Here is a 230,686-nt window from a genome sequence, read left to right as displayed (position 1 = left end):
GGTTGTCCAGCACGACCACGGTCGGATCCGCGCCAGGCTGGATATAAGGCGTGGCAAAGCCTCGCAGATTCTCCGGGATCTTCGAGAGCGGATAGCGGCGGTAGTTCAGCATGTCGGGACCCTTCTTCAATTCCGCGAGATACCGTGGCGCGATGTCAAAAAGGGTGAGCTTTTCTTCCGTGGCGATCTTCTTGACGACGTCATTGATGTCCGCATGCAAACTCTCAAGTGTGTAAGGAATGACCGTCATGGGAATGAGCATGGCGTTTGGGTGATCCTTGTGCAGGCGGGTGAGCAGCTCACGGAAGTCCTTGGGGAAGTTCTCTTTGAAATTCTCGCGTCGGGCAACGTCATTGATGCCGTAGCGAATGAAGATGTAATCAGCCTGAGGCTTGGTTTTCACCGCCTTGTCGTAACGGGTGTCGAGCAGCCGGCGGATGAACTCACCGCTGACGCCTTCATTGTACACATCGCAGGGAGGCAAGTCGGCCTCGGCGGCCAGCTTGATGCGCAGCGTGTCCTCAATCTGCGGTTCATCCGGCGCAAATTTCTTCGGAATGCTGGCCTCGGTGGTACTGTCTCCGAGGAGGATGATCTGCAGGCGTTTCTTGCCCGCCGTGGCATCGCTGAACGCGAAAGGCGTACCACCGATGATCTGATCCGACGTGATCGTGGGGCAGATACGCTTCTCCACATGAGCAACAAACAGCTCCGTGCCACGGGCATGACTAACGAAAGGCCAGCGTGCGGGATTGTACATCGTGTCCGTCAGGTCGCGCATGAGCACGACATGCTTGCCGTTCTTGGCCATCTGGCGCAGGCCGAAGGGACGGCCGGAGACGCACATGTTGAGGTGTACCCCCATGAGGATCACGTTGTCGATGTTGCGCGCTTCGAGGAGGTTCCAGATCTCAACACCGCTGTCGCTAATAGCGTCCTTGTCCTGGTCAATGCGCAGCACATCGATCTGTTTCGTCCACGGTGCCTTTGGATTAAGCCCCTTCGCTGCGAGTTCCTTGGCCCATGCGGCATGCTCAGCGAGATCATCGTCTTCACCGCCGTCGGTTTGATCCAGCGGATACACAGCCAACTCCTCGGCCGGGATTTGCTTGCACCACTCGGCGATCTTGTCAGGCAGGCGCGCTGCGGTTGGCGCAGACTTCGCCCGTTCACGTGCGGGCGTGCCTTCGTAGGGCTTCATGCAGCTGCTCGGCGCGTGAATGATGAGCACTCCATCCTTGCGTGCTTTTTCGAGAACCTCATTCATGCGCGGCGCCATCTCGACTTCACGCGTCACAGCATTTTTGCAGTGGTGCAGGTCCCACATGTCACAGACGATGATAGCGGTGCGGGAGGGCAGCCACGGTTCCTTCACCAGCGTCGTTTTGCCCGCAGGAGCGCGTGATTGCAGCGTGAGAGAGAGAGGAGTTTCGGCGGCGAGAGCCGAAACGGTGAATGCGAGGAGGAGTACGAGTGTCTTCATGGATTATCGGGAAAGTTTTTCGTGCAGTTCATGGACCTTGTTGGCGATGCGTTCTTCCACGCTTTCCGCCCAGCCGGCCGCAGCTTCATAGCCGCCTTCTTTGAGCACGCGGAGGCTCGGGACATAGCCGGTGTAATCATTCGAATAACCGGCCACCCAGACACCGGCGGCACCGGCAAACTCACGTTTGAAGCGCAACGAGTAATCCACCACGACTTCGCTGCCGAGCGTGATGAAGGTGAGATCGTTGCCGAGCTTGATGACCTGCACCGGGTAATCGTGATCTGCGCGCCCCGCCTTGGCGTAGCTGAGTTTGATTTCCTCATACGCAGCGCGGATCGGCCCTTGAACAGGATGTGGATTGACGACGAGCGCCATTTCAACAGCGTTCGAAAGCGAACGACCATGCTGCATGGAAAGCTCAAGATCCGTGACCCCAGGAACAACATCGCTGCGACGAGGATAGGGATTCTGATCAGCGCCGCAGCCCATCAAGAACAGGGCTGTGAAGCCGGGGCGGTGCTCCTGCAGGTATTCCTGCGCGAAGCCCGCGTAGTCACCGCACCAGTTGTAAAAGCCGAGGCTGGTGTTGTGACAGGCATAGCCAAACAAGGTGGCACGCAGCGTGCCATCGGGCGCTTCGATGCGTAGTGCCGGGACCTCGTGATCCACAGGACCGTCCGGATTGGGTGCCTTGTTCGCGTTCGGATGGTCGGGCGGCAGCGTGTAGTCACGACGGCGGTTCATGGCGAAACCGCAGCGAGCCTTGTTCCATGTGAGGCGTGCGGGTTGCATTTCATTGAGCGCCTTGCCAATCAGGCCTACGAGGTCGTTTTGCAGCTTCTGCGTGTACTCCCATAAGTCTTTGGCCTTGGGGTTGTCCTTGTCTGCATCTGTCAGCGGAGTTGTGCGAAGAGAAGGACCGCTGTGAGTATGTGAAGCGTTCATCACCAAATGGGCAGACTGCAGCCCAAACTCCTTCTCCGCACGCTGCGCCACATCATGCCGGAGAAGCTGCGGCACGCCGATGAGATCCAGCGTGACAAACACCAGCTTGTTTCCCTGCTCGTCTTGAAGAGCCAGCGCCTTGGCAAACAGATCCTGCACCTTGCCTTCCGCAGGTTTTTTGCGCCCCGCGTATCCCGCCATCCAGAGCAGCTTCTGCGGCGTCACCGCGACAGTGGCTGTTCCAGCTTTCCAATTCGCCGGCACATGAGGAGCCACCGATTTCGGCGGAGTTGGAGGCGAAAGCGGCGTAGCTCCAGGCGGCGCAGCAAGGACGGCACTGGCACACAGCATGACAAGGGAAAAAGCGCGGAGCGACATGCACAAACTACGGGCGCACCCACGTTGTTTGTTCACTCCGCACCCATCTTTCATGCGCCTCGCTTCTGTCCTCACACCGCTCAATGATCACCATCTGGCTCTCGCGGCCCAATGCGGCGTGGAAGAAATTACGGTGCGTTATCCAGGGTCGGAATTGGAACCTCTGCTGCAAACCAAAGCGCAAATCGAACGCCACGGCATGAAGCTGGGCATCATCGAAGGCTACCTTCCCATCGAGAAGCTCAAGCTCGGAAAGGACGATGGCAGTGACCTGACCGCGATGAAGCGGCTGCTTGAACACATGAGCGAGGCGGAAATCCCGCTGCTCTGCTACAACTTCATGGCCGGCACCGACTGGGTGCGCACCAAACTGGATGCCAGGGAGCGCGGCGGAGCGCTGGTGACGGCATTTGACCTCAAAGAAGCGCAGCATGCCATGTCTTTGAACTCGGCGGCGATTCAGGCTGGCAGCGAAACAATAACGGCAGACGCCCTGTGGACGAACTTGGAGCGCATGCTCGCCGAACTGCTCCCCGCGGCAGAAAAACACGGCGTAACGATGGTCATGCATCCCGATGACCCGCCGCTGGCCGCATTCGCCGGCAAGGCGCGCATCATGAACAGCGTCGAAAACTTCGAGCGGCTCATGCGCCTCTCACCGAGCCGGCACAATGCGATCTGTTTCTGCCAGGGCACCTTTGCGGAGATGGGCACCGACATTCCCGCCGCCATCCGTCGGCTCGGCCCGCACATCCGCTACGTTCATTTTCGCGACATTCGCGGCAATGCAGAGTTTTTTGCCGAGACGTTTCATGACAACGGCCCCACCGACATGGTTGCCGCCATGCGCGCCTATCGCGACATCGGCTTCACCGGCCCCATGCGTCCCGATCATGTGCCGCAGCTCGACGGCGAAGAAGAGGGCGAGCCCGGCTACACCATGATGGGCCGTTTGTTCGCCTATGGCTACATGCGCGGGCTGATTCAAAGCGTTCAAGCCGGCCACTCCTCCTCCTGACATGAAGCCACCCAACCCGAATCACGGCGGTCTTCCTCCTTGGAAGACCGACGACCTTCCCGCGCCACTGCCATTCAGTTGGCGCAATGCGCTGCGCACCATCGGGCCGGGGGCCATCCTGCTCGTGGGGGCCATTGGGATGGGCGAGTGGATCGCGGGGCCGTTGTTTGTGGTGCAGCACGGACGCAGTGTGCTGTGGATCGCGACGCTGGCATTTGTTCTGCAATCGCTGCTAAATCTCGAAGCGGTACGCTACACGCTTTACACGGGAGAGCCGGTGCTCACGGGCTTCATGCGGATGCGGCCGGGATCGCGGGTGTGGGGCGTGTTTTATGCGCTGGCAGGCTTTGCGCAGCTCGGCATGCCTGCGGCGGCGGCTGGATGCGCAGGTGTGGCGTTTGCGATGCTGCAAGGGCGTGCTCCGACGGATGCCGATGCGTCGACTGTGACGTGGATCACGGTGGCCCTCGTATTGATCTCGGCCGTGGTGCTCGCCTCAGGCAAAAAGGTCGAGCGACTGCTGGAACGACTGTCGTGGATGATGATCATCTTCATCTTCGGTTTCCTGCTGTGGGTGAACTTCACCTTTGTGCCGCTCAAGGACTGGAGCAGCACGCTGACAGGCTTCTTCTCGTTCGGAGTGGTTCCTGAGAAGGTCGATTTCGTGATGCTGGCAGTGTTTGCAGCGCTCGCCGGCAGCGGCGGCATTGGCAATCTTGCCATCGCCAACTGGTTTCGTGACAAAGGCTTCGGCATGGCTTCCAAAGCGGGCAATATGGGCGGCGTGTGGAGCACGGAGCAGACATTGGCCCCCGTAGGCAGCGTGTTTCCCATCACCGCGGAAAATTTGAAGCGCTGGCGCGACTGGTGGCGTTACGCGATCATTGATCAATCCGGCCTATGGATGCTGGGATGCATCGTGGGCATGTTTCTGATGGTGAACCTGGCCTCGTCGTTGTTTCAACCCGGCATGCAGGTCACCGGCGTCGCGGCGGGTGTGTTTCAAGCGGCAGAGATGCGCAAGCTATGGGAGGGCTTCTGGATTCTCGGCCTCATGAACGGCTTCTGGATTCTGTTTTCGACGACGCTGACGAATGTGGATGTGCTGGCCCGCGTGGTGGCGGACATGGCATGGGCGGGCGGTGCGGTGCCGAAGAAGATGCCGGTGGGGCGGCTCTATGGCCTGCTGCTGCTCGGCTTCACGGTGATCGCGTGCTTCGGCGCATTCCTTGGCGATGCGAAATTGCTGCTCATGATTCTCGGCGCCACCGCCGCACCGATCACTGCCTTCTCCGCGCTGCAAATCCTGCGCCTCAACACCACGCTGCTGCCGCGTGAGTTGCGCCCGCCCCTGTGGCGCAAGATCGCGCTCGTCTTGTGCGCCTTGTTTTACGGCTTCATTTCATTCGCCATGTTCCGCCAGATTTTCTCCCACTGATCCACGTCATGTCACGCATCACCGCCATCGAAACCGCCATTCCCTCCGGCATCATGCCGAATCTGCTGCTCGTCCGCATTCACACGGAGGACGGGTTCATCGGCTGCGGCGAGACGTATTATACACCGCATGCCATCGCCGCGTTGATTCACGATTGGATGGCAGAGCGCCTGCTCGGAGCCGATGCGCTGGCGATCGAAGCGCACTGGCGCTTCATCTATGAGCGCTGCACGCCGTTTGGGCATCCGGGCGCGGAGATGCGCGCGCTGTCGGCCATTGATCTCGCGCTGTGGGATATTCTTGGGCAGGCCTGCATGCAACCGGTGTACCGCCTGCTCGGCGGGCCGGTGCGTGATGCGATTCCCGTCTATAATACGAGCGGCGGTCCAAGTTACGGCGCGCTGGCGGGTGCCACGGAAGCCCCACGTCATCCAGGCTGGCCGGGCTATGGCGACATCGGCAGCAAGGGACCGTTGCAAGACAACTGGGCCTCGCATTTTGCCGCCGGCGACCTCGCTGAGGAATTGCTCGCAGAAGGCATCACCGCGATGAAGCTGTGGCCGTTTGATCGTGCGGCACATCGTAACGGCGGTCTGCACATCTCCTGGGCCGATGTTGAAGAAGGCATGAAACCACTGCGGGAGATTCGCGATCGTGTGGGCATGAAAATGGACATCGCCATCGAAGGGCACGCGTTTTTCCAGCTCCCGGCGGCGGAACGCATCGCCGAAGCTTTGCGTGAGATCAAACCGCTCTGGCTGGAAGACGTGCTGCGCGTCGACAACGCAGCCACCTTGGCCGATTTCCGTCGCCGGAGCGGCCTGCCCATCGCGGCGAGTGAGATGCTGCTCGGTCGCAAAGAATATTTGAGCGTGCTGCAAGCGCAGGCCTGCGACTACTGCATGGTCGATCCCACCTGGAACGGCGGCATCAGCGAAACCCGCCGCGTCATCGACATGGCGCAGACCTTCAACGTCCCCGCGACGATTCACGACTGCACGGGCCCGCTCACGCTGTTCAGTGGCCTGCATCTCGCGGCCTCATCGGCCAATGTCGTGTTTCAGGAGACGGTCCGGGCGCACATCCGCTCGTTCTACGACAAGCTGGTCGATACGCTGCCCGTCATCGTGAACGGAAAGGCGCAGCTGCCCACGGGACCGGGCCTGGGGACAAAGCTGAAGGACGAGCTGTTCCGTGAAGGAGTGAACGGGTGGCGGAAGAGTGTGGCGAAGTAGTTGAGTTCAACCGCCGCTTCACAGCTTGGCTTTCATCCACGAGTAGAAGCTCGCGCCGATCTGGGCGTAGCCGACGGGATTGGGATGCACGCCATTGTTGTTCGGATAGCCATCGACAGGATCAAGATTGAGTTCCGTGGGAACAATGAAGATGCCGTCCTTCTCCCGGTTGGAGAGACGCTTGAGCATGAGCTGCACAATCCGGTGCTGGATGCGCTTCCAGCCCCAGCGTGGATACTTGTCCTTGTAGTTCGCTGTGAAGCCTTCCTGACGCGCATTCGGCGGCGTAGTCAGTCCCACAGCGAGTTTGGCATTGGGTGCGGCCTTGTGGAATGCAGCGAGGAGCTTGTCCGCATGGTCGAGCACCTCATTGATCTTGGCGTCCGGGTTGTTCGGATCGGCACCGAAGCAATCATTGATGCCAAGCAGGAAAGTGACGACATCGGGCGACTGGTTGCCGCAGTGCTCCTTGAAGTAGCGCTGCAAATCGAAGGCACCCGTTTTGCCATCCGCAGCCGGAAATATAAAAGGGCTGGTCGCCTTGCGAGCCACGGGACCTGCGGCCACTCCAGGAGTCTCCGGCGCGAATTTGGTGAGGAAGTCAGACCACTTCCAGCCGCCATAACCTTCATGAGCAACACCTGGCTTTACGCCTGCAGGCTTGTGAGTGCCGAGCAGCGTGGCCTTGGGATTGCCCGGCAGAGCAAGAAGCCGGGCGATTTCATTCGGGTAAAAGCTCGCATTCGTGAGGCTGTCGCCAACAATGAGCAGGCGCAGCGGCTTGGAGGAAATCGATTTGCGCGGGGCGATGTGCAGCATCGTCTTTCCCTGCTCCAACACTTTGCCGCCAGCATCTTTGACGGTGATGGCAATCGGGTGATCACCCACATCGGCATCACTCGGTGTGAGCGTCCAGCGGCGTTCTTCATTTTTGCCCAGCTTGCAGGTGAACTCGTAGCGGTAGGCCTCGGGAGTCTCCGTCAGCACGATGTTGTCGTGGTAGATGCTCATCGGCACATCCGGCGTGGCATACACGACGGGTGGCAGAGTAAGCTGAAGATCTCCGGCGAAGGCGGAGCAGGTGAGCGCGCAGAAGAGACTGAGAATCCGGTACATGTCCTCCATTACGGAGCATCATGAGCAAATCGTTCCATGAAGCGCACAATGGCAGACATGGAAAGCTGCCCGCCCGGCGTGGAGGGAAAGTAGTCCATGCCATGCGTGCCCCACGGAATCTCGAGAAAAAAGTGATCGTTGCGGTGCGCGAGGCTCGTGCTGAAACGCCGGCTGTGTCCGATGCCGACGAGAGAATCCAAAGTACCGTGAAGGATCAGCGTGGGCAGGCTGTGCGTCTCGAGGAACTCCGTCGCCGAAGCCGTACGGTAGCCTTCGGTCACCTCGTGCGGATCGCCGCCCATGTATTGGCGCACGAGGGTCAGGGACTTTAACAAATCGTCAGGCACAGACCATTCGCGGGCGAGATGCATGTTAGGCGTGCCATAGACGTCGATGCAGGCACAGGCACCAAGCTCCGGCATGCCATAAGCACAAGCAGCAGCGATCTGCGCGCCAGCGGAACGGCCCATGAGAACGATCCGATTCGCATCAATGCCGAGTTCGGCGGCGTGACTGCGAACCCAGGCGAAGGCACGGCGCGTATCCTCAGCCTGCGCCGGCCAGCGGTGTTTCGGCGCAAGCCGATAGGCATAGGAACACAACACATAGCCATGGGAGGCGAGCTCCGTGTTGGCTCCGACAAATTCGCCAGGATCACCGCTGTCCCAGCCACCAGTGTGGGCGATAAGCAGACACGGCAGCGGCTTCTCAACACCAACAGGCCGGTAGATCACCACATCCAGCGCTTCATCCCCTTCCCGCCAAAAGGTACAGCGCTCACACTGCACGCTGAATTTCTCAGCATGCACCGGCTGCCACAAACGCAGCCATGAGAAACGCAGCCCCTGCGCCGCTGCAATGCGCGACGCCTGCACGGCAGGAATGAAAAACACGATGGCGAGCAGCAGGCAGACCACCGCCAACCAGCGCGAGGACTGCGCGGCGGGATAAATCAAAAGCAGCGACAGCAGCGCTAGCCAGTGACCGAACTCCGTGGTGGCCAGCTGAAGCTGCCACTGCCATCGCGTCGGCGACATGCTCCACGCGTTCACCGCGAGCAAGGCGAGAATGAGGAGTGCCGAAATGAGAACCACAGTTTTCAAGAATCTGGTCTTATCCGCTTCGTCCACAATTCTGGATTCAATCACTTCATAAAAAAGGCGCGGATCTCACGACCCGCGCCTTTCGAAACAATGGGTTTCAGAATTAACCAGCAATCGAGAACACTTCGCGGGCATCCGCGATGCTGCCAGTCAGAGCAGCGGCGGCGACCATGACGGGGCTCATCAGGACGGTGCGTCCCGTGGTGCTGCCCTGGCGGCCTTTGAAATTGCGGTTCGAAGAGGATGCGCAGAGCTGATCGCCGACAAGCTTGTCGGGATTCATGGCCAGACACATGGAGCAGCCTGCGCCACGCCATTCGAAGCCAGCTTCGCTGAAGATTTCATGCAGACCTTCCTTGCGAGCGAGCACATCGACGATCTGCGACCCAGGAACCGCGATGGCTTTGACGCCTGCTGCCACTTTGCGGCCTTTGATGAATTTGGCCACTTCCCGGAAGTCGCTGAGACGACCGTTGGTGCAGGAACCGATGAAGGCGACATCAATCTTCGTGCCCTTGATCGGCTGACCAGCAGGCAGCTTCATGTAATCAAGCGCGTCCTGGATGGAGATGCGCCCAGGCTCGGTGGTGGCGCTTTCGGCAGTCGGTACGTTTTCGGTCACGGCGATGGCCTGGTCCGGGCTGGTGCCCCAGGTGACCGTCGGCGGCACGTCTTCGGCCTTGATGTTGATGACATCATCATAAACGCAATCAGCATCCGAAGCGACCGCACGCCATTGGGCCACAGTAGTGTCCCAGGCATCACCCGTCGGCGAGTAAGGCCGGCCCTTGAGGTATTCGAAGGTCTTTTCGTCCGGATTCACGTAGCCGCAGCGCGCACCGCCTTCAATACTCATGTTGCAGACAGTCATGCGCTCTTCCATGGACATCGCGTCGAATAGGCTGCCGCCGTATTCATAGGCATAGCCGATGCCACCATTCGCACCCAGCAGGCGGATGATGTGAAGAATCACGTCCTTGGAATAAACACCAGGGCGCAGCTGGCCGTCCACATTGATGCGGCGGACCTTCATCTTGCCCAGCGCCATGGTCTGCGTGGCGAGGATGTCGCGCACCTGCGTGGTGCCGATGCCAAAGGCAATCGCTCCAAAGGCTCCATGCGTCGCAGTGTGGCTGTCGCCACAGGCAATCGTGGTGCCGGGCTGGGTGATCCCCTGCTCAGGTCCGACGACGTGTACGATGCCCTGCTTGCCGCTGGAAAGGCTGAAATAAGTGATGCCGAAGTCCTTGGCGTTCTTGTTGAGCTCTTGGATCATCGCCTCGGCGAGAGGATCGGAAAACGGCGAGACCTGGCTGTCGGTCGGCACGATGTGATCGACGGTCGCAAAGGTGCGGTGCGGGTAGGCCACCTTCAGGTTCAAATCACGCAGCATGCCAAAAGCCTGCGGGCTGGTGACTTCATGGACGAGATGCGTGTCGATGAGGAGCTGTGTCTGGCCGTTGTCGAGGGTGCCGACGACGTGCGAATCCCAGACTTTTTCGAAGAGTGTTTTGCCCATGATGCGTGCTGATTGGTGGTTTGGAGGGCTGCAAGCCTAGCACGCCCGGCGGAGGGTGCAAGAATGCCTCTTGGCTTTTGCCGCCTGACCTGCCAGCATCCGCGCCCATGAAATGGCTCAAAATTCTCTACGTGCAGGTGCTGATCGGCGTCGTTCTGGGCATCCTGCTCGGTTTGTTGTTTCCGCCGGCGAATGCGATCGTCCTGTTCGGCCACACCTACAATGCCACCGACCTGCAGCCGCTGGCGGAGATTTTTATCAAAGCCATCAAGATGCTCATCGCCCCGATCATCTTCTGCACCGTGGTCTGTGGAATCGCCAGCATGGGTGATTTGAAACGGGTCGGGCGCGTGGGGTGGAAGGCGCTGCTTTATTTTGAGCTCGTCACCACCGTGGCTCTGCTTATCGGCCTTGTGGTGGCCAATGTGATCGAGCCTGGTGCCGGAGTGGAGCATCGTGCCTCGGCCAAGGAAACCTCGAAGCTGGTCGAATACCAGGCCAAGGCGGGAGACACGAGCACCAAGACCTTCCTGATGAACATCGTGCCGAAGACCTTTGTCGGAGCATTTACAGACGATTCGGTGCTGCCCGCCTTGTTTCTGGCTTTGCTGGTGGCCGTGGCGCTGTGCCAGATGGGGGAGAAGGGAAAACCGGTGCTCGACCTGCTGCACAGCGCTTCGGAGGTGTTTTTCAAACTGGTCGCCATCATCACCCGCATCGCACCTGTCGCAGCCTGCGCGGCCATGGCCTACACCGTGGGTTCGGAAGGTCCGGGCATGCTCATCAAGCTGGCCAAGGTGCTGGCCTGTGTCTACCTCACCTGCGGGCTGTTTGTGTTCGTCGTTCTGGGCGGTATCGCATGGTGGAACGGCTTCAGCCTGTGGAAGATGCTCGTTTTCATCAAAGACGAGCTGCTGCTGGTGCTCGGCACTTCCTCGTCCGAGACCGCCCTGCCCCAGCTCATGCTGAAGCTCGAAAAAGCAGGCTGTGACAAGTCCGTGGTCGGCGTGGTCATCCCCTCCGGCTACTCGTTCAATCTCGATGGCACCTGCATCTACCTCACGCTCGCCGCGTTGTTCGTTGCCCAGGCCACCAACACCCCGCTCACCCTCTGGCATCAGCTCGTTCTTCTTGGCGTCCTCCTGCTGACCTCCAAAGGAGCCGCAGGAGTCACCGGCGCTGGATTCATCACGCTGGTGGCCACGCTGTCGACCATCGACACCGGCATTCCGGTCTCAGGTCTGGCCGTTCTCATCGGCATTGATCGCTTCATGTCCGAAGCCCGCGCCATCACCAATCTCATCGGCAACACGCTTGCCACACTCGTTGTGGCCAAGTGGGAGAAGGAGTTCGATGCAGAAAAAGGCTGGATGCTGCTTCGCTAACTCTCACAGCTCGATTTTCATCGGCGGCGGCGGGGCCAGCTTGAGCTTCGGCGCATCTTCATCCGGGGTATCAACGGCATCCACGGGAATGGCTTTGCGGATCGGCGTGCCATCGTCATTCACCGGGCTTGCACGTGGCACGGCCTGCTCGGAATTGTAGGGGTCTTCACCGATGACGGTGAGCGCCTTCATGCGCACAGGTTCGATGTGGACCCAGCGGTTGGACGAGGCAATGAGCGGGGCCGCGCCAAAACCGCTGGCAGGGCTTTGATAGCCGAACTGCTTGATCTCCACCGGCAGACCTTCGCCCGTGTGCAGATTGCAGAAGCCTTCCAGCGGCGTGCCGGGGCGCAGATACTCAAAGTAGGTGGATCGCACGGATTTTTCACGGCCATCCGGCCCTTTGATCTTTTCGTAGCAGTAGTCCGTGGCACGCATGCCGCTGCGCTGGCACATTTCCACGCGCTCCGCCGTCTGTGGCGGCTCAATGTCCTTCGGCATGTACCGTGTGGCGCTGGCATTGACCATGTCCACCCAGACAGGCAGCACGATGTGGTTGGAGAACGCCCCGGGAAAAATGGTCTTCTGCTTATCAAATCCGGCCCACACCCCGCAGGTCACCCCAGAGGTGTAGCCCAAGAACCAGAGATCCTTGAATTCGTAATGCGTACCGGTTTTCCCACCCGCCACAAACTCGCCCAGCTTGTAATCACTCACTGCCGGACTGCCGGTGCCGCGATGCAGCGCGTCCACGAGGCAGGTGTGCGTCTGATACGCGGCGATGGGGTCCATGCTCTGCACGCTGCGCAGCGCCGACTCGGAGATTTGAAACACCACCTTGTCGTTGTTGTCCGTGATGCGCTGAATCAGGTTCAGCTTCTGCGGGCGGCTGCCCAGTGTGGGGAAATTGGAATAGGCCAGGCACATGTCACTCAGCCGCACTTCGCTGGCTCCAAGGAAGGTGGAGGGGTAGTCGCGCATTTCGGAGGTGATGCCCGCCTTCTGCGCCACCTGCTTGACCATCGGCACCCCGACGCGCTCACCCAGGCGAACGGTCGCAGAGTTACGCCCCTGTACCAGAGCCTCCCGCGAACTCATCGGTGCCTGCGTCCATTTCGGGTTGTCCACTTCCGCACCCCATTCGCCCAGAATCCCAGTCAAGCCGCCGATCATCACGCGGCGGTTGTCCAGCGGGGCATCATCCACCTTGGTGCCCGGGTAAAGTCCGGGGCTGCTGAACGCGGCGGCATACACCAGCGGCGTGAAGGCGGTGCCTGCCGGACGCACACCGTCCGTGGCACGGTTGAACTGGCTGTCACCAAAGTCACGCCCCCCCACCATCGCCAAAATGCTGCCGTCCTTGTTGTCGATCATCAAGGCCGCAGCCTGCAGATATTCTGGCAGCGGCTTGGGGGTGGCGGGATCAATTTCACCCCGCTTCATGCGTGCGCGGTAGTCAGCCAAGATAGAGCGAAACTGCGCAAACGTCTGATGCTCGTAGCCCGGACGTTTTTCCACCTCGGCCATGCGCTTGCTCACCGCCTCCTCCGTGGCCTTTTGCAGATCCTGGTCAATGCTGGTGTAGATGCGGAAGCCGCCGATGGAGGCCCGCTCCTCACCCACCAAGTCCACCACCTCACGCCGCACGGCATCAAAGACATAGCTCAGACGCGGGTCCGTGCTCTGCGGTGCAGTCACCAGCGGCCTTTTCTTGAGCTTGGCGGCCTCGTCCTTCGTCAGCGTGCCTTCGATGGACATGCGCTCCAGCACGTAATTGCGCTCCTTCATGGCGCGCTGCGGGTGCTTGATCGGCTGGATGTTGTTCGGGCTCTTGATCAGGCCGACGATCGTCGCCGCCTCCTCGATGCTCAGCTCTTTGACATCCTTGCCAAAGTAGCCGCGCGCCGCCGCCTGCACCCCGTAGAAATTCACCCCAAAGAAGATGCGGTTCAGGTAGAGCTCCAGAATCTCCGCCTTCGAGAAATGCTTCTCAATGCGCTGGGCGATGAATGCCTCCAAAATCTTGCGCTTGTAGCTGCGTTCCAGCAGCTTGAACGTCTGCCGGGCAAGCTGCTGCGTGATCGTACTCGCTCCCTGCGTGACCTCGCGGGCCACGATGTTTTCTTTCACCGCTCGGAGGAGACCGATGTAGTCCACCCCGTCGTGCTTAAAAAACCGTGAATCTTCCTGCGCCACCAGGGCGTCGATCAGGTGCTGCGGCACTTCCGTGACAGGCACAGGGGTGCGGTTCAGCACGTAGAGGCGGGCCATCTCATCACCGTCACGGTCAAAAATGATGCTCGCAGACTCCAGCTTCTTGAGTTCCTCCAGGTCAAACTTCTCCGCATCCCGCCGCAGTGGCGCCACGATCACGCTGTAAACGCCAAACGCTGACACAACACAGAGCAGGGCAAAGGCCACGAGCGCACTGAACCAGCCACGGCGGTAGAACGGCAGTTTTAGGCCGGCTTCGCCACGCCAGTTGCGTACAGGCTGGGGATCGGGATCATCACGGTACATGGCTTGGTAGGAAAGTAGGGTGGTAAAACTACCCGTCCTTCACAATCCGCGCCAGTTCTTTCCCGTGCATCGAATGTCTTCTCTTCCCCAGATTCTGCGAGAAAAACTCGCCTCCTCTCCATCCGGCCGTCTGCCCTTTGCACAGGTCATGGATCTGGCGCTTTATCATCCTGATCATGGTTATTACGGAGCCGGCCCGCGCAAAATCGGCCGCCAGGGCGATTTTTTCACCAGTGTGAGCGTCGGGCCGTTGTTCGGGAAACTGCTGGCCATGTACGCTTTGCAGGAATGGCAGGCGCTGGGAGAACCCGAAGATTTCACGCTCATCGAACAGGGCGCCCATGACGGCCAGCTCGCTGAAGATGTGTTGAGCGCCCTGGAGGGCCGCCCCCTGCGCTACCTCATCGTGGAACCAAACCCGAAATACCGTCAAGCTCAGCTCAAGCGCCTCGGTGATCGCGCTCAATGGGTGGAAAGCCTCGCAGCGCTCGAAACCGGCCCCAAACATGGCTTTTTCCTCTGCAACGAGCTGCCGGACGCCTTCCCCGTTCATCTCGTCCGCTGGAACGGCGAACGCTGGGAGGAATTGTTCGTCGAAACCGATGGCACCGAGGTCTTTCGCTTCATTCCCGGCAGTTGCTCCTGTGAGGAGCTCGAGGCAGAAGTGACACACCTGCCCCACGATCTCGAGACCGGCCACACCCTCGAAATCAATCTGGCCATGCTCGCGTGGATTCGCGCCCTGGCGCAGGCTGCGTTTCACGGAGCCATTTTCATCGCCGACTACGGTCTGGATGCGGAGGAATTCCACGCCGACTCCCGTACCGATGGCACCATCCGCCGTTACAAGCAGCACCAGACAGACGGCCATGTGCTGGTAGACCTCGGTGAATGCGATCTGACTACGCACATCAATTTCACGCGGTTAATAGAGGAAGCCGAGCGCCATGGACTTTCCCAGCGCGAATACGACCTGCAGGGCCGCTTGCTGGGCCGCATGGCGACAAAGTGGATTCAAAGCCTCGAAGGCAAACCGCCTGAAACCGCCACGATGCGTCAGTTCAATTCACTCACGCATCCAGCGTTAATGGGGCGCTCGTTTCGCTGCCTCATTTTAGAAAAGTCAGCCCGTTGATCCATGGCGCGCGTATTTCGGCCATGAAAAAGTTGCTCGCCCTCATCAGCGGTCTGGTTGTCAGCGCCATCGGCATCGCCGCCTGCGCCACATCGCGTGCGGGTTATGAAACGGCTCCGTACAAGGTCATCCGCACGGACGGCGCCTTTGAGATTCGTGAGTATCCCGAGCTCAAAATCGCCACCACTTCTCGTGACGCGGACAATTCCAGCTTCATGCGGTTGTTCCGCTACATCGATGGCGGAAATGCAGCCAAAGAGAAGATCTCCATGACCACACCGGTCTTCATGGTGGATGGGAAAATGGCCTTCGTGGTGCCTGAAAAGCACAAGAAAGACACTCCCGCCCCTGCCTCTGCTCAGGTGAGTGTGGACACCATGAAAGCACGGCGAGTGGTCGTTCATCGCTTCAGCGGCTCCCAAACCAAGGAATTGGAACAGCAGGCCCTGGCGAAGCTGAAAGCCTGGATGCAGCAAAACAAGCTTCAGGAGGCTGGCTCACCCTTCAGCGCCTACTACGACCCGCCGTGGACACTGGGTTTTATGCGCCGCAATGAAGTCCTGGTTCCCATCCCTGCTCAATAATTCTCATGCGCATCGGCATCACAGGAGCGACGGGCTTCATCGGCAGGCACCTCAAAGAGTATGCCATCAACCGAGGCCATGAGGTGATCGCATATTCACGCAGGCCGGGGTCGGGCCTGACGCAGCCTAAACAGTCACCGTATGCGCTTCCTGAGACGCCGCTGGATGCACTGGTACATCTCTCGGGCGAATCACTGATGGGCCTCTGGACGCAGGACAAACGTGATCGCATCTGGAAAAGCCGCGTGGATTTCACCGAATCCTTGGTCGCGCACCTGGGCACCTGGAAAGCTGAGAATCGGCCCAAGGTGCTGGTGTGTGCCTCCGGGGCCGGATTTTATGGCAACAGCGGCGCAGTTGCCGTGGATGAAACCTCGCCGCAGGGTCAGGGCTTTCTGGCGGATGTCTGCGCAGGCTGGGAAGCGGCGGCGCATCGGGCCGAAGCACTCGGCATGCGCGTCATCACCTCGCGCACGGGCATGGTGCTGGGCCGTGATGGCGGGGCGTTTCCACTGCTACAGCGGGTCTTTGCCTGCGGCCTCGGCGGCAGGCTGGGATCAGGTCAGCAATGGATGTCCTGGATACACATCGATGATGCAGTTCAGCTTCTCCTCCAGGCGATCACCACCGATACCGTGAGCGGCCCGCTGAATCTATGCGCGCCAGAGGCCGTCACGAATGCCGAGTTCACCCAAAAGCTGGCAGCAGCCCTGCATCGCCCCGCCTTCTTTCATGCGCCGGCCTTCGCCCTCAAACTGCTGCTGCGCGGCATGGCGGACGAAATGCTCCTGGGCGGGCAGCGAGTGATTCCTCGCGTTGCCAAGGAGATGGACTACGCTTTTGCGCACCCCACCCTCTCTGGCGCCTTGGCCTCGCTGGTCTGAAGGAAGCCGGTTTGCAGTTGTTGACGGTTGTTTTCCAAACCACTGTCAACCATCCTCAACGACTGTAAACCACCGTCAACTTTCCCCGTCCCTCATGGCATCCCAGCAGACCACCATCGGCATCATTTATGATTACGATCAGACGCTCAGTCCGACCTACATGCAGGATGAGACGCTCTTCCCCCACTTCGGCATCAACCCCGAGCAGTTCTGGAAGCGCAGCCGTGAACTCGTGAATCAGGAGGGCTACGATGGTGAACTGGCCTACCTGAAATGCATGCTGGACTACCTCGACATGGACCGACCAACGAACGACGACTTGCAGAAACTCGGCGCAAAGTTGAATTTTTTCAAAGGCGTGCCGGAGCTGTTCGACGAACTGAACAAAGTGCTGAACGACCAGCACCGTCTGCTCGGTGTGAAAATCGAGCATTACATCATCTCCAGCGGCTTGAAGGCCCTGCTGGATGGCTCGGCGCTGGCTCCGTTTGTGAAGCGCATCTTCGGCTGCGAATTTGGCGAGGACAAAAACGGACGTATCACCTTCCCCAAACGCGTGATCAGTCACACAACCAAAACGCAGTACATCTTCCGTATCAACAAGGGCATGCTGGAGCCTCACGAAGACGTGAACGATCACATGGCCCCCGAACTGCGCCCCATCCCCTTCCAGCACATGATCTATGTGGGGGACGGCCCGACGGATGTGCCCTGCTTCACCCTCATGAAGCGCTACGGCGGCCATGCGGTGGCGGTTTACAATCCGGACGAGGCCAGCCGCAGCAGCTTCCGCAAATGTTACCAGCTCACCGGGCTCGCCGACCGCGTTAAACACATCGCCCCCGCTGATTACCGCCCCGGCAGCCATCTCCGGCTGCTGCTTGAGGAGATGGTGACGGACATCGCCGACGGCATCGTCCGCAAAAAACGCCAGGAAATCGAAGAGGGCACGGTGTCAGCACCGCATTTTTAGCTCACAGCAATGCCCCGCGCCCGCATGTCGCGGAACCACTCCACATAGGCAGGCACCCCTTGGGCAATGGTCGTGGTGGGCTTGAACCCAATCAGGGCCTTGGCCTTGCTCACATCGGCCGAGGTCAGCGGCACATCCCCCGGCTGCTCGGGCAGTTGGTTGATGACGGCCTTTTTACCAATCGCCTGCTCAATGGTGGCGATCAGATCATTGAGAGTGACGGTCTGGGAACCACCCAGGTTGATAATGTCGCAGATGGGACCGCTGGTGTAGTTGAGCGCCCCAATGATGCCATCGACGATGTCGTGGACGAAGGTGTAGTCTCGGGCGGTGCTGCCATCCCCAAATTTATCGATCGGCTTGCCGTCTTCGATGAGGCGGGAGAATTTTGAAATGGCCAGGTCAGGGCGCTGGCGCGGGCCATAGACCGTGAAAAAGCGCAGGGCGACGGTCTTGATGCCATAAAGGTGGCTGTAATTGGAGCACATTTGCTCGCCCGCCATCTTGGTCATGGCATAGGGGCTGATGGTTTGCAAAATGGGGTCGGCCTCGGCAAAGGGCACTTTTTTGTTCACCCCATAAACCGAAGAACTGCTGGCGAAGACAAAGTGCTTCACCCCGGTGCGGCGGGCAGCCTCTAGGAGGTGAAAGGTACCTTTGATGTTGGTATCAATATAGAGCTCGGGCTGCTCAATCGAGGGGCGCACACCTGCACGGGCTGCCAGATGAATAACTGCGTCAAAACGGCCCAGATCAAAAGTCTCATGGACAAACTTCGGATCAGAAATGTCCCCCTCACAAACCGTCACTTTCGAACCGAAGGACCTTAGATTCTCACGCTTGATTGTGGGATTGTAGTAGTCATTGAAGCTGTCAATGATTGTGACTTCCCCTGCCCCTTCATTAATAAGGCGCTCAACGGTGTGGGAGCCAATGAAACCAGCTCCGCCTGTGACAAGAATTTTCATGCTTAGAAAGGCCTGGGAGGACGTGGGTGCCGATCACCAGATGATTAACTAACGATCAAGGGTCCGACAATTGCAAGGCATCAGGAGAAAGGGATTGACGCAAGGGGGCGAAATTCGCTAAATATATAGAATTCTCCGAATCATCCATTTTCCGTCCTGAACCATGAGCGAATCCGAAAACACGCCCCCAACACCACCGTCAGGCTCGACGCCCAAAACGGCCGCCGTCCCTCTGAAAAAAGAAACGGTGCGCATCACCCTGCGTGGTCGCCCAGGTGCAGGTGTCACCCAGCCGCGTGAGTCCACCTCGCCTGTTTCCCCTGCCACAGGCGGAATTCCAGCCTCTTTCAACACGACATCCGTGGTTCCCATGATGTCGAAGAAATCCACGGCTCCGATTCAGCTGCCTTCCGCGCCGCTGCCTCCGCCTGCGCCCAAGTCCAGCACCGCCCCGGTGAAGCTGCCTGCGCCGCCGATGTCGCCGCCGTCCCGCAAGACCACTTCCGCCATTCCAGTGGCCTCGTCGCCGCCACCCGCCGCACCCGCCCCTTCTGGCGCGATGCCCCCTCCGATGGCTCGCCCGCTGGCTCCTCCTACGGCACCTAAGCCCCCAGGAGCACCTGTGGCACCGGCGGCCCCTCGTCCTTCCGCACCGCCCATGGCAGGTCTGCCAGCTGCAACCCGCCCGCTCGCCCAAAATCCAGCCGCGCCACCTCCGCGCACCGAAACTGGTGCGCCTACCGTTCCTCTACAAAAGCCAACCACAGGTCCACGTCCTCCTTCAGCACCAGGAGCAGGCACCGGCCCCATGGTGGGTGGTGGAGTCGGGGCAGCCAGCCCTCTCCCAAAAGCAACCGTCAAGCTGCAGCCCACACAGGCCATGCAGCGCCCGTCCATCTCCGCTCCTCCCAGCGCCCCCGTCAAGCGCAGTGCTGCCGCTGATGCGGAACAGTTCTATGAAGAAAAGGATCCAGAAGCAGGCTTGGTCCCGCTTTCGGTGATCTGCTTTGTTCTGTCCGCCGTTTTGATGGTGGTTCAGATGTTTGGAGCTGATGCTGTCAAATCTGATCCCCTTGGCGAATCCCCGATCATGGTCCCTGCTGACAACAAGCAGGCTTGGGAAACTCACTCCTTGGCAACCGGCACTTGGTCCAACGAGAAGTTCAAAGCAGAACTGTTGCCGATTCCTTGAAAATTTGACGGATCTCCTCAATCTCACTCTCTCATCTCATGCCTCTTGCCTGGTTAGTTTTCATTCTCGCTGTTGCCACCTTGGCTCTCAATTTCCTCGCCCGTAGCGGCGGCGGGATGTAAGTCTCTGAAAAGTTTGTGCCACTCTCCATCCATCTTCCCTCCTCGGAGGGAAGATGGATTTTGCTTTATTACACTGACCGAAACTTCAGTCAGTACCACGCAAAGTAGAAAAGAGCGCAAGCCGCGTGTGAAGCCATCGAGAGGAACGCTCCGCAGGTGCCCAGCGAACGCGTCAGCGTTCTGACGGAGTGGGATCGTCCCGATCCCTCCCGCACATGTTCAAACATGCCCCATCAGTCGGCAGACAGACCTGCTCTCAACGGAGCATGGGGCTTTAGGCATCCAATTCAACCTGCGTAGGACAATCTGCCGCCGTATGAAGGGACTGCTTCCAACGCTCCACTGAAAGAGTGCCTTGATGCCCGCCCAGGTTCGTTTTCCAAGTTCCAATAATCTCAAACAGCAGGCACACTATTGCTTGCCACCGCGGCCACCAGGATTGGGATCCATGTCCAGGTCGAAATTGAATTTGGGGAAGTCCTTGAGCGTGAAGGAAAGCAGAAGGCCGAAATCAGAGATGCCATTGCCATTGTTGCGCGACATCAAACCAAAGGAGGCAATCCAGCTGCTCAAGTCCTTAGAAAAGCTGTAGCTCTGGAACTGGAGAATGCCGTTCGTCGCTTCGTAGATGTGGTAGGTGTTGAAGCCGTAGTTTTCGTTCAATCGGGCGTAGAAGCGTGTGTAAACCAGACTGCTGTTACGGAAGAAGGGATGGTCGTAGATATATTGATGCCCCAGCTCGATCGAGGTGTTTTTGCTCAGCATCCAAGTCACGCTGTTGTTGGCCTCAGTAAAGGCACCAACTCCGCTGGTGATGGGCAACTGCAGATCTGACTTCACAGTAGCCCAGGGCACCGGAGACCAGAAAAGCTCATTGTACACATTGGAAAGGCTGCGACCGTATTCCGGGTCCTGTCCAAAAATGTTCACATAGGTGTTCATCCCCGCCCAAGTGTAGGTCTGGTTGTCGCCACCATCGGGCGTCTCCCAGAAACTGCCGTACCCGTTGCTCGACATGTAGTCGCGCTTCGTTTGGAAAAGATTGCGGAATCCGACACGCGCCACATTCCATGAGCGAAGACTGTCCACGGCCGTAAACAACGGAACGTCAATGGAGCGCGGCCGGGTGGTCGTGGAAAGTCGGTCAATGGCAGGAACCCCCGCATTCTGACTGGCATCCAGATACGAATAGTTCAGGTACGGCTGGAACACATGACGTATTCCATTGATTCCCAAGGATGGCACCTGCACATCGCTCCAGTTTTTGGAAAGTTTGAAGGAGACGTCCAGCCCAGCGCTGAAGATGCCCCGTGCGTAATTTTTCAGGCCCGTGGTGCTGCCCACAATGCCATTGTAGCTCGTGATGCCGACACCAATTCTGGGCGTCACATTCAGCCAGCCCATGTAGGTCTTCGGATAAAGCAGCTCGTGATACGTATGAAAACGGGCATATCCAGGTTGTGCAAGCCTGCTGGTAATAGCCCCAAGCCCCTGGGTGATATCAACGGGCGTCAGTACGGCAGTTCGCGGAGCTCCCACGAGGCCGAGGAAGGATTCAGGAGCGGTTCCAAGTGGATCACCCAGCACGTTCGGCAGTCCTCCAACTCCAAGGGCCTGCAAACGGATCAACTCCGCTCTTTCCTGCTGCCCAACCATTTCACCAATGATGCCTGCGGTGATGGTACCTTGATGAAACACCCCGGAATTCCACAGAGGCCTGCGGGTAAAGTCGATGGAGAGCTCAGGAAGACGTGTTGTCGTCCGGTAGAAATTGTTCAGCTTGAACTTCGCCATCAAGGTGGCGACATAGGCCTCATTCGTGTGAATGAGCGAGATCTGATTGTCAGGCTCGCGATTGGTGCGGTAATCGTTGAAGAAGAAATCTTCGTAGAAGTGGATGTCGCTGATCTTGTTGATGTCGAAATCAAGATACCAGGTGCTTACATCCGGACCCGGAAGGTAGATGCGGTGCTGAAAATTGACCCGGTATCTGTTCTGCGGCACAGGGTAACGAATGGCACTGGTGGCGTTCGTTGTGGGGTCGGTGTCACGGACACCATACAGCTTCAGAGTGCCAAAATTCTGCCGGTTGGCACTATGACGTGCCGAAAAGAAATCCACGCCAGCACCCACACCACGCTTGCTGCGCAGATCAAATTTGTATTTCGCGAAGGTATGATCCCCATATACAACCGCCATCTGGGTCAACAAGAACGCACCCCAGCGGCTTTGAAAGCCGGGGCCAAAGCGCATGCTGCTGTCTTCATCCAGTGATTTGGTGATTTGAGGCAGCCAGAGAAACGGTGTTTTCCCAGCGTACATTTTCACATCCTTGAGGATGGCCTTGTCCTCTGGATAAACCGTCAATTCTTTGACTCGAAGATGGTAGTTCGGGTCCTGCACATCGTGCGATGTGAACGTCACCCCCTTGGCATCGATCCGGTTTTCAAGCTTGCTCCCCGAGTGGAAATCCTCGGCCTTGAAGAAAAACATGCCTGATGTCCTTCTGAACCCGCCACCCGTGGGACCACCACCTGCTGTGATGCCTGTTCCAGCAATGCTCTGCTGATTACCTGCACCAATGCCCGTGATCACATTGCGGCCTGACATCTCACCCGTAATGGAGTTGTAGGTGATCGAATCCCCATGGTAAAGCATTCCATCCCGCCAGATCGTCACTCCATCCTTGGCGACTACTTCGCCCGTGGACTGATTATACTGCGCACTGCCGCAGCGCATTTCGACATCACCGTAATGAATATGCACATCACCAGTCACTGTCGCGACACCCGTTTCAGGATCCATCGTAGTGGTTAGACCACGAATGTTCAGATCGCTCGTGAGACTGTCGAGAAGGGATTGCCCGTTCGCCGCCCCGGCCAAGGCCAAGGCGCAAACGAGAACCGTCACGCAAAATTTTGAAAAAATCATAACACGAGAGGACATCGCCCTACACGAACAGGCAATGAGAGCGACCTAAATAGGCTACCGGGATCACGGTGACAAGAAAAAGCCGGACTTTTTTCGCTTCAGTCGTCCTCCCGTCCGGGACGCACGGGGCATACACCCTTTTTACTCGGCGCTTGGACAAACTCCAGCAGTCGCCGCGCTTTGTCAGGCCACTCTTGGGTCAGCGCCTGCTCCACCGCCTGTGTCAGGTTCAATCCCCCGCAAAAAAGCTGCTGAAACAGATCTTTAATCGCTCCGCGCTCCTCCGTGGTGAAGCCCTGCCGCCGCAAACCGATCACGTTCAGCCCGGTGATGCGATTGATGCGCTGTGCCGCACAGTAGTGGGGGATGTCCTTGCTGAAGCTGCCGTTCCCTTGGATCACGCAAAAATCGCCGATTCTCAGGAACTGGTGAAACACCGCCCCACCGCCGATGAAGGTGTTGTTGCCCACGTGAATGTGCCCGCCCAGCAGGACCGCGTTGGCCAGGATATTCCGGTCCCCCAGCACCACATCATGCGCCAGATGGCTGCCCACCATGAGATAGTTGCCATCGCCAATCCGCGTCGCCGTTCCCGCCTTGCTGCCGCGGTGAATCGTCACGTGCTCACGAATCACATTCTTTTTTCCCAAAATCACGCTGCTCTGGGTGGCGGGATCAAATCCGAGATCCTGCGGCTCCCCGCCGATCACCGCCCCGCGCCCGATCCGCGTCCCCTCCCCCACGATCACGTGTCCCACCAGCTGGGCATGAGCCTCAATCCGGCACCCAGCCTCCACCACACTCGGCCCTTCGATCACCACATAGGGGCCGATCTCGGCTGCGGGGTCGATTTGGGCGCTCGAATCAATCAGTGCGGTCTTGTGGATCATGCGCAATGACCATGGATGCCCCCTCGCCGTGGATCAATCCTGACTTGCAGCTCATGCAAACTTCCTCTTGGCAGATTGCCTCGCATTGCCTACTGTTCGCGTTCCGCAACGCAGCACCAGGAGAGGTGGTCGAGTGGTTTATGGCTCCAGTCTTGAAAACTGGCGTGGGTTTATCCCCACCGTGGGTTCGAATCCCACCCTCTCCGCCATTTTACCGACCCAAGGAGGCGCAAAATGCCCTCAGTAGCTCGAAGAGCGAAGGACGCGGCATCTCATCCTTCCGGCTGCCAATACCCCGACCCACTCCGCCATGGGGCAAAGTGCCGCTGGCCGGACTCGAACCGGCAAGGGAGTTACCTCCCAGCAGATTTTAAGTCTGCTGTGTTTACCATTTCACCACAGCGGCGTGGGGGAATGCCTGCGCCGCGCAGTGTAGCGGCAATGCGCGTCGTCTCAATAGCTGAAAATCTCGCCGTCCTTGAAAAAGCGCTTCAGTTCGACTGCGGCGGCTTCTGGGGAGTCGGAGGCGTGGACGACGTTGGTCATCTTGTCCGTGCCGAAGTCACCACGAATGGTGCCCTTGGGGGCGATTTTGGAATCCGTCGGGCCCAGGAGGTCGCGCACGTGGGAGATGATGTTCTCCCCGCTGATGGCCACGGCAATGACGGGCTTGCTCTTCATGAAGCTGGCCACGTCCGGGAAGAAAGGCTTGTCCGCGATGTGCGAGTAGTGCTCCTTGAGCAGTTCATCGGTGAGCTGGATCATCTTGCAGCCACGGACGCGGAAACCTTCGTCTTCGAGACGCTTGAGGACTTCGCCATTGATGCCGCGTGCGACGCAGTCAGGTTTGAGCAGGATGAGGGTGGTTTCTTGAGCCATGAGGGTTTTGGGGGAAAAAGGGTTTGTACACTGCCGTCCGCCGCTGCATCCGTCAAGGCTGGGAATGTTTTGCCAGATGGAAACGTGGCGCTAGGCTCTGCGCCGCCTCCCCCTCCGCGTCATGCCTGCACGCTCCTACGCTTTCTTTGATCTCGATCACACGCTGCTGCCGTTCGACACGCAGGCGCTCTTCTGCAATTTCGTGCTGCACCGCGAGCCCTGGCGCGTGCTGCTGCACGGTCTGTTTGTGCCAGTCGCACTGGCTCGCGCCTGCGGTCTTGCCAGCACCGCCACAGCCAAGCGCGCTTTTTTGAGCTACCTGCGCGGCATGCCTCGCGAGCGCCTGGCCAGGTACGCACGGGAGTTCGCCGAAGTCTGTGTTCCCAAGTGGGCCTACCCATCCCTGCGTGCTGAAATCCTCCGCCACAAGCACCAGCACCGCGTGCTGGTGCTGAACACCGCCAGCCCCGACTTCTACGCGCACGAAATCGCCCACGCCCTCGGGTTTGATCACTGCATCGCCACGCGTTTTGAGGTCGGCGCCAAATTTCCCGGCATGCCCCGGCTCGTGACTGGCAACAACAAGCACGCGGCCAAGATCGCCGCCATGGAGGAGGTCGTGCCCGGCCTGACCGAACTCACCGACCAAGAGCGCGCCCACAGCTGGAGCTACTCCGACAGCGCCGCCGACCTGCCCCTGCTCGAATACGCCGGCTACGGCGTGCTCGTCCACCCCTCCCGCAGGCTCGCCGCCATCGGCAGGCAGCGCGGCTGGGCCATCCTGCACCCCGAGCGCCCCTACGACAACAAGCTCGGAGACATGCTCCGTGTGGTGCTGCAGATGTTCGGTTTGCATCCCGAATGAAGCGCGCCCTTGCTCAAGCCGCAGATAGACTTATGATCGCGCCGGTTTGGCGAGGCACCCGTAGCTCAGTGGATAGAGCAGCCGATTTCTAATCGGCTGGTCGCAGGTTCGATCCCTGCCGGGTGCACCATGCTGGAAGAGGCCGCATGAACGAGGGTGGGTTTACACCCCATGGCGGAAGCGGGCCAAGCCGTCGAGGATGAGGCTGCGAACAACGGTATCTATCCAGCAACCCACCCGCAGCCAGGTGTGGCGGCGGTCTCGGCGCCTTCATCCCCTACCCGTCATCGCTTTTTAAAACTCCTCCTCTATGCCCGCAGAAGACTTCACTCAAACCCCTGCGGCATCCCCAGAGCAAATCGCCATGCCGCCTGTCTCAGTGGAAGCTGAATCTCAGCGCTTGGAGCTGCACATTCCATGGGTCACCTTCATCAAGGTGTTTGCTGCAGCGCTGACCGCCTATGCCATCTATGTGCTGTGGCCCCTGCTGCTGCTGGTGTTCCTCGCGCTGTTCCTGGCCGTGACACTGCATGCATTCGTGGACTGGCTGGACAGCAAAGGCATGCAGCACTGGGCCAGTCTGCTGCTGGTCATCGGCGGCTTGTTGACGTTAATCGTCTTCAGCCTGGCGCTCATTGTTCCCACACTGCTCGACAGGGCCACAACCTTCAGCCACACCCTTCCGCAGTTGTACGATGATGCCTTCAAGCAGCTGCCCCTCAGCACTGCCATGCGTCTCAACATCACTCACCTCGTGGGCAGCGCGAACTGGTCCGAGGCCTACACCTGGCTGGGCAGTTTCTGGTCCGCAGGAGGCATCGCTCTCAGCGGTATTTCAGAAGTGGTGCTGATCCTGGTGATCGCTCTGTATCTGGTGGTGGATGGCAGCAAGACCTATGAATGGCTGCTGGCCTTCTTCTCTCCCCTGAAGCGTGCCAAGCTGCGCCTCACATCGGGAGAAATCTCCGAGGTCATCTTTGGTTATGTCACCGGGCAGTTCATCACCTCCTTGCTCGTCACGGTGTATGCATTCATCGTGCTGGCAGTGCTCAAGGTGCCAGGGGCCCTGATGCTGGCGCTGCTGGCCGGCTTGCTGGATGTCCTGCCCATCCTGGGCTTCATTATCGCCACGGTGCCGGCGTTTCTGCTGGCTCTGAGCGTGTCCCCCAGGACGTCATTGATCGTCGTGGGCTTGTATCTTCTGTTTCATGCGCTCGAGACTTATTACATCGTGCCCAAAGTCTATGGAAAGCATCTCCGGGTGTCCACACTCACGGTGCTGCTGGGTCTCCTTGCAGGTGTTCTTCTGGCAGGCATCCCCGGCGCTCTCGCAGCACTGCCCATCCTGGCCTCCTACGCGGCGATCGAACGCATCTGGCTGAAACCCTTCCTGCGGGACGGCGTTTCAGAAAAACATGAACAGCAGAAAGACCAGGCGTTTGGTGACAAAGTGTGAACAGCCCATGAAAACGGCTCTTGCCATGCTGCGTGAGACGTTCCGTCAGTGGGACGCCCACCGCGTGCCCAAAATGGGCGCAGCCCTTTCTTTCTACACCGTCTTCTCACTGGCGCCTCTCTCCATCATCGTGCTGTCCTTGCTCAGTCTCGTAGTGGAGCGCAATTCAGCGCGCGCCGAAATTGTCAGCCAGTTCAGGAACTTCGTCGGCAATGAAGGCGCGGAGATGATGGAGCTGATTCTGCGCGAGACAGCAGCGACCAGCACCGGCATTTTTGAAACTCTGACAGGCTTTGTGATTCTGCTCGTCGGTGCCTCGGGTGTGTTTGGAGAACTGCAGGATTCGCTAAATCAGATATGGGGCGTGTCCTCAAAACGCCATCCCGTTTTCACGCTGGTAAAGGAGCGCATTTTTTCCTTCGGCATGGTGTTTGTCATGGGCTTTCTCATGCTGGTGTCGCTGCTCTCTTCCGCAGCTGTCGCGGTGGCAGGCGGCCGCCTGCATGCGCGGTTTCCGGCTTTGGACGGCCCTTGGGCCTGGGGCAATGATGTGATCTCGCTGCTGGTCGTCGCCCTGCTCTTTGCGTTGATCTTTCGTCTGGTGCCCGATGTGTCCATCACCTGGAAGGATGTCTGGATCGGCGCCTTAATAGCCGCAGTGCTGTTTGAACTCGGGAGATTCCTCCTCGGCTTCTACTTTGGGCGCAGCGCGTTTGCCTCCAGATACGGAGCGGCCGGCTCTCTCATCATCATTCTGGTCTGGGTGTACTACTCGGCGCAGATCCTGTTCTTTGGGGCGGCATTCACACGTGTCTATGCGCTGAGCCATGGCTCGCATCAGAATGATGACAAACTGACCGCCGCCATCTGATTTTCCATTTTGACCCGCATACGGGTTATACCCCATGGCAGGCACACGCCCGCGCGGACTAGTGTGTCTCCTCGACCAACGAGGAAACGAACCGGCTCATCTGCATCAAGATGCCAGCCGGGGTTAGAAAGAGACACTTATGAAATTCGACTCCATTTTTATCATCATCGCACTGCTTTTGTCCTGCGGAAGCCTGCAGGCGCTGGACATGCCATCAACGCCTCGCCCACAAAATCTTCACCCTCAACAAAGCTTCACCGAACTCGCAGGCCGCCAGGTCTGGAACTACCAGAATGAAATGCTGGGCAGGATCAAGTTCATCACCGCAGATTTGGAAAATGCCCGCCTCGTTGAGGTGGTCATCGCCTCAGGCGGCTTCTTCGGTCTCGGTGGAAAACTCACCTCTGCACCGCCCCGCGCGTTCAAGCTGGATGAAACCCAGCAGGTGATGCGGCTGGATATGAGCAAGGAACGATTTGAGGCTACACCCGCGTTTAAAACTTCCAATACCGCCGCCTACTCCGACAAGACACGTGTGGCCGCCGTCATCCGCCACCATGGCATGCAACCCTGGTTTTATCTGGACGGGCAGACGGGCGGCAAAAACGCCGAGATCCTTCATCTGGGCCATGTCGAAAGAACCGACCGCATTCTTGGCATGCCCATCAAAAGCCCCCAAGGGCAGTATCTGGGCCAGGTGGGTGGTCTGCAGCTGGACCTGCCCAAAGGACAGATCGTCCACGTCGTGGATGACACGCAGGCCATGGGTGACAATGGCAGCTACATCCTGCAGGCCAGAGCACTGCGGTACAATGCCAGGCACAACGGTCTGATCTTGAATGAGAACCTCAAAACACTCAAAGGCGAGCCTCATTTGCAGTGGGTCGGCAGCAGCCGCCAGTCCTTCCGGAAGGAGTCGTTCGTCAATCGCGAGGTGCAGGCTGACCATTCACCCCGCTCCAGACAGAATGCCCAGGCGAGCACTGACAGCAAAGCCACCGCGATGAATCAGGGGGCCAATTTTCGTGACGTGCAAAAAACCAGCCTGATCAATCAGCGCATCCAGGCTGACCCACGCCTCTCAACCAATGCCAAAAACGTGGAGGTCATCACGCTCAATGCACAGACCACGCTGCGGGGCCATGTGAATTCTGACGCGGACCGACGTAGAATCGGTGAGATCGCCATGAAGGCAGGCAGACCGGAGAATGTGAGCAATCAGCTCGAAGTCAGGCCCGTCCGCGCTGAGCGATAAGCAGCCACTGACATCTCATCTCTGATATCTTGCCGGTGTTCTCTGGGGGAACACCGGTTTTGTTTTTCGGCTCAGTGCCCGGTGTCCACCTTGGCCAGGTGCACTTGGAAAAATCTCGACACTTCAGCAAACTGCTCGTTGTTCAGACGAAACCAATGCCCTTTGTCAGGCACCACGATGAGCTGGGCTTCGACCCCGGCTTCCTCAAGGGTGCGGAAGAACCACTCGCTATGCTCCACAGGAATGATCCTGTCGCGTTGACCATGAATGATAAGGAACGGCGGTAGAGCGCGACTGATGTGGTAGACTGGACTCGCATCAGCAGCCAGATCGATTTTTTTCTCAATCGACCCTCCGAGCAGTTTCTCAATGAGGCTCCGCCCGACGCTGTGTTTTTCATACAGGCTCCCCAGTTCAATCAGATCGGTCACCGGATACAGCGTGCACACCCCCTGTATGCGCGACTTCCCCTCGGTGGCGGCGAGCAGGGCTGCCAGCTGCCCGCCCGATGACTCCCCGCTCGCTCCCATGCGCTTGGCGTCGATTCCATAACGTGCGCCGTTATCCCGCAGCCATTGCGTAGCGGCGCGGCAGTCCTCCAGCTGTGCTGGATACACTGCGCGGTTGCTCATGCGGTATTGAATGGAAGCCACCGCGATGCCTGCACTGGTAAGATCCCGCATGATGACGTGATAGCCCTTGCTGCCGAACCTCCAGCATCCGCCAAACATCCACAGGACCACCGGGGCGGGCTTGGCCGTTTGGGGCACATACAGGTCCATGCGCAGCTTGTTCCCACCCGGCGTCGCGAACACAACATCGCGGTAAACTTTTTCACCCGGACGCGTCGGCCTGTACGTGGAGCAGCTTGCTAAAAGAAGGACGGCGCTGAGACAGCAAAGCCAGCCGATACCTGCGGCTGTTTTTCCGATGGCTGAAACCTGCAGAAGATCAGGAGCGCGTGTGAGCATGGCATGACATATACGCATGCCGCAACTTGTCAGCCATGTCTGTATTGCGGTGTCTGCCAGATCATCCTGAAACTAGACTGCAGCACAATGACAGCACCTTTCACAAGAAGAACTCAAGCATGAATGGCATGCTGCTCGCCGCCAGCTGCGGCAGGATTCCGCCGCTCCATGCACTGGTGCAGATGCCGCACGTCCATCTCACGCGGCAGCGCCCGCGATTTGAGCGCCGCTTTGGCAATGGCCTCGTTTTCCGCTTCGCGCAAATCGTGGCCTTCCACCAGACATTCCATGAGGAATCGTCCGGTGGTGAGATGATGGATGCTGGCGTGGTAGCTCATGAGGGTGAGGCGGCGAAGGTGGACAGCTTAGTAGTAGCGACGATCACGGCGGCCACCGATGTAGTTCCCAGCAAGTGCGCCGACACCGGCACCAACAGCGGCTCCGCCGATGCTACGGGTGGCAATCCCACCGACCGCAGCACCACCAAGGGCGCCGATGGCAGTGCCATTGCGGGCGTTCGGTCCGTTGGTGCAGGAGACCAGGGAAGCGGACGAGAGTAGAATGGCGATGTAGAGTGTTTTCATGTATAATGCTAATTGTGCATTCCTCACTTCGCCATGGGGTGAAACCCGACTTCAAAACAGAACAAAAAAATCCCGCGCCGGACAGGGCGCGGGATCATGGGCGTGAGTCGATTTTGCGCGGCGGCCTTATTTCGTGCGCACCACCAGCACGCGGCGGTCCTGCTGCATTTGTTCCTCATTGCCCTGGGGAAACATGGGGAACATTTCGCCATAACCATGGGCGCTGAGAGAGGTGGCAGGGATGCCGTAGACTTGGGTGAGCACATCATACACGCTCTTGGCACGGGCGGCTGAAAGCGCCATGTTGTCTTCGTTCGTGCCATCGGTGCTTGTATGACCTTCTATGTCATAGACGGAGCCGGGCTCCGTCTTGCTGACGGCCAGGATCACATCCGCGACCTGCTGGAGCGCGACTTTCGATTCTTCATCCAGCAGCTTGGCCGTGGCCTTCTCAAAGAGCACAGGGAGCGTCACAAAGGGCATTTCGCGGCTTTGTCCCTGCTCTTCCACGATCACCACATTGCGTTCTGAATTGTACACTCGGCGTGGCTGGCCTGGTGTTTCAACGACGGTTGTCGTCTTGGTGGTCTGCACACTGGGCTGCGGTGTCTGCGTCACGATCACCACCTTCGGTGCCGTGGACAGTTGGCGGCTGATGATGGTGGCGTCCAGAGGGCGCACCAGAACAGTGGAAGGGGCAACCACCACGACACCAGCCGGTGTGGCAGGTGGGGAGACAACGGTGACCTGGGCATGCAGAGGAAATTGCACGAGGCAAAGAGCGGACATTAGGAACAATGAATTCTTCATAAGATTTTGGATGTGTGTTTGGTTTCGATTGACGATTCCATGTCTCGTCGGACGCACGCTCTTTCACCATGGGGTGAAACCCGACTCGCTGCAGCATGGTGGGGTTACACCCCATGGTGGCAGAAGAGAGGACAATCTACTCTGCGCCCATGAACCACGAACAACCCTTCCAGCCCGCTGAGTCCTGCCTCCGGCGCTCACTGGCTGACCTCAAGAACTTTGCACAGCGAGAACCCGGCCAGGCCGTGGCCGCCGCCGTCGGTGCGGGACTGCTCATCAACCTGCTCCCCACCCGCTGGGTCGCTGGCACAGCAGCCGTCGTCGGGGCCATGCTCGTCCGGCCCGTGTTGCTGTCACTGGGTGTCACCAAAGCCATGGAACTCTGCTGCAAGAACACTTCCCCTAAAGACCACTCATGAACACACCCACTGATATTCCTGCCGACATTCACATCCCGTCTGCAATGGCCAAGTCCGCCACCCGGCTTGAAAACTGCGCACGCCAGCACCCGGGCAGCACCATTCTGCTGGCCGCGGGCCTCGGCATTGCCGCCGTCCTCATCGCACGCGCGCTGACTCCCCCTCCGCCGCCGAGAAGTCGTGCGGTGCACTTGCTGGAGGACATCCAGCAGCGCCTTTCCAGCCTGGCTCAGCAAGGCACACAGGCTGTAGGCAGAGGAGTGGACAGCATTGATGACCTCCATCTCGACCGCTCATTCGGCAAGCTCAGCAGCAAGTTCAAAAATCTGTTCCATTAAATCCTTTCGCGCACACCCCATGAAAACAACTTCCATGAATTTCAAACCCATTCTCGGAGTCGCCGCGCTCGCGGCCTTCGGCCTGCTTTCACTTGCACCCGCCACCTACGCCAAAGACAAAGGCGGCAAAGGGAACAACGGCAAAGGCCAGCAACATGGCAACAGCAACCATGGTGAGCACGGTCGTGAGCAGTCCCACGGCAATCCTCACCACGATCATGACCAGCAGGCATATCACGCGCATCCAAGCACGAAGTTCAAACTGAACAAGGGCAACGGACATGCAGGCCCGGGTTACTACTACGGCCCGCCAAACATGCCGTATTACTTTGCGCGCCCCGGCGTCAGCTACTATCCCAGCTATGGCGCCATTCCACCGCAGTTCCGCAATCAGGACGCCTATCGCATGAACTCCGATGACTATCGGGTTCAGCAGGCGCTCGCCCGCCTGGGGTACTATCAAGGCTCCCTTGATGGTCGCATGGGGCCGCAGTCGATGCGCGCCATCAGCAACTACCAGCAGTCGCAAGGCCAGCAAACCACCGGACTCATCAACGCCGTTCTGCTGCGCGCGCTGGGTCTGCAATAACACGCCGCGCTGAACCGCGCACTGCACATGCATTCACGCAGGCGGCCTGACGCAAGTCAGGCCGCTTTGTTTTTGCCTCGATGCCTTGCAGTAGGGTTACACCCCATGGCTGCCGCAACCCCGGCGCCGTAGGTTCACTCCTATGACAACACTCGAAATCAAAGGCGACTGGAACATCATCAAAGGCAGCCTCAAACAGAAATGGGCGACGCTCACCGATGACGACCTCCAGTTCGTTGAAGGTAAGCAGGATGAACTGCTGGGCCGCATTCAGAAACGCACCGGCCAGAGCCGTGAGGCAGTGGAAGCAGCCATCAAGGAATACCGCGCCGCTCTTTCCGCTTAATTTTCCCCATCAGCCTGAACCAGTGGCGTTGCTGCCAGACCAGACCGGTCGGCAGCAACGCTTTTTTATGACTGAAATGACGAACGGTGCTCGATGACGGTGACCTGCATGTTCTGCATCGTGAAATTGCCAAACATCGTGGCCAGGGCCACATCGGCGGCATCGCGGCCGTAGGCGACGACGATGCGGTTGCCACGCGTCATGCTTTCCGTGGCGTCAAACGTAAACCAGCGGCCACCGATGTAGGCCTCGAACCAGGCATGCAGATCCATCGGAGAAAGCTGGTGCAAAAAACCCACCACCATGCGCGCAGGCACATTGATGGCACGGCACAAAGCGATGCCCAGATGCGCGAAGTCACGGCAGACGCCCCGCCGTGTGTTCAAGGTTTCCAGCGCCGTGGTGAAGCTGTTGCTGGACCCGTATTCATAGTGGATGTTCTGGTGCACCCAGGTGCGGATCGCGGCAACGCATTGGTAATTCGGCGGCAGATTGCCAATGATGGACGTGGCCTGCGCCGGCAGCTCATCAGACTGGCAATAACGGCTGGGCAGCAGGTAGTGCAGAATGTCCGGCGGGAGGTTTTGCACCAGCATCAGCGGCGCATAAATATCTTCATCCACCCGGTCCGCGACCTGGACGCGATACTGCACGGAGACATGGAAATCCCCCGGAGGCATGACGGTTCTCTGGCAGAGATTGCCATACACATCCGTGAACTCGACCACCGGCACTTGTGGGGAGATTTGAAACTCCTCGCGCATGATCCACTGCGCCCAGCCGCTGCGCGGACGCAGCATGAAAATGGCCGGCACCTCTGCCATGAGCTGGTAGTCTAGCTTGCAGGTGGCATCGAGAATCATGCTGCCACTTCGTTCGGCATGGCCAATGAGCAACCTGAATCGCAGCCTGGGTAGGGTTATACCCCATCGCGCTCATGCAGCATATGCCTTAACACTCATTCTATGAAACCTTTCGTTCCTCGTGCGTTGGCACTTTGCTTTGCGCTGTTTGCTTGTGCACCACTGACCGCGTCCGAGATGGACTCCCAGATTGAAGCCGCCGCCAAAAACTCCTACGTCTTCAAAAACTTTCTCAAGGATGACGCGATCAAGACGGAGTCCAAAGAGGGTGTGGTGACCTTGACCGGCATCGTCCATGACGATTCGCACAAGCAGCTCGCCCAGGAAACCGTGACAGGTCTGCCGGGCGTCAAGAGCGTGGCCAACCAGATTGAAATCAAAGAAAGCCCGCCGGCCAGTTCCGACACCTGGCTCTACTTGAAAGTGAAAAGCGCACTCGCCTTTCATCGCAGCGTCAGCTCCTACAACACGAAGGTGGAGTTGAAAGAGGGGGTGGTGACACTCACTGGCGACGCCGCCAGCCAGGCGCAGAAAGACCTGACCACCGAATACGCCCAGGATGTGGAAGGCGTCAAAGAAGTGAAAAATGAGATGACTGTAACTGGCAAGCCTGCGGGCCCCACTCTTGCCGAGATTATTGATGACGCCTCCATCAACGCCCAGGTGCGCATGGCCCTGCTCACGCACCGTTCCACCAGCGCCTTCAGAACCCTCGTCGCCACCACAGATGGCGTTGTCATGGTGGGCGGATTCGCCAAAAACACCGCTGAAATAGATCTCGTTACCAAGCTCGTCACCGACATCCACGGCGTGAAAAGCGTCGTCAACAACATGGTCGTCGAAGCTGGTGCCGCAAAAAACTAAACCCACGCTGAATCGCGGTCGGACAGCACGCAAACGCTCTGCCCGGCAGATTCTCCATCCACAAGGAAAGACACCCATCTCATGCTTACAACCCTCGCCATCATTCTCATCGTCCTCTGGCTGCTCGGTCTCGTGACCAGCACCACCATCGGCGGCTTCATTCACATTCTGCTCGTGATCGCCGTCATCTTCATCCTCCTGCGCCTCATCCAAGGCCGCCGCGTCCTCTAAGTCACTGTCCATTTTATGAAAACACCCGCCATCTTCGGCATTCTGCTCATCATTCTCGGCGTTGCTGCCTTCGCTTACCAAAGCTTCACCTACACCACCACGGAGAAGGCCATCGACCTCGGCCCCATTCAGGTGACGGCGGAAAAGCAGCACACCATTCCTCTGCCTCCCATCGTCGGAGCCGTCGCCCTCATTGGTGGCGTCGTGCTGCTGATGCAAGGCCGCAAAAGCTGAACCCCCAACGACCATGACCATCACTAAAAGCTACGGCATGCTCGCGCTTGCCATCTATCTCCTCCTTGTCGGACTCAGCGGTGCCTTCGGCATCAACCTCGGACAGCTCAACGTTCTGGTGCCCATCACGGCACTCGTTGCAGGTGTCTTGATTCTGATCGGCCGGTGATACCCAGCCTAATTTATACAAAGCCGGGTTGCTTATCAGCAGCCCAGGCTGTCTGCTGCAGAATGACGCAGCCATTGAGAGGTTTATCCTGAGCACTTCCATTTCGCCGCAGCGCATCGCCTTTCTCGGCGATTACCTCCCGCGGCTCTGCGGCATCGCGACCTTCACCCATGATCTGAGTGAAGCCGTCGCGTCTGCTTCGCCCTCCACAGATTGCTTTGTCGGAGCCGTCAATGACCGGGTTGAGGGTTATGATTACCCGCAGCGTGTGCGCTTCGAGCTGCTGGAGAAGGATCTCGACTCCTACCGGCGTGCAGCAGACTTTTTGAACTTCAGCAACGCAGACGTTCTGTGCGTACAGCATGAGTTCGGCATCTACGGTGGCCAGGCGGGCAGTCATCTCCTCACGCTGCTCAAGGAAGTGCGCATGCCGGTGGTCACCACGCTGCATACCGTGCTGCGCGAGCCGAACGCCTCACAGCGCAAGGTGATGGATGAACTCGTGCGTCACAGCGACCGCGTGGTGGTCATGGCGCACAAAGGCGCGGAAATTCTGCGTGAGACCTATCACGTCCCGGACTCAAAAATAGACATCATTGCACATGGCATCCCGGACATGCCGTTGATGGACTCAAGCTGCTACAAGGAGCAGTTCGGCGTCGAAGGCCGCAAGGTGCTGCTCACCTTTGGCCTGCTCGGGCCGGGCAAAGGCATCGAGCATGTGATCGAAGCACTCCCGGAGATCGTGCGGCAGCATCCAAACGTCGTGTACCTCATTCTTGGGGCCACCCATCCGCAGCTCATCGCGCATGAGGGCGAACGCTACCGCCTGAGCCTCGAACGCCTCGCTGAAGAGCGCGGCGTGAAGGAGCACGTCATCTTTTACAATCGCTTCGTCTCACTGGATGATCTCAAGGAGTTCATCGGCGCCACGGACATCTATCTCACACCGTATCTGAATGAAGCGCAGGTGACTTCCGGCACGCTGGCCTATGTGTTTGGCGCCGGGAAAGCCGTCGTCTCCACGCCCTACTGGCACGCGCAGGAACTGCTGGCGGATGGACGAGGCGTTCTTGTGCCGTTCCGGAATCCGGCGGCCATCACCGCAGGTGTCTGCGGACTGCTCGATGATCCCGCACGCATGGAAAAAATCCGCCATGAAGCCCACGCCTTGGGCCGCGCAATGATCTGGCCTGCCGTGGCGCAGCGTTATCTGGAATCCTTTCAGCATGCGCGGGCAGACCGCAAAACGGCACCACGCACAGCCTTCGCCGGCTGGACCTTGGGCAACAGGCCCTACGAGCTGCCACCTCTGCGCCTGGACCACGTCGTGCGCATGAGCGACGGCACCGGCATCTTTCAGCACGCCATTTTCAACGTGCCAAACTTCCATGAAGGCTATTGCACGGACGACAATGCGCGCGCCTTCATCCTCTGCACCATGCTGGATGAACTGGGCGGCCAGCCGCCCGCAGAGAACCTCGGCAGGCTCGCCACCAGCTACCTCGCCTTTCTTGCGGCGGCGCTGGACTACGAGAGCGGACGCTTTCGCAATTTCATGAGCCATGGCCGCCAGTGGCTCGAAGCCGCCGGCAGCGAAGACAGCCACGCGCGTGCGCTGTGGGCCGCAGGCAACGGAGCCGGGCGCTCACGCAATGAGGGCCACAGCCGGCTCTCCGCCCAGTTGTTTGAGCGCGGTCTCACTGCGGTGGTGGATTTCACCTCGCCTCGGGCCTGGAGTTTCACCCTTCTGGGCATTCACGAATACCTGCGCCGCTTCCCCAGCAATGCGGCGATCAACGCCATGCGTGTGACCCTCACCGGTCGCCTCGTCGCGCTGTGGAACGCCTGCGCCACGGAGCACTGGCCTTGGTTTGAAGACAGCGTGACGTATGAAAATGCACGCTTCTGCCAGGCGCTCATCCTCAGCGGTCAGTGGATGCCAGACCCGGTCGCACTGGAGATCGGCCTCAAGTCCCTGCGCTGGCTCGTCTCCATCCAAAAGACGCAGTCAGGCTGCTTCCGCCCCATCGGCAGCAATGGCTTTTACCACCGCGATGGCGCCCGCGCCGATTTTGACCAGCAGCCTCTCGAAGCCCAGGCGATGATCGCCGCGTGCAATGAAGCCTCCCGCGCCACCCAGGATGCCTCCTGGTCACGCGAAGCCAAACGCGCCTTCGAATGGTTCCTCGGTCGCAATGACCTCGGCCTGCCTCTTTACGATTCCACCACTGGTGGCTGCGGCGATGGCCTGCACCACGACCGCGTGAATGAAAACCAGGGCGCCGAGTCCACCCTCGCCTTCCACCTTGCTCTCGCGGAGATGAACTGCGCAGAACACTTGATCACTTCGCCACCCGCCTCATGATTTCAGTCACCATTCGCCGTCACGACATCACCTTGCAGCCTGAATGTGGTCGCGTCATCATTCGCCCCTTCATCCCGGGCAAGCCCCAGATCAGGGCAAACATCCTGACGCGTGCGCTTGCACTGAGCGAAGCGGAGGCAGACCTGCAGTTGCAGGCGATCCTCGCCGAGTTTGCTTCACGTCACTTCGATATCGAGTCTCTTCTGCTCACGCATTATGAAAAGGTGCGTCCGCAGATCGCTGCGCAGCCCACGCTCTCACGCGTCCGCCAGCTTCTCATCGGTGCCCTGTTCTCCGGCGAGTACGCGCTGGAGTCCGCCGCGCTGTTCAATCCCTCCATGGTGCCTCATCCTGATCAGAGCGGAGTGATCGAGGGCGGACTGCGCTTCATCATGAGCCTGCGCGCCACGGGTGAGGGTCACATCTCCTCCATCGAGTTTCGCGCCGGCATCATCGCGCCAGACGGTTCCCTCAGTGTGGAGCCGGTCTCAAATTTTGTCTCTCTGCCGGAGGTGGTGCCCAATCCCACGTATAAAAAATCCCGCTTCATCACAAAACTCCAGGAAATGGGTTTCGTGGACGGCTATGCCACCGCCGTGATGGATCCGCTGGCTGAAGCGTTTACCCTTCATGAGCTCGACGAAAGCGTGCAGCGTGTGCGTCGTGAATCCAAATCCGTCAGCCGCGATCTCCGCCGCGCCCTGGAGTGTTTCCGCTGGCTTGCTGACTCGAACTACGAGCTGAACTTCTCCTCCAAGCTCGCCCTGAGTGAACGCATCATCTTTCCTGTCTCGCCCAACGAGACCAACGGTATAGAGGATGCCCGCTTTGTCCGCTTCATCGAAGACGACGGCTCGGTGATGTACTACGCCACCTACACCGCCTACAATGGCAGGGCCATCCTGCCCCAGCTCATCGAGACACAGGACTTTCTGCACTTCCGTGTGCTCACGCTCAACGGCACGGCAGTTCAAAACAAAGGAATGGCTCTGTTCCCCCGGCGCATCGGCGGTCGTTATGCCATGCTCTCGCGTCAGGATGATGAGAACCTCTTCATCATGTTCTCTGACAGCCCGCACCACTGGAGCGATCCCCAGATCATCCTGCGGCCCTTGGAGATGTGGGAGTCCGTGAAGATTGGCAACTGCGGATCACCCATCGAAACAGCGGCGGGCTGGATCGTCATCACCCACGGCGTCGGCCCCATGCGCAAATACTGCATCGGCGCGGCATTGTTGGATCTTGATGATCCCACGAAAGTCATCGGCCGCCTGCGCGAGCCGCTGCTGTCACCCGAAGGGCATGAACGTGAAGGCTACGTCCCGAATGTCGTCTACAGCTGCGGCTCCATGCTGCATGGCCGCGAGTTGATCTTGCCCTACGCCATGAGTGACAAGGCATCCGCGATCGCCACCATGCAGGTGGACGAACTTCTGGCAGCTCTGCTGGCCAGCGGAAGCTGAGCCCGCCAGACCATTCCACGCCCAGCAGTTGCTCAGCGTGCCTTGGGGCCTGCGGTTGACTGCCCTTGCGACTCACCTTGTTGCCTGCTTTGCCCGGCCCTTGCCATGCCCAGGGCGGCACCGACGCTCTGCTTGGCAGCCACCGTGCGGTCGGTGGCGTCGATGTCGTTGTCCGCGTCAATGTCCAGTTCCTCACGGTCATCACTCTCGATTCGGCCATCGTGGTCCAGATCGCGTGAAGGATCGTCTGCCAGATCGATGTCGCCATCTCCGTCGAGATCGCGTCTGCCATCGGTCTTTTTCGGGGCGGGCATGATTTACTTGATGCCGTGCCCCTGCTTGCCAGCCGTTTGTTTGGGGCCAAGGTCCACCCCCTGTGCGGCCAGTGTGTCACGGACGCTTGTGACACCCGAGCCGGCTTTTTTGCCCAGCTCCTTGCCTTTGGCCGCTCCTTCTTCGCCAGCAATGGCTCCGCCAATGGCACTGCCAATGTTTCCGCCGATGCCGCGCGCGTGATCGATGGCCATATTGGCCGCCTGTCCGGCCGCATTGCCCACGACTTTGCCGAGCATCTGGCCCACAGACTTGCCTTTTTCACCAAGGACGGCTGAACCGAGCATGCCGCCAACTTTTTTGCCAAGACTGCCGCCCACATCGAGACCGCCGGCTTCCTGACTTTCCTGTTTGGCACCCTGCTCGCGATGACCGCCGATGATGGGCCCGCCCGCTTGAGCGGCCTCGGTGGCATTGGGACCGAGTCGTCCCGGCCCAACCTGAGTGCCTCCAGCTCCGTCTTTTTTGCCCTGTCCAAAGAGGTTTTTGATGCCCTGGCCGACGGCTTCTCCAATCATCTGCCCTTCCTTGGAGCCACCCGCGCCAGAAAGGATGCCCTGCATACCGGCTTGAAATTTCTCAGCGGCAGTCATGGGCTTTTGACCGACGACTTCCGTCGTGCTCCCAAGATACGTACTCTGGGTGCCCGGGCCCTGGACAGCAGGGGCGGGGGCGCCTTGCGCTTGCTCCGCGGGTGCCTCCGGCGTCTGCTGATCCGAAGCTAGGGGCTTTTTAGAAGGCTGGGCCGGTACCCAAGCCTGCTGAGCAGGCTGCTTCGGTTCCTGTTGTGGTGCGGGTGCCGCGGTCGCGCGTTGCGCGCCAATCACAGGTCCGCCTTTTTTGTCGGTGTCTTCAGGCATGGGCTAAGGAGAAAAGGTTAATCTGATTAGCCGGGCCGGGATCAGGTGTGCCGAGAATTACGCAGAATAATGGGGGCACCGCCAAAAAATCACATCTTCATGCCTTTGCCCATGCCGAGTCCCTGCCCCATGCCGCCGCCGATCTTATAGCCCTCCTCCTCCAGGCTCATGCGCACGGTTTTAATGCCGTCGTCCACGCCTTTGCCCACGGCACCGCCCACTTCGGAGCCCACCTGCTGACCGACCTGTCCGCCGATCTGACCTCCAACCTGCTGACCGATGGCAGTGCCTACCACTGGAATGGCGGAACCAATGGCACCGCCGACAGCCTTGCCGCCTGCTGTGCCCACGGCTTTGCCAGCAGCCCCGCCGATGCCGGAGCCAAGGCCTTCGGCCATGCCCGGCTCCTCACCCTCGCCACCGATGCCGCCGCCCAGGCCGCCCATGACACTGGCGACTCCACCTCCTCCGCCGCCGCCTCCGGCCAGGCTCGTCACACTGCTGAGCATGCCGCCGGCACTGCCGCCGCCCCCACCGAGACCACCTGCCAGACTGGCGATGCCACCACCGGCACCACCGCCCCCACCAGCTAAACTGGTGACGCTGCCAAGAAGATCACCGCCGCCACCACCGCCGAGGCCCCCAGCGAGGCTGGCGATACCACCGCCTGCCCCACCGCCACCACCTGCCAAGCTGGTGACGCTGCCTAGAAGATCCCCACCGCCGCCGCCACCAAGACCGCCCGCAAGGCTGGCCAGGCCACCGCCTGCGCCATCACCGCCCATGCCGCCCACGCTGCTAAGGATATTGCCCGGACCGCCTGAGTCTCCACCGGCTCCACCAATGCTGCTGACCGCACCGTCCACCGCCGTGTCAGCCGCGCCGCCCACGGCTCCGCCCACCTGACCACCGACTTCTGAACCCACCTGGTTGCCGATCTGGCCGCCAATCTGACCTCCGACCTGCTGTCCCACAGCGGAGCCAACGGCATTGCCAATGACAGGCACGACGGTACCGATGGCACCACCGACAGCACTGCCCGCCGCCTTGCCGCCCGCCGTACCCACGGCTTTTCCAGCAGCACCACCCACTTGTGATCCGACGCCCTGGCCCAGGGACTCTCCGATTCCAGCTTCTTCTTGTTCTTCAGGCATATGGTTAAAGATTGAGTTTTTTAAGGAGCAACGTTGCGCGGCTGCTTGCCAAAGGAGTGCACGTGCGAAACGAGGACCGGCCCCAGCGAGTGCCCTTCGGGCAGATCTGCCATGACGTAGTAGTGAGTCCAGAGCTTGCCGGCGTCGCGTTTGCCCACGCCTTCGGCCCAGAGGCGCACCTCTTTGCCGGTCATCTCACGCGGCAGCCGCGTGATGTGGATGTTGGACTTCACCCATCCTTTCTTGTCGTGATAGACCCAGAAGTGGACGCTGGTGGCCACAGGGAGCACATCGTCATCATTGAGGTAGGCAGGCGGTGGGGTGGCGCAGCCGGCCAGCATCAGGGCGCAAAAAATCGTGAGGAGGTGCTTCATTGTCTGGACTTGGATTTCATCATTTCTTCGCCGCGCTTGCGCCAGGGCTCGCCCCACCGGTTGTAGGCATACAGCACCGGAAGGGCCAGGAACCCGGCCACCGCCGCCGCATTGCGCCCGGTGTACAACGCGCCGGCCATGAACAGCAGGGTGAAGGCATAGCGCCGCACCTCCGCCCTGTGGCTGTGGTAGTGATCAAGTATCGATGACCAGGTGACCATTTTGGGCGACAAGGGTTCCGTTGGTTTGCTGACCGCCGAGAAGTGCGTTGCGCAGCGCAGCGCGGCAAAAAGTTTCCACCGTGCTGCGCATCCGGCGCACGCCGAGTCGGGGCTCCACACCATTCGCCACCATGATCTCAAGCACGCCTTTGCCCGCCGTGAGATTGTAGCCTTTCGATTTCAGGAGCTTGAGCTCCTTGTTCAGCATGATCGTGGCGATTCGCTTCTGGGAATCGTAGCCGAGCTTTTGAAACACGCAGCGCACATTGAAACGCGCCAGCACTTCAGGCCGAAGTTCCGCCGCAGCAAGATCTTCGATGAAGCGCTCCACGGTGGCGATGGGGCTGTTCTTCAGCTCCATCAGTGCTTCCGCTCCGATGTTGGAAGTCGCCACGATGTAGAAGTTGCAGAGATTCAGCGTCTCCCCATTGGCGACGGTGATGCGTCCTGCATCCAGAACCTGCAGGAAGATGTCGAGCACACGCGGGTGTGCCTTTTCGATTTCGTCAAAGAGGATGAAGCCCCGCCCTTCAGCACGGTCATAGAAGCGGCCGATGTTGCCCCGGCTGGTTTCATTCTGGCCCAGCAGGAGCTGGAGAGACTCCTGGTTCTGATACTCGGACATGTCGAGGCGGATGCAGTGCTTCTGCACATCACCAAAGATGTGTTCACACAGCAGCAGGGTGGTTTCGGTTTTGCCGACACCGGTGGGGCCCAGGAAAAGAAAGGTGCCCTTGGGGCGTCCGGGATCACTCAGGCCGAGCTCACCGTTCTGCACGATGGGCACCACCTTGGGAATGACGTGCCCCTGCCCGATGATGCGTTCTTCGAGAAAGCCAGGAAGTGCCTGGATATGGGCTAGATCAACAGGGGGCGTCATGGCACTATTTCTTTTGGAATAGCCCCTGGCTGGAGCTGCGGATGCGCAGGCGCTCGGCCTGCTCCAGTTCATCGATGCGAGTCTGCGCCTGCTTGAGTTGCTCACTGAGAGCGGTGCGTTCCTGAAGAGTTTTTTCGAGGAAGTCCTTGATGTCGGCCACGCCCTTTTCCGCCTGCTCAAAATCGCTCTTCTTCTTCATCAACTGGGAGCGCAGTTGGTCGAGATCAGACATGGATTTGCGCAGGCTGACGGACTTGGCCGCCAACGCCTCACGCTCTTGCTTGATCAGGGTGTCATCCGGCATGTCCTTGCGTGCAGGATCAACAATGCCCAGCACGACGCCGCGCGAATCCATCGGCGTGGCAGGCAGCCGCGTGTCCCAGCGGGAAGGCTGCTCCAGCCGGTAAACGGTATGCGCTTCGTGCATTTCGCGGCGGTCCTTGCTGGGCAGCCGGCCGAGGTGGTAGGCATGCACCTGCTCTCCGAGGCGGACGCGCGAAACATCATGCGGATCCAGTGAGCGCCCCTTCGGCCAGTCGGACAGCACGTTTCTGCTGTAGGTGGGGATGTAGGCCAGCTCAGGATCATCGGCCGGGCGCACCAGAGGATCTTCGGAGAGTTTGACGCTGCGCGATTTGCACGCTGTGAGAAGAGCGCACAGGATCAAGGCGGCACAGGGCAGGCTGGCTTCGAGAAGCTTGCGGTTCATGGTTTGCTGCTGCTGGGAGTGGGAGTTGTGGAAACGGGGGTGGCACCTGATGCAGTGTCCGAAGGCTTGGAGATGAGTGAGCGCATCTCCTGGATCTGATCAGCCGCCGCCTGCTGCTGGCGGTTTTTCTCGGCTTCAGCGTTCGCCACGGCGCTCTGCTGGCTCTGCGCGGCATTCTCCGCCTGGGCCTTGGCGTACATCTCCTCGTCGAGCTGCCAGCTGTTGAGCGGCTGGTTCTTTTGTTTCAGGCCGGCGATGCTGGCCATCTCCGGCTCGAAGACGTCCGTGGTGTAGATGTAAAACTGGGTGCCGGCTGCGACCCGGACAAAATCAAGGTCCTGGGAGAGCTGCGTGGTCAGGAGCTTGGAGTACGCAGATGCCGCCTGCGCACCACCGCCAAGCGCGGCATTGGTCGTGTTGTTCTGCGGCACCAGTCCATAGATGCTTTGGAACTGCTGCCGGTTGTTGTTCATGATGCCCTGCAGCGCTTCAGCGATGAGGATCTTCACCTGCGCGTACTGATCGTTTTGAACGATGACACCTTTAATGCCGGCAGATCCGTCAGTGATGGCATAGGTGTCATCACTGAGACGTTCGTGATCAAGGGCCACGCCGCCGATGCTGTACTCCCGGCCATCCTCCCAGATGAATGTGAAACCGCCTGCGACCTCAATGCGATCACGGATGCGTCCTTTGCTGGCCTTGGCATGCACCTGCGTTCCAGCAGGAAGAACGAGCTGACGGTTCCAGTAAATGTCTTCCGTGACCAGGCCGAGCACCGGAGTCTGCAAGGAAGAGGAGTCCACGGTGATGACCAGCGCCGCTTTGATGAGGATGCCTCGCGGCGCAAAGAGCTTCGGAGTCGTCGGCACAAAGGGCTCCGTCACGGCATTGCTGACGTGCACCAGTTTGGGAAAAGGCGGCGGCTTGTCCGCTTTCTTTTTCTGGTCGGAGGAATTGGACAAAAGCAGGCTGGGCGGCGCGGGCTTCTTGGGAGGAACCACGAAGCGCTCCACCTGCTGGTCACTGCCAATCATGGCCGTGCGCTTGTCTCCGAGATTCACCGTTTTTGATTCGGCGACCAGCGTGAGCTCGGCTGGTGGCTTGCCGTCCTTGGTGGGCTTGGCCACCGGCGGGGCGTTGATAGACGCCGCCGGCTGCTTGCTTACATAAAAGGCCACCCCGGCGATGGCGACCACCACAACGAGCAGCATCATCTGCACGGCCGGTTTCTGGAATTGTTGCATCATGGCAGTGGGAGAAGTTCCGGGTTATTTGCCGTCAGCTGCGGCATCGAGTTCGGCGGCATCCGCGCTGGAAAGCGGCGGCAGCAGCACTGGCTGACGCCCGGGTTCCGGCAGTTCGATGCGGAAATCCTGATTGATGGAAAGCCCTTCACGGCTCCCGCCGGGGCCGCCCTGCAGCACCACATCCATGGCGACGCGCTGACCAGATGCGACAGTGTTCGCGCAGTCTACCAACTGGCAGTCATAGCTGCGGCTGCCGACGCGAATTTTGGTGCCCGCGGGATCGAAATCAAACTCCTTGGCGCCGTTGTTGGTAAGCCAGCAGCGGAAGACGGTGAGGTCTTTGGCCGGGCTGCGCTGGATCTCATAAATGGTCGTGACGAGGTCCTTCGCGGTGGAGGTCATCATCAGTCCGTTGCGCTCCTGCCAGCCAGTAAAGAGGCCGGGATTGAGCGGCTCCAGCGCCTTGCGGTTGCGCACCTTGCTGAGCATGCCCACAAGTTCCTCCGCGTTGTATTGAATGCGGGACTCCACCACTTTGTCCTGCGTCACCTCCACTGCGCTGCTGGTCGGTGCCGGAGGGGAGACGATGACGGCAAGGTTGGCCTCATCCGCTGGCGTGAAGCGGAGGAGGTAGATGTTGCGCGTGGTGCGCACCGTGGCGTGGCAGGGTTCTCCGGGCTTGATGAGGCGGACGACGAGCGTGTCCCCGATCACATTCTCATAATGAACGATCCCCACCTTGGTGCTGGTCATCTGGTTGACCTGCGCAGGATCGGTGACGAGGCCATAGCCAGTGAGCAGACTGATCTTCTCCGGAAAGGTGATCGTCGTGGCGACATTGCTGTTGATGGCGATGTCATGGACGAGGTTCTTGGGGTCCAGGCGCACAAGTTCCCGACCGGGCTGCACCTGCGCGGACACCTTGAGCGCCACCGGGAAGACGCAAACGAGAAGAAGCCGAAGCCAGCTGGAAGTGCGTGAGTTCATGATTCGCTGATGGGCTCCAGGCTAAGTTTGCCCAAGGTCTCCACCTGCGAGGGGAAGCCTTTGTTGTCGTTGATGTTCGTGTTCTGATGCCAGAGAACGGTGAGCGTGAATCGATAGGTTTCCTGCTTTTCCTTGCCGCTGAAAATGCTGCGTCGGTGGATGAGGCCCGTGGTGACGGTCTTCACGCGGGTGTTGGTCGCCGCTTTGATCTCCGTCTTCTCCACAAGGGAGGTCTGGTCCACCTTCTGGCTCTGGAAGTACTTTTGCTCTTTCTGCACCTCCTTGCGGATCTCCGTCAGTCCCGGGGTCTCCTGCTTCTCATTTTCCCAGCACAGCTTGGTGAGGCGGTCCTCGTGGATCAGCCCCTGCGCATTGCGTTCCAGCAGGGTCTCCGCCAGTATGCTGCTCATCTGGATGTGCATGGGCGTCATCTCCATGTACACATTTCCCGGCGGCACGTAGTAGGCACCAGCGGTGTCCATGACCACAAATGGCGGGCGCTTCCTCAGCGTCTCGGACATGAGCATGACATAGCCCGCACAGGACGCCCCCACCATGCAGGCCACGAGAAACCAAAACACGGCGGTGCGATCCCTGATGATCAGGGTATCAATGGCGCTGCGCTTTTTCTCTTGCGGTGCTGACATGGGTCTGGGGATTACTCGATGTTGGAGGTTGCAGTGATGGAGTACTCGATGTTCGTGCAGACGAAGGGAAAGCGCCGGCTGTCCCGGAGGTTTTGATTCCTCTCCCACGTCTGCCGTGCCGTGACTGCGAAGGATTGATTGACCGCCTCATTGGTCGTGGGATCCAGACTCACCCGCACAAGCTGGCCCTGCGCCACGGTTTCAGCTTCTCCATTGGGAAAGTGCTGCACACGCACCTGGCCCACTTCCATCACCTGATGAATGTGCCGGGTGTGAAAATCATAATACGATTCCTGCAGTTCTTTCTCCACCTGGTCCATGCCAGCGCCGGCATAAAGCAATCTAAGCCGCTCTCCTGTCAGAGCCCCCTTGGGGCCTCGGTTGAGGAACGTTTCCAGCGCGAGCCGCGCATGATAGTCCACTAACTCGTCCAGATCCTGCTGCTGCAGGGAACGATCCAGATAAACGTGCGATTTTTCGATCGGCACGTAGAGCATGCTGCCACGGCTGGACACCGCGACGTCATACACATACCAGCCGGTGATCGCGAGGCAGCCGCAGGCCACCATGAACCAGAAAAGCGCCAGCTTTTCCTTGGAGATAAAGATGTCAGCCACGCCTTTCATGTCATTCCCCTCCTGCCAGGCCTCCTATTTGATTGCCCACTCCAGTGACCGCGCCCGTGGCACCGCTGATGGCCGAAGATGCGGTGCTGCCGCCAGGAACCATCCCGACCACCGAACTCGCCACCGCTCCGCCCGCGCTCACACCGCCCATCGCTGCACTGACCGCCTGGCCGGCAAAGGCCGTGCCGATCTGCGCTCCCGAAAGGATTGCCTTCTGAATCAGACCCGGTGCCTTGAAGATCACAAACATGATCCAGATGGCCACCGCAATCACGAGCACAAAGATGGCGATGACCTCCACCCCAATGCCAAACCCGGCGAGGTTCAGCGTGGCACAGATCAACGTGATGATGTCAATGCCGATGGTCAGCAGTGCGTCCGAAAGCATGAGGCCGATCCCCCAGCCCAGCGGCCAGAAACAGATCCCAAGAAGCCCCATGAAATAGGTCTGCGCCGTCCCCTTGGTGTCTTCATACAAAAGCATGCCAAAAAAGATCGGCGATGCTGCCGCACCGATGTACAAGGCCATGATCTGCACCTGGTAGGCAAAGAAGAAAATCACGTAGCAGATCAGACCGATGACGATCATGCAGAACGCGGCAATGATGTTGGCGATGTAGTCGATGATCGCCAGCGGATCGACAATGAGCGCCGTGAGCGCACTGGCATCAGTGTCGATGTCCATGTCACTAAAACTGTCCCCAAAATTTTCAAACAACCCGATGGGGTCCACTCCCAGGTTGGCCAGCAGGTCATCTGAAAGCGCTGTTCGCACATCCACCACCAGGAACTCAGGAAAGAATGGCATGATGGAGCACACCAGACCCATGGTCAGGATCTGTCCGAAGGCCCCGTCGAAGCTGCCGCCCATGATCCCTTTATAGGCGATCATCAGCAGTCCCAGAAAGGCGAGTGTGAAAGCGAAGATCTGCAGAGCATCAAAGATGTCCGCACACGTGTTCTGCAAATCGGTGTAAAACGTTTCCATGAGACCGAACGCACCGGCAAATCCCTGGCCGGCGGCCAGGATGGGCATGCTGTTCAGTAGGTTCATGGCGGCGTGTAAGGTGAAAAATCTGAAGGACCGTTGTTACTTTTTACCCCAGCCCAGATTGCTGAAGGGGCTGGTCGTCGAACCAGAGGAGGAAGATGACCCGCTGCCGGAGCCGGAGCTGCTTTTGGCCTTGTCGGCAGTGTGCTTGCGCTCCAGATCGCGCTCTTCACCTTTCGCCTTGGCTTCCACCTGCGACTGCAGCTTCAGCTTTTCCATCAGCACGTCGTAGTCCAGTTTGCTCTTCGCCACATCGGCCTTGGCGCTGGCAATCAGCGCATCAGTGGTGCTGATCGCGGTCTGCAGTTTCAAGATGCTGGCCAGATCGGAGGCGGAGTTCAGCTGATCAAACAGCGCGGGGCGCTGCTCTTCGAGCGCAGTGATGCGCTCATCCGCCTCGCGGGATTTTTGCGCCAGCGCCTCCAGGTCACCACTGAGCGCACCTTGGAGTTTGTACAGCGAGGGATCACGGTTGGCGGTCTCGCCATCTTTGAAGGTAACCGTCGGGTTGACGGCGGCCACGAGTCCGTAGGCGTTGTCGCCAAAGGCTTCCGCTCCCGTCGTGGCACGGATGCGGTCTTCACGTGCTACGCCATTGGCGGCCGCCTGTGCAGATTTGGCGATGTCCTGCTTGATGAGATCCAGCAATGGCAGACTGACCGTGGCCGGATCTCCCATGCGTGTTAGCTGATCGGTCAGCGACTGCGACTGCTTCTGCGCTTCATCAAGCTGCTGTTGCAGCATGCTCATGATGCTCTGCGTGTTGGTGTTTGTCTGCTGGATGAGCGCGTTGTCGATAACTTCCTGCACCGGCGACTGGGCACCGGCGCTGTGGCTGAACAGAAACAGCCCGAAGGCAAAACAAGCGGATGTTTTCATGGTGTTGCTGGGGTGGGTGGATGGATGGACAAATGGGTTACTCAACGACCTCGATGACGACCTTGCGCGGCTCGACCAGCACGCCGTCCGTGGTCACATGCTCTGGCACGGGCACTTCGTAATAGCGGCGCTGCACACCGTCACCGCTGCTCGGGCGCTCGGCATCGCGCTTGAGCCAGTAGAGATCCTTGATGGCGTCACTGCGGCCCTTGTTGTACCCGTCGAGATACTTCTGCCTCACCTCGTTCTGCGCCATGGAGTCGGAGATGGCACCAGCGGCATATCCAGCGACAGCCCCGGAGATAAGACCAGCATGGCTGCTGAGACCGCCCCCGCTCCCGCCGCTGGAACTGCTCGTCGTCGTGGTGCCGCCAGTCGTGGAGGACGAACTGCTGCTGCCGTTGTTGTTGCTCTTGAGAAGGCGATCGCCCACGATGGATCCGAGGATGCCACCGGTGGCGGCACCGACGAGCCCCTTGTTCACGCCGCCGCTCGCATTGGAGCACGCGGTGAGCAGCGAGGACATGCTCACGAGAAGGATGAGGATGGTCGTTTTCATTTCTTCGATTTGGCTTGGCTGAGAATCATCTTGTAGGCGTCGCCGCCGTAGTTTTTGAGCTCGGCGTTCTGGCGTTCAAAGGCCTCCCCGGAGGTGGCGGAGGCCAGGATCATCTCCTTGGACGCCTGATGTCGGCCGATGGCAATGCGCGGCCGCCCGGTGGCCTCGTGGTAGTACACAAAGGAGCCGTAGGGGTCGGACTTCATCTCCGAGGGATCAGGGAAACTCGTCACCTGCTTCTTGGTGATGGAGGGAATGCGGAAGCCTTCGCTCATGCTTTCCACATCACGCTGATCGGGCTGCTTGAGCATGAACATGATGCGTGAGTTGCCCACGACGGAGGAGCGCACCGGGTGGTCCTTGATGCGTTGGAACTGCTGAATGATCGAGAACACCCAGCAGGAATACTTGCGCATACGCTCATAGTACTCACGCGTGATGCGATCCCCGTCCGGCATCGCGAGGAAGGCGGAAAGCTCCTCCAGGATGACGCGCTTGCGGGTGGAACGCGGGCGGCTCATGATCTCTTTGCGCAGGTCATTCGTGATGAGGAACGCGGCAACCGTGCGCAGCTCCTTGGCAGACTCGGGAATGTACGACAGCTCGAAGTGGACCACTTTGCCGCTCAGACTGACATTGTTCACACCATCCAAAATGGCCCCGTAGCGGCCCGTGCGGCTCCACGGCTCCAGCAGCATGCGCAGCAGGCCGATGTCCGGGTGGGCGCGCCGCTGCCGGCTTTCCAGATTCAGCAGCTCCACAAACTGGCTGTGCGTCGGCATGTCCTCCGCCTTCATCAGCGTGTAGGCCATGCTCATCAGGTCCCATTGGTTGCCGGGATTGTTCAGGAAATCCTCCAGCAGCCCGTGGTCCACCGCCATACGGTCAAATTCAGTGGCCATGGTGTCCCCCTCCATGAGGCTGGAGCGGAAATCCATCCACGCATCCGCCAGCACTGTGCCGCTGGGCATGCGTTTTTTGCGCCATTCGTCGGCCACCGCCACACGGCGTGCGGCCTCGGCACGGCCTTCGGCATTGTGGCTCGCCCAGGTTTCAAACTGGTCGATGTAGAGGCGTTCGATCTGCTTGGACAGCAGCGCCTGGCGGATTCGGTCCTTGTCGATGTCCGGCGGAGGGCCGGCCATGAGATGCGCCACCGCTGTGGCACCGCCAAGCTGGTCGGAGCTCAGCGGCAGTCCGCGCGTGTCGAAGTAGTTGAAAGTCAGATTCCCGTTCGGCTGCACGATGATCGGCTCGCAGCCATAGAGCCGGGTGAAAAGGTTGTAGGAAAGCCCTTCCTCCACGATCGCCGTGAAGTCGTAATACGGCGCCGTCTGCGTGAGAAGATCGATGGTGAACACCGATTTCCCTGCGCCTGACGCCCCGAACATGATGCCGTGCTCCGGGCGCATCGCACCTTCCTTGCCCACGAAGGTCGTCGTGCCTACCAGTGCTCCACGCGGGCCGTCGTAGATCGCCTCGGCTTCATCGAGGTCACCGGTCGGTGTGCTGGAAATGGGCAGCATGTCCGCGAGATTCACGTCCTCGACGTACAGCTTGAAGTCGTTGTAGTTGGCCCAGCTCCAGCCGGGCATGCAGAGTTGCCAGTAGTTGCGCACACTCGTCGGCAGCGTGGGCTCATAGGACTGCGCGCCCCCCAGTTTCAAAATGGAATTCCGAATCGCGGAGAGTTTGCTGGAGCACACATCCGCGTCCTTGTCCCATACCCGCACGATGAGGTGCATGCGGTAGGGCACCACTTCATTCGTGCTCAGGCGCCGGATACGGGTGCGCAGTTTCAGCAGCGTGGCTTCGAGGGAGGGCGTGATCTTGCCGCGCTCCAGTCGCGCGACCTTGCCTTCCGTGGCGATGCGGTCCTTCTCCACATCCCCGGCCTCAATGTTGGTGATGATCTGGTAGTCCAGGATGTCCAGCTGCGTGAGTGTGCGCATCATCCCGATGTAAGTGAACTTCGGCATGCTCTTCACCACGCAGATGCCCTGGTAGAAGCCGTCCATCTTGAAAGTGGAGGAACCCATGCGCACCGGGGCCGCCTCGCTGTTGAAGCACATGTCGCAGACGGTCTTGCTCGGATCGTAGAGGTCTTCGAGCTTGAGTGCCTCGTTTTCAAACGCGCTCGGATTGAAGTAGCGATAGAAAGCCTCGAAGTGCTCCATGTCATTCATGGGCATCACCCGGCCGCCAAGGCTGCCAAACTGCTGGCGCAGGGCCTCCTCCAGCTCTCCCTGCTCGCGCTTCGCGGCCTGCAGCAGCTCTTCATAATACTGCCGCCCGCCGCCCATGGACTTGCCCTGGATGCGTGAGGTAAAATAAAACTGCAGATGCTCGCGGCGCAGCTTGTGCTCGCGGATTTTTTTATCGTAGCGCTGGTAGCGCTCCTCACGCTGCCGGGTGGACCACCGGTCCTGCGGCAGTTCCTCCGTCTTCTGGCGGTATCGTTCCAGCTCCTTGCGGTAGTCGCTGTCCACGCTCCATGAGACTTGCAGCCGCAGTTCCGGACGCACCATGCGCAGCAGCACGCGCAGGTTGTCCTCCAGAGACATGAGCCAGCTGGCGTCCGTGTTCTCTGTATCCGGCATTTCGATGTTATACCCCTTGCCGATGGCACCGCCACGCTGGAGGCCCCGATAGATGATGAGATCCTCGTCGAGGTAGGAATTGATGAACTTCGCCATCCGGGGAGGATTAAATAGGTGGGTCTTTGGTGGGATCATCGACCCATGGCAGGGCGATGGGCTCCACCTTGTTGGGGGCGAAGTAGGGTGCTTTGGCGGCCTTGATAATGAGCCATTCAAACAGTTCCACGTCGTAGGAGGGTGGCTTCCCCTGCTTCAATCCGAAGCAGTAGAGAGAGACCAGCACCAGCGGCACTGATGCCATCAACATGGCCATGGGTATGCTCGCGTCCGGCGCATTGGCCATCTTTTGAAAGATCATCAGCGCCATGCCGAAGGCGAGAATAAACCACAGCGCGTTGGCCCCCTCGAAACCGGCGATGCCCTGCTGGGAATCGCGGCCTTCGTTGGTTTCGTGCAGTTTGACGCCTTGCTGTTCCATGGTCGGATCGCCGAAAAGTGACAACGGCCTCCCAGCCCTGATGTGCCCATGCCGGGCACATCAGGGAGAGAGCTCCATTGCCAGGGAACTAGTTGCCCATGTCGATGGAATCCACGTCGCTGGAACCGCCCGCGGTGGAGAACATGACCTTGGTGATGATGAAGGCGAGACCACCGATGCCGGCGCCCACCAGCCCGTAAAGCACGCGCTCAGTGTTGCCCATCATGAACATGACCGCCGAGAAAAGCAGGCCGCCGAAGGCCAGCACCAGGCCGACGAGGTTGAGGATGTTGATGATGCCGCTGAACTTGCTGGTCAGGTCGCTGGAGGAGGCGGCGAGTGGCATCGTGAAGCGCAGGATGTTGGTGCCAAGAGTGGTGATGGCAATGGAGTTCATTTCTGTGGGTGATGAATAGTTTGATGTTTTGGAGTTCAGCTCGCGGCGCGTGAACACCGTCTGCTGGCCGTGTAGTAACCAAACCGCCGTCTGCTGTGACAGGATTTATTCGCCACCCATGTTCCCGGGGCCTATTCCCGGCTCACCAACGCATTGCGCAGAGCCGTCAGCTCCTCCTGCACCATCTCATCGGTCGGTGCGGCCAGCGTGCCAGCCACCAGATCTCGCATAATTTCCCGAAAACGTTTTCTCAAACGTGAGATGGACTGGCGCACGGCGTCATGGGTCATGCCCAGCCGCGCAGCGAGCTCGGCATCGTTCCCCGACCCCGCCAGGGTCGGATCCAGCCTGGGGCGCAGAAGTTGAAACTGATCCTTCTTGCCCGCCGCTTCCTGCTCCTGAGCCAGTTGCTCCACCGTTGCCTCAATAATGCGCAAAGCACACATGCGCTGGTAGATCATCTCAGGAGTACGATGGTCCGGTGGCTGAATGGAAAGTTCATCCTCCGCCTGCGAAGCTTCAATGGACAAGATCTCTTTGCCCCCGCCGCGTTTCAGCGCCGAGGCCTGCCGCTGCCAGTGCTTGATATGCCGGCTGAAAGCCGTGAGCAGATAGTTCCTCATCTTGCCCAGCGCCGCGTCTGCCGTGGTAAATAAAGCTTTTTCTAATACAAAGCTAAAGAAACTCTGTGTCAGATCTTCTGCATCCGCCGGAGACAGCCCTTGAAAGCGCGCATACGAGTAGATCGGACGCCAGTAGATCTTGCACAATTCGTCCAGCGCCAGCCTGCCTTTGCCTACGTCTCCTCCTTCGCGCAGGGCCAGCACCATGCTCCAGCGTGTGACGGGGAAAGCACCATGATGGGTTGGAGGAGTCTTGGCCATGCACTGTTATCTGAGAGCACTTTTTTACGCTCTTGAAACTCTGGAAGTCGAAAAAAATCAGTCACACGAAGACGGCTGTTCGGATAACTCAGGCATGTCACTGCCTCAACTTCTCTTGCACGCCCGAGCGCGGTCTCAAACTCTGCAAATATTCTCCTGCGAAATCCCTGACTGATGAGTGCCACTTCACCCGGACCGGATGCCGGTGACAACTCCCGCACTCAGGCAAGATCTTCCGTATTGCAGGGTCTCAATCCCGTCGGCCTCATGGAAGGCGTGCTTGGCGGTCAGGCCACTGACTGGGAGCCGCCGCTCGCGGAAGAACTCGAGTCTTGCTTCCCCGGCTACACCGATTTCCGCTTCATTGATCGCGGTGGCATGGGTGCCGTTTACTCCGCCATGCAAAATTCTCTTGAGCGCCGTGTGGCGGTGAAGATCCTGCCACCAGACCTCGGCAAGGATGCGCTCTTTGTGGACGGATTTCATCGTGAGGCACGCCTGCTGGCCCGGCTGCAGCATCCAAACATCGTCGCGGTGTATGATTTTGGCCGCAATGCCCTCGGGCACCTGTTCATCGTGATGGAGTACGTGCATGGCACCTCGCTCTTTGAAATCCTGAAACAGGAGCAGCTGCCCCTTCCCCGCGTGCTGGAGATCATCGCCCAGGTGTGTGAAGGACTGCAGTTCGCCCATGACCATGGCGTCATTCATCGCGACATCAAGCCCACAAACATCCTCATCGACGGACGCAACAGCGTGCGCGTGGCGGACTTCGGCCTGGCCAAGCTGGTGAAGGCGGAATCCACCACCACGGCACAGACCCGCAGTTCCCTCATCATGGGCACCCCTGTCTATGCCGCGCCAGAACAGCGCCGGCCGAACGCATCGGTCGATCACCGTGTGGATATCTTCAGCGTAGGTGTCACGCTCTATGAAATGATCACCGGCCACTTTCCGGTCGGCGTCTTTGAGCCCCCCTCCAAAAAAGCCGGCAGCCCTCCCGCACTGGATAAAATCATCACCAAAGCGCTGCGCGAAAGTCCGGCTGACCGCTACCAAAACGCTGCAGAGCTCAAGAAGGCCATCAAACAGGCCTCCGACCGCATCACCCAGCCTGCCATCCAGCGCACCATCGTCAAGCGGCCGATCATTTCCATGATGACCACCGTCATCGTCACCACCGGGTTCATCTATTTGTTCGACGAAGTGAACAAGCAGGTGCTGCAAAAAATGCGCCCGGAGGGAGCGCCGCTGCTGCAAAGCGTCGCTGTGGTCCCGCTGAACAGCACCTTCTCCCTCCTCAATGGCCGCATGACATGGCTTCAGGCACAGGCCAAGGTGAAGAACATGCCCGATGTCGAACTGGCCAGCGTACACTCCGCATCAGAACTGGCAGAGCTGAGCCAGTTGTTCGATGAGCACGGCATCCACTCCGACGTCTGGACCGGCGGCATGCAGGCGGAAACGGGCGCTCCCTTTTCATGGTCGGATCGCAGCCCCTGGGACTTCGAAGCCTGGATGCCTGCCGCCGCTGAACCACCCGTGGTCGTCACCGAAGTCCAGCCGAAAAACAGCGGCACCCTGCGCACCGCTCTTGGCGACACCCCGGACTGGATCGAAGTTCACAACCCGGGCTCTCAGCCTGTGGATCTGACGGGCTGGAAACTCATCCACTACAAAGACCGTCAGCTTTATGAGGACCGTCTCGGTGCCAACATGATGCCCGGAGCCGCTGCTCTGGTGCTGGCCCCCGGCGAATACCGTGTCATCTTTTGCAGCGCCATTTCAGAAGACGAAGCGGGCCTCCCTCAGTTCCACTTTCGGCTGGAAGCCGAGCACGGACGCATCGGCTGGGCCGATCCACGGGGTCGCGTGATCCAGATGTTCAACGCCGCCTGGAACAACTTCCCGACCAACACTTCCATCACCTCCGACCCCGGCGGGCAGACTTGGGGTGTAAGCACCAAACCCAGCCCCGGCCAGCCCAATCCCCCGCCTGCACGCCCGCTCAAACTCAGCTCAACGCCAAAACCCGAACGGATGGCAGTCATGCTCCTCCCCCAGTTCGGCGGCCGCTGGACCACCAGCCCTTTGGACCGCATGGCTCTGCCGCTCATCCGGCACAAGAAAAAGTAGGCCCCTCAACCCCACACTCTTCGCATGGGGGAGGGTTTCCCGTGAGGTTGCAGAGCCTCAGCTTCAGCGGTTGGCCAGATCCACCAGCTTGTCATTCATGTCCCTCATGCGCTTGGAAAGACAGGTGGTGATGCGGGTCAGGAGTCGGTAGGCCACCTTCGGATTGGCCGTGTGCAGGCGCTCCAGGCTGTCACGTGTGATGAGCCAGACTTCAGCCTCGGATCCCGCACGCACCGTCGCGCTGGCCGGACCGGGGTCGAAGATGCTGACCTCGCCCAGTGAATCACCGGCCTCAAGCACTGCCACGACCTGATCAGCGCCATCCACTTCCTGCAGCACTTCCAGCTTCCCTTTCAGCACCAGATAAAGATGGTCATTTTCATCCCCCTGACGGATGACGACGTCGCCCGGCTGGTAAGATCGCGAGTCTCCAAAACTGGAGAGCAGCGAGAGTTCGTTGGCATTGAAGTTGGCTAGAAGCGGAGTGAGGGACGGCATGGTTGGTTGTTTTTACTACGGTCAGAGAGTTGTTGGAGACGAGTGGTTATCGGGCTGGATCACTTCCACCAGTCAGGAATCTTCCCGGCGCCATCCATGGCGGGAATGCGCATGCGGACTTTCTTTTTGGACGGGTGGATGATCCAGGCGGTGGCGTCCGGCATCTTCATGAGCTCGCCGGGCTGCACTTCGTAGTCCCATTCTTTGTTCACGGTCTTGCTGCTGTCTTTGCCCAGGAAGCCGGAGGACTTGGAAACTTTCTTCGTCTCCACCTTCGCAATGAATTCCGCCACTGCCTGCGCCCCTTCAGGGTCCGGCTGACGGAACGCGATTCGCGAGCGGCAGTTCAAAGTGAGCACCTGCGCAGTTTCTTTGCCGAGCACGGGGAACAATGAGGCATCACTCTGCATGCCCAGGATGAGGCAGCAGTTAGCCGCACGCAGACGGTCGATCACGTTGTGATCGGAGATGCCGTCCTCGCTCGCAGTCGCCAGCGCCTGAAACTCATCCATGAGCGCGATGAGCAGGTTCTCCGTCTTGCGCTCCTTTTTGGGCTTGTCGAAACGCATCATCGCATGCGTGTAGAACAGCAGCTTGATGTAGGTGTTGATGTAGCGGCGTTCGGTCTGGAAGGTCTGCGGCATGGCCGTGCAGAACACGCGCCCTTTGTCCACATCGGTGATGTCGATCGTGTTCGGCAGGTCGGAGCAGAAGATCTCCGCGATGTCCGGATGCGTGAAGAAGCCCAGCATGACCTTCAGTGTGCCCACGAGGCCTTCTTTCTGCTCCGCCGCCTGCGCGTTGAGGAAGGTCTGATCGAAATACTTCGCCAGCTTGATGCGCTCCGGCGTGCTCTCCGCATCCAGCAGTTCGTTGAAGAGCGCCTCCATGTTCGACTTGTCCGTGAGGAACTCGTAAGCCCGCAGCACGTTCACCGGCTTGCCCAGAGTTTCTAGCAGCTCAAAGGCGCAGGTCAGCGCCTGCTGCGCCGCCGGTTTAAAGAAGGAAGACTGCTCCCCCTCCGTCAGCGAGGCTCCCGTATCGACGAGGTTTTTCGCATGCGTGGTGTAAGGCAGCCGCAGGTCTGAGACGAGATTGTAGCGCTCCTTCGGCTGCCATTTGCGGTCCAGCCGGTCCGGGCGCACCATCAGCACGCACACCGCCTCCGGCCGGCCATGACCGGTGAAGTGCTCCAGCGCAAAGAAATGCTCGTCCCCCTTCGCACCGAGGATGAGGCCGCCCCAGTTCGGGCGCGAAACGGAGATCTGGTGCAGCAGCGGATTGAAGCCCGAGGTCGTCTTGCCCACCCCCGTGTCTCCGGTTATCAACCAATGTCGCGTGAACTCCCCCGGCAGCCACTTGAGGTTTTTGTACTTCACGATGTAGTCCTTCTTCGAGAAATCCGGCTGCCATTTCAGCAGCACCATGGCCCCCAGCACGCACAGAAAGGCCACTCCGCCAGTCACTTCATTGATGCTGTCATACTGAAACACATACCAGATACCAAAAGTGGCGATGCCGACGGCGACGAGGAATTTGAGGAAGGAAAACATGCTGGGAGAGGCGCTGCGTGGTGCTAGCCCGTCAGCAGTGATTTGTGACGTCGTTTTCGCCCGTGTGTCACAGTTTGAAATGCGGCGGCTAATTTCAGGCTGATCCCCCCCCACCTACGCCATGCCCATTCCGAAGCCGCCCACCCCTCTTAACTTCGACACTTTTCACATGGCTTCGAATCCCGACGCCATCGCAGGAGTACAGGCCAACGAAACATTCATGCTCACGGGTCTCGCTGGAGGGGCGCTGGGGAAAGGCGGAGAGACCGTGGGGTTCGCCAAGTACCAGTTTGATGGGCAGAAACTTGTGACATCCACGGCTGAAAGCCTGCGGTTGCCCGGAGTCATCGCCGGCATCAACCAAGCCAGCGGTGAACTGACGAGCGCCCTCGCCCAGGCGGCAGGGGGAAATGACAACGCTGCGGAACTGCAGACCAAGATGTCGGCTGCCGTGAAAGCACTCAAAGGCGGTCTCCCTGCAGCAGAGCGCGATGGCGTGGATGCCATGAATCCCCAGCAGGTGCTCGCAGCCATGCAGGCTGCGCTGCCTGGTCTGGAACAGCGAAGCCAGGAAGCCGCTGCAGCCTCCGCAGCCCTCGGCAAAGTGGAAGGAGCCGCCGTCGATTTGTTCGATCCTGGACTTCCGACTCCCGCAGACCGGGGCCTGCTTGCACGCAGCGTGGCCTCCAGCCAGGTGGACCAACTTCTCGGCACGAACATCCTGGCTGAAGAAACGTTCGGAGTGACCAGGGAGGGCGATGTCGTCGGCGTGAGCATTCAAGGCGACGGAGCAGGCATCACCGGCACCTACCGCTTCAACGAAGGCGGGGAGAAAAAGGATTACAGCCTCAAGGTGGATTTGAAAAATCCCGCACTTCAACGCGGCCTCGCCGACTTGGAGGCCGTGGACTATCTCACCGGCCAGATTGACCGCCATTGCGGCAACATGTTTGTGGACCAGAACAACAAGGTCACCGGCATCGACAACGACCTGGCCTTCCCTGAGCGCAGCCTCGAAGAAACCACCCAGGGCATGCCCAAGGGCATGCGCGCGAAAGTCGTGGGAAAGATGCCGCAGCAGATGCATCAGGAGACCGCTCAAAAAATCCTGGCTCTGGACCCGGACACGCTGCGCCAGACGCTCAAAAACATGCCCGCACCGGACAAGATCAGCAAGCTCAGCGATGCCGCCATCGAGAGCGCATGCGGCCGCCTGGTGCAGATGCAAAACGAACTCAAGCAGCCAGGGGGAGCCATCAAGGTGGTGGCTGAGTTCAACGATGACACCTACAACGCGGCCATGGCTGCCCAGCAGGCCGAGGTGCAGGCAAAATTGGGCGGCAACATTGAGGACACGGACGTCGACAACGCCGCCAATCTCTCCGATGTGCCGAAAACCTCCTATCTCGGTGCCGTGGCGATCCAGACCAAACGCTACGAACTCAACGCCCAGCAGGTCCCGGGGAACTTCCTCGTGCGTGACCAGAACACCGCGCCCCAAGCCCCGCGTAATGCCGAGGCGGCCATCTATGCCAAGCAGCTTGAGGTCGCCAAGCAGGCCATGACAAGCAATCCCGCCTTCATCTCTCATCTCGGCGCGGATGCACAGCAGGCGCAGGCCATCACCCGGGAGCTCAAGGAACTGAAGGACAAGGTGGCCCATTACGAAAAGGAGCAGGCAGGCCTGCAGAAGAACAAGCTAGGCTCTCTCGTCCGCAGTCTCGCCAGCGGAGGAACGGCCAAGCGCCAGGAATTTTATGCCGAAAAGAAATTCGAGGCCATGCAGCGCATCGGCCAGTTGCAAAAGCAGCTGGACACCATCGCCGAAAATGCCTTGAGCAACGAGCTCAAGACGGACGCACGCGCCTACGCTCGTGAGGCGGTGGCCAGTCATGCCGCGAAGGATCAGCCTGTCGCGGCGCAGAACAACGCCGTGCAGAATCAGCCCGTCGCGGTCCAGCCAAATCCTGCCCTCGCAGGCATGGTCCCGAACCACCCCGCTCCACCTCCCCCCGGCCAGTTCAATCATCCTCCGCCCTCAGACATGGCGCCCGCAGTCCCCAATCAGGACAATCTGGCCCAGGGCAACGACCAGCCCAAGGCGGCCAAGGCCAGGATCGCCGCCAAGAGCAAGGAAGGAGATCTCACCGTCAAGGCTGCCGACGACGAGTTGGTAGTCTCTGATCTGGAGGAGCTCGACGCCGACGTGGAGGTGGAGGTGGAAGTCGAAGTAAAAAAAGAAGGTCTGGCCAAAGCCCCCAGCGTGGCTGAGATGCTCAAACGCACCAACAGCGCTCCCCAGCTGGGCGGTCACAAAGCGGCCCAGGGAGTCGGCGGGGAAGAACCCAAACCGGCCGGCAACAGCCTCCGTGCCAGCGGCAGCTGGCAGGCAGCCAAGCCTTCCGGGCCAAAGCCCGGAGGAAATTCTCTCACCAGCTCCCATCTTTGATTCCGCTCCCGGTCTTGGGGCGCACCTTGTCAGGCAGCAGCCACCGCATGCATGCGGTGACAGGGGAGCCGTCATGGGGTATGGCACGGCCTTTCCAAAGGGCTCAAATTTCTTCTGCTCCTTGTCACATGGCATGGGGCAGTCGGCTACTTCGGTCCATGGAAAACACCCCCCAACCCGCCCACCCCTCAGGCAAGCGTCCCCTGCTTGCATTCATGACCACCCTCTTCGGCGCAGGCTGCCTCTTCCTGCTCTACCTCTGGTGGACACCACCACTGAAAATGAGCCGCAGCAGGCAGAACACGACCAGCGAACCCAGGCCGCCCGAGCATTCACGCTCTGACTATTCAGAGACTTCGGTGATGCGTGACCAATGCCGCAAGCTCATCAGCGCACTGCGAGGCTTCCACCAGCACCACCACGGCTATCCCTTGCCTGCAGGGATTGCGTTCGACGAAAAGACCGCCTGTCCCATCAATCAGGCCATGGTGGCCGCCATCAGCGGCGTTGATGCCACCCTGAATCCTTCGCAGGTCAACTACTTCAAACCCTGGGAGCTTTCCGCCACAACACTGAGCGAGCTCAAAGCCGGCCATTTCTTTGCCTCCTTTGATTTCAACGGTGACGGCCACGTTCCCAACCCTGCGTCACCTGACAAGAGCATCCACCAGGATGTCCTCGTCTGGCATGCCGGCAAAGACGGCAATCCCGCCACCTGGGATGACAACGTTTTCGCCTGGCTCGCCGAGTAGCTCGCACAAATCCTCCAACAAAACCGCCCACCAAGCGGTCAAACCACCTCCCGCTACAGTAAAAGTTAAATGACACTCCTGTTCACCGGCATAAATTAGAGCCTCGCTCAATACTCGTTTCATGGACACTCCCCCCTCAAGCAGTCCGGCAGCAGGCGCGGCAGAAGATTTTGATCAAACGATCAGGGTCCGCACTCCGGCATCAGGCGCTGTCTATTTCAATCGCTACCGCCTGAACCGCGTTCTCGGTCGTGGCGGCATGGGCGTCGTTTGGCTCGCAGACGACCTAAAGCTTGAGCGCCCGGTGGCTTTGAAATTTCTCCCAAGCCTGATTGGTCTCGATCCCACCGCGGTCAAAGAACTCAAAACCGAGACCCGCCGTGGCCTTGAGCTTTCTCATCCAAACATCGTGCGCATCTACGATTTCGTGGACGATGAGGATGAGGCCGCCATCTCGATGGAATTTGTGGATGGCAAAACGCTTTCCGAACTGCGTGCCACCACCGACCATGGAGTCTTCACCACCGAGCAGGTGGCCAAATGGCTCCCCGGCGTCTGCGAGGCGCTCGATTACGCCCACTTTCAGCGCAAGGTCGTCCACCGCGACCTCAAGCCCTCGAACATCATGGCCATGAGCATGGATGACACGGCCAAGATCGCCGACTTCGGCATCGCCCGCAGCATCTCGGACACCATGCAGAGGCTCTCCATTTCTCAGCTCGGCGTCAGCGGCACCCTGCCCTACATGAGTCCGCAGCAGGCCATGGGAGAGCGCCCCTCCCCTACCGATGACGTGTACTCTCTCGGGGCCACCATCTATGAGCTGCTCTCCGGCAAGCCGCCCTTTTATCGCGGAGACATCCCTTCCCAGCTCACCTCCAAAATTCCCTCCTCCATGGGTGAAAGGCGTGAAGAGCTGGAGATCAAGGCCAGCGATCGCATCCCCAAAGAGTGGGAGGCTGTCATCGCCGCCTGCCTTCACAAAGATCCAAATCTGCGCCCTCCCAGCGCTGGAAAGCTACTCGAACTGCTCGGCTTAAAATCCAATACCAACGTCACCACCCAGCCCTTCATCCAGCCGAAGGTCGAGCACAAAAGCCGCACCCCGGTCTATGCCGCCGCTGCGGTGGCGGTGCTGGCAGCCGGTGCCGCGTTTTATTTTAAATCCACCACTCCCCAGGCCGTTCCTGCAGTGACGACAGCACCTGCCGCTCCAACGCCGGAGATCGCGCCAAAAGCCCCGGCTGCGGCTGTGCCAATGCTGGCGGCTGCACCAGCCGCGCCAGCGGTCGTCGCTCCAGTCATACCTCCAGCAACTCCTGTGGCACCACCCTCTTCCGTTCCTGTGCCGGGTCCAGCACTGCCCACCTCTCCGGCGCAGCCAGTGGCGCAAGGCATGCCGGTCGCAACTCCACCCGTGATCGCCGCTGCACAGCCTCCCGCTGCGATGATCCAGCCCCCCGTTTCCGAGCCCCCGGAAGGATTCTGGTCCATCGACCGCATTTTCCCCACTCCGCCGCAGACCACCTACTCTGAGCCTGGTCGCCGTCACCTGCTCTATGAAGTGCAGCGCATTCTGAAAGAGAAGTCCCTCTACAGTTCCACCCAGGATGGCAAGGAAGGCAAAGGCACGCACAACGCCATCATTCTCTACCAGGCCAAAAACGGACTCCTCCCCAATGGCCTGCTCGATGGCCCCACCCTTGCTTCACTGGCATTGATGGACAAGCCCGATGAGCCTGAATGGAAGTCGCCTTCGTCATCGGTGGCCGGTTCGTCCTATCGCAGAAAGTCCACCCCCAAGGAAGAGCCCAATTTGTTTCAGCGTGCCGGCAAATCCATCGGGCGCTTCTTCAATCGGGACTGAGCCGCTCTCTGCGGCAGCACTTCGTCACCGCCGCGCAGATGCGGCGGTTGGCCTTGCAGCTTCCCACTCCTGCAGCCTGCGTTCCCACTCTGCCAGTTTGTGTTCATCAGCCACGGGCGAATTCGCCTCGGCGGCCCGTTTCCAAAAGCAGATGAAGCTCACAAAAATGAGCCGTTCCTTCTCTGGTGCCCGTCCCGAGGAAGGTTTGTCAAACCACCCATGGGCGGCCGTTTCATACTCGGCCAGCGCTGCGGCAAAATCACTGCGGGCCGTGAGCAGATCTCCCAGACGCCTGTGAAGTTCCAGCAAACGCCAGTTCTCGGCTTTGGTCTTGCTGACTTCAGCAATCGCATCGCGCAAGACCGCCGCAGACTCACGAAACTGGCGCTTGATCCTCAGCGTTTCGCTCAGCGCGATCCAGGCGTCCGCCAGCCGCGATTCATGCCCTGCAGACTGCGCCATGGCCAGCACTCGCCGCGCAGCTTCCTCACCGCCGGGGCACCCGGAAACCTTGCAGGCCAGCGTGGCATGTAAAATCAGGGCGTTAAGCAGTCGCGAGTACTCGCCGCCGGCTTGCTCTTCACAAACTCGAATTCGTTCGGTGGATGCCACCAGCGTCTGCTCGTAATGCTCAGGTTTGCCCGTCAGGTCGGCCATCATGGACAACAGATAAACCCGCTTGTCCACAGTGCTGTCGTCAGCAGGCAGGATCTCGAGGGCACGTTGCAGGACTGTCACGGCCTCACTCTCGCGGCCTGCGAACTTCAAAATTTCCGCATGATCCCGCATCCACACGGCTTTCTCCGCAAGGTCGGAGTCATCCTTTGCAGCCACCACTTCGGCCATCAGCGCCGCCGCATCCTGCCGCTGGCCACAGCGCGAGAGCGCCCGTGCCAGTTCCTTGCGCACGCGCAGGATTTGATCGCGCACCTGCCCTTGGTTTGCCGGCAGCGTCTGGTAACCGGCCAGCGCCTCACGCAGGGCCTGCACCGCCTTTTCCGGCTCCCCCTCTCCAAGATACCTCCATCCCAGGGTGTACAGGGCATGCAGTGCGGCCTCTGAATTCTCACCCTCAGTCTGTTTCAGCAGTTCCCACTGGCGCTGCAGCCAGGGCTGGGCGCGCGCGGATTCCTCCAGCGCCACATAGAGATGGGCCAGTTGCTCCGCGAGCTGCGCTTCAGCACGGGGCTGGTTGGCAAACCGCGCCATGCCCGCAGCATATTCGTCTGCGAGCTTGCGCAGCATCTGCGTGTTCATGCCTGCGCTCACATGCTTGCGCGCGTTGTTGATCAGGTCTTTAAGCTGTGCGCTGACCTGCAGCGCCAGGTCGGCCTTGCTCCGCGCTTCCATCATCTGGCGCTGCACCTCCTGCCGCTGCACCTCCTCCCGCTCCAGCGCCCACCAGGTGGCCACCATGCCTCCGGCCAGTGACACCGCCACCGCTGCCGCCGTGCTCACCGCACCGCGGTTTCTCACCAGCCACTTTTGAAGCTGATATGCAATGCCGGGCGGCCCGGCGGACACGGGCTCATTGCGCAGGTAATGCTGCACATCCTCCGCCAGATTCAGCACCGTCGGGTAGCGCAGCTCGCGGTTCTTCTGCAACGCCCGCAGCGTGATCCAGTCCAGTTCGCCGCGCAGCTCCCGTGAGAGTGCTCTGGCATTGGAACAAAGCGGCTTCGGCAGCCGCAGCACACGCTGGCTGGGCATCTCGGTTTCGTTGTGGCGCACCTGCTCCAGAAGTTCGGGCAGCGGCGGTTCATTGCCTTCATCAGCGGGAATCGGCGTTGTTCCCGTCAGCAGCTCATACAGCAGCACCCCCAGCGCATACACGTCCGTGCGGATGTCCACATCCTCGCTGTTCAGCCTGGCCTGCTCCGGACTCATGTAGCGCGGAGTTCCCAGCACCATGCCGCACAGGGTCGCATCCGCTCTTCCTGCCAGATCCCCTTCCAGCGCCTTCGCGATCCCAAAATCGATCACCTTCACCAGCGGCCGGCCATCCACTTCCACCACCATCACATTTGAGGGTTTCAGATCCCGGTGCAGAATGCCGCGCTGATGCGCATGCTGCACCGCCATGCACGCCTGCACAAAAATTTCCAGCCGTTCGCGCACCGGCAGCTTCCGCTTCTGGCACCACAGCGTGACGGCGGAGCCTGACACCACCTCCATCACAAAATACGTTCTGCCATCCGGCAGTTCCCCCGCATCAAATATGGCGGCGATGTTCGGATGCTCCATCCGTGCCAGCACCTGATGCTCCCGCTCAAACCGTGCCGCAACCGGCTGCGTCAGCAGTCCAGGGCGGACAATCTTGATCGCCACCTCCCGCTTCACCGGTTCCGTCTGCTCGGCACGCCACACCTGTCCCGTTCCACCTTCACCAAGAACAGAGCGCAGAATGTAGCGCCCCCCGATGATCTCCCCGGCCTGCTCAGGACTCTGCAGACACTTCGGGTCCATGGAGTCCATGGTCGTCACGTCGGCCATGGCCAGATCAAACAACCCGGCTTCAGACTTGCGGTTGGGAGGTGTTTCGCTCGTGGTGGCCATGCGGTTCCGGTTCAAAGAGTGCGTTGCGGTAGCTCAAATGTCATCAACATCATACGCAATGAATGCCGATATTCACCAGTTGTGCTCTAGGTGGGATTCGAGCCCGCACCAAGGGTTTGTGAGTTGACACTTCTTGCATTAACGAGACTTGACCACACCGCACTTAATTTCTCCAGAATGCTTGGTTCAATAGCAATTCCACGGGCGGCTCTTTATCGAGGTGCACGTCACCGACCATTTCCTGCCGAAGTCCAAGGCAGCCCCTGATGGGGCATACACATGATCGCCACTGGGCATCAAAAGAGCAGCCAGGCTTCCACGTCTTAACACGCTTCCGCCTCGATGGCATGTCGTCGAGATCAGATCGCAACCACACCAATGCATCAGCGTTGTGCCGCCTTGTCTTGAGATCAAGTATCCACTCACCAACAAATTACGGGCGGTACGAATGCCCGCGCCCGGTCACAGGGTCAATCTGCACCGTGTAGTAATCGGGAGGAGCCGTGGAGAGATCTGCTTTGTAGCTCTTGGTGGAAATCAGAGTGAGATAAGCGGTGCGCAGCGGCACCCGCAGACTCGTGGAACCATTCGGATAAAAAATGACCCGATAATACGTCGCGTTAAGCGACTTAAAGGGATTCTGCGTGGCCTGACCGGTGCTGATCGGTGTCTGATTGATGCTGAACATCGGAGAGAGCGCGCCTTCAACAATCACCACGCTCTGCTTGTTCCAGTAAACGGGAGGCTCCAGCTGCGTGACCTGATTGGTTGCAGGATTGTAGGATATCATCTGGATGGCATGGCAGCCTTGGACGTTGTCCTCGGTGTAATAGTAGAAATCCAGGCCGACCGGGCGGTTCTCTGTCAGAGATCGCTGCTGGGCCATGGCGAGCTTTTGCATCAGGGTGTCTCCTGCAGACGTGAGATTGGCGGACTGCAAGGCACCCAGAGTGTAAGGCGTGGCCACGGCAATCAGCATGACCATGATGGCAACAACGATGACCAATTCCACCAGGCTGAAGCCGGCAGGATGAGAATGCCTGCCCAAGCGGGAGGACGAATGTTGAACTGGAAAGATTGTTTTCATCGGAGAAGGCCCCATTTCGAATTACGCATGCTGATGGTTGTGGAAAAAACCTGGTAGTTGAGTTGCTCGGCGCGGAGCTTGATCGCCAGGTTCTTGAGATCCTGCTGCTTGTTGTCGGCCAGAGTAAAGGCCCCGGGGGGAATCAGCTGCGGCATGGTGTCAGGATACTTCAGCGCCAGCTTGCGGGCGGAGGCTTCATCAATGGCCACCAGGGTGACCGCCACTCTTGGAGGCAGCATATGCTGCGTCCCCTGCGGACTGTCGGTGGTCACATTGAGAAGCTGGGTGGAGTCATAGGCGTATTTCGGCGCGATCCACCACGGGGTGGTCTTTTTTAGAGCCGCGTCATCGGCGGTCACCTGGGGGGAAATGATCAAGGCGAGGATGTTTTCGGCGATGGGCCGGGTGTCCGCAGGTGTGGTGAGAGTCTCAGCGGCGGTGATGACGCTGGCGGGCGCCTTAAGGAACCACTGGCCCGGTTGGACCGAATAAACCGTGTTCTCCTCCGCCGTCGGACGGTATTCCCAGAGCCTGAAGCGCATGCTTTGGGTGGTTACATGCTGGGGACGAAAGGCATCATTGCCTGTGTACATGATGAAGTAACCCCGTCCGCACAGAAGCCGGTTGAGCCCTTCGTATCCCAACCGGTCACTCAGCCCCAGACGCGCCTGAAAAAACATCGCCTGAGTCACGAGCTGTGTTGCCTGCGCACCGGGAAGCAAGGTCTGAGCCTGCCCAGTCACAAACTGGAGTTCCGACTGGCGGATGTATTTTGTGGGAGACTGGCTCTGCGATGTGGGAATCGTGGGCTTGTCCCCGGTGTTGTATTGATAGGCCTGGTAGGTGTTTAAGATGGCCTGCCGGAGATTTTCCGTGATGCTGTCAAAAGCCATGCGAGCCTCGCGAAACTGCTCGACGCGTGCCACACCGCGCTTCCACGCACGCTGAGTCAGGCCAAGCACCTGCACCGAGACCAGCAGGATGATCGAAAGAATCACCATGGAGAGAGACACTTCGATCAGGGTGAATCCATGCCGCCGTTGTTTGAGATGGAGAGGTTTCATAAGTCAGAATGTGGGTTGCAACTGGCTGCGGCCTCAGTCCCCCATCTTGGCGATGAGGGCGTAGGAGGAAGTGATGCGCAGCGGGGACGCTGAATTGAAATCAAAGGAAGGATCGGCCGACGTCGCGATGCAGATTTTCACCCGTCGCAGGTAGGACTCCGCCGTGCTGTTTCCGCTGCCGCTGGCGCCTGCGGGAAGATAAACATCCAGCGGCTTTTGCGGCACATAAATCGAGGCCACAAAAGCGAGCGAAGAGGCAAGGTCTTCCTGACTCGTGTTGGCCACAGTCAATTCCCGTCCCTCATTGGTGAAGTAGCGCAGCGGCCCGAAGCCCGTCCACGTGATCCTGTTCCAGGCCATGGACTGCATCTCGCCACTGAGCTTCAGCATGATTTTGGATCCCACGGACATCTCCGCCGAATTGCGGGCCATGTTGATTCCCTGCGGCAGCAACCCCAGCAAGGTGAGGAAGCCCAGCGCGGCGATGGCGACCGCGATGGTCACCTCCACCAGCGAAAAGGCGGCTGACAGGCGGCTGAAGCGCCGGATACAGTGCTTGCTTTTGGCCATTGTTTTCATGAGTTCGATGTGGCGGAGGGTTCAAGGATCAAAACGTTTTTGCGAAAGCACGCGGAAACGGTGCAGATCATCCAGGGACGGTTTGGAAAGCGGATTGCCGGTGGCGTAATCAAGATTTTTGGACTTGTCCAAAGCCGGGTCATTGAAGTCGAGATAGCGCTCAATCAGCGCCGAGCCACGGTACTCGGAGCCGATGGTGTCAACGCCGGTGACAAACTGCGCGGGATCCGCCGAGCGCGCTTTTCGGATGGTCTGAATGCGCATGTGGATCTGGAAGGTGTTGGAGCGCGTGGTGAGACGCGGATACATGTTGGTGTAGGGGCGCTCCTTGAGATTGTCGGCGGTGAGAGCGTGATTTTGCCAGAAGGTATCGATGCTGCTTTTCAGAGTCTTGTTCGTTGTGGGCCAAGTGCTCGGCACCAGGGTGTCGGAGCTGTTGGTCTGCTTGGGCAGGAGGAACATTTCACAGATCTGTGCGGGGGAGATGAAGGCGAAGCCGGAGCTGAAGCGTTCATCAAACAACTTCAACGTCGCATCCGTGTTGATCTGACGGTGCCAGAATTTGTTGCCTCGGGAGCTGCCATCCTCCTGCCAGAACCAGGTGTACGCCTCACTAGACGGCGCACTGGGGGGCTGACGCAGATAGTAGTTGGCGTCGTTGACCGGCACGGCGGTCAGCAGTTCGCTTTTCATCACAGCGGCCAGTGCGGTGGCGCGGCGGATGTGGCGGAAAGGCACCATCTGGTAGTTGAGGTTGATCTTGCCGGCCGTGGAACCCGGCTGGCTGATGGCATACGGTTCGACCACCGGCATCCAGAAGAAGTCCATGAAGAGGTAGTCGGGCGGGTCGATGCCCTGGTTCGGCAGGCCGTTTTTGCCGTAGCCTTTGAGCACCTTGGGTGCGCCAATGTGGGCCTGCTGCCCCATGGCTGTGCTCCAGGTCTGCGGCCGGAACATCAGCGTCCGCCATGGCACACGGCTCTCGCCACCTGTGCCAGTAGTGCCCTGAACGCCGGTGGGCAATGACCCAAACATGCCCGGCGACGACACCTGGCGGTTCGGTGAGAAGTAAGTGGAGCCCCCCATCCAGGCACTCCAAGGTTGGGAGAAGTAGGGCACCAGTTGCTGACCGTTATTAGTGGAGATCTCACTGTAGGTGTTCCCCTCATCGGGCTTGTTGATGTAGGCGCCGTCAGTCTGGTTGGAGATGCCACGGTCAAAGTCGCCATACCTCTGCAATCCCGCCCCGGTGGCTGGTGTGTAGGGGTGGTCGGGGAGGAAGCCGGGGGAGTAGTTGGCCCCCTTGACCAACCGAGAGCTTTTCTTGTCTTCGCCACGATCAAGACCGGGGCCAACGCTCCAGCCCGACAGGACAATGTTGTGCGCCAGAGCCTTGCTGCCGTAATACCTGTGCTGCTGGAACTCGGTGGCCGGCACCTCATACTGCCCCATGGTCAGGCGCGGATCCCCGTGCCTCAGCACCAAAGATTGCAGGGTGTCGTCAGGAATCGCCAGATTTCCGCGGAAGTAAATGCCTGTGCCTGGGGTGTCGCCATAATTGCCGATTTCATTGCCGACGTAGCGGAACCTGCCTCCAATCATTTCCCAGGGATTGGCGCTCCCTCCCGTGCCTTTTGGGTTCGTTACCACGTCCCCGTTAACGTTGCGCCCCAAGGCACCGTCGACATTAAATGACCACCAGTAAGGGGCGGCCACCGCATGATGCACCCATACGGTGCCATTGGCATTGGTCCCCGTTTGCGTTTGCTCGCTTTTCGTCGCCAGAGTAGGCGTGGGAAACTGCGCGGGAGGAAAGCTGAAGTTTAAGGTCTGCAGCAGCTTGGGTGTGCTGTCGTTGGTAGAGATCGTCACGACCAGGTCGCCGCCTTGGAAAGGGATGGCACCTCCCGCAGGAACATCGAAGAAATCACTGACCAGGTTGTACTGGTTGCAGTTCTGCAGCGCACCCGCCTGGCTGGCGTAGGATGTGTAGCCGATGTCAGGTTTGATGTTGCCCGTGAAGCTGCCGGGCAGCTTGCGCCCCTGCAGAAATGCACGGTATGAAGTCGTGCCGCCACGCTGGTAGATTCCATTGCCAGCGCTCATGTGCTGGAAGGGGCGAATGATGACGGGGCTCGCGGCTGTGGGAAACATGGGCTTGCCGTTGCACGTCAGGCTGGATTTCACCGTAATGCACAAGTCCGGATTGATGAGCGTCCAGCCCACGGAAGGGCTGAACCATTCCAGCAGGAGGATGGCTTGCACACGTTTCACGCCGTCTTGCAGCGGCGTGTCCGTGTCCAGCGTCCAGTTCCAGTTCATCGGGTTGTAGCCCGGATAGCCGGTCTTGTTCCCATCATAGCCTTCGAGCTGATGGCCGGTGGGATACAAGGATTTGTAGAATCCATTCGTGGGATTCCTGTTTTTTTCACTCAGGGGGGGGAAGTTGGAATACCAGTTCGCTGAGTTGTCCCAGTTCGGCGCGGTGTTGTAGGCGCCATCCCCTTTCCAGGTCGGCGCATTGTAGGTGGGGGCACTGTTGGCCTGGAGTTTCGGGGCGCTGAACCCGCCGGCCTTGGCGGTGCCCTGGGCGCAGGCGATGAAATGCAGCCCCGCTTCGCTGATGGTGAAGAAGCGGCCCATGCCGCGGTACTCCTGGCCCTTGCTCTTCGGCAGCGCGGTTGGAATGACCTGGCCATGCCCCGGCAAACTGTTCCCGGTCGAATTGCGCATCGGTGTGAAGGCTCCATATTGCACGCGCTGGCTGGCCGACATCGTCCGTGCATTCGGCAGGCCAGCGTTGAATGACGGGTTGTTGGAGCCGGCGTTCCGCTCGACGAGGTTTTCATCGTACAAATTGGTGCAGCGGATGTAGTCGAAGATTTCGACCAGAATCTGCGGGAGGTTGTCGCCGTATTTGGTGAGAAAGGAGGCGTCGGAGACGCCAAAACCGGGAATGGGCTGGCTCATCAGCGTCTTGAGGTAGTTAAAGAGCTGCATGTTGCGGGTGATGCCGATCAGTTCGTCCTGGCTGGTGCAGTCCTGCCGGACAAAAAAATAATCCTTCCCTGCAAGTTGCGAGCAGTTCACGATGGTGTTGTCAAACGCCGTGCGGTAGCGTGTAGAATTCGTGCGATTAACCGGCCACATGCTGATCTTCGGATAGCCAAACGGATTGGCCTCGGACGCACGGCTGCGCGTGGTCAAAAACGGGCGCAGACGCTCCACCACCTCGTAGTTTTGCAATCCCGCCCACATCTGGTTCGTGCCGAGATTGATCTCATTGCGCTGGCCGTTGCCTTGCGGAGTGGCGCGCAGCAAAAATTCGTCCACGCTGGGAAACAGGCGCTCGCCAAGGGCGGTCTGGACCGCCTGAAAGTTGGTCGGGGAGAAATTCTGGCCCACCGGCACGAGCACCGAACCGGCCTTGGAACCGCCCGGCAGAATTTTGGGCATAAGATCATAGATCGCCTCCTTGTAGGTGAGCGCCTTTTCGAAGTTGGTCTTGTCCGTTTTCAGCGGGCTCATGTTTTGGCCGGGAAACAGCACGGTGCTCATGCACACCGAGGCAGGGTGGCCGGGGTAACGCTGATATTCATACGACATCGGCTGGTACTGCGCCCATTCGAGGTCACGCTCATGATACAGCCGCGGCGTGTCCCATGGCGTGCCTTCGCCGGCGGTATTGATGTTGATCTTGCAGGATTCGTCATCCGTCCAGAAGGCCACGCGGGCGATCATAGGATTATCCCGTGTGGCGGTCTGCCCGCCGCCACTGCTGCTCACAAATTTTCCGTCAACATCGAGATGTCCCAGTGTGCCATCTTTGAGCATGTAGAGCCACTCCACCGGCATCGGCACACGCTGCTGGGATTCATCGCCACCGCCGGTCGGAGCCACCACGCCGTCCAGAGTCTGGCCTGAAGCACCATTGGCAAAGGTGGAGTAGCTGAAGCCTTCCACCGATCGGCTCGCAGTCTGCGAATAGGCGCGTGGATCAATGATCGGGAAAAACATCCGGGGCGGGCCTGCGGGGGCGTTCGGGTTCAGGCGGGCGACAGGCTCGTTGAGATCCACGTATTGCGCAGGCTTCTTGTCCCAGTCTGTCGGCGGTGTGTCTGCGGCGATCTCCGCCTCGGTCGTCGCCACCATTTTGCTGTCCGAATAGAGCTTGAGCCCGCGCAGGAGAGTGCCGTCTTGTTTGTATTGACGGATCATTCCCGGCTGGGAAGACCAGATTTCGACCCCCGTAGCGGCAGTGTCCTGATGCACCCCCTGCTGGATCTGACTGATGGCCAGATTGATGACGGAGTCGGCATGCAACTGCCCTTTGGCGATCTCCACCTGCGCCACGGTGGAGTTGTAATCAACGCGCGTGGCACTGAGCAGCGCGGTGAGAAGCACCATGGCCAATGCCAGCACGCTGAGCACTGTGATGAGAGCCACCGCACGACGACGGCGCAGCTTGCTGCCAGAGGCCGCAACACCTCCTTGCGATGATATACTTTGTATGGATGATGTATTCATGATCTGGACGGATTAGCTGCGAGTGATTTCACAGCAGTTCTTTTGTTTGAATGCATTTTGTCCGATTGGGTTATTTTTGCCTATGGGGCCGTGGTTGAGGCATGCGTGCATCCTGAGCGTGCAAACTCGCCAAGCTTCATTTTATTTTTGAATACAGCTTTTGCTTACCTTCACGTTTTTACTCGACCCGGCCGATGTTTCCGCCTTCGTACGGGCTCATTGTGGTGCAGGTGCCGGCATCTCAGCGCCTTCCTCTTTCAGAACTTTCTTAGCAGGATGCTCAGTCGGAAAATAAAATATCCGCAGCCTGCAGCGATATCCCTCTGGCTTTACCATGTATCATCATCCCCCTGCGACTTTATACCAGCGCGCCCACCCCTGAATGTACAAGAAAAAAGCCTGCGGGCGCATGATCACTCATGTGCCCGCAGGCTTGTCCAACGCTGCCTCAACAACCAGCTGCAACCCCAAGATTAAGATCAACGACGGCGGCGATGACCGCAGAACAGGGCGGTCAGGCCGAAAAGCAGCAGCAGCATCCGCCCGGGCTCAGGAACCACCACGATAATGCCATAGCTGGAGAAGAGGCTCGTGTCATAAAACAGCCCGGAGAGACTTAGATCAGGCAGCTCCAGATCTCCCAACAGACCGCCACCGCGATGATTGAAACCATCACTCCCCAAACTAAAGCCGTTGTTCGTCAGGCTGGACCAGTCGATCAGATTGAACACATCCCCCATCACCGGCTGGTAATCCGTGCCGCTGCTGGTAAAGGCGACTTGACCTCCTGCATTCAGGGTGAAGGAACCGGTGACTACGAGGCGGTCATGATTGCCGCTGGTCTGCGTGTCATAGAAGCTGCCCTGCGAATTGAGATAGGTGTTTAAATCCCCCGCTCCCAGGTGCATCGAGATGTTGGCGGCGTCATTGTAGTCAGCCCCGTTGGCGGCACCCATCTGCAGGGTCAGACGATCCACACCGCTGGTGCTGCCCGTGAGCACGACGTTGCCATCCACGGTCAGCACACCGATGAGGTCTCCCGCAATGCCGATGCTCGATGGAGTCGAAGACATCCCGGGTCGCAGCACTCCGGCCCCGCCATTGGTGCCGACGATCAGGCTGCCGACACCAGTCACCACAGTGCCTGACCCACTGACGGGCCCGTCGAAAGTCATGTCCACCGCATTGGTGTTGGAGAAGTCAAAGGTGGCTCCATTGTTGACCTCGATCCAGCTGGTGCCAGACACCGCCCCGTCTCCCGCCAGCGCCAGTGTACCTTCGGTGACGGTGGTCTTGCCGGTGTAGGTGTTGTCACTGGTGAAGGTCACCGTGCCGGAGCCCCGCTTGTTCACGCTCAGCACATCCCCAGGTGAAGCTTCAGAGATGACGCCGGAGATCACCACACCCTTTTCACCGCCCCCTGCATCATCATTGGAGGAGGAAACGAGTGTCAGCTCGCGGATGTTGTCCACGCCCGGAAGGGTGGAATGCTGCAGCGTCACATTGCCGCTGAAGTAAGTGGTGCCGCTGATGAAGGTGCCGCCAAGGGTCGTGCTGCCGCTGCCGTTGGTGTCGTTGATGTCGATGTCATTGATGATGTTCATGCCACCATTGGCGGCCAGCAGGGCCAGGTTGGCGTCTGTAATGTCCTGCAGCCAGTGCACCGGATCTGTCGTGGCGGTGTTCACGCTGGCCACATCCGAAGAGGCCTGGAAGAACTGCAGCCCCGCCTGCGTCAGACCACCGGTGATGGCGATGCTGGAGCCATAGCGCATTTCACTCGTGGTATCAAAGTCAGCCACGCGCACCAGGTTCATCTGGCCGCAGCTGCCATCCACGCTCACGACCTGATAGACACCATTATACTCGGGGTGGTCGCTCTCGTTCTTCACCAGAATGCGCTTGCCCACATCCGCAGCCGTGATCGTCACCCCATCCACCACGGCATTGACATTGAGGAAGGCTCCGCTGCCCGCTCCGCTGGCGCCATTGCCGACGGGATCAAAACTGCCGGTGGTCTTGGTGATGAGCGAACTCGTTGTTGCCAGATAGGCGCTGTTCAGGTCATACCTTGTGTCTCCCAGTTCCACCACGGTGGAGGAGAGAGAATTGTTGTCGAATATGCTGATGGTGCCATGACGGATCACCGTGCCACCGTCGATCACACTGCCGGCGGTGCCGGCGATGCCATAGCTGTTCAAGGCGTGAAGCTCCACCGTGCCAGAACCGATCTTCACAACATTGGTCACGGCAGAGGAGCCCGCATCGCCCACGGCGTCCCCAAACTTGAAGATGGAAGTTCCATCCGCTTCAAAGAACACATTGGTCGAGATGTCCTGAAAGAGATCCACCGTGCCCCCCGTGCCAAAGCCGAAGGTGCCGCTTGTCTCACGCGTGCCGATCACCGTGATGCCGTAGTCGTTGCCATCATACCAGTTCATCGTGACCGGATTGACCACGGCATCCGCCGTGCCAGAAAGCAGCAGTTCCACCTTGGCATCCAGGAGACCGTTGCCGAGACCAATGAAGCCCCCCAGATTGATGCTATTGGTGACATCCCCAAAAGCGCTGTTATTGCTGCCAATCAGCGCGCCCTGAATCACCGCCATATTTCCTGTGAAGGTGTTCACCCCCGAGAGCGTCTGCGTCCCGCCTCCAACTTTGTAGAGATTTCCGCCGCCGCTGATGACACCCGCAAAATCCGCATCGTTGGTGTTGTCCCCCCCGATTTTGAGGGAGGCCCCGCCGTCAATGTTCACAGCCGCTGCCGCTCCGCCCATAAGCGAGCCAATGGTGACATCAAAGCCCAGACCCGCATTATCCCAGTAGGGACTGAGGGTCGCGCCGTCGCTGACGATGAACCGTGAGTAAGGCGAGAAGGAGTTGTTGGACCCCGCAATCAAGGTGCCCTCCTGCACCAAAGTATCCCCCGTGTAATTGCTGAAAGAGTCTGGCACGGCACCGCCGCCTGTGCTGTAGCCAAAAACCGTGTCTCCCGCACCCACCTTCACCACCGTCAACCCTGCTGTGCCGCCACCAAAGACCGACGCCGCCGCGCCATCGCGCAGGCCGATGCCGATGTCCTGATATGTCACTCCCGCCTGCGTGCCCGAATCAAAAGTGATCGTCGCGGCAGTGTCAGAGGCGTTTTCGATTCCCGCCGTTGTCTCCAGTCCGATCCCTCCGGTGAACAGGAAATTTTTGGTGAAGGTCATGCTGTTTCCAGCAAGCTGCAGGGTGCCGTAGTTGCGGAAACCGATCGAGCCGCCGGTTCCAAATACCGTCACTTCGCTCAGTCCGGCCTGGTCGCCGACACGCAGAGTGGCATTACGCCCCGGATTGAACGTGATGCCGTTGTCATTGCCGATGGTGATCACCCCGCTGTAACCAGAATTGTCTCCGCGCATCCAGACCGTGAAAGTCGCGTTGTTGGCCAGGGCTCCAGCATTGTTACCATCAAGGTAGAGGGCGTTGGATCCGATGATATTCCCTGTTATGTCAAAGACCGTCTGCTGCACATGGCCTGTGAGGCTGGCATCCAGGTTGCTGGTGTCCTCATAATAGAATCGGACATAGCTTGATGAACCGCTGCCCACGTTGATTTCATTGGTGAAATGAATCATGCCGCCGGTGGGCAGATAGCCTGCAGCAATGCTGACCAGCTGCTTGATGTTATCCCGCACAATGATGTCACGGTTGACGGTCAGGTCCATGTTAGGTGCATCGATGCCAATGGTGTTGTTGCCGTAGAAGCGGTTTTCGATGCGCATCTGAATCGAGGAAGTCTGGACCCCTGTCGAATCACCAAAGTAAATCTTTCCGGTCGGGTTGAACATCGCGCCGGAGTTCATCTGCAGGCCGAGAAAGCCATCCTGGATGTCGAGATCCCCCGTCCATTCATGCAGCGGCGTGTAGAAGCGGAGGTTGCCGTCGCCCAGCTTGATGATGTTGCCGGTGCCCATGATGCCGCCCTCATTGGGATTGATGAGAAATTCGGAGTTGCCGGTGCTGCCGGCATCGCCATAGCGGTTGCCCTGGGTCTGGAAGGTCAGATCACCGATGATGTTGAGAATGCCGTCAAACGTGGGCTGACGCTGGGTGCTGCCGTCGAACAGAATCTGATCACCCGCCTGCTCCCCGATCTGGAACCACTCGCGGAAGCGCAGCTGCCCGGTGCGCGAAGCATCGCGAACCATGGAGAACTCAACCGTCACGTTGTTCTTGATGATGGTGCCATCCGCCCAGGACTGGGTGGTGCCGAATGGAACATACTGGGCATTGCTGTTGCCCTTGCCCTGGATGTCCACGCGCAGGGCGTTGACCCCGTCTCCGAGAATCGTCAGGCCGGTGTAATTATTCACCAACCCCAGCAAATCTTCCGTGGTGCTGTTGAAGAATCCACTGCGGTCGCCGAACTGAACGGTGCCTGAGCCCACGATCTGCAGACCACCGGCGTTGGGATTGTTCGTGCCGTAGGCGGCGATGATGTTGTTGACCTCCGAGGAGATCTGATTCGCCGCCCCACGGATGACCAGCGTGCTGCCTGCATCCGAGACGCTGATGATGCCGTTGTTGCCGCCGAGCGTGATGTTCTGCGTGAGCGCCGCGCTGGTGGCGCCGGTCTCCGAGTAATTCAGCGTGCCGCCGTTGAGCAGGAAGCCGGAGGTGGAACCAAACGCCCCGACATTGTTGATCGAAACAACAGCCGATCCGGTGATGTGGGTGGCTCCGGTGTAGGTGTTTGCTGGGGTGTAGGATGTGGAGGAATAGGTCAGATCGTTGGTGCCGGCTCCGGTCACCAGTTTGGTGAGCACAAGAGTCGTTCCATTGGTGATGCTCAGAATCTTGGTGCCTGCGGCTATGTTCACCCCGCTCACATCCATTCCCGCCGTCAGTCCGGCCGTGCTGCCCACGGTGACGGTGTAGGAATTGTTCACCGTGGTGCTGCTGACCACAGAGCTGCTGACGCTGCTCGGTGAAGTGAAGGCCAGCTCGCCGGTGCCGGTGAACACGACGTTCTGCGCGCCCGTGATGCTGCCGTCAAAGTTGACCACGCCGGTGGCGTAGTTGTGGATCAGCAAGTCGATCCCGCTGCCGACGGTGGTCAGTCCCACGCCTGCGGCGATGGGGGTGCCCGTGGTGTAGTTGCTGGTGATGAGCAGGCCGCCTTCATTCAGAACGAGCGTGCCGCTGGTGATCGTGCCCGCCGCCGTGTTGAAGCGGATCGAGTTCGTGGTGGCAGCGGTGAGCCCGGCGCTCTGGACGTCAGTCTGCAAACCGGTGCCGAAGCTGTCGGCCGAGTAGCCGGTGTAGGCGATGACGTTGCCCGCGGCATCCGTCGCCGCCCAGTCGGTGGCGAAGGCGGTGTTGGATGCATTGGCGCCATAGGTCGCGTAGGAGCCGATACGCGTTTTGCTCTTCATGGCCGCATTGGAGAAATTAATGATGCCACCAGCGATGGACTGGAAGTGGATGGTGCCGGCCGCTGCACGGGTGATGGACGTGCCCGCGATGCTGAGGGTGCCAAAATTGCTGACGCCATTGCCGATGACGGCGATCGCGTTGCCGCCCTGGTTGAGCTTGAGGCTGCCAAAGTTTTCCGTGAACGAGGCGGTGCTGCCATCCATGGCGAGGGTGCCGCCCGCGAGGGTGAGGTAGGCACCATTGCCCACACGACGGTTCAAGTTCGTGTCATAACCGGCCAGGGCGAGAATTCCGCCCATGACATTCACGCCTTCCACCGTGCTGTCTCCTGCACTGGAGCCGAGCAGATTGACCTGACCGCCGCCGAGCTTGGTGATGGAGGAACTCACAAGGCTGCCACCGTCCACCAGATTCACATTGAGGTTCACTGTGCCACCCGTGGCGGCAAACAAGCCGAGGTCACGGGTGTAAGCCGTGGTCGCCTGGGTGAAGAGGATGCTGCCGTCTCCGGTGCCGAAGGTCACCGTGCCGGTGGAGTTGACGCCGCCGAGGGTGGTGTTGCCGGTGGTGTTGCCTTCACCGTAAACGTAGTTGCCGGCAAGGTTGTCGGGATCACTGGTGTCCACACCGACCTGCCAGGACATCAGGTTGAAATTCGCACCCGCATTGAGCAGAAAGAAGGCCAGGTTTGCCGCGCCGCGGCCGCTGTCAGACGTGAGCGATCTGCCGCCCATCTGCAGGCCGATCATCGGATTCAAGGGTGCGGAGTTCACTGTGGAGGCGGCAGCAGCGGTGTAGAAATTGCCGTTGCCGGAAAAATAAAGAGAACCACGATTAATGTTGATGCGGCCTGCGGCGTTGTACTGCTGGCCGATCTGCACCGCTGATTCATCGTTGTTGGCGGTGACTTCCATGCGCAGAACCTGGGACTGGTTGAAGATGTCGATCGGGCCGGTGAGCGCACCTGCCGCATTGTCCTGCACCACGCCATTAAGATAAAGCAGGCCCCAGGCGCCGGTGTAGGTGCTGAAGATGCGGGAGTCAGTGCGGGCGCCGGAGCCAATGGCGGTGGAACCGCCGTAGATGTTTCCGTCGATGCTGGCAAGGCCTGTGGTGTTGCTGAAAATACGCGGGAGGAAGCTGCGTGCGTAGGCGGTGGCACCACCGGAGTCCACATTGTCAATGATGACATTGCCGGCCCAGACGGAATTGTTTTCAATCTGGAGGGCGGTGTTGATGCCGGCGAGCGCGCCGACGTAGAGGTCCACCCCGGTGATGCGCGAGCCGAGTCCTAGCACAAAGGTACCGTAGCCTGTCACGTTTACCTGCGAGCTGCTGCCGAGAGATTTGTCGTGCCGGGCGTAGATAGCGCCATAACTCACGGTGGTGAGTCCCGTGTAGTAATTGGGTCCGTTCAGGAACAGCGAAGCACCGCCGGACTTTACCAGGCCGGTGGCGTTCACGATGCTGGAGTTCATGTAGAAGTAGTTGTTGTCGAAGTCTGTCGCCCTGTAGGCGTTGATGGCGTCCGTGGTGTTGTAGTGCGCCCAGATGCTGCCGATGTTGAACTGAGCCTCCATGCCGTTGAAGTCCGTGGAACCACCGTTGAGGGAACTGCGGATGTCCATGTTGTTGTTCGCGTTGTAGGCGGCACCGTGCATATTCTGCGCGCCGGTGTTGTACATCTGTATCATGCCGGAATTGATCCTGAGCGTGCCGCCGTCTGCGATGATCAAAGAGGTCCAGTTCCCGTTGCCATTGATTCCGCTGCCGAAGGATTCAGAAGCAAAAGTCAGGGAGTTGATGACCATGTTGATGCCGCTGGGCAGCGCACAATCCGCAGCCACCGAGCCCAGCGTGAGGAGGGAGTTTTGGCGACTGGTAAATTCATTGACCCCGAGGCTGTCACTGGTCACACCGACGATCTTGAGGTTCTGATCAGCGCTGATGCCCTGGTCCTCCAGCTTGATGGAGGTCGTCTGCGTGGTGTCCGGATTTCCCACGACCTTGTATTCTGAATCAAGCAGCGGACGCAGGAAGTGGTCTCCCGCGCTGTTGGTGTCCACTGTCACCAGACGATTGGCAATGTAGTCTTCATTGAAGATGCTGCCCGTCCCCGCCAGATTGAACCAGTTCGGGCGCACACCGCCAAAGAAGCCGACGGCGACGGCGGCGTTGCCATTGCTGCCATCCCCCGTGCCACTGAGCGTGGGCAGCACGTCCACCTGAACCACGGCGATGTTCCCATTGGCATTGGACGGCACGGCGGCGTTGAAATTCTTGTCGGCAAAGGAGGTGCCGGGATCAAGCAGACGCAACTGGACGCTGGTGCCGGGATTTCGCACGATCTCCGTGTAGTGGAAGCCCACGTATTCTCCTTTCAACACCGGCACACCGCCAGCGAGCGTCGCGCCCATGTCAAACTCGATGCCCAGTTGGCCGGCCATCACATTGGCCGTGCCCAGTTTTTCAATGCCGGAGAACACGCCTGCGGATCCTTCAATGCGCATGCGGACGTAGCCGTTGGTGTAGATGGGCATGTCGTCTCCGAGACGGCTGCGGGTTTCATCCGAGCTGGTGTTGTCATTGTTCAAGCCAAGGAAGCTGTTTCGCTCCAGGGTCATGCTGGCCATGCTCATGATGCGGCCTGCATCATACACGCGGACGGTCCCGGAGGCGTTGATGTAGCTGCCGGTGAAATTCGATTCGTTCGAATAAAAGCGGAATTCACCCTGGCCGATCTTGATGATGTTGGCGGAGCCGTAGGTTTCGCCGCCGCCGTTGTTGAGGTAGATGTTGCTGCCGTTGCGCAGGTTGAAGACCGCATCACTGAGCACATTGATCTGACCGCGCAGATAATAGGCACGCGTGGTGCCGGTGTTGCCGGTGACGCTTTGGAAAGTGCCGCCGCCCTGGTAGCCCTGGCCGTCCAGCGTGAGCCATTCGTAGAGGCCCACATCCGTGTTGGTCACATTCATCAACAGCGTGCCATTTGGCCCGATGTAAGTGCTGTCCGCCCAGCCGCCGTAGGTGCCCAGCGCATTAGAGGCCGAGGAGGCCAGACCGGCGATTTTGATGGTGCCGTTGTTGATCGAGGTCAGGGCGTTGTAGCCATTGTACATGTTTTCACGCGCCGTGTTGTCCGGCGCCCCCGTGAGCACTAGAGTGCCGCCACCTTCGACAGCCAGACCACCAACGAGAGGACGGGTGAGTTCGATCGGATTGTCATCTCCGGGGATCAAATCGGTCACATCACTCGTGATGTAGCCGTTGATGGTCAGCGATTTGCCGGCGGTGATGTCAAAGGTCCCCGCACTCGCTCCAAGGAAGATGGTGCGCGCGCCATTCAGGGTGATGTCGTCAGTCACAGCCAGCGTACCGCCATCGATGTGGAGATTGCCGCTGTCGAGAATGGCCCAGATGCCTGCATTCCCGGTTCCACCCGAGAGCGTGTTGACGTATACGCCGCTGGTGTAGCCGCTGCCCCCCGAATTGAGCGTCGTCGTTGTCACGTTCTGACTGCTGTTGGTGGTATATACACCGGCTGCTCCTGAACCGCTGCCACCGCCGAGGAAGAAGAGTGCCGAATTCGTCTTGCTGGCACCATTGTTGGAGCCGTTGTTCTCACGCACCAGCCGGGCGATGGAGCCGCTGATGCTCCCCAGAGCCGACTCGCTGGAAATCTGCAACGTGCCTCCATTGATGTAGGTGTCACCGGTGTAGGTGTTGTTGCCGCTGAGCACGGTCGTGCCGACTCCGCCTGTCACAAGATTCACCACACCAGCCCCGCTGTTGGTGATGTTTGCCGAGATGGTGGTGATGTCGGCACCATAGTTGTGCAGCAGAATGTCGCCCGCCCCGTTCCGGGTGAGCGTGCCGTTGGAGATGTTCACCGCCCCTGCCACTGCGTAGCTCACGAGCATGCCTCCGTTTTCCACGGTCAGGGTGTTCCCGCCGAGATTCAAATTCGCGGCCGCACCAAACTTGATCGAATTGGTGGCGGTGGCGGCGGCAAAGTTCGCCGAGGTTGTCACCTCGGTGTTGTTGCCGCTGGCAAACGCGTTGACGTCATAGGCACTGAAGGCCTTCACACCTGTGGTGCCTTCGCGTGCGGCCCAGTCGGTGATCTGTCCGAGCACATTGCCGTAGACCGCCCAGTAGCCGAAGCGTTCACCGTCCGTGGTGGTGAGTCCGGGGGCGGAGATGTTGATGACGCCGCCGCTGTTTTCCACGAATGCCATGGTGACGCCTGAAGCAGGATTCAGCGTGATGGAGGAGTTGATGTTCACCGTGGCATTGCCTCGCACAGCAAGGCGCGAGCCGCCAGAATTCAGCGTGAGATCGCTGAAATCCTCCTGGGCCGTTCCTGCCGTGGCATCCACAATGAGATAGCCGCCACTGAGCGTGAGCGCAGCACCATTGCCGACACGACGGCTCGCATTCACATCATAGCCGGTCAGCACCAGAGTACCACCGAGCATCTTGAGCGCCTCCACCGTGCTGTCCCCGGCGCTGGAGCCGAGAAGACGCACCGTGCCCGCTCCAACCTTGGTGATGGAGGAGTTTACGAAGCTGCCGCCGTCAAGGAAGTTGACCTTCATGTCCACCGTGCCGCCGCGGGCGGCATAGAGGTTCAGATTGCGGTTGTAGAGAGTATCCGCCTGAGTGAAGCGGATGCTGCCGGTGCCGGTGCCGAAAGTGATGGTGCCGCTGATGTTTTCACCGCCGAGGCTGGTGTTGCCGGTGGTGTTGCCAAAGCCGTAGTTGCTGTTGCCCAGGCTGTTGTCAGGATCCGTGGTGTCCACGCCCACATTCCAGCTGGAAAGGTTGAACGTGGTGCCGTCATTGTGCAGGAAGAACGAAACGTCCGCAGCACCAATGCCCACGTTGCTGTCGATCAGGGAACGTCCGCCCATCTGGAAGCCCGAGAGTTCGCTGTTCGGGTCCATCGCCAGTGCAGCCGCGTCGGTGTAGAAATTGCCGTCGCCCATGTAGCGCAGCACCCCGCGCACGATGCTGATCCGCCCTGCGGCGTCATACTGCTGGTAGAGATGCACGTTGGCAGTGTCGGTGGTCGCCGCCACTTCCATGCGCAGCGCATCATTGAGCGTGTCCCCGCCGCTGAGGTTCACCGCCCCGGTGGATTTGTCCCGGATCTGCCCCATGAAGTCCAATGTGCTGTAGGAGGCACCGGTGTAGGTGGTGAACACACGGGAGGTGGCCTGCGCGCCTGGCATCACCACCGTGTCTCCGCCATAAAGATTGCCATTGATGTGGAAGACCGTGTTCGAGGAGGCGGCCTCAATGCGCGGCACAAAATTACGAGTGATGCCGCCGGCGCTGCCCGTCGAGTCCACGTTGTCGATGATCACGTTCCCACCCCACTCGGCGCCATCACCTTCCGCATAGAGGGCAAGATTGTTGCCGTAGAGCTGTCCGATGTAGAGGTCCACGCCCATGATGCGCGCATTGTTGCCCAGAATGAAGTTGCCGCCGCCGGTGACGTTCATCCGGGTGCTCAACCCCAGCGCCTGGTCATGGCGGGCATAGAGGTTGCCATAGTTCACGGTGGTGTCGCCGGTGTAGTAGTTGGCGGCTTCCAGAGTCACGCTTGAGGCGCCCGTCTTCGTCAAGCCGTTGCCACCCGTGTTGTAGATGCTGGTGCGGATGATCGCGGTCGTGTTGTCGCCATCCGTGTTGTTGTAGGCGGTGTTGCCCGAGACGTTGTACTGCGCCCACTCGCTGCCGGCATAGATGATCGCCTCCTTGCCATTGAAGTCGAGGTTCCCGCCGATGATGTAGTTGTTGATGTCGAGATTGATGCCCGTGTTTGAACTGTTGCCCAGCCTGTCCATCGTGCCCATGTTGGCGAACATCAGAACCCCGGAGTTGATCCTCAAGGTGCCGCCCTGAGTCATGAACAGATTCACCTGATTGCCGGCGCCGTTGACGTTGGTGGCGGTCGCATCGGTGGCAAAAGTCACCGAATTGGCCTCCACCACCGAATCCAGCGTGAGGATGGAGTTGACGCGGGACGTGAAGCCGTTGCCGATGGCGTCATCCGTGATGCCGACAAAACGCACGTTCTGATCCGCGCTGATGCCTGCCGTGGTGAGATCCAGCGGCCCGGCGGATGCAGCGGCGGTGCCTGCATCGTTGACGATTTTGTAGTCGGTGGATCCCGGCGCGTCCGAGAGCGGACGCAGATAGTACACCGGCGCACCTGTGATCGGATTGGTGCTCAAGACCGAAGTCATCAGGTAGCGTGAAGTGCGGTCCTCATCCCATGCGATGCCCGTGGTCGTGTTGAGCAGCGTCGGCCGGGTGCCGCCGAAGAAACCCGCGATGATCGCCGTGTTCCCGTTGGTGCCATCACCAGTGCCGCTGAGTGTGGGTGCATTGTCCACCAGCACAAGCGCACGGTTTGCCAGATCCGTGACTCCGGAGGAGATGTCCATGCCGGGGTCAAAGTTGCGCACCATGATGGTGGCGCCCGGATTGCGCACGATGTCGGTGAAATGCCAGGCCGCATAGTCACCTTGCAGACGCACCCCACCATTGATGACGTCACCGCCCAGGGCAAATTCAATGCCAAAGACGCCCCCGGTCACATTGACGACGCCAACCTTTTCCTCACCGGAGAACACGCCCGCTGCGTTTTCAATGCGCATGCGTGTGTAGCCGTTGCTGGTGATCACCAGATTGTCATTCAAGCGATCACGGAATTCATCGACGCTGGTGCTGCCGCCGCTGTACAAGAAGAACGAATTCCTGTCCAGCTCCATGCCCATCATGCCTTGGAGACTCCCCACCCCGGAGACACGGCTGGTGCCGCTGCCGCTGAGGAAGCGCCCAGTCCAGTCCGGGGCATTGAGATAGAAGCCAAATTCATTGGCCCCGGTGCGGAGGATGTCCCCGCTGCCGTAAAGCGCCCCGCCAAATTCCCCCAGACGGATGTAGCCATAGGTGTTGCTGGCGAGGTTGAAGAGGGTCGGGCTGTTCACCTGCATCTGGCCGTTGAGCCTCACCACGCGGCCGGTGCCGGTGGTCAGTACAGCGCCGCGGCCCTCATAGCCGGTGCCACCAAAAGTGAGCCACTCATAGAGGGAGGGATCAGATGTGGTGGAGAATTCCAGCGTGCCGCCCCCCCCAATGATCGTGCCGTCGATGAACGAACGATTGGTGCCCAGCGCCCCAAAGGCGGAGCTTCCAGCACCGGCAATCTTCAGCGTGCCATTGTTGATCCAGGTGGTGCCGCCGTAGCTGTTGAACATGTTGGCGCGGATGGTGTTGTCAGGCGCACCCGTGAGCACCACCGTGCCCCCGCCCTGGATGATCAGATCGCCAATGTCGGGATTCCCATTGCTGGCAGGATCATCCGCGCCCCCAAGCTGATTGGCCGTGTAGCCGTTTGCCGCACTGATCTGGCTGATCTCGCTGGTGATGTAGCCATTGATGGTCAGGGTCCTGCCCGCTGCCACATCGAGGGAGGCGCCGTTGGCACCCAGGAACAAAGTGCGTGCACCATTCAGCGTGACATCCTGTGTCACCGCCAGGGTCCCGCCGTTAAAGTGGAGGTTTCCACTGTCAAGGATCGCCCAGACTCCCGCCGAATTTTCCGTCGTCCTGTTCGGGTCATCCAAGTTCGCCCAAACTCCGGTGGTGTAGCCCGCGCCACCGCTGGTCAAGGATGTGGCGGTGACCACCGTGGTGCTGGAGTTGAAGGTGCCCACGGCAGCGGTCGTAGGAGCATTTGCCGTGGTGAAAACGATGGATGCATTCGTGTTGGCGGAATAAGCGGCCGTGCTGGAGGAGCTTCCGTTGCCGCCGTTGCTCACTCGGGTGAGGTCAACAATGCTGCCATTGATGGCGCCCAGATTGCTTTCGCTCGAAATGCTCAGCACACCATTGTTGAGGTAGATTTCACCGGTGTTCGTATTGGCCGCAGTGAGGATGGTGGTGCCCGTGCCGCCCAGGACAAGGTTTACCTTGCCTGCACCGCTGTCGGCGATGGTCGCGCCAATGGTGAGTGAACCTGTGCCGAAATGGTGGATCATCAGGTCGCTGACAGTGCCTGCGCCCCCAAGATTGCCATCGAAGGTGCTCGTGAGCACGCCGCCGCTGATGCTGCTGGCTCCGCTGTTGTTGGAAGTGATCAGGATCGCCCCGCCGCCAAGCGTCATCGTCTGGCCGTCCAGCGTCAGATCCACGGGCGCATTGATGCGCAGGTTGTCCGGGGCCGCTGCCGTGCTGAAACTGACGTCACTGGTGACGTCCACCGTGTTGCCGCTGACGAAATCACTTTCGGCAGTTCCGGTCACATAGCCGTCGAATGCACCGATGGCACCTGCAGCCCCGTTGCTCGCGAAATCGGTCACCACACCAGGAGTGGTGCCATAAGTGGCATAGGACATGATGCCTGTGTTGGTGAGTCCCGTGCCCTGCAGCGTGATGACGCCGGTGCCCGAACCGCTCTCGGTGAAGCGCAGCGTCGCTCCCTGGTTTTTGGTGAAGACAGCCGCAGCCGCACCTAGGTTCAGCGTGTCGGTGCGCCCCGCACCGGCGATCACGCTGATGCCGGATTCACCATTGAGCAGGCGGAAGTTGCCCGTGAGGTTCTCCGTACGATTGGCCACTGTATCTCCGATGTAGGTCAACCCCCCCCCCCCAAACAAGACCTGTGCGGTGGTGACGCCAAAACGGTTGTCTCCCAACAGGCTCCCGCTGCTTGGGTTCGCCTGCCAGACTGCCTCACCTCCCATGAAGTTCCAGCGCTCCACGGTGGAGGCGCCGACGGCGTTTGCATTGAAGATCACCGTGCCTGGGCCGATGACGGATGCGCTGGAGTTTACACTCGTGCCATTGTCAAACAGACGCGCGTTGACCACCGTACTGCCACCGCGTGACTGCAGGAAACGCAGGTCACGGTCTCCTCCCTGGTTTTCAAAATAGAGGGTGTAGTTGGACGCCCCGTCCTGGGAACCGATGTAAACCGTGCCGCTGGTGTTTTCACCGCCGATGCTGATCGTGCCGTCGCGGTTGTTGTTGTACACATAAATCTGGTTCGACCAGTTCAGCACCTGACCGTCCTTCGTGAGCAGCAGATGCGTGTGGTAGGTGTTGGTTCCGGCACCATCCGCACCCAGCGCCAGACGAGTCCAATAGTCATTGCCCTGAATGAGCGCATCCGCCCCGTCGGTGAGGAATCCGGTGCCGTCATTGCCCGCGGCGTTCGGATCATACAGAATGCGGAAGTAGCCCCGGTTGAGATCCATGCGCCCAGTGGCATCCCATTGCTGAAAGACATTCACATTCCCCTCATCATGCCCCGTCATCTGAAAGCGCAGTGAGTGGTTCGCATCCAGCCGGGTGGAGGAGTCCCCGGTGCGGAAGATGGAGGTGATGGCGGCGTTTGCAGGGTCCGTGCTCAGATTGCCTGTGGCAACGTCACGGAACTGTCCGCGCAGATTGAAAGTGTAGGCCTCGCCGAAATTGGTGGTGACAATGGGAGGATCAGCGTAGGCGTCACTGTCCGTCAGGTTGGCGTTGTTGTCGGTGTAGATGTTCCCATAGACCGACAGCGTCCCGTTGTTGCGGGCGGTGATGGTGTAGGACTGAAATTCTGAACTGCCCGCAGCGTCCGCCACATCCAAAATCACATCCCCGCCCCAGGTGCTGTGGGTCGCCCCTTCAGCCCGCAATACGGCGGCAGATCCTTGAAACGTGTTGGTCGCACGCAGATTGATGCCGCTGATGTTGGTGCCGTACTCAAGAATCAATGCCGAGTTTCCACCCAGCTGCACTTCGCGGCCGATGCCCCCCGCTCCCAATGCCCCTGTATGCCGCACATCCAGCGCTCCCTGGTCGCTGCTGTAGATGTTGCCTGTGAAGGTGTTCCAGGTGTCCAGATACAGCGTGTTGCGCCCCGTCCTCACAAAATCAGTCACATTCACAATGTGAGAACGAATGTACGAGCTGTTCCCCGTCATGAATTCATACCAGTTCACCGAATCACGATCGAGGTCATGCCAGAGAGCATTGGAATTGATCAACGCCACACCGCCGTTCATGTCGAGGAACCCTCCTCGGATCACTCCTTCCATGTTCGCATTGTTGGACTCGATGAAGCTGGTGAAGTTGATGACACCCGAGTTGATCTTGAGCGTTTTTCCCTGCTCAATGATGATGTAATCCTTGGTGGACGTCCCCACCACCTGTGAGGATGCCACGGCATCAAAGCTCACCGTCAGCGAGTTGATGGCGGTGTCCGTTGTCACATTGCGGCCCGAGTAATTGTTCACGTCGCCGTAGTTTTCCACCCCGGTGACAGGAGCGATGTAGCGATTGACGAGCCAGTTGGTGCCAGCGGTCGGATTCAGCCCGGTGTCATATTCCGCAGCGGTGAGCGGACGCAGAAAACCCCCGTCGAGTGTCATGAGTCCCGTGCCGCCACCGCTGTACATGTAGCTGCCCTGCACGGATTCCAGCGGCCGGGTGTAGCTGCCGATGGTGGGCGTCTGCAGGGTGGGAACCACGCCGCCAAACAATCCGACCACGATGTTCTGGGAGGTGGTGCCCGGCGCATTAGCGCCGACAGTGACGAGGCCGGTGGTGTCATTGATCGCAATGCGATCATCGCCACCTCCGATGCCCCAGGTGTGGGACGGGTTCGTGTCGTAGATTTTGAGCACCCCCCCGTTGTTGCGCGTGAAGGTTTGGAACGAACCGTCAAAGCTGCCACCCGCACGGGTGTCCAGGTAGAGCACGCTGGTGCCGAAATCCGCCACCACGTGGCCGAAGTTTTCATGATTGGTGACGGTGGTGTCCGTTTCCAGCAGCAGGTAGCCATTGCGCAGATTGGTGAAGCCCGCATCATTGAGGCGGTCGTCGTTGTTCACGCTGGCATAGACCGCGTTGTCGGAGTTGTTCAGCAAGGCCAGCGATCCCCATCGCGTGAGCGTGATGGAGTTTGCATGGTTGAGGCTGCCACCCGCACCCGCCAGAGACATGTTGAAATAAACCGATCCAGCCTGACCACCGTTGCCGCGATCAAAGGAATTACTGATCCAGCGGCCCGTCGGCTGCTTGATGAGAACGTCTCCGTTAAAATTCGTGCTGTTGCCCGTGACACGCAGTTCACGGGAGCCTCGGACAGTGAACCCCGTGCCGGCGTTGCTTCCGGTCATGTTATCAAACACACCGTCAAACTCCGTCACACCCGGGTGGTCAAAGAAGCCGGCGGTGCTGTTGTAGCTGCCGGAGCCGCCACTGAGGTCAAACAGGTTGCCATTGCCTGTTGCATTTCGGCCAATGCCGCCGCCGACGAGGTTGATCGTGACGTTCGTGAAGATGTGGTCAAACGTCCGTCCCACCTCCCCGTTCCCCTCACGCTGAAACACCCCGTTGTTAAAATTGAAGATCATGCTGTCAAAGCTCAGCGTCTCCTTCGTCTGCTCTGCCAGGGCGCCTGTCCCGGTGACACTCTCACCCCAATAGGAACCGACTGAAAAACGCGCATCAATCACCGCATTGCCTTGGAGGGCGGTCTGGAAGATGTTATTGCCAAAGAGATCACCCGTCGTGCGGCTGCCATTGGCCAGGTCAAGGTTGTCATAAGGATTCCGGTTGTAGGCCAGGTTCACCGTCAAGCCGTTCAGATTGATCCCTGCCGATGTGCCTGTCCCACTGATCAATCCACGGGATTCGAAGCGAACCTCCCCTTCATTCACCGTCAGTGATGCACCGTTCGCATTCAACACGTCCACCCCGCGAATGATGAAATCACCGGCGCCGATCTTCGTCAGATTCTTGCCGCCAAAATCCAGAATGGGCGCGATCCCTGCCGTGCCCGCAGTATTGAGACGCCGCTCCAGCACGATCGTTCCCTGCGAATCCAGCACCGCATCATCCGTGACCACAAGGTGGGACAGGAATGCTGTGCCCGCCGTATTGCGCAACGCGCCAAGACCGTTGGGCCCACGGCCGGCGATCATGAATATTTCCGTGTCGTCGGACTGATAGTTGAAATCCTGGTCGCGCAAATCAATGCCGCCCTCGCCCATGGCGATGGTCTCATTGCCCACCCCTCGGGCACCGGCTGCACGCGGGTTCGCCTCATAACGCAGCAGCCCCGAATCCACCACCAGCTGCCCTGCAAAAGAATTGCTTCCATTGTTGAGATACAGATAGTTCAAAGATCCATCCGCACCAGGCGCGGACACATCACTGAATTTGATCGTCACCTGACCTGCGGTGCCACCGGAGATGACGCCGGTGAGGAGCAGTCCCTGGCCGTTGGAGATGTCGAAATTCGTGATGTCGAGCTCATTGTTGAGCACGATGGCGGAGGAGATCGTGTCATTGCCACCGCCGTCGGTTTTGGTGATCGTCGAAATCCCGCCCGAAGAATTAAATGTCAGCGTGCCGCTTTGAATGGTGTAACTCTGCCCGCCTGAACTGTCGCCGATGCTCAAATCCCCCAGTGTCACCGGCACATCCAGCGTGATTGTGCGATTGGCGGAAATGTTGATGGTGCTGAAGTTCGCAAATGCGTCCTGGCCGCTTGGGTAATCAGTGCCGCCGTCGAGGTTGCCCCAGTTGGTGGTCAGGCTCCAGTTGCCATTGTTGTTCAAGGTCCAGTTGCCGATGGAGCTGTGAGTCTGTGCGTTGACGCGCCCGAGCAGCGACAACACCAAAATCCCGATCAGCAACGCCAGAAGCGAGCGCCCGACCCGCGGTGCCTGCACTCCAGCGCCGGAGTGGAAATTAATGCCGTGAAAACGGTTGTCATGGGGTATCATTGCTTTCATGAATGGGGGGTGGGTTGGAAGGGCTGCCGGGCACAGCTCCGTTATTACCCGCTCATTCTGACTGAATGATTTTTTCTGCCTATTGGGGTCGTGGCTTGTGCATCAATGCAGTTTGTCCGTGCCCTGAAATACACCATCGGAATACATTCATCTGAAGCATTTGCTTATGCTTCTAAGACCGGATGGTTTTGCCTCTTAAACCCGGTTGAATTGAAGATTATCTAACGTTGGATTCATGCGAGTTTCTTTGGCTCAGCCAATGAGATTGAGGCACCTGTCATCAAAACCCACTGCTCCATATCCGCGCCCCGCATGCATTCATTTTCACCGCCTGCATTTGTCTTTCTTCCCTGCCGAAACAATCAGTTCCCGCATCTCGCTCATGCCATTGCCAGGCTTTCCTCCGTCTTTCTGCTGCTGGTTTTCTTTGCCAGCATGAGTGCTGGCGCTGAAGACCGCTCTGCTCTTCCTCAGAATGAGCTTTACTCCTGTGCCAGCGGCCCCTGGGGACGAGTCAGCTACTATTACTTCTATCTCGAAGCACCCGACTATGTGGTGGAGAAGTTCCCGCTTCCCAGCACGACCACGAAGTGGGTTTTTGACATCACCGAGTTCGATCAAATCGAGACTCTGCTCAAAAGCGCCGGAATGCCTCAGGAGAGGCTTGATCAGATTCTGTCACCAAGGCGCGTAGTCAAAGACTCGCAGCATGCCTATGTCTTTCCCTCCGCCACCGACTTGGAAAATCTGACCCCGGAAAACAGAGCGATCATTTACACCCACCTTGCACGCAGTCCGGCCAATGCATTCCAGTATTCACCGGTGTTCTTTTTGACAGATTCGGTGGAGGAATGGGCCCGCGAATCCGGACTCTCCGCCTCAATCATCAGCAAGATTTCAAGCCTGTCCTACAAGGCAGGCAACGCGCTGGTCTTCTCTGACATACCACTGCTGCTCAGTCAGGCTGAAAACGTGGCTGAAGCGCGCTTTATCATGCGCAAGCTCACACGCGTGCGCACGCTCATGGCCCAGCTGGAGCTCTCACAGGATGACTCCATCCCAGACCTTCTGAACTATTGGTCCACCGGTCTTGGCCTGCGTCAGAAAGAGCTGGAGCCGCTGATGCGCGCCATCCTTCAAACCAAGGGTCTCTCGCATCTCGACATCCTTCATCTGATGCCGCCGCTGCCACGCAAACTCCTCTACACCTATCCGGACATCAGCTACACCGCCGAAGGGCGCCTGCCCGACTGTCATTGGACGAGCTTGAATTTTTTCAACCTCAATCCCCAGCCTTTCCTGCTGGACACACGCCTCGCCACCAGCCTGTTGAAACAGGATTTCGACAAGGTGGAGCCCCCCTACCGCTACGGTGACGTTCTCATGTTCATCACCCCGGACGGCCGCGCCGTGCATTCAGCCACCTATCTGGCAGACGACATCCTGTTCACCAAAAACGGCTCCAACCTGCTCACCCCATGGCTGCTGATGCGTCTGCAGGATCTTTGCAAGCTCTACGACGTTGCGCCCGGCAAGGTGCGCATCGTCGGCTTTCGGCACAAAAAATAGCCGCAGCTCAGCCTTGTCCGAGCTTGCGCGACTCCACCCAGCGGATGGCAAAGCGCGTCACCGCAGCACCATCCTCCAGCTTCATTTTGGTGCGGATGTTCATCCGGTGCACATCCACTGTTTTGGGGCTGATGCGCAATGACTCGGCAATTTCATGCGTGCCGCGGCCATCCCCCATCATTTGGAATATTTCGAACTCTCGGTCGGTCAGTGCATCCAGCCCGCCCTCCATGCGGGGCTTGGTGCCGCTGGTGTACGCTTTGAGGATCTGCTCTGAGACCACGTCACTCAGCCAGCTTCCACCGGAGGCCACTTTCCGCAGGGCCGCTTCATAGAGATCATAGCCCATGTTTTTCATCATGTACCCTTTGGCACCTGCCTTGAGGGCTCGGTGGGCATAGTAGGCCTCGTCATGCATCGAAACGACCAGCATGATCAAGTCTGGATGCACTGAATGCACGTCCTTGATGAACTCCAGCCCGTTGCGGTCCGGCAGGGTGATGTCCACCAGCAGGATGTCCGGCATGTCAGACTCCACCTTTTCCAGCGCCGTCTTGCAGTCCGCCGCCTCCCAGCAGCATTCGAAATCCGGCAGGCTGTCGATGAACACCTTCATGCCATTTCTCATCATCGTGTGGTCGTCCAGAAGCGCCACACGTTTGCGCGCTGCGCCATGGGTTTCTGGAGTTTTGGGTTGGGAAGTGCTCATGTTGGTTTGAAACTTGATATGTCAGCGGCTTGCAAGTGGCATTTCACAAATTGCCAGCGTCCCGCCCTCCGCTACTTCACGCGGTTGAAAGGTCAGAACGGCACCCAAGGCATCCACCCGCTGGCGCAGCATGTACAATCCCATGCCCTTGCTCCGCGCGCCTTCCTCCGGTTTGAAGCTCACCCCGTCGTTGGAGACTTCCAGACGCAGACAGCCCATGGCAATCGCCAGCCTGATGTCCACCCAGGTTGATCGCCCATGCTTCGCCGCATTCGTGGCCAGCTCCTGCGCGATGCGATAGATGAGCGCCGCTTCCTCTGTCTTCAAAACATCTGAAACCTCTTCGCACTCAATGTGGCAGCGGATGCTAAAAGCACGCTCCAGGAATTTGCGCAGGTCGTCCAGTGCGTCCGGGAGCTCCTGCGGCCTGACCGCCACGGGAGCCAGCCCGCGCGCATAGCCGCGCGTGAGTTCAGAGGCCTCTGCCAGCTCGCGCGCCACGTCAGCCGCCAGCGTGGACTGCAAATGCCCCTCACGCTTCAGAATGCCGCCCAGCACTCCGCTTTTCAGCTGAGCGGCAGCCAGACGCTGGCAGACATCATCATGCAAATCCTGCCCAATGCGCCGGCGCTCGTTTTCCGCCGTCTCGATCAGATACTTTTCCATTTCCTTCTGCTCCGTGATGATGCTCGCAATGCCGGCCACCTGAAGCTTTCCAGATTCTTCCCCATGCCTCATAGTCGAAAAACCACGGCAGCGCAGCCATTCGGTTCTGCCACTGACATTCACACGAATTTCGATTTCAGCCTCACCGGCGGCACTACGCAGGCGGCGCAGCATTCTCAGGGCCACGCTGCGGTCTCTGCGCGCCACCGTTCTCAGCCAGTCCCAGTGATGGTTCATCAAAGCGGACACCGGCCGGGCGAAAAGCTCCGCATAGGCATTGTTCACATAGACCGGCGTTTTGGGATCCGGCGGTGCCACCCAAAACACATCCTGCATGTTTGAGGCGATCTGCCTGAAGCGCCATTCCGAATCCTGCAGTTTGATCGTGGCATCGGCAATGCTCCTCGAAATCGTCTCCAGTTCATCGCCCCCATCAATGGGTTTGAGTATCATCTCATCTGGACCGATGTGCTTCGTCTGTTCTACGATCAGTTTCACACGCTCTGTGACCATCAGCCTCAGCAGCGACCACAGCAGCAGGCATCCCCCGGCAAGCAGGCATGCCTGGACCAATGACTCATGCATGGCGTGGCTCACCGCCGCCGCAAAGACCGCGCTCAAATCATACTCCAGAATCACGAGCCCCTGGCTCATTTCCCCTATGACATCCCGAAATGGGAAAATCGCGGTCAGTCTTCCGTTCTCCAAATCTTCATCGAGCACCCCTTCCGGCCTCTCTTTGGATTGCTTGATCACAGCCGGCGAAACACCCAGCGGGCAGGACCACAGGGAGACTCCGCGCCACTGTTTCCGCGTGGCGTTACGAATGATGTCCTTCCCGTCCACCACCACTCCAAGTCTGAGGTCCGGCTGGACCGAGGCATAGCTGATCGCCAGATCAGCGGATTGAGGAAGCCGCCTTCTGAAGAAATGCTGTGACAAGCCGGCCAGCCGCGTCCCTTCCTGGTAGGCGTCCAGACGCACCTGCTGCACATGAGACTTCACATCCCGGTCATATTGCCTCAGAATGGAAATGCCGATCAGCAGCAGGCCAAAAGCGAAGACCAGCGCTGAGAGTCGGAACTGCAGGGATTGAAATATCATGGCCTGCTTCTTTCGACAAAGGTTGGGTTGAGCAGCGGTTCCATTTTAAATCGATGCGTTATCAAGTTCTCCCGCCGCATGTCTGCTGCCATTGTTTTCAGGCACTTCGCAAGCTCTCCGCTCGCTGGATTCATCAGCCGCAGGTTCTCCTCCGCATCCGGCGCATGAATCAATTTTACAGCCCTGTCCCACTGCCCCGGCGTCAGGTTCTCACGACGCAGTATGACATCCAGTCCTTCTGCACCCGCATCTATTTCCCCTGATTTTAAGACATGTTTGAGATGAGATGACACCAGGGTTTGAACCTCCTTTGAATAGGTTTTAAGAGCATCTTCACTGACCACCAGCACCCGGCTGAGCTCCAGTCCCACCTCTCGTGAATCATACAGCACCACGGCCCCCTTGTCTCTCAGCCGGAGGCTCCATGGGTCCGCTGTCACCACCGCATCCAGATCTGTGTCATCATACGCCGTTTCAGTTTCCGCCTGGTTCAGTGGCACCACCTGAATGTCCTTCATCGACATGCCGTTCTTTTTCAATGCATGCAGCAGCAGGTGCTCGCCTGAAGATTTCAGCTCCACGCCCACTCTTTTTCCCCGAAGGTCAGAAATGCTTTTCTGGCCTGGGTGCCCCAGAATGGTGTCAGAGCCGGCGGAAATCCCCAGCACTAAAACCGCACGCGGCCTGGCACCGTCATCCTCCAGTCGCAGCAGTTCATCCAACGTCACGATCGCCGCATCCGCCACGCGCAGGCGAAAGGCCCCGGTGGCTGCGGACGACCAGGACATTTCCACAAAATTAATCTTCTCATTCTGCAGTTTTCTCGACTGCGTCGCCATCAACATCGCCTCCATGCCCGGCCAGATATTAACCGCCACAGTGAAGGATTTTTTATCTCCGAACGAAGGCCAGAACACTCCGGCAATGCACAACACCCCCCCCAGAATGAAGGTCGGAAGCAGTTGATATATCGCGTTTTTCTTCATTTCCTTCATGATCTTACAAATTTGAAAGGCAAACAAGAACCGGATGAATTTCCTTTTTCCGTACCACCCAGAGGGTCCTTCTCAATCCCGCTCATGGCGGCCCGAGACTTGGTAGCATCAAAAAATCCCCCTTTGCCATACCAGCCTTGAGACAGGAGCAGGTGCATCACAGTAACACAGTCACCACATGACAAGTCGGACAAGGCAGAACGAAAAAAGTGCTCCCGGTGGGATTCGAACCCGCAACCAAGGGATTATGAGTCCCCTGCTCTAACCGTTGAGCTACAGGAGCGTGCGCACGGAGCATGTGATTATGCATCGCACAGAACACGCGGCAACTAATGATCTCGCTGCCTCCATTGTAGGCCGCCATGCCCCTCCTGCCGCCCTTCGTCAAAACGCCTCGCCTCACAGGGTCTGAAAGACCCACGGACTCAGCCCCGGGCGCAGAAGTGGAGAGACAAGCCTTGAGTCCCCTAAGCCACCGCACCTCGTTGCCTCAATGACGACGATTGTAATAGCAGAACCCCATGTTTTCCAAAAGTGGGGACCGCACTGAAGTTGTGCTTTTCCCAACTCATAGTTCTGGGACGACGTAGCCGTCTGCAACAGCAAGGCGTGATTCTGCGTTTCACCTCGCATGAGAAGCCTCCTGGCATGTTCAATGATCGTCACGTTTTGGCCTGGCACTCTCGCCCGGGCCGACACCGAAGTTTCCTCCGCCGCCGCCGAAATTGACGCGCTTCTGGCTCGGGACTGGGCGGCTGACAACTTGACGCCCAACGCCCCGGCGGATGACAATGTTTTCGTGCGCCGCATCTATCTGGATGTGGTGGGCCGGATTCCCACCGCGCGTGAGGCTGAGGATTTTCTGGCTTCCAGAGAAGAGGGAAGGCGGGCGGCACTGATCGACAAGCTCCTCGATTCCGAGGGCTATGTGCAGAACTACTTCCATTACTGGGCGGATGTGCTGCGTGTTCAATCCAAGGCCCAGCGAACAGGCCCCGCGTATGTTCATTTCGTCAAGGATGCCCTGCGCAGCAACAAGCCGTACGACATGTTCGTGCGGGAGATGATCGCCGGAGAGGGCAAGGCCTGGTCCGATGGTGCGATTGGCTACTACAAACGTGATCGTGGCATGCCCTTCGACAACACGGCAAGCACGGTGCGCGTCTTCCTGGGCACCCGCATCGAATGCGCCCAGTGCCACAACCACCCCTTTGACAAATGGACACAGAAGCAGTTCTATGAGATGGCGGCCTTCACCTATGGCGCGGAGATCAGAGACTACGGCGGCGGTGTCGCGGGCGGCATCAGCGACCTTGTGCGTGATCAAGGCATGGCCATTCATACCATGTTCAAACAGCCTGAATGGCCCAAAAACACGGCTGCTGAGGCCGAACGCCTCGCTTACTGGGCGGAGGTGGAGAAAGTGAGGCGGGCACGCCAGGAGGCTGAGGAGGCCTTGCACCAGGCTGAGCGTTTATACAATCAGGCCCTGTATCGTGGCAACCCGCACTATCCCAAGGTGGCCTTTGACGAGAGGCGCAAGGTCACTCTGCCAAAGGATTACAGGTATGATGATGCGAAGCCCAAATCCGTCGTCGAAGCGGCTGCCATGATGGGCCATGCATGCACACCTCTGCCAGGTGAAACACGGGTCCAGGCCTACGCACGCTGGCTGGCGAATCCCGACAACGACCGCTTCAACAAGGTCGTGGTCAATCGCCTGTGGAAAAAGGCCTTCGGCCTCGCCCTCATCGAGCCGCTCGACGATCTCACGGACAATACCGTGGCGGTGAATCCCGAATTGTTGAGCCATCTTGAAAAGCTCATGGTGAGCCTGAATTACGACATGAAGGCGTATCTGCGCATCCTTTTCAACACGAGCACCTACCAGCGCCAGGCCTCCCAAGAAGAGCTGGCGCCCGGGACTGCCTGCCACTTCACCGGCCCGCTGCTGCGCCGCATGACCGCCGAGCAACTGTGGGACAGCTTTGTGACGCTGATCAACCCGAATCCCGACATGCTAAACATGACCGCCCGCGAATACTTGGAGCAGCGCAGGCTGGCGGTGGGAAAAATCGCCGATCCGGCCGAGACGCTCAAGAGCATTCAAGCGGCCGCCAAGAAGTACCAGGAGCAGCCGGAAGGTGTGGAGGCCATGAAGAAGCTGATGGCGGAGGCCCGCGATGAGGCCAAAAAATACCAATCCATCGCCGCCAAAGTCACCGGACCTGAAAAAAAGGCTGCCATCACCCGCGCTGCTGAGTGCAATGCGAAAGTTAAATCCATCAACCGTGAGATCACGGCCCTTTATAACAAGGCCCGCCGTACTGTCATGACGGACGTGATCATTCCCGGCCAAAAAAGCTGTTCGAGAAGGTCACCGGCAAGCCCTTCGAGACCATTGCTTATGAACCCAATCGGGAGGTTCCGATTCAAGCCGCCCCCAGTGCCAGCATGCAGGCGGCCGGCGCTGCCAGCGACGAGCGCGCGATGGCCGCTGCTGGAGATGATGGCAAGATCAAGATGACCAAGACGGAGGTCGCCGAAGCTGAGATAAAGGTCTGGAGCGAAGAGGCCATGTACTATGACATCCCCCGGAAGCAGTGGCGGGACTACTTCCGTTTGCGGGCCAGGAAGTCCCAGCAGTGGCTGCGCGCTGCGGAAATCGAAAGCCCCGCCCCGCGCGGTCATTTCCTGCGCGAATTTGGCCAGAGCGACCGGGAATTCATTGAGAACAGCAACAGTGAAGCCTCCGTCCCCCAGGCTCTGGCATTGATGAATGGAGAGCTCCTGCCGCAGATCGTTGACCGCTACAGCCAGCTCATGCTCACCGTGGGCAGGGCCCGGTCTGCCGACGAAAGAATTGATGCCGTTTATATGGCCGTGCTTTCCCGCATGCCCACCGCCAGGGAAAAGGACCTTTGCCTTCAGGCCCAGGTCAAGAGCCTCAGCACCGTGGAGGATCTGATCTACGCACTGATCAACACCCGGCAGTTCATCTTCAATCAGTAAGTAACTGCCGTCGGCGTTCTCCCATCGAGCCAACCCTGCCAAGACTCAGCAGGCAAGATCGCCGGCGTTCGGTTGTAAACCTGGCGACTTGATCGTTCCGGGTGTTGATCAAAATCGAATACCTTCTTTGCACATCGTCGTCACAGCATCAATGCCGCGTCCTGTAGCTGGCCACGCCCCTATATGGACTGCGGTCGCGCAGTGAGGAACGAACGCAGCTGCCGCTTTCGAGGGACTGCATGACGCTCGAGTGCCAGAAAATGCTCGAAAGCGGCAGCCGATGATTCTTCGCATGCCGGTCACCTTACGCACACCACAAGACGCCCGAAAGCAGCAGCCAGTGCCGAACACCCTGCAGAATGCAACTCCTCCCTCAAGCACCGCTCCGCACCGGGTCTGAAAGACCCATGGAGTCAGCTCAGGGCGCAGGAGCGGAGCGACAAGCCCTGGGTCTCATGAACCACCGCGCATCGTTCCTTCAGGAAGCGTCCTGAAGGGGCGCTGGAGCACGTTCTTCCGCTCCACCATACCGCCGTCCATGCCGAACATGGACGGTCTGCATTAGGCGACTTTCTCCGCCTCAATATCAAACAAGAAGTCGAAGTCTTCCTTCTCCAGCAGGTTGGTGAAGCCACCTTCGCCCAGCACATTGTTGACCATGAGGTTCTTCTTGTGCTGCAGGGTCATGATCTTCTCCTCGATCGTGCTCTTCGTCAGCATGCGGTAGGCCATGACGGGCTGCGTCTGGCCGATACGATGCGCTCGGTCAATCGCCTGGTTCTCCACCGCAGGGTTCCACCATGGATCGTACAGGATGACGTAGGACGCGGCGGTCAGATTCAGACCGCTGCCGCCTGCTTTAAGAGACAGCAGGAACACACTGGCGTTTTCATCTTCCTGGAAGGCTCTGACAATGCCCGCACGGTCCGTGCTCGCTCCGGTGAGCCAGTGGTAAGGCAGCTTCATTTCCTCCAGCTTGGTGCGGATGATCTTCAGCATGGATACAAACTGGCTGAAAAGCAGCACCTTGTGGCCCTCATCATGCAGTCCCTGAATCACTTCCAAGGTCGAGGTGAGCTTGGCGCTCTCTTCATTCTCCGCAGTTTTGTCCACAAGGCCCGGATGGCAGCAGATCTGCCGCAGGCGCGTCAGGGCCTGCAGAATGGCAAAGCGGCGGCGGTTCACCATGTCAAAGCCGGAGCTGTTCAGCACCATGTGCTGCGCACGGGCCAGCTCCTCTTTGTAGAGCTCTGCCTGACGGCCGCTCATCTCGCTGAGCAGGTTTTCTTCACTGCGTGAAGGCAGATCGCGGGCCACCTGGGATTTCGTCCGGCGCAGCAGGAACGGACGCAGACGCGCAGCAAGGCGCTCTGAGGCACGCGGATCTTTGCGACGGTCAAAGTGGCGGTGGAAGTAGGCGCGCTCACCCAGGGCTCCGGGTGTCGCAAAGGTCATCAGACTCCAAAGATCGAGCAGGCGGTTTTCCAACGGTGTACCCGTCAGCACCAGACGGTTGTCGGCGCGAATCTGGCGCGCTGCCTTGGCTGCCTTCGAGTCCGGGTTCTTGATGTGCTGACCTTCGTCGAGAATCGCTGCAAGCCAGCGGACGGCGGCGAGCTCACCATCAAAACCACGCATCTGCGCGTAGTTCATCACCACCACGTCGATCTGCGTCATCACCAGGTTCAGATCAAACAGATCACGGTCATGCAGCACGAGCACCCGCAGATCCGGGGAGCCCTTCTTGAACTCCAGCGCCCAGACGTCGAGGACAGACTTCGGACAGACAACAAGCACGGGCAGGTGCGGGCCGTCGGCTTTTTTGCGTGAGCGCAGCCACAGCACCCACGTGATCGCCTGCAGGGTTTTACCCAGACCCATGTCATCCGCCAGGATGCCGCCGAATCGATTCGAGGTGAGGTAGGTCAGGAAATGGAAACCATCGACCTGATAAGGACGCAGCGTGACGTTCAGCCCCTCGGGGACGTCAGGGCGCGCATCGAGCTTCGCCTCCTCCATGCGTTCCACGATCTTGCTCCAGGCCTTCGGATTGACGATCTCCGCCGCATTCTCCTGCGCGAGCTGCCGCCAGTGCAGGCGATGGGACTCGTCGCTGTTCTCATTGAGGTCGATGCCCAGACGGTCAAGCATCTCCTGCTGCTCATCGCTGAGCTCCAGCTTTACACGGCGCCAGCTGCCATCAGCCAGACGCACGAACTCGCCCTTCGCGGCGATGAGGCGCCGGATGTCGGCGGGTTTGAGGTCCATCCCTTCGATGTCAAAAACCAGACGCAGGTCCAGCCAGTCAATGCTGCCGGCCTGGGTGGCCTCGATGCGCACGCGGGCAATCAGCGGATCCGCAAGAATGGTCTGCAGGCTTTCATCCGTCTTCAGACTGACGTTCTCAGGGAGCTGCCCGGCCCAGGCATGAAACACATCCGGGAAGTCTTTCGCCATGCGCACGCGCCAGGCGTCATTCTCCATGTCCCAGGTGCGGCGCAGCTGGTTCATCAGCTCTTCGGCGTCGCGCAGGGCTCGGCGGTCGCGGCAGACGATGGTGTCGTCGTTTTCAGCCGTTTTTTTTTCATCCACCGGCTGCCAGCCGGAAAAGCGCAGCATCTCACGCACGCGCCCTTCACCATCGACCGCCTCGGCCTTGAGGGTGACAAACTCAGCTCCGCCGGAGTGCGAGGTCTTGGCCAGACAGGCGGCGGTGATGTTCACGTGCAAATCCTCGTGGCGCACACGGCTCTTGATCGCGTCGGGCACCGGGATATCGATCTCACGCATGAAGGAGATGCCCTCTGCGGTGGCCAGCGCCTCCAGCGGCATGGTCACACTGGCATCAATGCGGGACTCATCATGCAGCCACACGGGGCCGCTGAACAAAGTGTCGGAACTCAGGTACAACGTCTGCACCCCGCGCAGAATGCGCAGCGGCAGTGGAGCGGGAGTACCGTCCGCTGTTTCAAGCTGCAGGGTCAGATTCAGCCCGTTCTCGCTCAGGCGCGCCACCCAGCTCAGAGGCTCGGCCGCACGCTGGAAAGGCACTTCATCCAGGGTGATCATGCGCTCCTGCAGCGCCGGCTGTTGAAACAGCGTCGCGAGCCATAGCGCATGGTGTTTGGATTCCAATCGGAAGGAGTCGTTCCAGTTCTCATCACTCTGCGACAGACAGGAGACCAGCAGCAGTTCCGAGCCGCCCGAAGTCACAATGCGCCCATCACGATGTTCCCGGCGCAGATTGTCGAGCAGCGCGGCATCCACCGTGGTGTACGGGGACGGCGTTTCACCTTCAAGGCGCATCTGCAGGCGAGCATCATTCACCGTGATGAGCAGACGGAAGTCGCACACACGCGGCGGCTGACGGTGGGCCTGCCGGTCATCCTGACGTGAATCGATGAATTCACGAATGCGCTTCTGCCAGGTCGGCACCGTACTGGCGTGCCGCCATTCGCGCAGGGCTTCACGGGTGCCGTCGATGTCGGACATGCCGCGCAGGAAGGCCGGCACAGCGAGTCCTTTGTCAGCAAGCGCGAGCGCGATGTAGTTCCAGAACTCACGCAGGGTTTTGGGCGCTTCAGGCCACAGCGCCACGGGTTCCAGGCTCTGGATCGCCCACTTCGGATGCAGACGCACCATGTCTTGGTCAAAGATCTTGCCGGTGAGGCGCACGCGTTCGTAGCGCTTCTCCATCTTGCTCAGATAATTCTCCTCATCAGGCGTGAGCGGCCGCTCGAGCTTTGCAGTGAGCAGGTGCTCAAAGTCCTCTTCCTCCACCGGGATCATCGGCAGCGTGCCACGGGCCTCACGGCGCTGCACGGCCACCAGCGTGGTGCACAGGGCCAGATTTTCCAGTTCCTGATCGTCATCCACGTCCGTCTCGCCGTGCCAGCCATGCTCGCCGCGCAGCCAGCGCACTTGGGCAGGCCGATCATCCAGCCGCACCTCGGCCATCATTTCATCTTCCAGCAGTTCAAGTCCCCTCACCGCATCATCGTCCGCAAGGCGTTCCGCCTCCTGACGGGTGCGTGCGTCGAACGGTCGGAGCAGAATGGGAAGGTCGGTGATGAGGCTGGACATGCGAGGAATGAGGCCCACGCCGGTCAGCGGCGGGGGAACCGGAGCGATAGCATGGACAGTGGCCTTTGGGAAACGAGGATTGCTGAATTTCCACATTCCAACTCCTTGTTTGACAACGCTTCCTCGTCCACACACAGCCCATGCTCGCCCCCGTCCTCACCCCCACAGGTTTTCTTTCCCACGAAGGAGTGGCGGAATCGGCGGCGGACAGGAAAATCGCCGCCGCCGGCTCTCCCAGCGCCATTTTTCGCGTTTTGAGCACGGATTTGCTCACCGCCGAACTGGAGCCCCCCTGGAAATGGCTCCGGGAGTTTGCCCAGCAGTTCTTCACCCGCCTCTGCCAGACCAAGGATGCCCTGAGTATTCCCGCCCCCTCCCTGACCGACTTCATGGCCGCGGCACCACCCTTCGCTGGCGCGGAATACCTCACTCTGGAAGTCCTCGAACGCTGGTGGCACGATCTCGCCCAGCACATCAATCAATTGGCCACCAACGGCGTGGAGTCCTGGCTTCGCGAGGAATGCCCCGCCTGGCATGTCGTCGGCCGCGTGACCTTCCACCTCGCCGAAAACAAGACCGACACCCAGCGCCCCTTCGCCTTCTTGGCCACCTTCACCGAAAAACTCAGCGCCACCGGCCAGCCACAGCACCTGCCATTGGCCCGTGCGCTCCAGCTTTACTCCGGCCAGAAAGATCAAACCGCCCTCAATGCCCTCCTGGCACCAGTCCGCACCGCCGCCGAGAAATCCAAACTCCTCCGAGAGTGGCTGGAAACAAAGCGCCTCTTTCAACCCATGGCCATGTCGCCTCAGGAGGCCTTTCGCGTATTGCGTGAGACCACAGTCTTTCAAGAGAGCGGCATCGTCATGAAACTCCCCGACTGGTGGCGCAGCGGCAAAGGCCCCCGCCCCGCCGTCTCCGTGACGATCGATGCCCCAAAAAAATCCTCCCTCCATGCCGGAGCCCTGCTCAACTTCAAAATCGCCGCCAGCCTCGAAGGCGAGCCCCTGACCGCCGCCGAATGGGAAAAACTCCTCAGCGCCGACACCGGCCTCGTCTCACTCCGCGGCCGCTGGATCGAGGTCGATGGCGCCCAACTCCAGGAGGTGATGTCGCATTGGGAAAGGGTTCAGCATGCCACCGGCGAAGGCGGCATCGGTTTCCTCGACGGAATGCGCATGCTCGCGGGCTTTGATCCGCGTTTGGCGGCCGTGGAGGAAGCGGGCACGGAGTTGGTGCATGACTGGAGCGACATCGTGGCGGGCAAAAATCTCGCACACCTGCTCGATCAGATGCGTGATCCTGCCGAAGCACAACCTCCACCAAATCTCTGCGCCACCCTGCGTCCCTATCAGCTCAAAGGCTTCGCGTGGCTTCAGTTAATGACTCGCCTGGGCCTCGGGGCCTGCCTGGCCGATGACATGGGTCTCGGCAAAACACTGCAAGTCATCGCGCTGCTGCTCGCTCGGCAAAAGGAGAAAAAAACACCCGCCCTGCTCATTGTCCCCGCCTCCCTCGTCGGCAACTGGAAGGCCGAAGTCGCCAGGTTCGCCCCCGATTTAAAACTCTTCATCGCCCATCCCTCCCAAACCTCCCGCGAAGCGCTCGACCACGCCGTGCAGCACCCTGCCGCAGCCCTGCGCGGCTGCGATGCCATGCTCACCACCTACCAGTTCCTCCAACGCACCGAGTCATGGCAGCAGCACCCCTGGAGCGTCGTCATCCTCGATGAAGCCCAGGCCATCAAGAATCCCGGCAGCGCCAGCACGAAGGCCGTGAAGCGCCTGGTTGCCCCCACGCGCATTGCGTTGACTGGCACACCGGTGGAGAACCGTCCCGGCGATCTCTGGAGCCTTTTCGACTTTCTCAATCCCGGCCTGCTCGGCGGTTCCGCCGCCTTTGCCGATGCGGTGAAACGCTGTGCCAAAAGCAGCGCAGGTTTTGCACCGCTGCGCAAACTGGTGCAGCCCTACATCCTGCGCCGCATGAAAACGGACCGCAGCATCATCAGCGACCTGCCCGACAAAATCGAAACCAAGGCCTTCTGCGGCCTCACGAAACGTCAGGCCACCATCTACGCAAAACTCGTCGATCAACTCGCCAAGATGCTCGCCGACAAGGAGATGGAACCCATCAAGCGTCAGGGCCTTGTGCTCGGCTTCCTGCTCAAGTTCAAACAAATCTGCAATCATCCAAGTCATTGGAACGGCGACGGTGCCTGGAACCCCGAAGACAGCGGCAAATTCACGCGGCTCGCGGAAATTTGCAGCGAACTCGCCGAGCGCCGCGAACGCGCGCTCATCTTCACACAGTTTCAAGAGACCTGCGATCCACTCGCCCGATTCCTCGCCACCGTCTTTGGCCGTGAGGGCCTCATCCTCCATGGCGGCACTGCCGTGAAGAAGCGCCCGCAGTTAGTGGAGTCCTTCCAGCAGCCCGATGGTCCGCCCTTCATGGTTATCAGCGTCAAAGCCGGTGGCACAGGACTCAATCTCACCGCTGCCAGCCACGTCATCCACTTTGACCGCTGGTGGAACCCCGCCGTCGAAAACCAGGCCACCGACCGCGCCTTCCGCATCGGGCAGAAAAAGAACGTCATGGTTCACAAATTTGTCTGCCAGGGGACCATTGAAGAACGCATCGACGCCCTGATCGAAGAAAAGATGAGCCTCGCCCACGACCTGATCACCGGCGACGGCGGCGCCGAAAAACTGCTCACCGACATGGGTGCGGAGGAATTGCTGAGCTTGGTCGCTCTTGATGTGAACTCCGCTGTCGTGTAAAAAACTCCATGTGGTGGTCCTACCAAGATGTCGAAGAACAAAAAAAACAGGTGCAGCGCGAGATCGCGAAGCGAAAGAAGCGTGGGGAAAAATTTGAAGTACTGCCGGCTCCAGCGGGACAGAAAAAACTGAGCACGACATTCTGGGGGCAGTCCTGGTGCCGCAATCTGGAGTCGTATCAGGACTATGAGTCGCGGCTTCCGCGTGGACGCAGCTACCTGCGACAGGGTAAGGTGTACGACCTGCAGATCGAATCAGGCAAGCTCAGCGCGGTGGTGGCAGGATCAGAACTTTATGACACGAGCATCACCATCCAACCGCTGCCAAAGAAGCAGTGGCAGCAGATCGTGAAATCGAGCGCTGGGCAGATCGGCTCCATGCTGGATTTGCTCGCGGGAAAACTCGGAGATGGCCTGATGAAGGTGCTCACCGATCCCGACGAAGGCTTGTTTCCGAAGCCAAAAGAGATTCGCTTCATCTGCTCCTGTCCCGACCATGCGGACATGTGCAAGCATGTCTCCGCTGTGCTCTACGGAGTCGGGGTGCTGCTCGACACGAGACCGGAGCTGCTCTTCACCCTGCGTGGCGTGGATCAAGCCGAGTTGCTCTCCAATGCCAGCAGCGCCGCTATCACCGATCTATCCGCCTCTGAAGGTGATCTAGCCGGTGTCGATCTCTCTGCGATCTTTGGAATCGACCTGAGCACAGATATCGCGATTGAAGCGCCTCCACCTGCCCAAAAGAAATCCACGAAGAAAAAGGCAGTTAAGAAAGCCGCAAAAAAGGCGCAGAAAAGCTGACGACAGAAGAGCCCCCCCCTTCACTTCACATGCATGACTCCGCGCATGATCACCCAGTGGCCGGGGAAGGTGCAGAGGTAAGGGTAGTCTCCGGGTGATTTTGGTGCGGTGAAGCGCAGGGTTTCAGTGGTGTTGGGATTGAGCAGCTTGGTGTGGTGCAGAATTTTGTCCGTCGGTGGGATGAAATCCTTTTTGATGCCCTCGGGGTCTTTGGCCATCTCGTTGCCGGCAAGTCCGATTTCCTCAACGCTGCCGGGCTGGCAGATGGCAAGGTTGTGGGCGGTGGCGTCGGGATTATTGAAGACGAGGCTCACCGGCTGGCCGGGCTTCACGCTGAATTCGGTTTTGTCGAAGAGCATGCGCTCGCGCACGCAGTTGATGGTGATTTTGGCGACACCGGGCTGCTTGTCGAAAGCGGTTTCTTCGACGGTCTTTTTCTTCTCGAAAGGACCGCGTTTGTAGGTGGCAGCAAAGGCGTCCATGAATGCGGTGAGCTTCTCGTTCTCCTTATCTTTCCAAAGCCGCGAGAGCGCTTCGCTGCCAAGTGCGGTGCGCACGGCGTAGGTCAGGTGTTCGCCCATGGGCCGGTCAAGCACACCGAGCACGGCATCCAGCGCGTCCTGCGTACCGATGTAGCTTGCGGCGATGACGGCTTCCATGCGCACGAGCCCATTGTCGTCATTGGCGCGGGCCTGCAGTTGCGCGATGCGATCCGGCAGATCGACGTAACGCAGTTGAGTTGTCGCGGCAGCGCGTGCGTGATGTTCGTCGCAGTTGAGCAGTTCTTTGAGCAAGGCTGTGTTTTCTGTGCTGAGGGTGCGGTAGGTCCACAGGGCTTCGAGTTGATGGTGGCGGAAGCGGGCGTCTTTGGGGTCTAGCTTTGCCACCCAGGCATCCAACGCGGTTTTGACCTCAGCGGCGTAGCGTTCATGCAACTCGCGCTTGGCCTGATAGCGCCAGCGGTAGTGCGGGCTCTTTAGAAGATCCAGCAGTGCGGGAATCGGTGCACCGGCCACTGTGGGTGGTTCGGCGAGCTTTGCTCCCTTCGGTACGATGCGCCAGATGCGTCCGCTGGTGCGGAGACGGCGCGGATCACGCAACGAGTACTGGGCGTGGCCTTTGATGGGGTTGTACCAGTCGCAGATGTAGAAGTCGCCGCGCGGCCCGACCTTCACATCGGTGGGGATGAAGCTAAGGTTGGTGGAGAAGATGAGATCACCGAGTTTTTTTTCCTCATAGTGATCGTCCATTTCAATCCACTGATGCATCTCGATGTTGTTCGTGGGTTTGTAGCGCGCCTTGATGAAGCCGCCCTGCAACTCCTGCGGCCAGAAATCGAAATCCACAAACTCCTGACCGCAGGTGCCGGAATACGCGGGCATTTTGCCAGCGCCGGGATGCTGCTCAGGATAGGGCGGATTCGTGGCGTGGAATGCGCTGGCGAAGATGGGATGGCTGGCCATGTGATGGCCCCAGTCGTCGAAGGTCACGCCCCAGGGATTGGTGCTCGGATAGCTGCCGAAGGTGCTGAGCTTTTGCGTGTCGGTGCGCAGACGGAACCAGCCGGAGTTTTCGAGGCGCACGGGGCCGTAGGCGGTTTCAATTTGGGAGTGCAGGAAGATCGAGTCGCGGATGATCAGATCGCCATCGGGGCTCCAGACAAAATCGTGCAGCGCATGGTGGGAGTCCTCCGTGCCAAAGCCGGTGAAGATCTGGCGGCTGAAGTCCGCCTTGCCATCGCCATCCGTGTCTTTGAGGAAGGTGAGGTGTGGCTCATCGGAAACATACACACCGCCGTCGCCAAACTCAAAGGCCAGCGGGATATGTAGGTTGCTCGCCCACACCGTTGATTTATCGGCACGGCCATCGTTGTCCGTGTCTTCGAGAATGATCAGGCGGTCCTTGGGCTCCTGACCGGGGTAGAGATGCGGGTAGGCCTGCGAAGTGCTCACCCACATGCGGCCCTGCGTGTCCCAGCGAATTTGAATGGGGTTCGCGATTTCGGGGAACTGCTCTTCGCTGGCAAACAGGTTCACTTCGAAGCGCGGATCGATCTTGAAGGCGGCGAGTTCGTTTGCGGGTGTCATCCATTCGTTCGCCCCCTTGCTCTCCTTCGTCGCTGGCATCTCGGGGACATTGGAGTCATCGACTTTTTTGCCAGTGAAGCTCTTTCCCTGTGCGATGGCCCAGATGCGCTGGTCGCGATTCGCCACCATGACATCAAAGCTCCGCATCGCTGGCAGGAAGTCGAGATAGCCGTAATCCTTGTTGCGGTCGCCTGTGTAGTAGAAGCCGTTCAGCGGCCGGTAGCGTTGAAAAAACTGCCGGTTCTTGTCTGCGATGGCCGCACGCAGTTCGGGCGTGGTTTCTGGGGCGCTGACATCGAAGGTAGCGCGGTAAAGCGCGTCGCCAAACACCGCGTACCCCTTATCCTCCAGATGAACGCCGTTGAAGGTGAGGCCCTTCATCGCTGGCAGCATGGGGTCAAACACGTTGGCGAACCCCACTTTCTCCTCTGCAGCCACTTCACCCATCGCCTTGGTGTAGGCGGCAAGCCGTGCGTTGTTCATGTCCGCCGCCGGGACGCCGGTCACGTTCTCATTGGCAATGGGCGACACCAGCACCACATGCGGCGCCGTCTTGCCGTTGTAGGCATGCGTCTTCAGCTCCTGCACCAACGCCGTGAGCCGCAGTTTGAAATCCGGCAGCTTCTCCAGCCCGCCGAACGATTCATTAAATCCAAACGCCGCGAAGATCACATCCGCCTTCTGCGCAAACAGGTGCTGGTTCAGCGTGCCGAAGTTTGTCGGACGCGGCATCAGATCCACCTCATCAGCCGACCACGCCAGCGTACGCACCACGAGCTGCTTGTCTGAGTGCCCCTTCAGCAGCATTGCCTCGAAATGCGGGAACTGAGCGCCGCGATCAAACAGGGTGTTGCCGATGAACACGACGTGATCGCCCTTCGCCAGAGCAAGCGGTAGCGCTGTATCCACGGCCGCTGTCACCGGTGGCAGCGGTGCGGTTTTTTCCTCCATGTAATACTTCGCCAGCGCCGGGTCTTCAGGTGGTGCAGGTTTGCCCGTGTCTGTGTTCTTTGCATCCAGCGGGTTGATCGCCATGGCTGGTTTGCGAGCCGGCGTTTCCGGCGCGTCCGCAGCGTAAGCGAGGATCGCCAGAGTGAGAAAGAGAACGGCGGGCTTGATCATAAAGTGGATGACTTGGATGAACGCATGGATTCACCTCACATTGCGGTACAAAACCGGACAACGAAGGATGCTGACTGCAAGGCTCTCGAGAGGAGAACCTGATGTGGATATTCTCAAATGGGTTACTTCACATGCATCACACCACGCATGATGAGGTAGTGGCCGGGGAAGGAGCAGACGTAGGGGTAGTCGCCGGGCTTGGCGGGGGCAGTGAACTCGATGACTTGTTCTTTGCCGTGGTCGAGCAGCTTGCTGTGCCAGAGGATGTCAGGGCTGTCGGGGATGAAGCCGGTGTCGAAGCCTTTGGCACCGAGAGCCATTGCTTTGGTGGCGATTTCCTCGGCTTTGCCGGGATTCACCAGAAGGATGTTGTGCGGCATGAAGTCGGGATTGGCAAAGGTGAGCTTCACCTTCTTGCCGGCCTTCACGCTGAGTTCCTTCACATCATACATCATGCGCTCAGGAATGGTGGCGACGCGGATAGTGGTGAGTTCAGCGGTGTCGCTGAGGATGCCGGACTTCTGCGCCTTTTCCTCGGCTTCAGCAGCGATGACGCCGCCGTGCATGGAGGCTTCAACGTTGAACCAGAGGTGTTGGACCACATTGGCGGCATTACGTGCGTGCAACTCAGGCGACTTCTGCAATCGACCGAGAAGCTCGACATTGCGGACGTTGTGCTGTTGATGAATCCACAGTGCTTCGAGGAGGTTGTGAGCGTCTTCCTTCTTGGTGGGATCAAACTGCTTCATCCAAGACTGTGTGGCGGCGATGACTTCCTTGGTGTCGCGTTCGCTGAGCTCAATGTGAGTGCGGTGGCGCACTCCATCGGCGGGGTGTTTGAGATTTTCGAGCAGAGCGGGGATCGGCTGGCCGTCCACAGGAACGACCTTCTGCAAGGGGCGGCCAGTGGCGGTGACGCGATAGACACGGCCATGCTTGTGGTCGCGGTTGGGATCGCGCACGTTGTGCTGCATGTGGCCGATGATGACGTTGTGCCAGTCGCTCAGGTAGAGCGAGCCATCGGGTGCAAAAACGGCATCGCTGGGGCGGAAGTTTTTGTCGCCACTCATGAGGAAACCTCTTGAGGTCTCCTCGGTGACAGTGCCGTCGGCCTGAGTGACTTTCACGGTGAGTTCGTCGCCTGCGGGTTCGCCCCAGACGGTGCCGTTGTCGGCGTCGCGTTCGAGGTGGTAATGCTTCACGCCGAGGAAGCCGATGACGTTGCAGATGAGGAAGTCTCCCTGCATTTCATCGGGAAAGTGCGTGCTGCTGACGACCTCGCTGGCGGTCACGGGGCGTACTTCTTTCTTCAGCAGTTCATACATTTTGAAACCGTTGCCTTCGGGACGCACCTGATAGGCGCGGCCGCCGGTGCCGTCTGTGGCATACTGGTAGCCCCAGGAGTCAAATGAGGTGCCATGCGGGTTCGGCGAATTGTCCGCATGCTTGGCGATGGTGAAGCGGCGCGGATCGAAGCGATACATGGCGGAGGCTCCGGTGTTCAGCGAAGGGCCCCAGGGATGTTCGTGGTTGTGCTGCATGAACACACCGCTCTGCCAATAGAGACCACCGTCGGGGCCGTAGATGAGATTGTTTGCGCCGTGGTGTGAGTCTGAGCTGTCGAGGCCCATGAGCATGATGGTCTGCACGTCCGCTTTGTCGTCGCCATCGGTGTCCTTGAGGAAGAGTATCTCCGACTGGCGGGTGACGAGCACACCGCCGTTCCAGAACTCAAAGCCGAGGGGATTTTGCACACGGGCAAATTCCGTGGCGCGATCAGCGCTGCCGTCGTTGTTGTCGTCGTGCAGGATGACCAGAGCGTCGTTCATTTCCTTCAGCGGTTCCCACTTCGGATAGGTCGGCCATGCGGCAACCCAGAGACGGCCTTTTGAATCAAACTGCATCTGCACGGGATTGGCGATCTGCGGGAAGCGCGACTCGTCGGCGAACAGATGAACCTCGAAGCCTTTTTTCACCGCCATGTGTTTGATGGCCTCTTCACCGCTGATGTATTTCAGGGTGCCTTCCTTCTGCGCGCTGCTGCTCTTGCTGCCACCTCCCACGTTGGAGATGACGGGCACGGGTTTCGGCACGTTGCTGTCGTCGATTTTTTTGTCGCCTCCGGTGATGCGAGCCCACACGCGCTCGTCGCGGTTCGCGGTCATGACGTCGAGCATGGAAAGCTCATGCTGCAGCACGACGGCATTGGTCTGGCCATTGGTAAAGCTCAGCGTGGAGCGGCTGCCCCAGACGTCGTTGCCGTCGGAGGCGTGGTAGCGGTTGTACCAGTGAAGGTCTTTGTCCATCACGGCTTCGCGCAGCGGTTCCATGGAGGGCGATGCGCTCACCTGCTTGCCGATCAGCGCCTTTGCGATGACTTCTGCGAGCTGACGATCTCCCTCGATGGAAAGATGCACGCCGTTGATGGTGAGAGGCTCCTTCGCGGCTTTGAACAGCTCCAGTGAGGGATGATACAGGTCCACAAACGCCACACCCGCTTCCTTTGCCGCTGCCTCAGTGGCCTTCGCGTAGGCTTCGAGCTGCGCATTGTGCGCCTTGCCATCCGGCACGTTCACGTTGTGCGTGTCTTCATGGGCGATGGGACTGAAGAGAACGATGCGCGGGAAGGATTTACCATTTGCCTTGCTGCCGCGGGTCTTCTTCACGAACTCGACGAGCTGCTTTTGAAACTCCTCTGGCTTGTTGTCGTAGGATTCGTTGTAGCCAAAGAAGCCGAACACGACGTCCGCCTTCACATGGCGCAGGTAGTCCGTCATGTGCGTGGCACCGCTGCTGCGCGGGTAGTTGTTCGGGCGGTCGCCGCTGGTGCTCATGTTGCGGAAGCGCACCTGCAGATCAGGAAGCTGGCTTTGCAGCAGCGTTTCCATCCACCCATCATGCTGCATGCGGTCAGGGAGGCCATTGCCGAGGATGGCGACGACATCCCCTTTGCCAAAGGCGAAAGGTGCAGGGTCTTTATAGTCGGCAGGCACTTCGGCCAGTTCAGGTTCCTTCACAGGAGCAGCGCCGCCGCCGGAGTTCTTCTGCGCAGGCTTGCCCGGCTTTCCATCAAAGGTCAGGTAGGTCAGCTTGCCCCCGCCTTTCACATCGATGGTCATCGAATCCGGACCGGCGACGCTTTTGATCTCAAACACCGGTTTGCGAGCTTCATCGAGCAACTGGAGTGTGAAGTCGCCCAAACGGTCCGAAAAGCCTCGGCGGCTCCACAGTCCGATTGTGTCGATGGCATGGCTGGAGCCCAGATCGACTTCCCACCATGGATTCGGCTGGTTCTCTTTCGTATGCGTCTGGCCACCCTTGCCCCATTCCGGGTCCTTGTTGCCATCAAAGGCCCGTTCAGGTACGCCGCCGTTGGTTGTGGTTGATTGTGAAGCCTTGCCGCCCTTCACCACGTTCTTGCCACCGCTCATCACTTCGATCTCTGCGATTTGCAGGCAGCGTTTGTCACCGGGTAGCTCAATTCGCACATAGCGTGCAGGCTTGCCTGAGGCGATGGTCACCTTGGATGCTGCATCAGCTTTTGCCGCCGGCTTCTCGTCCGGCTTTGATTTTTTGGCGGTGCTCTTCGTGTTGTTGTTCGCTGGAATCTGCGAGGCGAAGCCCGCATACATCTCGGGTTTGACGCCGTGTGCATAGGCACCACCGCCGAAGGTGTTCGGTTTGAAGGGGCCAACGAAGGAAACATCGAGGTCAGGCTTGATCGAGTCTTCCAGGCCCAAGGCCCAGAAAATGCTGTTCACGATCATGCGGCGATAGCCTTCATTCGTAATGTCTTCCGAGGTGCCGTACAGCGTGGTGAAAACGCGGCCCGTTTTGCCGGAGGCAGATTTGTAGGTGCGTGTCCACTCGCTGGGCATCGGCGGCTTGGTGGCATCCGCAGGAGAATCTTGAGTCATGCCATTGAGCGGCTGGGCCATCGTCAAAACTTCGCCATCCGTCGGCTTGCCCACATAGCCGCCCGCCTGCACCCAGATGTCTTTCACACCACGGAGGATCGGGTGCGTGGCCTTGTCCGGCACGATGGCAATGCGCGTGCTCTGCTTGTGATTGGTGCCGTAGTGGCCCACCCAGGTCTGACCAAGCACCTGATGGCCAAAGCCCAGCTCATATCCGGCAACTTTGCTGTCATAAGAATACTTCGCGAAGGGATCATCCTTCGTCGTCTTGAAACCATGCGTCGCGGTGCGCAGTCCGATCACTGGGCCACCTCGTGAGAGGTAGGCATCAAAGTGCTTCATCTGCTCCGCCGGGAACTGCTGAAAGCGCAGGAAGACCACTGCGAGATCCGCTGTGTCCAGTGCTTCCATTCCCGGCATGTTCGCGACTTCGCCCGCCACGATGTCGCCTTCCTTGTCGATGTCGAACAGCACGGTGCACTTGAATCCCTGATGTTTGGCCAGCAGACGTGCGATGGCCGGCATCGACTCTTCGGAGCGGTATTCATGGTCTCCAGCCAGGAAGACGATGTGTTTTCCTTTGCCAGGCCCATCGGTGCCTTCAAAGACGAGTGGCGCGGCACTCGCGAAGGTCGCGAAGGAAAACAGGGTGAGCAGTAGGGTGGCTGGGTTGGTCATGACAGGTTGGAACAAACGTGGAGTTGCGGTGTGGTATCTCGCGGTGGGCAGCGAAACCGGACAATAAATTTTGAAGACGAGCAAAATCCCTACTTGCGATAGTCCGCGCCGGTGAGGCTGTGCAGCACGGAATGCTGCCAGTCGTGCAGTTCGGACTGCAGCTTTTTGGCGATGTCGGGTTGTTGATCAAAGACGCTGGTCTTTTCAGCAGGATCTGTGGCGAGATCGAAAAGCTCTTGTTTCACTGCCCCGCCCTTCTTCTGCTCATGCACCACCAGCTTGTAGTGGCCGTCAATGATGGCACGTGGGCCGAGATAATCGGCGTCTGCAATGGTGGCATGGCGAAAGTTGCTGAAGTCACGTGTGGCTTTGCCTCCTGCCTTTTTGGCAAGCGGCGTGGTGCCTTGCTGCAGCTGGGGATCGATGTAGGGCTCGGTCTTGCTGAGATGAGCGGCGTCAAACTGCCAAACCCAAAGCGGCTTGGAGCGCTCGGTTATTTTTCCATCAATCACAGGCAGGAGGTCGGCACCATCGATGGGGCGATCTGGAAGCGGCTGACCGGTGAGGGCGCATAGAGTGGGCAGGAGGTCGCTGGTAGTGGCGCGGGCTTTCGTGCTGCGTGGCTGGGAAATGCGGGCTGGCCATTCAATGAGCCCGGGGACAAGCACGCCGCCTTCATAGACCTGGCCCTTGACGCCGCGATGCGGCAGGACGAGCGAAGCATCCGGAGAGGTCCCGTTGTCGCCGCAGTAAAAGAGCAGCGTGTTGTCGCGCAGGCCGCTGGCAGCCAGGTGCTTTCTCAGCGTGCCGATGGAGCGGTCCATCGCGGTGATTTCGGCATAGCGTTCGCGCAGCACTTCACCCTGCGGGCGTGTGGTCGGTCCGCCGGTTTCGTTGGAGGTGAGTTTGACCTTCTTGTCTTTGTATTTGGCCGGCAGATCATCGTAGAGCGCGAGATCCTCCGGCAGGCCGCTGTAGGGCTCATGCGGGGAGCCAAACCACACGACGGTAAAGAAGGGTTTCTTCTCCTTGCTGGCGCGGTCGATGAACTTGATGGCCTCGTCGATGACGATTTCGGAACTCTCGCCCTTGATGACCTCCGGCGGGCCGCCGTTGCGCGAGAGGGACGGATTCAGCTCAAAGAAATTATCGTGCGAGACCCACTCATGAAATCCCATGGCACCAGGGCTCGTTGGTGAAGAAGCTTTGACCGGACCGAGATGCCATTTGCCGAAGTGGCCGCAGTGGTAGCCGGCTTTGGCGAGGATCTGCGCGATGGTGATCTCCTCCGGGCGGATGGAAAAGCCGGGATTGAAGGTGCCCATGCGGTTCGGATGTCGGCCCGTCATAAAGCTGGCTCGTGTGGGCGAGCAGCTCGGATGTGCGGCGTAGAAGTTTTCGAAGCGAAAACACGTCGCGGCCATGTCATCGAGCACCGGCGTTTTTACATGGGGATGGCCGTTGTATCCTGTCTCCTCCCAGCCGTGATCGTCCCCCATCATCAGGATGATATTCGGACGTGACTCAGCGGCGAATGATACCTGCGGCACGCAACATGCGACGAGGAGGGAAAAAAGGAGACGTTTCATCAGAGCAGAAGAGATTCACTTCTTTGACGGCGGCACCACAGGTCCGGTGCCTTGCGGGCTCTTCGTGCGCGGCTTCTCGATCTTCACAGCCCCGGCAGGAAGTTTTGCGGGATCAAAGGTCGAAGGTTCTGTGACTTCGAGCACTTTGAGGCGCAGGTCTTTGATGTGCACGCTGTTCGGATTGCCACGATGCAGCTGAATGGCCAGCAGACCTGACAGGGCGCGCTTCTTCTCATCGTAGTCGGTGAGCTCAGAGGTGGTCTTGCCGTTGATCTTGTGCACCAAGTGGTTTCCGCGTGCGATGATGGTGTACTCGTTCCACTGCGAGACATCGACCTTCACCGGTTCGTGCGTGGAGAGCTTCCACAGCGCGCCGGCGGGATCGAGCATGACGTTGGTGCCATTGAGGCCGAAGATGCCACGTCCCTTTTCTTCATAAGTCATGCCGGTGTGTTCGGTGGCGGGATGGATGTCGATCTGATACCCGGTGATGACCCACGGAGCGACCTCCGGCAGCTCGCGGCTGCGGTATTGAATGCCGGAGTTGTTGTCGCCCTCGACGCGCACGATGGCGTGCAGTTCGAAGTCTTTCACCTGGCCGCCGCGCCAGATGAGGAAGGAGTTGTTTGGCATGGCATCTGGCCCGGTGCAGGTGCCGATGACCTCGCCGTTTTCCACCTTCCAGAGCTTGGGGTCGCCATCCCAGCCGGTGAGGTCTTTGCCATTGAACAGGGAGGTGAAGCCGTCCTCAGCGGAAGCAGCGGCGGCGAAAATGAACAGGGATAGAAGTGCTGCAGGTCTCATGAGTCGTGGGTGGGAAATTGGATCGGGCGGGGCAGGAAGAACGGGCGTGGCACTGTGATTTCTCGTCTCGCTTGCAACTTTTTCACTTCATTCCCTGTTGGTTTGCTTCCATGCGATCCCTTGCCCTCCTCTCTTTTTTCGTGCTGACAGCTTCGTTGTCTGCGCAGCAGCCGCCCTATGATGTGTTTCCTGCGGCTGATCCGCCCTACTACCGCGTGCGCTATGAGGCCTCCACCCAGCCCGGGGAATTGATCTTTCCGGTGAATTACACCGTGTGGGTTCCGCCCGGCGTGAAGTCCTTGCGTGGGGTGATCGTGCACCAACACGGCTGCGGTGAAGGCTCGTGCAAATCCGGTCTCACAGGTGCCTATGACCTGCACTGGCAGGCGCTGGCTAGAAAGCATGACTGCGCCTTGCTGGCACCGTCTTATGAGCAGCCGGAGAAGGCTGATTGCCAAATGTGGTGTGATCCCCGCAATGGATCGGATGCGGCGTTTCAAAAGGCGTTGACGGATCTCGGTGCTAAGTCCGGCCATCCCGAACTCGCCAAGGTGCCGTGGGCGCTGTGGGGGCACAGTGGCGGCGGTCATTGGGCGGGTGGCATGACACTGCTGCATCCGGATCGTGTCGCAGCAGCGTGCTTGCGCTCAGGCGTGCCGATGCTGGAGGCCAATCCGGCCCGGCCCACGATCAAGATTTACACTCTGTCTGATGCGGTCGCTGGGGTGCCGATCATGTGCAACCTAGGCACCAAGGAAGGTGTGACGGTCAAGGAAGGGCGCTTTGCCGGAGCCTGGGCTTCGAACGAAACGTTCTTCACCGCCGTGCGTGCGAAGGGTGGTCTCATCGGCGTGTCAGTGGACCCACTGACCACGCATGAGTGCGGCAATCAGCGCTATTTCACCATCCGCTGGCTGGATGCCTGCCTCACCGCAAGACTGCCGGAAAAGAGCGGAGGTGCGCTGAAGCCGATGCCGACGAAAAATGCCTGGCTTGCAGCGTTGCTGAGCACTGAAGCCGTGCCTGCTGCCAAGTTTACGGGCGAAAAAGACAAGTCCGTGTGGCTGCCGAATGAGGCGGTCGCCAAGGACTGGGAGGTCTATGTCAAAGACACCACCGTCCCCGACACCACCCCGCCGCCTGCGCCAACTGGGCTGCAGGTGAAAGACAACGTGCTTACCTGGAAGGCAAAAGCCGATCTCGAAAGCGGTCTGGCCCATTTCATCATCGAGCGCGATGGCAAAGAGATCGGCACCGTGCCGGAGCAGCCGAAGAACCCCTTTGGCCGTCCGGTTTTCCAAGGTCTGCAATACAGCGACACGCCCACCAACCCGCTGGTCGAGATGATTTTCACCGATAAAGCGCCTGAAGCCGGTAAAAAGCACACTTATCGCGTGATCGCGGTCAACACGGTGGGGCTGAAATCCGAGTAAAAGGGCGTGTTTCCTGCTGCAACTCGGGGTGTTCTGGCTACGTAGTAGTCAGACCCCCAAATCATGAACAGACGCCGTTTCATTCTCCAATCTCTGGGCACCTCCCTCGCCCTGCCGGGACTACCCTCACTCATGGCTGGCACTGTGGGCGGTAATTCCGCCGTTAAGACCGCCAAAGGAGCAGGCGCAGGAGCGCGTCGATTTGTGGCCATTGGCAATCTGCTGGGCTATCAGACGAAGCAGCTCTTTCCGACCACCAAGGGCCGCGACTATGAGAAGACCACGCTGCTGGAGCCGCTGTGGGAAAATCGCAGCCAGATGACGGTCTTTCGTGGCCTGGACCATGGCGTGAAAGGCGGGCACTTCGCGGTGCACTCGTTTCTTTCCGGCGTGCTGAACTCCGAGGCGCAAAACCGCCCGGATGGCAATGTGACCATCGACCAGTATCTCGCGGACGAGATCGGCTTCGAGACGCGGTTTCCTTCGCTGACCGTCGGCTCGGAAGGCGGCATTCACGGCGGCTGCCAGATCGCCTGGACGAAGTCGGGCGTGCGCGTGCCTCCCGTCACGAATCCGTCGCAGTTGTTTGAGAAGCTTTTCGTCAGTGACTCCACGGAGCGTCAGGCACGCCGGGTGCAGGAAAACCGGGTGCAGTCATCTATTCTCGATTCGGTGATGGACGAGGCCAACCGCCTCTCCAAACGCGTGAACAAAGAGGACAAGGACAAGCTGGATGAGTATCTCACTTCCGTGCGCGATGTGGAAAAGCGCCTGGAATTGCGCCAGCGCTGGGTTGCCCAGCCGAAGCCCAAGGCTCCTTTTGACAAGCCCGCGAACCATAACGCCGTGGAAGACCTGCCGATTCTCTATGAGCTGATAGCGCTGGCCCTGCAGACGGACAGTACACGCATCGCCACGCTGGAAATCGGCGGCGACTTCATGCCGCAGCATCTTGGCATCAAGAAAGACTGGCACGGCCTTTCACACCACGGCAATGACCCGGAGGCCATAGCGAGCCTCATCACGCTGGAGAAGTATCAGATCGAACACTTTGGCAAATTCGTCACACGTCTCTCGAAGATGAACGATGGTGACCGCAGCCTGCTGGACTCCACCGCGGTGCTCTTCGGCAGCGGCATGGGCGATGGCAATTCGCACAAGAACTCCGACCTGCCCGTCATCCTCGCGGGTGGCGGCTACAAGCATGGCGAATTCCGCGAAGTGCCGCGTGAGGGCATCAACAAAGTGCCGCTCTGCAATCTCTTCGTGGACATCGCGCAGAAGATGGGCGTGGAAACGGATTCCTTTGGCAACAGCACCGGGCGTTTCGCGTGATGAGCATGATGGCTCCGACCACGCGTCTGAGCGCGCTGCTTTGCTTCGCGCTCCTTACTAAGGCTCATTCGGCTGACGAGGCACCCAAGCTTGCCCAGCAGTTCCTTGGGAAGTACTGCCTGGAGTGCCATGACGCGGATGTACAAAAGGGCGATCGTGCCTTTGAGAAGTTCGCGCTGCCGCTGAAATCCGTCCCTGATCTCATTGATGCGCGTGACATCATCGACCAGCTAACCTTGAAGGAGATGCCGCCGAAAAAGGCGGATCAGCCCACGGATGACGAGCGCCTCGCCATGATCCGCGCCCTGCGCGAAGGCACGGTGGCCGCCTATGGCAAATTTCAGAGCACGGGCAGCCGCACGGTCATGCGCCGCCTCTCCAGCCGGGAGTATGAAAACACCCTCGCTGTTTTGTTTGGCCGCCGGGTGGATACACTGGGCCTCACAGCCGATTTCCCGAAGGAGAAGACGAGCCAGCACATGGACAACATCGGCAAGTCGCTGGTGACATCGGGCTTTCTCGTGGATCAATACTTTCAGTCCGCGAACCGCCTCGTCGAGACGCGACTCGGCAAACCGGCGACCGAGCCGAAGAGCTGGCGCTTCAACAGCCACTTCGTGCAATACGAAGAGCTGACCGGCTCGCACAAGTCAGCCTTCAACTTCCGCTACCTCTGTCTTTACGAGCAGCCGAACACCGACACCCGCCAGGGCGGCTACGGCCATATCGAAGACTTCAAGCAGGGCGTGCCCGTCTCCGGTCTTTATGATATCGAGGTGGAGGCTGCTGCGATGCACCGGGACACGCACTACGACCCCACCATCTTTGGCATCGATTTTTCTGAACCCTTCATCCTCGGGGTCGTTCCGGGAGATGTCACCAAAGGACACATCCACTACCCACAGGCCATTGAGCCGCTGCTCGCCAGCACCGTGGTGCCGGACAACACGCCCACCTGGTTCAAATTCCGCGTGTGGCTGGAAGCCGGGCAGACACCGCGCTTCATCTTCCCGAACGGTCCGTATGAATCACGGGCATCGGTGGTGACGATCAACAAACGCTACAAGGACGAGTTCAAGGCGGATACGGGATCCTCCGGCGTCGGCCGCGCCCACATCCTGCTGGAAGGCAAGCTGCCGCACATCCGCATCAGCGAAATCAAGATCAACGGCCCGGTGCCTGAGAAGAATGGTGGCGCCGAGGAAGTCGCCGTGTTTGGCAAAGCCGGATTCCAGGCTGAGCATGCGCTGGACCAGCTCCAGGCTTTTGCCGAAAAAGCGTATCGCCGTCCGCTCACCGATGCAGACCGCAAGCCCATCCGCGCTCTTTACGACAAACAGCTGGCCGAAAAAGCCACGCCGCGCCAGGCTGCTCTGGATGCACTGAAGCTGATCCTCTGCTCCCCCTCCTTTCTCTACCTGAGCGAAATCACCGAAGAGTCCGCGAAAGCGCTGAACCCCTACGACCTTGCTTCGCGCCTCTCTTATGCCCTCTGGGCCGCTCCGCCCGATGAAGCGCTGCTCGCCGCTGCGAAGTCAGGCAAGCTGACACAGGATGCCGAGCTGAAAAAGCAGATCCAGCGCATGCTGGCCGATGAACGCATCAGCGGCTTTGTGAACGGCTTTCTGGACAGCTGGCTGAACCTCCGTGAACTCGGCGGCATGCCGCCGCCGCGCGAGGTGGTGCGCTCCTACTATGCTGAGGATCTTCCCACTTCGATGAAAGCCGAGGCCAACCTCTTCTTCCGCGATCTGCTGAAGACCAACGGCTCCGTCATTCAGTTCATCGACAGCGACCACAGCTTTGTGGACAAGAAGCTGGCCAAACTTTACGAACTGCCCGAGCAGAAGACCCTGCGCCTGGCCGATGGCTTCCAAAAGGTGAGCCTTAAAGGCAATGCGCATCGTGGCGGCCTCATGGGCATGGCCGCTGTGCTTACCGTGAGCGCGAACGGTGTTGAGACTTCGCCCGTCACGCGGGGAGTGTGGGTCACAGAAAACATTCTGGGCGTGCCGCCACCACCACCACCGGATGTCGTGCCCGCCATTGATCCGGATGTCAGCGGAGCCACCACCATTCGCGACCGCCTTGCCAAACACCGTGCCGACGCCGCCTGCGCCGAGTGCCACCGCAAGATTGATCCGCTCGGTTTCAGCCTCGAATCCTTCGATCCCATTGGCCGCTGGCGCAGCACTTACCCGAAGACCAATAAAAAAGCCCCCGCCCCCAGCATTGATACCACTGGCGAATTCCCTTCTGGCGAGACCTACACCGACTTCGCCAGCTTCAAGAAGCTCATCCAGGACACCCGTGCCGATCTTTTCAGCCGGCACCTCATCCGCCAGATCCTCACCTACACCACCGGTCGCACCATGGAACTCAACGATGACTTCATCATCGACAAGCTCCACGACAAAGTGAAAAAGCAGGGACTTGGCCTGAACACTCTTCTCACCGAGTGCCTGATGAGCGAGGTGTTTCGCTCGCGGTAACCTTGATAGTAAAACTAAAACGAACGTCCGTGTTTGTTCTCCCGCCTGCGGGCATTCAATCAACGCGTCAGCGTCTTGGAGTGCGGTGGCAGAGATGCACGGCGCAAGCCTGCATCATCGACACCGCTTTCGCGGGGTATTGAACATTCACAGTTCCCATCCCGCCGTCCGGCCTGCGAAAGGCGGCGTCGCGCCCAGGCTTGCCGCACGCACTCCAAGACGCTTCGCACTCGCGTGAGCGCTGGAGTAGCCGGATCTTGGCTTCCTACTTCACCGCTGGCGTCGCAGCCGCCTCAGCCTTCACCTTCTTCGGCGGCGCCACACGAGGCGTCAGAAAAGAATCAATCAGCGCCTTGTCCGCCTCGCACTTGGCACCTGCTGCCGGAATCTCCACACCCGCAGACCAAAGCACCCCATTAATCACCAACTGGCACATGCCCGACTGCTCCCATGCTGAGTGCGCATCCAGTCCGCTAAAGCTGAAGGAACGCCCGCCGCTTGGGCGGTCGTAAGTCCATGCCACCACATCCTTGTCGCCACCTTCGGGCGAGCCCAGCTTCTCTTTGCCGGACCAGACCAGCGGCGTGATGCCCTTCATCTCCGCTGGAAATTGAAAATGGTTCAGCCAGCCGTCATTGATCTTCCACGGAATGACACCGCTGGTGATGGCGTGCTTGGGAAAGGTGTCATGCACACTGTCCCAGTGGCCGCGGCTTGAGAGCGCATTGTAAACACCACCAATCCAGCTCATCGACTGCTGCGCAAACGCCGGTGTGAACTCCACCGCCTGATGAATGTTCACCAGGCCCGTTTTGCCATCCGCCATTTTCTGCACGAGCGCGACATGCTCTGGCGTGGCCAGGTAGGCCTGCTTGCCACCGCCATCGGTGTAAAACACTACCGCAGCCGCGCCATCGAAAACCTTCTCATCCGCAGGCCACTCCTCATTCACCAGCACCGCATCCACTCCCGGTGTCTGCTTGAGCAGCGCCTGCATCAGGCGGCAGCCGCCGAGGTAATCATGATGCCCGACCTTGTCCACCTCCTTCACCTTGCCGGCGACGAGGACAATTTTGACGCTGTCAGCAGCCCAAGACGAAGAAATGCACAGGCCTGCAGCAGCGAGAGAAAGAAGAAAACGTGAGCGGGAAATCATGGCGGGTAAGTGGAAGGCAGTCTAAACGAACGCACTCACCGGGAAATGTCTCCCAATCTTCACGGCCGGGTGATCTGGCCATCGCGCTGAAACATCTGCCAGTCAGCAGCATAGTCGGCATTGATGAGCCAGGAGGCGGTGGCTTTATCCCCAGAGAATGTGGCGAAGGGTGCCGTGGCCAGGGTTTGATAGCCGCCCTGCGTGACATCCCAGTTTTTGCCGAGAGATCCGCTCTCAACTGCTAGAGCAGTGAGCTTCACCGGACCTTGGAGTGGGTCCACATCCGCAGGAACTCGGGCAGCGAAAGTGTGCCGCAAGAAGGAGAACACCAGCGGCCAGGTTTTGTCACCGGGGCCGTGGCCTGTCTTCGGTTCGACGGCATAGTTCCACAGCGCGTTGTGCTTCTTCCTCATGGCTTCCACGACACCCATGTTCTCAGCTTTGGAGGGGCGGGCGAAGAAGTCATCGACCTCGCCGAAGATCACCAATCCGGGGATTTGAGCCGCACCGGGTTGATAGACTTGATACGTGGTCCCCGGCCGCATGGAAACCCAGCCCCAGATGCGGCTGCTTTCAGCGGAAAAAATGGCAGAGAAGCCGGTGCCGTTTGAGTGGCCGTAGAGAAAAAGCGGCGCATTTTCGAGCTCAGGGTGCTGGGCTCTTTGCCCGAAGGTCTTCAGCCGCTCATAGAGCAGGCTCCGTGGCCAGAAGCCGCGCTGCATGGGATTGCCCACGAATTTGAAAATCGCGAGATGCAGCTGGCGGGCGATCTTGCGCAGCTCTGGATGTTTGTAGAGCGCCTCGCCGCTGCCATGACCGGACATGACGACGATCCCCTTGGCAACGGTGGTCTGCTCTGGCACCCAGAGGTCAAACTTCACATCCTCCTTTTTGCCTTCGCCTTTTTCCTTAACGGCCTGCTGCCATTGCTCATCGGTGAGCTTCCAGTCCCAGCTTCTTTCAACAGCCTGCTGCGGCGAGGGCGTGCCCCATTTGGCTTCATCGAGCACACCATCCCAGTTCTTCTGGCCCTTCACCTGAGTGTTGGCCCGCACCCAGCCAATGCTGTGGCACTCGGGCAGTTGCAGAGTTTCAGTGAGCTCAATATCTGCGGCGTGGAGAGTTGCCAGCAGCAGTGCGGCGAGGAGAAGGAACGGCTTCATGAAATGGCTGAGTGAGACTAGGCGATGAGCTCTTTCAGCACGCCGGAGCTGTCTCCATGGCGCTCGACGTTCACGCCCATACCATGGAGGAGCGTCAGCCACGCATTGCACAGCGGCGTGTCTTTCGGCGCGACGATGTTGTGCCCCAGCTTGATGCCGGCGCCACCACCCGTAAGGAGCGTGGGGCAGTTGTCGAGGCTGTGCTCGGTGCGGATATTGCTGCCGTAGGCGAGGGCGATGTTGTCAAAGAGACGGCTGCCATCGGCTTCCTTGGTGGCTTTGAGTTTGTCGATGAATCCCGCGAGCAGATCGCTCTGCGTGAGGTCGCGCTGCTTGGAAGCTTCCAACTTTTCACCCATGGTCGAATGATAATGGCTCATGTCATGCGGGGCCACCTTGATGCCGATGCTGGTGAGCAGCGTGCTGACCGGCTGGCGATAGGTGAGCACACGGGTGCTGTCAGTCTGCATTGCCGCGAGCATGATGTCATACATGATCTTGATCTCCTCTTTTCCAGCAAGACCGGGGGCTGGTTCGGGAATCGGTGCCTTGGGCTGCGGAACACCAATCCACTGCTCGTCCTTGCTCAGGCGTGTTTCGATGTCGCGGATGCCCTGGAAGTATTCATCGAGCTTGCCCTTGTCCGTTTTGCCGAGGCCGCGCTGCATCACACGCGCATTCTCCATCACGGTGTCGAGCACGCTGCGCTTCTGAGCAAGCATAGCCTTCTGCTGCTCGATGGGCGTGGTATCTTTGGAAAAGAGCCTGTGGTAGGCTTCCACGGGGCCCTTGTGACCGCCGATAGGTTTGCCGCTGACATCCCATGCCATCGAGAGCCCGGGGCCATGCCCAGATGCTTCAGCATTTTCACTGCCGTTGAGCTGCAGGGAGGCAAAGCGCGTGTCGAGGCCGAGCTTCGCTGCCGCCACCTGATCCGCGGAGATGCTGTTGTGAAAGTTCTGTCCCGGCTCGCCAAAGCGGTTCGCGCCGGTAAGCCACATGGTGCTGCCCCAGTGGCCGTCGTTGCTGTACTTGTTCCAAAGCCCCTGCACGACGCTGAAGTCTGCCTTGTGCCGTGCGAGTGGTTTAAGTCCTTCAGGCAGGGTGTAATCCGCACCCGGTTGTTTGATGTCCGGAAACCAGCTCTCTGTCGTGATCCCCCAGCCAAAGCCGAGAAAGACCAGCCGCTTCGGCGGAGCTGCAGCCGCCGCCGCTGAGGCAAAGCGGCGGAAGCCAAGAGATTCGAGTGCCGGCAAGGCAATGAGCGCGGTGCTGGATTGAAGGAAGTGGCGGCGCCGGATGGGTGAGGTGCTCATGATGCTTTTTCGTTGAGAGATTACTTCGTGTGGAACTCCTGACTTGCGACCAATGCATGAATGAACTCGCGAATGGCGAGGTCTTTTTTGCCAGCTTGCTGAATCATGCCCGCAATAAGTGGTTGATCGCGGAAGCCCGGTGGGCGGCCCAGCGCGAATTCGATGAGGGCCTCGCTGAAGCTGCGGGCAAAGGCGTCTGATTTGGATGCGATGATGTCGCGCAGCCCAAAGAAGTCTTTGAACGCCGGGCCTTTGTAGAGCGCCGCTGCGGCTTCGATGGTCCACGTTTTCTTGGACTTCGGATCGGGTTTGCCGTTTGCGTCGATAGCCATGTAGCTGTCTTCGGTGCGCCACTGTCCGGCGGCATCGAAGTTCTCCAAGCCAAAGCCGACGGGGTCGATCTTGCGGTGGCAACTAGCGCATTGCGGGTCTTCCTGATGCGCGAGCAATCGCTCATGCGTGGTGAGCACTTTGCCTGCGAGCCGCGTGATCGCGGGGACATTGGCAGGCGCGGGCGGAGGCGGGTCATGCAGCAGCTTGCGCAGCACCCAGGCACCGCGTTCGACGGGGCTGGTGCGTTCGCCATTGCCACCCATGAAGTGAATGGCCGCCATGCCGAGCAAGCCACCACGTGGCGAGTCCTTGGGTAGCGACACTTTTTCATAACCATCTCCCTTTACTCCCGGGATGCCGTAGTAGTGGGCGAGCACGCGATTGATCATCACGTAGTCAGACTTCAGAAGGTCGCGCAGGCTTGCGTTGTTTCGCATGATGTACGCCATGGTTTCATGGATCTCCCCTTTGGCGGCGACCTTCGTGCCGGTGTCAAAGCGCGGATAGAGTGAACGATTGACCTCAAAAAAGTCGATCCGATCCAGCCCAAGCCACTGATGCGTGAACGCTTCGAGAAAATCTGCGGAACGCGGATCATTGAGCATGCGCTCCGTCTGCGCGGAGAGCACCTCCGGCTTGTGCAAATCACCGTTTCGCCCCAGATCAAGCAGCTGCTTATCCGGCGGTGCGCTCCAAAGGAAATAGGACATGCGGGTGGCGAGTTCCATTCCCGTCAACTGCCGACGCTTCTCGTCTGGTGTGGGTTCCGCTAGGTAGAGATACATGGGGGAGGACAGCACCACGGCCAGCGTCTCCTTCAGCGCAGCGCTGTGTTTGTCTCCCGCCTTGCGGCGCACGTCATAGAGACTTAGAAGACGGTCGATGTAGTCCTTCGGCGGTGTTGTGCCACGGAATGCCTCCGTGGCAAACCGCTCCAACGCCGTGCGCAGTTCCGGTGCGGCAGGCGCAGGCGATTTATCATCTAGCGGAATGCCCAGCGCCGCAATGCCGGGCGGCTTGGGTTTGTCGACTTTAGGCACGCGTTCGACTTCGATCCAATCCACCCACAGCGTGAGTTCTGGGCCAATGCCGTTGAGCTTCACCGCCTCGGCACGTTTGCGACCGCCTTCTTCATTGGTGTCCCAGCTGCCCTTTTCTCGGACAAACAGCAGGCGGTTCTCCCTCGTCATGTTGCTGCGCGTCAGAGTCAGCGGAATCTCGATCACCTGCGGCTTTTCGATCGTGCCCGTGATTTCATGGGTGGCCATGACACGGCCCGTCCGCGCATAGATGCCGAAATCGAGAAAGCGCCGCTCCGGCGGTGCATCCTTCGTCGCTGCGGCCTTCACGCGCACGATGTAATCGCCCACCGGCCAGTCAAACGGCACCAGCAGTTCGATGTAGTTCACGTTCAGCTCCGCCGGATGCCGTGTCTGCGTGCCGAGGTAAGCACCCGTGTCCACAGCTGGCTGCGCCATGTAATACTGGTGATACTTCAGCCAGCCTGCGCCCAGTGAATCGTTGGCCAGATCGGCGTCGTTCTCGCCCTTCTTGTCAAAGCCAAAGGTTCGTGGATTGGGTGCGCCGGGAATCCGTGCCCACTCGCGCCGGAAAATGCTGTCGTTCTTCGATTCCTTGCGGATCTTGGCCACGATGTCCTTGTTCTCAGGCTTGGCCGCCGCTTCCTCCACCGCTTTGACCCAGCGCTCAGCCCGCGCCTTCGCATCGATTTGATACTCCACAAACTTCTTCACGATGGGTGTCGTCGTTTCGGCTTCGTAGTGCAGCTTTTTCTCCACACCCGCTGCCGCCTGCCAAGCAAACGCCTCCTCCACCGCCTCGCGTCCCAAAAGCTGATACTGCTCAAACTGGTTCGCCGACATGAAGAGGTTTGCCCCCACTGTATCGAATCCACCCGCACCGCTGTCTGCGGGCAGATCGGACACATTGACGTCCACGCCGAGCAGTTCCCGCAGCGTGTTCTTGTATTCACGACGGTTCAGCCGCCGCATGGTGATGACACCATTTTGATCTCCCAAAGTGCGCCGAGCCGCGACCATCACATTCGCCAGATCATCGAGAAAATCAGCCTTCGCGGCATTGGCCGGCTGCTTCTCGTCCTCTGGAGGCATGTCGCCCGAGTTCATCTGATTGAGCACCTTCTGCCACTTCTCCGCCGTTTCGATGTCCTTGATCTCAAACGGAAGATCGTCCACGCGGAACTTTCCCTTCTGTTTTTCCGGGCCATGGCAGGAAACGCAAGTCTCCTGAAACAAAGCCTTGTGACGTTGATCCATCAAGGCGCGGCTCTGGGCCTCTGCGGCGAGAGAGGGTGAAGAGGTAGACAGCAGGGCGGCGAGAAGCAGAAACAGACGATTCATCAGGGGAAGAAACAAACGCAGTGGGACGATCAATGTATCTCGCCTTAGGCATCAAAACCGGACGAAAAAAATGCAGCTTGCCTCCAGTCCAGAAGTAGATTCCTCACGGTTGCACCACCCACAGTCGAGCGATGCCTGTGGGCTGAAACTTTTCACCGCCGGCGGTCAGTTCGAGAATGACCTGGGTTTGGCGGCCGTTTTTCCCGAGCGTGGTGACTTTACCGGTGATGGGAGCGGCAGTGGGCTTGCGATCCACACCTGCAGGAGCAACCTGGACGGTGATGCCTTGCTTGAGGCGTTTGATCTGCTCCTCTCCTTCGTTGAAAAGTGTCAGCGTGAGTTGGGTGCCACTGGAGGCATCGACGTAGCCGGGAGCGCCTTCTTCGATGATGCGCTTGGCGTGCACTGCCTTCTGCTCTGCCTGAAATTTGAGCAGGCTCTCGTCATCGAGAAAGACTTCCCAAGCCATGCGGGTTTTGCCTTTGCCGATGCCGTGAGTCTTGGTGCGAAGTTTGTCACCGGCCTTGATGTCGCTGAATTTCGCAGGCTGCCCGGCTTTCCAGAAGCGAGTGTCTTTGTCGGTTTCGATGACGACGTTCTTTTCACGCACAAAGCTTTGGTCAGCGTCTGCCCAGGCGCAGGTAAGCTTGCCGGATGCGGCATCGATCTTATCCACGAAGAAGTACTCTTTGTGGCCGTTCATCATGTTCATCTCGTCCTGGATGTAGGTGAGCCAGACCCACTGCTCTTTGTCATTCACATGCAGGCGGAAGATGGCGCGCTCGCCCAATTTAAAATCCTGCAGGTCTCCGAGCGTGGCATGGTGCAGCAGCTCGGCATATGGCATGACGGTGAAGGCCATTACTTCATCGTTGCTCTCGTTGCGGAATTTTCCTGTTCGTGTGGCGAGATCCAAGCTGATGAGCTCGCCCCAGATGCGGCGCATTTTTTCAAACGGGATGATCACCTGGCCCGGTGTGATCACGGGGATGGGCTTGGCAGGAGGCGTGTCCGCAGCAAGGGCGGAGAGGGACAGAGCGACGAGGCATGGGAGCAGAGCGCGGTTGGGCATTGGCCAGTCATACGACGCTGCATGGAACTTCCTGCACCACCCCCGAACAATCGGGGATCCGGGTGACTGCCCAGTCAGAATCAAGGGAATAAAATTCAATTTTTGGCTCAAGATTCCCCGCGCACGGGATGACCGGTCGATTACTCTCAGTCACCAATTTATAGATATATGTCCGACTCCTCCGGTTCATGGGTTGCGCGCTTGATGCGTACTTTGTTTGGGCAATTTCACTACCAGCCGCCTAGCTGGGTGCCTCGTCTTGCCTATGCAGCGGATGATCAGGTACGCAAACATCCGGGCTGCTATGCTCTCGCCATCGTGATCACCGGGCTGATGTTTCTGATCGTGCCGCAAGTGCGCCATTATAGAGAAGCGCATCGGCCTCGCCCTCAGGTGCGCACTGAAGTGCGTGAGGCAAAGGGGCTGCTCCTGATGCCGGCGCTCACACCGATCATCAAAAACAAACCGCAGCCACAGCCGATGGCGGTGCAGTTTAATGTCTCGGTGGCCAAATTGGAGGTTGTGGGCAAAGCGGCTGCCGGCGTCACACTCACGCCTGCGCATTCTGGCGTGTGGACATGGAGCACCGACAAGCTGCTGGTCTTCACTCCAGCCAAGGACTGGCCAGCTAGTCAGGAGTACACTGTGCGGCTTGATCCGGCACAGCTGCCCAAGGAAGTGGTGGTGAAAGAACCCGTCTGGAAGGGGAAGACACAGCCGCTGGTGCTCTCAGTGACCAGTTCAGAATTTGAGATCGATCCACGCGATCCTTCGATGCAAAACGTCGTGGTGGGTCTCAGCTCAACGCATCCGCTCGACAAGGCGCAGATCGAGCAGTTGGTCTCACTGGAGGTGGTGGGTGGCGCGAAGATCTTCGACTGGAAAGGGCAGAAGCCGGATGCGCTGTTCTCGGTCACGGAAGGAAAGCTCCAGCGCGAGTTCTGGATTCGCACCGCGCGGATCCAGGTGCCGGCGAAGGAGGACTTCGTGAAGATCACCCTGCACAAGGAACTCATCAGCACGGTCGGCGGCAACTCGCTGGCGGCCGACATCATCTCCAAGGTGCGCGTCCCGGACGTGGACAGCGGCTTCAAGATCACGGATGCGAACACGGAGATTTTGAAGGCTGATGATGGCGAGCCGGAGCAGTTTCTGTTCATCAACACCGAGGGCTATGTCACGACGGAGAATCTGCTCAAGCATCTCAGCGTCTGGCAGGAACCGCCGAATTTTCGGATCACGGATGTGAATGGCCGTCGCGTGCCTCCCAGGGAATATGATGTGACGGAGGATGTGCTGCGGCAGTATGCGCCCGTGTCATTGAAACCGGTCGAGCTGGAGCTGAGCGATGATCACCCGGCGACGACGCGGCATGCATTCAAATTTCTCACGGAGAAGCAGGGGCGGCTGTTTGTGCGCATCACGCAGGGAGTGGAGGCGCTGGGCGGCTTCCGGCTCAGCCGGGAGTTTCGCACCTTTAAATCAGCACCACGCTTCCCGAAGGAAGTGCAGTTGCTGGGCAAGGGCGGCATCCTGGCTCTCAATGGCGAACGCAAGCTGTCGCTGCAGTCACGCGGCGTGCCGTTTCTGCGGGTAAAAATGGCGCGGGTGCCTGCGCGGCAGGTCAACCACCTGGTGGTGATGACGGAGGGCGACTTCGCCAATCCCTACTTCACGATGAACGACAGCTTTGATGAATCCAACATCGCCCACTTCCTGCGCCGTGTTCAGCCGGTGGCCATGAAAAACGAGTTTCAGGCCTGCTACTCGGTGATCGATTTCGCCAGCGCGCTGCAGGCGCCGGATCCCGCCGATGCGGATGCTTCGCGCGGATTGTTTTTCCTCACCGCGGAAGGCGTGCAACCTACCCCGGAAAGCAAGAAGACCATGGAAGGCGATGCCGTGGAGGACGACTGGCGGGTCATGGGCCAGGCAACGACAAACCGCTTTGTGCTCGTCACCGATCTGGGCCTGATGGTGAAGACGAACGCGAACGGCTCGCGCGATGTGTTTGTGCAGAGCATCCAGAGCGGCGAACCGGTGAACGGGGCCGTGATCACGGTGATGGCGAAAAACGGTGAGTATCTGCTGCAGCAAACCACCGCCGACGGTCATGTACTGCTGCCGGACGTCAGCAATTTTCAGCGGGAGAAGCGCCCTGTGGCCATCGTCGCCACGCTGGGCAATGATTTGTCCTTCCTGCCGTTCGAGCGCCCCGACCGCCTGCTGGATTTTTCGCGTTTCGACATCGGCGGCGTGCAGGCATCGGAACAGGAGGCGCTGGAGGCTTTCGTGTTCACGGAACGCGGTGTGTATCGTCCCGGAGATGACATCCATGTGAGTGCGGTGCTCAAGCGCCGTGACTGGGCCTCAGGCCTCGTGGGGCTGCCGCTGGAGATGGATCTGGTCAACGCCAAGGACGAAGTGATCGACACCCAGAAGATCGTGCTGTCCGCAGACGGTTTCATGGATGTGAAGATGAAGACCGATGAGTCTGATCCCACGGGCCGCTACATTGCGCGGCTGTATCTGGTCAAAGGCAATGATGAGCGCATCCGCCTAGGGCAGAGCTTGTTCAAGGTGGAGGATTTCCAGCCGGACCGCATGAAGATCGATGTGACGCTCACCGGCAACGAACTCGCCGGATGGCTGCAGCCAAGTAACATCAAGGCGGACGTTTCTTTGCAAACCCTGTTTGGCTTTCCGGCGGCGAAGCGTCTGCTCAAAGCACGCATGGAATTGAGCCCCGGAGCTTTCGCCTTTGCCCAGTTCCCCGATTTCATCTTCCATAACCGGCTGCCGGAAGCGGAAGACACCGAGGAGACTGAGGCCGGGCAGAAGATCAATCTCGGCGAGCAGAAGACGGATGACACCGGCGCGGCGCAGTTTGATCTGGCACTGGAGCGTTTCGACAAGAGCTGCTTCCAGGTGAGCCTGCTGATCGAAGGCTTTGAAGCTGATGGCGGACGCAGCGTGCGCAGCGGGAAAAACTTCCTCGTGGCTGCACTGCCGTATGTGGTCGGCTACAAGCCGGATGCCAAGCTCGACTACCTCGGCAAGGACACGGCGGCCAATGTGCGCTTCATGGCGGTGGGACCGGATTTGAAACCCTATGTGCCGAAGGATCTCATGGCGCGCCTGATTCAGATCAAACACGTGTCCGTGCTCACCAAGCTGGAAAGCGGCAGCTACGCCTACGTCTCGACGCAGCGTGAATCCATGATTTCTGAGACGCGTTTTGCTTTGCCGGCGGAAGGTGCCAGTTACGCGCTGCCAACGAATGCCGCGGGTGAATTCCGCCTCGAATTGCGCGACCCAGAAAACAACGTCGTCTGCGCCACGGCATTCACGGTGGTGGGCAAGGGCGACCTTGACCGCAGCATGGAGCGTGACGCGGAGCTGGGTATCAAACTGGCGCGCGGCACCTGGAACAGCGGTGAAGCTTTGGAAGCGAGCCTGAGCGCGACTTACACCGGCGCGGGCCTCATCACCATCGAGCGCGAGCGCGTCCTCGGCTGGCAATGGTTCAAGGCGGGCACGACGTCCAGCGTGCAGCACATCACAGTGCCGAATGATATCGAGGGCTCCGCGTATGTGAACGCCTCCTTTGTGCGGGCACTCGATTCGAAGGAGATCTTCACCTCGCCGCTGAGCTATGCGGTGGAGCATTTCGTGGCGAATCCCGACAAGCGGCGCATCGAGGTGAAGATTGATGCACCGGAAAAAGTGAAGCCGGGGGATGTCATGAAGATCGGCTTCCAAACTGCGAAGCCGTGCCGCATCGTGATCTATGCCGTGGACGCGGGCATCCACCAGATCACGGACTACAAGCTGCCAGACCCGCTCGCCTACTTGAACCGCAAACGCGCGCTCGAAGTCGAGACGGAGCAGCTCATGGATCTAATATTGCCGGAGTTCTCGCTCATCGCGCAGAACAAGGCCTTTGGGGGCGATGCCGACAAGCCGCTGCGCTTGAACCTGAATCCTTTCAAGCGCCGCAAGGAGCCGCCGGTGGTGTTCTGGTCGGGCTTGATTGCCGCAGGCCCCGAACGCCAGGAGGTCAGCTACACGGTTCCAGATTACTTCGCCGGCAAACTCAACGTCATGGCCGTGGCCGTCGCTGAGGATGCAGTGGGCCGTGCTGAAACGAGCAGCATCGTGCGCGGCCCGCTGGTGCTGACGCCCAATGTGCCGTTCTTCGTGGCGCCGGGAGATGAATTCACCGCCTCGCTCACCGTGGCGAACAATCTCGAAGGTGCAGAGGCGAATGCGCCGATCAGCATCGTGGCGCAGGTCACGCCGCATCTGGAAGTGATCGCCACACCGCAGGGCGCGGTCAATGTGGCTGCTGGCAAGGAAGACACGGTACGCTTCCGCATCCGGGTGAAAGAGGAACTCGGCGGGGCGGAGATCACCTTCAAAGCGGAAGCCGCCGGTCAGGTGGTGCTGCGGCGTGCCACACTGAGCGTGCGGCCTGCTGCGCCCTTCATCACCAACGTGCAGAGCGGTTACTTCCGTGAGAAGACGCATGAGGTGAAGATCACACGCGAGATGTTCCCGCAATATCGCAAACTGAACGCGAACGTGTCCGCCCTGCCGCTGGGTCTTGCGCGTGGTTTGGAGTCCTACCTGCACGAGTATCCCTATGGCTGCTCCGAGCAGATCACCAGCCGTGCTGTCTCACGCCTGCTGCTGGCGAAGGAAGTGGACTTTGGTTTTGATGCAGCCGAGTCCGCACGGCAGCTGGATGATGCCTTTGCCCTGCTGCGCAGCCGCCAGAATTCCAGCGGCGGCTTTGGCTACTGGGATTCAGATGCCGATACCGGCATGGACTACCTTTCGGTCTATGTGACCCGCTTCCTCACAGAAGCGCGCGATGCAGGGCATGCGGTACCCTCCGCACTGCTCGAAGGCGCACGCAATCGCATGCGGCAGATGGCACGCAGCCACGTGGACAGCCTCGATGACGCAGCCATCCAAGCGGCGGCGATTTACCTGCTCACACGGCAGGGTGAAAACACCTCCACCTTTGTGCTGAATCTGCGCGACAACCTGCGCCAGAAATTTCAAGAGTCATGGCGCGGCCATCTCACCGCCGCGTATCTCGCAGGCACGTATGCACTGCTGCAGAAGCGCCCGGAAGCCGTGGTGCTGATGCAGGACTACTGGGCCGCAGTGCGCAAAGGAAAGGCGCTGGGCGCATGGAACGGCTGGTACTATCTCGATCCGCAGGTGAGCCAGGCCGAGGGCTTCGCCGTGGCCTGCAAGCACTTCCCGGAACTGGCGGGAAACTTTGGCTACGATGATCTCGCCATTGTCACCGAGCCGCTGGCACGCAATCGTTTCAACACCATCAGCGCTGCCACCACGATTCTCGCGCTCAAGGCCTACTCGGATCTCGCCAAGCAATCGGGCGTGCGAGTCTCACTGACTGAACTGTCCCGCGCAGGCGGCACACCCATCCCGCTGGTGCCGGAAACCACCGGACTGATCCAGAGCAGCTTCAGTGCTCAAGCGGGTGGCCTGCGCTTCGGACTCGCGCAAGGCGGCGGTCGCGATCTGGGTGCGTTTTATCAGGTGACGGAAGCGGGGTTTGACACTGGCCTGCCGACTCAGCGCATCGCCGATGGCCTGGAAGTGTTCCGCGAAATCATCGGAGCAGACGGCAAGGCGGTGGCGAAGCTCAAGGTTGGTGAAGGTGCGCTCGTGCGCCTGACCGTGCGCAACGTTTCTCCCAACGCGCTGAGCAACATCGCCGTGCTGGATCTGATGCCTGGCAGCTTTGAGTTGGAGCCCAACGGCCTCAAACCCGGACGTGGCACGATGCCGGGCGCGGACTACGTGGATGTGCGCGAAGACCGCAACGTGTTCTTCTGCAGCCTGGGCAAGGGTGAAGTGAAGACCTTCAGCTATCGCATCAAACCCATCGCCGCAGGCATTTACGTGATCCCGCCGGTGTTTGCCGAGAGCATGTATGATCGCGGCACCAAAGGACGCGACGGCGGTGGGAAGGTGAATGTGGAGTAACGGTCATGCATACGCTTCACCGTCTGCTGCGAATGCGTTTCCTGCGCTGGTCGGGCGCAGCGTTGCTGCTGCTGGTGGCGGTGGTCTGGCTGCTGCTGCCGCAGCCGGAGCTGTACCCGCCTGAGTTTCGTTTCTCGCGCACGCTGGAAGATCGCCATGGGAGACTGCTGCATCTCGCCCTGACGCCGGATGGCAAGTATCGCCGCTACACGCCGCTGGCAGAGATCAGCCCTGCCTTGATCGAGGCGACATTGACGCTGGAGGACCGGCATTTTTACGATCATCCGGGAGTGAATCCGCTCTCCATGCTGCGCGCGGCTTGGGGTGTGGTTTCAGGTTCGGCACGCGGCGGCGGCTCCACCATCACCATGCAGCTGGCGCGTCTGCGTTACGATCTACATACACGCACTCCCTGGGGCAAGGCGTGGCAGATGCTGCGTGCAGTGCAGATCGAAAAACACCATTCGAAAAATGATATCCTGGAGGCTTATCTCAATCAGGCACCGTATGGCGGGAATGTGGAAGGCGTGGGCGCGGCAGGCCTGCTATGGTGTGGCAAACCGGCAAAGGAACTCACCCTGCGCGAGGCCGTGGCACTCTCCGTGCTACCCCAAAGTCCAACGACTCGGCGGCCACGCACGACGGGTGACAATGCGAGCCTGGCTGCCGCTCAGCACCGGCTTTGGGATCGTTTGCGCGAAGAACGCGGCCAGCCGGCCGACCCATTGGATGCGGCGTTCACGCTACGGCAGCTGATGCCGGTGCCCCGCGAGGCTCCCCATCTGGCACGGCGATTGTTTGCCGGAAAGCCGGTGGAAGATCGCGCCAGCTCCGGGGTGCCGCTGCGCTGCACGCTGGATGTAAACCGACAGCTAGGCGTGGAGCAGGCGGTGAATGATTACGTGCAGCGCAAGCGCGAGGTGGGCATCACCAATGCATGCGCGCTGCTGGTGCATGCGCCTTCGCGCGAGGTGCTGGCCTATGTGGGTTCCAGCCGCTTTCTCGATAGTAAAATTCAAGGCCAGGTGGATGGGGTGCTGGCGCGGCGCTCGCCGGGATCGGCACTGAAGCCCTTCATCTATGCACTGGCCATGCAGCAGGGGCTGATCCATCCGCACACGCTCCTGCGCGACGGGCGAATGTCCTTTGGCAGCTACAACCCGGAAAATTTTGACCGCAATTTTGCGGGGCCCATTTCCGCCGGAGATGCACTGTATCACAGCCGCAATATTCCAGCCGTCGCTCTGGCACAACAGCTGGATGCCCCCGGCCTGTACGGCTTTCTCAAAGAGGCGGGCGTGGCGCTGCCGCAGCCTGCGGAGTTTTATGGCCTTTCACTGCCGCTCGGCGGTGGTGAGGTTTCAATGGAGGAACTGGCCGAACTCTATGCTTTGCTGGCGAGCGATGGCAGCGCTCGGCGGCTCAACTATTTCAAAGCGGATCAGCCCATGGAAGCCAAGCCGCTGCTCACCGATGAGGCGCGTTATCTCACCCGCGAGATGCTGCGCACGCGTGAAGGCGAGCCCGTGATGGATGACCCGGCAGTCACATGGAAGACGGGCACCTCGCATGGATTCCGCGATGCCTGGGCCGCTGGCATGCGTGGTGAGTATGTGCTCGTGGTATGGATCGGCAATTTCAATGGCAAGGCCAATCCGGCCTTTATCGCCCGCGAGTGCGCGGCACCGCTGCTGTTTGAAACGTTTCGTCACCTGCGCCTGCCGATGAAGCGTGAGAAGCCGCCTGCGGGTGTCTCGCAGGTGGAACTGTGCGCGGTCTCTGGGCAGCTGCCCACACCCCACTGCCAGCATCGTGTGCAGGGTGGATTTATTCCCGGCATGTCCCCCATCACGCCTTGCGACATCCATCGCGAAGTACTGATCGATGCCGCCAGTGGCCTGCGTGTGGCGCGTGATGATGGCAAGCGTGCGCTGAAACACGAGGTCTTCGAATTCTGGCCGCCGGACCTGCTGGAGATGTTCAAGCTGGCCGGTGTGCCGCGCAAAACACCGCCACCATTGGAAGCGAACGCAGAATCACTCATCGCGGCCGATGCAGGTGCTGTGCCGAAGATTGTCTCACCACGTGCCGCTCTTGTTTACACCCTGCAAGCCTCCGATGCAGCACGGCAGAAGATCCCGCTGCGTGCAGATACCGCGCCCGGCGTGAACCGCGTCTTCTGGTTTGCCGGGCCACGCTTTCTCGGTGCCAGCGATCCCGCCACACCTGTCATGTGGGCCGCAGCCGCCGGCAAATGGCGCGTGCATGTACTGGATGATCAGGGACGCAGCGCTGCGGTGGAGGTGCGCGTGGAGATGGTGCCGTGAGGTTCGCAGCTATTGCAGGACAAAATCTTTCGTCTCCAGCTTCAGCAAAAACGCCTTTGCTTCCATGCCCCCCGCAAACCCAGTCAGCTTGCCATTGGAGCCGATCACCCGATGGCAGGGCGCGATGATCGAGATGGGGTTCTTGCCATTGGCTGCGCCCACGGCGCGCACAGCACTGGCGTTGCCGATCTGTTCCGCGATCTGCGCATAACTGCGTGTCTCTCCAAAGGGAATGGTCAGCAGTGCCTCCCAGACCTTCTTTTGAAACTCAGTGCCGTTGAAATCGAGCTTCAGTGAAAATGTCTCACGCTTGCCTGCGAAGTAATCCTGCAATTGCCGCTCCGCTTCCAGCAGCACCGGATGCTCGTTGTCTTCATGCAGCGGACTGAGGCGCACACGTTTCGGATCATCATTCTCCCATAGCACCGCCGCCAGTCCGTGATCATTCGCCACAAGCGTGAGCAGGCCCACCGGAGAGGGCATGGTTTTATAAAAATAGCTGTGGGATGTCATGTCAGTGCGGTTTTCGTTCGGGCAGATCATGGCGCGCACTGGCAACGGCTGCTGGCCATTTTCGGACATGAAGATAAAATAACCCCATGTCCGAAAACGGCCAGTCCAGAAGTGCTGCATGGACTAGCCTGCAGAACTCCATGAACCTGATCGATGACAATGCCGCTTACACTGCGCTGAAATCCCGTGACCCACGCTTTGACGGTGTCTTTTTCGTGGGTGTCACCTCCACGGGCATCTACTGCCGTCCCATCTGCCCGGTGAAGGTGCCGAAGCGGGAGAACTGCCGATTCTTTGAAAATGCCGGAGCTGCAGAAAAGGCCGCCTTCCGCCCCTGCCTGCGCTGCCGGCCAGAACTGGCCCCCGGGCATGCTCCGGTGGACCACGCACATCGGCTGGCAGATTTGATCATGCTCCGCATGGACGAGGGAGTCGCGGATGAAGGTGCAGGTTTGGAAGAGATCGCTACAGAGTTTGACCTCAGCTCGCGCCAGTTGCGTCGCATCGTACAGCAGGAACTCGGCGTTTCACCCATTGAACTGATCCAGACCCGCCGTCTGCTTTTGGCCAAACAGCTTCTGACCGACACCCAGCTGCCGGTGATCGAGATCGCGTTCGCCAGCGGCTTCTCCAGCCTGCGCCGGTTCAATGACGCTTTCAGCCGCCATTACCGCATGCCGCCCACACGCCTGCGCAAAGAAGCCGCTGAACATCCGGAGCGTGTACATGCCGCCGACACTTCCACGCTCCAGCTCGGCTACCGCCCGCCTTATGACTGGCAGAGCATGCTCAAATTTCTCGCCGCACGCACGATCCGCGAGGTGGAGTTCGTCGCCGACGGCACCTATTCACGCACCGTGCGTCTCGGCAACCACACCGGCTGGATCAAAGTGTCGAACACGCCGGAAAAGAATGCCCTGCAGGTGGAGTTCACCCACTCACTGACGCCAGTCCTTCCCGCGCTGCTGGGCCGGCTGCGCCACATGTTTGATCTCGCCGCCCGTCCCGACATCATCGCCACGCATTTGATGCAGGATGCCACGCTGAGAAAAAGCGTTTCGAAAAATCCCGGACTGCGCGTGCCGGGTGCGTTCGATGGTTTTGAACTGGCCGTGCGCGCCATCCTGGGCCAGCAGATCACCGTACAGGCAGCGACGAAGATCGCCTGCCGTTATGCCGAAGCCTTCGGTGAGAAAATCGAGACTCCGTTTCCTGAGCTTACTCGCCTGACACCCCAGGCTCACCATGTCTCCCGTGCGAGCCTCGATGACATCGCCCGCCTCGGCATCATCCGCACCCGCTCCGCCTGCATCCTCACTCTGGCCAAAGGTTTCCACTCCGGCTGCCTCAAGCTCGCCCCCGGCTCCCATCCCGAAACCGCCATTGCTCAACTGGTAGCCCTTCCCGGCATCGGCCCCTGGACCGCGCATTACATCGCCATGCGTGCCCTGCGCTGGCCGGATGCTTTTCCCAAAGAAGACATCGCCGTGCGCAACAACCTGGGAGGCGTCACCGCAAAGCAGGCTGAGGAACTGTCCCAGCCCTGGCGTCCGTGGCGGAGCTATGCCGTGATGCATGTGTGGAACAACCCAGCAGCAAAATGAACTTCAGCTTCATTGGCGCTCATACTTTGCACGCTCTCTGCTATGTTCATCTCTGCCTAGCGTGGCCCGAATAGCACGCTTGGCGAGCTCCGATGGAAGAACTCATTTTTAAAACCGATCCCGCTTTCTTGGAAATACTATGGGCAACACCTCAAGAAACGCTGCGCCTGCTCTGCCCCGTGTGCGGTGGGGACGTATTGTTTGCGCCAGACTGGAAGCGTGCCCGTGAGCTCACCATTCATCCGGGGGCGTATTGCACGGTGGACCGTCGGCACCTGACGGTGATGTTTGACATGGCACCTGAGCAGCGCCGAAGACCATCGGGCTCACCTGCCTGATGCCGGGCGTGAATGGAATGGCGTTCAGCCAGCAAACCTTGGCCTCAGGGTTCCGGTCGCATAGGGTCATAACGGATTGAACCACACAGCAATATCCACGCACCCGGCACAAGGAACAGTCAGTACTACTGGAAACCACTATGCCAAAATTGCGGTCGTACACGACGGCACGTACCGTATCGGACGACAATATCGCAAATTCTGCGGGAGGGCATCATAGCAGCCGTGAACACAAACCACGAACGCGCTATGAACACCACCTCAACTGCCCACACCTCCCCCCGCCAACGTTTCATCCAAAACCTCGCGGAGAGCGAACTGTTCCAGCATTATCAAAAAGCCTTCCACACGCTGACCAGCCTGCCCCTGAGTCTGGAAGCCACCAAGGATGACTCTCCCATCGACAGCATCATCACACGAAAGGGCGTGGCCGGTGTGGTGGAAACGCAGGTTCCGGTGCGCGTGGGAAAAAACACCATCGCCATCATGCTCACTGGCGCCGTGCGCCTCCAGCCTGCCAATGCCGAAAACTTCGCCCCCGTGGCCAAGGCTCTCTTGGATGACAACCGCACCGCTGCAGAAATCCGTGGTGCCAAGATACACTTTGAACACGCCCCCGTCATGGAGCCCGCACGCTATGAGGCCGCCGTGGCCATCCTGCAGTCCTTTGCTCTTCAGCTGGGAGACAGCGCGCACCGCATGCTGTTTGCCACCGCCACGCATGAGCCCGAAGCCGTGCGCAATGCCAAGACCTTCATCCACGCCCATCTGGCCGAGCCGATGTCCCTTGAAGCCGTGGCCAGCGCGGTGAACGTGAGCCCCTTCCACTTCTGCAAGCTCTTCAAGCGCGCCACCGGCCTGACCTTCACGGACTTCGTGAACCGCGCCCGTGTGGAAAAGGCCAAGCGCATGCTCATGAAGCCCGCCGCCCGCATCACCGAAGTGGCCTACGACGTCGGCTTCCAGAGCCTCTCCCACTTCAACCGCAGCTTCCGCCGCATCGCCGATGAATCCCCCACGGAATTCCGCAGCCGCATGAAGCACGGCGGCCCGGCCCTGATGGCCGCATAAAACTTTGTCGCCATGCGCACCGCACTGCGGTGTTTCGACGACATTGCCCCGGAGAGGTCGCCTGAGCGCGTTGGGCCACCCTCTCCGGGGTTTTTTGTGCCTTGGCGGTGCCAGGTTCAAAAATCAGCAATCAGCAATCGCCACTCATCAATCGTCAATCGCTCCCACCCAGCGCAGCCGCTGCGACATCACGCCCGCCCCGTGGATTGACGATTGCCAAGCATTCGATTGTTGATTTTCGAGGTTTTCCAGCCCCACCCTCCCGGCGCAGATGCACTTGACCCCCCGCCCCCTCTGCGCACACTCGTTTCCCACTCTTCCCAACCCTGAACCGAGAACCTAGAACCCCGAAAATTTGTTTATGAGCCGGAAAATTCGTTATGGCATGATCGGCGGCGGACGCGGCGCCTTCATTGGCGGCGTTCATCGCATTGCAGCATCGATCGATCAGCAGATTGAACTCGTCTGCGGCGCTTTTTCCTCGGACCCACAGCGCTCCAAGGACAGCGGTGCCGATTTCTTCCTGCCCGCCGAGCGCTGCTACGCCAACTACGAGGAGATGATCCGCACCGAGGCCGCGCTGCCTGCTGACAAGCGCATGGACTTCGTCTCCATCGTCACGCCAAACCACCTGCACTTCCCCGCCGCCAAAGCCGCTCTGGAGGCCGGCTTCCACGTGCTCTCAGACAAGCCCGCCACCTTCAACCTCGCCCAAGCCAAGGAACTGGCGGAGATCGTGAAGGCCACCGGCAAGCTCTACGGCGTGACCTACAACTACACCGGCTACCCGCTCATGCGCCAGGCCCGGCAGATGATCGAAGAAGGCAAGCTCGGCGAGATCCGCAAAGTGGTGGTGGAATACCCGCAGGGCTGGCTGGCCACCATGCTGGAAAACACCGGCCAGAAGCAGGCCTCCTGGCGTGTGGACCCCGCCATCTGTGGTGCAGCCGGTTGCATGGGAGACATCGGCACGCATGCGATCAACCTCGCGGAATACGTCACCGGTTTGCACATTAAGGAACTTGCCGCCGACCTCACCATCTTTCTTGCCAAGGAAGGCCGCCGTCTGGAAGACGATGGCAACGTGCTGCTGCGCTTCACCAACGGTGCCAAGGGCGTGCTGCACTCCAGCCAGATCAGCATCGGCTGTGAGAACAACCTCAGCCTGCGCGTCTACGGCTCCCTCGGTGGCATCGAGTGGTCCCAGCTCGATCCGAACACGATGATCGTCACCTCCCTGGACAAGCCCAAGCAGATCTACCGCACCGGCCTGGGCTACCTCGGCAGCGCCGCCGCCGCCGCCACCCGCACCCCCTCCGGCCACCCCGAAGGCTACTTGGAAGGCTTTGCGAACATCTACCGCAACTTTGCGAACCACGTGCGCGCCGTCATCAACGGCACCACCCCCAACCCGCTGGACATGGACTACCCGACCATCGAAGAAGGCGTGGCCGGCATGGCCTTCATCGAAGCCGTCGTCGCCTCTTCCGCGAACAACGCCGCCTGGACCCCGCTGGACTACACCCCGACCACACGCGGGAAATACGGCGATGCCACGCTGAGCAGCGACCGCGGCGGGCTCTCGTAAGAGCAGGTCTGAAAGCTGAAATCAACAGGCGATGCCGGTGCGAGCTGGCATCGCTTTTTTTCGCCCATGCCTCACTCATCCGTTTCCGCCGGCACCGCGACTGGTGCAGGCCTGGGCAGCACGCTCACCCCGTTGCTGGTGCGTTCGAGGTCGGGATCGAAGGCGAATTCAAAGATGGCATCGTCAAGAGTGTTGAGCACCCATTCCTGCATGAGCTCTTCATCCTCCGAAACCGCAGCCTCCAGCCAGGCGCGGCTTTTGGCATCATCGAGCAGGTTGAAATTCATGGTCACCATGCCGCGCGCTCCCTTGGCGGGCAGAGCCGCTATACGCTCTTCAAAGCGCGACTGAAAGTCCGGCGCACTCAGCACGGCGATGAAACGATCCATGAGCTGATTGAGCTCCTTGCTCTTCTTCAACTGCTCTGCTGACATGCCGGCGTGGCGTTTCAAGATGGCGTCCACCGTTTGCCTTGTCTTTGCGGACACCGGTGCAGGCCGGTAATGGCGTGGGACTGCAGCAGGCTGCGTCGGGCCCACCGCAGCCTGCTGGACCTGCACCGGCGGTTTTGCGGGAGCCATCTGCGGTCGCGGATTCTTCACTGGCCATTGCTGAATTGCCAGGGGCACGGTGAGGACCGCGGCAGCCGTGGCGGCTAGCAGGATTTTGGTGGTGGTGCTCATGGTGATAAGGGCGGTGGAAGTGATGGCCGAGGTCGAAGCCGTGCTGCCAGCACCGGCACCACTGAGGGCAAGTTTGCCGAGGGAATGAAGAAGCGATGCGGGCGATGCCTGTGCGCTGTGAGTGCCTAGCAGCACAGCCAGGCCCGCGCCGCAGATCACGCCCTGGCTGCGCAAGCGCACACGCAGTTCGCTAACTCCCGCTTCAAGCTGGCGCGACACGGTGGACTGGCTCACTCCCATGTGCAGGGCCAGTTCCTGCTGTGCGCGGCCTTCAAGGAAATGCGCCACCAGCAGTTCCCGCAGCGCAGCTGGGAGATCATTCAGCGCGGCATCGATCTGCGGCTCCAGATCTTCCCATGCTGGTTCGAAATTGTCCGACTGCAGTTCCGCGGCTGCCTGCTGCTCATTCCGCCTGCGGCGCGATTCCCCCCTGGTCATGTTGCACGCCTTGCGCCAGGCCACGCGGTGCAGCCACGCCGCCACAGACTGCACCGTGCCTTGGCCGCTGCGCGCCAGTTCGAGAAACGTTTCCTGCGCCACGTCCTCAGCCAGCACCGCGTCTCCCGTCACCCGCTTCGCCGTGGCAAAGACCATGCCCGCATGCTCCCGCACCAGCACTCCGAACGCAGCCGCATCGCCATGGCGATGGTAGCGTGAGAGCAGATGCAGATGCGAGTCCATGATGCTGTGTGCAGAGAAGACACCTCCGATGTGTGACTTATGCAGCCAATTGGATTTTTTCTGGGAGAATTCGCGCCCAAAGGGTCACGAAGATGGCAGAGCCACCGGTTTCATCTTCGTGAGCTGATAGCCGGAAAAGTCCAGGGGATCGGGATGATCCGAGGAAGACATCTGCACCGTGAATCTCGTTCCAGTTTCATTCGCTCCGATGATCACTCCTTCCTTTCCTGCATGAGGTCCCATGCTCACGCGAACCTGATCACCTATCCTGCAGCGGCCCCTTCGGTCTGTGTACTGTATCCAGAAGAAAAGCCCGGCCAACGGTGCCATCATTGCCGTCGCGAAGATCCAGTTTCCCAAGGCCAAATTTAAGACAGCCGCCACGATGTAGGCCAGGAGCAGCATCTCAATAAGCCCCGACGGGGCAAAGCCCGCAGGCCTTCGATGACTTGGAAGAAGAGACGTCAGCTTTTTCATGACTCAGATCATCTCAAAACAAAACGGGGAGAACAAGCCTGCGCTCATTCTCCCCGCTTTGACAAATCACTCAGATTGCCACGGGCTTGCCGTTCTTGGCGGAGGCGTAAATCGCGTCGATCACCTGCATCAGGCGCAGGGCCTGCTCGGGGGTGTTCAGGGCGGGCGCCTTGCCTTCGATGGCCTCGATGAAGTTTGCGGCGGAACCGATGCGGCCCATGTCTTCACAGGCTGGCACGGTGATGCTGCGGTTCACGCTGTTGCCGTTTTCCTGCACATAGAGCTCGCAGGTGTCGATGGCCGTGTTGTCCAGACCATCGATGCCAAAGAGACGCTCCACCTTGCCACCGGCCTTGGTGCCCTGAAAGACCACGGAGACTTCCTCGCGCTTGATCATCTCCGCCCAGGAGACCTGGAGGCTGAGCACCTGCCCGGTCTTGAAGGTCACGAAACCGTGCGCAGCGTTTTCCACATCGGTGGTGCCGCCCACGCGGTCAGGGATGCCCCAGGGGCCTTTAAACTGCTTGTCCTGAATGAAGTCCGTAAAGACCTGTCCCATCACGTGGGCAGGCTCAGGGTAGCCCATGAAATACATGGCCAGATCCACCATGTGAAGCAGGTCGATGAGCGCTCCACCACCGGCCAGTTCCTTGGTGGTGAACCAGCCGCCAAAGCCGGGAATGCCCGTGCGGCGAATCCACTTGGCCTGCGCGGAGTTGATCTTGCCCACCACGCCGTCCTTGATGTACTTCATCATCGCCTGGGACTCAGGACGCGCGCGGTTGTTGAAGTTGAAGAGCACCTTCTTGCCGGCCTTCTCCGCAGCAGCGATGATTTCCTTCACTTCTTTCGCATTCAGCGCCGGCGGCTTTTCAGAGAAGACGTGCTTTCCAGCCTTGAGGCACTGGATGGCGAGCGGCTTGTGAAATTTATTCGGGACGATGACGCTCACCGCCTTGATCTCCGGGCTGCCCTTCAGCATGGCTTCCACAGATTCATACGATGTGGGGATGCCATACTTCTCGGCCGCCCTGGCTGCTGCTCCGGGAGCCGCATCGGCCACGGCCACGATTTCCGCGCCTGCCTGGCGGAACCCCGCCGCGTGATACTGCAACATGCCGCCTGCTCCGATGACTCCGACTTTGATGGCCATAAATAAATGTGTTCGTTAAGTGATTGGTGAATTCTGACTGAGGGTCGCGAGAATGGAGATTCCCCGCCACCGAGTCAAGATTTGAAAACAGAGCGGGCAGATCGCCACCGCACCAACCCAGCAAGCCGGAGGCTTGCGCTACGCCGCCGCACCTGCCATTCGTCCTGCACCTAACGCCCTCAGCCTCATGTCCGCCACCCTCCGCCCCGCCACCGTTGAAGACCTCCCGGCCATCAACGCCATTTACAACCACTACGTGGAGCACAGCACCTGCACCTATCAAACCGTGCCGAGCACTGCCCAGGAACGGCAGGACTGGTTTGACGCGCACGGCCCGGAGCATCCCGTGATCGTGGCCGAGGAAGATGGAATCGTCATCGGCTGGGGTTCGCTCAGCCGGTTTCACCCACGTCAGGCCTACTGCCACAGCGTGGAGGATTCCGTGTATCTGCACCACGAGCACCAGGGCAAAGGCCTCGGCTCCCTGCTGCTCGGCGAACTCATTGAGCTCGCCAAAAAAATTGGTCATCACACCGTTCTCGGCGGCATTGATGCGGATCAAGCGGGCAGCATCGCCCTGCATGCCAAATTCGGTTTCGTCAAAGTCTCCCATCTCAAGGAAGTAGGCCACAAGCACGGCCGCTGGCTGGATGTGCTGTGGATGCAGAAGATGCTGTAGCTGCTCACGAAGCCGTACGCATTCCGTAGTCTTGACGTTTCCAAGCAACCCGCTAGAACGGGCCCACTGCCAACGTCTTCACGCCATGTCCAGCGCCCTCGCTCCTCTGTCCCGCCGCCGCTTCCTCGGCAGCACGGCCATGGGCTTGTCCAGCGTGGCGCTGTCGGACCTGATGGCAGATTCGCGCCCGCACTTCCCAGCGAAGGCCAGGCGCGTGATCTGGCTCTTCATGCACGGCGGGCCGAGCCATGTGGACCTCTTTGATCCAAAGCCCGAACTCATCCGCCACGCCGGCAAGCCTTTGCCAGACAGCTACGGCGCCGTCGAGACGCGGCGCAAGGTCGCGCAGAATCCGCTGCTCGCGCCGGTCAAACCTTTCCGCAAGTACGGCCAGAGCGGCATCGAGGTCAGCGACTTCCTGCCGCACATGGCGGAGCTGGCAGACGAGATGTGCGTCATCCGCAGCTGCCATGGCGACAGCGTGAATCATCCGCAGTCCGTCTATCAGATGAACACCGGCTCCATTCAGATGGGCAGGCCCAGCATGGGCAGTTGGGTGTCCTACGGCCTCGGCACTGAAAACGCCGACATGCCCGCCTTCGTCGTCATGCCAGATCCCGGCGGTGGCTTGAAGGGCGGACCACCCGCCTGGGGCAGCGGCTTCCTGCCCATCACCTATCAGGGCACCACCATGCGCGCAGGCGGCAGCCCCATCCTGGATCTGCAAGCGCCGCACAGCACCGCACGCCAGCGCGCCACGCTCGATCTCATCCAGCAGATGAATGCGCAGCATCTCGCGCAGCACGCGGCAGACAGCGATCTGGACGCGCGCATCCGCAGCTACGAGCTCGCCTTCCGCATGCAGAGCGCCGCACCTGAAGCGGTGGACATCTCCAGCGAGACCGAGGCCACGAAAAAACTTTACGGCATCGACGACGCCACCACGAAAGAGTTTGGCACCCGCTGCCTGCTGGCACGGCGCATGATCGAGCGCGGCGTACGCTTTGTGCAGCTCTACTCCGGCGATACGAATGGCTGGGACGCGCACGAGAACGTGCTCAAAAACCACACCGACTACTGCGCCCGCACCGACAAGCCCGTGGCCGGTCTGCTGCGCGATCTCAAGCAGCGCGGCCTTCTTGAGGACACCCTCGTCATCTGGGGCGGCGAATTTGGCCGCATGCCCATGAGCGAAAAAGGCGTGGGGCGCGATCACAATCCCTGGGGCTTCACCACGGTGCTCATGGGTGCGGGCGTGAAGCACGGCCACATCCACGGTGCCACGGATGAATTCGGCCTGCGCGCCGCTCAGGACAAAGTCCACATCCACGATCTCCACGCCACCATCCTGCACCTCCTCGGCCTCGATCACGAGCGCCTCACCTTCCGCCTCAACGGCCTGGATCAACGCCTCACCGGCGTGGAAGGCAGCGGTGTCGTGAAGGGAATACTGGCGTGAAGTTGAAGTTCTTGAGTTTAAGTTATCCGCCTTGTAATCCTTCTTTTCGCATAGAGGCTCAGCCCTTGACTGCGGAGGATGTGTTTCGCAAACTCAGCGTTCCAACTTATGCCCACAAAAAAAGCTTCATCGAAAGCCAGCAAGCCCCATCCGGACAAACTGACTGCAGAGCAGATTGTGATATTGCAAGCCCGGATGCAGCTGCTGGCTGAACGTAATCCAAGCTGGAAGATCCCCGCCGACGACTACGAGAGGCTATACGAGTATATCGCCGCTCAGAAGATAACCTACCTGTACGATGACGAGCTTTTCGAGAGATTTGTCTGCGTGGACTCCCACCGAACAGGAAAAGAGGAGGAGTTGCTCGACGCATACCTGATCCAGGAGCAGGGTGATGAACTGCACCTGCATCTCTTCCAGTTCAAATTTTCAAAGGCATATGAGGGAGGAATTTCGACGAAGGAGCTGTACAGCTTTGTGGACAGGATGCACCGGGTGTTTCTACGCGGCGATCTCGAAGATGAGAGAACCCTCGCCGCTTATGCGGAGGTGAGAAAGGCCTTCGATGAGGCTCGAAGCGCCAATAAAAGGCTCAAATCCCGGATTCGCTGCCACTTTGTCACCAACGGCCAACGTCTGGCACCGACCGACCGCCCCAAAGTGGACGAAATGCGGGATGTCTATAGATTCGACCGACAGACGAACGGATTCACGTTCGAAGCATACGCCGGCATGGACATTTACGACTTGTGCGAGCATGGCCGGATTCCCATCCAGGATGAAGTCCTGGAAATGAATTACGAATTCAAGGACACCTCGGTGCTTCACCACCCGATCGGAATTAATCCGAACGGCATACCTCTAAAGGCAATTGTTGGTTTTGTGAACGTCAACCAACTGACAAGGCTGGTTGACCGCTACAGTAACAACGAACTGTTTGAAAAAAACGTCCGTTTCTTTCTCGGCGTGGGCAAGGATGTCAACAAGCGCATCATCGCCACCGTGACCAGCGACCAGAGCAGCTGGTTTGGCTTCATGAACAATGGTGTCAGCATCATCGCCGACAGGGTGCATCTCAATCTGCCGCCTTCGGGAAAGAAGGTGCCGGTACAGTTGAGCAACATGCAGATCATCAACGGCTGCCAGACGGTGAATGCGCTCTACCATGCAAAACACGATCCTGAGCTGAGGGACAAGTTTCAGGGCAACTCCAATGTATTGGTGCGCATCTATGAGATCGACCCGGCAAACAAAGCGTTTACGGACGCGCTCATTCTTGCCACCAACTCACAAAATGCCATCCGCCCCGAGGACCAGGTGGCCAATGACCCGGTCCAACGGGCGATTCAGGAGCTTCTGCGGGGCTACAATATCGGTTACGAGAGGAAGGAAGGCGAAAAGCTCTCGTCGAAGGGAGTGCTGCTGGTTTTGACCAAGGAAGATGCGGCGCTGTCCTATTTGGGTGTTTTTTCAAAGCAAGCTTCAAAGTTGCGCAACAGCCTGAGCCGACGCGAATTTTTTCGTCGCAATGATGAAGATAGCGAATATGCAAAAGTTTTCGCCCTGTCGCTCGATACAGATGGCTCACTTGCGCTCTCCACGGAGCAACAATCTCGTGAGCGCGCTCTGGGGTTTGTCGCTGCGCATGTTCTCGTCCAGAGCTGCCGGGAAAAAGTCGCTTTAATTTCCGCTAGCAACAGAAAGGGGGCGCTACGAAAAGCCGGCTTTTACCTGGCGGGGATCGTTCACTCCCGCAACGAAGTCGTTCTTCAAACAGCAATCCAAGAGGCGGCGGCCCAAACACCCTCTGTCAAGGTGGCGCAAAATCTGGTTTCAGCGTTTCAGAAATGCGTAGATGCGGGTTTTGCGCAAGCTGTGCAAACCTTCGAGAGAGAATTGAGGGACTTCGTGAACGCGAATGGCAAGGATGAGGACGCCGCCTTGAAGAACAGTGATTTCGCTAAGCGTGTGTTTGAGTCCGCCAGGATTGCACCATTGGATACGGAACTGGCGCTCTCGTCTCCCTGATTCCAAAATTGTGATGGATGATGATGGCGGGGCACGTTTGAGCCGGATGCCCCTGCTAGCTCGAGTCATCATCCTGTGCCTCATTTTTCAGGCAACCGCATCTCAAGCGGCGGTGATCCGGGCTTCGAGTGACCCCGTGAAGGACGAGCGCCCCATCAAGCCGCAGGACAAAGAACACTGGGCCTTCAAGCCACTCCAAATCACCCCCGGCAAACAAGGCATCGACGCTCTCGCCCAGCCAACATCTCCCCCCGCAGATCCCGCCACGCTCATCCGCCGCATCACGTTTGATCTTACCGGCCTGCCGCCCACGTCCGAAGAAGTCGCAGCCTTTTCGAAAGCTTGCATCCAGCATCAAGAATCAAGCATCGAGCAACTAGCCGACCGCCTGCTGGCTTCCCCCCGCTACGGCGAGCACTGGGCGCAGTGGTGGCTGGACCTCGCACGCTACGCGGACACGGATGGCTTTGAGTACGACGCCGAACGCAACCGCGCCTGGCAGTATCGCGACTGGGTCGTCGAAGCGCTCAATCGCGACATGCCGTTTGATGCCTTCATTCAGCATCAGATCGCGGGAGATTTGATGGGAGATGAAACCGCCACCGGCTTTCTCTTCTCCTGCCCGGACATGCCGGACCTCAACAATCAAAACGAGCGCCGCCACGTCCTGCTCAATGACATTGCCACCACCGTGAGCGCCGTGGGTCTCGGTCTCACCGTCGGCTGCGCGCAGTGCCACGATCATCCCTACGATCCCATCAGCCAGGCCGACTTCTACCGCCTGCGCGCCTACTTCGACAACACGGTGCTGACCAAAAACAGCAAGCCTCTCAGCCCTGCCGTCCGCGTCTTTACGGAGGGCATTCCCCCCAGCACCGTCTTCGTGCGTGGTGACTTCAAGCGCCCCGGCCCCGAGATTCAGCCCGCCATCCCCCGCGTCTTTGGTGTTTCACCACCCAAGGCCGACCGAGCCGCACTCGCGCAATGGCTCGCCAGCAAAGACAATCCCCTTTTTCTCCGCACCATGGCGAACCGCCTGTGGCAGCAGCACTTTGGCAAACCGCTGGCCGCCATTCCCGGGGATCTCGGTCATCAGGGTGAAGCCCCCACGAATCCTGCCCTGCTCGACTGGCTGGCCGCTGAACTGCCGCGCCAAAACTGGAGTCTCAAACGCCTGCACAAGGCCATCGTGATGTCACGAACCTATCGGCAGAAGACCTCCGCTCCAACGCGTCTCACCGGAGAAATGCTGCGCGATGCCATGCTCAGCGTCAGCGGTCAGCTCAATCTCAAAACCGGCGGCCCCGGCGTGAAACTGCCCCTGCCCAAGGAGATCGGCAGCACCCTGATCAAGAGCCAGGCTGAAGCCACCAAGGACGTGACCGAGCACACCCGCCGCAGCATCTACACCTTCGCCCGGCGCAATCTGCGCCACCCGCTCTTCGAGCTTTTTGACCGCCCGGATGCCCAGATCTCCTGCGCCCGCCGCAGTGACTCCACCACCGCGCCTCAGGCCCTCATGCTGCTCAATTCCGAGTTCGCCCACAGCATCGCTTCAAAGATCGCCGCACAGTTGAATGAGCAGCACGGCTCCGATCCCACCGCCCTCATCACCGCTGCCACACTGCACTGCCTCTCACGCCAGCCCACGCCGCAGGAGATCAAAATCGGCCACCAGTTCCTGCAAAAGCAAACCGCCCTCACTCCCAGCTTTCGCGAGGCTTTGGCAGACTACTGCCTCGCCCTGCTGAACTCGAACGAGTTCGTGTACGTGGACTGAGCAATGCAGAAACCACCCCACGGCAAAGCGGCGCGTTCATAATCAGGAGTTTCCGCCAGCCGCCCAAAGCCTGCGCCAAGGATAGTTCCCGCAGAGGATTCCCAGTTACGCAATTGCGTGTAGCGCATAACGCGACAGCTGCCATAAATACCGTATTGAATCAAGCCACTTGAATGACAGGTCTACTGGTGGATCTTAGCAATTCCCAGCGAACCTCATGCCAAAACTCGACATCAGCCCCTACCCCGACACCCCCACGGCACGGTCGGAGCTGGTCGAATTTCTGAACCGGCAGCTACCCCCGCAAAACGGCCACAGCTGGGAGCAGCGCCTGCGCCACTGGTGGGATGAAAACCCCGCCGCAGCAATCAACCCTGAACGCGGGCGCTGGGCACATGCGGAAGGGCGCTTGGTGGCCTACGGCGGATCCATCCCCGCCCTGCATGTCTGGCAGGAGCGGATCTGTCAGACCGTGTACGCCACCACCTTCTGCGTAGACGAGCACTTCCCCAAAGCAGCGGCACTCGTCTTCCTGCAGCAGCGCGAGGTCGCGGAGCAGCAGATGATCACCCACACCACCCCCAGCCCCCGTGTTCAGGAGGCTCTGTTCAAGATGGGCGCACGCGCGGAGCAGACTGTGACACGTCGCTTCTTCCCTGCTGGACTCGCTTCACATGTGTATGGACACTCTTGGTGGCCCTCCCTGCCTTCGGACAAACGCGTGGTGACAGATCCCGCCCTAGTCACTGCCATCGCACGCCCCTACCAGCGCACGGATCGCATTGAAAAATGGATCACCCCCGATTACCTGCGGTGGTTTTGCAGCGCCCCCACGCGCAAGCATCATTTCCTCGGCCTTGTCGATGCTGCGGGTGTGCTCAGCTCCTACCTCCTCGTCACCCCCCGGCCTGTACGTGGCATGCGAAGTTGGGATGTGCTGGAAAGTTTCACCACCCAAGGGGACAAATCTGAACTTTACGCCCTGATAGGCCTCCTCGTCAAAGAGCCCGGCCTGCTCCCCGGCGGTGCCGTCCTCGTCACCGCCGCCGCCTTCCCAGACGACCTCACCTGGGATCCGCCCCCCGCCATCCTCTCCCGCAACCAGCACGTCTGTCACTTCTTCCTTTTACCCGAACCCCTCCGTCAGGCCCCCAAGCATACCATCATGGCTGAGGGTGATCTGGGCTTGTGAGCGGTCTTTAAATTAATCTGCCTCTCCCACCACCGGCACCAGCAACCGTGACGGATGCTCCACATCGCAATAAATGCGGTTTGTCTGCTTCATCTTCTCCCCGTCATCGCTCCAGGGCTTTCCAGTGCCGGGATTCACATCGAAGCGGGGGAAGTTGCTGGAGGTGATCATCACACGGACACGGTGGCCGGTGTTGACGATGAGGCTGGTGGACCAGCAATCGACGGTGACTTCCTCGATCTGCCCGGGCGCCAGCGGCTCGGGCTTCTCGCGGGATTTGCGGTAGCGCAGGCGCTGGATGCCTTCGGCCATGAGCATGCTGCGGCCGTCGGGATACACATCGCAAATGCGCACGGAGAGGTCCGTGTCCGCCGCGCTGGAGGAGACGAAAATCTTTGCCCACAGACGACCGGTGATTTCCACCGGCTTGTCGAACGCCTCACTGGTGAACACCAAAGCGTCCTCGCGGCTCTCGACCTTGCGTTGATCCATCGGCCCACGCTCGATGGTAAGGTTGTTGCCGCCGATGGTGGGGCATGGGTGGGCGGGATCAAAGGTGTACTCGTGGTGGGCGGCTCCTGAGGCGGGTGCTTCCAGTGCCAGCTTCTTATCCACCATGAAATACACAGGCGTCTCCTTCGCCGGGATGGGCCAGTCATTGGCATAGCGCCATTCATTGCCCGGAGCGCCGGGCGTGCTGGTGTCTCCCATCACGTAATAGGCCACGGCAGGTTCTTTCTCGATGCCGTTCTGGATGCCCTTCAGGTAATGGTCAAACCAGCGGCCCGAGTTGTACTGCTGCGGCGGCTTCGCATTCGGAAAGGTAAGCTGCCCGGCAGGCATCTGCCCAATGCCATGATGCCAGGGTCCCATGATGAGCTTCTGCGTGCCTTTGGAGCCCGGCGCACCGCGTTGCTGCCGTCCCACAAATTGATCAAGTGTCCCCTGCGCAAACATGTCAAACCAACCGCCGATGTTCACTGCGGGCACATTCATCACCTCAAACTTCGTGTTCGTGTCGTTCCCGCGCCAGTAGGCATCGTAGCTCGGGTGCTCGTGCATGATCGAGAGCGCCCTCGGATCAAACTTGTTCCCTTGCGTCCAGTTCTCCACGTCAGCCTTGCGAAACGCGCTGCCGATGTAGCTCACGTCCGTGTACATGTCCGCCGGCGCCACCGTGATATACTGCGCCTTCAAGGCACCGGGTGCCGCGCCTGCCAGCAGGTTTTGCGTGATGCCGCCTGCCGAGCCACCGATGGTGGCGATGCTGCCATTGCACCACGGCTGTTTTTTGATCCACTCCACCGTGTCCAGGCCATCCTGATGCTCACCCCAGCCGCAGCCGACGAAGGGGATGTTTTCCCCTTCGGAATCAAAGCGTCCGCGCATGTCCTGAATGATGAAAGCATAACCGGCAGCGGTGAAGCCAGCTCCGCTTCCGCTGCCCTTCACCCGGCTGTAAGGCGTGCGTGCGAGAATGACCGGAAAGGGCCCCTCCCCACGCGGCAGGAAAATGTCCGTCGCCAGCTTGATGCCATCACGCATCGCGAGCTTCTCGCTCTTTTTGTCCACCGGCTTCGTGTGTTCCCCGACCTGCTTCAGCCAGCTCTCAGACGTCACCACTTTGTCTGCCGCAGCACGTTTCAGCATCCCTTCGATCTGCAGCGCCCACTGCTCGCCATAGGTCTTCTTCACAAACTCAACCGCCCGCGCCTGCTCCTCGGTGGATAGCGCACGGTTGTGATCCACATCCGCCATTGTAAACAAGGCCCGCATCTTCCCCGCCAGCGCCTCATCCGCCGAAGCATCGCACGAAAGAAAAGACACCGAGGCAGCTAGCAGCAGGAACGAATTTTTCATAGATAACGTGTAGGCTGCTGAGTGATCCCACACACGCGTTCATATGACAAGCTGGGCGCATTCTCAGTAGCGCAGGCATTGCATCACCCCACCATCCGCCACGTCAGCTCCATGCCCATCCCCACCGGCAGCGGCGTCACCGGCCCCGCAGGTGTCTCCAGCAGCGTCATTGGCTGCGCCTCCTTCTCCATCTGGAAGTTCTTCTCCGATGGCGGAAAGCCATAAAACGCCGGGCCATTGAGGCAGAGAAAACGCTCCAGCAGCCCCCGCCCCTCCGACGTGCCGAGATCCACGCCCGCCTCTTCAAACGCCATCGCGTAGAGCTGCGGCGCACAGCCTCCTGTGAAGCAGCCCGCCGCGCAGCCGCAGGCCGTCGCCTTCGTCGTGTGCGGCGCGCTGTCCGTGCCCGCGAAATACTTCGTCTGCCCCGCAGTCGTAACCGCCTGCCGCAAGGCTGCGCGGTCATCCCGAAACTTCACAATGGGCAGACAGTAGAGATGGTACTTCAGCCCCTGGATCAGGTGCCCCAACGTGTACAGCAGATGCTGTGGGGTGATCGTCGCGCCCACATGCTCCGGCGCGCGCGCCACAAACTCCGCCGCCGTGCGCGTGGTGATGTGCTCACAGACAATCCGCAGCTTCGGATGCGCCGCGATGAGGCGCGGCATTCGCTCCGTGTAGAACCGCGTCTCCGCATTCTGCTGCGCATCGATGTAGTCCGGCCCGCTCAGTGCGTGCTGTTCCCCGTGAATGCACAGCACAATGCCGTGCTCCTCCATCGCCCGCAGCACCTCGCCGCCGATCAGGTCATCCATCGGCATTCCGTGCTCAGCGTTAGTCGTCCCATGCGGCGGGTAATATTTGCAGGCCCGCAGCAGCCCCGACGACGCACCTTCCTCAATCATCCCCGCCGTCGTCTGCCGCGTCAGATACAGCGGCACAATCAACTGCTCAACCCCCGCCGCACGCAATTCCGCCGAGTAGCTCTCAATCGACCAGCCGTCGCTCTGCGCCGTTCCTGAAATGCGCGACACCGGCGGCTGCGTGTTCGGCATCGCCAGCGCCCCTGCACAGCCCATGTCCAGATGCGCTTGGACATACGAACCCATCGCGGGGCCTTGACGGAAATGCGTGTGAAGATCGAACCACTTGGGAAGCGTGAGGGTCATGCTCTTCCGTTAGCTCGGGGCGCCGTTGGATCAATCGCGAGATGCAAAGTCTTCGCCATGAATCCACCCAACTGAGGGATGCACCCCGCGAGCATCAGCGCTTTCTACGCCGTGCCAGAAGCAGGAGGCCCGCTGCCAGCAGCATCATGCGCGAAGGCTCAGGCACGACGTAAATGATGCCATTGGAAAGGAACTGATCCGTCGCGAAAAACCATCCGTTGCCCAGGGTGGGAAGGACCAGATCTGCTGTGGTGAAAGCTCCGCTGGTGCTGTCAGCGTTGAGATTCAGGGTGGCCCAATCTACGATGTTGAAGACATCGCCCCAGCCAGGATTGTATCCGCCAGCCAGTTCCACTTTGATCGTGCTGCCTGCATTCAGCCCGAGTGCGCCTGTGACCTTGATGGAGTCATACAATCCTCCGGCGGCCGAGTCTTTGAACGCGCTGACTTGGGCGGCCACGGTGGGATCGGCGGCATGACTGCTCGTCCCACCCAGGGTGAGGAGCACACGCGGACTGCCACTGCTTGCGCCCGTGGCCAGCGTGAGATTGGTAAAAGTCAGGGTCCCGAGGCCGTCCCCTGCACTGGCAACCGCGCTGAGTGAACCATCCGTGGAGCCGCCCGGTTTCAAAATCGACCCCGCACCAATGACCACCGTGCCAGTCACGCTGCCGGTGCCGCTGAGCACCTGATTGCTCAGGGTCTGGGTGCCACCCGTGACAGCGGTGACATTGAGCGTGGCGCCGCTCTTGACTTCGATCCATGGGCTTGAGGCCACGGCACCCGCACCGCTGAGCGTCAGGGTTCCAGCAGCCACTGTCGTCTTGCCCGTGAAGGTGTTGGCCACAGTCAGAGTCAGGGTGCCGAGGCCGTTCTTGGTCAGGCCCCCATCGGCCGCAACACCCAATGCGGTGTCGTGCTCCAAATTGTCGGCGATGGTGATGTTGAATCCATTGGTGTCGATGACCGCACCCCCGGCCTGCACTTTGGAGGTGAGATTGGCCGAGTCAGGGATGAAATTGCCGGCACCGTTGTTGTCAGTCGCCTTCAGCGTGCCGCCATTGAATCGCAGTTCGGCCAGCCGGTTGGTCGAATTCGCCCCGGTGTTCATCGCGAAGCCACGCGTGAAGAGAATGCCTGCATTCAGCGAGATGGTGCTCACGATGCTGGACAAATTGACCCCTGGCTGGTTGCCGCCGTTGAGATAAAAATAACTGGAACCTGAGCTCGTCATGTTGAGCGTGCCGCCGTTCATGATCACGTTGCCCGCACCGTTTTCAGAGAGTCCATAGCTGCCATTGGCCCACGTCACCGCCCCTGTGCCGCTCACGGTCAGGGTCGCGGTTCCATTGTTGGCAAAGCGTACATTGCTTCCCAGCGTCAGGGTGCCGCCTGAGACATTCACATTCGAAACGGTGCCCGTGCCCTGCGCAAAGAGCGCGTTGTTAAGGGTCAGTGCCCCGCCAGACACATTGATGGTGCTGGTCTGGATGAAAGCGCGGTTGCTGTTGTTGAAGACAACGGTGCCGGCGGAGACATTCATGGTGGCTCCGCTATCAAGCTGAAGACCGTTGTTTCCATTCCCATCCCCCGTGCCGCTGTGGGTGGCGTTGGCACCTTCAAAACTCAGGATGCTTCCAGCACCGCTGACGACCAGCCCCTTCACAAACGATTGTGTGCCTGATTGAAAACGCAGCACGCCGCCGCTGTTCACCGTGACGGCGGCTGCATTGAAAACCCCATCGCTGTTGACCCTCACATCACTGCCCGTCGCCGTGAGGGTGCTGGCCGCATTGGTCATCGAGATGCCGCCTGTGAAATTCAGCGTGTTGACACCGCTGAGCGTCAGGGTGCCACCCAGACCGCTGATCAGTCCGCTGTAGGTGACCGTGCCACCCGTGTTGTTGGCGATGGCCAGAGCACCTGCATTCACCGTGGTGGTGCCGGTGTAGGTGTTCGCTCCGCTGAGCGTCAGGGTGCCGAGGCCGTTCTTGGTCAGGCCGCCGTCGGCCGTGGCACCCAGCGCGCTGTCGTGCTCCAGATTGTCGGCGATGTTGATGCTGAATCCGTTGGTGTCGATGACCGCCCCGCCCGCCTGCACCTTGGAGGTGAGGTTGGCGGAATTGGGGATGAAGTTGGTGGCGCTGTTGTTGTCCGTGGCCTTCAGCGTGCCGCCATTGAAGCGCAGTTCGGCAAGCCGGTTGGTCGAGTTCACCCCGGTGTTCATGGCGAAGCCACGCGTGGAAAAGACACCGGCATTGAAGGCGATGCTGCTGGTCACCGCCGTGTTGAAGGCCGCACCATTGCCGCCGTTCAGCAACAGATAAGTGGTGCCAGAGCTGGTCATGTTCAGCGTGCCTCCATCCATGATGATGCTTCCCGTTCCGTTCTCGGACAACCCGTAGCTCGCGACTGCCCAGGTGACCGCACCGCTGCCACTGACCGTTAAAATCGCCGTGCCGTTGTTGGCGAAACGATTACCGCCTCCCAAGCTCAGAGCCCCACCGGAAACATTGATGCGAGCAATGACACTGCTGCTCTGGGCGATGAGCGTGTTGTTCATGTTGATCGTGCCGCCGGTAATGTTGAGCGTACCTGCCTGCATCCAGAACCGGCTTGGCGTCAGATCCACCGTTCCGGCACTCACATTGAGCGTGCCTCCATTGAGAATCTCCAGGCTGTCCTGCTCGCCCGAACCTCCGCCGCCAATACCGTTCACGGTGACGGTTGCCCCAGTGAAATTGAGCACGCTGCTCGCGCCGTCCACCTTCAGGCCATTGTTGAAGATCTGGGCGCCCGACTGCATCTTCATGATGCCGCTGCTGATCAACACATCGGCGGCGATGGTGCTGTCCCCCACGAAACGCACATCCGCCCCCGTGGACGTGATCTTGTTCGCCGTGGAGGAAAAGCTCAGCCCGCTGAAAGTGATCGCCCCTGAGCCCGTGATGGACAGGTCACTCGCTGCGCTGCTGATAGCCGCACTGAAGGTGATGGCTCCGCCAGTGGCATTGATGGAGCTCGACGCCCCCAGAGAAACCGCCATGCCCAGTGTCTGCAAGCTGGATGAATTGTTCGTGAGGCTGCCGTTCAAGGTAAGAGCATTGCCACCCAGCGTAAACGCAGCAGCACCTGCATTGAAGGTCAGGCCAGCGATCGAAAGGCTGGTGATGTCGTTGTTCAAGTTCGTCCCGCTCGTTCCGGCACTGCCGAAAGTAAGCGTGTCACCACTGGCGGCCGGCAGCGCATCTGTGGACCAGTTGGTATTGCCGACGCTGCTTGTGTTCCAAGCAGCATCCACATCCCCCACCCATAACAGGGTGGCGGCGCGAAGAGGAGCAGGCGCTCCAAACATGAGGGCACAAGCAAGAGCTGCGAGGACCCGAAGGGGGCCCTGACGATGGCATAACATTCTGATTATTTTTTTTGGGGGGGGACAGGACGTTGACCCAAACTCGGCCTTCTGCAACGCCTTCATGTCGAGCCAATGCATAGATGCACCCTCGATTCTATAGAGACTGTCACATCCAGATCAAAAACCGCAGTGAAATTAAAGATATGCCGCGCCACCGAATCGCCTCATCTTTATTCAAAGTTCTTGCCGATTTTTCCACGGGCAGCAAGGATGCGTCACTGGACTCGGCAGTCGGCCAGCCCCGCTCTGCCACACTCCACTCCCCGCCTCCATCCAACCTTCCCATGAAATCAAACCCGCTTTCCCGCCGCATCTTTCTTGGCACCGCATTCGCAGCCGCGACCGGCTTCACGCTTCCCCGTCATGCTTCTGCCGCAGACAAGCCCAGCTCCGTCTTCAACGGCGTGCGCATCGGCTGCATCACCTACAGCTACCGCAGCATGGCAAAGACCGCCGAGGAGACGCTCAAGGCGCTGCTCGATGACGGCCTCAGCGAGACCGAGCTCATGGGCGGGCCGACCCAGCTTTACGCGGGCATCAAAGGCGGCAAGATCACCGACTCGGAGCGTGAGCAGCAGCTCTCCAAGTGCGCCGAAATGCGGAAGATGTACAACGACGCCGGCGTAAACATCCACATCCACAAGATGGGTTTCGGCCAGTCGGATGAAGAAATCGAGTTTAACTTCCTTGTGGCGAAGGCCCTGGGCTGCACGGCCGTGACCACCGAGCGCAATGCCATCCTCGCCGCGCGCGTCGCCCCGTTTGCGGACAAGCACCAGATCTGGGTCGGGTTCCACAACCACACCAACAACTTGCCAGAGATGGACAAGTTCGATTCCATCCTGGATCTCGGCAAGTTCATCGGTTTCAACCTCGACATCGGCCACTACGTCGCCGGCACGAAGGGCAAGTCACCCATCCCCGTGCTGGAGAAGTATCACGACCGTATCACGAACCTCCACCTCAAGGACCGCACCGCCGACGGCGGCAACGTCCCCTGGGGACAGGGTCAGACCCCGATCAAGGAAGTGCTGCAGCTGATGAAAAAGGAAAAGTGGACCTTCCCCGCCGAGATCGAGCTGGAATACAAGATCCCTGAGGGCTCTGACGCCATCGCTGAGGTGAAGAAGTGCGTGCAGTATTGCAAAGAGGCGCTGGCGTGAGTGAGCCTTGCTCCTTTCAGCAAGGCACGGTCTCGGAGCCGCTTGATGCGGCTCCGAGGCCTGTTGTTTTGGAGAACGCCGAAAGGTGCAGGGCGGCGAGACTCTCGGTCACGGAATCTTGAGCAGCTCCTGTTCCGTCCAGGAATCGGTGCGTGGCGCTTCCTTTTCGCGGACTGCTTTGAGAAAGTCCGGTGAGATGGGCTCCTCACCATGCTCCCACTCACGCCGGAGATAAGTGAGAATGGCCGCCAGAGGTTCATCGCCCAAAGCGCCCAGCGGAGGCATGTCGAGCTGGTAACGCCTCTTTTTGACCGTGATGTAGCCGCGCACGCCGTGGAGGACGATGCGACTGAGCCGGTCGGGCGAGCCATTGACCCATTCGGAATCAATCAGCGGTGGGGCGATGCCATCGAGGCCTGAACCACTTGGCTGATGGCAGCCGGCGCAGATGCCGGAGTACAGCGCCTTGCCCATCTCAAAACGACTCTGCTCATCAGCCGTCAGCGGGCGCGGCTGCTTGAACCCTGCGGGCGCAGGCTTGCCCGGCCAGGTCAGCATGTCCGCCACCTTTTCGGTGCCGGGAGTGTCGAGAAAAGCAGGTTTCGCTTCGAGCTTCACCTTCCGGCGTGTGAAGTCCGCCGAATTGGCGGTGAAGCCAGCGAGCAGCGTCTTGCGAGGCGTGGCCCCGGCCTTTTCCGCGAGTGCCAGGAACCGTGAGACACGGGCGGGATTGCGTTCGCTGGCCACACAGCCCGCCAGGCTTGGGATCAGAGTCTTGCCGCTTCCAGTGGCAAGGCAATGCTCCAGCAGTTCCAGCTCGCGGCCTTTGACCCCGCTGAGGATGGCTTCGGCCAGATAGGGGTGATCGGGCACGCGGCTGGCCATCGCAGCCATGGCCAGATCGGCCGCCGAATCTTGGCACTCGCCAAGCGTGAGGGCGATTTGAGTCTGCACCTGCGAATCCGGTTCGGTGGCGGAGAGGGCGATGAGCCTGGTCACCACAGCGGCACGCCTTTCCCCTGCCAGAAAAACTTCAGCGATGCGCACGGCACTGTTGCGCACTCGGGCATCGACGTCAGCGAGCGCTGCCTCGATCACCGGCCAGGTGCTCTTGCCCATGCCATCGAGCGTCCACAAGGCATGCATGCGGCCGAGCGCGACATCGCTGCGGGTGAGAGCTTCCAGTGCGGGGACAACCCCTGCATCCGCACGCTCGACAAGCAGGCGCTGGGCGGTTTCCCTGTGCCAGGAATTGGTGTGAGTGAGGATGGGGACAAGCTCTGCATGGTCAAGCTTCGCCAGATTGGGTGCAGGACGTGTCCTGGCATTTTCAGGAACGATGCGCCAGATCCTTCCCAGGCCGCGTGGATTCACCAGATCGTGCTCCTGGATATACTTTTCCAGATAGGGACTGAGGGAGATGCGGTGCTGGATGATGCCCCGGTAGAAATCGACGACGTAAAGCGCTCCATCGGGTCCCGTGGTCATGCTTACAGGGCGGAAGCGCTCATCCGTGGACGCGAGAAACTCACGCTGATTGTAGGCTTCACGCGCCACGAGCCTGCCTTTTTCGAGGGTGACAATGTCTCGCTTCACGAGATGCAGAGCTGGCTCGCAGGCGAAGGCATTGCCAAGAGCATCCGTCGGGAAGAGATCGCCCCGGTAAATCCAGGGTGAGCACGCGGCGGTAAAGTTCTTCAGTTTGTAACCCGCCATGTTCTCAGGAATGTAGGCGCGGTTCGTGCCGGGGGTCACACGGATGGGCCACACGGCCTGGTTCACCGGCGGGTTGATGCGGCCTCCTGACTTCTCATAGTGCGGATTGCGCAGACGGTAATGGGAGGGCCACATGTCGCCCTGCAAGTGGCCGGAGTTGAAGTTGTAAAAGAGACGGCCAAAGTCATCCTGACTGAGCCCATACTGTCCGCGCATGGATGAGAGGCTGCGTTCGAAAGCGCCCGCGCCACGCCAGCGAAAACGCGCCGCGTATTCCGCAAAGTAGATCCAGTTGTCCAGCGCCCAAAGCGGCGAGTTCGCGCCATGTTCCGGGTTCGCCAGTTCGGGGCGGCCAGGGATGGTTTGTGCGCCAGCATCCTTCGCCACCTCGATCTTCTCATCCGCCTTGTCATCGCCATTCTTGTCCGGGCAATACCACAGCATCGGCGGTGCGCCCACCAGCGCGCCTTCGCCAATCGGCAGGACCGTGCGGGGCATGATGAGCTGATCGAGGAAGACCTTGCTTTGATCGAAGCGCCCGTCGCCATCGGTGTCCTTGAGAATCACGATCCGGCCCACCGGCTCATCCTCACGATTGCCCTGAATGTCCGGCATGTACCCGAGCATCTCCACCACCCAGAGCCGCCCATCCGGACCAAACTGCGCAAAGATCGGATCCCCCACCAGCGGCTCACTGGCTGCCAGTTCCACCCGGTAGCCCGGTGCCACCTGGAAGGTTTTCAATTCCTCATCCGCAGACAAAGCCCGCGTGTCCGGAACAAGCTCCGCCGGCACCAGCGAGGGCGGCACCTTCGCCATTGCATCCCCATTTTGGGCGCAGACCGTTGAGACAAAAAACAAGACAGACAGAGCGAGGATCGGGGAGAGAGGGATGCGTGTGAAATTCATGGGTGACTGCGAACGGGGCTTCCATTGCTATACGACCATGCACCCTGTGATCTTTAGCACCATAAGCCAATCGCAGTGCATCTGGAGGGTTAACGATGTCTTTGCCTGGATTGAAGAACTGCATGTTTCAGCAGATGAAAGAAGCGTGGCAGAGCTGATCGAGGGGAGCGCGGACAAAGAGCCGAGCTTGCGAGACAGGCGAAGCCAATCCGAGTTCCCTTCATCCGCCGTATGGCATGAGCCTGACTATCCCAAACTCTTGCTGATCTCCGCATGCGCCGCAGCCACCGCCGCCTCATGCTCTCTGGCCTTGGCATAGCGCACCGCAAAACTCCCCGGCTCATCCGAGCCCATGAGCAAATGCTTCGCCTCCGCCACCAGCACATCCTTCCGCTCCTTCGTAATCGACGGCTTCTCCTCCATCGCCTCATCCATCATCACCACCAGCTGCGAAAGCTGCCTCAGCCACGCAAACCGCTCATGCTCCATCAGCAGTTGCAAAAACTGCATCGGCGACTCGATGACATTCCCCTCCTTCTCATACGCCGCCCGCTCCGCATTCATGAGCAGTTTGTGCAGACTGAGGAGCTGGTTGCGAAGGGCTGGAAGAGGATGGTCGTTCATGTCTGTCCCATAATGCAGGTTCACTCCGTCATCTATCCATTGTTAAACAGAGCCGCTCCAAAAAAAATCCAGCCCCACAGGCTGCAACAAATTGAGCCAGCCTCACGGAGCAACGGAAGAAGACAAGCCCCTCCACTCCCGGCTCCTGTAGTCATAGCTCAATGAAGGAATGCCTTCGCTGGGAGCAGCATTGATGACAGGGTGTGCCTGACCAGGATGGTCCATGGCAAAAGGCTGGCTGATATAATGGGTCAGGATCCAAGGCTGGCCATGGAGACGCAACGTCGCAGGAGAAATCTTTGCGGGGTCCACAAGTTTGCTGGCATAGACTTGATGATAAGTTGGATTCGCAGCCAGAAAATCCGACAACAGACGCGTCGCCCGGGCCTCGGCTCTCCACAAGCCGGCATGCAGCCAGCACACCAGCATCAGAGCTGTTGCCAACAAGCTTATGGCAGCCCTTTTCTGCCAATGCAGCCAACGAAGAATAACTCCCCGCCCCCAGGTCAAAATGGCCATCCCTCCGCCACCGAGCAGAAACAAACACAAGGGGTACCGCTTCCGTGAATCCAAAGAAAATCCGCCGGCAGGCACATAGATCAAACTGGCCAGCAAGAACAAGATCAACATGACCATCATCACCCTTTTGCCATGCCTTTTGCTGATCGCGTCGATCTCATTGGGAGCCGCAGGAGTCATCCACAAGGCGGCAGTACCTCCCAAGATGCAAAGGCCCAAACCAAGCCATCCCAAAGGCCATTCACTGGCGGCTATCTGCCAGAGAGCCGGGCTGAAGACAGGAGCCCAAATGTCCAGCCATTGCCAGAGCTTGCCCAGCGGACTCAGCAGAGCTGGCCAATGAAAATGAGGCTCCATATATAGGAGATGGTCCTGCGGTTTGAACAGGACGTAACCACCCAGATACAAGCATGCCACCAGCGGCGGCACCCAGCGAATGGATGATTTTAAACAAGTTCGCCACGAGTTTGGCTGTGGATTCATCAGCCACGCAGCGCCTGCCACAAAGGCCAGAGCAAAGAGCAAATGCTCATGAATCAGCAGAGAGGCGGCAAAAATCGGCCCCCAGATCAACCAGGCCCGGTTGGGAATGGAATGGATTCGCAGAAACATCCAGATAGACCCCCACAGAATCAAGGAACTCAGAACGTAGGGCAAGGCAGACGTCCAGGTTATCGCCTGGAAACCAAAGGGCGAACAAGAGGCGATGATTGCCAGTACGAGCACGCCATCCCCATTCCCACACAGGTGGCGGAAAACCAGATAGAAGAACTGGCACGTCACTATGTGCAAACCGATGGCAAGGAGCCCTGGCAGCCACGGCCCGCAATTCAGGATCCATCCGACCAGTCCATGCTGGAGAATGCGCCAGATGCCTCTTTCTTGAAAGGCATTGCCCAAGTATTCCACGCCTCCCACCCGGGCCATCTGCGACAAAGGATAGTCATCGATGGCCCAGACATAGGCCTGTACCATGGGGAAATAAGACAACAGCCCCATCAACGCGATCAATAACAGGGGCCACCATTGCCAATGAATGGGACCATGCAGAGATTGGATGTCAGCCATCCTTGGTCGTCCGTTAAGACGGTCTTGGGCAGCGTTGTGGTTGATTGAGCGCGCGATTAATGTTTATAAGAAATTTAGCCGCACGATGTCAATCTAAGGCGCGAGCCTTTTCTTTATCATTTTGTGGCGCTTTTGACTCCAACACGATGAATGCGTCACCTCAGGCATTTGGCTCCCGGCCAGAGGATGAGCATCGAAGTTTCAGAACTCCAAATGGCGGTACCGGCCAGAAACGAAAAAAGCGCGGACTTTCGTCCGCGCTTTGGAGAGCCATCAAATGAGACCAGGCAGGATTACTGATGATACTCCTGCAGCGCCCGCACCTGCACCTCGGTCCCCTGCAATGACTTGATCGCCCGCAGTGCGGCATCGGCACCGCGCAGCGTGGTCATGATCGGAATGCGGTTCTGCATGGAGGCGGTGCGGATCTTGATTTCATCCTCGCGCGGATTTTTGCCGCTGGGGGTATTGATGACGAGGGCCATGTCCTTGTTCTTCATCAGGTCGATGACGTTCGGGCGCTGGCCGCTGGCGAGTTTGGGGAGGATGTTCACCGCAATGCCGGCTTCCTTGATGACGCCGCCGGTGCCGCTGGTGGCGTAGAGGGTGAAGCCGAGGTCGGCGTAGCCCTTGGCAATTTTCACAACGTTGGGGCGGTCGGTTTCCTTGACGCTGATGAACACATTGCCCTTCGTGGGCAGGGTGCCTCCCGCGGCCATCTGGCTCTTGGCGAAGGCCATGCCGAGGTCGTAGTCGATGCCCATCACTTCGCCGGTGCTCTTCATTTCCGGGCCGAGGATGATGTCCACGCCGGAGAACTTGCTGAAGGGGAACACGGCTTCCTTGACGCTGTGATGCTTCGGAATCACTTCTTCCGTGAAGCCCAGTTCCTTCAAGGTCATGCCCGCCATGATCTTGGCGGCGAGCTTCGGCAGCGGCACGCCAATGGCCTTGCTGACAAACGGCGCGGTGCGTGAGGCACGTGGATTGACTTCGATGACATACAAGTCATCGCCCTTCACGGCGAGCTGCATGTTCATCAGGCCGCGCACGCCGAGGGCCTTGGCGAGCTTCTTCGCGGCATCGCGGATGCGGTCCTGCATCTCCTTGCTGAGGCTGAAGGGCGGGATGACACAGGCGCTGTCACCGGAGTGAATGCCAGCCTCTTCGATGTGCTCCATGATGGCACCGATGACGGTGGTCTCGCCGTCGCTGATGCAGTCCACATCCACCTCGGTGGCGTCTTCGAGGAAGCGGTCCACCAGAACGGGGCGGTCGGGCGTGGCCTCGACGGCGTTCTTCATGTAATGGGTCAGTTCGGCGTCGCTATAGACGATCTGCATGGCACGGCCGCCGAGCACGAAGCTGGGGCGCACGAGGCTCGGGTAACCGATCTTCGCCGTGATGGCCAGCGCCTCTTCCAGCGAGGTGGCGGTACCGCTCGGGGCCTGGTGCAAACCGAGATCGTCGAGCAGCTTGGCGAACATCTTGCGGTCTTCGGCGAGCTCAATGTTCTTCGGCGAGGTGCCGATGATGCGAACGCCGTTTTCTTCCAGCCCCTTGGCAAGGTTCAGCGGGGTCTGCCCGCCGAATTGCACGATAACGCCGAGCACCTGATCATGGCGGTTTTCGCGCTCGTAGATGTTCAGCACATCCTCCAGCGTCAGCGGCTCAAAGTAGAGTTTATCGGAGGTGTCGTAGTCGGTGGAGACGGTCTCGGGATTCGAGTTCACCATGATGGTCTCATAGCCCAGCTCACGCAGGGCGAAGGACGCATGCACGCAGCAGTAGTCGAATTCAATGCCCTGACCGATGCGGTTTGGACCGCCACCAAGGATCATGACCTTCTTGCGGTCGTTGTCCCGCACTTCGTCCTCGATGCCGTAGGTGCTGTAGTAGTAGGGCGTGTAGGCCTCAAACTCCGCCGCGCAGGTGTCCACGAGGCGGTAGGTGGGAACCACTCCATACTTGATGCGACCGGCGCGAATGTACTTCTCATCCACACCAAAGGAATGAGCGAGTTGCTTGTCGGAGAAACCCATGCGCTTCCATTTGCGCATCGCCGCGGCGAGCACTTCCGCCTTCTTTTCCTCGGTGCGTTCAGCTTCCGGAATCTGGGCGATCAATGCTTCGCCAGACTGGCTGGGGATGAGCAAGTCTTCCTTCACGATGTCCTCAAGCTGCCTCAAGAACCACCGGTCAATCTTCGTCAGCTCAAACACGCGCTCCACGCTCCAGCCCTTCGCGAAGGCCTGCCCCAGGAAGAAAATGCGCTCCGCATTCGGCACCGTGAGCTTCGAGGTCAGCGTCTCGTCATCCACTTCCTTGTCGGCACCATCGCCGATGAGGCCGAAGCGCTTGATCTCCAGACTGCGCAGGGCCTTCTGCAAGGACTCCTTGAACGTGCGGCCGATGGCCATGGCCTCGCCCACAGATTTCATCTGCGTGGTCAGCGTTTCGTTGGCACCCGGGAATTTTTCAAAGGTGAAGCGCGGCACCTTGGTCACCACGTAGTCGATGGACGGCTCAAACGAAGCTGGTGTCTCGCGGGTGATGTCGTTCTTCAGCTCGTCGAGCGTGTAGCCGACGGCGAGTTTTGCGGCGATCTTCGCGATGGGGAAGCCGGTGGCCTTCGAGGCGAGCGCCGAGCTGCGGCTCACGCGCGGATTCATCTCAATAACGATCATGCGGCCCGTGTCTGGATGCACGGCAAACTGGATGTTGGACCCACCCGTCTCCACGCCGATCTCGCGGATGCAGGCGAAGGAGAAATCACGCATGATCTGATACTCGCGATCCGTCAGCGTCTGGATGGGAGCCACGGTGATCGAGTCACCCGTGTGCACGCCCATGGGGTCCAAGTTTTCGATGGAGCAGATGATCACGCAGTTGTCCGCCTTGTCGCGCATGACCTCCATTTCGAACTCCTTCCAGCCAAGGAGCGATTCCTCGATGAGCACTTCCGTCACGGGAGAGAGATCCAGACCGCTGGCCGTGATGGTTTCAAACTCTTCCTTGTTGTAGGCGATGCCGCCGCCGGTGCCGCCCAGGGTGTAGGCGGGGCGGATGATGAGCGGCATGGTGCCGATCTGCTCGGCAATGGCGCGGGCCTCTTCAATCGTGTGGGCCACGCCGGACTGCGGCAGGTCGAGCCCGATCTTGAGCATGGCGTTCTTGAACAGCAGGCGGTCCTCGCCCTTCTCGATGGCATCCGGCTTCGCGCCGATCATGCGCACGCCGTGCTTTTCCAGCGTGCCGGCACGGTGCAGGGACATGGCGCAGTTCAGCGCGGTCTGGCCGCCCAGCGTGGGCAGCAGCACATCCGGCTTTTCCTTGATGATGATCTTCTCCACCATCTCAGGCGTGATCGGCTCGATGTAGGTGCGGAAGGCAAACTCCGGATCCGTCATGATCGTCGCCGGATTCGAGTTGATGAGCACCACTTCATATCCTTCTTCGCGCAGGGCCTTGCAGGCCTGGACGCCGGAATAGTCAAATTCACAGCCCTGGCCGATGACGATGGGGCCGGAACCGATGACGAGGATGCGATGGATGGTTGTATCTTTGGGCATGGGGGAGGAAAAATATGACGAAATCCGGGTGTGGACGACGAGTGCGGCGGGTTGAGAGGGGTAGAAAGCGTATGATCTGGGCGCTTTCGGAGCGAAGGAACCACTGGCTGGCAGGCTAGGGCTACGGCATCGCGGGGCCGGAAAGCCCGGCATCTTGCACAGTCGATGCGGTGCGTCAAACGCAGGGGTGGAAAAGACGTTAAATAGCTCCCAAAAAGGAGCTGTTTTTCCGATTTTCCGCTCCTCAGCTCAGTTCACCCAGATTTTGACCCCGATAGCCTTGTAGGCCTCGGTCATTTCCTGCGCGATTTGTGAATAACTTCGCCCATCAAGGAGCAGGTCCAGATGCTTGAACGGCGCGGTTTCGGACTTCATGTCCGGCGGCGGAAAATTCGTCGGGTAGCTGAAGCGCCCACCTTCAAGATGCTTGACGCGGGGGTCTTTGAAAAAGGTGCGCAGAGCTTCGGTCTCGCCAAAGACAGCGTCCATGAACTTGATGAACCGCGTGCCTTTCTTGTCGCCATCCAGATGGCAGAAGAAGTACACCGCCAGCACGGAGCGGAAGTAGAGCTCCCCCATCTTGCGATTGGTGGTGTTGGCAATGCCAGACCAGGTGCCACGGTTCATCTTCAGATGTTCTTCCAGATTGCCAATCTCGATGGCATACCCACGCTTCTGCATCTCCTGAATGTGGTCTTTCAGTCCTTTCTGGTGGGCGTCGGCACGGAATTTGCCGGCGTTATAGGGCAGCATTTCCGTGTATTCAGCCGTGCCCTCGATGACCCACACGGGCAGGAAGGTGAGGTAGGCGTCCATCACCTGATGCGTGATCTCATGGATCAAGGTGCCCCCATCGTAGTTCTCGTCCTTGGCGTAGGTCTTGCCCAGAAGCTTGAGGCCGATGCTGGGAAACGGCACACGGAAGATCTTGTCCCCGCTCATGTAAACACCACCGGAGTTTTCAGGCCCACCGGCGGCGATGTAATCCTTCCGTGTCTCAAACAGCTCGGCCTGATAGCGTTCGAAACCCTCAGGTGGACGGCAGACCACACCCCAGGGTAGTGACGAGACGAGTGTCTTCGTGGCCTCAAAAGTCCGCGCCACTTCTTTCATCACGCTGGGCATGAGTTTGGCCTGCGCGGTGAATTCAAATCCCTCAGACCGGTACACGCACTTTCGCGCCGCCACATTCTCCTCAATCACCTGAATTTCAATGGACTTCGTCGGAACCACGACGTTTTCCGGCCAGGTGCGTTTCTCGACGGGAACCCGGTTCAAAGAGAGCGCGGTCACGGCAGGCGTTGCCCCCTGCGCGGTGGATGGAGCTGGCGCAGCCAGACTCTTCACAAAGGCCTGATCTTCGGCACACAGGCGGGTGAGAGGCAGCTGGTGCTCTTTGCCATCCGCCATTTTCAAGGTGACGCTTTCGGCGTTGCTGCTGACCAGAGTGGCTTGGATGATCCGACCCTGCGTGTCTTTCCACGGCCGGGGAGCTGCGTCCTCGGCCACTGCCAGTTGAGTGTGCGCGATCGTACAGCACATGGCCAGAATGATCCGGGAAGGACGGAAGTTCATGCTAGATTTATACAATGCCTGATGTTGATGGTGCAAATGCTTCCTGTTTGAAACCAGTAAAAGGATGTCATGGTGAGCGGGACTCGACCCTAGGTTTCGGCCACTTTTTTTAATTTCGACATATTATGTGCGGTTTTCTCGGATGGTTTCGTTCGCCAAACACGCCCTGGCGTGAAGACGAGCGTGCCTTGCGCAGGATGGCTCTGCAGATGATCGTGCATCGCGGTCCGGATGACAGCGCAGAGGCTGAAGGTGAAGACTGGTGGATGGGCTTCCAGCGGCTTTCGATTTTGGATTTGAGCGATCACGGTCGGCAGCCCATGGCGTTTGGGGGCGGAAGATTCACGCTCACCTTCAACGGCGAAATTTACAATTTCCGCGAACTGCGCGCCGGCCTCGGCGAAGTAAAACTGCCATCCTCAGGAGACACGGCGGTGCTCGGGGCGCTGCTGGAGCGTGCGCCAGTTGAGAAGGTGCTGGCGGAGTTGCGCGGCATGTTTGCCATCGCCTGGCGGGATGCGGAAGCGGGATCGTTAGTGCTGGCGCGGGATCACTTTGGCATCAAGCCGCTGTATTATCGCATCACCGCAGACGGAGATCTGGTTTACGGCTCTGAACTGCGTGCCGTGCGCAAACTCGGCGGTGGCGGCCAGGTTTCTCGCGTTGCCCTGGCGCAGTATTTTCAGCGGGGCGCGGTGCAAAGTCCGGAAACGATGTTTGGTGACGTGCGCTGCCTGCCCCCGGGTCACCTGCTCACATGGCGCGGTGGCAAGGCCGAGGTAAGACGCTGGTTTCAGCCTGCCTGGCCCGGGCGCGAGGCCTGGGTACATGACCCGGTGGAGCAGCACCGCATGGTGCGTGAGGGCGTGCTGGAAAGCGTGAAGGCCCACATGATCTCCGATGTGCCAGTGGGCGTCTTCTTGAGCGGTGGGCTGGATTCAACCCTCCTGGTAGCCTGCATGCGTGAGGCAGGCCAGAAGCACATCAAGGCGTTTTCCATCGGCTACGAAGAAAACGCGGGGGTGCCGGACGAGAGCGATACCGCGCGGCGAACGGCGGAATATTTTGGCTGCGATTTCGTCCGTGAACGACTGACGGCGGCTTCGCTGGAGTCGAGTCTGGACGGCTATTTTGATCAAATGGACCAGCCGACGGGCGATGCGCTGAACACCTGGCTGGTGTCGCGGCTGGCTTCCAAAGAGGTCAAGGTGACGCTCAGCGGACTGGGTGCCGACGAGTGGTGGGCTGGCTACAATTACCATCGCCTCATCGCCGTGGCGGCGAAGTCACCGCTGCTTGCGGCAGGCAGCTGGGTGCGCGGATTGGATTCACTGCTGCCTCAGGGCGCGCGTGGACATAAGGCATGGAAGATGCTTTTTTACGCTCTGGGCGGTGCCGGACCCAACGTGCGCGAATGGCAGTCCTTTGGACGCACGATCATGCCGCCTGAACAAGTGGCACGACTTCTGCATGGAGATTTCAAAATGCCATCCTCCCCGGTATTCGAACCGCAGTCCCAAGACTCGTGGCTGCACGAACTGCTTCTGCGTGAAACGGAGACCTATCTGGCCAACACCCTGCTGCGTGACAATGACGTGATGAGCATGGCTCACTCGCTGGAATTGCGTGTGCCACTGGTGGACAAGGAGATCTTTGCGCTGGCGGGCAGGCTGCCGCCGGAGTGCAAACTGGACACACTGGGCGGCAAACGTGTGCTGCGCGAGGCCTTCCGGAGCCTCCTGCCCCCGCAGATTTATGATGACCGCCAGAAGAAAACCTTCACGCTCCCGCTGATGAAATGGATGCGGCTGCCCCAATGGCAGGAACGCATCCGCGACACGCTGGGCTCCCAGCACTGCCGTGACCGCGGCTGGGTGGATGATGTGCAGAAGAATGAGATTTGTGAACAATATTTCAGCGGCAGCCTGGAATCCACCGCAGCATGGCCATTGAGTCAGCGCGTTTGGATGCTATACGTGCTGGAGGAATGGGCGCGACGACACTACGACGAAATGAGGGAACACCAATGACACCGGGCATTTTACAGGTGTTCAACCGCTACCTTTCCCCTGGCGGCGAAGAGATGAGCGTGGACCGCATCTACCATCATCTGAGCGCTCAGCATGCCATGTCACGGTGCTTTTTCGACAGCGCGGACTGGAAAGGCGAAGCTGCTCCAGGACCTGCCGCGCAGGCAAAGCGGCTCTTCTACAACAAAGAATCGCGCGCGCAGTTTGAAGCGGCCTTGGATGCCAGTGGCGCGGGCGTTGCCCTGTTTCACAACATCTTTCCGGTCGGCTCGCCGTCGTTGTACCATGCCGCTCTGCAGCGTCGTCTTCCCGTGGTGCAGTATCTGCATAATTATCGACCCTTTTCAGTCGGCGGGACTCTGCAGGTGGACGGCAAGATAGTGCAGGACGCACTCTACGGCAGCTACTGGAAAGAGGTTTTCTCGGGTGCGTGGCAGGGGTCGGTGGTGAAGAGCGCCCTCTTCGCGGTCATGCTGAAGGCCCTTCACCGCAGCGGCTGGTTGAAGAGTGTGAAGGCGTGGATCGCCATTTCAGATTTCATGCGGCAGAAGCTGGTCAGTTCCGGTTCACTGCCTGAGGCACGGGTCCACACCCTGCGTCATGCCTGGGATGCCATGCCGCAGCCCCCTGTGGCGGAGGATGCGGGCTACTACCTCTTCCTTGGACGTCTGGTCGAAACCAAAGGCGTCATTCCCTTGCTGGATGCCTGGGACGAATTGCGTGCGCAGCTCGGAAAAAAGACCCCCTTGCTGCACATCGCCGGCGAAGGTCCGCTCAGCGATGCCGTGCAGCAGCGCGTCCGCACCAATCCCTACATCGGCCAGCTCGGCCACACGGGCGGGGAAACCAAACGCGAGGCGCTGCGGCGCTGCCGCGCGGTGATCGTGCCTTCCACATGGTGGGAGCCTCTCGGCCTTGTGGTCTACGAAGCGTATGATTATCGCAAACCGGTGCTCGCCGCTAAATCAGGCGGTTTGAGCGAGATCGTCCAACATGGCGTCACTGGTCTGCAGCATGAGCCGGGTAGTGTTCATGGCATCGTTCAGGATGTGCTGGCCATGGAGGCCACACCTGCCACGGAGCGTCTCGTGATTGGCAGCGCAGGGCGTCAGTGGCTGCTGCGGGAAGCGAGTCCGCAGGCATGGCTGCAGCGTTTCGAAGAGATCCTGGCCGAAGCAGTGAGAAACTAACAGCGCCGGGCAACAACCGTAAACGGCTTGGCCAACCCTCACTGCATGATCGTCACGCGCGCGCCGACAGGCGCGTGCTGGTAGATCGTCTCGGCCATGTCGCGCGGCAGGCGGATGCACCCGTGCGATGCCGGGGATCCAGGATTGGGAATCGCTCCCGCATGCAGCCCGACTCCATAACCCGTGATGCGCATCCAGTAGGGCATCCTGGCACCCACGAAACGTCCACCCGGAGGGATGCGTGAAACACCCGCGGTGGCGTTGCTGTTCACCACATTTCCATTGCTGTCCACAATGACGCCGTAGCGGTTCGAACGCTTGTCCACGATCTTTTCCATGATGCGAAACGTGCCCGTGGGAGAAGCAAAGCCACTGCGTCCGGAGGCGACGTAGGTCCAGCCAACGTTTTCACCGCCTTTAAAAAGATAAGCCTTCTGTTCGCTGAGATCGATGTTCACACTCAGCGGGCCAGGCTTGCTGCTGCCATGCCACACATACATGACCGGCTGGGATGCCAGCGGCGGCATGATCGTCATGGGCCGACGAACCATTTCAATGCGCGAAGAGAACAAGGAAAACTCAGGCACAGCACACTGGCTCAGGAGCAGTGCGCAGGCGGCAGAAATGAAAAGACGAGTGACTCTCATAGCGATCACAATTCTAGGAGCACATAGCGTGCATATGCAACCCATGAGCTTGAGCTAGAAGCCAGTTTAAATTTTCACTGGTTTCGCTGATTCCAGTAAATCTTAATATTCTTGCTGCGACGGCCCGCAGCGATGATCTCCAAATCGCGATCGCCATCCAAGTCAGCGCAAACAGCATCTTCACAGGCCATGCCGCCATCATCGATGAAGGCCTCCTGCCAGCCGTTGCCATCCTCTTTCGTCGTCCAGAACAACTTCACCGCCACCTTGCCAACCTTCTGCTGCGCACGCCAGCCGACGACGATCTGGCGGTTGTTCAGGCCGAGCAGATCATGCGTGGCGATGGCATGCCCATCGACGAGTTGATCGCTGATCACATGGCGCTGCCACTCACCGTTTTTGGGCCCTTCCGGCTTCGGTGTGTAAATCACCAGCTTGTCCCCATGCATCGGCTCGATCGTCGTTACATACGGCTGCCCGCCCGCAAACGCGCCATATCGAACTTCACCCGCCCCAAGGAGATCGGTGGAGTCTTTCGGATGCTTCGAGATCCAGTGTTCCTTCCACCCGTTGTCAGATTGATCCAGCCGCACCACGCCTTCGCGTCCACACAGCAGCAGACTTTCAGCCTCCGTGCCCGGAGCAGGAATAATGTCGAGATTGTGCGTCTTGTGCATCGTCCCCTGCACCAGCGTGGTGTTCCACTCCTTGTGCGGATCATCCGGCATGTGGTAGGCCAGCACGCGCACGCCGGCGCCTTCACCATTCTTGTCATTGCCGCGGCCATGCAGCGGCACCACCACGAGGTCATAGCGTCCGGCACGATTGCGCACCCACTTCATGCGGTGCGTTGTCGGCTCATGCTTCAGTTGCACCGGCTCCCATTTCTGCGTGCGATCCGCCGGCGGGATCAAGTAAAACACGGCTCCGCTTCCCACCGTGTCGCCCGGGTTCCACCCGCCCCCAACGGCGATCTCACACTTGCCATCGCCATTGATGTCACGCGCCGCGATGCACACGTGATCCTTCTCCGTCAGCTTTTCAGCGATGATGTGCTTCTTCCACGTCGGGTTCTCATACCAGACGATCACATGGCTGTCCGCCAGCAGGATGTCCGTGCGCCCATCGCCATTCACATCCGCCACTGCGAGTCCGTAGCCGATGCCCACAGCATCATCGATCTGCTGTTCTTTAAAATTCGGAGTCTGCGCCTGTACAGAGGCGGCAAGGAGGGAGGCAAATAACAACGCGTTTTTCATGATCACCCAGCCTAGACGTAAACGCCGGCGGGAATCAATCTCACAAACTCACGCATCCTCGACTTTCCGCCGCCACCTCATTCCCAGCGCCACGCTCCACTGATACTTCCGCGCATGCTCGCGGATCAGAAACGGCATGTCGCAGGTCTTGGCGAGATCAAAGTGCGGCTCCAGCAGGGATGTGAGCCACTCGCGCGTCGAGCCCTGCGGCCAGTTGCCACGCGGCGTGAAGTCTTCCAGCCAGGTGCAGGGCGTTGTCAGCAGCAACTGCCCACCCGGCCGCACGAGGTTCGGCAGACGCTCGATGAGCTTCATCGGATCGGTCAGCCGGCACAGCAAATTCGCCGCATGCACGATGTCATAATCTCCAAGGTCGCTGCGCAGGTTCATCGCATCCCCTTGCTCAAAGCGCACGCGATCACGCCGCAGATTCTCCGGCACGTAAGCCACCAGCGCCGTTTTCGCACTGCCTTCATCCACTCGCTCGTAGCTCATGCTGCCATCGCGTGCCAGTGACGCCGCTGCATCGACAAAACTCTGCGAGTAATCAATGCCCAGCACACTGACACCGAAATTCGCCAGCTCAAAACTCGAACGTCCCACCGCACAGCCCAGATCCAACGCGACCGCCTCACACGGCGTGCGCGGCAGATCGATCAGCTCCATCACCGTGCGCACTGGAAACCCCAGCGCCTCACGCGGCCCGCTCTCCCACGGCAGCACCTCCGCAGGCTGGCCGTAATGAAAGAGCAGGTATTCGTCGAGCAGGCGACGCGTTTCGTAGATGTTCATGCACGTTTAATGGAGGTCAGGCTTCCAGCCTGACAACGGCCAGGGGCTTCCAGCCTTTGTTTGATCAGGACTCGGGGCTCATCCTTCAGGATTACTCAGCAGCCAAAGCTTCCAACAAATACTTCGACGGCTGGAAGTGCTCATTCAAGACCGTGACCACGCCATCGCGGAACATGCGCGTCTGCTTGATGTCGAAATTCGGCGTTTTGTGGGGCGCGAAGAGAATGTCATCATGCGTCGCGTTTTGATGACGCTTGAACTGCGCAGGTGTGATGTGCCCGCCCAGATGATCGTCACGCCCCGTGGCCAGATGGCAGGTACCCAGCACTTTTTCATCCTGGATGTCTGCGCCCGAAACCGGCAGTACCTGGGTTCCAAAACCAAGTTCTCCAAGCACACCCGTCATGGGGTCATCAGCCAGCTTGGCATTGTGCGCATCAATCGTGCTCTGGTTGCCCGCAATGAGCTCCGCCTTGATGATGCAACCGCCCGTGACGGTCAGCTTGCCCAGCGTGCCATCTTCGTATTTCAGCGGGAAGGTGCCTTCCGCCCCTGTCGGCACGAAGTAAACCTCACCGGCCGGCAGATTCGCGATGTCAGGTGCATCGCCTTGGCAGAGGCCGTGGCTCTTCTGCGCCTCCTGGCGGTTCAATTCGAGACGCACCGTCATGTCGGGCCCATTCTCAACGGTGAAATCGATTTCCACCCAGTCCGCACGCGTCATCGCCTTGCGCAGCTTTTCGGCATCGACGCTGACGACTTCGTAATCCACTGCGAGACCCGAATTCAGAATGACATCGTTCACACCATGCAGCGTCGCCCCTCGGAAGCCATATTGCTTCGCAAACGCCGTCAGCGGCGCGGTTGCGGAGAAGGTCGAGATGCAGAGGATGATGTCGTAGTTCGGATAAACATCCTTCTCGAGGCTCAGCTCCTTGCCGCTCATGTCCACGCAGAGATCAGGCAGATCGAGATTGCTGCCGGTGGTCTGCTGGTAGGCAAACATTTCGCCACCCTTCAGCGCCAGCTCTTCGGCCACGCCGTTTTTCAGCCCCAGATAAAAATGATCATGTGCCCGCTTTTGAATGGGTCGTTCCGGATTATTCAAGAACGCATAATCTTTCGCTTCAGCGAGATCTGGCAGATCGATGAGGATGCAGATCTTGCGCCCGAAAGTGGGCTTGAACACGGTGCCGAGCAGGCGTGAGAGATCGAATTTTGGAAACTGACGTCCTTGGGCAGTGGTTTGAACGGTTGACATGGGAGCAGCGATCATAGGCATGGGAGAGTGTCAGGCAAATACGCCCTGCACTTTTAGGTGGATTCATTGAATTGCGCTCCATCAGCCAAACTGATCCCATAACAATTTCGCCACCATCGCCAGCACCACGGTGATGAAGATGATGCGGATAAACGGCGCCCCATGACGAATCGCCATTCCCGCACCCAACCGCCCGCCAATGAGCTGCCCGCAGATCATCGCGGCTGCGATTTCATAATTCACCCGCCCATAGGCCACGAAGACAAGTAACGAAGCCATGTTGCTGGTGAGATTCGCAACCTTCGTGAAAGCCGTGGCACGCGTCAGTTCCAGTCCCAGAAGTGAAATGCAGGCCAGCGTCCAAAACGTGCCCGTGCCAGGACCAAAAAAGCCGTCATAAAAACCAAGCACGCTGCCCGCCAGACACGCGAAAGCTCCGAGCCTCAGCCGCGCCTTTGCCGTCGTTTTCCCCAGCCCCGGACTGAGCAGCACATAGACAGCAATGCCCAGCAGCATCCAGGGCACGATTTTTCTCAGCACTTCGTTGCTTACTTGCGTCACCGTCCAAGTACCCAGACAGGCTGCCACAAACGTGATGAGCACCGTGAGCCTCACTTGCTGCCACGAAACAAACCCCGCCTTCGCATACTTCCGCACCGCCATCAGCGTGCCCCACACGGCCTGCATCTTGTTCGTCCCCAGCGCCATTTGCGGCGGCAGTCCCGCCCACAGCAATGCCGGCACAGAAATCAACCCTCCACCACCCGCAACAGCATCGATGAATCCAGCACTGAGCCCTGCGACAAACAATAGCGTGATGGTTTCCCAGCTCATGCTTTGCGACCCAGGATGCGGTCCAGCGAATCCGAGGTCTGGTAGATCAGCGCCTCCGGATAATGAGGATAAGGATGGAAGTATTCGAAGGTCAGAAATCCTTCATACCCTGTGTCAGCGAGGGCATCGGTCACCGCAGGCCAGTTCGTCGTTCCATCAAGCAGAGGGCGGAAGGTTTCGAGACTGAAGTCGGTGCCCTTTTTGGTGAATTCCTTCAGGTGCACGTTCTTCGTGCGCTTCCCCAGCACCTTGGCCCAATGCTCGGGAAACTGAAACATGCTGATGTTTCCCGTGTCGAAATGCACGCGCACATGCTCGCTGCCAAAGCTGTCCACAAAGGCGTTCATCTCCATCGGCGTCATCAGGTAGCCATTGAAAAAGATGTTCTCGATGTTGAGGCAAACCTTAAGCTTCTCCGCCTGCTTCGCAAGCTGCCCCACGGCCTCGCGCGCCCGCTGATCGCACACATCATTCGCTACCGGCTCATGATCCGTGCGCCATGGGATGTGCACCGCCCCGGGCACCACCAGCACATTCTCCACACCCAGATCATGCGCGCATTGGGCTATTTTCCCTGCAAGCTCCATCCCCTGCGCCCGCTTCGCAGGATCATTGCTCGTCAACGGATACGGCCAGAATAGGAACGAGCACAGCCCGCTGATGTGAATACCAATCTCGTCCGCCATCTTGCGAATCTTCACATAATCCGCCGTGCCATGCTTCGGCGAGAGATCGTTGTCGAGATCGTAGTTCAACTCGATGCCGTCAAATCCCGCGTCTTTGGCCAGTTGCATGCACTCACGCAGCGTCATGCGCTCCGGATAAGGAAAGGCCCACAGGTTGATCGACTTCAGCATCTTGTACTTCTTCACCGCCCCCCGCCGTGCATCAGGCGCGGCGGCCGGAGCCGCACGCACAGGCTCAAAGGCCAGGGCGCTGAGGCCCACGGAGGCAATGGTGGCCTTGAGGGCGTCACGACGGGAAAGAGTGTCTGCGGGTGGATTCATGGTTTGATGCAATCAGAAGCAGGAAACGAAGGCAAGCGGAAGAAACTCACCGCGCCTCGCAAGATCAGTTGAGCAGGATGCGCTTGCCTTTGACTCAGGCATTTGGAGAATCGCCCTTCTCATGAAACTGCTCATTCCTGTCTTTTTCGCCGCCCTCACTCTTTCCGCCGCTGAGTCCGGCGCACCGGTCGGCAAGTTTCAGCAGCTTGATCCCACGATCCCAACACCATCCGCGCAGCGCAATGCTTCCGGCGCTCCCGGAACTGCCTACTGGCAAAACCGCGCTGACTATGACATCAGCGTCGAACTCGACGACGTGAAGCGCACCATCACCGGCGAGGCCACAGTGACCTATCACAATGCCTCCCCGGATCCCCTGACCTACCTGTGGGTGCAGCTCGATCAGAATTTTCTTTCCCACACCGCAGACTCGCGCGCCGTGCCAAACACCAAGCGCGGCATTGATCCCAGCAAGATCACTTATTCCGCGCTCGACCGCCTGCTGGCCTACGAAGACTACGATGGCGAGATGAAGATCACCAAGCCCACCGATGCCAAGGGCAATCCACTGCCCCATGCCGTGGTGAAAACCATGCTGCGTCTCGACTTGAACGAACCCCTCGCCGCCGGAGCCGACTTCGTTTTCAAGATCGCCTGGAGCTACCCAATCAACGACTGCGAACGCATCAATGCACGCACCGGTTACGAATTCTTCAAAGAGGACGGCAACACCATCTACACCATCGCTCAGTGGTTCCCACGCATGGCAGCCTACACGGACTACGCCGGCTGGATCAACAAGCAGTTCCTCGGCACCGGCGAGTTCACCCTCGAATTCGGCAACTACACCGTGCGCCTCACCGTGCCGGATGATCACCTCGTGGCCGCCACGGGCACACTGCAAAATCCAGACACCGTCTTGTCCAAAACCCAGCGCGACCGCCTGAAACAAGCCGAAAGCGCAAAGGCAAAGCCCCTTTTCATCGTCACACCGGACGAGGCCAAAGCTGCTGAAAAATCCAAGCCCAAAGGCAAGAAGACCTGGATCTTCCAGGCCGACAACGTCCGGGATTTCGCCTTCGCTTCATCACGCAAATTCATCTGGGATGCGATGGCTGTCGAAGGAGCCAAGGTGAACAGCAAGCCCGTGATGGCCATGTCCCTCTACCCCAAGGAAGGCATGCCGCTGTGGGACAAGTATTCGACGCACGCCATCGCGCACACGATCCAGGTCTATTCACGCTACACCTTCGAGTATCCGTATCCGGTCGCGTGGTCGGTCAACGGTCCCATCGGCGGCATGGAATACCCGATGATCTGCTTCAATGGCCCGCGCCCTGAGAAAGACGGCACCTATCCCGAAAAGACCAAATATGCCCTCATCGGCGTGGTGATCCATGAAGTCGGACACAACTACTTCCCCATGATCGTGAACAGCGACGAGCGCCAGTGGACCTGGATGGACGAGGGGCTGAACTCCTTTGTCGAATTCCTCACCGAAGAAGAATGGGAGAACGACTGGAAGCACCGCCGCAACGAACGCGGCATGACCGACTACATGCGCCTCAAGGACCGCGCGCCGGTGATGACCAACTCCGAATCCATCGCCGATCTCGGCCCCAATGCCTACGGCCAGCCCACCGTGGCGCTGAACATCCTGCGCGAGCACATCCTCGGCCGCGAGGCCTTCGATCACGCCTTCAAGACCTACGCCAAGCGCTGGATGTTCAAGCGCCCCACCCCGTCCGACTTCTTCCGCACCATGGAAGAAGCCAGCGGCGTCGATCTCGATTGGTTCTGGCGCGGCTGGTTTTACAGCACCGACCATGTCGATATCTCCGTCGATGAAGTGAAGTGGCTGCAGCTCGACTCACGCGATCCCGCCATCGAGAAACCCAAAAAGAAAAAGGAGGAGGACGAACTGCCCAAAACCCTCACTCGCGAGCGCAACTACTCGCTCTCCAAGCGCATCGACCGCTACCCCGAACTCAAAGACTTCTACGACAGCTATGACAAGGCCACCGTCCTGCCGAGCGAAAAGAAGAAATTCGAATCACTCATCAAAGAGCTCAAAGAAGAGAAGATCGATCCCGCACTGCTGCAAACCAAACACAACTTCTACCTCATCGAATTCAGCAACGTCGGCGGCCTCGTCACCCCGGTGATCTTGAAAGTCGATTACACCGACGGCAGCAGCGAAGAACTCAAGCTCCCCGCCGAAATCTGGCGCTTCAACACCGAGAAATCCGCCAAACTCCTCTTCACCAAAAAGGAGCTGAAATCCGTCACCTTCGATCCCCGCCAGGAACTCGTGGACACCGACATCGAAAACAACTTCTGGCCACGCCGCCCGGTGAAAAGCAAATTCCAGCTCTACAAAGACGACAAACCTGTGAATCCCATGCGGGAACTCACCAAGCCTGAGAAGGAAGACGAGAAGAAGTAGCTTTCAAACCAGGGCATAGACGGCCACCGGCAGCACACGCAAGGCTTCGGCAATAGTGCACGAGGTCTCGCTGACGGTGAATTTCACCCCGGTGAAAAGTTCGCAAACCTCCCTGCCGACGAATTCCTCCGGCCACTCAAGTGCCGTGTCACGCCAGGCATCGCCCACCGGCGGGAAGCCGACGCGTGCAGTCAGTCGCGGAACGATCACCAGCAGCGCGCTGCCTTCATGGCGGCGCACAAACGCCACACAAGACTCGCTGTACGCCCCGGTGGCATTCACATCGCTGAAACTGCCCTGCATGAACAAGGCTGGATGGTTGCGCCGGAAGTTTAAAAGCTGGTGCGTGACGTGCAGCTTGATGCGGCCGTCACGCCATTCATTCAACAGCACCGACGGCTCAGTGTATGCAAGAGAGGCGAGCGCCTGACGCCGCGCTGCGTAATCAACCTGACGGCGGTTGTCAGGATCCACCAGGCTGAAGTCCCACAGCTCCGTGCCCTGGTAGAAATCAGGCATGCCGGGCACGGCCGCCTTGAGCACGGTCTGCGCGAGGGAATTGACCATGCCAAGCTGCGCCACCTTCTCCGCCAGCAGCTTGAAGTTGTCGAGAAAGCGGTTGGCCCCGGCACGCAGCAGCTTCGCCACGAATTCGCGCACGGCGTTCTCCCATTCCTCGTTCGGCTGCACCCAGCTGCTGTTCACCTTGGCCTCTTTGATGGCCTTGATAAGGTAGTCTTGAATGCGGCCCAGATAGATGGCCCGTGCCGCCTTGTCCATCGGTGCCAGCGGCCAGGTCCCCAGCAGCGTCTGATAAACCAGGTATTCCTCATTCGCATCCGGAGCCAGCTCGCCCTCGATCTCGCGTTTGTGCCGGCGGTTGATCGTCTGCCAGCGGCGCAGCGCCTTGCGCCATTCCGTGGGCAGTTCAGACAACCCCGCGATGCGCGCCCGCACATCCTCGCTGCGCTTGGTGTCATGCGTGGAGGTCGCCAGCATGCAGTGCGGATGCTCACGCTGCCGGGTCATGCATTCATTGAAGAATTTTTCTGGCGAGATCGCAAAGTGATGCGGTTCCCCACCGACCTCGTTGAGCGCCACCAGGCGGTTGTAAATGTAGAAGCTGGTGTCTTCCACGCCTTTGGCCATGATCGGTCCGGTGCACTGCTGAAACTTCATCACGAAGTGCATGTGCTCGGCACGAGTCTGCTCATCGATGTTCTCTGGAAATTTCTTCAGCAGGATCTCTCCTAGGAAATCAAACATGGAGCGTTCAATGCCGGGATTGCGGCGTTCCGCCAGCCGCACGGCACGACGCACCGCGACAATGTCCTCCGCACTCGGTTCCTGATCAGGCGCGACATAGGTGCGGTACACGGGAAAGCAGGCGATCACTTCGCGCACCGCCGTGGTCAGCGCATTCAGCGTGAAGTCCCGATACCAGCGGTTGCTCTCCGACAACCGGTCCAGCATGAAGGCCAGCACGTTGATCTCGCTGGCCAGCGCGAGCCGCATCACCAGTTGTTTGCGATGGTACGCGATCTCATGGAAGTTCGTCACGCTGCCAATGAATTTCGCATAGGTCTCCGTCAGCGACTTTTCAGCAGCGGGATCGACCAGCAGCCGGACGGCCTGATTGGCAAACTCATAGCCGGTGGTGCCGTGCACGGGCCAGTCAGGGCGCAGCCTCTCATCACCGAGGAGGATCTTTTCCACCACAAGGTAGAGCGGCATCCCATCCCCGCTGTCGGGTAAAAGCTGGCCGGCACGCGACTGCAGCAGCGCAAGGTATTCAGCAGGATTCCAAAGTCCGTCCACGTGATCAATGCGCACACCATCGAGTGAACCGCTGGCGATCAGTTCAAGCAGCAGGCGGTGCGTCGCCTCGAAAACCTCCGGCAGTTCCACGCGGATGGCCGCGAGTTCATTGATGTCGAAAAAGCGCCGGTAGTTGATCTCCTCCGCCGCCACACGCCAGAAGCTCAGGCGGTAGGCCTGCGCAGTGAGGAGTTCGTCAAACGCATCAAAGCTGCGTGCATCCCCCGGCCTGCCCTCGATCTCTCGCAGGGTCGCGTTGATGGCTTCAATCAGCTCCGGACATTCATCGCAGCGCCGCAGCAGGCGGCGCTTGATGATTTCCTTTTCGCGCAAACGCTCGGCGACTTTCTCCGGATCTTTCTCCGTGCGCGGCGGCAGATGCTCCAGTGCGGTGATGACGCTTTGAAACTCCGCCAAAAAGTCATCCGCCACGCCCATCGCGGCCAGTTTGATCAGCGCCGGCACAAGGATCAGCGTGTAGGTGCGCGGAGCAAGAGGCAGTCGTTTGTCGAAATAGCGCAGGAAGAAAGCCCCTGCCTCAAACTCCAGCTTGAACTCGCCACGCTCCAGCACACGCCCGTACTGGTCACCCAAAATGGGCAGCAGCACTCGGTTGTTGAGATCACTCTTCAGCGGTTGCCAGTCGATGTCGAAATGCGGCGCAAATTCGGAACTGGGGCCGTTTTCGAGCACGTCCGTCCACCATGTGTTCACCGGTGAGCCTATCCCCATGTGATTCGGCACAAAATCAACAATCTGCCCCAGCCCATGCGCATGCAATGTAGAGACGAACTCCTCGTAGTCCGCCCGTGTACCGATCTCGGGATTCAGTTCATTGTGATCCCCGATGTCATAACCATGCAGGCTCCCCCGACCCGCATGGAAGAAGGGCGAGGCATAGACGTGGCTGATGCCGAGATCCCGCAGATACGGCACAAGCTCACGCGCCTGCTGGAACGTGAAGTGCTTGTTGAACTGCAGCCGATAGGTCGAGCAAGGGATATGTGAACGGGTGTGGGTCATGGTGTCGCTTGCATGACGAGCAGCTCCGGCTGGGTGAATGCCACCCGGCCGGTCACAGGGTCAAACCCCGCAGCACCGCTGCCGCCAAAACGTGGGTCGTTGGTTGATAAAAAGCACTGCCAGTCAGCGGCCGGCAGTGTAACATTCAGCGTTGTGGGCGCGAGATGCGCCAGCACCAGCCAATCACAACGCTCGCCGACATACATCAGCGCCACTGCGCCGAGATCCAGCACCTCCCAGCCTGAGCGCGACACCGGCCGCAGTGCGGTCTCCTGCGCGCGCAACTGCAGGCACTCGCGATGCAGGGCCATCAGTTCCTGGTGCGGAGACCGCACCGTTTCAGTCCAGTCCAGCTTGGAACGCATGAAGGTTTCATGGCTTTGCGGATCAGGAATCCGCCGCGCAGATTCTGGATCTCGAAACTCCGGAAAGCGCGCGAATTCCTTGCGCCGGCCTTCAGTCACCAGCCGTCCCAGTTCATCGTTGTGGTTGGTGAAGTACTGAAAGGGCGTGCTCGCCCCCCATTCCTGGCCCATGAACAGCATCGGCGTGGCCGGTGCCAGCAGCAGCAGGGCGCTGGCTGCGCGATAAGCCTCCTGCGTAGTAATCTGATGCAGCCGTTCGCCAAAGGCGCGATTCCCCACTTGATCATGATTGCTGATGCAGAAGGCAAATTTTTCCGGCGGCAGATGATCACTGCTGCTGCCACGCGGCACCCCCAGGTGCTTGCTCAACTGACCGCGGTAGTGCCAGCCATGCCACAGCTCATCTGTCAGCTCCGCCGCGCTTCCGGTAAAATCCTCCTGGTAGGATCTGTCACCCAGCGCCACCTGGATCGAGTGGCAAAAATCATCGGCATACACCGCATCCATGCCATGGCCGTCCGGTGCGATCACCGCCGCCAGATTGCGTTCATCCTCGGCAATCACAAACGCGCCGCGTTCATGCGCCGCATCACCAATCTCCGCCAGCAGATGGCGGGAGGACGCGTCCAGAATCGCATGCGTGGCATCCAGCCGCAGGCCGTCGAAATGAAATTCATCGAGCCAGTAGGCCACATTCGAGAGGAAATACTCCCGCACCGCCGGATGCTGCTGGCCGTCGTAATTCAGCGCCGCACCCCAGGGAGTGTGCACTTCGTCCTTGAAGTAAAAGCGGCTGTAAACGCCGAGATAATTGCCATCAGCCCCCAGATGATTGTACACCACATCCAGCACCACGGCGATCCCCTGGGCATGCGCGGCATCCACCAGCGCTCGCAGATCGTCCGGCGTCCCATAACAACGCGCCGGGGCAAACAAGCTCACGCCATCGTACCCCCAGTTCCTGGCTCCGGGAAAATCAGCCACGGGCATGATCTGCAGCGCGTTGATTCCCAGGTCACGCAGATGCGGCAGCTTTCCGATGACCGCTAAAAAAGTTCCCTCGCTCGTGAAGGTGCCCACGTGGATCTCATACAAAACGAGATCACGCAGCGGCGGACATTTCCATCCCGCATCCTTCCATGCATGCACACTCGGATCGACCACCATGGACGCATCATGCACGCCATCAGGCTGGCAGCGTGAAGCAGGATCAGGGAACGGCCCTTCACCGTCCACCACATACTGATAGCGGTCGCCCGCCCCGCCCCGCAGATCCACTCCGCAGTGATAGCCACCCGCATCCTTCATCAGCATCAGGGTGCGGCCCCCATCTCCCTTGGCGGGTTGGATCCGCACCTCCACCTGCTGCCGTTCCGGCGCCCAGATGCGGTAGCGAACTCCTTCCTCAAGGATTTCGGCGCCCTGCGGACGCAGTCTGCGCACACCTTCGCTCATGCAGGTGGTCCCCCATCAAGGATGTGCGAGATGCCGCGGAGGGGAATGTATATCCATTCGGGCCGGTTGTTCAGCTCGTAGCAGACCTCATACACCGCCTTCTCCAGCAGATAAGCGTCGATCAGCATCTTCAGCGTCTTCTCAGACTCCGGCAGAATGGATGCGCCCTTCGCGGTGCCGAGATAGGCGTCGAGAAAGTTGGTGCTGATTCTCTTCACCCAGATCTCCGCCCACTTTTCCAGGTTCTCGGTTTCACCTGCCTTCAGCCCATGCTGCTGTGCCAGCGCCGTGTACGCGGCGTAGTGAAATGAGCGCAGCATCCCGGCCACATCGCGCAAGGGGGATCGCTTGATGCGGCGCTCACTGAGCGGCCGGGCCGGTTCCCCCTCAAAATCGATGATGCAGAAATCACGCCCTGTGTTCAGCACCTGGCCCAGATGGTAGTCACCATGGTGGCGGATGCGCGTGGCATTGATCTTGTGCTCCAGGATGGCCGCCTGGCGGCTGAGAATTTCATCCTGCCGCTGCAGCAGCGCCGCCGCCTCTTCACGGTAGGGTTCGGGCAGGGACGCCAGCCGCTGATGCAGCAGCTGACTCATCCGCCGCGTTCCGGAGCGCATGGACTGATAGAGTGAACGCTGGTAGAGGCCTGTAAACTCCTCCGGCGCAAAGTTGGGATCAGCATCATCCGCAGCCAGCGCGAGGTGCATCTGGGCCGTGCGCTCGCCCAATTGTCGGACACGCTCGGGATACACCCCGCCGACGACCTCGTCGATGAGATCCGGCATCAGCTCCACATTGCTCTCCGGCGGCAGTGCCAGCACGCGTTCATGGGTCAGCACACGTTCATAATAACGACCCAGCGCCCCCAGGGTGTACTCCCACGCATCACCTTCATTTGACACGTTCGCCACCAGCAGCGCCAGAACTCTCGGCTCCGCTCCCTGCGCCCGGTACTCGATCGCACCGCAGTAGCCGGGAACATTCGTGAAGCCTTGCCGCTCGCTGAGGAAACGCAGCAGCTCGGCATCTGGATTCTGGCCGGGCTCCGGCTTGCGGTAGAGCTTTAGGAAATAGCGGCCGTCATAAATGACTGCGGAATTGCTTTGCTCAGCCCGCAGCGCGCGTGAAGGCAGCGGCAGCGTAAATTCCGCAGACTGCTCCTTGAACGCCGCCCCGCAGATGCCCACGAGTTCACCCGAGCGCCCGCGCAGAGACTTCTCACCGAGAATGATCTCAAGCAGCGCTGAACGAAAATTTTCATCATCCAAGGCGTCAAACAGCACACCTTCGCCGTCCGCTGAGGCAAAGCGAGCCACGATAGACTCGGAGGCCTGGCCTGCGGCCGCCAGTTGCAGCGGCAGCAGGTACAATTCCGGCGGTACTTCGAAATAATTGACCTGCAGGAAGGCCAGTCGCCCGGCATCGCCGCCCGTCGTGGCCTGTCCAAGAGACACCATTTCCTGCACCTGCACGCTGCGCAGGGCATGCGCCTTGCCACCAAACCACCGGCAGTGCTGCAGACACTCCGGCAGTGTTTGCTCAGTGAACGCATGACTGTGCAGCGCCGCCAGCACACTGGCCCAGGTGGCCGGCTGCTCCACCTGCGGAGGCGTGAATGCCCCTCCGATGCGCGACGGCTCGGTGTTTTGCTCCAGCGTCAGCCACAGATAATCGTGCGGCCCCATGGTGAGGAAGTAGGGCGTGGCGGCAATGCCTGGAAAACGGTTGTGACTGAACACTTCCATCGGCCTCAGCCCCTGCCAGTGAGCCAGATCCAGCTCCACCGCCTGCGCAAAGCGCGACAAATTCGCCACCACCAGGATTTTCTCCTCCTCGAACTCCTTCACAAACGCAATCACCCGCGGATTGTCCGAAGGCAGAAACACCATGCTGCCACGCCCAAAGGCCTTGAAGCGCTGCCGCATGGCCACGATGCGGCGCGTCCACCACAGCAATGACGAAGGATTGTACTCCTGCGTCTCCACATTGACCGCTTCATAGTGATATTCCGAGTCAATGATCACCGGAAAATAAAGCTGCTGCGCGTTCGCCCGCGAAAATCCCGCGTTGCGGTCCATGCTCCACTGCATCGGCGTGCGCACGCCATTGCGGTCGCCGAGGTAGATGTTGTCCCCCATGCCGATCTCATCACCATAGTAAATGATCGGCGTTCCCGTCATCGACAGCAGCAGCACATTGAGCAGTTCTATCTTGCGCCGGCTGTTGCGCAGCAGCGGTGCCAGACGGCGGCGGATTCCCAGGTTGATGCGCGCGCGCTGGTCTGCCGCATAGACACGGTACATGTAGTCACGCTCCTCGTCGGTCACCATTTCCAGCGTCAGTTCATCGTGATTGCGCAGAAACATGGCCCACTGCGAATTCGCGGGAATCGCCGGCGTCTGCTCCAGAATGTCGATGATCGGAAAACGGTCCTCCATCTGCAGCGCCATAAATAGCCGCGGCATCACCGGGAAATGAAATGCCATCGAGCACTCATCCCCGTCCTTGCCAAAATAGGCGGCAGCCTCCTCCGGCCACTGGTTGGCCTCAGCCAGCAGCATCCGGTTCGGGAACTTGCTGTCAATATGCGCCCGCAGCCTCCGCAGAATGGCATGTGTTTCAGGCAGGTTTTCACAGTTCGTACCGTTACGCTCGATGAGGTACGGCACCGCATCCAGCCGCAGTCCGTCCACCCCCATGCCAAGCCAGAAATCGATGGCTTTGAACATCACCTTTTCCACCTCGGGGTTGTCCCAGTTCAAATCCGGCTGATGCGCATAGAAGCGGTGCCAGTAATAGGCGTTGGCCAGCGGATCCCAGGCCCAGTTGGACTGCTCAAAATCCTTGAAGATGATGCGCGCCTCGCGGTAGGGCTCCGGTGTGTCGCTCCAGACATAAAAGTCACGCTCGGGCGAGCCGGGCTTGGCGCGGCGTGCACGCTGAAACCACTCGTGCTGGTCGCTGGTATGATTGAGCACCAGCTCCGTGATCACGCGCATGTTGCGCCGGTGTGCCTCATCGAGAAACTCCTGGAAATCCGCCAGCGTGCCATAGACCGGATTTACGGATGTGTAATCCGCCGTGTCATAGCCGTCATCACGCAGCGGAGAAGGGTAAAACGGCAGCAGCCACAGGGCCGTCACTCCCAGTTGCTCCAGATAGTTCAGCTTCGAAATCAGCCCGCGAAAATCGCCGATTCCGTCCCCGTCCCCGTCACAGAAGGCACGCACATGCAGCTGATAAATGATGGCATCTTTAAACCACAGTGGATCGCTCATGAACACAGTTGCCGCAGTCCGAACATAGATGCAAGGCTCCATGCTCCCTGCGCAGCAGCATACCACAAAACCTTATGTCAAAACAGGGTGATGCCCGACTGTTTCATAAGGCTCACCCCTGATTTTCGACTTGGTAAAAAAATGAGGCGACCGTTTACCGGTCGCCTCACGTTTTAGATTAATCGACTGTTTTACAGGTAGTCGTTCACCAGGTTTTCCATCATCTCCTGGCGGCCGCTGCCGAGGAGCGGCTCACCATTGGCAAGCACATGCGCTTCGAGCTCCGCGAAGCCGACTTCGCCCTTCTCGATCTTCGCACCGATGCCGCTGTCGTAGCTGCTGTAACGCTGCTTGATGAAGGCGTCGATACGGCCGTCTTCGATCATCGCGTGCGCGATCTTCAGGCCGCGTGCAAAGGCGTCCATGCCTCCGATATGGGCGTGGAAGAGGTCCACAGGTTCGAAGGATTCGCGACGGCACTTGGCGTCGAAGTTCAGACCACCCGTGGTGAGGCCGCCCATCTTGAGCACTTCCAGCATGATCTCGGTGGTGAGATAGATATTGGTCGGGAACTGGTCGGTGTCCCAGCCGATGAGGGTGTCACCGGTGTTCGCATCGATGGAACCCAGCGCATTGGCAGCGACGGCAACCTGCATCTCATGACGCATGGAGTGGCCGGCAAGCGTGGCATGGTTCGTTTCAAGGTTCAGCTTGAAGTGCTCCAGCAGGTTGTGCTCACGCAGGAAGTTCAAGCAGGCCGCTGCATCCGAATCGTACTGATGAGTGGAGGGCTCACGTGGCTTCGGCTCGATGTAGAACTGGCCGGTGAAACCGATCTTCTTCTTGTAATCCACCGCCATGTGCAGCAGGCGGGCGAGGTGGCTGACCTCACGCTTCATGTCAGTGTTCCAAAGCGTGGCGTAGCCCTCGCGGCCACCCCAGAAGGTGTAGCCTTCACCACCGAGGCGATGCGTCACATCCATCGCCTTCTTCACCTGCGCAGCAGCATAAGCAAAGACACCGGCGTTCGGGCTCGTGGATGCCCCCTGGCAATAGCGTGCATGGGAGAAGAGGCAGGCGGTGCCCCAGAGGAGCTTCTTGCCAGTCTGCTTCTGCGCTTTTTCCAGCTCGTCAGCCACAGCGTCAAAGGCGGCGTTGCTCTCGGCCAGCGTGTCGAGCTCAGGAGCCACGTCACGGTCATGCCAGCAGTAGTAGTCCACGCCGAGCTTGTCCATGAACTCAAAGCAAGCCCACACGCGGCGCTGCGCATTGGCCACGGAGTTGCTGCCGTCATCCCACGGGCGCTGGGCGGTGCCGCCACCGAAGGGATCGGACAGCGAGTTGCGCATCGCGTGCCAGTAGGCGACCGCAAAACGCATCTGCGAGCGCATCGTTTTACCACCGACGATTTCGTCAGGGTTGTAGTGCTTGAAGGAGAGCGGGTTGCGGCTCTTGGGTCCTTCGTACTGAATTTTGGGGATGTCAGGGAAAGCGTCGTTCATGGTAGGAAGGGCAAGGGAGACTAAACAGGACGCAGTGCAACTGGTTCGTAGGACTCTGGCGGACACTTTTTGGGCCAAATTGGACACCCCTGCCAGCTCAGAGCGCCTTCTTGTTCGTCTCCTCTGCCAGCCAAACGGCGACCAAGGTGATGACAGCCATGACAATCAGATACACCGCCACCAGCCATGGTTTGCCCCCGGTTTGATCCAGCAGCGCCGTGGCAATGAGCGGGGCCATCCCCCCTGCCAGCGGCGAGGCCAGCTGATAACCCAGCGAAGCACCGCTGTAGCGCACCCGGGTGCCAAAGAGCTCGGAAAAGAACGCCGCCTGCGGGCCATACATCGCCGCATGGCCGATGAGCCCAATAACCACGGCCAAAATCACCAGCCCCATCTGCCGCGTCTCAATCATCCAGAAGAACGGAAACGCAAAGAGCAGCAGAAAGAGCGCCCCCCCCAGATACACCGGCCGCCGGCCAACGCGATCCGACAGCGCCCCAAAGCACGGAATGGCCACCAATTGCACTGCGGAGCCAATGAGCACCGCATTGAGCAAAGTGGCCTGCGGCATCCCTAGCTGCTGTGAGCCGTAGCTGAGCACGAGCACGGTGAAGATGTAGAAGAAGGCGTTCTCGGCAAAGCGCGCCCCCATGGCCAGCAGCACGTTGCGCGGGTGATCGCGCAGCACGGCAAAAATCGGCACCTTCGGCCCTGCGTCTTGCGCCTTGGCCTGGGTGAAGACCGGGCTCTCGATGATCTTCAGCCGGATGAACATACCGACCCCCAGCAGGAGCACGCCCAGCAAAAAGGGCACCCGCCAGCCCCAGGAAAGAAAGGCGGCCTCATTCATGGAAGACACAATCATGAAGACGGCATTCGCCAGCAGCAATCCCACCGGCACCCCTGCCTGCACCCAGCTCGCATAATACCCGCGCTTGCCAGCGGCCCCGTGCTCCACGGCCATGAGCACCGCGCCACCCCACTCCCCGCCGACACCGAACCCTTGAATAAAGCGCAGCAGCACCAGCAGGATGGGCGCCCAGACACCGACCTGCGCATACGTCGGCAGCAGACCGATCAGCACCGTCGCCACCCCCATCAGCATGAGCGTCGTCACCAGCATCGACTTACGGCCGATCTTGTCGCCAAAATGACCGAAGACGATGCCTCCCACGGGTCGCGCAAAGAAGCCAACCGCATACGTCGCAAAGGCCGCCATCGTCCCCGCCAGCGGGTCAAAGTTCGGAAAGAACAGCTTGTTAAACACCAGCGCCGACGCCGTGCCATAGAGGAAGAAATCATACCACTCGATGGTGGTGCCGATGAAGCTGGCAATGACGACGCGACGGGTGCTGTTGGGATCGGACATGGCTTGGAGCCGCTCAGGCTGAAGGCTGGCCGCGTTCAAGACAAGACTAAAAACTCAATGCCCTCACGCAGCCTCTTTGCAGAGGGATCCGATGAAAGCTTTTTCATATGATCTGCTCGCCGTTTGCTCCTTCTATCCCTGCACCCTTACGCTAAATCAGATTGGAAGTGAATCCAAACGAGCGCTGCGGGGTTCCACGCTCACCATGAAGACAACCATCCTCCTCGCCCTGGCCTCCCTCCTCGGCACCGCGCACTTGCGCAGCCAGTCTGCCGACGCGCCTGTCGATTTCGAAAAAGCCCGCCAGCTCTTCGAAAAACGTCAGGGCGGCGCCACGCTCACGGCAGAGGAAAACACCTTCCTTGAAAAGGCACGCGCAGCCCACGATGCACAGAACAAAAAAGCAGGCGGCGATCTCCCGCCACAGGGGCAGGACGGCATCGACTGGGAGAAAGCGCAGAAACTCCACCAGCGTGAAAATGCCGGTGAAAAGCTGAATGGCGACGAACTCGGCTACCTCGCCAAGGCACGCGAAGCCTTTGCCAGGCGCAATGGCGGCCAACCACCCTCCTCCAGTTCCAATCCCAGTCTGGGTGCAGGCGCAGACGGCATCGACTGGCGGAAAGCTCAGGATCTTCACCGGCGCGCGCAAAGCGGCGAAAAGCTCAGCGAGGCCGATCAGAAGTACCTCGATCATGCCAAGGAAGTCCGCAGCCGTGGTGGCAATCGCGGCGGCGGCGGTGGCCGTCCGGCGAATCAGCGCAAAGCACCAGATTCTCTCAAGCCCCTCACCGACATGACCGCCGAAGAATCGTACGAAGGCGAAGACGGCGGCCTCTACGGCAAAGGCAGCAATACACCGCCTGAGCCTCTGAAAAAGTCAGCCGACACCGCTCTCTCCCAGATCAAACCTCTCGATGCCGAGGGCCACCCCTCTGCCAGCGGCAAGATCGCGCTGGTTTCCATCAGCATGTCGAACGCCACGCAGGAGTTCTCCTTCTTCAAAGGCATCGCCGACAAAGACTCACGCAAGTCCGACAAACTCACCATCGTCGACTGCGCGCAGGGCGGCCAGACCATGGCCGCGTGGGCCCAGCCAGAAGGCCGTCCGTGGCCTGAAGCGATGAACCATCTGAAAATTGCCGAAGTCAGCCCGCAGCAGGTGCAGGTGGCCTGGGTAAAACTCGCCAACGCTGGCCCCTCCGGCTCCAAGACCGAGCACCTGGCCACGCTGGAGGCCGACACCATCAAAGTCCTGCACCTCCTCAAAGAGCGTTTCCCAAATCTCCGCATCGCCTATCTCGGCAGCCGCATCTACGCCGGCTACGCCACCACCGGACTCAATCCCGAGCCCTACGCCTATGAGGGTGCCTTCGCGGTGCGTCATCTCATTCAGCAGCAGATCAGCGGAGATAAATCCCTCGCCCTCGCCAAGTCACCCCTCCTCCTCTGGGGCCCCTACCTTTGGGCCGACGGCGAAAAAGGCCGCAAATTCGACGACCTCAAATACACCAAAGAAGACTTCGGCGGCGACGGCACCCACCCCAGCAACAGCGGTCGCGAAAAAGTCGCCAAGCAACTCCTGGAGTTCTTCGCCACCAGCCCGTTGGCGAAGGGCTGGTTCGCGAAGTAACTGCCACCGACATTCAGATGCCCGGTTGAAACTGCGTTGCCATACTGTAAAATCTACTCATGAGCGCCGTCGTCATCGACATCACCAATGTTCTGCAAAACGTTCTGTCTCTGCCACTGCCAGAACGCTCGTACATTGCCGAGCGCTTGCTGGTCAGTCTGGATGACGAGCAAGAACTGTCGCCCGCTTGGCGTGCCGAGTTGGATGCCCGTGTGCTGCGCCGGGAAAAGGGTGAGACACGTTCCCACAGCCGTAAAGAAGTCCATGAGGAGATCGCGGCGATCCTAGCCTGATGCGCCTGACGTACACATCAGAAGCTCGGCTCGAACTGGCGGAGGCAACCAGCTACTACAAAAGCTGTCACAAAGAACTGGGCAAGGAGTTCTTCCAGCGCATCCAGTCCGCTGAAGAAGATATCATTCATTATCCCGAGGCATGGCGGTCTCTGGGTTCCTCCTACCGCCGCAAGCTCTTGCAGAAGTTCCCCTATGGTCTGGTGTATCACCAGCCCGAACCTGATTGGGTCGAAGTGGTGGCAGTCATGCATCTGCATCGCGAACCAGACTACTGGCACAAACGCACCAACTGAAGTTTGTTTTTACCTCCCCGTCAGCCGCTTCCACAGACCCCTTGCGCCATCAGGAGTCGTGTTTTGTTGCGGCATCTGAGCTGGCTGCCGAGGCGCTGGACCCGCCGAAGAGCGACGCTCGCCCCCCGGACGTCCACCACCACCCTGGCCTCCCTGACCACCTGAGCCGCTTGGACGACCGCCACCAAATCCACCGGGCCGGCCTCCGCCTTGTCCACCACCGCCGCCACCTGGGCGACCACCACCACCCTGCGGGCGGCGTTGTTGCGATGAGCGCTGTTCCCGGCGCTCCGGCCGTTCATCGATGAACGGCTGGGGTGCGGCGTTGTAATCGAAACCTTCCGCTTTTTTGCGCACGAGGCCACGATTGATGAAACGTTCCAGTTTGCGCACATCGGGCAGTTCGTCCGGCGAGACAAAGCTGATCGCATCACCAATGGCCTGCGCACGGCCTGTGCGGCCGATGCGGTGCACATAATCTTCCACGATGTGCGGAAAGTCGAAATTCACCACGTGCGAAATGCCATCCACATCAATGCCACGCGCGGCGATGTCGGTGGCCACGAGCACGCGCACCGTGCCGGTCTTGAAATCATCCAGCGCGCGCAGGCGCTGGTTCTGCGAACGGTTGGCATGCAGCGTCGCGCACTTCACACCGGTCGATTCCAGCTTTTTGGCGATCTTGTCCGCGCCGTGCTTTGTGCGGCTGAAGACCAGCACCATCTGCATTTTTTCATCCTTCAGCAGGTGCGAGAGCAGCGGCATTTTGAGATGCTTGTGCACCTCATAAACCAGCTGGGTCACCGTCTCCGCCGGATTCGCACGCTTGCCGATCTGCACGATCTTCGGCGCACGCTGAAACTCATGCGTCAGCGTTTCGATTTCCTTCGACAGCGTCGCGGAAAACATCAGCGTCTGCCGCTTCTTCGGCAGTTGATTGATCACACGGCGGATGTCCGGCAGGAAGCCCATGTCCAGCATGCGGTCAGCCTCATCCAGCACCAGATATTCAAGCTGCGAGAAATCCGCGCAACGCTGCTCCATCAAATCGAGCAACCGGCCCGGGCAGGCAATGACGATGTCGCTTCCGGCACGCAGGGCGTCCTTCTGCGGCTTTTCGCCGACACCACCATAAATTTTGGCGATCTTCAGCGGCAGATGTCGGGCATAAGCCAGCACATTTTCCTCGATCTGCGCCACGAGTTCACGAGTGGGTGCCAGCACCAGCACACGTGTGCGGCGGCGCTGCCCCTGTGGAACGGGATTCGAAGTCAGGCGCGTCAGGATCGGCAGGGTGAAAGCCGCCGTCTTGCCGGTGCCGGTCTGCGCGATGCCGATCACATCTCCACCTTGGATGACCACCGGAATAGCCGCAGCCTGGATGGGGGTGGGTTCCGTGTAACCGGCTTCTTCGATGGCAGTGAGGATGTTCGGGTCGAGGCCGAGAGCTTTGAAAGACATGTGCCCCTTCCTTAGCCGCCGATAGGGCTATTAGCAATGACACGTTTCGGTACGCCATCCCGGCCCCTCAGAGCTTCGCCGCATCCGCCGCCCGCCACAGATACCACGCCGCCAGGGTCCGGTGCGGCTGCCAGCGTTCCGCCAGGGCCCTAAATTCCTTCGGCTTCGGCATCTCATCGAGCTTCTTCGCCACGCGCCAGCCATTGCGCACCCCGAAGTCATCGCTGGGAAACACATCCGGCCTGCCGAGGGTGAAAATGAGAAGCATCTCCACCGTCCAGCGCCCCACCCCGCGCACCGCGACGAGCCTTTCGATCAATTCCTCGTCATCGAGTTTCAGCGCCGCTGCACGTTTGGGGATCTGTCCGCTGATCGTCTTCGCGGCGATGTCACGAATGGCCAGCATCTTCCCCGTGGAAAAGCCGCAGCCTCGCAGCGCCTCATCCGTGGCGCCCATCACCTGTTCAGGCTGTGGGAAGCGCACCTGGGGAAACAAAGCCTTGAAGCGTCTCAAGATCGCCTCTGCCGCGTTTGCATGCAGCTGCTGGTGCGCCACCGCGCTGACCAGCGCCTCATACGGCGAACGTTTCTGAGGCACCAGCAGGCATGGACCATGGGCCTTGATCAGACGGCGCATCACCGGGCAGCGCTTGGAGAGGTGGGCTTCGGCTTCAGAATGCATGGCCGGACACGATTGCGATATCGAAACAAATGCAACATTGATTCAAGACACGAAATCGGGTTTCATTCGTATCTCCCGCAGTCTCGACATCCTCAGACGCCATGGCAAAACTCACTTTTGTACTCGATGACGGCCAGGAAATCGTGGTCCCCCTGGCGGATCATATGACCGTCGGGCGCTGGGAAGACAACGACGTAGTCGTCGATGACGAGCGCATCTCAAAACACCATGCTGAACTGGTTCACAACGCGAACGGCAGCATCCAGTTGTTTGATTCCAATTCCACCGCAGGCACCTTCGTCAATGGCGAACGCATCCGCAGCCGCACCATCCTGCATGGCGACAAGCTGGCCTTCGGTCCGCTCACCGCCGTGCTCGATCTCTCCGATCATTCAGCCAACGGCCATTCTGTCGCTCACGGCCCCGCAGGAGATGAAACCCAGGCGGTGACCATCGACCAGCCGGTCAAAGCCGGCAAAATCGCGACCCGCAAACGCAACCGAGGCGGCAGACAAGACTCCAACGCACTCAAGCACACCGAACTTCAAGCGGCAGCCGCTCGACTTGAATCCGAAAAAGCCCGTCTCGAATCCGAACTGCGTGCCGTGCAAAAGGAGCTGCGCGAGTGGCAGACCCGTTCAGCAGCAGAGCATGCCGCTCACCTTGCCCGCATGGCATCTCTACGCGCGGAAGAGGAACGCCTGGTCCCCATCCAGACGGCGGTTCAAGATGCCGAGTCAGCGCATGCAGAGTGGCTTCAGTCCATCCAAAAACTGACCACCCGGCACGAGGAGCAAACCACCGCCTTGCAACGCCTCGCCGCCGACCATGAGCAGAAAGCCGCAGATCTGCACCGTCTCCGCCAAGACGAAGCTGCTCTCAGGCATGAACTCGAAGGACTCACCACCCACCGGGATCAGGCATTGGCACACCTCCAGCAAATCCGCGCTGAAAGCGTGCGTGACGAATCCGTTCTCGACGCTTTGCGCGGCCAGATCGCCGAACTCGAAGCTCGCGGCAGGGAGACCCGGGAAATCGCCGAGGTCCGTGCCGACCAGTTGAAGGCCGCTGAAAAAAAGCTGGAGGAGCTTGCCCACCAGCGCGCCCAAATTGAGGCGCACATCCATGAACTTAGCGGCACGGAAGAAAAACTCCTGCAGGCCCGCACCCAGTGCCGTGAAGCTGAAACACAGCACGCCGCGCTTAATGCAGCCATTGCAGCCCTTAAACTGGATCATCAGCGCTCCACCGCCGCAGCCAGCGATCTCGAATCCCGCATCGCCACGCTGCAGAAATCCCACCAGCAGGCCGCCACAGCTGCGAGCGAGGCCCTTGCTTCACGCAAGCAAGCTGAGGAGGCCCTGCAGACCCTTCAGGATGAACTCGCTGCACGAGAGAAAGACCTCAACGTCCGCAGCGCCGAGCTAGCCGCCGAAACGCAGAAGCTGGGGCAAACTCAAGCCCGCCGAGCCGACCTCGAACAGCAATGCCAGATCCTCGCAGAAACCGCGCAAAAACTCACAGGCACCCAGGCTCACCTCGCCACCGAAGAAGCCCGCCTGGCAGAGGTGAAAGCCACCTCTGCAGCAGTTGAAGCAAAGATCACAGAGCAAAAATCCGTCATCAACACACTCTCCGGGGAAGAAAGTGCCGCGAAGGGCCGCATCGAAGTCCTGCATGCCCGCGAAAATGATCTGCGGACCGAACTCACGCAGCTTGGTTCTGCCGAGCGCAGTCACCGCACTCGTTTTGAGGAAGTCCGTCAGTTGGCCGCCGAGGCGGAAAAAGAACACGCCGCGCAGCAGCAGCAACTCACTTCCAGCCTCGAAGCCGCCCGCGGCGAACTGGCGGATCTCCTCTCCCGGCTCCAGCCTTTGCGAGACTGGAAAGAGGCCATGGATCAGCTCTACGCCCGCCTCGCCACGCTGCCGCAGGATTCCGCCGAAGCACGGGACCTCTGGCATGAAATCGAAAGGGAAAAGGCAGGGCTTCACGAGCTCATCACCGCCGCACGCACCCAGGCGCATGCAGGCACGCCTGAACCACCTCATGGTACGAATGCCATCATCAAACCTGTGACAGCCGAAGCCCCCGTCAGAGGCCGCACCAGCAGCACGGTGGCGCCCGGCACCACACAGGAATCCACACTGCGCTCGCGCCTCAGCCATCTGCGTGAAAGCGTTCATCGCGAGGAGTCCCGCCTCGAACAACTTCGCGTTGAGCGCACACGCCACGAATCACCGCATCGCGGCAATCTCGCGGCTGAAGCCATGATGCGTGAGCAGAGCCGCCACCTGGAAGCTAAAATCCGGCAGGAGCAGGAGCGTCATCACGCCCTGCTGCACAACATCGAAATCTCCCAGGCCGAAGAGGAAAAGCGGCGTGAACGGCTTGGCGAACTGGAACGCAGGCTCGCCGAATTGCGTGCCGACATCGCCGAGGCAGAACGCCAGCGCAGCGAACTCCGCCAGCAGGCTGATCTCGCCCACACCGAGCTCAAAAATTTTGAGGCTGCCATTGACCGCATGACCAAAAAAACTGCGGATTGAGGCACTAATCCTGCATTCATTTTGCCTTGGAAACAAATGCCCGATTGATTCCACGCGCTTCATCGACTTTGCTGCGCTGGTTTCACCGCAAAACACCCCATGGCCAAACTCACTTTCGTTCTCGAAGACGGACAAGAAGTGGTGGTTCCTCTCAAGGAACACATCACCCTCGGACGTGACGAGGGCAATGATATTGTGGTCGATGACGAGCGCATTTCACCTCACCACGCTGAGATCGTACAAAACGCGGACGGCAGCCTGCAGGTTTTTGATCTGAAATCCTCCGCAGGCACTTTCGTCAATGGCGAACGCCAGCTTAGCTGCACCCTGCTCCACGGCGATACGATCGCCTTTGGCCCTCTCGTTGGCACGCTCGATCTTGAACATCCGGCCACAAGCCCGTCCGTCGTAGAAACACCCGTCGCTCCTGCGGTTTCAAAGCCTGCCCCTCCGGCTTCCGTTCCTGAACCTGAAGCTCCCGCATCTGAAGCGCCGACTCTGGAAGCTCCCGAACCTGCTCCTCCCTCGCCTCCACCCGCCCCTGTGCTTCCCGACAACGCCCTTGTGGAAGCCGTGGCCCATTTGGAAGCGGAGAAATCACGGCTCAAGTCCGAGGTCGCCGCCGCTGAAAAAGAGCTGCGCGACTGGCAGCAGCGTGCTGAAAAGGAACGTGCCCTGCATCTCTCCCGCGTAGAATCACTGCAGGCGGAGGAAGAAAAGCTCGCGCCCGCGAAAGCCGCCGTTCAGCAGGCTGAAGCCGCCCATCGCGAGTGGCTGGAGACCATCAGTTCCCTCACCGGTCAGCACGCCGACAAAACGGCCGCCCTCGAACGCCTCAATGCCCAGCATTACGAGAAGTCCACCGAGGTCCAGCGTCTCACCGCCACCGCGGCCGAAGCTCAGCAGCAGATTGTAGATCTCGCGGCTCAAAAAGACGAGGCCGAGGCCCGCCTCAAACAGGTGCGTGATGAGTGCGAACAGGACGAGTCATTGTTAAACTCCCTCCGTCAGCAGATCATTGAACATGAAAAGCGCATCGTGGAAGAGGAGGCCAAACACGCCTCGCTCAACGCCGCCAGCTTGACGCTCAGCGCCAAACACCAGCGTGAAGAGGCCGCCGTCAAAGATCTCGAAGCACTCCTCATGTCCTTGGAGCAGAAAGGCGCAGCCGCCGAAGGTTCACTGCAGCGCCTGCAGGAGGACCTGGCCGCATGCGAAAAGAAACTGTCCTCGCGCACGGCCGAACTCGCCGCATGTGAAAAAAGCATCGCCGCAAGCGCTGCCGAACTTGCCGCCGAAACCAAACGCATCGCAGATGCCCGGGCACAGCGCGCCGAATTGGAACAGCTTAATCAGGATCTCGTTGCCACGAAACAGCAGCTTGTCGATGCCAGACAACGCCTCGCTGCCGTCGAGCAGCGCTACCGCGACGCTCAGTCCAACAGTTCTCAGGGCGGATCGCAAATGGCTCCTCCCAGACGCAATTCCGCTCAGGAAGACGCCCCCAAAGCCACGAACGGCCAGCACGCGGAGCTTCCCGGCCAGATCGAAGCCGCCCGCCGCGAGCTTGCCGAACTGCAGGCCAGGATCGCATCCCTGCGTCATTCACCAGCAGCAGCGGAAGGTGAGACCGCCACGGACACATCCAGCGTCTCCCCTCCTCTTGTTGTTCAAGTCGAGACCATCAAGCTCGCCCCCATTCCCATCAAGTCCGAGCGCACCCGTGGCCCCGGCACGAAAGCAACTGCCGGGGCCGGCAAAAGTCGGTAATCGTCGCCAATCTCCGCCTCAGGCCAAAATCATGGCATTCCAGCGGCGCATAGATCTGACCGCAGGTGGCAGCTTCCAACGGATCGGCATGCTGTCTCAGCAGCAAAGAACCCAGCGCTTGATTGAAAAACAAGCGCTGGCATCCGGTTCCAAAAAGAAATAAACCGGAGCAAAGCACCCTACATCCGAACCTCAGGTCAGCTGATTTTAAGAATGCGCACCCAGGTCATCATTCTTCTGTCGCTGGCCGCCCTGACAAACCTCCTGGAAGCGGCCACTCGTCCGCACCGCTCCAACATCATCCAGTCACGTCTCCGCCTGCTGCCCCGGCTCAATTTCCATCGGTCTGGTATGGCCGGAGATCAGGAGGATGTTCAGTCGATAGCCGCCTCCGCTGGCATGGGATGGTATGAAAAACTCAGCCAGATTCTCTCCATGCAGCTCCGCACGAGTTCCATGTTCTCAGTGACGAACAACGTCTTCAACACCCAGGAGGATGCGCAGTCGGACACGCAATATGCCCAGTTTGCCGGCATCTCCATCGAAGCGGACTTCGGTGAACACTGGACGCTGTCCAACAGCTTTGACGAATCGTGGTTCTACTACGGCAGGGCAGACAATGCCGTGGAGGATTTCACCTCCAGCACCTTTCAGCAGATGCTCAGCTATGACCGCACCTTCTTCGATAAGAAGCTGGACATGAATCTGCCCCTGAGCTGGGAGTTTTCACGCCTGTTCAACCGCGCAACCGGAGCACGCACGCTGGACTCTTACACCTATAGGGCAGCAGCGGAGTTTTCCTGGCTCTGCCGGCCATGGTTCACTCCCTCCTGGAGCTATGAGTACTTCTATCAGAACAACGGCAGCCCCACCGATTTTGTGCCCAACAAGCACAAGCACAATTTCAACCTGGGCGTAACCTTTGTGCCTTTCAAAGGACACAGGCTTTACCTCACACCCTCGGTGCAGTACTCCATCGAACAGTTCATCCATGTCGTCCGCACCGACACCCTTTGGACCCCCACCATGACCGTGACCTGGCAGCCGCTGAAACACCTCGCCTTGGACGTGATCGGCAGTTACACCAAGTCCTCCTCCACCCAGGAGGATTCCAGTTATAGGGTCTGCTCCGGCACCGTCTATGCGCGGCTGTTTTTTGACTGGTAGCCCAGGCATGAATGGCACTCAGTTAAGACAAGTTGCCGTCGGTCCGTGCCGCCAGTCACTCGGCGCTTTAATGCAAGAACACCTATCTCTTCCCCCACTCCACCCGCGCCCACACCAGCCCTGAAAGGGCTGCGTAATATAGCCCAGGGATGCCGAGCCTTGGCGAGTGCTTCCCTGGGTCAGCACGCACCGACCGGGAAGCAAACCCAACGCCTTCGCCACATACAACGCCCACCAGCAGCGTCTGCAAAGAGCTCCGCCGCGCGGTCAGCGTGCCGCCAGCTCCAAAACTCACGATCAACGCCTTTGCCTGCGCGCCCTTCAAGCCACGTGCTTCTTCAAAAACTCAACCAGCCCCTGCGCCACTCTTGTCACCTGTTTGGCCGTGCGTTCATCCTTGAGCCCGCCCTTGTCATCAAAGGCTTCATAGGCCTTGGACACAGCCACCTGATCCGGCAGGACAATGACGCCGATGTTGCCCAGAATCGCACGCAGATGCACCAGCCCCCTCAAACCGCCCAGCGCACCAGGAGAGGCGCTGATCAAAGCAGCCGTTTTGCCACGATAGGCCGCAAGCGCAGGCTCATCATCCGTCTCACCACGGGAAACCCAGTCCAGCGTATTCTTCAACACGGCGGTGATCGAGCTGTTGTACTCCGGTGAAGAAATCAGCAGGCCATCGTGCGCAAGAAAGATAGCCTTCAATTTTTTCGCGTTCTCAGGCAGCCCCTGCTGCTCCTCCAAATCTCCGTCAAACAATGGCAGCGGGTAGTCGCGCAGATCCACCAGCGTCACTTCGGCCCCGGCGGCACGTGCGGCCTCCGCCGCAAAACGCACAAGTTGCTTGTTATACGATGCGCTGCGGGTGCTGCCCGCAAAGGCGAGAATTTTGGGAGTGCTCATGCCCATGGATACCTAAGCCTGCTAAAACCGCCAGCCAAGAGTGAGCATTCCGCATTGTCAGACCCCTTATTCGTGTGGAGGTTGTGTTAGAATGAAGATTGATGCCCTCGCCCGTCTCGAACGCTATGCCAAGCGCATCGCGGAAATCGCCGCCGTGCTCGGCAAGTATGGTCTGGCGGATTTGTTTGGCGGCTTCAAATACGCCTGGCTGCAGGATCGCCTCAAAAGCGCTGATGGCCAGTCGATTACCGCGGGCGTCACTCAGGCAGCGCGTGTGCGCATGGCCCTCACGGAGCTGGGCACCACCTTCATCAAGCTCGGCCAGATGCTCAGCACTCGCGCCGACTTGCTCGGCCCTGAACTCACCGAAGAGCTCTCCCAGCTTCAAGCCAACGTGCCCCCAGACCCCTCCGCCGTGGCCCGTGCGACGATTGAATCCGAACTCGGCCAGCCGATCGAGCAGCTCTTTGCCACCTTTGAAGACACCCCTCTCGCCGCCGCTTCCGTCGCCCAGGTCCACGCCGCCCGTCTTCACACGGGTCATAGCGTCGTCGTCAAAGTGCGCCGTGCAGGCGTGGCCGAACAGGCTGCCACGGATGTCGAGATCGTGCAGGCGCTCGCAGAGCTCCTGGAACAGCATTCGCCCGCCCTGCGCTCCTACCAGCCGCTGGCTGTCGTGCGCCAGTTCCGCCGCACCCTGCTGCGTGAGCTTGACCTGACCTACGAGCGGCAGAATCAGGAGGAATTTGCCCGCAACTTCGCCGACGACCCGACCGTCTGCATCCCCGAGCTCTTCAACGAACTCTGCTCACATCAAGTCGTCACCATGCAGCGCCTGGAGGGCATCATCGGTACCGACATCGAGGCGCTGCAACAGTCCGGCGTGGATCTCGGCGAGTTCGCCAAACGCGGCGCAAACATGTATCTCGAAATGGTCTTCCGCGACGGCTTCTACCACGCCGATCCCCATCCCGGAAACCTCATCCTTCTCCCCGGCAACATCGTCGGTGTCATCGACTGCGGCATGGTCGGCCGCATCGATGAAGATCTGCGTGATGAAGTCGAGGCCCTGCTCCTCGGCATCGTCGAAAACGATTCCGAGCTCGTCGCCGAGCAAGTATTGCGCCTGGGTGCCGTGCCGTCCGATTGTTCACGCGAAAAGCTGCGTGCTGATTTGCAGGAGTTCATGGCCGATTACACCGGCCATCCGCTCAATGAGATCCACGTCGGCGCGGCCTTGAGCAGCCTCGTCGAAATCATCCGCAGTCACCACATCGTGCTGCCTCCGTCCCTCGCCATGCTGCTGAAGACTCTCATCGTGCTGGAAGGCACCTCGCGCCGCTTCAGTCCGGACGTGAGTCTGGCCGAGCTGATGCAGCCCTACTGCACGCGCCTCATGCTGCGCCGGTTCTCACCCGGCCGCATCGCCAAACGTGCCCGCCGCTCCTTCCGCGTGTGGAATCGTCTCCTCACCGCACTGCCTCGCGATATCACCGACATGCTCGCCCGTTTCCGCGACGGCTCGTTCACGGTGCACATCGACCACCGCCACCTCGATCCCATCGTCAATCGTCTCGTCCTCGGCATCCTCACCGCCGCGATCTTTCTCGGCTCCAGCGAGCTTTGGAGCCGCCAGGCCGCCCCGCTGTTCTACGACGTCTCCATCTTCGGCGCCCTGGGCTATGCGGTCTCCCTCTTCTTCGGCTGGCGGCTCATGCGCGCCATCAAGAAATCAGGGAACATTCAGTCAAAGGATTGACTTCCCTTGCATGACTGAATCTGCACGAATTATGACCGATTCTTAAACGCTTGACCTCTTGACCAGCCCTCCCTTCCCACCGTAAACCTTTCGCCGCCCCCAACCCTCCTTCCATTCATGTATTTCCTCGGCATCGACAGCGGCACGCAGAGCACCAAGGCCATCGTACTCGACCTCGACTCGGGCAAAATCCTGGCCACCGGCCACAGCTCCTATGAATTGATTGAGGGCCTGCCTCCAGGGCATCTCGAACAGGATCCGCAGTCATGGCTGGATGCAGTGGATGCCTCCGTGCAGCAGTGCCTCGAACAAATCGGCAAGGACAAGGCCAAAATCGCCGGCATCGGCGTCAGTGGCCAGCAGCACGGCCTCGTGGCTCTTGGCGCAGATGACAAACCCGTCCGCCACGCGAAGCTCTGGTGCGACACCTCCACCCAGGCCCAGTGTGCCGAGATCGCCCATCATTTCGGCGGTCAGCCCGGCGTCATCGCCGTCGCGGGCAATGCCATGCTGCCCGGTTACACCATTCCAAAGCTGCTCTGGCTCAAGCAAAACGAACCCGAGAACTTCGCCAAGACGAAAACCATTCTGCTCCCGCACGACTACATCAACTTCTGGCTCAGCGGCGTGAAGCGCATGGAATACGGAGACGCCTCCGGCATGGGCATCCTCAATGTGAACACCCGCCAGTGGGCCTATGAAATCTGCGATTACATTGACCCCAGCGTGCGCGCCATGCTGCCACCGCTCGGCTCCTCCAAATCCGTTCACGGCACCATCCGCAAAGATCTCGCCGTCAAATGGGGCCTGAATTTCGATGTCATCATCAGCGCCGGCGGCGGTGACAACATGATGGGCGCCATCGGCACCGGCAACATCAAGCCCGGCGTCGTCACCGCAAGCTTTGGCACCAGCGGTACTCTCTATGGCGTGGCCAGCTCCCCCGTGGTTGATGGCCAGGGCGAAGTCGCCGCGTTCTGTGACAGCACCGATCAATGGCTGCCACTCGTCTGCACCATGAATGTCACCGTCGTCACCGAACAGGTGCGCGAGATGTTCCGCTGGGATTTGCGTCAGCTCGAAGCCGCCGTGAAAACCGCTCCCGTCGGTGCGGACGGCGTGATGTTCCTGCCCTACCTCAATGGCGAACGCACCCCGAACCTGCCCAACGGCACGGGTGTCATCCACGGCCTCCGCCCAACCAACATGGCCCCGGCCAATCTCGCCCGCGCTGCTGTGGAAGGCGCCACTCTCGGTCTCGCCTACGGTTTGAAACGCTTCCGTGATCTCGGCATGAACCCGACTGAAATCCGCCTCACCGGCGGCGGCAGCAAGAGCAGCGTCTGGCGTCAGATCGCCGCCGACTGCTTCAATGCCGAAGTCGTCACGCTCAGCACCAGCGAAGGCGCCGCACTCGGCGGAGCCATCCAGGCCGCCTATGCCCACGCCAATCAGGGCGGCACTGAACGCGTCAGCTACGAGCAGCTCTGCGCCCGGCTCGTCACGCTCGATGAATCCACCCGCTGCAAACCCAATGCCGAAAACGCTGCGCTCTATGCCGCACAATTGGAACGGCAGATGGAACTCACCGGCCGCCTCAATCAAACCGGCTGGCTCTGATCGCTTGATACCTTCATGAAACCAACCGTTCGCACCCACCCCAACGCCGTCGTCATCGAACTCGAGGGCGATGCCGATCTCGCGACCGTGCCCGAATTCCAAAAAGTCGTGCGCGAGCAGATGAAGGCCGGCGTCAAACGCCTTATCATCGACTTCACCAAGGTGACCTTCGTCAACACCCCCGTCTGGGCCGTCGTGGTGGAATACTTTCAACACGCCAGTGGAGCGGGCACGGAATTTGCGCTCGCCGGCATTCAAGGCCGAGTGGATGCCTCGTTCAAAATCGTGCGTCTCGGCGACTTCATCACCCATCTGCCCACGGTTGAGGCCGCTTTGAATGCCCCCGACCTGACCAGCAAACGTTAGTCCCTTTCAGCTCCGCCCATGACCGAAGCATTCCGCCAATACTTCGAACTGTGCGGAAGCCTGCTCTACTGGCTCTTCGTCGCTCCCTTTCGCGGCAGAGGCTGGCGCATCGGCCACACCTTTGCCCAGATCGTGCGCATTGGCGTCCATGCCGTGCCCATGTCAGCGCTCACCGCCCTGACCATCGGCGTCGTGCTCGCCATGCAATCGGCCGCTCAGCTCGCGAAGCTCGGTGCCACCGCCTTTGTCCCCGGACTCGTCTCCTCCAGTCTCATTCGCGAACTCGCACCGCTGGTCACAGCAGTCATCGTCATCGGCCGCAGCGGTTCCTCCGTCACGGCAGAACTCGGCACCATGAAGGTCTCCGAAGAAATCGAAGCCCTTGAGGTCATGGCCATCCCCCCCATGTCATGGCTCATCGTTCCACGCTTTCTCGCCATGGTCATCATGCTGCCCCTGCTCACAGTGTTCAGCATCTACGTGGGCCTCGCCGGCGGCTGGCTCATCGGCCATTTCTCCCTGCACATGTCCACCGCCTTCTTCGTCACTCACGCGCTGCAGCATGTGGCGTTGAGTGACATCGGCATCGGTCTCCTCAAAAGCGGCGTCTTCGGCGTGCTCATCGTCACCATCGCCTGCAGCATCGGCTTGAATGTCTCCGGCGGCGCTGAGGGTGTCGGACTCGCCACCACCCGCTCCGTCGTTGTCTCCTTGCTCAGCGTCTTCATCGCCAACGCCCTCCTCACCGCCCTGTTCTTTTTCTGATGCCTGACTCGCACACATCTCAGTTAAAGCGGTGTTCCATTCATTTTTGGAACTTGTCGCTGAGTCGCGTCAAACCGCTGGTGCTCTCACGGACTCCGTTGGCCTTCCACCCACGGCTCACCACCGGGCAAGACCATCGCCCTTTTTGGCCTTCCGCCCCCGCATCTCCACCAGCCCCAAAGGGGCTGCGGAACATAGCCCAGGGTCAGCCGAGCTTTGGCGAGGCGACCCTGGGTATGGCCGTCCTATTCGGAAAGCAAACCCTGCACTCCGCCACATCTCGCGCCCACCAGCAGCGTCTGCATGGAGCCCCGCCGCGCATTCGCTCCGCAATCACACACCGCTCCAACAACTCCCAGCCCCTCTGCGAATCGACGTTAACTGAGTGTCATTCATGACAGACTCCTCACCAGACCTGACCACCCGCGAACCGATCATTGAGGTCGATTCGCTCGTGCGCCATTTTGGATCTCAGAAAGTCCTGAACGGCGTGAGCTTCAAGGTCTATGAAGGCGACACCTTCGTCATCATGGGTGGCAGCGGCTGTGGCAAAAGCACTCTGCTGCGCCACCTCATCGGCACCGAAAAACCCAGCTCCGGCAGTATCAAAATATTCGGCCAGGAGATCACCACCATGAATGCGGATGCCATGCGCAAGCTGCGCGGCCGCTACGGCATGCTCTTTCAATCCGGCGCATTGCTCCAATCCCTCACCGTCGCTGAAAACGTGGCCCTCCCCTTGAATGAGCACACTCAGCTCGACACCGGCCTGATCGACACCGTTGTCAAAATGAAGCTCGAGCAGGTCGGCCTCACCGGCCATGGTCACAAAAAACCTTCCGAGATCAGCGGCGGCATGAAGAAACGCGCCGCCCTCGCCCGCGCTCTCGCTTTGGATCCACCTCTGGTCTTCAGCGACGAACCCACCGCCGGCCTCGATCCCATCATGACCGCCGTGGTCGATGAACTCACTCAGCGCCTCACCCAAAAGATCGGCGCCACCGTCGTCGTCGTCACGCATGACATGAACAGCGTCTTCCGCATCGGCACCCGCATCATCATGCTCGGCACCGGCCCAAATCAGGGCAAGATCATCGCCGCCGGCACGCCCGCAGAAATCCGCGCGCATCCCCACCCCGCCGTCCAGCAGTTCATCAACGGTGATCCTCAGGGCGATGGCAGCGACGACTCCGGCGAAGTGCTTTACCGCGAAACACTTCTGGGCCTCAACGAAACCGGCACGTATTCACGCTCAGCCATTCAATCCTTCAAGTCATGAAAAACAAGCAAGATGCCACCGTGGCGACCCTGGTCATTCTCTGCTCCCTGATGCTGCTCGGCGCGCTCATCTTCGCCATCTCAGGCGATCCCTGGCGCAAACCGCACATGCGCTTCTCCGTGGACTTTGCCGATGTCACCGGCATCCACCGCAATACCAGCGTGCTCTTCGCGGGCGACCACATCGGTGTCGTTGATCGCATCGAGCACCTCGCGCCCGCCGACCGCATCCTTGAGAGCAACACCGTCCGCGTCCACATCGAGGTCTTCTCTCCCGCCCCCATCCCTTCCAGGTTGAAGGTCATCATCAGTGCAGAGTCGGTGCTCGGCGAAAAACACATCGCGCTCATACGCCTCGATGACGAAGACGGCCTCCTGGCCGATGGCGCGCGGCTCACCTCCACCAGCCTCGGCAGCCTGCTGGAGATGATGATCCCCGGCGGTGATGCCATCTTCGCCAACATCCGTGACATCACCGCCGATCTCAAAAAGATCACCGATCCTCTCGGCAAAGGCGACGCCTCCAAAAAAATCACCGACTCCCTCGCCAACATCGAGGCCTTCACTCAGGAGCTGAAAATCACCTTCACCGGCGACGGCAAAACACCCGGCTTCGGTCAAAAGATCAATGCCGTGGCCGACAAGCTCGAAGACACCGCCACGGGCATTCAGGAACTCGTCAAAGGCCCGAAGGGCTCGGCAGACAAAGGTCTCGCCCCTCGCGCAGACACCATCCTCGCCAACCTCGAAAGCTTTTCCAAAGAGCTCAATCAGACCTTTTCAGGCACGGATGGCAAGCCCGGCCTAAAGGCACGCGTCGAAGAAATCACCACCGATCTCCACCGCCTGCTCGCGGGCAGTGGCACTGCCTCAAATCCCGGCTTGGAAAAGCATCTCGACACCACCATGCGCAAAATCAACACGCTGATGGAAGAGATGAACGCCCTCGTCATCTGGGGCGAATACATCACCGGCACCCTCGCCGGAAAACCCAGCCGCCTGATCTTTGGCAGCAAAGCCAATGACGTCCCCACCAAGGAGCAGCTCATCGAGCACATGCGCCGCACCCATGATCCCTACCCCGTGCGTATCAAAGAACTCGAATCAGGCACGAAACCGGTCCCCAGCAATCCCATGCCCCCTGAAAGCGCCACTCCCGAAGAAAAGAAAAAGGGCCTCCTCGAACTCTTCAAACGCCGTGAGTAATCCCCAGCCCATCACCTCCCGCCAAAACGTCCTGCTCGATGTCGCACGCCGCCTGAGCAGCACTCAAAATCTCGTCGAACTCGCCAGACACATCCTGCAGCGCTCGCGTGAGGTGATGGACTGCGAGGTATGTTCCGTCCTCCTTCCTGATGGCCCCAGCGAAGACCTCCGCATATATTCCACACTCGATCCCATCAACGCGATGCATGTGCGCGTCCCCAAAGGTAAAGGCATTGCGGGAGATGTTTTTTTGACCCAAAAGGTCGTCAACATCGAGGACGCGCTCAACGATCCGCGTCACTTTCGCCCAGTCTCCGACCAGTCCGAACTCGTCACCCGTGCGATGGTCACAATTCCTCTTCTCGATGGCGATCGTTCCCTCGGCGTGATGCAGGCCATCAATCCAAACAATGGTGCATCCTTCACCCCGCAGGATGTGGAAATGTTCGAAACCTTTGGCAGCCTCATCGCTGTCACACTCATCCGCCTCGAATCGCAAAAGAAAGCCATTCAGGAAGCCGAGAACCGTCAGCAGCTCTCGCTCGCCACCGAGATCCAAAACTCCTTCCTCCCCGCACCCCAGGTGCGCCTCGGAAACGTGGCGGTCGAGACCTTCTATGAGCCTGCCAGCGAAGTCGGCGGCGACTTTTATTTCTGGCACCAGATCGACGACGGCAAAATCCTTCTTGGAGTCGGTGATGTCTGCGGCAAGGGCCTGCCCGCAGCTCTCGACATGGCACGCGGCACCACGCTCATCGCTTCCACCGCGCATCTCTGCGTCTCCATGAATCTCGCCGAATGGATGGCGACGTTAAACAAACGCCTTTGTGGCGTGATGAAAGCAGGCCGCTTCATCGCCATCAATGCCCTGCTCGTTTGCCCAAAGACACGGCGTGTCTGGCTCTGCTGCGCCGGCCTTCCAGGTGCGCAGGTCTTCGACGGCAAGGCTTGGAAAGAAGTCCCCGCCCCAGGCAATGCGCCGCTCGGCATTTCATGCGCCGCACGCTATGCGGAGATGTCGCTCCCCTTCAGCACCGGCCGCCAGTGGATGCTCTACACCGATGGCATTCTCGAAGTTCAGAACAGCTCCGGCGAATACTTCGAAGACAAAGCCTTCGCCGCCGCCATGCAGCACACTCATGGCGGCGAAGGATTCTTAAATCACCTCGTCGAACAGTGGCACACTTTCGCCGACGACTCCAGCTATCAGGACGACGCCACCGTCCTGACGATCACAGATCACACGCCACCAGCGCCGGAAGAAATCTCCCTCACCTGCCATCCCGACACGCTGCGCCTCGTGCGTGAGTTCATCGAGACATGGTCCGCCTACCATGGCCTGAACGATGAATTCACCGGCCTCCTCGTTCTCGGCTGTGACGAAGTGATGAGCAACATCTGCAAATACGCCTACTGCTCCACCAGCACCGAGCGTGCCGCCACCTGCCGCATGGAATCAGGCCCGGACTCCGTTCGCATCCTCATTGAGCATTACGGCGCAGGCATCACCAACGAGGACTTTCAGAAGCTCGTTGCTCCACCCTCGATCGAATGCCGCATCGGCGGCCTTGGTCTTCATGTCATCAGCGAAATCTTCGACCACGTCGATTTCCGCCGTGAAGATGGCCGTTCGGTGATCGAATTGGTCAAGTCCGTTTAAGGATTTTAATCTAAGAGTATTCGCATTGACCCTTCCGGCTGATTTGGATAAAACGGCGGCCTAATTCCACCAATTCACATGGAAACATCCACCAAAATCAAGCTGTACTCAGCCATTGCAATCATCGCCGGCCCCTTCTTCGCCTACAACGGCCATCAGGAGAAAGAGCGCTTGGCCCGGTTGGAAAAGGAAGGCGTCACGGTGGATGGCATTATCGAAGGCGGGGAGTGGAAGAGAGGAAAGAACAGCAACTACCAGTTTGATGTTTCCTACACCCCGCAAAACGCCGCCCCTGTAAAACAGACCTTCAAAGTCACCTCCAACTACTTCTCCGCCCACGCCAGCGACACCTCTGTCACGGATCCGCTGGCCAAGGTGCGTTACCTCCCTTCCGCAATTCAAGACAGCGCCATCGTCGTCGGCGGTTCCACCGACTCCACGGCAATGTTCGGGGTGGGCATCGGAACCTTCGTCACTGGTCTGCTCACCTTGGGACTCCTGTTTTTCCTCAAGAAGTAGCCGGCTTGGCCAGCATGAGCCATCCAACCGCGGCGGGAGAAGTCTCCCGCCTTTTTCATGCCCTGATCCGGCATCCCTCACCTTGACCATCCATCATAACACCGCCATGCAGTGAGCTCACACTCATGGCTAAAATCCGCATCAAATCCGCAGGCAAGATCATCGCAGGAATCATGCGCTGCATCGGCTCGACTTTGCGCTGGGAGGTGCGGGATGACGCCGGAGTCTTTGATGCCACGCGCAAAGGCTGGATCTGGTCCTTCTGGCACAACCGCATGTTCCTCATCCCCTGGCTGCACCATGAGTGGTTCGCCAATGTTCCGGGCACCATTCTCACCAGCCCCAGCGGAGACGGCCAGATCATCGCCGATGTCTGCGCGAGCTTCGGCATCGAAGCCGAGCGCGGCTCCAGCTCCAAGCCCGAGAAAGGCATGAGCGCCCTCATCGCCCTCGCCGCCAAGGCGCGTGAAGGCTACGAGATCGGCATCACCCCCGATGGCCCGCGTGGCCCGTTGCATCGTGTACAGCCTGGCATCGTCAAGCTCGCCCAGCTCACAGGCGTGCCCATCATCCCCGTGCACATGCACTACAGCCACGCCATCCAGTTTAAGACCTGGGATGAATTCCTCCTGCCCCTGCCCTTTTCCAAAGTCACCCTCGTCTTCGACAAACCCCATCACATCCCCCGCCGCATGACCGAGGAGGAGTTCGAGCAAAAGCGCCTCGCATTAGAAGATGTGATGCGTTTTGGAACCACCCTTGAAAATCTTCAGCGCTCCCGCTAGCCTCGCGGCATGGAAACGCTCTCCGTCCGTTGCAACCACTGCGGCGCTCCGCTTCAAGTCTCCGACGCCACCCGTTTCGTCACCTGTCAGTTCTGCCACAGCAGCCTGGAGGTGAAGCGCACCGAAAGCTCCATCTTCACCGAGGAAGTCGCCAAGATCGCCGAAAACACCGGCAAGATGGCCGAGAGCCTGGAGGTCATTGCATTGCAAAATGAAATTGAGAAACTGGATCGTGAATGGGGCATTGAGCAGATGAATTCCATGGAACCCAGCCGCAGAGGACCACGCGCCCCAGGCAATCCTTGGTTTGGCCTCGCGTTCACAGTCTTCTTCGCGGCCGTGTGCTTCAGCATGGCTTCACTCACCAGTTCGAATCGCGTGCCTGGTATTTTCTTCTTCGTGCCAGTCGGCATGGGCCTGTTCGCTCTGTTTGCAGGCATCTCGGGCGTGTTCAAAGGGGAGGCTCACAAATCGGCACAGGCCAGCTACCAACAGCGCCGCAACGAACTTGAGCATCAGCTCGCAACGCTGAGATCGAAGTAGATGCTCCTCGCCTTCTACAAGCCCTTCGACGTCCTCTCCCAGTTCACTCAGGAGCACCCCTCCCACCGCACCCTGGCCGAGTTCGGTTTCCCGCCAGACGTGTACGCCATCGGCCGGCTGGATCGCGATTCCGAAGGCCTCCTGCTGCTCAGCGACGAAGCCCGCTGGAACGATCGCCTCCTCAATCCCCGCCACGCCCATCCCCGCACCTACCACGCCCAGGTGGACGGAACCGTAACCGACGAAGCTTTGAGAAAACTCCGTTCCGGCATCGACCTCAAAGACTTCCGCTCACTGCCCTGCAAAGCCCAGCGCCTCGACGCCGAGCCTGCTCATCCGCCACGCGATCCCCCCATCCGTTTCCGCAAAAATATTCCGACCTCCTGGCTCGCACTCACTCTCACCGAGGGCAAAAACCGCCAGGTCCGCCGCATGACCGCCGCCGTCGGTTTCCCCACTCTCCGCCTCATCCGCGTCAGCATCAGTGGCCTCAAACTGACTGATTTAGGCCTCAGCGCAGGTCAATGGCGCGAATTAACCGCCGAGGAGCAACGCCAGCTCGTCCCCCCTTCCAAGTAAGCTCAAGCTCTCCGTCCATCTTCATTCGCACTTCATTGTGGGTCATGCCCGACACGCCACCTTGGCCGGGGTTCGACACCTCAAAAATCAAAAATCGATTGCTCGACAATCGTCAATCCTCCGGCCCAAAGCTTGTCATGGGCATGCGCGATTAACGATTGATGAACAATCGATTTTTGATTTTTGAAGTTCACCACCGCCTTGACGCACCCCCACCCTTCCAAACTCCGTCCTTGCGCACCCGCCCCACCATGCCATTTTCCGCGCCCTTTCCCAACCCCCCAGCATGGCACTCATCGTCCAGAAATACGGCGGCACCTCCGTCGGCACTCCAGAGCGTATCCGCAACTGCGCACGTCGCATTCTGGAAACCCAGCGTGCCGGCAATCAAGTCGTCGCCGTTGTCTCCGCCATGTCAGGCGTCACAGACAACCTGATCCGGTTGGCCAAAGAAGTCTCCCCGGAGCGCGAACCCATCGAGCGTGAAATGGACGTCCTCCTCGCCACCGGCGAGCAGACCACCATCGCCCTCACCGCCATGGCCATCAATGCCCTCGGCGGCAAGGCCGTCTCACTCACCGGCGCACAGGCAGGCATTTCCACCGACCGCGTGCACACCAAGGCCCGCATCGTCAACATCACCCCGGATGCCGTGAAAAAGATGCTCGACGAAGGCAACATCGTCATGCTTGCCGGTTTCCAGGGCGAAACCGCCAGCGGCGAAATCACCACCCTGGGTCGTGGCGGCAGTGATTTGACCGCCATCGCCATGGCCGCAGCCATCAAGGCCGACCTCTGCCAGATCTACACCGACGTGGACGGCGTCTACACCTGCGACCCCCGCGTCGTGAAGACCGCCCAGAAGATCAACGAGATCAGCTACGAAGAGATGCTCGAAATGGCCTCCTCCGGCTCCAAGGTGATGCAGAGCCGCAGCGTCGAGTTTGCCAATAAATTTGGTGTGCGCTTTGAAGTGCGCAACAGCATGAACAACAACCCCGGTACCATCGTGAAAGAAGAATCCCCCGGCATGGAGTCCGTCGTCGTCCGCGGCGTCAGCCTCGAGCGCAACCAGGCCAAAGTCACCATCGACGACGTCGCCGACCGCCCCGGCATCAGCGCCGCCATCTTTGGCGCCATCGCCTCCGCCAACATCACGATCGACATGATCGTGCAAAACGTCAGCTTCGACGGCATCACCGACATCTCCTTCACGCTCAGCGGCGCAGACCTCGCCAAGGCCGAAGCCGTGCTCAAGGCCGAACTCCCCGGCCTCGGAGAGAAAGCCCAGCTTCGCACCCAGAGCAGCATCGCCAAGGTCAGCGTCGTCGGCATCGGCATGCGCAGCCACAGCGGCGTCGCCGCCAAGATGTTCAAGGCCCTCGCAGACGCCAAGATCAACATCCAGATGATCTCCACCAGCGAAATCAAGACCGCCGTCATCGTTGACGAAGCCGAAGTCGAAAACGCCGCCCGCGTCGTCCACACCGCCTTCGGTCTCGACGCCTAGGAATTCAAGGCATCGGGGTCTCCTGCCCCCGATGCCATCCGACCTCGCTAAGGCTCAGAGACCTTGATCCGCATGAACATCTTCGTGCGGCCCATGATCGGCACACGAAAAACGTGCTGGCTTCCGTTCCCGGAATCAGAGACCGCATGCCAGTCATTGGTGCCCATCGTCTCACTCCACTCCGCCGCATACGTCACCCCTGAAACTCCGGCGGGATGTGGAAAGCTCATCACGAAATCATCGCTCACAGTCTGCGGCTGCGGCAGTTGCTGAGAGCTTGCCACCGTGGGATTCATGCCCAGGGCGTATTCCAGAAGATTGGGCACCCCGTCAAAGTCGGCATCGGCGGTGTCAGCCGCATTACCCGTTTTATCGGCAGTACCAAACCACGTTTGCCTCCAGTTGGCGGCATGAGTCAAGCCGGTCCCCGTCAGGGCAATGTCGAAGGAGCTGTTGTTGCCCGCCACATTGCTGGCGATGTGCAGCACGGCCGTTTTCACTCCAATGCTTGAAGGAGTGAACTGCACCATCAGCGTCATGCTGCCCGAACTCGTCAGCGCAGGTGCAGGCGCCGCTGGAACGGTAGTTGCCGTGAAACTGCCCGCATCAGCTCCCGTGATGCTAAGCCCAAACCCGCTGAGATCAGCCAGTCCGCTGTTCTTGAGAGTGAAGGTCTGACTCACGACCGCCCCTGGCAGCCCCCCTCCGATGTCAGCCGTCGTCAGCCCGTCAAACACATTGCCTCCGAGAATCTGGTTCACAGCCATGCCCGGCCCATCCCCAAGATAGCGCGCCACAGCAAAGCCTTCACTCCCGCTCACTCCGGCAAAGCCAGCCGCGACGATTTTGCCATCATCCTGCAATGCCACCGCATTGGCTCCTTGCTCATAACTGCCAAAGGATTGGTTCACCTTGCCACCGCTGCTAAAAGTCGCATCAAGCGCCCCCAGACTATCATACCGGGCCAGGGCAAATGTCGCTGCCCCGGCGCTTGAGGAACGCCCTGCCACCACAATCTTGCCATCCCCCTGGATCACCAGCCCACCAGGGTCATCATAGCTGTTCACGCCAAAATTCGTATCCACAGAGCCCGTGCCGCCAAAGGTCGTGTCCAGGGCTCCTGCTTCGGTGTAGCGCATCAGCGTGAAGTCATTGTCGCTGCCATTGTAGGTCACACCCGTCACCACTATCTTGCCATCGACTTGCAGCGCCACAGCTTTCACATTCATCCCATTGCTCGTAGTCACCAGGCCTGTGCTGTTAAAGCTGGAGTCCAGCGCACCGCTGCCGGTATAGCAGGCCAGATTCGTACCGCCGGCATCACTCGTTCCCACCACCACAATCCGGCCGTTGCTGCTCACCACCACCCCATTGGCAGATTCACTGAACTGGCTGCCAAAATCAGTCACCACCTTTCCAGTGCTGTTAAAGCTCGTGTCCAGCACACCTGCGCTCATGTAGCGCACCACCGCAAAGTCATTGTCATTGCCATTCCAGGCGGTCCCCGCCACCACAATGCGGCCATCATTCTGCAAAGCGATGCTTGAGGCCAGGTCATCACCTCCCCCCACCGCAGTGACAACCATTCCCGTCCCGTTAAAACTGACATCGGGCGTGCCGTCACTATTGTATCGCAGCAGCAGAAAATCATTGTCCGTGCCATTGCTGGTGTAGCCGGCCACCAAGATCTTGCCGTCTGGCTGCAGGGCCATCGCCATGGCAAAATCACTTTGCCCCACGTTGTCGGTCATCACCATGCCTGAACCGTTGAACGTTTGATCCAGGCTCCCGTCAGGCAGCAGGCGGATCAGGCTCACATCCGTGCTGCTGCCAGGCATCATGGCTCCCACCATGAGAATTTTGCCATCAGGCTGCATCAAAATCTGGTGGCAACTGTCACTGGAAAACCCGGCCTTGATACGGGCCGTCCCGGAGCCTGCGCCAAAGCTGAAATCCAGATTGCCCGCCTTGGGCAGGCTTCGCGTCACCTTCACCGTATAATCCTGCGTGGTGGTGCCGTCGATCGCTGTCACCACCACATGGAACGTGTTTTCCCCCAGGCTCAGTTCCAGCGGACTCGTGCTGCCGTCTCCATTCACCCAGTAGCCGTTCACCTGCACCGTGGCCAGACTCTGCGCAGCCACCGGTGTGAACTGGATGGAGTTCATGTCATAAGGCACGCTCGCAGTGTAGCTGGTGGTGCCCGGTTCAAACACAGGCTGCAGCATCACGCCACTCAGCCCCAGATTGGCGAGATTGGCGTCCTGCGGATCAGGTGTCACAAACGTCATGTCCTCGCCAAAAACAGTGGCCGAAGCAGTGCTTGCACGGATCCGGTAGTGATAGGTCACACCGCTGCCAGCGAAGGGAATGTTTGCTTTTACCGTCACAAAATTCATGCCCGAAATGCCTCCCCCCAGAGAGACCGTGCTGCCATAGCTCGTGTCTAGCCCATACTCAAAAGCCATGGAGGTGATCGCAGTTCCGCCATTGGCGCTCACATTCGCGTTCAGGCGCGCCAGTGTCGGGTTCAGCAGCGTGGCGCCTGCCGTGCTGGCCACCGGCACCCCGGTGGCAGCCGTCGTAAAAGTCCTGTCCGCACCAAAGACCGTGCCGCCATGTCCGTTGGTCGCCCGCACCCGGTAATGGTAGGTCGTACCAGCGGTCAGCCCGCTGAGATTGGCGGTGACAGGCGTGTTCGACCAGCCGCCCACTCGCTCAACCGCCGGCCTCGACTGCGTGTAAAACGTGCTCGTCCCGTACTCAAACGACACCTGGGCATCATAGCCATTGCCATTGGCCATCCCGCTCAGCGTCGCCATGGTGCTGTTCACCATCGTGGCAGGCAGCGTCATCACCATCGGGGCCGCAGGATCCGCAGCCGGTGTCGTAAAGGTCTGATCCTGGCTCGTCACCGTCCCGCCTGCACTCACGGCCCTCATTCGATAATGATAAGTCGTCCCGCCAGACAGTCCTGAAATCTGGCCGCTCACACTGCCACTACCGCTGCTTATCGGGCTTTCCCAGGCGGCCGTTGATTCTCCATAGCCTGTCGTCAGACCGTATTCAAAAGTGACCACCGTGCTGCCTCCGTTCGTGTTCACTGCCCCGGACAAAAGGGCGCTGCTAGGCAGGCAGGTGGGCGAGCCGGACAAAAAGACCGAAGGCGGATTCGGCGTGGTGATGAATGTCCTGTCCGCACCATAAGTCGTGCTGCTGTTGTTTTTGGCCACCACTCGATAATGGATCGTTGTTCCTGGTGCAAAGCCGGAAAGGCTCAGCGTCACCGCCGTGTCACTGCTGCCCGTCACAGAAGAAGGGCTGCCCGGCAGCACGCTCCCATAGCTCGTCGTCGTCCCATGCTCAAAGGTCACCGTGGTGCTGTCATTGTTCGCATTCACGATCGCCTGCAGGGTCGCTCCACCGCCTGTCACGGCGGTCGCCGGCATCGTCGTCGCCGCAGGTGGCGTCCCAGCCTGCGGTGTCACTGTCATGTCCTGCCCATAGATGACGCCCAGCGCAGTCACCGCATACACCCGGTAATGATAGGTCGCAGCCGGATTCAAGCTCCCGATGCTTTGCGCCACGGCAGTGGTGCTTTGATCCGAACTGATACCGCTCGGATTCGCAGGCACCGTGCTTCCATAAGCCGTCGTGGGGCCATATTCAAAATTCACCGTCGCAGGCAAGCCGTTCCCCTTCACCGTCCCCTGCATCCTCGCTGCCCCTGTGACCACATTGGTCGCTGCCAGCGTGACCACCGTCGGCATCCCCGGGACAAACGTGACGTCGTCTCCATACACCGTGCCAAAAAAATTCACAGCCTTCACGCGATAGTGATAGACTTTCGCGGCGAACAATCCGCCCAAAGTCGCGCTCACAGCCGTGGGACTGGTGCCACCCACGTGAGACGGCGAGGCTGTCACGCTCCCTCCATAGCTCGTCGTCGTTCCGTATTCAAAGCTCACCGTCGTGTTCGAACCCCAGCCGTTGACCGCACCATTGAGGCTCACCGTGGCATAATCAGTCACCGCAGCCGCGTTCGTCACAGCCGCTGGCAGTCCCGGCATCACTTCCCAGTCCTGTCCATACGTCGTGCCGCTGGAATTCACCGCCTTGAGGCGGAAATGCCATGTCACGCCAGGATCCAGTCCGTTCACCACTGTACTCACAGTTTTCACCGTCCCATTGTCCACTGTCGAAGGCGTCGCCGCAGCGGTATAACCATAGCTTGTCGTCGGCCCAAACTCGAAAACTACCGACGTGCTCCCATCATTGGCTCCCACCGCACCGCTCACAGTCACCTGCCCGATCCCTGTGACTCCACCAGACAAAACCGTCACTTCGGGCGGCATGCCCCCCGCCCACGCCGGCAAACAGGTCAGCAGGCAAAAGACCCAAGCACCAGGCAGGATGGAAAGCAGGCACCTCATATTTTCTTTAATTTGGATGAGTTAATAGCCTATACCCTACACCCAAGGAAAGCCTAGTTTTGTAAAGACCGTGTCAAAAGGTGACACCCTAACAGTGAAAAGGCCCTGAAGCCCCAGCTCTCAGCACCCGTCCTATCCGTCCAACATCCATCGCGGTTCCCCTGCCCCAAAGGGGTTACGTCACATAGCAAAGGGTTGCCGAGCCTCAGCGAGGCTACCTTGATACAGAATCTAGCCAATCTGGAAAGCAAACCCCGTCTCCCTCCAGCCCACCAGCAGCGTCTACACAGCACTCCGCCGCACATTGTCTCCGCTCCCCTCAACGCTCCCCCTCTCCCCTTCGCTAAAAAAACAAAACCCCGGCTCGCGCCTAAACGCGAAACCGGGGTGATGAAAAGACACCGACGCGGCGGACTACGCGCTGCGCTTCAGGTAATACTGCTGATACACGTTTTCGTTCAGCTTCAGCTTGGCGCGGAGGCTGTCCAGAGCGGCAGGTGCGCCGGAGAACTGGATGTTGATGAAGTGACCGCCTTCGACGTGACGTGGGTTGAAGGGGAACTTGCGTTTGCCCATGTTGTCGATCTGCTCAAGCTTCAGACCGGACTTTTCCATGTCTTTGCTGATGGTGCTGACGAGGGAGTCAACGGTTTCTTCTTTGCCTTTGGTGTCGAGCACGATGAGTGCCTCGTATTTGCGGTTCATAGGTGGTGTGGTTTCGGGGGTTAAGATTCGGTTTGTCGGTTGAAGACATTCATGGCGGTTTCCAGGCCGCGATCAACAGCAGAAAGCACGGCATCAGCCGCGCGCTGAATGACAGATTCCAGCACGGGCCTCTCTTCGGCGCTGAATTTGCCCAGCACATGGCCCACCATGCGTTCTCCGGCAGGACGGCCATCCGCCGGAGCGATGCCGACTTTCAGTCGTGGAAATTCGTCCGAGCCGAGTGAGGAAATGAGGGAGCGGATGCCATTGTGGCCGGCAGCAGAGCCGCTGGTGCGGAAACGCAGACGGCCCAGCGGCAGATCCACATCGTCGTAAACTACCAGCGTTTGCGCGGGTGAAGCCTTGTAGAAGTGCCCCACGGACTGCACCGCACGACCGCTGTCGTTCATGAACGTAAGTGGCTTGAGCAGATATCCGCCCGTGAATTTCGCCACAAGACCTGACCAGCGCTTTTCCTCGCGGAAAGCGGCTCCCATGCGTCTTGCGATTTCGTCCAGCACCATAAATCCGATGTTGTGGCGTGTGTCTCGGTAGGTTTCGCCGGGATTGCCGAGACCCACAATGAGACGCGGCGCGTTCACGCCGCTGCTCGTTGTTTCCGCTCGGGAAGCCACATCTTGGAAAAGGTGCGGAGATTACTTCTTGGCAGCAGGCTTGGCGGCGGCAGCACCAGCGGCAGGCTTGGCGCCGGCAGCAGGAGCGGCGGCAGCGCCAGCGGCTGGCTTGGCACCAGCAGCAGGGGCGGCGGCAGCGGTCGGCTCAGGCTCCACTTCAACCTTCGGCTCTTCGCACATGACGATGACCACATCACCACCCAGGTGGCAGGTGACGCCTGCAGGGAAGGCGATTTCGCGGACGTGAATGCCCTGGCCAACTTCGAGGCCGGTGACGTCGATCTCGATGCTTTCTGGCAGATCCTTCGGCAGACAGCGGACTTCGATTTCGTGATGGATGGCTTCCACCAGTCCACCCTGCTTCGCGCCCTTGGCTTCGCCGACAGTGACCACAGGCACGTTGGCGTGAATTTCTTCATCAGCAGCAATGGCATGGAAATCAATGTGGAGGATGCCACCGCGGAGGTAGTCGTGCTGCACTTCCTGCACCAGCGCGAGCTGGTCTTCGGCGGCTCCGGCGATCTTCAGCGAGACAAGAATGTTGTCCGAGGCGCTGCCTTCAAGAAGCTTCGAGAAAGTTTTGCCGTGCACCTGGATGCTGGAGGGCTTCACCTTGCGACCATAAAGGGCTGCTGGAATGGTGCCTGCTTTGCGCATGCGTTTGACGGCACCAGTACCGGACTGGGTGCGGACTTCTGCCTGGAGATCGAGAATTTTAGCCATGGTCGGGGTTCCTCACTGGAGGAGATTAAGTTTTGGAAAAAGGGCGCGGAGAATACACGCCTACCCCCGCGTGTCAAACAGGGATGTGACAGACTCGTTCCCGTGGATGCGGGCAATGGCCTGCGCCAGCAGGGGGGCGATGTCCAAAGCGGTCACTTTTTCACCGGTCGCCTGCGGGGTCGAATTCGTGGCCAGCAGCTCGACAATCGGTGATTTGGCGATGCGATTCCGCCCTTTCTCTCCCAGCACGGCGTGCGACACACCGGCATAAATCTTTTTCGCCCCGTGCTTCAGCAGCAGGTCGGCGGCCGCAGTCAGCGTCCCGGCCGTTTCAGTCAGGTCATCCACCAAAAGAACATTTTTCCCTGCCACGTCACCGATGACGCTATGCGCTTCCACCTCTTCGGCACTCACACGATTTTTGGCCACAATCGCCATCGGAGCGCCAAGCGCCTTGGCAAAAGCATGCGTCATTTTGATGCCTCCCACGTCAGGAGAGACCACCACGAGATCGCTGATTTCACGCTCGCGAATGGTCTTCATCAAGACGGGAGCCGCATACAGATGATCCACGGGAATGTCGAAGAAACCCTGAATCTGCCCGGCGTGCAGATCCACCGTGAGCACCCGGTTCACCCCGGCGGCCACCAGCAGATTCGCCACCAGCTTCGCAGTGATCGGCACCCGCGGGCGGTCTTTACGATCCTGGCGCGCATAGCCGAAGAACGGCAGCACAGCGGTGATTCGGTTGGCGCTCGCACGGCGCACGGCATCCACCATGATGAGCAGTTCCATCAGGTTCTGGTTCGTCGGCGGGCAGGTCGGCTGCACAATGAAGACATCACCGCCGCGGATGTTCTCATGGATCTGCACGAAGGTCTCGCCGTCCGGAAACGTGGTCAGCTCCGCGGCACAGAGGGCCATGTTCAGGTTTTGGGCAATCGACTTCGCCAGCGTCGGATGGGCGGAGCCGCTTAAGATCTTCAGACTTTCATTCATGGGGCGCGGAGTTAGGCGAGTCTGTCACAGAAATCAACCCATCGCGTCATTCCGTGTCTCAATGCTTGTGCTTCCAGACAACTTCTCGTACCTCTGGAGGTAAATCTGCTGCTAAATCGGCCTCTCCTTCCCTAGCCCAGCCATGAGTGATTCCTCCAATCCCATCCCTCCGCCGAAGACCACGGGCGGCGGCTGGCGCTGGGAACCGCCCACACCGGCGGAATTGCAGGAAATTCTGCCCCAATATGAGGTTCACATGCTCGTCGGCCGTGGCGGCATGGGGGCGGTCTACAAAGGCGTGCAGCTCAGCCTGGATCGCGTCGTCGCCATCAAACTGCTCCCGCCGGCCATCGAACGGCAGGATCTCGCCTTTGCCGAGCGCTTCAAAAACGAAGCCCGCCTGATGGGCCGCATGAATCATCCCGCCATCGTCAGCGTGTATGATTTCGGCCGCACGTCGGACGGCCAGCTCTACTTTGTCATGGAGTACGTCGATGGCACCGACGTCCAGCGCATGATCGCTCGCGAAGGCAAGCTGCCCCAGGAGCACGCCCTCGCCATCACCGCGCATTTGTGCGATGCCCTCGGCTACGCGCACAAGCAGGGCATCGTGCATCGTGACATCAAGCCCTCCAATGTCCTCATCGACATCGAAGGCCGCGTCAAAGTCGCCGACTTCGGCCTCGCCAAGCTTGCAGACAAAGCACAAAACTCCGGCCTCACTCAAACCGGCATGACCATGGGCACGCCCGACTACGTGGCGCCTGAAGCCCTCATGCTAGGCACGGATGTGGACGGCCGTGCGGACATCTACGCCGTCGGCGTCATGCTGTATCAGATGCTCACCGGAGACATCCCGCGCGGCATGTTCAAAATGCCGTCGCAGAAATTTCGAAGCATCGATCCCCGCTTTGACGCCATCATCCGCCGCGCCTTGGAGCACGACCGCGAGGAACGCTATCAAAGCAGCCACGAACTGCGTCAGGCGCTGGACGTCATTCTCACCACGCCCCGCGCAGTCTCTGGCCAGGAATCCAGCGCCGTTCTGCCCAAGCAACCACCTCAGACACCCGGCCGCACCGTCGTCCCCTCATCACGCAATCCCGGCTCCGCCCAGCAGCGCACCGCGCCAAGACCCGATCCATATCAGGCGCCACCACCACCCAAAGCCGCCTCGTCCTCGACAATGCCCTACGTCTTCGCCGCGCTGCTCATGCTCGGCGTCGGCGGCTGGTTCATCGCCAACCGTCAGCACCCGGCCGATCTGCACACTCCGTCCGAGTCTGCCGAAAAAACGACAATTACCCCTCCTCCGGCACCCACGCCGAAGATCACCACCACCCCATCTCCAAAACCAACGCCAAAACCGCAGCCAGTCACGCCTACCTACCCTCCGCCGACGGTGAAACCTGCTCCCCCAAGCAGCAAACCACCCACGATGGCACCGGCCACTCCCCCTGCCACAGTAACGCCAACTCAGCCCCCTCCTGCCACCACCAATGAGTCAATCGTTTACCGCTTGGCTCAGTTGGAGTCCCAGTTTCAGACCGCCTTTGAGCGGGAAGTGAATACCGCTTATGTCGATCAGCTCGACACCCTGGGCACAGGTTATGTCACGGCGCTTGATCGCGCGATGCAGGATGCCACCAAAGCCGGTCGGCTCGATGAAGCCATCGCCCTGCGTGAAGAAAAGCAGCGCTTCACCACGCATAAGTTCATGCCGTCCATCGACCCCGCGAGTCTGCACAAGACCGTGGTCAATCTGCGCAACGCCTACCGCACTGCGGAGAAAAATTACGCTCAGCAGAAAGACGCCTCCTCCCTGCCGCTCTACGATCGCTACATAGCAGTCCTCAATGCTTTGGAAAAGGAAGTCCTCGCTCAAGGCCGCACCTCCGACGCCGACGCCGTCCGCACCAAGCGCGACGACGTCGTCACCCGCCGCAAGCAGCGTGCCGCAAAGGTATCCTCCAAGGCCTACATCTCCCCTCCACCAGCCACCGGTTCAGCCAAGCTCGCTCTATTCGATGGCGAATCCCTCAACGGTTGGCGCATCGTCGCTTTCAAAGACATCACCCTGGAGATGCTCTGAAAAAAGCACGCTCGACATAAGCATCGAAGCGTAATCTCGTTTTCATCATGCCTTGGTTTCACCTCATCATCGCCGGTCTTCTCGAAGTGGCATGGGCCGTCGGTTTAAAACAGACCGCCGGCTGGACGCGGCTGTGGCCCAGCCTCATCACCGTGGCGCTCATGATCGCCAGCTTCTTCTTTCTCTCCCTCGCACTGCGCACCCTGCCCCTCGGCACCGCCTATGCCATCTGGACTGGCATCGGCGCCGTCGGCACCGCTTTGATCGGCATCTTCATCTTTGATGAACCCCGCACCGCCGCGCGCCTCGCATGCATCTTGCTCATCGTCTCCGGCGTCGTCGGTTTGAAGCTAGCCTCATCCTCCCCGGTCTGATCCAGCATCCAGCTTTTTTCCTCCCACATTGACAACTCCCCCCCCCACCTCTTCATTCCCGCCATGACCCCCAGCCAATATTCCGACTTTCCCTCCGATTTCCCCACCTCCATCGCGCCGAAGTCCAGTTACATGGTCCCCACCGTCATCGAGTCCGAAGGCCGTGGCGAGCGCGCCTATGACATCTACTCCCGCCTCCTGAAGGACCGCATCATCTTCCTCGGTGGCGAGGTCAATGACACGATGGCCTCCATCATCATCGCCCAGCTTCTCTTCCTCCAGATGCAGGATCCGAAGAAGGACATCAACATCTACGTCAACAGCCCCGGCGGCAGCGTCACCGCCGGCCTTGCCATCTATGACACCATGCAGTTCCTCACCTGCGATGTCTGCACCTACAGCATCGGCCTCGTCGCCTCCATGGGCGCCGTCCTCCTCGCCGCAGGCACCAAGGGCAAGCGCTACGCCCTGCCAAACTCCGACATCATGATCCACCAGGTCTCCGGCGGCGCACGCGGCACCGCCAGCGATGTGGAGCGCACCGTCGAATACATGTTCGGCCTCAAAAAGCGCCTCAACCGCATCCTCGCCCACCACACCGGCAAGTCCGTCGAACAGATCGAGCGCGACGCCGACCGCGACAACTACATGTCCGCCGCCCAGGCCGCCGAATACGGCCTCGTGGACAAAGTCCTCGAAGGCAAAAAAGACATCTCTGCCGAAGCCAAGTAACACATTCACTCCAAAAGGGCGGGACTCACATCCCGCCCTTTTTTGTGCCCGTAAACTTGGCTTGAATAGAAGCATTTTAAATTTCCGACAGCCCCTCCTTGGCTCATAACGTCGCGCGCCCCCAAAGCGCATCCCCTCTCCCCGCCGATGATATCGCAACACCCAAGACGCGTTCGGGGAGAGGTAAGGGTGAGGGGCCACAAGTCATTCGTGGGATGGGTGTGGCGTCAGCCCGCCCGTCTCTGAGCGTGCGGCAAACACACCTCGCCTCGAAATAGCACTGGATTAAGTGCCGTCTGGGACGTTTTCTCGCCACCAATCCTCGATCTTCCCCCATCCATGAAATTCGGCTTCGTCACCGCCATCCTCCCCGAACTCTCGTTCGACAACGTCCTCAACTTCGCCCGCCACGAAGGCTTCTCCACCGTTGAGGTCATGTGCTGGCCCGTCGGCAAAGCCGAGCGCAAATACGCCGGCGTCACCCACATCGACGTCACCGCCATGTCGAAAAGCCAGGCCCAGGAAATCCTCGGCCACTGTCAGGATCAGGGCGTCAGCATCAGCGCCCTCGGCTACTACCCCAACATGCTCGATCCCGACTCCGCCGTCTCACGCGCAGCCGTCTCCCATTTCAAAAAAGTCATCGCCGCCGCCCCCAAGCTCGGCGTGAATCTCGTCACCGGCTTCGTCGGTCGTGACTGGACCAAGACCGTCGATGAAAACTGGCCCCGCTTCCTCAAAATCTGGCAGCCCATCATCAAGTACGCCGAGGAGCATGGCGTGAAGATCGGCATCGAAAACTGCCCCATGTCCTTCACTCGCGACGAATGGCCCGCCGGCAAAAACCTCATGACCACCCCGGCAATCTGGCGCCGCGCCTTCAACGACATCGACTCCTCCAGCTTCGGCCTCAACTACGACCCCTCACACTTCATCCTCCAGGACATGGATCCTCTCAGCCCACTCGCCGAGTTCAAATCCAAGCTCTTCCACGTCCACGCCAAAGACGTCAAAATCAACCGCGCCGCCCTCAACGAAGTCGGCCGCTTCGACTTCCCCCTCCAGTGGCACCAGCCCCGCATCCCCGGCTACGGCGATATCAACTGGGCCGCCTTCATGGCCGAGCTCATGCGCATCGGCTACGACGGCCCCCTCTGCATCGAAGTCGAAGACGACACCTTCGGCAAAACCCTCGAAGGCCGCATGAAAGCCATCAAAGTCGCCCGCAACATCCTCGCGCCCTTCTTTGGGTGATGGTGGATGCTAAGTTCCACCAGTGATCGTCATGCTAACGCGTCATTGATGGCACTCTGTGCAAAACCCTCAGAGCATCATTTTCACCTCATGCCTGCCTTGAAGGCCAACGGCCTTCCGTAGTATAGCCCAGGGATGCCGAGCTTTAGCGAGCGCTTCCCTGGGTATCGCAGCACATCATCGGGAAGCAAACCCAGCACCCCGCCGCACATCACGCCCACCAGCAGCGCTCACAAAAAGTCCCGCCGAAGGCATTTAAGCTCCATGACAGAGCCACGATGCCGCCCTTTCTTGCGACCAATTCTTCAAGGCGTAATCTCGCGCGCATTGAGCTTCTTGGACGGATGCTCACCTGCGAAACGCATCTCGATTTTCCTATCCCCCTCACGCAGCTGCAGCAGGTTGATCTGATCCTTGAACAGATCGCAAAAGACAACGTTCTGGATAGTCGCGCCCGCCATCCCCTCCGGCACCTCCACCTCAAAAAACAACACCACCGCCGGATCCCCGCTCTTCGCACTCGCCTCCTCCATCTCGCGCCCCACCCACGTCATCTTGGCCGCTTTCCCCGCCGCATCCGTCACCACAAAAGTCTTGGCCAGATAAGCCTGAATTTGCGCATCAAATTCCACCGCAGGCGTTCGATCAATCCGCATCTCCCGCTCGCTCTGCCGCACAAGCGCAAGTTCAAGATCGCTCACGAAAACCGTGAGACTCACCTCCAGTTTCTTCGTCTTTTCATTGTACTCCGCCTCCGCAGTCGAGGTATGCACCGAATGCGCATGCAGACACGTTGCCACCAGCAAATAGAGAATGGCCGACAAGACGCGCATGGAGCGCCGACATTAGCCCCCGGCATCCTCGCAGGCAAGCCCTCCTCGCCAGCATGCCAAGCCCCTCATTCCGAACCAGATACCGCAAATCAGAGCGTGGCACACCCACGACTTCATGATACTCTGGTCAGGTGAATTCCACCACCGCCCCTTTCTCCAAACTTCGCCGCTTGTGGCGCTGGAGCTGGCGTCTCGGACTCACGGGCATAGTCCTGCTCACCATCTTGGTCGGCTGGGCATGGCATCAACGCGTGCCCATCGCGAATGCACTCCTGCGCCGCTTTCTCGGCGACATGCAGGTGGAAGTCGTCTCCCTGGACTGGCAGGACGGAGCCCTGCACCTGCGGGAGGTCAGCACCCTGCACCTTCCCAGTTCAAAACACATCTCAAGCGTGGGCCATTTGGAATGGCGGCCTCGCTGGGGTCAGCTCTACCAGGGAAACCTCGGCGGCCTCAAATTGGAGGATGCCGTGGTGGACGTGCCGCTGGCATGGCTGCTGCCGTCACCACCTCAACCCGCCAGCCCGGCAGTCGCGGAATCCTCCTCATTCCGCTGGCGTCTGGACTTGGTTGATCTCACCCCTACGAAGTTCATCGTGCGCGATGATAACTGGCTGCCCCTTGGCAGTGTGATCATCACGCAGAAGGTGCAGGCCTTGGAAGTCGGCGGCAGCAAATTCCCTTCGTTCAAAACCGTCATCACAGACCTGCAGCAGGCCGAGTGGCGCGGCCAGCCCGTATTCAGCAGCCTGCACTTCGAAACCGAAATGCGCGGAAACGAGATCGAGCTCAAAAGAGCCTCGCTGTACGGCGGCAGCTTTGATCTCGCCTGGCTGCAGGAGCTCAGTCCCGCACTCAGGGCCAAACTGCCCCCCTTGCGCGGCGGTCTGCAGTTTGATTGGGAGGG

Annotated in this window: 160 protein-coding genes and 4 tRNA genes (2 of these 164 running past the window's edge); 75 read left to right on the top strand and 89 right to left on the bottom strand. The window is 59.6% G+C overall.

Annotation, left to right across the window (positions count from 1 at the left end; translation table 11 throughout):
• Positions 1-1,483, bottom strand: partial view of an SGNH/GDSL hydrolase family protein gene (locus AC24GY_RS02840; RefSeq protein ID WP_487680104.1) — the 5' portion only. It extends 140 nt beyond the left edge of the window; 1,483 of the gene's 1,623 nt are visible here — the first part of the coding sequence; the start codon lies at positions 1,481-1,483; the stop codon falls past the left edge of the window.
• Between the two features lie 3 nt (positions 1,484-1,486).
• Positions 1,487-2,809, bottom strand: coding sequence for a neutral/alkaline non-lysosomal ceramidase N-terminal domain-containing protein (locus AC24GY_RS02835; protein ID WP_487680102.1), 1,323 nt, complete (start codon positions 2,807-2,809; stop codon positions 1,487-1,489).
• Between the two features lie 52 nt (positions 2,810-2,861).
• On the opposite strand from AC24GY_RS02835, the gene AC24GY_RS02830 reads away from it, so the two are divergent.
• From AC24GY_RS02830 to AC24GY_RS02820, 3 genes are read left to right on the top strand one after another with little or no spacing between them, the layout of a single operon-like run.
• Positions 2,862-3,827 (top strand): mannonate dehydratase, encoded by a 966-nt coding sequence (locus tag AC24GY_RS02830; protein ID WP_487680100.1) that lies wholly within the window; start codon positions 2,862-2,864, stop codon positions 3,825-3,827.
• Between the two features lies 1 nt (position 3,828).
• Positions 3,829-5,265: an Nramp family divalent metal transporter gene (locus tag AC24GY_RS02825; RefSeq protein ID WP_487680099.1), complete on the top strand. Its 1,437-nt coding sequence runs from the start codon at positions 3,829-3,831 to the stop codon at positions 5,263-5,265.
• Between the two features lie 8 nt (positions 5,266-5,273).
• The gene (locus tag AC24GY_RS02820; protein ID WP_487680097.1) at positions 5,274-6,500 is read left to right on the top strand and encodes a mandelate racemase/muconate lactonizing enzyme family protein; all 1,227 of its coding nucleotides are present in this window, start codon (positions 5,274-5,276) and stop codon (positions 6,498-6,500) included.
• 18 nt (positions 6,501-6,518) lie between these two features.
• Here AC24GY_RS02820 and AC24GY_RS02815 read toward each other — a convergent pair whose 3' ends face one another.
• From AC24GY_RS02815 to leuC, 3 genes are all read right to left on the bottom strand, one after another.
• Entirely contained in the window at positions 6,519-7,616 is a 1,098-nt protein-coding gene (locus tag AC24GY_RS02815; protein ID WP_487680095.1) for an SGNH/GDSL hydrolase family protein, read from the bottom strand.
• A gap of 8 nt (positions 7,617-7,624) precedes the next feature.
• Positions 7,625-8,710, bottom strand: a complete 1,086-nt coding sequence (locus AC24GY_RS02810; protein WP_487680154.1) for an alpha/beta hydrolase fold domain-containing protein — start codon at positions 8,708-8,710, stop codon at positions 7,625-7,627.
• A gap of 112 nt (positions 8,711-8,822) precedes the next feature.
• A complete protein-coding gene (gene leuC, locus AC24GY_RS02805) occupies positions 8,823-10,238 on the bottom strand; it encodes a 3-isopropylmalate dehydratase large subunit (protein WP_487680093.1) in 1,416 nt (471 codons plus the stop codon).
• 107 nt (positions 10,239-10,345) lie between these two features.
• On the opposite strand from leuC, the gene dctA reads away from it, so the two are divergent.
• Positions 10,346-11,623, top strand: a complete 1,278-nt coding sequence (gene dctA / locus AC24GY_RS02800) for a C4-dicarboxylate transporter DctA (RefSeq protein WP_487680090.1) — start codon at positions 10,346-10,348, stop codon at positions 11,621-11,623.
• Positions 11,624-11,626: 3 nt separating this feature from the next.
• Here dctA and AC24GY_RS02795 read toward each other — a convergent pair whose 3' ends face one another.
• On the bottom strand, positions 11,627-14,143 hold the full coding sequence (locus tag AC24GY_RS02795) for a transglycosylase domain-containing protein (RefSeq protein WP_487680088.1): 2,517 nt from the start codon (positions 14,141-14,143) through the stop codon (positions 11,627-11,629).
• Positions 14,144-14,216: 73 nt separating this feature from the next.
• Here AC24GY_RS02795 and AC24GY_RS02790 point away from each other — a divergent pair, with 73 nt between their 5' ends.
• From AC24GY_RS02790 to AC24GY_RS02775, 4 genes are all read left to right on the top strand, one after another.
• Positions 14,217-15,278 carry a class I SAM-dependent methyltransferase gene (locus AC24GY_RS02790; protein WP_487680086.1) on the top strand — a complete coding sequence of 354 codons (1,062 nt, stop codon included), beginning with the start codon at positions 14,217-14,219 and terminating at the stop codon, positions 15,276-15,278.
• A gap of 23 nt (positions 15,279-15,301) precedes the next feature.
• On the top strand, positions 15,302-15,862 hold the full coding sequence (locus AC24GY_RS02785) for an SOUL family heme-binding protein (protein WP_487680084.1): 561 nt from the start codon (positions 15,302-15,304) through the stop codon (positions 15,860-15,862).
• Positions 15,863-15,867: 5 nt separating this feature from the next.
• On the top strand, positions 15,868-16,746 hold the full coding sequence (locus AC24GY_RS02780; protein WP_487680082.1) for a TIGR01777 family oxidoreductase: 879 nt from the start codon (positions 15,868-15,870) through the stop codon (positions 16,744-16,746).
• A 94-nt stretch (positions 16,747-16,840) separates the two neighbouring features.
• Positions 16,841-17,719 carry an HAD family hydrolase gene (locus AC24GY_RS02775; protein WP_487680080.1) on the top strand — a complete coding sequence of 293 codons (879 nt, stop codon included), beginning with the start codon at positions 16,841-16,843 and terminating at the stop codon, positions 17,717-17,719.
• On the opposite strand, the gene AC24GY_RS02770 is transcribed toward AC24GY_RS02775, so the two are convergent.
• Entirely contained in the window at positions 17,716-18,687 is a 972-nt protein-coding gene (locus AC24GY_RS02770) for an SDR family NAD(P)-dependent oxidoreductase (protein WP_487680078.1), read from the bottom strand. The two genes, AC24GY_RS02775 and AC24GY_RS02770, sit on opposite strands and share 4 nt — an antisense overlap.
• Positions 18,688-19,086: 399 nt before the next feature.
• A complete protein-coding gene (locus AC24GY_RS02765; RefSeq protein ID WP_487680076.1) occupies positions 19,087-19,347 on the bottom strand; it encodes a hypothetical protein in 261 nt (86 codons plus the stop codon).
• A 220-nt stretch (positions 19,348-19,567) separates the two neighbouring features.
• Here AC24GY_RS02765 and AC24GY_RS02760 point away from each other — a divergent pair, with 220 nt between their 5' ends.
• Positions 19,568-19,879: a hypothetical protein gene (locus AC24GY_RS02760; RefSeq protein WP_422323168.1), complete on the top strand. Its 312-nt coding sequence runs from the start codon at positions 19,568-19,570 to the stop codon at positions 19,877-19,879.
• A 533-nt stretch (positions 19,880-20,412) separates the two neighbouring features.
• Here the strand turns inward: AC24GY_RS02760 and lptD are convergent.
• The gene (lptD, locus tag AC24GY_RS02755) at positions 20,413-22,911 is read right to left on the bottom strand and encodes an LPS assembly protein LptD (RefSeq protein ID WP_487680073.1); all 2,499 of its coding nucleotides are present in this window, start codon (positions 22,909-22,911) and stop codon (positions 20,413-20,415) included.
• Between the two features lie 119 nt (positions 22,912-23,030).
• Positions 23,031-23,822, bottom strand: a complete 792-nt coding sequence (lpxA, locus tag AC24GY_RS02750) for an acyl-ACP--UDP-N-acetylglucosamine O-acyltransferase (protein ID WP_487680071.1) — start codon at positions 23,820-23,822, stop codon at positions 23,031-23,033.
• Positions 23,823-23,941: 119 nt separating this feature from the next.
• Between lpxA and AC24GY_RS02745 the strand changes: the two genes are divergently transcribed.
• Positions 23,942-24,031: transfer RNA gene (locus tag AC24GY_RS02745), tRNA-Ser, on the top strand.
• Positions 24,032-24,143: 112 nt separating this feature from the next.
• Here the strand turns inward: AC24GY_RS02745 and AC24GY_RS02740 are convergent.
• Together AC24GY_RS02740 and ndk are read right to left on the bottom strand one after the other, a co-directional pair.
• Positions 24,144-24,228 (bottom strand) — tRNA-Leu (locus AC24GY_RS02740).
• A gap of 47 nt (positions 24,229-24,275) precedes the next feature.
• On the bottom strand, positions 24,276-24,701 hold the full coding sequence (gene ndk, locus AC24GY_RS02735; protein ID WP_397380930.1) for a nucleoside-diphosphate kinase: 426 nt from the start codon (positions 24,699-24,701) through the stop codon (positions 24,276-24,278).
• A gap of 121 nt (positions 24,702-24,822) precedes the next feature.
• Between ndk and AC24GY_RS02730 the strand changes: the two genes are divergently transcribed.
• From AC24GY_RS02730 to AC24GY_RS02710, 5 genes are all read left to right on the top strand, one after another.
• Positions 24,823-25,566: an HAD family hydrolase gene (locus AC24GY_RS02730; RefSeq protein ID WP_487680069.1), complete on the top strand. Its 744-nt coding sequence runs from the start codon at positions 24,823-24,825 to the stop codon at positions 25,564-25,566.
• Positions 25,567-25,620: 54 nt separating this feature from the next.
• Positions 25,621-25,696 (top strand) — tRNA-Arg (locus AC24GY_RS02725).
• A gap of 234 nt (positions 25,697-25,930) precedes the next feature.
• Positions 25,931-27,022 (top strand): AI-2E family transporter, encoded by a 1,092-nt coding sequence (locus AC24GY_RS02720; protein WP_487680067.1) that lies wholly within the window; start codon positions 25,931-25,933, stop codon positions 27,020-27,022.
• A gap of 7 nt (positions 27,023-27,029) precedes the next feature.
• On the top strand, positions 27,030-27,893 hold the full coding sequence (locus AC24GY_RS02715) for a YihY/virulence factor BrkB family protein (RefSeq protein ID WP_422323206.1): 864 nt from the start codon (positions 27,030-27,032) through the stop codon (positions 27,891-27,893).
• Between the two features lie 139 nt (positions 27,894-28,032).
• Positions 28,033-29,148, top strand: coding sequence for a BON domain-containing protein (locus AC24GY_RS02710; protein ID WP_487680065.1), 1,116 nt, complete (start codon positions 28,033-28,035; stop codon positions 29,146-29,148).
• Between the two features lie 71 nt (positions 29,149-29,219).
• On the opposite strand, the gene AC24GY_RS02705 is transcribed toward AC24GY_RS02710, so the two are convergent.
• The 4 genes from AC24GY_RS02705 to AC24GY_RS02690 form a co-directional block, all read right to left on the bottom strand.
• A complete protein-coding gene (locus tag AC24GY_RS02705) occupies positions 29,220-30,119 on the bottom strand; it encodes an alpha/beta hydrolase fold domain-containing protein (RefSeq protein WP_487680064.1) in 900 nt (299 codons plus the stop codon).
• Positions 30,120-30,232: 113 nt separating this feature from the next.
• Positions 30,233-30,457 carry a hypothetical protein gene (locus AC24GY_RS02700; protein WP_487680062.1) on the bottom strand — a complete coding sequence of 75 codons (225 nt, stop codon included), beginning with the start codon at positions 30,455-30,457 and terminating at the stop codon, positions 30,233-30,235.
• 27 nt (positions 30,458-30,484) lie between these two features.
• On the bottom strand, positions 30,485-30,703 hold the full coding sequence (locus tag AC24GY_RS02695; protein WP_487680060.1) for a YMGG-like glycine zipper-containing protein: 219 nt from the start codon (positions 30,701-30,703) through the stop codon (positions 30,485-30,487).
• 126 nt (positions 30,704-30,829) lie between these two features.
• A complete protein-coding gene (locus AC24GY_RS02690; protein WP_487680059.1) occupies positions 30,830-31,474 on the bottom strand; it encodes an OmpA family protein in 645 nt (214 codons plus the stop codon).
• 188 nt (positions 31,475-31,662) lie between these two features.
• Between AC24GY_RS02690 and AC24GY_RS02685 the strand changes: the two genes are divergently transcribed.
• The 4 genes from AC24GY_RS02685 (at position 31,663) to AC24GY_RS02670 (ending at position 33,205) form a co-directional block, all read left to right on the top strand.
• Positions 31,663-31,932, top strand: a complete 270-nt coding sequence (locus AC24GY_RS02685) for a hypothetical protein (RefSeq protein WP_422323218.1) — start codon at positions 31,663-31,665, stop codon at positions 31,930-31,932.
• Entirely contained in the window at positions 31,929-32,270 is a 342-nt protein-coding gene (locus AC24GY_RS02680) for a hypothetical protein (protein ID WP_487680056.1), read from the top strand. Before AC24GY_RS02685 ends, AC24GY_RS02680 begins: the two co-directional genes overlap by 4 nt.
• A 19-nt stretch (positions 32,271-32,289) precedes the next feature.
• The gene (locus AC24GY_RS02675) at positions 32,290-32,859 is read left to right on the top strand and encodes a peptidoglycan-binding protein (protein WP_422323221.1); all 570 of its coding nucleotides are present in this window, start codon (positions 32,290-32,292) and stop codon (positions 32,857-32,859) included.
• A gap of 142 nt (positions 32,860-33,001) precedes the next feature.
• On the top strand, positions 33,002-33,205 hold the full coding sequence (locus AC24GY_RS02670) for a CsbD family protein (protein ID WP_422323223.1): 204 nt from the start codon (positions 33,002-33,004) through the stop codon (positions 33,203-33,205).
• Positions 33,206-33,270: 65 nt separating this feature from the next.
• Here the strand turns inward: AC24GY_RS02670 and AC24GY_RS02665 are convergent, their stop codons facing one another.
• The gene (locus AC24GY_RS02665) at positions 33,271-34,068 is read right to left on the bottom strand and encodes a transglutaminase-like domain-containing protein (RefSeq protein ID WP_422323225.1); all 798 of its coding nucleotides are present in this window, start codon (positions 34,066-34,068) and stop codon (positions 33,271-33,273) included.
• Between the two features lie 102 nt (positions 34,069-34,170).
• Between AC24GY_RS02665 and AC24GY_RS02660 the strand changes: the two genes are divergently transcribed.
• The 6 genes from AC24GY_RS02660 (at position 34,171) to AC24GY_RS02635 (ending at position 39,397) form a co-directional block, all read left to right on the top strand.
• Positions 34,171-34,932, top strand: a complete 762-nt coding sequence (locus AC24GY_RS02660) for a BON domain-containing protein (protein ID WP_487680054.1) — start codon at positions 34,171-34,173, stop codon at positions 34,930-34,932.
• Between the two features lie 81 nt (positions 34,933-35,013).
• The gene (locus AC24GY_RS02655) at positions 35,014-35,163 is read left to right on the top strand and encodes a lmo0937 family membrane protein (protein ID WP_422323229.1); all 150 of its coding nucleotides are present in this window, start codon (positions 35,014-35,016) and stop codon (positions 35,161-35,163) included.
• Positions 35,164-35,178: 15 nt separating this feature from the next.
• Complete coding sequence (locus AC24GY_RS02650) at positions 35,179-35,397, top strand: YidH family protein (RefSeq protein WP_422323231.1); 219 nt, start codon at positions 35,179-35,181, stop codon at positions 35,395-35,397.
• Positions 35,398-35,410: 13 nt separating this feature from the next.
• Complete coding sequence (locus AC24GY_RS02645) at positions 35,411-35,566, top strand: hypothetical protein (RefSeq protein ID WP_422323233.1); 156 nt, start codon at positions 35,411-35,413, stop codon at positions 35,564-35,566.
• 88 nt (positions 35,567-35,654) lie between these two features.
• Positions 35,655-37,934, top strand: a complete 2,280-nt coding sequence (locus tag AC24GY_RS02640) for a glycosyltransferase family 4 protein (protein ID WP_422323241.1) — start codon at positions 35,655-35,657, stop codon at positions 37,932-37,934.
• Positions 37,931-39,397, top strand: a complete 1,467-nt coding sequence (locus tag AC24GY_RS02635; protein WP_487680051.1) for a glycoside hydrolase family 130 protein — start codon at positions 37,931-37,933, stop codon at positions 39,395-39,397. The genes AC24GY_RS02640 and AC24GY_RS02635 overlap by 4 nt, the downstream gene beginning before the upstream one ends.
• A gap of 32 nt (positions 39,398-39,429) precedes the next feature.
• Here AC24GY_RS02635 and AC24GY_RS02630 read toward each other — a convergent pair whose 3' ends face one another.
• The 18 genes from AC24GY_RS02630 to AC24GY_RS02545 form a co-directional block, all read right to left on the bottom strand.
• Positions 39,430-39,711, bottom strand: a complete 282-nt coding sequence (locus AC24GY_RS02630; protein WP_487680049.1) for a hypothetical protein — start codon at positions 39,709-39,711, stop codon at positions 39,430-39,432.
• Between the two features lie 3 nt (positions 39,712-39,714).
• Positions 39,715-40,323: a hypothetical protein gene (locus AC24GY_RS02625; RefSeq protein WP_487680047.1), complete on the bottom strand. Its 609-nt coding sequence runs from the start codon at positions 40,321-40,323 to the stop codon at positions 39,715-39,717.
• A gap of 356 nt (positions 40,324-40,679) precedes the next feature.
• The gene (locus tag AC24GY_RS02620; protein ID WP_487680045.1) at positions 40,680-41,744 is read right to left on the bottom strand and encodes a hypothetical protein; all 1,065 of its coding nucleotides are present in this window, start codon (positions 41,742-41,744) and stop codon (positions 40,680-40,682) included.
• Positions 41,745-41,764: 20 nt separating this feature from the next.
• A complete protein-coding gene (locus tag AC24GY_RS02615) occupies positions 41,765-42,118 on the bottom strand; it encodes a hypothetical protein (RefSeq protein WP_487680043.1) in 354 nt (117 codons plus the stop codon).
• Positions 42,115-42,339, bottom strand: coding sequence for a hypothetical protein (locus AC24GY_RS02610; protein ID WP_487680041.1), 225 nt, complete (start codon positions 42,337-42,339; stop codon positions 42,115-42,117). Before AC24GY_RS02610 ends, AC24GY_RS02615 begins: the two co-directional genes overlap by 4 nt.
• Complete coding sequence (locus tag AC24GY_RS02605) at positions 42,314-43,219, bottom strand: AAA family ATPase (protein WP_487680039.1); 906 nt, start codon at positions 43,217-43,219, stop codon at positions 42,314-42,316. The genes AC24GY_RS02610 and AC24GY_RS02605 overlap by 26 nt, the downstream gene beginning before the upstream one ends.
• Positions 43,220-43,223: 4 nt before the next feature.
• Positions 43,224-43,928: a hypothetical protein gene (locus AC24GY_RS02600; protein WP_487680037.1), complete on the bottom strand. Its 705-nt coding sequence runs from the start codon at positions 43,926-43,928 to the stop codon at positions 43,224-43,226.
• Entirely contained in the window at positions 43,925-45,178 is a 1,254-nt protein-coding gene (locus tag AC24GY_RS02595) for a TrbI/VirB10 family protein (protein ID WP_487680035.1), read from the bottom strand. The genes AC24GY_RS02600 and AC24GY_RS02595 overlap by 4 nt, the downstream gene beginning before the upstream one ends.
• Before the next feature lie 21 nt (positions 45,179-45,199).
• Positions 45,200-46,165: a hypothetical protein gene (locus AC24GY_RS02590; RefSeq protein ID WP_487680033.1), complete on the bottom strand. Its 966-nt coding sequence runs from the start codon at positions 46,163-46,165 to the stop codon at positions 45,200-45,202.
• On the bottom strand, positions 46,162-46,812 hold the full coding sequence (locus AC24GY_RS02585) for a hypothetical protein (RefSeq protein WP_487680031.1): 651 nt from the start codon (positions 46,810-46,812) through the stop codon (positions 46,162-46,164). The genes AC24GY_RS02590 and AC24GY_RS02585 overlap by 4 nt, the downstream gene beginning before the upstream one ends.
• A gap of 11 nt (positions 46,813-46,823) precedes the next feature.
• Complete coding sequence (locus AC24GY_RS02580) at positions 46,824-47,429, bottom strand: hypothetical protein (protein ID WP_487680030.1); 606 nt, start codon at positions 47,427-47,429, stop codon at positions 46,824-46,826.
• 10 nt (positions 47,430-47,439) lie between these two features.
• Entirely contained in the window at positions 47,440-48,492 is a 1,053-nt protein-coding gene (locus AC24GY_RS02575; RefSeq protein ID WP_422323576.1) for a hypothetical protein, read from the bottom strand.
• A 36-nt stretch (positions 48,493-48,528) separates the two neighbouring features.
• A complete protein-coding gene (locus AC24GY_RS02570) occupies positions 48,529-49,368 on the bottom strand; it encodes a hypothetical protein (RefSeq protein ID WP_487680028.1) in 840 nt (279 codons plus the stop codon).
• Positions 49,369-49,405: 37 nt separating this feature from the next.
• A complete protein-coding gene (locus AC24GY_RS02565; protein WP_422323572.1) occupies positions 49,406-49,927 on the bottom strand; it encodes a hypothetical protein in 522 nt (173 codons plus the stop codon).
• A complete protein-coding gene (locus AC24GY_RS02560) occupies positions 49,924-52,623 on the bottom strand; it encodes a TraG/VirB4 family ATPase (protein WP_487680026.1) in 2,700 nt (899 codons plus the stop codon). Before AC24GY_RS02560 ends, AC24GY_RS02565 begins: the two co-directional genes overlap by 4 nt.
• 10 nt (positions 52,624-52,633) lie before the next feature.
• Entirely contained in the window at positions 52,634-53,005 is a 372-nt protein-coding gene (locus tag AC24GY_RS02555; RefSeq protein ID WP_487680025.1) for a hypothetical protein, read from the bottom strand.
• Positions 53,006-53,093: 88 nt separating this feature from the next.
• Positions 53,094-53,402, bottom strand: a complete 309-nt coding sequence (locus AC24GY_RS02550) for a hypothetical protein (RefSeq protein ID WP_397381395.1) — start codon at positions 53,400-53,402, stop codon at positions 53,094-53,096.
• Positions 53,403-53,533: 131 nt separating this feature from the next.
• The gene (locus AC24GY_RS02545; RefSeq protein WP_487680023.1) at positions 53,534-54,232 is read right to left on the bottom strand and encodes an RNA polymerase sigma factor; all 699 of its coding nucleotides are present in this window, start codon (positions 54,230-54,232) and stop codon (positions 53,534-53,536) included.
• 228 nt (positions 54,233-54,460) lie between these two features.
• Between AC24GY_RS02545 and AC24GY_RS02540 the strand changes: the two genes are divergently transcribed.
• Positions 54,461-56,422 (top strand): protein kinase domain-containing protein, encoded by a 1,962-nt coding sequence (locus tag AC24GY_RS02540; protein ID WP_422323564.1) that lies wholly within the window; start codon positions 54,461-54,463, stop codon positions 56,420-56,422.
• 63 nt (positions 56,423-56,485) lie between these two features.
• Here AC24GY_RS02540 and AC24GY_RS02535 read toward each other — a convergent pair whose 3' ends face one another.
• Positions 56,486-56,920: a cyclic nucleotide-binding domain-containing protein gene (locus AC24GY_RS02535; RefSeq protein WP_422323562.1), complete on the bottom strand. Its 435-nt coding sequence runs from the start codon at positions 56,918-56,920 to the stop codon at positions 56,486-56,488.
• Positions 56,921-56,979: 59 nt separating this feature from the next.
• Positions 56,980-58,473: a type IV secretory system conjugative DNA transfer family protein gene (locus tag AC24GY_RS02530; RefSeq protein WP_487680020.1), complete on the bottom strand. Its 1,494-nt coding sequence runs from the start codon at positions 58,471-58,473 to the stop codon at positions 56,980-56,982.
• Positions 58,474-58,594: 121 nt separating this feature from the next.
• On the opposite strand from AC24GY_RS02530, the gene AC24GY_RS02525 reads away from it, so the two are divergent.
• The 3 genes from AC24GY_RS02525 (at position 58,595) to AC24GY_RS02515 (ending at position 63,541) form a co-directional block, all read left to right on the top strand.
• Positions 58,595-60,922, top strand: a complete 2,328-nt coding sequence (locus AC24GY_RS02525; RefSeq protein ID WP_487680018.1) for a hypothetical protein — start codon at positions 58,595-58,597, stop codon at positions 60,920-60,922.
• 158 nt (positions 60,923-61,080) lie between these two features.
• Positions 61,081-61,674: a hypothetical protein gene (locus AC24GY_RS02520; RefSeq protein WP_487680016.1), complete on the top strand. Its 594-nt coding sequence runs from the start codon at positions 61,081-61,083 to the stop codon at positions 61,672-61,674.
• Between the two features lie 121 nt (positions 61,675-61,795).
• Positions 61,796-63,541: a serine/threonine-protein kinase gene (locus AC24GY_RS02515; protein ID WP_422323554.1), complete on the top strand. Its 1,746-nt coding sequence runs from the start codon at positions 61,796-61,798 to the stop codon at positions 63,539-63,541.
• A 24-nt stretch (positions 63,542-63,565) separates the two neighbouring features.
• Here the strand turns inward: AC24GY_RS02515 and AC24GY_RS02510 are convergent, their stop codons facing one another.
• The 6 genes from AC24GY_RS02510 to AC24GY_RS02485 all read right to left on the bottom strand — a co-directional run bounded on the left by AC24GY_RS02510 (position 63,566) and on the right by AC24GY_RS02485 (position 91,587).
• The gene (locus AC24GY_RS02510) at positions 63,566-66,097 is read right to left on the bottom strand and encodes a serine/threonine-protein kinase (RefSeq protein WP_487680014.1); all 2,532 of its coding nucleotides are present in this window, start codon (positions 66,095-66,097) and stop codon (positions 63,566-63,568) included.
• Positions 66,098-66,530: 433 nt separating this feature from the next.
• Entirely contained in the window at positions 66,531-67,184 is a 654-nt protein-coding gene (gene vccD, locus AC24GY_RS02505; protein WP_487680012.1) for a Verru_Chthon cassette protein D, read from the bottom strand.
• Positions 67,181-68,248: a Verru_Chthon cassette protein C gene (gene vccC, locus AC24GY_RS02500; RefSeq protein ID WP_422323548.1), complete on the bottom strand. Its 1,068-nt coding sequence runs from the start codon at positions 68,246-68,248 to the stop codon at positions 67,181-67,183. The genes vccD and vccC overlap by 4 nt, the downstream gene beginning before the upstream one ends.
• A gap of 33 nt (positions 68,249-68,281) precedes the next feature.
• Positions 68,282-68,827 (bottom strand): Verru_Chthon cassette protein B, encoded by a 546-nt coding sequence (gene vccB, locus AC24GY_RS02495; protein WP_487680010.1) that lies wholly within the window; start codon positions 68,825-68,827, stop codon positions 68,282-68,284.
• A gap of 21 nt (positions 68,828-68,848) precedes the next feature.
• Complete coding sequence (vccA, locus tag AC24GY_RS02490) at positions 68,849-73,354, bottom strand: Verru_Chthon cassette protein A (RefSeq protein ID WP_487680008.1); 4,506 nt, start codon at positions 73,352-73,354, stop codon at positions 68,849-68,851.
• 479 nt (positions 73,355-73,833) lie between these two features.
• A complete protein-coding gene (locus tag AC24GY_RS02485; protein WP_487680006.1) occupies positions 73,834-91,587 on the bottom strand; it encodes an autotransporter-associated beta strand repeat-containing protein in 17,754 nt (5,917 codons plus the stop codon).
• 312 nt (positions 91,588-91,899) lie between these two features.
• On the opposite strand from AC24GY_RS02485, the gene AC24GY_RS02480 reads away from it, so the two are divergent.
• Positions 91,900-93,156 carry a hypothetical protein gene (locus tag AC24GY_RS02480; RefSeq protein ID WP_487680004.1) on the top strand — a complete coding sequence of 419 codons (1,257 nt, stop codon included), beginning with the start codon at positions 91,900-91,902 and terminating at the stop codon, positions 93,154-93,156.
• A 7-nt stretch (positions 93,157-93,163) separates the two neighbouring features.
• Here AC24GY_RS02480 and AC24GY_RS02475 read toward each other — a convergent pair whose 3' ends face one another.
• The 4 genes from AC24GY_RS02475 to AC24GY_RS02460 all read right to left on the bottom strand — a co-directional run bounded on the left by AC24GY_RS02475 (position 93,164) and on the right by AC24GY_RS02460 (position 96,913).
• The gene (locus AC24GY_RS02475) at positions 93,164-93,865 is read right to left on the bottom strand and encodes a response regulator (protein WP_422323538.1); all 702 of its coding nucleotides are present in this window, start codon (positions 93,863-93,865) and stop codon (positions 93,164-93,166) included.
• A 21-nt stretch (positions 93,866-93,886) separates the two neighbouring features.
• On the bottom strand, positions 93,887-95,635 hold the full coding sequence (locus AC24GY_RS02470; protein WP_487680001.1) for a sensor histidine kinase: 1,749 nt from the start codon (positions 95,633-95,635) through the stop codon (positions 93,887-93,889).
• Positions 95,632-96,630 (bottom strand): ABC transporter substrate-binding protein, encoded by a 999-nt coding sequence (locus AC24GY_RS02465; protein ID WP_487679999.1) that lies wholly within the window; start codon positions 96,628-96,630, stop codon positions 95,632-95,634. Before AC24GY_RS02465 ends, AC24GY_RS02470 begins: the two co-directional genes overlap by 4 nt.
• Before the next feature lie 210 nt (positions 96,631-96,840).
• Positions 96,841-96,913: transfer RNA gene (locus tag AC24GY_RS02460), tRNA-Ile, on the bottom strand.
• Positions 96,914-97,285: 372 nt separating this feature from the next.
• Between AC24GY_RS02460 and AC24GY_RS02455 the strand changes: the two genes are divergently transcribed.
• Both AC24GY_RS02455 and AC24GY_RS02450 read left to right on the top strand, forming a co-directional pair.
• On the top strand, positions 97,286-99,157 hold the full coding sequence (locus tag AC24GY_RS02455; protein ID WP_487679997.1) for a DUF1549 domain-containing protein: 1,872 nt from the start codon (positions 97,286-97,288) through the stop codon (positions 99,155-99,157).
• Positions 99,121-99,642, top strand: a complete 522-nt coding sequence (locus AC24GY_RS02450; RefSeq protein ID WP_487679995.1) for a DUF1553 domain-containing protein — start codon at positions 99,121-99,123, stop codon at positions 99,640-99,642. The genes AC24GY_RS02455 and AC24GY_RS02450 overlap by 37 nt, the downstream gene beginning before the upstream one ends.
• Before the next feature lie 561 nt (positions 99,643-100,203).
• On the opposite strand, the gene AC24GY_RS02445 is transcribed toward AC24GY_RS02450, so the two are convergent.
• A complete protein-coding gene (locus tag AC24GY_RS02445; protein WP_487679993.1) occupies positions 100,204-103,725 on the bottom strand; it encodes a DEAD/DEAH box helicase in 3,522 nt (1,173 codons plus the stop codon).
• Between the two features lie 140 nt (positions 103,726-103,865).
• Here AC24GY_RS02445 and AC24GY_RS02440 point away from each other — a divergent pair, with 140 nt between their 5' ends.
• Positions 103,866-106,508 (top strand): DEAD/DEAH box helicase, encoded by a 2,643-nt coding sequence (locus tag AC24GY_RS02440; RefSeq protein WP_487679991.1) that lies wholly within the window; start codon positions 103,866-103,868, stop codon positions 106,506-106,508.
• Positions 106,509-106,516: 8 nt separating this feature from the next.
• Positions 106,517-107,308: an SWIM zinc finger family protein gene (locus AC24GY_RS02435; protein WP_487679989.1), complete on the top strand. Its 792-nt coding sequence runs from the start codon at positions 106,517-106,519 to the stop codon at positions 107,306-107,308.
• Positions 107,309-107,328: 20 nt separating this feature from the next.
• Here AC24GY_RS02435 and AC24GY_RS02430 read toward each other — a convergent pair whose 3' ends face one another.
• From AC24GY_RS02430 to AC24GY_RS02415, 4 genes are all read right to left on the bottom strand, one after another.
• Positions 107,329-110,517 (bottom strand): PVC-type heme-binding CxxCH protein, encoded by a 3,189-nt coding sequence (locus AC24GY_RS02430; protein WP_487679987.1) that lies wholly within the window; start codon positions 110,515-110,517, stop codon positions 107,329-107,331.
• A 122-nt stretch (positions 110,518-110,639) separates the two neighbouring features.
• Entirely contained in the window at positions 110,640-115,112 is a 4,473-nt protein-coding gene (locus AC24GY_RS02425; protein ID WP_487679985.1) for a PVC-type heme-binding CxxCH protein, read from the bottom strand.
• Positions 115,113-115,201: 89 nt separating this feature from the next.
• Entirely contained in the window at positions 115,202-116,701 is a 1,500-nt protein-coding gene (locus AC24GY_RS02420) for a sulfatase family protein (RefSeq protein WP_487679983.1), read from the bottom strand.
• A 15-nt stretch (positions 116,702-116,716) separates the two neighbouring features.
• Positions 116,717-117,505 (bottom strand): 3-keto-disaccharide hydrolase, encoded by a 789-nt coding sequence (locus AC24GY_RS02415; protein WP_487679981.1) that lies wholly within the window; start codon positions 117,503-117,505, stop codon positions 116,717-116,719.
• Positions 117,506-117,615: 110 nt separating this feature from the next.
• Here AC24GY_RS02415 and AC24GY_RS02410 point away from each other — a divergent pair, with 110 nt between their 5' ends.
• The 3 genes from AC24GY_RS02410 to AC24GY_RS02400 all read left to right on the top strand — a co-directional run bounded on the left by AC24GY_RS02410 (position 117,616) and on the right by AC24GY_RS02400 (position 122,765).
• A complete protein-coding gene (locus tag AC24GY_RS02410; RefSeq protein ID WP_487679979.1) occupies positions 117,616-118,938 on the top strand; it encodes an alpha/beta hydrolase family protein in 1,323 nt (440 codons plus the stop codon).
• 63 nt (positions 118,939-119,001) lie between these two features.
• Positions 119,002-120,273 carry a DUF1552 domain-containing protein gene (locus AC24GY_RS02405; RefSeq protein ID WP_487679977.1) on the top strand — a complete coding sequence of 424 codons (1,272 nt, stop codon included), beginning with the start codon at positions 119,002-119,004 and terminating at the stop codon, positions 120,271-120,273.
• Positions 120,274-120,278: 5 nt separating this feature from the next.
• Positions 120,279-122,765 (top strand): DUF1592 domain-containing protein, encoded by a 2,487-nt coding sequence (locus AC24GY_RS02400; RefSeq protein WP_487679975.1) that lies wholly within the window; start codon positions 120,279-120,281, stop codon positions 122,763-122,765.
• Positions 122,766-123,030: 265 nt separating this feature from the next.
• On the opposite strand, the gene AC24GY_RS02395 is transcribed toward AC24GY_RS02400, so the two are convergent.
• The 5 genes from AC24GY_RS02395 to AC24GY_RS02375 form a co-directional block, all read right to left on the bottom strand.
• Positions 123,031-123,921, bottom strand: a complete 891-nt coding sequence (locus tag AC24GY_RS02395; protein WP_487679973.1) for a ThuA domain-containing protein — start codon at positions 123,919-123,921, stop codon at positions 123,031-123,033.
• 59 nt (positions 123,922-123,980) lie between these two features.
• Entirely contained in the window at positions 123,981-125,084 is a 1,104-nt protein-coding gene (locus AC24GY_RS02390; RefSeq protein ID WP_487679971.1) for a dienelactone hydrolase family protein, read from the bottom strand.
• Between the two features lie 17 nt (positions 125,085-125,101).
• Positions 125,102-126,400, bottom strand: a complete 1,299-nt coding sequence (locus AC24GY_RS02385) for a DUF1552 domain-containing protein (protein ID WP_487679968.1) — start codon at positions 126,398-126,400, stop codon at positions 125,102-125,104.
• Positions 126,401-126,420: 20 nt separating this feature from the next.
• Positions 126,421-129,114 (bottom strand): DUF1592 domain-containing protein, encoded by a 2,694-nt coding sequence (locus AC24GY_RS02380; protein WP_487679967.1) that lies wholly within the window; start codon positions 129,112-129,114, stop codon positions 126,421-126,423.
• 103 nt (positions 129,115-129,217) lie between these two features.
• On the bottom strand, positions 129,218-130,186 hold the full coding sequence (locus AC24GY_RS02375; RefSeq protein WP_487679965.1) for a hypothetical protein: 969 nt from the start codon (positions 130,184-130,186) through the stop codon (positions 129,218-129,220).
• Positions 130,187-130,354: 168 nt separating this feature from the next.
• On the opposite strand from AC24GY_RS02375, the gene AC24GY_RS02370 reads away from it, so the two are divergent.
• Together AC24GY_RS02370 and pbpC are read left to right on the top strand one after the other, a co-directional pair.
• Entirely contained in the window at positions 130,355-136,213 is a 5,859-nt protein-coding gene (locus AC24GY_RS02370) for an alpha-2-macroglobulin (protein WP_487679963.1), read from the top strand.
• A gap of 5 nt (positions 136,214-136,218) precedes the next feature.
• Positions 136,219-138,540 (top strand): penicillin-binding protein 1C, encoded by a 2,322-nt coding sequence (pbpC, locus tag AC24GY_RS02365; protein ID WP_487679961.1) that lies wholly within the window; start codon positions 136,219-136,221, stop codon positions 138,538-138,540.
• Positions 138,541-138,549: 9 nt separating this feature from the next.
• Here the strand turns inward: pbpC and AC24GY_RS02360 are convergent, their stop codons facing one another.
• A complete protein-coding gene (locus AC24GY_RS02360; RefSeq protein ID WP_487680152.1) occupies positions 138,550-139,053 on the bottom strand; it encodes a methylated-DNA--[protein]-cysteine S-methyltransferase in 504 nt (167 codons plus the stop codon).
• Positions 139,054-139,199: 146 nt separating this feature from the next.
• Between AC24GY_RS02360 and AC24GY_RS02355 the strand changes: the two genes are divergently transcribed.
• From AC24GY_RS02355 to AC24GY_RS02345, 3 genes are all read left to right on the top strand, one after another.
• On the top strand, positions 139,200-140,657 hold the full coding sequence (locus tag AC24GY_RS02355; protein WP_487680151.1) for an AlkA N-terminal domain-containing protein: 1,458 nt from the start codon (positions 139,200-139,202) through the stop codon (positions 140,655-140,657).
• A gap of 587 nt (positions 140,658-141,244) precedes the next feature.
• Positions 141,245-142,066, top strand: coding sequence for a helix-turn-helix domain-containing protein (locus tag AC24GY_RS02350; RefSeq protein WP_487679959.1), 822 nt, complete (start codon positions 141,245-141,247; stop codon positions 142,064-142,066).
• Positions 142,067-142,427: 361 nt separating this feature from the next.
• Positions 142,428-143,654, top strand: coding sequence for a Gfo/Idh/MocA family protein (locus tag AC24GY_RS02345; protein ID WP_422321810.1), 1,227 nt, complete (start codon positions 142,428-142,430; stop codon positions 143,652-143,654).
• 71 nt (positions 143,655-143,725) lie between these two features.
• On the opposite strand, the gene AC24GY_RS02340 is transcribed toward AC24GY_RS02345, so the two are convergent.
• The 3 genes from AC24GY_RS02340 to AC24GY_RS02330 all read right to left on the bottom strand — a co-directional run bounded on the left by AC24GY_RS02340 (position 143,726) and on the right by AC24GY_RS02330 (position 146,648).
• Positions 143,726-145,018 (bottom strand): RNA polymerase sigma factor, encoded by a 1,293-nt coding sequence (locus AC24GY_RS02340; protein ID WP_487679957.1) that lies wholly within the window; start codon positions 145,016-145,018, stop codon positions 143,726-143,728.
• Between the two features lie 84 nt (positions 145,019-145,102).
• Positions 145,103-145,495, bottom strand: coding sequence for a KOW motif-containing protein (locus AC24GY_RS02335; RefSeq protein WP_487679955.1), 393 nt, complete (start codon positions 145,493-145,495; stop codon positions 145,103-145,105).
• A 70-nt stretch (positions 145,496-145,565) separates the two neighbouring features.
• On the bottom strand, positions 145,566-146,648 hold the full coding sequence (locus AC24GY_RS02330; protein ID WP_487679953.1) for a Gfo/Idh/MocA family protein: 1,083 nt from the start codon (positions 146,646-146,648) through the stop codon (positions 145,566-145,568).
• Positions 146,649-146,835: 187 nt separating this feature from the next.
• Between AC24GY_RS02330 and AC24GY_RS02325 the strand changes: the two genes are divergently transcribed.
• The 5 genes from AC24GY_RS02325 (at position 146,836) to AC24GY_RS02305 (ending at position 153,786) form a co-directional block, all read left to right on the top strand.
• Positions 146,836-147,327, top strand: a complete 492-nt coding sequence (locus AC24GY_RS02325; protein ID WP_422321814.1) for a GNAT family N-acetyltransferase — start codon at positions 146,836-146,838, stop codon at positions 147,325-147,327.
• An 85-nt stretch (positions 147,328-147,412) separates the two neighbouring features.
• Positions 147,413-148,786, top strand: a complete 1,374-nt coding sequence (locus AC24GY_RS02320; protein ID WP_487679951.1) for a DUF1501 domain-containing protein — start codon at positions 147,413-147,415, stop codon at positions 148,784-148,786.
• 108 nt (positions 148,787-148,894) lie between these two features.
• Positions 148,895-150,814 carry an AIPR family protein gene (locus tag AC24GY_RS02315; RefSeq protein ID WP_487679949.1) on the top strand — a complete coding sequence of 640 codons (1,920 nt, stop codon included), beginning with the start codon at positions 148,895-148,897 and terminating at the stop codon, positions 150,812-150,814.
• A gap of 46 nt (positions 150,815-150,860) precedes the next feature.
• On the top strand, positions 150,861-152,594 hold the full coding sequence (locus AC24GY_RS02310) for a DUF1549 and DUF1553 domain-containing protein (RefSeq protein ID WP_487679947.1): 1,734 nt from the start codon (positions 150,861-150,863) through the stop codon (positions 152,592-152,594).
• 217 nt (positions 152,595-152,811) lie between these two features.
• Positions 152,812-153,786, top strand: coding sequence for a hypothetical protein (locus AC24GY_RS02305; RefSeq protein WP_487679945.1), 975 nt, complete (start codon positions 152,812-152,814; stop codon positions 153,784-153,786).
• A gap of 12 nt (positions 153,787-153,798) precedes the next feature.
• Here AC24GY_RS02305 and AC24GY_RS02300 read toward each other — a convergent pair whose 3' ends face one another.
• From AC24GY_RS02300 to AC24GY_RS02290, 3 genes are all read right to left on the bottom strand, one after another.
• Positions 153,799-155,646: a CocE/NonD family hydrolase gene (locus tag AC24GY_RS02300; RefSeq protein WP_487679943.1), complete on the bottom strand. Its 1,848-nt coding sequence runs from the start codon at positions 155,644-155,646 to the stop codon at positions 153,799-153,801.
• Positions 155,647-155,729: 83 nt separating this feature from the next.
• Positions 155,730-156,815, bottom strand: a complete 1,086-nt coding sequence (locus AC24GY_RS02295; RefSeq protein WP_487679941.1) for an amidohydrolase family protein — start codon at positions 156,813-156,815, stop codon at positions 155,730-155,732.
• Between the two features lie 94 nt (positions 156,816-156,909).
• Positions 156,910-160,170 carry a beta strand repeat-containing protein gene (locus AC24GY_RS02290; RefSeq protein WP_487679939.1) on the bottom strand — a complete coding sequence of 1,087 codons (3,261 nt, stop codon included), beginning with the start codon at positions 160,168-160,170 and terminating at the stop codon, positions 156,910-156,912.
• Positions 160,171-160,514: 344 nt separating this feature from the next.
• Between AC24GY_RS02290 and AC24GY_RS02285 the strand changes: the two genes are divergently transcribed.
• Positions 160,515-161,393: a sugar phosphate isomerase/epimerase family protein gene (locus tag AC24GY_RS02285; protein WP_487679937.1), complete on the top strand. Its 879-nt coding sequence runs from the start codon at positions 160,515-160,517 to the stop codon at positions 161,391-161,393.
• 108 nt (positions 161,394-161,501) lie between these two features.
• Here AC24GY_RS02285 and AC24GY_RS02280 read toward each other — a convergent pair whose 3' ends face one another.
• The 5 genes from AC24GY_RS02280 to AC24GY_RS02260 all read right to left on the bottom strand — a co-directional run bounded on the left by AC24GY_RS02280 (position 161,502) and on the right by AC24GY_RS02260 (position 171,376).
• Positions 161,502-164,018, bottom strand: coding sequence for a DUF7133 domain-containing protein (locus AC24GY_RS02280; protein WP_487679935.1), 2,517 nt, complete (start codon positions 164,016-164,018; stop codon positions 161,502-161,504).
• A gap of 246 nt (positions 164,019-164,264) precedes the next feature.
• Positions 164,265-164,642: a hypothetical protein gene (locus tag AC24GY_RS02275; protein WP_487679933.1), complete on the bottom strand. Its 378-nt coding sequence runs from the start codon at positions 164,640-164,642 to the stop codon at positions 164,265-164,267.
• A 102-nt stretch (positions 164,643-164,744) separates the two neighbouring features.
• Positions 164,745-166,229 (bottom strand): hypothetical protein, encoded by a 1,485-nt coding sequence (locus AC24GY_RS02270; RefSeq protein WP_487679931.1) that lies wholly within the window; start codon positions 166,227-166,229, stop codon positions 164,745-164,747.
• A 293-nt stretch (positions 166,230-166,522) separates the two neighbouring features.
• A complete protein-coding gene (gene carB / locus AC24GY_RS02265) occupies positions 166,523-169,801 on the bottom strand; it encodes a carbamoyl-phosphate synthase large subunit (protein WP_487679929.1) in 3,279 nt (1,092 codons plus the stop codon).
• Between the two features lie 249 nt (positions 169,802-170,050).
• Entirely contained in the window at positions 170,051-171,376 is a 1,326-nt protein-coding gene (locus AC24GY_RS02260) for a hypothetical protein (protein ID WP_487679927.1), read from the bottom strand.
• A gap of 125 nt (positions 171,377-171,501) precedes the next feature.
• Here AC24GY_RS02260 and asnB point away from each other — a divergent pair, with 125 nt between their 5' ends.
• Positions 171,502-173,406, top strand: coding sequence for an asparagine synthase (glutamine-hydrolyzing) (gene asnB / locus AC24GY_RS02255; protein ID WP_487679925.1), 1,905 nt, complete (start codon positions 171,502-171,504; stop codon positions 173,404-173,406).
• Positions 173,403-174,596 (top strand): glycosyltransferase family 4 protein, encoded by a 1,194-nt coding sequence (locus tag AC24GY_RS02250; protein WP_487679923.1) that lies wholly within the window; start codon positions 173,403-173,405, stop codon positions 174,594-174,596. Before asnB ends, AC24GY_RS02250 begins: the two co-directional genes overlap by 4 nt.
• 38 nt (positions 174,597-174,634) lie before the next feature.
• Here AC24GY_RS02250 and AC24GY_RS02245 read toward each other — a convergent pair whose 3' ends face one another.
• The 6 genes from AC24GY_RS02245 to AC24GY_RS02220 all read right to left on the bottom strand — a co-directional run bounded on the left by AC24GY_RS02245 (position 174,635) and on the right by AC24GY_RS02220 (position 180,396).
• The gene (locus AC24GY_RS02245) at positions 174,635-175,132 is read right to left on the bottom strand and encodes a L,D-transpeptidase (RefSeq protein ID WP_422321829.1); all 498 of its coding nucleotides are present in this window, start codon (positions 175,130-175,132) and stop codon (positions 174,635-174,637) included.
• Positions 175,133-175,317: 185 nt separating this feature from the next.
• Entirely contained in the window at positions 175,318-176,502 is a 1,185-nt protein-coding gene (locus AC24GY_RS02240; RefSeq protein WP_487679920.1) for an FG-GAP repeat domain-containing protein, read from the bottom strand.
• 48 nt (positions 176,503-176,550) lie between these two features.
• The gene (locus tag AC24GY_RS02235; RefSeq protein WP_487679918.1) at positions 176,551-177,294 is read right to left on the bottom strand and encodes a putative 4-mercaptohistidine N1-methyltransferase; all 744 of its coding nucleotides are present in this window, start codon (positions 177,292-177,294) and stop codon (positions 176,551-176,553) included.
• A gap of 91 nt (positions 177,295-177,385) precedes the next feature.
• Positions 177,386-178,555, bottom strand: a complete 1,170-nt coding sequence (locus AC24GY_RS02230; RefSeq protein WP_487679916.1) for a M29 family metallopeptidase — start codon at positions 178,553-178,555, stop codon at positions 177,386-177,388.
• An 81-nt stretch (positions 178,556-178,636) separates the two neighbouring features.
• A complete protein-coding gene (locus AC24GY_RS02225) occupies positions 178,637-179,389 on the bottom strand; it encodes a TSUP family transporter (protein WP_487679914.1) in 753 nt (250 codons plus the stop codon).
• Positions 179,386-180,396 (bottom strand): sugar phosphate isomerase/epimerase family protein, encoded by a 1,011-nt coding sequence (locus AC24GY_RS02220; RefSeq protein ID WP_487679912.1) that lies wholly within the window; start codon positions 180,394-180,396, stop codon positions 179,386-179,388. The genes AC24GY_RS02225 and AC24GY_RS02220 overlap by 4 nt, the downstream gene beginning before the upstream one ends.
• A 121-nt stretch (positions 180,397-180,517) precedes the next feature.
• Between AC24GY_RS02220 and AC24GY_RS02215 the strand changes: the two genes are divergently transcribed.
• Positions 180,518-182,842: a M1 family metallopeptidase gene (locus tag AC24GY_RS02215; RefSeq protein ID WP_487679910.1), complete on the top strand. Its 2,325-nt coding sequence runs from the start codon at positions 180,518-180,520 to the stop codon at positions 182,840-182,842.
• Between the two features lie 3 nt (positions 182,843-182,845).
• On the opposite strand, the gene treY is transcribed toward AC24GY_RS02215, so the two are convergent.
• The 5 genes from treY to AC24GY_RS02190 form a co-directional block, all read right to left on the bottom strand.
• Positions 182,846-185,683 carry a malto-oligosyltrehalose synthase gene (gene treY / locus AC24GY_RS02210; RefSeq protein WP_487679908.1) on the bottom strand — a complete coding sequence of 946 codons (2,838 nt, stop codon included), beginning with the start codon at positions 185,681-185,683 and terminating at the stop codon, positions 182,846-182,848.
• On the bottom strand, positions 185,680-187,503 hold the full coding sequence (gene treZ, locus AC24GY_RS02205; protein WP_487679906.1) for a malto-oligosyltrehalose trehalohydrolase: 1,824 nt from the start codon (positions 187,501-187,503) through the stop codon (positions 185,680-185,682). Before treZ ends, treY begins: the two co-directional genes overlap by 4 nt.
• Positions 187,500-190,784: a maltose alpha-D-glucosyltransferase gene (gene treS / locus AC24GY_RS02200; RefSeq protein WP_487679904.1), complete on the bottom strand. Its 3,285-nt coding sequence runs from the start codon at positions 190,782-190,784 to the stop codon at positions 187,500-187,502. The genes treZ and treS overlap by 4 nt, the downstream gene beginning before the upstream one ends.
• Positions 190,785-190,975: 191 nt before the next feature.
• Positions 190,976-192,286, bottom strand: coding sequence for a xylose isomerase (gene xylA, locus AC24GY_RS02195; RefSeq protein WP_487679902.1), 1,311 nt, complete (start codon positions 192,284-192,286; stop codon positions 190,976-190,978).
• Between the two features lie 97 nt (positions 192,287-192,383).
• Positions 192,384-193,655 carry an MFS transporter gene (locus AC24GY_RS02190; protein ID WP_487679900.1) on the bottom strand — a complete coding sequence of 424 codons (1,272 nt, stop codon included), beginning with the start codon at positions 193,653-193,655 and terminating at the stop codon, positions 192,384-192,386.
• 205 nt (positions 193,656-193,860) lie between these two features.
• Here AC24GY_RS02190 and AC24GY_RS02185 point away from each other — a divergent pair, with 205 nt between their 5' ends.
• Genes AC24GY_RS02185 through AC24GY_RS02175 form a run of 3 tightly spaced genes read left to right on the top strand, consistent with a single transcriptional unit; the run spans position 193,861 to position 195,877 of the window.
• Entirely contained in the window at positions 193,861-195,288 is a 1,428-nt protein-coding gene (locus AC24GY_RS02185; protein WP_487679898.1) for a hypothetical protein, read from the top strand.
• A 59-nt stretch (positions 195,289-195,347) separates the two neighbouring features.
• Positions 195,348-195,581: an addiction module protein gene (locus AC24GY_RS02180; RefSeq protein WP_487679896.1), complete on the top strand. Its 234-nt coding sequence runs from the start codon at positions 195,348-195,350 to the stop codon at positions 195,579-195,581.
• Positions 195,581-195,877: a type II toxin-antitoxin system RelE/ParE family toxin gene (locus AC24GY_RS02175; RefSeq protein WP_487679894.1), complete on the top strand. Its 297-nt coding sequence runs from the start codon at positions 195,581-195,583 to the stop codon at positions 195,875-195,877. Before AC24GY_RS02180 ends, AC24GY_RS02175 begins: the two co-directional genes overlap by 1 nt.
• 9 nt (positions 195,878-195,886) lie before the next feature.
• Here AC24GY_RS02175 and AC24GY_RS02170 read toward each other — a convergent pair whose 3' ends face one another.
• Together AC24GY_RS02170 and AC24GY_RS02165 are read right to left on the bottom strand one after the other, a co-directional pair.
• Entirely contained in the window at positions 195,887-197,338 is a 1,452-nt protein-coding gene (locus tag AC24GY_RS02170; protein WP_487679892.1) for a DEAD/DEAH box helicase, read from the bottom strand.
• Between the two features lie 67 nt (positions 197,339-197,405).
• Positions 197,406-198,020, bottom strand: a complete 615-nt coding sequence (locus AC24GY_RS02165; protein WP_487679890.1) for a DNA-3-methyladenine glycosylase family protein — start codon at positions 198,018-198,020, stop codon at positions 197,406-197,408.
• 101 nt (positions 198,021-198,121) lie between these two features.
• Here AC24GY_RS02165 and AC24GY_RS02160 point away from each other — a divergent pair, with 101 nt between their 5' ends.
• From AC24GY_RS02160 to AC24GY_RS02145, 4 genes are all read left to right on the top strand, one after another.
• Positions 198,122-200,569, top strand: coding sequence for an FHA domain-containing protein (locus tag AC24GY_RS02160; protein WP_487679888.1), 2,448 nt, complete (start codon positions 198,122-198,124; stop codon positions 200,567-200,569).
• 99 nt (positions 200,570-200,668) lie between these two features.
• A complete protein-coding gene (locus tag AC24GY_RS02155) occupies positions 200,669-202,339 on the top strand; it encodes an FHA domain-containing protein (protein ID WP_487679886.1) in 1,671 nt (556 codons plus the stop codon).
• A 31-nt stretch (positions 202,340-202,370) separates the two neighbouring features.
• A complete protein-coding gene (locus AC24GY_RS02150; RefSeq protein WP_487679884.1) occupies positions 202,371-202,502 on the top strand; it encodes a hypothetical protein in 132 nt (43 codons plus the stop codon).
• Positions 202,503-202,552: 50 nt separating this feature from the next.
• The gene (locus tag AC24GY_RS02145; protein WP_487679882.1) at positions 202,553-203,506 is read left to right on the top strand and encodes a hypothetical protein; all 954 of its coding nucleotides are present in this window, start codon (positions 202,553-202,555) and stop codon (positions 203,504-203,506) included.
• Between the two features lie 321 nt (positions 203,507-203,827).
• On the opposite strand, the gene AC24GY_RS02140 is transcribed toward AC24GY_RS02145, so the two are convergent.
• Entirely contained in the window at positions 203,828-204,409 is a 582-nt protein-coding gene (locus tag AC24GY_RS02140) for an NADPH-dependent FMN reductase (RefSeq protein WP_487679880.1), read from the bottom strand.
• Positions 204,410-204,500: 91 nt separating this feature from the next.
• Here AC24GY_RS02140 and AC24GY_RS02135 point away from each other — a divergent pair, with 91 nt between their 5' ends.
• From AC24GY_RS02135 to AC24GY_RS02080, 12 genes are all read left to right on the top strand, one after another.
• On the top strand, positions 204,501-206,168 hold the full coding sequence (locus AC24GY_RS02135; RefSeq protein ID WP_487679878.1) for an ABC1 kinase family protein: 1,668 nt from the start codon (positions 204,501-204,503) through the stop codon (positions 206,166-206,168).
• A gap of 117 nt (positions 206,169-206,285) precedes the next feature.
• The gene (xylB, locus tag AC24GY_RS02130; protein ID WP_487679876.1) at positions 206,286-207,788 is read left to right on the top strand and encodes a xylulokinase; all 1,503 of its coding nucleotides are present in this window, start codon (positions 206,286-206,288) and stop codon (positions 207,786-207,788) included.
• 15 nt (positions 207,789-207,803) lie between these two features.
• The gene (locus AC24GY_RS02125) at positions 207,804-208,154 is read left to right on the top strand and encodes an STAS domain-containing protein (protein WP_422323325.1); all 351 of its coding nucleotides are present in this window, start codon (positions 207,804-207,806) and stop codon (positions 208,152-208,154) included.
• 18 nt (positions 208,155-208,172) lie between these two features.
• Complete coding sequence (locus tag AC24GY_RS02120) at positions 208,173-208,919, top strand: MlaE family ABC transporter permease (protein ID WP_422323323.1); 747 nt, start codon at positions 208,173-208,175, stop codon at positions 208,917-208,919.
• Between the two features lie 394 nt (positions 208,920-209,313).
• Positions 209,314-210,198 (top strand): ABC transporter ATP-binding protein, encoded by an 885-nt coding sequence (locus AC24GY_RS02115; RefSeq protein WP_487679873.1) that lies wholly within the window; start codon positions 209,314-209,316, stop codon positions 210,196-210,198.
• Positions 210,195-211,403: an MlaD family protein gene (locus AC24GY_RS02110; protein ID WP_487679871.1), complete on the top strand. Its 1,209-nt coding sequence runs from the start codon at positions 210,195-210,197 to the stop codon at positions 211,401-211,403. The genes AC24GY_RS02115 and AC24GY_RS02110 overlap by 4 nt, the downstream gene beginning before the upstream one ends.
• On the top strand, positions 211,396-213,063 hold the full coding sequence (locus AC24GY_RS02105; RefSeq protein ID WP_487679870.1) for a SpoIIE family protein phosphatase: 1,668 nt from the start codon (positions 211,396-211,398) through the stop codon (positions 213,061-213,063). The genes AC24GY_RS02110 and AC24GY_RS02105 overlap by 8 nt, the downstream gene beginning before the upstream one ends.
• A gap of 78 nt (positions 213,064-213,141) precedes the next feature.
• Positions 213,142-213,582, top strand: a complete 441-nt coding sequence (locus AC24GY_RS02100) for a hypothetical protein (protein WP_487679868.1) — start codon at positions 213,142-213,144, stop codon at positions 213,580-213,582.
• 125 nt (positions 213,583-213,707) lie between these two features.
• Positions 213,708-214,367, top strand: coding sequence for a lysophospholipid acyltransferase family protein (locus AC24GY_RS02095; RefSeq protein WP_422323313.1), 660 nt, complete (start codon positions 213,708-213,710; stop codon positions 214,365-214,367).
• Between the two features lie 9 nt (positions 214,368-214,376).
• The gene (locus AC24GY_RS02090) at positions 214,377-214,910 is read left to right on the top strand and encodes a hypothetical protein (RefSeq protein WP_487679866.1); all 534 of its coding nucleotides are present in this window, start codon (positions 214,377-214,379) and stop codon (positions 214,908-214,910) included.
• On the top strand, positions 214,911-215,489 hold the full coding sequence (locus AC24GY_RS02085; RefSeq protein WP_422323309.1) for a pseudouridine synthase: 579 nt from the start codon (positions 214,911-214,913) through the stop codon (positions 215,487-215,489). It begins immediately after the preceding gene.
• 286 nt (positions 215,490-215,775) lie between these two features.
• Positions 215,776-216,999 (top strand): aspartate kinase, encoded by a 1,224-nt coding sequence (locus AC24GY_RS02080; RefSeq protein WP_487679864.1) that lies wholly within the window; start codon positions 215,776-215,778, stop codon positions 216,997-216,999.
• A 47-nt stretch (positions 217,000-217,046) separates the two neighbouring features.
• Here AC24GY_RS02080 and AC24GY_RS02075 read toward each other — a convergent pair whose 3' ends face one another.
• The 5 genes from AC24GY_RS02075 to AC24GY_RS02055 all read right to left on the bottom strand — a co-directional run bounded on the left by AC24GY_RS02075 (position 217,047) and on the right by AC24GY_RS02055 (position 224,494).
• Positions 217,047-221,354, bottom strand: a complete 4,308-nt coding sequence (locus AC24GY_RS02075) for a cadherin-like beta sandwich domain-containing protein (RefSeq protein WP_487679862.1) — start codon at positions 221,352-221,354, stop codon at positions 217,047-217,049.
• A 492-nt stretch (positions 221,355-221,846) separates the two neighbouring features.
• Positions 221,847-222,137 (bottom strand): 30S ribosomal protein S6, encoded by a 291-nt coding sequence (locus AC24GY_RS02070; RefSeq protein WP_300932826.1) that lies wholly within the window; start codon positions 222,135-222,137, stop codon positions 221,847-221,849.
• 20 nt (positions 222,138-222,157) lie between these two features.
• Positions 222,158-222,739, bottom strand: coding sequence for an aminoacyl-tRNA hydrolase (pth, locus tag AC24GY_RS02065; protein WP_487679860.1), 582 nt, complete (start codon positions 222,737-222,739; stop codon positions 222,158-222,160).
• A 54-nt stretch (positions 222,740-222,793) separates the two neighbouring features.
• Positions 222,794-223,495, bottom strand: a complete 702-nt coding sequence (locus tag AC24GY_RS02060; protein WP_487679858.1) for a 50S ribosomal protein L25 — start codon at positions 223,493-223,495, stop codon at positions 222,794-222,796.
• Between the two features lie 60 nt (positions 223,496-223,555).
• Positions 223,556-224,494, bottom strand: coding sequence for a ribose-phosphate diphosphokinase (locus tag AC24GY_RS02055; protein ID WP_422318562.1), 939 nt, complete (start codon positions 224,492-224,494; stop codon positions 223,556-223,558).
• Positions 224,495-224,636: 142 nt separating this feature from the next.
• On the opposite strand from AC24GY_RS02055, the gene AC24GY_RS02050 reads away from it, so the two are divergent.
• The 4 genes from AC24GY_RS02050 to AC24GY_RS02035 all read left to right on the top strand — a co-directional run bounded on the left by AC24GY_RS02050 (position 224,637) and on the right by AC24GY_RS02035 (position 228,946).
• Positions 224,637-226,586, top strand: a complete 1,950-nt coding sequence (locus tag AC24GY_RS02050; RefSeq protein WP_487679856.1) for a serine/threonine-protein kinase — start codon at positions 224,637-224,639, stop codon at positions 226,584-226,586.
• 47 nt (positions 226,587-226,633) lie between these two features.
• A complete protein-coding gene (gene sugE / locus AC24GY_RS02045) occupies positions 226,634-226,960 on the top strand; it encodes a quaternary ammonium compound efflux SMR transporter SugE (protein ID WP_487679854.1) in 327 nt (108 codons plus the stop codon).
• A 63-nt stretch (positions 226,961-227,023) separates the two neighbouring features.
• Positions 227,024-227,692 carry an ATP-dependent Clp protease proteolytic subunit gene (locus tag AC24GY_RS02040; protein WP_422318568.1) on the top strand — a complete coding sequence of 223 codons (669 nt, stop codon included), beginning with the start codon at positions 227,024-227,026 and terminating at the stop codon, positions 227,690-227,692.
• Between the two features lie 339 nt (positions 227,693-228,031).
• Complete coding sequence (locus AC24GY_RS02035; protein WP_487679852.1) at positions 228,032-228,946, top strand: sugar phosphate isomerase/epimerase family protein; 915 nt, start codon at positions 228,032-228,034, stop codon at positions 228,944-228,946.
• Positions 228,947-229,251: 305 nt separating this feature from the next.
• Here the strand turns inward: AC24GY_RS02035 and AC24GY_RS02030 are convergent, their stop codons facing one another.
• Positions 229,252-229,779 (bottom strand): DUF6702 family protein, encoded by a 528-nt coding sequence (locus AC24GY_RS02030; RefSeq protein WP_487679850.1) that lies wholly within the window; start codon positions 229,777-229,779, stop codon positions 229,252-229,254.
• 131 nt (positions 229,780-229,910) lie between these two features.
• On the opposite strand from AC24GY_RS02030, the gene AC24GY_RS02025 reads away from it, so the two are divergent.
• On the top strand, positions 229,911-230,686 hold the 5' portion of the coding sequence (locus AC24GY_RS02025; protein WP_487679848.1) for a hypothetical protein. 2,284 nt of this gene lie beyond the right edge of the window; 776 of the gene's 3,060 nt are visible here — the first part of the coding sequence; the start codon lies at positions 229,911-229,913; its stop codon lies beyond the right edge, outside the window.

It is taken from the genome of Prosthecobacter sp. Pr1 (assembly GCF_057652315.1).
This window is presented reverse-complemented; position numbering and strand designations above follow the sequence as displayed.

Coding starts and splice junctions, on each gene's coding strand:
- AC24GY_RS02165 (WP_487679890.1), bottom strand. CDS start 198,020: ATGCATTCTGAAGCCGAAGCCCACCTCTCCAAGCGCTGCCCGGTGATG.
- AC24GY_RS02190 (WP_487679900.1), bottom strand. CDS start 193,655: ATGTCCGATCCCAACAGCACCCGTCGCGTCGTCATTGCCAGCTTCATC.
- carB (WP_487679929.1), bottom strand. CDS start 169,801: ATGCCCAAAGATACAACCATCCATCGCATCCTCGTCATCGGTTCCGGC.
- AC24GY_RS02270 (WP_487679931.1), bottom strand. CDS start 166,229: ATGGCTGACATCCAATCTCTGCATGGTCCCATTCATTGGCAATGGTGG.
- AC24GY_RS02665 (WP_422323225.1), bottom strand. CDS start 34,068: ATGATTCTCGATGCCACCTGCAAGCTAGACTACCAGCTCATGGCAGAG.
- AC24GY_RS02120 (WP_422323323.1), top strand. CDS start 208,173: ATGACCGAAGCATTCCGCCAATACTTCGAACTGTGCGGAAGCCTGCTC.
- AC24GY_RS02435 (WP_487679989.1), top strand. CDS start 106,517: ATGTGGTGGTCCTACCAAGATGTCGAAGAACAAAAAAAACAGGTGCAG.
- AC24GY_RS02570 (WP_487680028.1), bottom strand. CDS start 49,368: ATGAAAACATCCGCTTGTTTTGCCTTCGGGCTGTTTCTGTTCAGCCAC.
- AC24GY_RS02520 (WP_487680016.1), top strand. CDS start 61,081: ATGGAAAACACCCCCCAACCCGCCCACCCCTCAGGCAAGCGTCCCCTG.
- AC24GY_RS02605 (WP_487680039.1), bottom strand. CDS start 43,219: ATGACGCCCCCTGTTGATCTAGCCCATATCCAGGCACTTCCTGGCTTT.
- AC24GY_RS02415 (WP_487679981.1), bottom strand. CDS start 117,505: ATGAGACCTGCAGCACTTCTATCCCTGTTCATTTTCGCCGCCGCTGCT.
- AC24GY_RS02430 (WP_487679987.1), bottom strand. CDS start 110,517: ATGATCAAGCCCGCCGTTCTCTTTCTCACTCTGGCGATCCTCGCTTAC.
- AC24GY_RS02220 (WP_487679912.1), bottom strand. CDS start 180,396: ATGAATCCACCCGCAGACACTCTTTCCCGTCGTGACGCCCTCAAGGCC.
- AC24GY_RS02235 (WP_487679918.1), bottom strand. CDS start 177,294: ATGAACATCTACGAAACGCGTCGCCTGCTCGACGAATACCTGCTCTTT.
- AC24GY_RS02060 (WP_487679858.1), bottom strand. CDS start 223,495: ATGGCTAAAATTCTCGATCTCCAGGCAGAAGTCCGCACCCAGTCCGGT.
- AC24GY_RS02310 (WP_487679947.1), top strand. CDS start 150,861: ATGCCCCTGCTAGCTCGAGTCATCATCCTGTGCCTCATTTTTCAGGCA.
- AC24GY_RS02675 (WP_422323221.1), top strand. CDS start 32,290: ATGAAAACAACTTCCATGAATTTCAAACCCATTCTCGGAGTCGCCGCG.
- AC24GY_RS02600 (WP_487680037.1), bottom strand. CDS start 43,928: ATGAACCGCAAGCTTCTCGAAGCCAGCCTGCCCTGTGCCGCCTTGATC.
- AC24GY_RS02450 (WP_487679995.1), top strand. CDS start 99,121: ATGGCCGCTGCTGGAGATGATGGCAAGATCAAGATGACCAAGACGGAG.
- AC24GY_RS02340 (WP_487679957.1), bottom strand. CDS start 145,018: ATGGACTCGCATCTGCATCTGCTCTCACGCTACCATCGCCATGGCGAT.
- AC24GY_RS02425 (WP_487679985.1), bottom strand. CDS start 115,112: ATGACCAACCCAGCCACCCTACTGCTCACCCTGTTTTCCTTCGCGACC.
- AC24GY_RS02055 (WP_422318562.1), bottom strand. CDS start 224,494: ATGAATGAAAGTCTGAAGATCTTAAGCGGCTCCGCCCATCCGACGCTG.
- AC24GY_RS02030 (WP_487679850.1), bottom strand. CDS start 229,779: ATGCGCGTCTTGTCGGCCATTCTCTATTTGCTGGTGGCAACGTGTCTG.
- AC24GY_RS02390 (WP_487679971.1), bottom strand. CDS start 125,084: ATGAAGCCGTTCCTTCTCCTCGCCGCACTGCTGCTGGCAACTCTCCAC.
- AC24GY_RS02395 (WP_487679973.1), bottom strand. CDS start 123,921: ATGATTTCCCGCTCACGTTTTCTTCTTTCTCTCGCTGCTGCAGGCCTG.
- AC24GY_RS02410 (WP_487679979.1), top strand. CDS start 117,616: ATGCGATCCCTTGCCCTCCTCTCTTTTTTCGTGCTGACAGCTTCGTTG.
- AC24GY_RS02090 (WP_487679866.1), top strand. CDS start 214,377: ATGGAAACGCTCTCCGTCCGTTGCAACCACTGCGGCGCTCCGCTTCAA.
- AC24GY_RS02170 (WP_487679892.1), bottom strand. CDS start 197,338: ATGTCTTTCAAAGCTCTCGGCCTCGACCCGAACATCCTCACTGCCATC.
- AC24GY_RS02775 (WP_487680080.1), top strand. CDS start 16,841: ATGGCATCCCAGCAGACCACCATCGGCATCATTTATGATTACGATCAG.
- AC24GY_RS02405 (WP_487679977.1), top strand. CDS start 119,002: ATGAACAGACGCCGTTTCATTCTCCAATCTCTGGGCACCTCCCTCGCC.
- AC24GY_RS02155 (WP_487679886.1), top strand. CDS start 200,669: ATGGCCAAACTCACTTTCGTTCTCGAAGACGGACAAGAAGTGGTGGTT.
- sugE (WP_487679854.1), top strand. CDS start 226,634: ATGCCTTGGTTTCACCTCATCATCGCCGGTCTTCTCGAAGTGGCATGG.
- AC24GY_RS02250 (WP_487679923.1), top strand. CDS start 173,403: ATGACACCGGGCATTTTACAGGTGTTCAACCGCTACCTTTCCCCTGGC.
- treY (WP_487679908.1), bottom strand. CDS start 185,683: ATGACCCACACCCGTTCACATATCCCTTGCTCGACCTATCGGCTGCAG.
- AC24GY_RS02135 (WP_487679878.1), top strand. CDS start 204,501: ATGAAGATTGATGCCCTCGCCCGTCTCGAACGCTATGCCAAGCGCATC.
- AC24GY_RS02385 (WP_487679968.1), bottom strand. CDS start 126,400: ATGAGCACCTCACCCATCCGGCGCCGCCACTTCCTTCAATCCAGCACC.
- AC24GY_RS02575 (WP_422323576.1), bottom strand. CDS start 48,492: ATGAACCTACTGAACAGCATGCCCATCCTGGCCGCCGGCCAGGGATTT.
- AC24GY_RS02645 (WP_422323233.1), top strand. CDS start 35,411: ATGACCATCACTAAAAGCTACGGCATGCTCGCGCTTGCCATCTATCTC.
- AC24GY_RS02830 (WP_487680100.1), top strand. CDS start 2,862: ATGCGCCTCGCTTCTGTCCTCACACCGCTCAATGATCACCATCTGGCT.
- AC24GY_RS02550 (WP_397381395.1), bottom strand. CDS start 53,402: ATGAACTCCATTGCCATCACCACTCTTGGCACCAACATCCTGCGCTTC.
- AC24GY_RS02535 (WP_422323562.1), bottom strand. CDS start 56,920: ATGCCGTCCCTCACTCCGCTTCTAGCCAACTTCAATGCCAACGAACTC.
- AC24GY_RS02380 (WP_487679967.1), bottom strand. CDS start 129,114: ATGAATCGTCTGTTTCTGCTTCTCGCCGCCCTGCTGTCTACCTCTTCA.
- AC24GY_RS02670 (WP_422323223.1), top strand. CDS start 33,002: ATGACAACACTCGAAATCAAAGGCGACTGGAACATCATCAAAGGCAGC.
- AC24GY_RS02620 (WP_487680045.1), bottom strand. CDS start 41,744: ATGCCTGAAGAACAAGAAGAAGCTGGAATCGGAGAGTCCCTGGGCCAG.
- AC24GY_RS02820 (WP_487680097.1), top strand. CDS start 5,274: ATGTCACGCATCACCGCCATCGAAACCGCCATTCCCTCCGGCATCATG.
- AC24GY_RS02555 (WP_487680025.1), bottom strand. CDS start 53,005: ATGGAACAGCAAGGCGTCAAACTGCACGAAACCAACGAAGGCCGCGAT.
- AC24GY_RS02285 (WP_487679937.1), top strand. CDS start 160,515: ATGAAATCAAACCCGCTTTCCCGCCGCATCTTTCTTGGCACCGCATTC.
- AC24GY_RS02040 (WP_422318568.1), top strand. CDS start 227,024: ATGACCCCCAGCCAATATTCCGACTTTCCCTCCGATTTCCCCACCTCC.
- AC24GY_RS02305 (WP_487679945.1), top strand. CDS start 152,812: ATGCCAAAACTCGACATCAGCCCCTACCCCGACACCCCCACGGCACGG.
- AC24GY_RS02795 (WP_487680088.1), bottom strand. CDS start 14,143: ATGTACCGTGATGATCCCGATCCCCAGCCTGTACGCAACTGGCGTGGC.
- AC24GY_RS02630 (WP_487680049.1), bottom strand. CDS start 39,711: ATGCCCGCCCCGAAAAAGACCGATGGCAGACGCGATCTCGACGGAGAT.
- AC24GY_RS02595 (WP_487680035.1), bottom strand. CDS start 45,178: ATGATGCAACAATTCCAGAAACCGGCCGTGCAGATGATGCTGCTCGTT.
- vccB (WP_487680010.1), bottom strand. CDS start 68,827: ATGAAAACAATGGCCAAAAGCAAGCACTGTATCCGGCGCTTCAGCCGC.
- AC24GY_RS02475 (WP_422323538.1), bottom strand. CDS start 93,865: ATGAGCACTTCCCAACCCAAAACTCCAGAAACCCATGGCGCAGCGCGC.
- AC24GY_RS02545 (WP_487680023.1), bottom strand. CDS start 54,232: ATGGTGCTGGCCCTGCGCGAAGGAGGAGACGTAGGCAAAGGCAGGCTG.
- AC24GY_RS02540 (WP_422323564.1), top strand. CDS start 54,461: ATGAGTGCCACTTCACCCGGACCGGATGCCGGTGACAACTCCCGCACT.
- AC24GY_RS02275 (WP_487679933.1), bottom strand. CDS start 164,642: ATGAACGACCATCCTCTTCCAGCCCTTCGCAACCAGCTCCTCAGTCTG.
- AC24GY_RS02655 (WP_422323229.1), top strand. CDS start 35,014: ATGCTTACAACCCTCGCCATCATTCTCATCGTCCTCTGGCTGCTCGGT.
- AC24GY_RS02140 (WP_487679880.1), bottom strand. CDS start 204,409: ATGAGCACTCCCAAAATTCTCGCCTTTGCGGGCAGCACCCGCAGCGCA.
- xylA (WP_487679902.1), bottom strand. CDS start 192,286: ATGAACGACGCTTTCCCTGACATCCCCAAAATTCAGTACGAAGGACCC.
- xylB (WP_487679876.1), top strand. CDS start 206,286: ATGTATTTCCTCGGCATCGACAGCGGCACGCAGAGCACCAAGGCCATC.
- AC24GY_RS02295 (WP_487679941.1), bottom strand. CDS start 156,815: ATGACCCTCACGCTTCCCAAGTGGTTCGATCTTCACACGCATTTCCGT.
- AC24GY_RS02685 (WP_422323218.1), top strand. CDS start 31,663: ATGAACCACGAACAACCCTTCCAGCCCGCTGAGTCCTGCCTCCGGCGC.
- AC24GY_RS02400 (WP_487679975.1), top strand. CDS start 120,279: ATGATGGCTCCGACCACGCGTCTGAGCGCGCTGCTTTGCTTCGCGCTC.
- AC24GY_RS02445 (WP_487679993.1), bottom strand. CDS start 103,725: ATGTCCAGCCTCATCACCGACCTTCCCATTCTGCTCCGACCGTTCGAC.
- AC24GY_RS02790 (WP_487680086.1), top strand. CDS start 14,217: ATGTCTTCTCTTCCCCAGATTCTGCGAGAAAAACTCGCCTCCTCTCCA.
- AC24GY_RS02330 (WP_487679953.1), bottom strand. CDS start 146,648: ATGGCCATCAAAGTCGGAGTCATCGGAGCAGGCGGCATGTTGCAGTAT.
- AC24GY_RS02465 (WP_487679999.1), bottom strand. CDS start 96,630: ATGAAGGAAATGAAGAAAAACGCGATATATCAACTGCTTCCGACCTTC.
- dctA (WP_487680090.1), top strand. CDS start 10,346: ATGAAATGGCTCAAAATTCTCTACGTGCAGGTGCTGATCGGCGTCGTT.
- AC24GY_RS02650 (WP_422323231.1), top strand. CDS start 35,179: ATGAAAACACCCGCCATCTTCGGCATTCTGCTCATCATTCTCGGCGTT.
- AC24GY_RS02290 (WP_487679939.1), bottom strand. CDS start 160,170: ATGTTTGGAGCGCCTGCTCCTCTTCGCGCCGCCACCCTGTTATGGGTG.
- AC24GY_RS02455 (WP_487679997.1), top strand. CDS start 97,286: ATGATCGTCACGTTTTGGCCTGGCACTCTCGCCCGGGCCGACACCGAA.
- AC24GY_RS02585 (WP_487680031.1), bottom strand. CDS start 46,812: ATGTCAGCACCGCAAGAGAAAAAGCGCAGCGCCATTGATACCCTGATC.
- AC24GY_RS02470 (WP_487680001.1), bottom strand. CDS start 95,635: ATGATATTTCAATCCCTGCAGTTCCGACTCTCAGCGCTGGTCTTCGCT.
- AC24GY_RS02730 (WP_487680069.1), top strand. CDS start 24,823: ATGCCTGCACGCTCCTACGCTTTCTTTGATCTCGATCACACGCTGCTG.
- AC24GY_RS02515 (WP_422323554.1), top strand. CDS start 61,796: ATGGACACTCCCCCCTCAAGCAGTCCGGCAGCAGGCGCGGCAGAAGAT.
- AC24GY_RS02660 (WP_487680054.1), top strand. CDS start 34,171: ATGAAACCTTTCGTTCCTCGTGCGTTGGCACTTTGCTTTGCGCTGTTT.
- AC24GY_RS02350 (WP_487679959.1), top strand. CDS start 141,245: ATGAACACCACCTCAACTGCCCACACCTCCCCCCGCCAACGTTTCATC.
- treS (WP_487679904.1), bottom strand. CDS start 190,784: ATGAGCGATCCACTGTGGTTTAAAGATGCCATCATTTATCAGCTGCAT.
- AC24GY_RS02215 (WP_487679910.1), top strand. CDS start 180,518: ATGAAACTGCTCATTCCTGTCTTTTTCGCCGCCCTCACTCTTTCCGCC.
- vccA (WP_487680008.1), bottom strand. CDS start 73,354: ATGAATACATCATCCATACAAAGTATATCATCGCAAGGAGGTGTTGCG.
- AC24GY_RS02760 (WP_422323168.1), top strand. CDS start 19,568: ATGCAGCGCCCGTCCATCTCCGCTCCTCCCAGCGCCCCCGTCAAGCGC.
- AC24GY_RS02260 (WP_487679927.1), bottom strand. CDS start 171,376: ATGAACTTCCGTCCTTCCCGGATCATTCTGGCCATGTGCTGTACGATC.
- leuC (WP_487680093.1), bottom strand. CDS start 10,238: ATGGGCAAAACACTCTTCGAAAAAGTCTGGGATTCGCACGTCGTCGGC.
- AC24GY_RS02700 (WP_487680062.1), bottom strand. CDS start 30,457: ATGAGCTACCACGCCAGCATCCATCATCTCACCACCGGACGATTCCTC.
- AC24GY_RS02160 (WP_487679888.1), top strand. CDS start 198,122: ATGGCAAAACTCACTTTTGTACTCGATGACGGCCAGGAAATCGTGGTC.
- AC24GY_RS02320 (WP_487679951.1), top strand. CDS start 147,413: ATGTCCAGCGCCCTCGCTCCTCTGTCCCGCCGCCGCTTCCTCGGCAGC.
- AC24GY_RS02115 (WP_487679873.1), top strand. CDS start 209,314: ATGACAGACTCCTCACCAGACCTGACCACCCGCGAACCGATCATTGAG.
- AC24GY_RS02485 (WP_487680006.1), bottom strand. CDS start 91,587: ATGAAAGCAATGATACCCCATGACAACCGTTTTCACGGCATTAATTTC.
- AC24GY_RS02325 (WP_422321814.1), top strand. CDS start 146,836: ATGTCCGCCACCCTCCGCCCCGCCACCGTTGAAGACCTCCCGGCCATC.
- AC24GY_RS02095 (WP_422323313.1), top strand. CDS start 213,708: ATGGCTAAAATCCGCATCAAATCCGCAGGCAAGATCATCGCAGGAATC.
- AC24GY_RS02420 (WP_487679983.1), bottom strand. CDS start 116,701: ATGAAACGTCTCCTTTTTTCCCTCCTCGTCGCATGTTGCGTGCCGCAG.
- AC24GY_RS02180 (WP_487679896.1), top strand. CDS start 195,348: ATGAGCGCCGTCGTCATCGACATCACCAATGTTCTGCAAAACGTTCTG.
- AC24GY_RS02525 (WP_487680018.1), top strand. CDS start 58,595: ATGCCCATTCCGAAGCCGCCCACCCCTCTTAACTTCGACACTTTTCAC.
- AC24GY_RS02085 (WP_422323309.1), top strand. CDS start 214,911: ATGCTCCTCGCCTTCTACAAGCCCTTCGACGTCCTCTCCCAGTTCACT.
- AC24GY_RS02480 (WP_487680004.1), top strand. CDS start 91,900: ATGCATTCATTTTCACCGCCTGCATTTGTCTTTCTTCCCTGCCGAAAC.
- AC24GY_RS02280 (WP_487679935.1), bottom strand. CDS start 164,018: ATGAATTTCACACGCATCCCTCTCTCCCCGATCCTCGCTCTGTCTGTC.
- pbpC (WP_487679961.1), top strand. CDS start 136,219: ATGCATACGCTTCACCGTCTGCTGCGAATGCGTTTCCTGCGCTGGTCG.
- AC24GY_RS02705 (WP_487680064.1), bottom strand. CDS start 30,119: ATGCTCACACGCGCTCCTGATCTTCTGCAGGTTTCAGCCATCGGAAAA.
- AC24GY_RS02245 (WP_422321829.1), bottom strand. CDS start 175,132: ATGACGATCATGCCGCCGCTGGCATCCCAGCCGGTCATGTATGTGTGG.
- AC24GY_RS02510 (WP_487680014.1), bottom strand. CDS start 66,097: ATGGCCACCACGAGCGAAACACCTCCCAACCGCAAGTCTGAAGCCGGG.
- AC24GY_RS02825 (WP_487680099.1), top strand. CDS start 3,829: ATGAAGCCACCCAACCCGAATCACGGCGGTCTTCCTCCTTGGAAGACC.
- AC24GY_RS02530 (WP_487680020.1), bottom strand. CDS start 58,473: ATGTTTTCCTTCCTCAAATTCCTCGTCGCCGTCGGCATCGCCACTTTT.
- AC24GY_RS02345 (WP_422321810.1), top strand. CDS start 142,428: ATGAGCCGGAAAATTCGTTATGGCATGATCGGCGGCGGACGCGGCGCC.
- AC24GY_RS02050 (WP_487679856.1), top strand. CDS start 224,637: ATGAGTGATTCCTCCAATCCCATCCCTCCGCCGAAGACCACGGGCGGC.
- AC24GY_RS02715 (WP_422323206.1), top strand. CDS start 27,030: ATGAAAACGGCTCTTGCCATGCTGCGTGAGACGTTCCGTCAGTGGGAC.
- AC24GY_RS02610 (WP_487680041.1), bottom strand. CDS start 42,339: ATGGTCACCTGGTCATCGATACTTGATCACTACCACAGCCACAGGGCG.
- AC24GY_RS02230 (WP_487679916.1), bottom strand. CDS start 178,555: ATGTCAACCGTTCAAACCACTGCCCAAGGACGTCAGTTTCCAAAATTC.
- AC24GY_RS02560 (WP_487680026.1), bottom strand. CDS start 52,623: ATGGCGAAGTTCATCAATTCCTACCTCGACGAGGATCTCATCATCTAT.
- AC24GY_RS02710 (WP_487680065.1), top strand. CDS start 28,033: ATGAAATTCGACTCCATTTTTATCATCATCGCACTGCTTTTGTCCTGC.
- AC24GY_RS02070 (WP_300932826.1), bottom strand. CDS start 222,137: ATGAACCGCAAATACGAGGCACTCATCGTGCTCGACACCAAAGGCAAA.
- AC24GY_RS02110 (WP_487679871.1), top strand. CDS start 210,195: ATGAAAAACAAGCAAGATGCCACCGTGGCGACCCTGGTCATTCTCTGC.
- treZ (WP_487679906.1), bottom strand. CDS start 187,503: ATGAGCGAAGGTGTGCGCAGACTGCGTCCGCAGGGCGCCGAAATCCTT.
- AC24GY_RS02035 (WP_487679852.1), top strand. CDS start 228,032: ATGAAATTCGGCTTCGTCACCGCCATCCTCCCCGAACTCTCGTTCGAC.
- AC24GY_RS02695 (WP_487680060.1), bottom strand. CDS start 30,703: ATGAAAACACTCTACATCGCCATTCTACTCTCGTCCGCTTCCCTGGTC.
- AC24GY_RS02615 (WP_487680043.1), bottom strand. CDS start 42,118: ATGAAGCACCTCCTCACGATTTTTTGCGCCCTGATGCTGGCCGGCTGC.
- AC24GY_RS02565 (WP_422323572.1), bottom strand. CDS start 49,927: ATGAAAACGACCATCCTCATCCTTCTCGTGAGCATGTCCTCGCTGCTC.
- AC24GY_RS02315 (WP_487679949.1), top strand. CDS start 148,895: ATGCCCACAAAAAAAGCTTCATCGAAAGCCAGCAAGCCCCATCCGGAC.
- AC24GY_RS02150 (WP_487679884.1), top strand. CDS start 202,371: ATGGCATTCCAGCGGCGCATAGATCTGACCGCAGGTGGCAGCTTCCAA.
- ndk (WP_397380930.1), bottom strand. CDS start 24,701: ATGGCTCAAGAAACCACCCTCATCCTGCTCAAACCTGACTGCGTCGCA.
- AC24GY_RS02835 (WP_487680102.1), bottom strand. CDS start 2,809: ATGTCGCTCCGCGCTTTTTCCCTTGTCATGCTGTGTGCCAGTGCCGTC.
- AC24GY_RS02240 (WP_487679920.1), bottom strand. CDS start 176,502: ATGAAAAACGCGTTGTTATTTGCCTCCCTCCTTGCCGCCTCTGTACAG.
- asnB (WP_487679925.1), top strand. CDS start 171,502: ATGTGCGGTTTTCTCGGATGGTTTCGTTCGCCAAACACGCCCTGGCGT.
- AC24GY_RS02780 (WP_487680082.1), top strand. CDS start 15,868: ATGCGCATCGGCATCACAGGAGCGACGGGCTTCATCGGCAGGCACCTC.
- vccD (WP_487680012.1), bottom strand. CDS start 67,184: ATGAAAACAATCTTTCCAGTTCAACATTCGTCCTCCCGCTTGGGCAGG.
- vccC (WP_422323548.1), bottom strand. CDS start 68,248: ATGAAACCTCTCCATCTCAAACAACGGCGGCATGGATTCACCCTGATC.
- AC24GY_RS02370 (WP_487679963.1), top strand. CDS start 130,355: ATGTCCGACTCCTCCGGTTCATGGGTTGCGCGCTTGATGCGTACTTTG.
- AC24GY_RS02080 (WP_487679864.1), top strand. CDS start 215,776: ATGGCACTCATCGTCCAGAAATACGGCGGCACCTCCGTCGGCACTCCA.
- AC24GY_RS02125 (WP_422323325.1), top strand. CDS start 207,804: ATGAAACCAACCGTTCGCACCCACCCCAACGCCGTCGTCATCGAACTC.
- AC24GY_RS02680 (WP_487680056.1), top strand. CDS start 31,929: ATGAACACACCCACTGATATTCCTGCCGACATTCACATCCCGTCTGCA.
- AC24GY_RS02815 (WP_487680095.1), bottom strand. CDS start 7,616: ATGTACCGGATTCTCAGTCTCTTCTGCGCGCTCACCTGCTCCGCCTTC.
- AC24GY_RS02375 (WP_487679965.1), bottom strand. CDS start 130,186: ATGCCCAACCGCGCTCTGCTCCCATGCCTCGTCGCTCTGTCCCTCTCC.
- lpxA (WP_487680071.1), bottom strand. CDS start 23,822: ATGATCCACAAGACCGCACTGATTGATTCGAGCGCCCAAATCGACCCC.
- AC24GY_RS02075 (WP_487679862.1), bottom strand. CDS start 221,354: ATGCCGCCCGAAGTGACGGTTTTGTCTGGTGGAGTCACAGGGATCGGG.
- AC24GY_RS02175 (WP_487679894.1), top strand. CDS start 195,581: ATGCGCCTGACGTACACATCAGAAGCTCGGCTCGAACTGGCGGAGGCA.
- AC24GY_RS02625 (WP_487680047.1), bottom strand. CDS start 40,323: ATGACTGCCGCTGAGAAATTTCAAGCCGGTATGCAGGGCATCCTTTCT.
- AC24GY_RS02765 (WP_487680076.1), bottom strand. CDS start 19,347: ATGGGCGGTGCGGAAGGACGAGGGGCCGCCGGTGCCACAGGTGCTCCT.
- AC24GY_RS02360 (WP_487680152.1), bottom strand. CDS start 139,053: ATGACATCCCACAGCTATTTTTATAAAACCATGCCCTCTCCGGTGGGC.
- AC24GY_RS02720 (WP_487680067.1), top strand. CDS start 25,931: ATGCCGCCTGTCTCAGTGGAAGCTGAATCTCAGCGCTTGGAGCTGCAC.
- AC24GY_RS02100 (WP_487679868.1), top strand. CDS start 213,142: ATGGAAACATCCACCAAAATCAAGCTGTACTCAGCCATTGCAATCATC.
- AC24GY_RS02785 (WP_487680084.1), top strand. CDS start 15,302: ATGAAAAAGTTGCTCGCCCTCATCAGCGGTCTGGTTGTCAGCGCCATC.
- AC24GY_RS02635 (WP_487680051.1), top strand. CDS start 37,931: ATGATTTCAGTCACCATTCGCCGTCACGACATCACCTTGCAGCCTGAA.
- AC24GY_RS02440 (WP_487679991.1), top strand. CDS start 103,866: ATGCTCGCCCCCGTCCTCACCCCCACAGGTTTTCTTTCCCACGAAGGA.
- AC24GY_RS02335 (WP_487679955.1), bottom strand. CDS start 145,495: ATGAAAAAGCTGACGTCTCTTCTTCCAAGTCATCGAAGGCCTGCGGGC.
- AC24GY_RS02225 (WP_487679914.1), bottom strand. CDS start 179,389: ATGAGCTGGGAAACCATCACGCTATTGTTTGTCGCAGGGCTCAGTGCT.
- AC24GY_RS02145 (WP_487679882.1), top strand. CDS start 202,553: ATGCGCACCCAGGTCATCATTCTTCTGTCGCTGGCCGCCCTGACAAAC.
- AC24GY_RS02770 (WP_487680078.1), bottom strand. CDS start 18,687: ATGAAAATTCTTGTCACAGGCGGAGCTGGTTTCATTGGCTCCCACACC.
- AC24GY_RS02185 (WP_487679898.1), top strand. CDS start 193,861: ATGAAGACAACCATCCTCCTCGCCCTGGCCTCCCTCCTCGGCACCGCG.
- AC24GY_RS02590 (WP_487680033.1), bottom strand. CDS start 46,165: ATGAACTCACGCACTTCCAGCTGGCTTCGGCTTCTTCTCGTTTGCGTC.
- AC24GY_RS02300 (WP_487679943.1), bottom strand. CDS start 155,646: ATGAAAAATTCGTTCCTGCTGCTAGCTGCCTCGGTGTCTTTTCTTTCG.